General features: G+C 62.5%; 148 protein-coding genes and 3 pseudogenes. 63 read left to right on the top strand and 88 right to left on the bottom strand.

Translation table 11 applies throughout. The features are described 5' to 3' along the window. The first annotated feature begins 127 nt into the window (after positions 1–127). From JF616_11735 to JF616_11705, 7 genes are all read left to right on the top strand, one after another. Positions 128–1,543, top strand: coding sequence for a hypothetical protein (locus tag JF616_11735; GenBank protein MBW8888417.1), 1,416 nt, complete (start codon positions 128–130; stop codon positions 1,541–1,543). A 119-nt stretch (positions 1,544–1,662) separates the two neighbouring features. Beyond that, positions 1,663–2,511: a TIGR02147 family protein gene (locus JF616_11730; protein ID MBW8888416.1), complete on the top strand. Its 849-nt coding sequence runs from the start codon at positions 1,663–1,665 to the stop codon at positions 2,509–2,511. A gap of 2 nt (positions 2,512–2,513) precedes the next feature. Next, on the top strand, positions 2,514–3,944 hold the full coding sequence (locus JF616_11725; GenBank protein MBW8888415.1) for a carboxypeptidase regulatory-like domain-containing protein: 1,431 nt from the start codon (positions 2,514–2,516) through the stop codon (positions 3,942–3,944). A 127-nt stretch (positions 3,945–4,071) separates the two neighbouring features. Beyond that, complete coding sequence (locus JF616_11720; GenBank protein ID MBW8888414.1) at positions 4,072–5,019, top strand: hypothetical protein; 948 nt, start codon at positions 4,072–4,074, stop codon at positions 5,017–5,019. A 126-nt stretch (positions 5,020–5,145) separates the two neighbouring features. Next, a complete protein-coding gene (gene nuoH / locus JF616_11715; GenBank protein ID MBW8888413.1) occupies positions 5,146–6,237 on the top strand; it encodes an NADH-quinone oxidoreductase subunit NuoH in 1,092 nt (363 codons plus the stop codon). Between the two features lie 40 nt (positions 6,238–6,277). Beyond that, positions 6,278–6,724: an NADH-quinone oxidoreductase subunit I gene (locus JF616_11710; protein ID MBW8888412.1), complete on the top strand. Its 447-nt coding sequence runs from the start codon at positions 6,278–6,280 to the stop codon at positions 6,722–6,724. A 193-nt stretch (positions 6,725–6,917) separates the two neighbouring features. Continuing rightward, entirely contained in the window at positions 6,918–7,580 is a 663-nt protein-coding gene (locus JF616_11705) for a PEP-CTERM sorting domain-containing protein (GenBank protein ID MBW8888411.1), read from the top strand. 144 nt (positions 7,581–7,724) lie between these two features. Here the strand turns inward: JF616_11705 and JF616_11700 are convergent, their stop codons facing one another. From JF616_11700 to JF616_11690, 3 genes are all read right to left on the bottom strand, one after another. Beyond that, complete coding sequence (locus JF616_11700) at positions 7,725–9,107, bottom strand: chitobiase/beta-hexosaminidase C-terminal domain-containing protein (GenBank protein ID MBW8888410.1); 1,383 nt, start codon at positions 9,105–9,107, stop codon at positions 7,725–7,727. Beyond that, on the bottom strand, positions 9,104–9,946 hold the full coding sequence (locus JF616_11695) for a TIGR02147 family protein (GenBank protein MBW8888409.1): 843 nt from the start codon (positions 9,944–9,946) through the stop codon (positions 9,104–9,106). Before JF616_11695 ends, JF616_11700 begins: the two co-directional genes overlap by 4 nt. 247 nt (positions 9,947–10,193) lie before the next feature. Then, positions 10,194–10,685: a hypothetical protein gene (locus JF616_11690; GenBank protein ID MBW8888408.1), complete on the bottom strand. Its 492-nt coding sequence runs from the start codon at positions 10,683–10,685 to the stop codon at positions 10,194–10,196. A 194-nt stretch (positions 10,686–10,879) separates the two neighbouring features. Between JF616_11690 and JF616_11685 the strand changes: the two genes are divergently transcribed. From JF616_11685 to JF616_11650, 8 genes are all read left to right on the top strand, one after another. Continuing rightward, positions 10,880–11,719, top strand: coding sequence for a TIGR02147 family protein (locus JF616_11685; GenBank protein ID MBW8888407.1), 840 nt, complete (start codon positions 10,880–10,882; stop codon positions 11,717–11,719). Continuing rightward, positions 11,709–13,040 (top strand): hypothetical protein, encoded by a 1,332-nt coding sequence (locus JF616_11680; protein MBW8888406.1) that lies wholly within the window; start codon positions 11,709–11,711, stop codon positions 13,038–13,040. Before JF616_11685 ends, JF616_11680 begins: the two co-directional genes overlap by 11 nt. 463 nt (positions 13,041–13,503) lie before the next feature. After that, complete coding sequence (locus tag JF616_11675; GenBank protein ID MBW8888405.1) at positions 13,504–14,472, top strand: GHKL domain-containing protein; 969 nt, start codon at positions 13,504–13,506, stop codon at positions 14,470–14,472. Positions 14,473–14,597: 125 nt separating this feature from the next. Next, positions 14,598–15,254 carry an NADH-quinone oxidoreductase subunit J gene (locus tag JF616_11670; protein MBW8888404.1) on the top strand — a complete coding sequence of 219 codons (657 nt, stop codon included), beginning with the start codon at positions 14,598–14,600 and terminating at the stop codon, positions 15,252–15,254. Beyond that, complete coding sequence (gene nuoK / locus JF616_11665; GenBank protein ID MBW8888403.1) at positions 15,251–15,580, top strand: NADH-quinone oxidoreductase subunit NuoK; 330 nt, start codon at positions 15,251–15,253, stop codon at positions 15,578–15,580. The genes JF616_11670 and nuoK overlap by 4 nt, the downstream gene beginning before the upstream one ends. Further along, positions 15,577–17,580, top strand: coding sequence for an NADH-quinone oxidoreductase subunit L (locus JF616_11660; protein ID MBW8888402.1), 2,004 nt, complete (start codon positions 15,577–15,579; stop codon positions 17,578–17,580). Before nuoK ends, JF616_11660 begins: the two co-directional genes overlap by 4 nt. Continuing rightward, positions 17,580–19,160: an NADH-quinone oxidoreductase subunit M gene (locus JF616_11655; protein ID MBW8888401.1), complete on the top strand. Its 1,581-nt coding sequence runs from the start codon at positions 17,580–17,582 to the stop codon at positions 19,158–19,160. Before JF616_11660 ends, JF616_11655 begins: the two co-directional genes overlap by 1 nt. Further along, positions 19,157–20,587 carry an NADH-quinone oxidoreductase subunit N gene (locus JF616_11650; protein MBW8888400.1) on the top strand — a complete coding sequence of 477 codons (1,431 nt, stop codon included), beginning with the start codon at positions 19,157–19,159 and terminating at the stop codon, positions 20,585–20,587. Before JF616_11655 ends, JF616_11650 begins: the two co-directional genes overlap by 4 nt. Before the next feature lie 110 nt (positions 20,588–20,697). Here JF616_11650 and JF616_11645 read toward each other — a convergent pair whose 3' ends face one another. From JF616_11645 to JF616_11615, 7 genes are all read right to left on the bottom strand, one after another. Then, positions 20,698–21,120: a hypothetical protein gene (locus JF616_11645; GenBank protein MBW8888399.1), complete on the bottom strand. Its 423-nt coding sequence runs from the start codon at positions 21,118–21,120 to the stop codon at positions 20,698–20,700. 5 nt (positions 21,121–21,125) lie between these two features. After that, positions 21,126–21,638, bottom strand: a complete 513-nt coding sequence (locus JF616_11640) for a hypothetical protein (GenBank protein ID MBW8888398.1) — start codon at positions 21,636–21,638, stop codon at positions 21,126–21,128. Positions 21,639–21,697: 59 nt separating this feature from the next. Beyond that, positions 21,698–23,089, bottom strand: coding sequence for a hypothetical protein (locus tag JF616_11635; GenBank protein ID MBW8888397.1), 1,392 nt, complete (start codon positions 23,087–23,089; stop codon positions 21,698–21,700). A 400-nt stretch (positions 23,090–23,489) separates the two neighbouring features. Then, on the bottom strand, positions 23,490–24,095 hold the full coding sequence (locus JF616_11630; protein MBW8888396.1) for a nitroreductase family protein: 606 nt from the start codon (positions 24,093–24,095) through the stop codon (positions 23,490–23,492). 68 nt (positions 24,096–24,163) lie between these two features. Then, the gene (locus tag JF616_11625; GenBank protein ID MBW8888395.1) at positions 24,164–26,089 is read right to left on the bottom strand and encodes a flotillin family protein; all 1,926 of its coding nucleotides are present in this window, start codon (positions 26,087–26,089) and stop codon (positions 24,164–24,166) included. Between the two features lie 190 nt (positions 26,090–26,279). Further along, complete coding sequence (locus JF616_11620; protein MBW8888394.1) at positions 26,280–27,023, bottom strand: pirin family protein; 744 nt, start codon at positions 27,021–27,023, stop codon at positions 26,280–26,282. A 10-nt stretch (positions 27,024–27,033) separates the two neighbouring features. Beyond that, positions 27,034–27,510: a MarR family transcriptional regulator gene (locus JF616_11615; GenBank protein MBW8888393.1), complete on the bottom strand. Its 477-nt coding sequence runs from the start codon at positions 27,508–27,510 to the stop codon at positions 27,034–27,036. Positions 27,511–27,596: 86 nt separating this feature from the next. On the opposite strand from JF616_11615, the gene JF616_11610 reads away from it, so the two are divergent. The 3 genes from JF616_11610 (at position 27,597) to JF616_11600 (ending at position 31,728) form a co-directional block, all read left to right on the top strand. Further along, positions 27,597–28,715 (top strand): DUF2156 domain-containing protein, encoded by a 1,119-nt coding sequence (locus tag JF616_11610; GenBank protein MBW8888392.1) that lies wholly within the window; start codon positions 27,597–27,599, stop codon positions 28,713–28,715. Between the two features lie 41 nt (positions 28,716–28,756). Continuing rightward, a complete protein-coding gene (locus JF616_11605; GenBank protein MBW8888391.1) occupies positions 28,757–30,160 on the top strand; it encodes a PQQ-dependent sugar dehydrogenase in 1,404 nt (467 codons plus the stop codon). 137 nt (positions 30,161–30,297) lie between these two features. Then, positions 30,298–31,728 (top strand): PQQ-dependent sugar dehydrogenase, encoded by a 1,431-nt coding sequence (locus JF616_11600; protein ID MBW8888390.1) that lies wholly within the window; start codon positions 30,298–30,300, stop codon positions 31,726–31,728. Between the two features lie 44 nt (positions 31,729–31,772). On the opposite strand, the gene JF616_11595 is transcribed toward JF616_11600, so the two are convergent. After that, positions 31,773–32,411, bottom strand: coding sequence for a hypothetical protein (locus JF616_11595; GenBank protein ID MBW8888389.1), 639 nt, complete (start codon positions 32,409–32,411; stop codon positions 31,773–31,775). Positions 32,412–32,544: 133 nt separating this feature from the next. Further along, on the bottom strand, positions 32,545–33,048 hold the full coding sequence (locus tag JF616_11590; protein MBW8888388.1) for a hypothetical protein: 504 nt from the start codon (positions 33,046–33,048) through the stop codon (positions 32,545–32,547). Between the two features lie 212 nt (positions 33,049–33,260). Here JF616_11590 and JF616_11585 point away from each other — a divergent pair, with 212 nt between their 5' ends. Further along, positions 33,261–34,355, top strand: a complete 1,095-nt coding sequence (locus JF616_11585; protein ID MBW8888387.1) for a hypothetical protein — start codon at positions 33,261–33,263, stop codon at positions 34,353–34,355. Positions 34,356–34,388: 33 nt separating this feature from the next. Here the strand turns inward: JF616_11585 and JF616_11580 are convergent, their stop codons facing one another. The 3 genes from JF616_11580 to JF616_11570 all read right to left on the bottom strand — a co-directional run bounded on the left by JF616_11580 (position 34,389) and on the right by JF616_11570 (position 41,612). Next, a complete protein-coding gene (locus JF616_11580; GenBank protein MBW8888386.1) occupies positions 34,389–35,789 on the bottom strand; it encodes a class II fumarate hydratase in 1,401 nt (466 codons plus the stop codon). A gap of 130 nt (positions 35,790–35,919) precedes the next feature. Continuing rightward, complete coding sequence (locus tag JF616_11575) at positions 35,920–38,772, bottom strand: hypothetical protein (GenBank protein ID MBW8888385.1); 2,853 nt, start codon at positions 38,770–38,772, stop codon at positions 35,920–35,922. A gap of 47 nt (positions 38,773–38,819) precedes the next feature. Then, positions 38,820–41,612 carry a hypothetical protein gene (locus JF616_11570; GenBank protein MBW8888384.1) on the bottom strand — a complete coding sequence of 931 codons (2,793 nt, stop codon included), beginning with the start codon at positions 41,610–41,612 and terminating at the stop codon, positions 38,820–38,822. Between the two features lie 377 nt (positions 41,613–41,989). On the opposite strand from JF616_11570, the gene JF616_11565 reads away from it, so the two are divergent. Then, positions 41,990–42,751 carry a hypothetical protein gene (locus JF616_11565; GenBank protein MBW8888383.1) on the top strand — a complete coding sequence of 254 codons (762 nt, stop codon included), beginning with the start codon at positions 41,990–41,992 and terminating at the stop codon, positions 42,749–42,751. Positions 42,752–42,760: 9 nt separating this feature from the next. Here the strand turns inward: JF616_11565 and JF616_11560 are convergent, their stop codons facing one another. After that, the gene (locus JF616_11560) at positions 42,761–43,840 is read right to left on the bottom strand and encodes a hypothetical protein (GenBank protein MBW8888382.1); all 1,080 of its coding nucleotides are present in this window, start codon (positions 43,838–43,840) and stop codon (positions 42,761–42,763) included. 199 nt (positions 43,841–44,039) lie between these two features. Here JF616_11560 and JF616_11555 point away from each other — a divergent pair, with 199 nt between their 5' ends. Both JF616_11555 and JF616_11550 read left to right on the top strand, forming a co-directional pair. Further along, positions 44,040–45,659 (top strand): ATP-binding cassette domain-containing protein, encoded by a 1,620-nt coding sequence (locus JF616_11555; protein MBW8888381.1) that lies wholly within the window; start codon positions 44,040–44,042, stop codon positions 45,657–45,659. Between the two features lie 131 nt (positions 45,660–45,790). Beyond that, complete coding sequence (locus JF616_11550; protein ID MBW8888380.1) at positions 45,791–47,170, top strand: M6 family metalloprotease domain-containing protein; 1,380 nt, start codon at positions 45,791–45,793, stop codon at positions 47,168–47,170. A 136-nt stretch (positions 47,171–47,306) separates the two neighbouring features. Here JF616_11550 and JF616_11545 read toward each other — a convergent pair whose 3' ends face one another. After that, positions 47,307–51,989: a DEAD/DEAH box helicase gene (locus JF616_11545; GenBank protein ID MBW8888379.1), complete on the bottom strand. Its 4,683-nt coding sequence runs from the start codon at positions 51,987–51,989 to the stop codon at positions 47,307–47,309. 89 nt (positions 51,990–52,078) lie between these two features. Between JF616_11545 and JF616_11540 the strand changes: the two genes are divergently transcribed. Continuing rightward, positions 52,079–52,381, top strand: a complete 303-nt coding sequence (locus JF616_11540) for a zinc ribbon domain-containing protein (GenBank protein MBW8888378.1) — start codon at positions 52,079–52,081, stop codon at positions 52,379–52,381. Positions 52,382–52,391: 10 nt separating this feature from the next. On the opposite strand, the gene JF616_11535 is transcribed toward JF616_11540, so the two are convergent. The 3 genes from JF616_11535 to tadA are packed head-to-tail and all read right to left on the bottom strand — an operon-like array spanning position 52,392 to position 56,762. Next, entirely contained in the window at positions 52,392–52,871 is a 480-nt protein-coding gene (locus JF616_11535) for a hypothetical protein (protein MBW8888377.1), read from the bottom strand. Beyond that, positions 52,871–54,622 (bottom strand): hypothetical protein, encoded by a 1,752-nt coding sequence (locus tag JF616_11530; protein MBW8888376.1) that lies wholly within the window; start codon positions 54,620–54,622, stop codon positions 52,871–52,873. The genes JF616_11535 and JF616_11530 overlap by 1 nt, the downstream gene beginning before the upstream one ends. A gap of 7 nt (positions 54,623–54,629) precedes the next feature. Next, positions 54,630–56,762 carry a Flp pilus assembly complex ATPase component TadA gene (tadA, locus tag JF616_11525; protein MBW8888375.1) on the bottom strand — a complete coding sequence of 711 codons (2,133 nt, stop codon included), beginning with the start codon at positions 56,760–56,762 and terminating at the stop codon, positions 54,630–54,632. A gap of 376 nt (positions 56,763–57,138) precedes the next feature. On the opposite strand from tadA, the gene JF616_11520 reads away from it, so the two are divergent. From JF616_11520 to JF616_11510, 3 genes are all read left to right on the top strand, one after another. Beyond that, positions 57,139–57,438, top strand: a complete 300-nt coding sequence (locus JF616_11520) for a type II toxin-antitoxin system HigB family toxin (GenBank protein MBW8888374.1) — start codon at positions 57,139–57,141, stop codon at positions 57,436–57,438. Further along, positions 57,438–57,821, top strand: coding sequence for a hypothetical protein (locus tag JF616_11515; GenBank protein ID MBW8888373.1), 384 nt, complete (start codon positions 57,438–57,440; stop codon positions 57,819–57,821). Before JF616_11520 ends, JF616_11515 begins: the two co-directional genes overlap by 1 nt. Positions 57,822–58,116: 295 nt before the next feature. Further along, the gene (locus JF616_11510) at positions 58,117–59,352 is read left to right on the top strand and encodes an ATP-binding protein (protein ID MBW8888372.1); all 1,236 of its coding nucleotides are present in this window, start codon (positions 58,117–58,119) and stop codon (positions 59,350–59,352) included. Here JF616_11510 and JF616_11505 read toward each other — a convergent pair whose 3' ends face one another. From JF616_11505 to JF616_11445, 13 genes are all read right to left on the bottom strand, one after another. Further along, on the bottom strand, positions 59,353–60,702 hold the full coding sequence (locus tag JF616_11505; protein ID MBW8888371.1) for a hypothetical protein: 1,350 nt from the start codon (positions 60,700–60,702) through the stop codon (positions 59,353–59,355). Between the two features lie 11 nt (positions 60,703–60,713). Beyond that, positions 60,714–61,004 (bottom strand): hypothetical protein, encoded by a 291-nt coding sequence (locus JF616_11500; GenBank protein MBW8888370.1) that lies wholly within the window; start codon positions 61,002–61,004, stop codon positions 60,714–60,716. 200 nt (positions 61,005–61,204) lie between these two features. Then, complete coding sequence (locus tag JF616_11495) at positions 61,205–61,792, bottom strand: hypothetical protein (protein ID MBW8888369.1); 588 nt, start codon at positions 61,790–61,792, stop codon at positions 61,205–61,207. Continuing rightward, positions 61,789–62,388 carry a hypothetical protein gene (locus JF616_11490; GenBank protein MBW8888368.1) on the bottom strand — a complete coding sequence of 200 codons (600 nt, stop codon included), beginning with the start codon at positions 62,386–62,388 and terminating at the stop codon, positions 61,789–61,791. The genes JF616_11495 and JF616_11490 overlap by 4 nt, the downstream gene beginning before the upstream one ends. Then, positions 62,385–63,335 carry a pilus assembly protein PilM gene (gene pilM / locus JF616_11485; protein ID MBW8888367.1) on the bottom strand — a complete coding sequence of 317 codons (951 nt, stop codon included), beginning with the start codon at positions 63,333–63,335 and terminating at the stop codon, positions 62,385–62,387. Before pilM ends, JF616_11490 begins: the two co-directional genes overlap by 4 nt. 7 nt (positions 63,336–63,342) lie before the next feature. Further along, on the bottom strand, positions 63,343–63,873 hold the full coding sequence (locus tag JF616_11480) for a hypothetical protein (GenBank protein ID MBW8888366.1): 531 nt from the start codon (positions 63,871–63,873) through the stop codon (positions 63,343–63,345). Then, positions 63,870–64,397 carry a type II secretion system protein gene (locus JF616_11475; GenBank protein ID MBW8888365.1) on the bottom strand — a complete coding sequence of 176 codons (528 nt, stop codon included), beginning with the start codon at positions 64,395–64,397 and terminating at the stop codon, positions 63,870–63,872. Before JF616_11475 ends, JF616_11480 begins: the two co-directional genes overlap by 4 nt. After that, on the bottom strand, positions 64,394–64,855 hold the full coding sequence (locus JF616_11470; protein ID MBW8888364.1) for a prepilin-type N-terminal cleavage/methylation domain-containing protein: 462 nt from the start codon (positions 64,853–64,855) through the stop codon (positions 64,394–64,396). The genes JF616_11475 and JF616_11470 overlap by 4 nt, the downstream gene beginning before the upstream one ends. A 12-nt stretch (positions 64,856–64,867) precedes the next feature. After that, entirely contained in the window at positions 64,868–65,227 is a 360-nt protein-coding gene (locus JF616_11465; protein MBW8888363.1) for a prepilin-type N-terminal cleavage/methylation domain-containing protein, read from the bottom strand. A 148-nt stretch (positions 65,228–65,375) separates the two neighbouring features. Beyond that, a complete protein-coding gene (locus tag JF616_11460) occupies positions 65,376–65,783 on the bottom strand; it encodes a prepilin-type N-terminal cleavage/methylation domain-containing protein (protein ID MBW8888362.1) in 408 nt (135 codons plus the stop codon). A 129-nt stretch (positions 65,784–65,912) separates the two neighbouring features. Further along, positions 65,913–67,151 carry a type II secretion system F family protein gene (locus JF616_11455; protein ID MBW8888361.1) on the bottom strand — a complete coding sequence of 413 codons (1,239 nt, stop codon included), beginning with the start codon at positions 67,149–67,151 and terminating at the stop codon, positions 65,913–65,915. Between the two features lie 3 nt (positions 67,152–67,154). Next, positions 67,155–67,958 (bottom strand): hypothetical protein, encoded by an 804-nt coding sequence (locus tag JF616_11450; GenBank protein ID MBW8888360.1) that lies wholly within the window; start codon positions 67,956–67,958, stop codon positions 67,155–67,157. Between the two features lie 3 nt (positions 67,959–67,961). Beyond that, the gene (locus tag JF616_11445; GenBank protein ID MBW8888359.1) at positions 67,962–71,840 is read right to left on the bottom strand and encodes an Ig-like domain-containing protein; all 3,879 of its coding nucleotides are present in this window, start codon (positions 71,838–71,840) and stop codon (positions 67,962–67,964) included. Between the two features lie 250 nt (positions 71,841–72,090). Between JF616_11445 and JF616_11440 the strand changes: the two genes are divergently transcribed. Both JF616_11440 and JF616_11435 read left to right on the top strand, forming a co-directional pair. Beyond that, positions 72,091–76,131, top strand: a complete 4,041-nt coding sequence (locus JF616_11440; GenBank protein MBW8888358.1) for a translocation/assembly module TamB domain-containing protein — start codon at positions 72,091–72,093, stop codon at positions 76,129–76,131. After that, positions 76,128–78,134 carry a BamA/TamA family outer membrane protein gene (locus JF616_11435; protein ID MBW8888357.1) on the top strand — a complete coding sequence of 669 codons (2,007 nt, stop codon included), beginning with the start codon at positions 76,128–76,130 and terminating at the stop codon, positions 78,132–78,134. The genes JF616_11440 and JF616_11435 overlap by 4 nt, the downstream gene beginning before the upstream one ends. A 26-nt stretch (positions 78,135–78,160) precedes the next feature. On the opposite strand, the gene JF616_11430 is transcribed toward JF616_11435, so the two are convergent. From JF616_11430 to JF616_11395, 8 genes are all read right to left on the bottom strand, one after another. After that, on the bottom strand, positions 78,161–79,864 hold the full coding sequence (locus tag JF616_11430) for a hypothetical protein (GenBank protein MBW8888356.1): 1,704 nt from the start codon (positions 79,862–79,864) through the stop codon (positions 78,161–78,163). 270 nt (positions 79,865–80,134) lie between these two features. Further along, a complete protein-coding gene (locus JF616_11425; protein MBW8888355.1) occupies positions 80,135–80,710 on the bottom strand; it encodes a hypothetical protein in 576 nt (191 codons plus the stop codon). 177 nt (positions 80,711–80,887) lie between these two features. Then, positions 80,888–81,133, bottom strand: a complete 246-nt coding sequence (locus JF616_11420; GenBank protein ID MBW8888354.1) for a hypothetical protein — start codon at positions 81,131–81,133, stop codon at positions 80,888–80,890. 61 nt (positions 81,134–81,194) lie between these two features. After that, positions 81,195–81,638 (bottom strand): hypothetical protein, encoded by a 444-nt coding sequence (locus JF616_11415; protein ID MBW8888353.1) that lies wholly within the window; start codon positions 81,636–81,638, stop codon positions 81,195–81,197. A gap of 93 nt (positions 81,639–81,731) precedes the next feature. Further along, positions 81,732–83,474: a hypothetical protein gene (locus tag JF616_11410; GenBank protein ID MBW8888352.1), complete on the bottom strand. Its 1,743-nt coding sequence runs from the start codon at positions 83,472–83,474 to the stop codon at positions 81,732–81,734. 215 nt (positions 83,475–83,689) lie between these two features. Continuing rightward, positions 83,690–84,067, bottom strand: a complete 378-nt coding sequence (locus JF616_11405) for a response regulator (GenBank protein MBW8888351.1) — start codon at positions 84,065–84,067, stop codon at positions 83,690–83,692. A gap of 61 nt (positions 84,068–84,128) precedes the next feature. Then, positions 84,129–85,046 carry a hypothetical protein gene (locus tag JF616_11400; protein MBW8888350.1) on the bottom strand — a complete coding sequence of 306 codons (918 nt, stop codon included), beginning with the start codon at positions 85,044–85,046 and terminating at the stop codon, positions 84,129–84,131. A gap of 86 nt (positions 85,047–85,132) precedes the next feature. Continuing rightward, positions 85,133–85,417 (bottom strand): hypothetical protein, encoded by a 285-nt coding sequence (locus tag JF616_11395; GenBank protein ID MBW8888349.1) that lies wholly within the window; start codon positions 85,415–85,417, stop codon positions 85,133–85,135. Positions 85,418–85,757: 340 nt separating this feature from the next. Between JF616_11395 and JF616_11390 the strand changes: the two are divergent. Beyond that, a pseudogene (locus JF616_11390) lies at positions 85,758–86,561 on the top strand (sigma-70 family RNA polymerase sigma factor). 203 nt (positions 86,562–86,764) lie between these two features. Next, positions 86,765–87,166: a response regulator gene (locus JF616_11385; protein ID MBW8888348.1), complete on the top strand. Its 402-nt coding sequence runs from the start codon at positions 86,765–86,767 to the stop codon at positions 87,164–87,166. Between the two features lie 4 nt (positions 87,167–87,170). Here JF616_11385 and JF616_11380 read toward each other — a convergent pair whose 3' ends face one another. The 9 genes from JF616_11380 to JF616_11340 form a co-directional block, all read right to left on the bottom strand. After that, positions 87,171–87,974, bottom strand: coding sequence for an inositol monophosphatase (locus tag JF616_11380; GenBank protein ID MBW8888347.1), 804 nt, complete (start codon positions 87,972–87,974; stop codon positions 87,171–87,173). Positions 87,975–88,279: 305 nt separating this feature from the next. Then, positions 88,280–89,122: an SAM-dependent chlorinase/fluorinase gene (locus tag JF616_11375; GenBank protein ID MBW8888346.1), complete on the bottom strand. Its 843-nt coding sequence runs from the start codon at positions 89,120–89,122 to the stop codon at positions 88,280–88,282. 196 nt (positions 89,123–89,318) lie between these two features. Next, complete coding sequence (locus JF616_11370; protein ID MBW8888345.1) at positions 89,319–90,002, bottom strand: hypothetical protein; 684 nt, start codon at positions 90,000–90,002, stop codon at positions 89,319–89,321. Positions 90,003–90,154: 152 nt separating this feature from the next. After that, positions 90,155–91,528: a sigma-54-dependent Fis family transcriptional regulator gene (locus JF616_11365; GenBank protein ID MBW8888344.1), complete on the bottom strand. Its 1,374-nt coding sequence runs from the start codon at positions 91,526–91,528 to the stop codon at positions 90,155–90,157. A 19-nt stretch (positions 91,529–91,547) separates the two neighbouring features. Then, positions 91,548–92,855, bottom strand: a complete 1,308-nt coding sequence (locus tag JF616_11360; protein MBW8888343.1) for a HAMP domain-containing histidine kinase — start codon at positions 92,853–92,855, stop codon at positions 91,548–91,550. After that, complete coding sequence (locus JF616_11355; GenBank protein MBW8888342.1) at positions 92,852–94,402, bottom strand: hypothetical protein; 1,551 nt, start codon at positions 94,400–94,402, stop codon at positions 92,852–92,854. The genes JF616_11360 and JF616_11355 overlap by 4 nt, the downstream gene beginning before the upstream one ends. Positions 94,403–94,464: 62 nt before the next feature. After that, positions 94,465–95,658 carry a hypothetical protein gene (locus tag JF616_11350; GenBank protein ID MBW8888341.1) on the bottom strand — a complete coding sequence of 398 codons (1,194 nt, stop codon included), beginning with the start codon at positions 95,656–95,658 and terminating at the stop codon, positions 94,465–94,467. A gap of 194 nt (positions 95,659–95,852) precedes the next feature. Next, positions 95,853–97,181 carry a hypothetical protein gene (locus JF616_11345; protein ID MBW8888340.1) on the bottom strand — a complete coding sequence of 443 codons (1,329 nt, stop codon included), beginning with the start codon at positions 97,179–97,181 and terminating at the stop codon, positions 95,853–95,855. A 198-nt stretch (positions 97,182–97,379) separates the two neighbouring features. Beyond that, the gene (locus JF616_11340) at positions 97,380–98,081 is read right to left on the bottom strand and encodes a hypothetical protein (protein ID MBW8888339.1); all 702 of its coding nucleotides are present in this window, start codon (positions 98,079–98,081) and stop codon (positions 97,380–97,382) included. 227 nt (positions 98,082–98,308) lie between these two features. On the opposite strand from JF616_11340, the gene JF616_11335 reads away from it, so the two are divergent. Then, positions 98,309–99,358: a leucine-rich repeat domain-containing protein gene (locus JF616_11335; GenBank protein ID MBW8888338.1), complete on the top strand. Its 1,050-nt coding sequence runs from the start codon at positions 98,309–98,311 to the stop codon at positions 99,356–99,358. A gap of 50 nt (positions 99,359–99,408) precedes the next feature. On the opposite strand, the gene JF616_11330 is transcribed toward JF616_11335, so the two are convergent. From JF616_11330 to JF616_11320, 3 genes are all read right to left on the bottom strand, one after another. Next, positions 99,409–100,176, bottom strand: coding sequence for a hypothetical protein (locus JF616_11330; protein ID MBW8888337.1), 768 nt, complete (start codon positions 100,174–100,176; stop codon positions 99,409–99,411). Between the two features lie 153 nt (positions 100,177–100,329). Then, on the bottom strand, positions 100,330–102,228 hold the full coding sequence (locus tag JF616_11325; protein ID MBW8888336.1) for an OmpA family protein: 1,899 nt from the start codon (positions 102,226–102,228) through the stop codon (positions 100,330–100,332). A gap of 218 nt (positions 102,229–102,446) precedes the next feature. Next, the gene (locus JF616_11320) at positions 102,447–102,752 is read right to left on the bottom strand and encodes a hypothetical protein (GenBank protein ID MBW8888335.1); all 306 of its coding nucleotides are present in this window, start codon (positions 102,750–102,752) and stop codon (positions 102,447–102,449) included. A gap of 188 nt (positions 102,753–102,940) precedes the next feature. On the opposite strand from JF616_11320, the gene JF616_11315 reads away from it, so the two are divergent. Beyond that, positions 102,941–103,930: a Gfo/Idh/MocA family oxidoreductase gene (locus JF616_11315; GenBank protein MBW8888334.1), complete on the top strand. Its 990-nt coding sequence runs from the start codon at positions 102,941–102,943 to the stop codon at positions 103,928–103,930. Between the two features lie 34 nt (positions 103,931–103,964). Here JF616_11315 and JF616_11310 read toward each other — a convergent pair whose 3' ends face one another. The 9 genes from JF616_11310 to JF616_11270 form a co-directional block, all read right to left on the bottom strand. Next, the gene (locus JF616_11310; GenBank protein MBW8888333.1) at positions 103,965–105,317 is read right to left on the bottom strand and encodes an insulinase family protein; all 1,353 of its coding nucleotides are present in this window, start codon (positions 105,315–105,317) and stop codon (positions 103,965–103,967) included. 164 nt (positions 105,318–105,481) lie between these two features. Further along, a complete protein-coding gene (locus JF616_11305) occupies positions 105,482–107,563 on the bottom strand; it encodes a polyribonucleotide nucleotidyltransferase (GenBank protein ID MBW8888332.1) in 2,082 nt (693 codons plus the stop codon). A 76-nt stretch (positions 107,564–107,639) separates the two neighbouring features. After that, positions 107,640–107,903, bottom strand: a complete 264-nt coding sequence (gene rpsO / locus JF616_11300) for a 30S ribosomal protein S15 (protein MBW8888331.1) — start codon at positions 107,901–107,903, stop codon at positions 107,640–107,642. 500 nt (positions 107,904–108,403) lie between these two features. Further along, positions 108,404–109,342, bottom strand: coding sequence for a riboflavin biosynthesis protein RibF (gene ribF / locus JF616_11295; GenBank protein ID MBW8888330.1), 939 nt, complete (start codon positions 109,340–109,342; stop codon positions 108,404–108,406). Next, positions 109,339–110,427, bottom strand: coding sequence for a tRNA pseudouridine(55) synthase TruB (gene truB, locus JF616_11290; protein MBW8888329.1), 1,089 nt, complete (start codon positions 110,425–110,427; stop codon positions 109,339–109,341). Before truB ends, ribF begins: the two co-directional genes overlap by 4 nt. After that, entirely contained in the window at positions 110,420–110,788 is a 369-nt protein-coding gene (rbfA, locus tag JF616_11285) for a 30S ribosome-binding factor RbfA (GenBank protein ID MBW8888328.1), read from the bottom strand. The genes truB and rbfA overlap by 8 nt, the downstream gene beginning before the upstream one ends. 116 nt (positions 110,789–110,904) lie before the next feature. Next, complete coding sequence (infB, locus tag JF616_11280) at positions 110,905–114,345, bottom strand: translation initiation factor IF-2 (protein ID MBW8888327.1); 3,441 nt, start codon at positions 114,343–114,345, stop codon at positions 110,905–110,907. Positions 114,346–114,430: 85 nt separating this feature from the next. Further along, positions 114,431–115,669, bottom strand: a complete 1,239-nt coding sequence (nusA, locus tag JF616_11275; GenBank protein MBW8888326.1) for a transcription termination factor NusA — start codon at positions 115,667–115,669, stop codon at positions 114,431–114,433. Positions 115,670–115,707: 38 nt separating this feature from the next. Then, positions 115,708–116,175 (bottom strand): ribosome maturation factor RimP, encoded by a 468-nt coding sequence (locus tag JF616_11270; protein MBW8888325.1) that lies wholly within the window; start codon positions 116,173–116,175, stop codon positions 115,708–115,710. 408 nt (positions 116,176–116,583) lie between these two features. On the opposite strand from JF616_11270, the gene JF616_11265 reads away from it, so the two are divergent. Next, positions 116,584–116,805 (top strand): hypothetical protein, encoded by a 222-nt coding sequence (locus JF616_11265; GenBank protein ID MBW8888324.1) that lies wholly within the window; start codon positions 116,584–116,586, stop codon positions 116,803–116,805. Between the two features lie 98 nt (positions 116,806–116,903). Here JF616_11265 and mazG read toward each other — a convergent pair whose 3' ends face one another. Then, the gene (gene mazG / locus JF616_11260) at positions 116,904–117,725 is read right to left on the bottom strand and encodes a nucleoside triphosphate pyrophosphohydrolase (protein ID MBW8888323.1); all 822 of its coding nucleotides are present in this window, start codon (positions 117,723–117,725) and stop codon (positions 116,904–116,906) included. Positions 117,726–118,037: 312 nt separating this feature from the next. On the opposite strand from mazG, the gene dprA reads away from it, so the two are divergent. Then, positions 118,038–119,333, top strand: a complete 1,296-nt coding sequence (gene dprA, locus JF616_11255; GenBank protein MBW8888322.1) for a DNA-protecting protein DprA — start codon at positions 118,038–118,040, stop codon at positions 119,331–119,333. Between the two features lie 167 nt (positions 119,334–119,500). Beyond that, positions 119,501–119,764: a septum formation initiator family protein gene (locus JF616_11250; protein ID MBW8888321.1), complete on the top strand. Its 264-nt coding sequence runs from the start codon at positions 119,501–119,503 to the stop codon at positions 119,762–119,764. 90 nt (positions 119,765–119,854) lie between these two features. Here JF616_11250 and JF616_11245 read toward each other — a convergent pair whose 3' ends face one another. Beyond that, entirely contained in the window at positions 119,855–120,403 is a 549-nt protein-coding gene (locus JF616_11245) for an excisionase family DNA-binding protein (GenBank protein MBW8888320.1), read from the bottom strand. 255 nt (positions 120,404–120,658) lie between these two features. On the opposite strand from JF616_11245, the gene JF616_11240 reads away from it, so the two are divergent. The 4 genes from JF616_11240 (at position 120,659) to JF616_11225 (ending at position 124,451) form a co-directional block, all read left to right on the top strand. Further along, a complete protein-coding gene (locus tag JF616_11240; GenBank protein ID MBW8888319.1) occupies positions 120,659–121,636 on the top strand; it encodes a hypothetical protein in 978 nt (325 codons plus the stop codon). A 313-nt stretch (positions 121,637–121,949) separates the two neighbouring features. Next, positions 121,950–123,110, top strand: coding sequence for a hypothetical protein (locus tag JF616_11235; protein MBW8888318.1), 1,161 nt, complete (start codon positions 121,950–121,952; stop codon positions 123,108–123,110). Between the two features lie 120 nt (positions 123,111–123,230). Next, positions 123,231–123,557, top strand: coding sequence for a DMT family protein (locus JF616_11230; GenBank protein ID MBW8888317.1), 327 nt, complete (start codon positions 123,231–123,233; stop codon positions 123,555–123,557). Positions 123,558–123,575: 18 nt separating this feature from the next. After that, positions 123,576–124,451: a putative DNA-binding domain-containing protein gene (locus tag JF616_11225; protein ID MBW8888316.1), complete on the top strand. Its 876-nt coding sequence runs from the start codon at positions 123,576–123,578 to the stop codon at positions 124,449–124,451. A gap of 43 nt (positions 124,452–124,494) precedes the next feature. Here JF616_11225 and JF616_11220 read toward each other — a convergent pair whose 3' ends face one another. Continuing rightward, on the bottom strand, positions 124,495–124,992 hold the full coding sequence (locus tag JF616_11220; GenBank protein ID MBW8888315.1) for a WbuC family cupin fold metalloprotein: 498 nt from the start codon (positions 124,990–124,992) through the stop codon (positions 124,495–124,497). Positions 124,993–125,088: 96 nt separating this feature from the next. Here JF616_11220 and JF616_11215 point away from each other — a divergent pair, with 96 nt between their 5' ends. Together JF616_11215 and JF616_11210 are read left to right on the top strand one after the other, a co-directional pair. Next, positions 125,089–126,558, top strand: coding sequence for an outer membrane protein transport protein (locus tag JF616_11215; protein MBW8888314.1), 1,470 nt, complete (start codon positions 125,089–125,091; stop codon positions 126,556–126,558). Between the two features lie 79 nt (positions 126,559–126,637). Continuing rightward, complete coding sequence (locus tag JF616_11210; protein MBW8888313.1) at positions 126,638–127,528, top strand: hypothetical protein; 891 nt, start codon at positions 126,638–126,640, stop codon at positions 127,526–127,528. Positions 127,529–127,636: 108 nt separating this feature from the next. Here the strand turns inward: JF616_11210 and JF616_11205 are convergent, their stop codons facing one another. Further along, positions 127,637–128,884, bottom strand: coding sequence for a transglutaminase domain-containing protein (locus JF616_11205; GenBank protein MBW8888312.1), 1,248 nt, complete (start codon positions 128,882–128,884; stop codon positions 127,637–127,639). Between the two features lie 396 nt (positions 128,885–129,280). Between JF616_11205 and JF616_11200 the strand changes: the two genes are divergently transcribed. The 5 genes from JF616_11200 to JF616_11180 all read left to right on the top strand — a co-directional run bounded on the left by JF616_11200 (position 129,281) and on the right by JF616_11180 (position 134,306). After that, entirely contained in the window at positions 129,281–130,048 is a 768-nt protein-coding gene (locus JF616_11200) for a DUF4412 domain-containing protein (protein MBW8888311.1), read from the top strand. A gap of 73 nt (positions 130,049–130,121) precedes the next feature. Further along, positions 130,122–130,814, top strand: coding sequence for a hypothetical protein (locus JF616_11195; GenBank protein ID MBW8888310.1), 693 nt, complete (start codon positions 130,122–130,124; stop codon positions 130,812–130,814). 4 nt (positions 130,815–130,818) lie between these two features. Continuing rightward, positions 130,819–132,336, top strand: a complete 1,518-nt coding sequence (locus JF616_11190; protein ID MBW8888309.1) for a RimK family protein — start codon at positions 130,819–130,821, stop codon at positions 132,334–132,336. Positions 132,337–132,509: 173 nt separating this feature from the next. Next, positions 132,510–133,781, top strand: coding sequence for a glutamate--cysteine ligase (locus JF616_11185; protein ID MBW8888308.1), 1,272 nt, complete (start codon positions 132,510–132,512; stop codon positions 133,779–133,781). A gap of 93 nt (positions 133,782–133,874) precedes the next feature. Next, positions 133,875–134,306, top strand: coding sequence for a response regulator transcription factor (locus tag JF616_11180; protein MBW8888307.1), 432 nt, complete (start codon positions 133,875–133,877; stop codon positions 134,304–134,306). 3 nt (positions 134,307–134,309) lie between these two features. Here the strand turns inward: JF616_11180 and JF616_11175 are convergent, their stop codons facing one another. From JF616_11175 to JF616_11165, 3 genes are read right to left on the bottom strand one after another with little or no spacing between them, the layout of a single operon-like run. After that, positions 134,310–134,675 (bottom strand): response regulator, encoded by a 366-nt coding sequence (locus tag JF616_11175; GenBank protein MBW8888306.1) that lies wholly within the window; start codon positions 134,673–134,675, stop codon positions 134,310–134,312. Between the two features lie 29 nt (positions 134,676–134,704). Continuing rightward, positions 134,705–135,175: a chemotaxis protein CheX gene (locus tag JF616_11170; protein MBW8888305.1), complete on the bottom strand. Its 471-nt coding sequence runs from the start codon at positions 135,173–135,175 to the stop codon at positions 134,705–134,707. 3 nt (positions 135,176–135,178) lie between these two features. Next, the gene (locus tag JF616_11165) at positions 135,179–135,652 is read right to left on the bottom strand and encodes a chemotaxis protein CheX (protein MBW8888304.1); all 474 of its coding nucleotides are present in this window, start codon (positions 135,650–135,652) and stop codon (positions 135,179–135,181) included. 216 nt (positions 135,653–135,868) lie between these two features. Here JF616_11165 and JF616_11160 point away from each other — a divergent pair, with 216 nt between their 5' ends. Further along, on the top strand, positions 135,869–136,270 hold the full coding sequence (locus JF616_11160) for a response regulator (protein MBW8888303.1): 402 nt from the start codon (positions 135,869–135,871) through the stop codon (positions 136,268–136,270). Between the two features lie 37 nt (positions 136,271–136,307). Continuing rightward, the gene (locus JF616_11155) at positions 136,308–138,335 is read left to right on the top strand and encodes a response regulator (GenBank protein MBW8888302.1); all 2,028 of its coding nucleotides are present in this window, start codon (positions 136,308–136,310) and stop codon (positions 138,333–138,335) included. Here JF616_11155 and JF616_11150 read toward each other — a convergent pair. Beyond that, positions 138,320–138,673, bottom strand: coding sequence for an Hpt domain-containing protein (locus tag JF616_11150; protein MBW8888301.1), 354 nt, complete (start codon positions 138,671–138,673; stop codon positions 138,320–138,322). The two genes, JF616_11155 and JF616_11150, sit on opposite strands and share 16 nt — an antisense overlap. 13 nt (positions 138,674–138,686) lie before the next feature. After that, entirely contained in the window at positions 138,687–139,658 is a 972-nt protein-coding gene (locus JF616_11145; GenBank protein MBW8888300.1) for a magnesium transporter CorA family protein, read from the bottom strand. Between the two features lie 138 nt (positions 139,659–139,796). Between JF616_11145 and JF616_11140 the strand changes: the two genes are divergently transcribed. Continuing rightward, positions 139,797–142,406 (top strand): MMPL family transporter, encoded by a 2,610-nt coding sequence (locus JF616_11140; GenBank protein MBW8888299.1) that lies wholly within the window; start codon positions 139,797–139,799, stop codon positions 142,404–142,406. Between the two features lie 67 nt (positions 142,407–142,473). Here the strand turns inward: JF616_11140 and JF616_11135 are convergent, their stop codons facing one another. Then, positions 142,474–142,743, bottom strand: coding sequence for a HigA family addiction module antidote protein (locus JF616_11135; protein MBW8888298.1), 270 nt, complete (start codon positions 142,741–142,743; stop codon positions 142,474–142,476). Positions 142,744–142,804: 61 nt separating this feature from the next. Between JF616_11135 and JF616_11130 the strand changes: the two genes are divergently transcribed. Then, positions 142,805–143,875: a DUF1080 domain-containing protein gene (locus tag JF616_11130; GenBank protein MBW8888297.1), complete on the top strand. Its 1,071-nt coding sequence runs from the start codon at positions 142,805–142,807 to the stop codon at positions 143,873–143,875. 16 nt (positions 143,876–143,891) lie between these two features. On the opposite strand, the gene JF616_11125 is transcribed toward JF616_11130, so the two are convergent. Both JF616_11125 and JF616_11120 read right to left on the bottom strand, forming a co-directional pair. Further along, positions 143,892–144,533 carry a DNA-3-methyladenine glycosylase gene (locus tag JF616_11125; GenBank protein MBW8888296.1) on the bottom strand — a complete coding sequence of 214 codons (642 nt, stop codon included), beginning with the start codon at positions 144,531–144,533 and terminating at the stop codon, positions 143,892–143,894. Then, positions 144,520–145,230 (bottom strand): TerC family protein, encoded by a 711-nt coding sequence (locus JF616_11120; GenBank protein ID MBW8888295.1) that lies wholly within the window; start codon positions 145,228–145,230, stop codon positions 144,520–144,522. The genes JF616_11125 and JF616_11120 overlap by 14 nt, the downstream gene beginning before the upstream one ends. Positions 145,231–145,378: 148 nt before the next feature. On the opposite strand from JF616_11120, the gene JF616_11115 reads away from it, so the two are divergent. Both JF616_11115 and JF616_11110 read left to right on the top strand, forming a co-directional pair. Beyond that, positions 145,379–146,689, top strand: coding sequence for a glycosyltransferase (locus JF616_11115; protein MBW8888294.1), 1,311 nt, complete (start codon positions 145,379–145,381; stop codon positions 146,687–146,689). After that, entirely contained in the window at positions 146,686–149,004 is a 2,319-nt protein-coding gene (locus tag JF616_11110; protein ID MBW8888293.1) for an endonuclease/exonuclease/phosphatase family protein, read from the top strand. The genes JF616_11115 and JF616_11110 overlap by 4 nt, the downstream gene beginning before the upstream one ends. A gap of 9 nt (positions 149,005–149,013) precedes the next feature. Here JF616_11110 and JF616_11105 read toward each other — a convergent pair whose 3' ends face one another. Then, positions 149,014–150,150, bottom strand: coding sequence for a toxin-antitoxin system YwqK family antitoxin (locus JF616_11105; GenBank protein MBW8888292.1), 1,137 nt, complete (start codon positions 150,148–150,150; stop codon positions 149,014–149,016). 334 nt (positions 150,151–150,484) lie between these two features. Here JF616_11105 and JF616_11100 point away from each other — a divergent pair, with 334 nt between their 5' ends. The 7 genes from JF616_11100 to JF616_11070 all read left to right on the top strand — a co-directional run bounded on the left by JF616_11100 (position 150,485) and on the right by JF616_11070 (position 158,228). Continuing rightward, the gene (locus tag JF616_11100; protein ID MBW8888291.1) at positions 150,485–152,968 is read left to right on the top strand and encodes a hypothetical protein; all 2,484 of its coding nucleotides are present in this window, start codon (positions 150,485–150,487) and stop codon (positions 152,966–152,968) included. Between the two features lie 113 nt (positions 152,969–153,081). Next, on the top strand, positions 153,082–153,537 hold the full coding sequence (locus tag JF616_11095; protein ID MBW8888290.1) for an SRPBCC family protein: 456 nt from the start codon (positions 153,082–153,084) through the stop codon (positions 153,535–153,537). Positions 153,538–153,669: 132 nt separating this feature from the next. Next, complete coding sequence (locus JF616_11090) at positions 153,670–154,017, top strand: hypothetical protein (GenBank protein ID MBW8888289.1); 348 nt, start codon at positions 153,670–153,672, stop codon at positions 154,015–154,017. A 235-nt stretch (positions 154,018–154,252) separates the two neighbouring features. Next, on the top strand, positions 154,253–155,392 hold the full coding sequence (locus JF616_11085; protein MBW8888288.1) for a mechanosensitive ion channel: 1,140 nt from the start codon (positions 154,253–154,255) through the stop codon (positions 155,390–155,392). A 99-nt stretch (positions 155,393–155,491) separates the two neighbouring features. Then, on the top strand, positions 155,492–156,652 hold the full coding sequence (locus tag JF616_11080; protein MBW8888287.1) for a hypothetical protein: 1,161 nt from the start codon (positions 155,492–155,494) through the stop codon (positions 156,650–156,652). 165 nt (positions 156,653–156,817) lie between these two features. Continuing rightward, entirely contained in the window at positions 156,818–157,753 is a 936-nt protein-coding gene (locus JF616_11075) for an SdiA-regulated domain-containing protein (protein MBW8888286.1), read from the top strand. Between the two features lie 97 nt (positions 157,754–157,850). Further along, entirely contained in the window at positions 157,851–158,228 is a 378-nt protein-coding gene (locus JF616_11070; GenBank protein ID MBW8888285.1) for a zf-TFIIB domain-containing protein, read from the top strand. 7 nt (positions 158,229–158,235) lie between these two features. On the opposite strand, the gene JF616_11065 is transcribed toward JF616_11070, so the two are convergent. The 8 genes from JF616_11065 to JF616_11030 all read right to left on the bottom strand — a co-directional run bounded on the left by JF616_11065 (position 158,236) and on the right by JF616_11030 (position 167,085). Next, complete coding sequence (locus JF616_11065; protein ID MBW8888284.1) at positions 158,236–159,228, bottom strand: YpdA family putative bacillithiol disulfide reductase; 993 nt, start codon at positions 159,226–159,228, stop codon at positions 158,236–158,238. Positions 159,229–159,282: 54 nt separating this feature from the next. Further along, positions 159,283–160,710, bottom strand: coding sequence for a pyridoxal-phosphate dependent enzyme (locus JF616_11060; protein MBW8888283.1), 1,428 nt, complete (start codon positions 160,708–160,710; stop codon positions 159,283–159,285). A 21-nt stretch (positions 160,711–160,731) separates the two neighbouring features. Next, positions 160,732–161,592: a sulfate ABC transporter permease subunit CysW gene (gene cysW / locus JF616_11055; protein ID MBW8888282.1), complete on the bottom strand. Its 861-nt coding sequence runs from the start codon at positions 161,590–161,592 to the stop codon at positions 160,732–160,734. Position 161,593: 1 nt separating this feature from the next. Further along, positions 161,594–162,430, bottom strand: a complete 837-nt coding sequence (gene cysT, locus JF616_11050) for a sulfate ABC transporter permease subunit CysT (protein ID MBW8888281.1) — start codon at positions 162,428–162,430, stop codon at positions 161,594–161,596. 1 nt (position 162,431) lies between these two features. After that, a complete protein-coding gene (locus JF616_11045; GenBank protein ID MBW8888280.1) occupies positions 162,432–163,478 on the bottom strand; it encodes a sulfate ABC transporter substrate-binding protein in 1,047 nt (348 codons plus the stop codon). A 36-nt stretch (positions 163,479–163,514) separates the two neighbouring features. Continuing rightward, the gene (locus tag JF616_11040; GenBank protein ID MBW8888279.1) at positions 163,515–165,041 is read right to left on the bottom strand and encodes a porin; all 1,527 of its coding nucleotides are present in this window, start codon (positions 165,039–165,041) and stop codon (positions 163,515–163,517) included. 66 nt (positions 165,042–165,107) lie between these two features. Next, complete coding sequence (locus JF616_11035) at positions 165,108–165,563, bottom strand: Rrf2 family transcriptional regulator (protein MBW8888278.1); 456 nt, start codon at positions 165,561–165,563, stop codon at positions 165,108–165,110. Positions 165,564–165,675: 112 nt separating this feature from the next. Then, positions 165,676–167,085: a hypothetical protein gene (locus JF616_11030; GenBank protein MBW8888277.1), complete on the bottom strand. Its 1,410-nt coding sequence runs from the start codon at positions 167,083–167,085 to the stop codon at positions 165,676–165,678. Between the two features lie 87 nt (positions 167,086–167,172). On the opposite strand from JF616_11030, the gene JF616_11025 reads away from it, so the two are divergent. Then, positions 167,173–168,306 carry an undecaprenyldiphospho-muramoylpentapeptide beta-N-acetylglucosaminyltransferase gene (locus JF616_11025; GenBank protein MBW8888276.1) on the top strand — a complete coding sequence of 378 codons (1,134 nt, stop codon included), beginning with the start codon at positions 167,173–167,175 and terminating at the stop codon, positions 168,304–168,306. An 85-nt stretch (positions 168,307–168,391) separates the two neighbouring features. After that, a pseudogene (locus tag JF616_11020) lies at positions 168,392–168,909 on the top strand (VTT domain-containing protein). 24 nt (positions 168,910–168,933) lie between these two features. On the opposite strand, the gene JF616_11015 reads toward JF616_11020, so the two are convergent. Next, positions 168,934–170,112: a hypothetical protein gene (locus tag JF616_11015; protein MBW8888275.1), complete on the bottom strand. Its 1,179-nt coding sequence runs from the start codon at positions 170,110–170,112 to the stop codon at positions 168,934–168,936. A 316-nt stretch (positions 170,113–170,428) separates the two neighbouring features. On the opposite strand from JF616_11015, the gene JF616_11010 reads away from it, so the two are divergent. After that, complete coding sequence (locus JF616_11010) at positions 170,429–176,221, top strand: S8 family serine peptidase (protein MBW8888274.1); 5,793 nt, start codon at positions 170,429–170,431, stop codon at positions 176,219–176,221. 73 nt (positions 176,222–176,294) lie between these two features. On the opposite strand, the gene JF616_11005 is transcribed toward JF616_11010, so the two are convergent. The 4 genes and pseudogenes from JF616_11005 to JF616_10990 form a co-directional block, all read right to left on the bottom strand. Further along, positions 176,295–177,131 carry a phosphatase PAP2 family protein gene (locus tag JF616_11005; protein MBW8888273.1) on the bottom strand — a complete coding sequence of 279 codons (837 nt, stop codon included), beginning with the start codon at positions 177,129–177,131 and terminating at the stop codon, positions 176,295–176,297. Between the two features lie 154 nt (positions 177,132–177,285). Next, entirely contained in the window at positions 177,286–177,885 is a 600-nt protein-coding gene (locus JF616_11000) for a hypothetical protein (protein ID MBW8888272.1), read from the bottom strand. Continuing rightward, a complete protein-coding gene (locus JF616_10995; protein MBW8888271.1) occupies positions 177,885–178,676 on the bottom strand; it encodes a metallophosphoesterase in 792 nt (263 codons plus the stop codon). Before JF616_10995 ends, JF616_11000 begins: the two co-directional genes overlap by 1 nt. Before the next feature lie 179 nt (positions 178,677–178,855). Then, positions 178,856–178,972: pseudogene (locus JF616_10990) on the bottom strand (chromate transporter). An 82-nt stretch (positions 178,973–179,054) separates the two neighbouring features. Between JF616_10990 and JF616_10985 the strand changes: the two are divergent. Then, a partial coding sequence (locus JF616_10985; GenBank protein ID MBW8888270.1) for a hypothetical protein occupies positions 179,055–180,188 on the top strand: 1,134 nt, incomplete at its 3' end.

Raw genomic sequence — 180,188 nt, 5'->3', positions numbered from 1 at the left:
TTGAAAAGGCCGGATACGGTTCTTCCAGCGCGTTCGCGGATATCCTCAAAGGGCGATGCATCGGCCCAGGGGCATCGGGATTGATTACCGCTTTGAACTTTAATGGGGTAAAAGAGGGAGGACGGGGATGGAATCGCGAATCAATACTTGGTCTTGGAAGCCGGTCGGCATCGTTCTCGCGTTAGGACTTGCTTGCTTGGGAAGGCAAGAGGCCGGGGCCCAAGTGGCCGTAGTCGCTCGTGACCCCAATAACCCTTACCAGAAAAGCAAATTCGGGCACGTTCACCGCGTCTTCCTCAACTCTTACGAGTTGGGCACCCACATTCAGACCTATTTGCAGCAATCGCTGGCCCGTTATGCAAAGCAATATGGCTTCCAGCTGGATATCGGTTCGAGTGCTAGTTATATAACCGATGCGAGCATGGGATTGAGCGGAGACACCGCCAATCCGGTCAATGTCGCCGTGTTCAATGACGGGGACGGGGACGTCCTTTCCAACACCACATCGCTGGCGACCATGAGAAAATTCGTGGAGGTCAAGGGGCGCGGATTGCTTCAAATCCATGCAGCGGCCGCGTATATCCCGTGCCCTACCAGCGGCGTGGAAAACCTGACCGACGCGAACTGCAGATGGTTGGCCCGCGTGCTCGTGCGCCAGTACAAGGACCACAACACCGATCCGAATTACGTCCGCATTTACGTTGACTCGGTTCGCGCCGGAGAAATCCCGCCCCGCGCCACGGTCGCGACCGGCGGCAATACCGCCGCGACCTGGGATCACGGCAAGCGCGTCCCCGAATACAAGGGCATATTCGACTCGCTACCCTCCAACAACGGCGTCCTCGGCGGCGCCGAGCCCATGGTTTGGGACAGCTTGGGCGATGAGTGGTACAACTACCGCGGCTACGTGCGCAATCAAGGCGCGCAGACCTTCGACGGCGTGGTTTTCGGGCAAGTGACCGCGCTGTTCTCGCAGGACGAGAGCGCCCCTTATACCGCCGCCAGCCTACACATGGGCGACCGCGTCCAGGCATGGGCCCGTCATGTCGGCCTTGGCCTCACGGTTTACAACAATATGGGGCATGGCAACCTGTACGTGCGCTCGCGTAAAGTGCATGGCGCTACCGTCAACGACAGCATCGTTGAGAAGATCAACTGGCGTATTATCCGGTATCTGGCCCGAGACTTCGTGGGTTGTATGGATCCCGCCAAGGCTGACTATAACCCGGAAGCTTCGGTAACCAAAATCAACGAGCTGGACGACCCCTCTCCCTGCGGGATAACTTCGGCCAAGGTCATCCAGCAGGGGGCTTCGCTCAATGGCGTTCGGGCGGCGGGACGGAACATCCATGTTTCCCTTCCGGAAAAGGGCGAGTACCAAATCCTGGTCGTCGATCCGCTGGGTAAGCAATACTTTAACCGGTTCGCCGCAGGCGGAGCGAATAAGTCCGTCGACATCATGCGGCTCGCCAAGGGACATTATTTCGTGCATATCTTGGCCCCCAACGATTCCCGCAATGTGACGGGCGTTCGTCTGGACTAAGTTTAAGGACACGTGATCCGCGAAAAAAGCCTTCATCCGGGACCGCTCGCAAGAAAAGAACGCTAAGTTGCCCCGATCTCGGCCTTAGATCCCGCGAGTGGGCATATCTTTTGGATGCGATGAAAGCCAGCCTGCCCGACGTCACCGCATATACGGATTTCCGCAAATTCCTCAGGGATTGCTACGACTTCAAGAAGAAAAGCGATCCGAAATTCTCGCATCGGTACTTCTGCAAAAAGGCCGGGTACGGCTCTTCCAGCGCGTTCGCGGATATCCTGAAAGGACGCCGCAATCTCTCCGCCCCGGCGGCGTTGCGGTTGGCTCGCGCCTTCGAACTGGGCAAGTCCGATGAAGACTACCTGCTGCACCTGGTTCAGTTCAACCAAGCCGACAGCCTGGAAGTGAAGAACCTGCACTACGCGCGCATGCTCGGTTTGGCCCGCATTTCCATCGACGTCATCTCGCCCGATAAGTACGCGTATTTCAGCAAGTGGCACCATGCCGCCTTGCGCGAACTTATCTATTTCACCCCTTGCAACGGCGATTACAAGGCTTTGGGGCGCAAGCTCGATCCTTCCGTCCCGGCCGCGCAGGTAAAGCAGTCGATCGCGTTGCTCGAAAAGCTGGGGATGATCAGGAAGGATGCGGACGGCTATTACCGGCAAACCACCGCCTTGCTTACCGCCGATAGCATGGGCGAATCCCTCCATGTCGAGAATTTCCAGGCCGAAACCATGCGCCTGGCCATGGAATCGCTCAGCCGCCACTCGCCGGAATCCCGGGATATGTCCACCTTGACCGCGACCCTTTCGGCGGAGAGCCTGGAGAAGGCGAAGTCCGCCATCAAGGCTTTGCGCCAATGCATTCTCGCCCTGGCGGAAAAAGACCAAAGCGTTGATCGCGTTATGCAGCTCAACATCCAACTCTTCCCCCTGACACGCGGGGATGCGGGCGAAAAGGAAGGTTAACCATGCTCCAATCCTCGTACGCCCGGACCTGGATGGACCTCGGTCTCGCCGGTTGCGGATTCGCCGCCTGGTTGGCGATAGGCGGTTGCGATGGCAGCGCCACCCAGACTACTAGCGGAAGTACTACCAGTAAAGCCATCGAAGGGGTATTGGTCGATTCCCGCGGCAATCCCGTGAACGGAGCTACCGTCAAGGCGTGGCCGGCGGCTTATGGGCCGATCCTCGCCGGAAGCATCCAGGATAGCGCGCTGGCCGTCACCGCCCATACCGATGAGCGCGGCCATTACTCGATTTCCGGCCTGGAGGTCGGCGTTTACAACCTGTTCGGGGCGAATCCTTCCGACCGGGCCACGGTGCTCATCCCGCGGGTGAAGTACCTGGAGCAAGCCGCCGATCTCGGCACCGATACGCTCAAGGCCCCCGGCGCGATCATCGGAAAGGTCCGCGTCGACGGCGGCAATCCGCCTCTGACCTTCTGCTACCTCGAAGGCTCGAGCTATGCCGCCATCTCCGATTCCGCGGGACGCTTCGTATTGCCGGACCTGGCCGAAGGCCAATACCGATTGAATTATTTCGCCAACGGCTACGCGCGCGCTGTCGACAGCCTCGTGACGGTGCGTTCGGGGGACACCGCCACCTTGGCGGCCAAGACCTTGCTGCCGGACCTCGCTTTGCAGCCTCCCGCGCCGCAAGGGATTTCGGCGGTCTATGATTCCGTTCATGGCGTAGTGCATCTGAAATGGAATGCCGTCCATGTGGATGACCTCCAGGAGTACTGGATCGAATACGAGGATAATCCCGATCCCAACCCATCCTACCCCCATTCCTTGGGCGTCACCGATACCGGATTCGCGGATGAAGTCGGGGGAATGAACGAACTCGAGGGCAAGAGCTTCGTTCCTTACACCCGCACCTATTGGGTGCGCGCGAAAGATACCGAGGGCAATTTAAGCCCGAGGCCGGCCCAACCCATTACCATCAACGTCATCGACGCGACCATCTTCAAAACCGAATTCTCCATGCACGCGATCATGGACTCCTCGGGGCGGAATAGCTGCAACGACACTCTAGCCTTCGCGCTCGACGTCGTTTCAAGCCCCGATAGCTTGGTAGGAGTAGAATGGCGCATCGGAGGCTCCTACCACGATACAGACTACACGGGCGACGTGTATGCCTCATCCACTCAACATTATCATCTCCGGGTATCGGTAGGAGCGCCCCATCGCGATACCCTGTATTTCACCCCTACATTGATGGATAGCCTGAAGACCTGGAGCTCGCAATCGGCCTTCGATTCCATCTCCGTCATAGCCATGGTCCTTAACGAAGGTATGCTCGTCCATATGGTGACCGCGCCCGTCGGATTGGATTCGCTCGGATGTTACCACCCCGGCCCTACCACCGAGAGATCTCTGGGCAAGCCGCCGTATTGACGGCACGCGGGAATGCCTTTGCGAGCCTGGGGCTCCTGTAGTCCTTGGCCCCTTTAGGCTTTCTTGTCCCATAGGCGGCCTGGATCGGGACATCAAGTTTCGCGCTCCCGCCTCCGATGTCCCGGACATGGACAAGCCCGCCCCCCTACGACGCCCCTCCCGCCGCCTCGTCTACGCCTTCCTCGCCTTGCTTCCGCTGGCGGGCTGCGGAGCGTCGCCCTCCTCCGTTTCCGGTAACGACAAGAACGGCCAGGACAGCTCGGGGACCAACCCGCCCGGAGCGAAGGGACCGGGCTCCGCGACGGGCCAAGGCGGCGACCATGCCAAGGATCCTGCCTACAATTCCCCGGCCCGCTTCACCGTTCAACTCGCCCAGGTAGGCGCCCTCTCCAAGACCGCCGCCATCGTGATGCGCCGCCTGGTCTGCACCGTGGTGTCCAACGCGACGCCCCCCGATACCGTGCGCGATACGGTCTCCCTCGACGGGAATGCGGGCCAGACCCTCAAGCGGGTAGTGAAGTTGAAGCCTAAGCTCAATTGGATCCTCCAGGCCAAAGCCTTCGATCAGCGCGACTCCGTGGTTCACCTGGGAACCAGCGCCGCCTTCACTCCCAGGCCCGGGGACACAGCCGAAGTCTCCCTCAACCTGGCGGCCCGCTACGTGATGTACCAGGCGGTGTTCGGCAGCCTGCCTGCCAGCGTGGGCGCCAATGCCGAGGGCACCGATCGCATCGCCGTGAACTTCAACCATCTCTCCCTGAAGGTCGACGGCCAGATCAAGGCCGACACCACCGTGCCAGGCTTTTTCCTGCCCGGCCAGGACGTGGCCCTGGGCTTCGATTACGTGGTGGCGGGAACCCATGCGGTGACCCTGGAGGCCTACGGCCTGGTGGGCGGTTACCAGGGTCTGCTCTTCTCCGGAACCGGCACCTTGACTTCGAACGCCGGCGAGGACGGCTCCAAGCCCATCGCCCTGGTATGGGCAGGCCCCAATACCGGCGTCGGCAGGTTTACCGTCATCCTGGGCCGCATTGGCCGGGTGACGGTGACCGGCGGTTTCGTCTCGCAACTCTAGACGGGGCCGCGGGGGCGGAAGCCGCAGCCGTGGAACTAAAGACGCGGCCGCGGGACCGGAAGCGAATCCCCTCCGGGGGCCGATGGAACCTGAAGGACCCGGGCCTTTTTGCTAACTTTAGCCGCGATGGACACCCTCCTCGCGATCCTATCGAACTTCTGGGTCATCGTCGCCATAAAAATAGCCGTGGGTTTAGGCCTGGTCATGGGCATGGTTCCCATGATGGTTTGGATGGAGCGCAAGGTGAGCGCCCGCTTCCAATTGCGCCGCGGCCCCAACCGCGTCGGCCCCTTCGGGCTCTTCCAACTCATCGCCGATTCCCTGAAGCTCCTGTGGAAAGAGGATTTCTTCCCCCGCAACACCGATCGCCTGGTCTTCCTGGCGGCCCCCATCATGGCCTTCCTGCCCGGCGTGCTTTCCTTTTCGCTGATCCCCGTCGGCGTCGCCGGCGGCAATGAGATCATGGGCCCGGGCGGGGTGATGGCGGTTTCCTACATCAGCTTGGGCCTACTCGTGATCATGGCCATCTCCTCCGTCGCCGCCTACGGCATCGCCTTCGCGGGGTGGGCCTCCAACAATCAATACTCCTTGCTCGGCGGCATCCGCTCCTCCGCCCAGCTGATCAGTTACGAGATCGTCATGGGCATGGCGGTAGTGGCCCTCATCCTCATGACGGGCACGGTCAACCTCTCGGAGATCGTACAGCAACAGCAAGACACGGCCTGGAACATCATCCGGCAACCGATCACCTTCATCCTGTTCCTCGTCGCCGCCTTCGCGGAAACCAATCGCGCGCCCTTCGATTTGCCCGAGGCCGAACAGGAATTGGTGGGCGGCTACCATACCGAGTATACCGGCATGCGCTACGCTTGGTTCATGAACGGGGAATACGCCGCCATGTTCACCATGTGCGCCATCCTGACGACCCTGTTCCTGGGCGGTTGGACCTTCCCCGGCTTCAAGCTGCTGGCCGAAATGCTTTCCGGTTCCGCCCTCGGCCAGATCCTGGTCGGCCTCCTCTCCTTCGCCATCTTTTTCGGCAAGGTCGTCTGCCTGATTTTCTTCTTCATGTGGGTGCGCTGGACCCTTCCGCGTTTCCGCTGGGATCAGCTGATGAAGCTCGGCTGGCACGTGCTCATCCCCATCGCTTTGGCTAATATCATCGGTACCGCGCTGTTCCTGGAATACGTGGCGTCCCGTTTCGGATTCGGAGGCTGATATGATCGCGCCCGCCCGCGACGCCCAGATCAACAAGAACATGCCCGGCAGCCGTCTGGCCTGGTACACGCGCATATACTTCCCGACCATCGCCAAGGGCATGATGGTCTCGCTCCGGCATTTCTTCAAGAAGCCGGTGACGATCAATTATCCCGAGGAGAGGCCGAAGGTCTCGGAGCGTTTCCGCGGCGAGCATCGGCTCACCAAGGACGCCAACGGCAACATGAAGTGCGTGGCCTGCTATATGTGCGCCACCGCTTGCCCGGCCCATTGCATCACCATCGAGGCCCAGGCCGCTCCGCCCGAATGGGAGAACCGGGACAAGATACCGAAGGTCTTCGAGATCGATATGCTGAAATGCATCTACTGCGGCTATTGCGTCGAGGCTTGCCCCAAGGAAGCGATCGAAATGACGAACAAGATCCCGCAGGTTTACGATAACCGCCAGGCCTTCATCTACGGCTTGGACAAGCTGCTCAATAACTAGCCAGCGTTGAATCGATAGTCGTCCCTTGAACTCCTGCTCCCCGCAGGAGTTTGTGATTTTAGGTTCCGTATCCCTCCCCGGCATCCTGTCGGAATTCCATACAACCCACCTTGCGAACTTGGAGATACAGGGTCACTTTTATTCCTGTATAGGGGTGCCAGATGCTGGCATAGGCATTGCACTATTAGCCGACATGCAAATGAAAAAACGCTATTCTCTCATGTTCGGTCTTTTGGCTTTCTCCGCGATGGCCGCCCACGCGGATCTCATCAATAATTCCGGCTTCGAATGCGGTTCCGGAACCCCGACCACCAGCGGAGTCGGGACCAGCACCGCCTCGTCGCTTTGCGACTGGTATCAATGGGCCAACTCCGGTCCGGTGGTCACCACGGTGCAGTCCATGTCCACCTTTTTGGACGGCGGGGCGTCGGCCCATATTATCGGCGGCGATCATGACGGGTTGTACCAATACGGCTCCCCGGTCCCCGGCATCTACACCGCCAGCGCCTGGTTCTACGTGAACTCCGGTTCCGCCGAACTCGGCTTGTTCTTCAACGGGGGAACCACCGGCACCACCGGCTCAACGACCACGACCACGGGCCAATGGGAGTACGTCAGCACCACCGCGCCTTTGGCGACCGGCATCGGGGGCGCCACCATTTATGGTTCGGAACCGAATTCCGATTTCTACGTGGATGCGTTCTGGCTGAACTCGGGCGAACGCTCGACCTCGCCTTACGATCCGTCTACTGGTTTCGCCCCGCCTGCGGCCGTGCCGGAGCCTGGGTCCCTCGCCCTCTTGGGCCTGGGTGTCCTGGCCCTCGGTTCGGGCCTTCGCAGCCGCCGCCGCAAGTAACCGGGGTCCGTTCCGCTCCGCGCAGAGAGACCCCGATCTCCGCAGCTTCTCGAAGTCTCCGGCCCCTTCCGCTTTCCTTGGCGCGGAAGGGGCCTTTCTGCATCTGGGGCCTTCATGCGGAAAGGCCTTTTGGTTTGATCGCCTTCAGGGGTGGGCGGGAGGAACCGCGGTCGTATCCAGGACGGATACGCTATCAGTTTTGATCACGTATTGGCTGGAGACCACTTCGCTGGAACGGAATCCGGGCGCGACGGAGACGGCTTGGACCAAGGTGGATGCGCGCAATACGATGGCGCTGCCCGGATAGGCGGGGCTGTCCTTGGTGGGAATGCTTCCGTCCAGGGTGTAATGGACCGTGCTGCCGGTAGGACCGGACATTTCCACCCGCACCGAGTCCACGAATTCCCCCGCACCCGGCGTGATGCTGGGGCGCATTAGGGCCAGCACGTAATTGTTCGCGGAGACGGGGCTGTGCTCGAAACCGGGCGCATAGGCCACCGCATAGAGGGTGGTGCTGACCCGCATGAGGATAGGCTTCTCGTACTGTTTGGAGCTCGGCGTGGGCGTGGTGCCGTCCGTGGTGTAGTAGATGGACGCGCCGGCGGGCGCGCTGAGCGTGACTTCAACGGAATCGTAGAATGGGTATTCCCCCGGCGGCGATGCGACCGGAAGGGAAAGCATCGGATACGGATCGGGTAGGATTATGGAGTCGATCCGGTCGCCGGAATGGATCGGGCCCGGAAGGGAGTAGGCGAGGGGCGTTTCCCCGCCGCCCGCGAGGCCCAGGGATTCCGGTACGGCGAAGACGCGGCCCGAGCTGTCGACCCAGCGCAGAGGGAGCCTCCCGGCAGGAAGGCCTACGAATTGGAAGCGGCCTTTGCGGACCAGGGCGTAATAGGGAGATCCCGGGACGAACAGGGCCAGCGGATTGCCGGCGGGGGAGGCCGTGTCCACTACGCCGGAACAGGTATGTCCCGGCGTCAGATCGACCACGAAATCGGTTCCCGAGTCTCCGGCGGCCGTGGTGTAGCCTTGGGAATCGGGATGCACGGAGGCCAGCCATCCTCCCAGGTCCCCGCCGGATGCGGCGGATTGCAGGATGATGTTGAAGTCCTGGAAGGCAGGATGGTTCGCGGCGATTTTCAAGAGGCGCAACTCATCGTGCTGGAACATGCAGCCGGCCAAATCGTCCCAGTCGAGGGTGGTGCTTGATCCCTGGAACCTGATGGTCGAAGAAGGGCCGCAACCGGTGGCGGTGCTTACCTTCAGATCCGGAGACGTGGTGCCATCGTCGGGGCGGACGTAATAGAATTCGGGATTGGAACCGGCCGCCACGATCCGCATGTACCCGTCGAATATGAAGGGCTTGCCTTGCTTGCGGAAGTTCAGGGTCAGCGATGGATTCCCGACCTCGCTGCTGGTGCCGCCCGCGCATCCCGAAAGCGATAAGCAAGCGGAGAGGAAGCAGGCGGCCGCTACGGCAAGGCCCCAGCCGAATCGAATAGGGAACCGAAAGCGGGCCATCATGGGATGCGGGCCCCCGGGAAGAGTTGGATGTTGAGTACGTTCACCTGATTCACTTCTTCATCCCGATCCACGATTTCCCTCACCTCTTGCAGAAAGGCTTCGATGCGCTGTTTGACGGCCGCGAAGCCCTTGTCCGAAACGGAAAAGGCCAGCACCTTGAATTGCCGCTTCTCGGGCGGATAGCGATCCAATGCGCCCGCGGCCAGGCGCAGGAAGGCGCGATGGTAGTCCTTGGCGACCTGCCCTAGGACCGTCTTGTCCGTCACCAGATGCCTCTCGGCCACGTCGTAGCCGTTGGCGGTCCGTTTGATCAGTCCCATGCCCAGGAGCAGATCGAGCGAGGCCTGGATCTTTTCCGGCGGAAGCTCTTCGGCCAAATGTCGGGCGATGCGCGCCGGCGTGGCCTCCGATCCTTTCAGGCCCAGGTAATTCCAGATCACGCTATGGTGCCATTCCGCGAAGAATTCGTATTGCCCTTCCACGAGCATCTTGGCCCGCGAGCCGCGATGCCGCGAGAGATGCGAGAAAAAGTAATTCTTCTCGTCCAGGGTTTTGGCCTGGTTGAATTGCACCAGGAAATCGAAGTACTCGGCCTCGGGCCCTTCCAGCTTGAGGGCCTTGATGAAGGCCAGGCGCTGGCGCTGGGTAAGGTTGCGCTCCCCCTTCATCAGGTTGGTCATGAAGCTGGTGCTGGAAATGCCCAAGGCGGGATTGCGCGCGAACGATCGCATGGAATAGGCCGGTTGGATTTCCCTGCGGAACCGGAACCAGTCTTTCAGGTAGCTCCGGAAATCCAGATAGGCGGTGACCGCGGGGGCGGCAGGCTTGGGGGCGTCCACATCGCTAATGTAGCACGCGACGGGTCGGGATGGGTCCGGTGCGGAGGCTGGCGATGCTCTCAATTGGAGAGCAGGTTTTGGGGGCCGGTCGATCCCGGAGGGCCAAAGGCGGACTTAGCTTAAGGTCATTACCCGCGAGCCCGCGCGGCGGCTTTGTCCCCCGCTGCGCATAAGGCCCTGGTTGCCCTGCAACCAGGGCCTCCTCGTTTTTGGCCTCGGTCTTCCCTTTGTGTTTGCTGTCTGCTCTCTAAGAGGCGGCGTTGTCTTTGAGGTCGCCGGGGGGGGCGAGGAGGTCGTCTAGGTCTTCGAAGAGGCTGAAGATGCTGGGTTCGTCGAGGTAGCATTTGCCGGTTTGTTCGGGGACGCTGCGGTAGAACTTGCCTTTGTCGGTTTCGACGAGGTAGTAGCGCATGCCTTCTCCGTAGCAGGAGCCGAAGGCGGGGTAGCGGGGGAGTTCCCCCATTACGCCTTGCAGGGTGCGTTGGCGCTGGATGTCCAGGAGGAGAGCTTGTTCCGATTCGCGCGGCGCGGCGCCGGGCGCGTAGAGGGTGCGATGGTAGAAGATGGAGTCGCCTAAAATGCGCAGGCGGATCCGGGTTCCGTTGTGGGTGTCGCCCTTGGTGAATGACAGTTCGATCGCGCCGTCGACCGGGGGCTTGGTGGCCGCTGGGGAGGATTCGGCCAGCAGGGCCGCTCCCAGGAGCAGAGCCGGTCGGGCGGAACGCAGGAGGCGGAACATGCTTGAAAGTATACGTTTTTCCTTCCATTTCAACCTGGGACCCTTGTTCCCATTGGAGGGCGGGGCGTCCTTGGTTTAACCTACCTCAAGGCGCTTCGCTCTCCGCCGGGGAGCGAGAATTCCGCCATGGGAGAGGCGGGGTGGGTCGGCTAGGGGTATTATTGGGAAGAGCCGAGCCCATAAGAGCCCCTGCCATGCCCGATCTCTACAGTTATATCGATTACCGCAAGTTCCTCAAGGATTACTACGAGGAGCAGAAGGCGCGGGATCCCAAGTTTTCCCACCGTTACTTCACCATGAAGGTTGGTTTCAGTTCGTCGGGGTATTTCTCGGACGTGCTGGCGGGAAAGAAGAACCTCTCAGGCGCGTTCATGCTCAAGTTCGCCAAGGCGCTGAAGCTGGGCAAGGAAGAAGAGGAATATTTCCTGAACCTGGTGCTATTCAATCAGGCCAAGACGCTGGAGGAAAAGAACCGCTATTACGAGAAAATGATGACCACCGGCAAGGTCAAAGTGGATATTGTCGATCGTGACAAGCACGAGTATTTCAGCACCTGGCAATATGCGGCGGTACGCGAAACCTTGCATTACCTTGAATTCACCGATGACTATAAAACCTTGGGCAAGTCCCTCAATCCGCCCATCGCCGCCAAGGATGCCAAGAAGGCCATCGAGGTCCTCGCCGCGTTGGGGCTCATCGCCCGGGACGAAGCGGGAGCTTGGCGGCCCACCAGCGGCAATCTCAAGATGGGCGGGACCTTCGACGCTCTGGCCTTATCCAATTACCATAAAAGCACCCTGGAGTTGGCGGTCCGCGCCTTGGATGCGTTCCCTCCGGGACAACGGGGTTTCTCCACCTTGACCTTGCCCCTCACCGCGGAAAAGATCCGCAAGGCCAAGCTGGCTATCAAAAACCTGCGGATGTACCTTATGGCCCTCTCTGAAAACGGAACCAAGGCGGACCGCGTCTACCAGTTCAATTTCCAGATGTTTCCCGTAACCCGGATCGAAAAGGCGGAGGGGGATGGCACCTGAGGAACGCGCTCCCCGTCCCAGGGGAATAGGTTTCGCATGCACCTTCGCTACGGCCTGGGGCGCGCTGGCGTGCGCCCTTTTTCTCGCATCCGGGCCGGTAGCATGCAGCGGCACCGAAGTTCCCGATCACGATGAAGCCTTTTTAGGCCAGGTGCAGGGCGTGGATGGCGAACCTGCGGTGTCTGCGCGCGTCATCGCCTGGGGAGGTCCGGATGCGCGGCAAGCGGCCGAAGAGGATCACGAAAAGGTCTCCCTGGATACCCAGTATACCGATGAGCACGGCCACTTCGCGTTCGGTAAGGAGTTGGCCTCGGGCACCTATGACCTTTACTTCGATGACCCCGCCACCCCCGAAAAGGATCGGCCGGTGCAACATTTGGCGAAAGCGGCGAACGGCCTCGGCCAGCTCACGCTTCGCCCGGTACGTCTCGCTCCGCCCACGGTCCTGATCATCTCGGTCCAGGATCAAGGCACCCACGAACCCATAGACACCGCCGAATGCTGGATCGATCCCACGCCTTATCCCCATAAGTTCACGGGTAGAGAAGGGATCGCCGGGATCACCACCTTCTTCTTGCCGCCGGGCAATTATGAAGTCTCCTGCTACTCGCCCTGGTCCCGGCGCACGGAATCCATCGTAGTGCCCCCGGATACCGCCAGCATGCAAATGGTTATATACCTCACCCCGAACGGCGAGAATCCCGATCCGCTCCTGGCGCCGACGTATTTCGCCGTGAGTTACGATGAAAACTCCGGGGCCCTGGATATGAACTGGTCCCGCGTGAACGATAGCCGGATTTTCGGGTATGGTATCCGGCGGCAAGACATTGATCTGGGCGCGCCGCCGCAAGAGTTGACCATGACCACGCAGGGGGACACCAGCTTCCAGGATGTTCCTTTCGCTCGGACCGATTCGGTTCAGGCTAAGAAACTGAGATACAGCGTCTACAGCATAAAACGCGATCCCGGCGGGGCTTTAGGATATAGCCGAGGCCACGATTCCGATCTGAACGCGAGACGCCCCTGGGCTTATGGCCCCCGCATCGATTCCCTGGCTCCTCTCGATTCCCTGGGCGCCTATCATGTCGGCGATACCGTCCGCATCGCTGCGGCTTGGACCAACCGCATTAGCGAGAACGACAGCCTGTTCTGGCGTATCACCGGGACCGCCGACCCCGTGCTAACCCGCGTGCATCCCGCCGCCAGCGGCAAGGACACCCTCGCCTTCGTGCTCCCGGCGAAGGGGGATTACCAGGTGAGCCTGACGATCCGTGATGCGGAGGGTCATCGTTCCTGGCTGGCGCTCCCGCTTCGGTTTTAAAACCTCCCCTCCGTTCGAGAAACATTCCCATCCCCGCACTGCCGGTCTCCGGTGGAGCGGGTAGGCGGGCTCCCTCGTCAAGATCTGATCGCTTGATTCCCCGCCTGGGTTGGCCGCCTTCGCGGATTCCAGTCCTAATCCTGCCGAATCCCGTTTCCGCTCTCGCGGGACGCGCGATTTCATCCTGGTCCTTTTTTTGCGGAAGGGAATGGGCATGGCCGTCCCCTTTCCCTCCTTGCTCTCTCCGAAGCCTTCCTGGCGATATTCAGTCCCGGAATTGAAAAAGAAGTCCCAGAGTCGGGAACTCCAAACGTCCAAGGCTGGAAACGCGCAGGCTCCATTGACTTCCGGATCGGGCTCGAATCATGCCGTACCGGCCGGCGCGGAACCGCTCGCAAGAAAAGAGCGGAATGAGGGTGTGCGGGGACAAAATCGGGCCATCGGGAAGGATAGTTTTATCCATATGCAACAAGTGAGTTGGACCCATGGGGCGGCGTGTATGGCTCTGGGAGCGGTGGCGGTTTGGCTGGGGAAGGAGGCCGGCAACGGATCCGGATTTCTGATCCCAGCCTGCTTTTGCCTGTCCGCCGTCCTCGCGTTCCTGGGATGGGAGGCCCGCGGGAGCCTCAGGCGCGGCCGGATCGGATTGGCATCCGGCGCCTCGACCGACGCTCGCTTCCCGGACCGGACGGAAGCCGGCGGCGCGGCCCTCTTGAGCCATGAGATGAAGAATTACCTATGCACGCTCAAAGGCAATGCGCATCTGCTGCGGCAACGCGTTCCCAGCGACGGCCAAGCCATCATCGATCGCATCGATCGGGTGGTGGAGAAACTCGAGTCCTTCACCCTCCAGCTCGGGTCGGGGGAGGCGGCGACCTCGCTCGGGGCGTTGATGCCCCTTTCTTCCGCCCAGTTGGCCCGGGCTTGCGCGCGCACGCACTTCGATAAACGGATCGAGGCCTTCCGGTTTACCGAGGATTCGGCCGCGCCCGGCCTGCTATGCGATCCGGGGCGGCTCGACCAGGTATTCCTCAACCTTTATTCGAACGCGTTGGAGGCGGGCGCGAGCCGCATCGACACCGCCATCCGGCGCGAGGGCGGAAGGCTGGTTCTCCGCATCGAGGACGATGGCCGCGGCTGCGCCGAGGAGGATTTGGCCCGCATTTTCGAGCCCTTCTTCACCACCAAGTCCGGCCCCGCGCGGCGGGGCCTGGGGATGTTCATCGTCCAGTCCATCGTCGAGAACCATGGCGGTAGCGTGCGCGTGGCGACCAAGAACGATTCCGCGGCGGGGACTACCGGCCTCATCTTCACCTTGGAATTCCCGCAACCCTGGCGCGGAGCGCTTTCGGCCCGCCCTGCCCCTTTGATCGCGGCTCCCGATTCCGCGGCCAAGGAATGGTTGCTGGCCCCGCCCGTCGCGCTGCATTAAGCCCCCAATCGGCCGGTTCCTTACCCTTCCGCCCTCCTCCGGCTCCTTTATATTCCAAGCCGTTGTTGCTAGATTCCTGCCGAAAACCGGGGGTTCGCCCCGATCCCATGTTAGGTTAGGACACAGTGCCGGTATCGCCTCTCGTCGAGTTCATCTTCGCCCTGTCGGCGGCGGCCATCCTTATCAGTTCCCTGGCGGTGGTGCTCATCAAGAACCCCGTGCGGGCCACCCTGATGCTGATCGTGTCCTTTCTGCCCACCTCCCTCGTTTATATCCTGTTGCAGGCCTCTTTCGTAGGCATCCTGCAGATCCTGGTCTACGCCGGCGCCATCATGATGCTGTTCACCTTCGTCATCATGATGATCAATCCGTCCCCGGGCGAGGGCGACGCCCCGATGGCCGGCAACGATAGCGCCTTTTCCGGCTTGCGGGGGGCCTTGCTCGGCCTCGTGGTGGTCGGCGCGGCGGGCGCTTGCGTTTTGCCTTTGGTTTACCATGCCGCCGGCGAAGTCGCCGTGCAGCCCATCTCCAAGCCCGGTTATGGCGGGTTGGATTCCATCGCCAAATTGCTTTTCGAGGATCCGGCCAACAACCCCCTTACCGTTTCCTTCGAGCTCATCTCCTTCCTGATCCTGGTGGGAGTGATCGCCGCCCTCAATTTCTCGCGTCGCAAGAGCGCCCAGGCCGTCGCCGAGGCGATTTCCTCCCGGCCCACCGAAGCCTTGCCCGTGGTGCCGCCCCGCGAAACCCCGGCGCCCAGCCCCGTCCTGGATCGGAAATGATGCCGCACCTTTTCACCCTCCCCAATTGCCTGGCCTTGTCCGTGCTGCTGGTCCTGATCGGCGCCTTCGGCGTGTTCCGGCGGCATAGCCTGATCATGGTCCTGCTCTCGATCGAAGTGATGCTGAACGGGGTGAACCTATCGATGGTCTCCTTCAATTATTTCCGCTGGGGCACTTCCGAGACCAGCCATTACCTGTATATGCTCTCCATCGGCGTGGCCGCCGTGGAGGCCGCCGTGGGCCTTTCCATGATCATCGTGCTGTTCCGGAACTACAACGACATCACTCGCGACCGCGTGGCCCGCCTCGGGGAACGCGCCTCATGAATCCGGCCCTGCTGCTCCTGATCCCGTTACTGCCGGGCCTGATGGCCGCCTTCCTGGCCGTGTTCGGCGGGCGCCTCCCTTATAATGCCATCGGCGCCTTGGCTTGCCTCTCGGTTGCGGGATCGCTGGGCCTCACCTTGTCCTACTGCGGAGCGGGCGTGTTCGGCGCGGGCCAGCCCGTCGACTTCGATGCCGGCCCCTGGATCGCCACCCAGGCCTTCCAAGCCGGCTTGCATCTGCGCCTCGATTCGCTTTCGCTGTGCATGTGCCTGCTGGTCACCTTCTTCGGCTTCCTCATCACGGTCTATTCCGTGGGCTACATGCGGGAGGATCGGGAGCAAGGCCGTTTCTTCGCCAGCCTCAATCTGTTCGTCGCTTCCATGCTCACCCTGGTCCTCGCGGACAACCTCGTCCTTATCTTCCTCGGATGGGAAGGCGTGGGGCTTTGTTCCTACCTGTTGATCGGGCATTATTGGACCGAGGACGGCGTGCCCTTGGCCGCCTTCCGGGCTTTCTTCGTGAATCGCATCGGCGACGTGTTGTTCCTCCTGGGCGTGTTCACGGTGTTCTCCATGTTCGGAACGCTTTCGCTTTCCGAACTGGCGCAGCATGGGCCTGGCCTGGCGAGCATCCACCCCGCCACTTGCACCGTGGCCGCATTGCTGCTCCTCGGCGGCGCCTTCGCGAAATCGGCCCAGGCGCCCTTGCACGTATGGCTCGCCGATGCCATGGCGGGCCCCACGCCGGTTTCCGCCCTTATCCATGCCGCCACCATGGTCACCGCCGGCGTGTATCTCTTGTCCCGTCTCGATTGGCTTTATGCCGCGGCCATGCCGGAGGCGCGTTTCGTCATCCTCGTTTGCGCCTTGGTCACCTTGATCCTGGGCGCCTTGCTGGCATTGGTCCAAACCGACATCAAGAAAATCCTCGCCTACTCCACCTTGTCCAACCTGGCCCTGATGTTCCTGGCCTTGGCCGCCGGCTCGGCGGGCGCCGGGCTGTTGCACCTGTTCGGCCATGCCTTCTTCAAGGCCTTGCTCTTCCTCGCCGCCGGCAGCGTGATCGTGGCGGCCCATCATGAACAAGACGTGCGCAAGCTGACGGGAGTCCTCAAGAAGCTGCCCATCACCAACATCGCCTTCCTGGTCGGTTGCATCGGGGGCGCGGGGCTGGTGCCCTACCTGGCCGCCGGCTTCTTCAGCAAGGAAGCGGTGCTCGATTCCATCCGCGAGGCGAACTTCAGCGGCTTCGGGATAAGCATTCCGGGGACCGCGGTATATTGGATCGTGACCGTGGTGGAGTGGATCTCGGCCTTGTACTTGTTCCGCTTGTACGGCTACCTGCGCAGCGACGCAGGACCGGCGGCCCCGGCGAAGGGCCATGCCGCCGGCGCCCGCCTGTCTTCAGGCGGCCATCACGGCGATGCCGAAGAGCATGCGCATGGGCATGATCACGGCCCGGTCAAGGAAAAGAGCCCGGCCATCCGGGTCGTGTTGGCCCTGCTCATCCTCGCGGCCCCCGTCTTCGGCTGGTTGAGCGCGACGAAAGCCTTCGGCGGGAGCGGCCTCATCTGGCGCATCATCACCGGCGGCGCCGAAGAGCCCGAAGGCGTGCGGCCCGATGCGCATACCTTCATCATGCTGGCCCTCAGCCTCGTCTTCGCGGCCGGTTGCTATCTCGTATTCGTCTCCGCGCGTCGCCGCGAGCCCTTGCTGGCCAAGCTACGCTCCCTCAGCCTAGGCCCCTTCGGGCCGCTGGCGCGCAAATTCTACTTCGACGACGTCTATGCCTATGCGGTGGTGCTGCCGCTAAAAGGCCTCGCCTACCTCTCTCGCCTGGTCCTGGAGAATGTCTTCACGGGAATCCTGGGGCTGGCCGGATGGCTGGGACAAGGCTTTTCCCTGGGCTTGCGCCGCCTGCAGACGGGCAAGGCCCACCAATACGCGGTCGGCATCCTGCTCGTCGTGTTCCTGATCGCCTTCTGGCTGGGAGGCCGCTGATGCATTCCGTCGCCGTATGCCTGCCCTTCGCGATCCTGCTTCCCTTCGCCGCCATGGTCCTGCACGGCGCCGCGCCTTCCCGCGAGGGTCGTCCCGGCAACCGCGATGGCCGTCAAGGTGGTGACATCGCGGATCGCAACCGCGCGCAGGCCCGCGCCGCGCTTATCTTCCAATGGGCGTACGGCGCCTTCCTGTCCATGATCTCGGTCCTGGCCATGCTGGCGCCGGCCGGCTTCCGCATCGTGGGCAGGGCGGTGCCTTTGGGCCGCTCCGACCTGATGGTCGAACCCGCTTTATACCTCGATGCCCGCAATGCCCCGTTCCTGCTGCTCTTGGGACTGTGCCTGCCGCTCATCTTCACCTGGCTGCGCGACAAGGACGGCCGCTACGGGCCCTCCTATTACGTTTCCGCCAACCTGCTGATCCTGAGCCTGGCCGGCGTGTTCCTATCCGACAGCCTGGTTTTGTTTTACCTGTTCTGGGAAACCGCCTTGCTGGGCGCCTACTTCTGGATCGGCCTGCATGGCCGCGCCAACATCCATTCGGGTTCGGTCTATTCCGCCCTCGTCCGCTTTTTCCTCTTCACCCTGGTGGGATCGCTGCCCATGCTGGTGTCCATCATCGCCCTATGCGCCGCTGCCGGTAAGGATCCCGGCGTCAACGGAATCTTGTCCGCGGCCTCGGCCCTGGACCCGGGGCAACGCAATTGGATCTTCGCAGGATTCCTGCTCGGCTTCGCCGTGAAACTTCCGTTATTCGGCTTCCACGGCTGGCTGCGCGATACCTACAACGTTTCCGCCCCCGCCTGCCGGGCCCTGCTCTCCGGAGTCATGTCCAAGATGGGCGCCTACGGCATCATCCTCATCCTGGCCCAGGGCTTTCCCGAGGAATGCTTGCGCTACGCGCCGCAGTTCCAGCTCCTGTGCGTCTTGGGCGCCGTCTACGGCGCGCTGCTCTGCCTGGCGCAAGAACGCCTGATCGACATCCTGGTCTACTCCTCGCTTTCGCATTTGAGCCTGTTGGCCCTGGGCGTGTTCACCGCGGCCGGCGATACCTTCTCCACCGGCCTTACCGCCGCCATCTTCCAAGTCTTCAACCATGGCCTGATCATGACCGCGCTGTTCGCTTTCGACGCCCGCATCGCCATCGGCGGCGAGAGCCCGTTGCTTTCGGCCACCGGAGGCCTGCGCGCGGGCCAGCGCCGGCTGGCGGCCGTGCTGCTCACCGCCATCTTCGCTTCCTGCAGCCTGCCGGGCATGAGCAATTTCGCCGGCGAAATCCTGGTGCTGTTCTCCGCCTTTACGGCTTCGCCCTGGCTCACCTTGGTGGCCTCCATCGGCGCCCTCATCGGCGCGGCGGCGCTGGTGCGCGGCTTCCATATGGTTTTCCTCGGTCGCCGCAAAGGCCCTGAAGCGGCGGGATTCACCCAGGCTCCCGACTTCTCCATAGGCGATACGGGTTTGGCCCTGGCGCTGATCGCCCTGTGGGTGGTTCTCGGCTTGTACCCCATGATGTTCCTCCATCCGGTGGAAAGCACCCTCCTCAACACCGCCGGACACGGCATGGCCTTCCTCCCATGAATCCTTACCTCCTCTCGCAAGCGCCCCTGATCCTCGGGTTCGTATTCTTGTTGGCCGTGGCTTCGTTGCGCCCCACGGGCCGCGAGAGCATTTCCAACGTCATAGCCATCCTGGCCCTTTGCTCGGCCACCATCGCGATCTGGAAATTCCTGCCCGAGGGAGCGCAATACTTCGGAGGCGCCATCCGGGTGACCGGGGTGGGCAAGGCGCTGGCCTACCTTTGCCTGGGCCTTACGGCCGCCGCGCTCATCCTTTCGGAAGATTACCTGGAGAAGGTGCATATCCACGGCGTGGATTGGCGCCTGGTCGTGCTGGCGTTGGCGCTGGGCATGGTCAATCTCTGCTTCGCCGGCGATCTCGCCACCCTCTTCATCGCCTACGAACTCGTCTCCATCCCTTCCTACGTGCTCGCCGGCTTCAGCCATAAGGATCCCCGCTCCAACGAGGCGGGGATGAAGTACCTGCTGCTGGGAGCGTTCTCCAGCGTGCTGTTCCTCTTGGGGCTTTCCTTCGTATACGGCGCCACCGGAGAAATCCACCTGACCGCCATCCGCGACCACTTGGCGCGGGCGGTGGAAGCGGGCGCCAACGGCGATCTCATGTTGGCCAAGGTCGGGCTGGGCTTCATGCTCGGAGGAGTCCTTTTCAAGGTGGCGGTCGCGCCGCTGCACTCCTGGCTCCCCGATGTCTACCAAGGCACCAATCTGGCGTCCTTGGCCCTCATCTCCTCGCCGGTGAAGGTGGCCGTGTTCGGCATGCTGGGAATGCTGTTGTGGGGAGCCTTCGAGCCCCTCTCCGACGTCTGGAAACCGGTGTTGTTGGCGGGGGCGGCTTGCTCGGCGGTGATGGGGAACCTGCAAGCTATCGTGCAGACCAATCTGAAGCGGCTGGTGGCCTATTCGGCCGTCGTCAACGCCGGGTTCATTCTGCTCGGGATCCTGGTGAATTCGGTTCCGGTGGTGGTCTTCTATCTGGCCAGTTACGGCATCATGACCCTGGGCTCTTGGGCCGCGTTCATGGCGATGGGCACCCGCAAGGCCGACGTGGATGAGCTATCGGACGTGGCCGGCCTGGGCCGCACCCAGCGTTGGGTCGCATTGGCGATGACTCTGATCCTGTTCTCATATGCGGGGATCCCGCTCACCGCCGGCTTCGCCGCCAAGTTCGGCGTGGTGCTGGAAGCCCTTAAGCCCAACGCCTATCTCCCGCCTTGGACCTTGACCGTGGTCTACCTCTCGGTCGCCGCCGGCCTGGTCTCGTTCTACTTCTACTTCCAGATCATCCGCGCGATGTGGCTGCAGCCGCCGAGCCTGGAATCGATGGACCGCAAGGGCGGCGGCGCGCGCTGGCCTGCCGTGTTCGTGCTGACCCTGAGCGTGGTCGTCATCCTGTCGTTGGGGATGTTCCTGCGCTTGCCGGGGATGTGATAGAAGGATCCGGGTGGGTCCTTAGAGGAAAGGGTAAAGGGTACAGGGTACAGGGTTAAAAACCAATCCTACGACCCTTTACCCTTTACCCTTCACCCTCTTCTTCTGTCTCAGACCTTTTCGAACTGGTTCTTCAGCTCCGCCGCCTTGGCGTGCCCGGTCCCCAGCTTGATCAGATCGCGGGAAAAAGCCTCGATGGCCGCCGGCTCCAAGTAGTCGATGGGGAAATAGGCTTCCGCCACTTGGCCACCTTCGCCTTGCAGCCCCTTGATGCGCACCCACAACTCGCATAAGCCGGTGGTGACCACGGTGACGAAGGTGAATTCGGCCCGGCCCATGCCGGCGCCCAGGGAATACTCCTCGGTCTCGCCGGCGGAACGGGGGAAACCTTTGATGGCCTTGCCGAATTCCACTAGGGCCTTGGCCGTGCAGGAAAAACTGGTTACGGCGGAATAGGACGGGCTCTTGGCCAGGGCCTGGAGATAGCACTGATCCTTGTCCTGGGAGACTAGCGTGAGGGTGATACGTCCCATTCCGGTTACCTTGCCTGCTTTCCTTTGATGGCCTTGCGCGCCTTGGCCAGCGCGGCCGCGTCAGCCAGGGCCTTTTCCGCGTAGCCTCGTTTCCATAACGGCGGGGGCGCCTTGGTGGTCGACTTGTCCCCCGTAACCGCTGCGTTACGCAGGCGGGCGGTCTTGCCCAGGTGCGCCAGCCGCAACGATGAAATCACCTTGAAGAGGCGCAGGATGGCGCCCAATGCCGTGGTTCCCGTACTTTTGCCGGGGAGCAGCAGGATGCCTTCCAGGCCGTTCGGCCCGATCTGGACCGCGTCCGGCTCGACGCCTTCGCGCAATTCGCCGAGTTCGCGCCAGGCGGCCGCCAAGGCCTTGCCGCGGGCGTTGAGAACGGTTTCGCCGCCCCGGCTCACGCCGAAAGGCTCCGCATCCTCACGGGCGGAGAGGGAAACCCAGAACGCATCGCGCAGCGCCGCCCCGCCGGACTCCAGTCCGGCCCGTTTACCCTTGGGTTGGGGCGGATGATCGATGTCCATGCTTCTCCCGCCGAGGCCGCGACGTAAGTAATGCCCATCACAAAATAGCACAAATCCGGTTACAAGGCGTAGGCTTGCTTGAGGAAGGCGCGCAGGCCTTCGGCTACGTCGGGACGCAGCTCCGCGCGATTGCGGTAGAGGGCCTTCATCTCCTGGAAGGGGACGAGGGCGGGATGGATGAGCGGGAGCGCCAGGGTGGCGGGGATGGACACGGGGCTTTTCAGCAAGGCCGTCGGGACCCGGGCGCAGGCGGGCCCGGCATGCAGCTCCGGGCGGGAGGCGATCTTGGCGTGCACCACCGCCGAGCGGCTGCCCTCCACTATGGCGGCGACCAAGCCTTCGGTTTCCCGGACGGCCGGCTGATCCAGCATTTTGAGGACCACGGCTTCGCGATGGATATTGGCGAGAACCAACCGGCCCAGGTCCGGAGTAAGCCGATCGGGATTGGAACTGCGATAGGGCCGCGTCAAGCCGTCGCGGGAGGCCCAGGACGAGAAATGGTATTCGCCGAAGTCGCCGATCACCACGTCGCCGTCGCGCCCCACCTTGGCCTCGCGCAGGAGCGCCTCCACGGCGGGAAGCCCGCCCCGGGCATCGATGCGGAACTGCCCATGATCATAAGCGGCCAAGGCCATGCGGACCCATTCCACCGGACCCGACGAGGTTCCCTGCGCCTCGGCGATCCAGCGGCAGAGCGAGGTCAGCGCGATCAGATCCCGCGTGGGGACGCGCTTGGCGCGTTGCGATTCCAGGACTTCCTTGAGCCCGGACAAGCCGGGGGATCGTAAGCCCTCCAGGAAGCGCGCGAATCGGAAAGGGCCCATGGCTTCTTCCAAGCCCATGGAATGCTCTTGCACCCCGCCGAAGGTGCCCAGGCGCTGCGCCAGCCCTTGCGCTTCCGACATGTGCTCTTCCAGGAGGTCGAGATGCGGGGACAGGCGCGCGACGGCCGCGGGTTCGCCCGAGGGGAGCCCTTCTTCGAGCCAGCGCTTGCGCTCGCCCAAGGCCGAGTGTTCGCTGCGGATGAGGTAGATGAGCAGCCCGAGATCCCCGGAGACGGCGAGCTTCCCGGCCCGCAAGGCCTGGAAGGTAGCGGCGGCGGTACGGCAGAACGGTTCGAAATCGAGGAAGCGCGAGAGGGCCAGGGCGGAAATGAGTTCGCGGGCCAGGGTCGATTCGCCGACGCTGAGGGGCGCGCGGCGTTCTACGCGCATCAACAACCGCTTCAAGGTGCGGAACTGGAGGGTATGCCCGGCGGCTTGCCCTTCGGAAGAGGGCAGGGCCAGCAGGGTGAACAAAAACCGCTCCATCCACACGCGCGGAAAGCGCGCCTCGACGACGGCGAGCAACAGGTTCTCGGCGGTGTAGCGGTCGGGGAGGCCTTTCAGGAAAGCGGCCAAGTCCTGGCAAGCGCTGGGGAAATCCCGACGCGTCTCGATCAGCGCGAACAAGGCGGATAATGGATAGGGAAGAGACGCCTTTGGCTGCGCGTCCGCGTCGGCCGCGGCGCGACCTGTCCAGGAAACGGACTCGGCTGGGGAGGCCGGCCGATTTCGTTGGGGCTGGCGATTGAAAAGAACGTCTTCCATGGGGTTATTTATCCGGAATCTTACCATTCCCCGCCTTCGGGATCACCAGAAGAAAAGCGCCCAGTCTTGCCAATTCTGCAAATTCACGCTTATCAACAGGCTATTGAAAACTCGTTTTCCACTGTGAATAAAGGACGATCATCCCGCCTATTTTTGAATGAATAGACGATTTCTTGACCGTAGTCCTGTGGATAGTGGACGCGCGAGAGGCGGAATCTGTATCGGGGGATGTGGAAAACTTTTTTTTCGGACGGGCCGCGAATCAGCGGGGAGCGTCGGGAAATCGGGCCTCGAAGGCGAAGTCGGAGACCGGTTTGCGGCCGTTGGGCTTCTCCCCCGCCCGCAATTCCTCGGCGAGACTCTCTATGGGCCCGGGATGGCCGATGGCGCACATCGCTTCCACGTCATAACCCTCGGGCAGGCCGATGAGCGCGCCCGCGGCGCCGCGATCGAAGCCGGCCATGCCATGGGCGATCAGCCCGAGCAAGGAAGCCTGCAAGGCCAGGCTCATCCAGGCGGCGCCGGCGTCGAAGGCATACGTGGGGTTGGGCTTCCCGTTGGCCTCGAAGTCCCGGCGCGCGGCGATGATCATGAGCGCGCCCGCGTTCGCGCACCAGAGTTTATTCTTCGGGGTCAGCAGTTCCATGAACTTGGGCCATGCGGGCGTGTTCCGCAGCGCATAGACGAAGCGCCAGGGCTGGCCGTTGAAGCACGAAGGCGCCCAGCGAGCGGCCTCGAAGAGGGTCATGAGCGCGCTCTTCTCGATGTGGGCGCCGCTCATTGCCCGCGGGGACCACCGCTCCGGGAAGAGGGGTTCGACGGGGAATTCCGGCTGGCGATGCGGGGCGGTCTTGAGGACGTGATCCATTTCGGTCTCCGGAAACCGGGCGGAGACCTCCGCCCGTATTCCCGGAAAGATAAATTCCTGGGGCGGCCCTATTTGCGCAAAGCCTTTTCCCCGTTCCCCGCGCTTACGCCGGGCGCCATCATCTCCATCAGCTTCAGCCCCAAGAGGCCGTCGAGGGCGGTCCCGCCGCCGTTGGACCCTCCTCCGATCAGGACGTCGGGAATGAGCTTGATATGGCCCTTGGAGAGTTCCTCGGTGATCTTGTAGCGGGTGAAGTTCTCGCCGCCCAAGGCCTTCACCGCCAACTCATAGGCTTCCGCCGTGGATTTGCCGATGGCGAGGATCTTGCCGGCTTCGGCCGAACCGGTGAGGGAAGTCTGCTCGGCCGAGGCGGAGGCTTTCAGCTTGGTGGCCTCGGATTCGGCGCGGGCCTGGGCGAGGGTGGCCTCGGCCTGGCCGAAGGCGCGCAACTTGATGGCTTCCGCCTCGGCGCCCACCGCCAGCTTCACGCCCGTCGCATCGCCCTCCGCCTTCTTGACGGTCGCGTTGGCCGTGCGCTCGGCGATTTCCACGCTTTGCTGCGCCCTCACGATGTCCTTCTGCATATCGGCGATGGCGGTCTCCTTCTCCATGCCCTGGCGCGTCTCCTGCGCCTTTTTCTGGGTTTCGTAGGTGACCTTTTGCTCCTCGGCGATCTTGCGGTCGGTCAAGGTCTTCATCAAGGATTCCGGCGGCACGATGTCGCCGATGAGCGTGTCCACCGCGTTCACGTTGTATTCGTCCAGCACGCGCTTGATGTGCATCTTGGCCGATTCCTGCCGCTCTTTGCGGGTGCTGAGGAAGGCGATGACGTCGCTGTCCTGGGCGGAGTTGCGGAAGTAGTTGCCGATGGTCGGCTCCAGCACCTGGGAAACCAGGTTCACCATGTTGCCGAAGCGGGCGATCACCTTGGGCGCTTCCGTGGTGGGCACGTGGATGATCTGGGCCACGTCCAGGTTGAAAGGGAAACCGTCTTTCGATCGCACGGTGATGGTGGAGAGGTTCTTGTCGAGGTTATGCGCCTCGCTGCGGGCCGAGGCCCAGTTGAGCACGAGGTTGGTGGTGGGCACCTGCTCCACCTTCATCACGTATTTGTTGATGGGGTATTTGCCCGGGCCCATGGGCTCGAGCCACACGCCCTTCTGCCCCTTCTCCACGATGTTGCCGTGCTTGAAGTCGGCGCCGGTGAGGTCATGGCCTTCCTGGCCCACATAGGAGATGACCACGCCCACGAAGCCGATGGGGATTTCCATCATGGGGATCTCCTCCACCTGCACGGCCCAGGGATTCAGGTTGTACGAGCCCGCCAGGATGACCTGCTGCTGCAGGCCGCGATTGCCCCCGTTGGCGATGAAGGCATCGAAGTCCTGGAAATTGTTGTGGCCGGTAGCGGACTTGCCGGCGATCTGCCCGGCTTCGATGGGGAGGCCATCCAAGGTGGTGACGATGCCGACCATGCTTTCCTGGATGCGGACCATCTCGGTCACCGAGATGGTGAAGAGCATGCTGTTGATGCGGTAGGAGCCGGCGGTCATGTATTGGGCTTGCCGCCCGCGCTGGCCGCCGCCGTCGAGGAACTTGGCCGCGTCCTGGAAGTTATCGCATTCCACGCGGCGCGCCAGGATGCTGCCCGTGGGGATGGGGCCGCCGTCCTTGGCCATCACCAGCCCTATCTTGCCTTCGGGGATCACGGTGAACTTCTCCATGGTGACGTCGTATTGCCAGAACCATTTCCCGAAGTAGAGCCCGGGGGCCAAAGCCTTGGCCTGGAAGCCGGCCTCGCCCAAGGTGGCGATGATGCGCCCGTCCGGCAGTTCCCGATTGGCCCCGAACAGGACGAACTTCTTGGTGACCAGTCCGATGCGATCCTCGGGCACGATGACCATGCCGAACAGGAAGCGCAGGATGTATTTGTAAAGAGCGAGGCAGACGATGATAAGCCCGACCCACCAGTATTCCAATAAGTTGATTTGCATATTCCCTTCTCTACCCTTCGACGGGTATCCGGAATAATAACCTGTCGGAGTAGTGGGAAACGCCGTTATCGATTAGTGCTCGAATCACCAAGGTGTATGGTGGATACCGGGAATTCGGGGCATTTCGGGCTACGGGCCGGGGTGGCCAGGCGAATGGTGGGGGATTATATTGCGCCCGCGCGACAACTCTTCAGGCCAGATCGAATACGAGGATTTCCGCCTCCGTTTCCGCTCGTAAGGAAAGGCGCGCCTCCCCTTCCAACGCCGCGCCGTCGCCGGCGCGCAAGGGCGTCCACTCCCCGGCGCATTCGATCCCGTCCTTGCCCTTGCTGAAGCCATGCCCTACGGCGACATCGCCCCGGGCTATTTGCACCCAGGCCGCGCGACCGTTCGCCAAGGGGAGCTCCACCTCTTTGCCCGCTTCGAGGACGGTCGCGTAGACGCGGACATCCTGTTCCAGGGTCAGCGAACCCGCTTCCCCTGCGGGTGAGGCGATCAACCGCAGCCGGTTGGCGCGGTCTTCCCGGGGGAACTCGCGGTCTTCGTAGCGCGGGGCGATGCCCCGCTTCGCGGGCACGATCCAAATCTGCAGGAAATGCACCGGGTCGTTTTTCGAGCCGTTGAATTCGGAATGCATGATGCCCGTGCCCGCGCTCATGCGCTGCACCCATCCCGGTTTCAGGGATCCGATATTGCCCTGGTTATCCTTGTGCTGCAATTCCCCATCGAGCACGTAGGAGAGGATCTCCATATCGCGGTGGCCATGGGTCCCGAATCCCTGCCCCGCGTTCACGCGATCCTCGTTGAGGACCCGTAAGGTGCGGAAACCCATATGCGCGGGATTCATGTATTCCCCGAAGGAAAAGGTATGCCGCGTGTCCAGCCATCCGAAATCGAACCGGCCGCGCGATTCGGCCTTGCGCAAAGTGATCATGGTTCCCTCCTCAGTGGGATGCGGGTTTTTCCCGGGCCTGCTCCAGCAGCTTGATGAGCGCATCCAAGGCCTTCAGGTCCAGGTGGCCCAATTGCGCTTTGTGCATGCGCGTCACGGTGTCGTCCATTTTTTTCAGCAGCTCCAGGCCCGCTTCGGTGATGCGCGCGGTGACTATGCGGCGATCGGTCTTCTCGCGGCTGCGCGCCACCAGGCCGCGCTTCTCCAGCCGGTCGAGCAAGCGGGTGATGTCCGGATCGCGGGTGACCATGCGATCGCTGATCTCGCCGCAAGCCAGGCCGTCGGGGACCGCGCCGCGCAGGATGCGCAGGACATTGTACTGGGTTCCCGACAGATCGGCGGGCTTCAGCACGTCAGCCAGGCCGCGCATCAGTTGATCCGACGTGCGCAGGATGTTCAGGAACAGCTCTTCCTCTTTGGTGGCGAAAGGCTTGCGCTGCTTGATTTCCATTTGGATGTTCTGTCCCATTAGGATAATATATTCGTTGCAACGAATATTGTGCATAAAGAATTTTAGCCTAACCGGTGCGGGCTTCGATTTCCTAGGTTCCCGGAATGGCGGAGGACCTGCAAGAGCCTACAGGCGAACTGGCCCGGGCGCGGGAATTGGTGCTACGCCATGGCTGGAACGCCGCCGCCTATCAAATCCTCAATCCCGGCATGCGTTTATGGTTTTCCCGCCAAGGGGACGCGGTCGCCGGGTACGCGGAGTGGGGGCGCGTGAGGGTCGTGGCCGGGGCCCCCGTTTGCCCGCCCGAACGTTTGGCCGCGGTGTCGGCGGAACTGGAGGCGGATGCCCGCGCGCAGGGATCGGCGCTCTGCTATTTCGGGGCGGGCGCCCGGCTCGAAGCCCTCTTGGGGAGGGCTGGCGGATATTCCCCGATCCAGTTGGGGGCCCAGCCGGTTTGGGAGCCTGCGGACTGGCCGGGGATCCTGGCGCGCCGGCCTTCGCTGCGGGCCCAGCTCAATCGGGCCCGTAACAAAGGTGTTACCGTCGGCGAGTGGCCCCGGGAACGGGCCTCCGCTTCCCCGGAATTGCGGCGCTGCCTGCGCGAGTGGTTGGCGCACCGCCGCATGCCGTCCATGCATTTCCTGGTGGAGCCGCAGACATTGGGCCGGCTTTGGGATCGCAGGATCTTCGTCGCCGAGCGCGCGGGGGCTCCCGTGGGTTTTCTCGTGGCTTCGCCGATACCGGCCCGGAAGGGATGGCTCACCGAGCAGTTCGTGCGGGACAAGGACGCGCCCAACGGGACGGCGGAAGCCTTGGTGGACGCGGCTTTCCGCGCCGCCGCGGCCGCGGGAGCCGTTTACGTGACGATGGGACTCTCGCCGCTTTCCCACTTGGCCGGCGAGGGGCGCGGAACCGATCCGCTCTGGCTGTCCCTGCTTTTCAAATGGCTGCGCGCCCATGGGAGCCGGTTCTACAATTTCCGGGGGCTGGAAAACTTCAAGTCCAAATTCGTCCCCGCCCGTTGGGAGCCCATCTACGCCATCTGCAACCTTCCGGGCTTTACGCCCCGCGTACTGCTGGCCATCTCGGCCGTGTTCGGGGGGATTTCCCCCTTTCGCTTCATGGCCTTGGGGCTCGCCAAGGCGGCCAAGCAGGAAGCCGGATGGATATGGTCGGCCGGGTTACGCTTTTGGCCGCGTTCCTTTATGCGCAAGCTATTTTAGATCGTATAATTTAAAGGCCCCTTAGCCTTCCCGGAGGTCTTATGTCCGCTCGCGCCCGGATCGTCTTGACGCTTGCGCCGTTTTTGGCGGGATGCATTCCCGTGCAATCCCAAATCAAATTCACCAACGCCTACCCCGGAACGAAATTCGATCGGCCCGTGTATTTCGGGCCCTTCCCCGGCCGCGCCAAGACCAACGTGATCTTGGAGCAGCACCTGGGAAACGCCTTGATCGTCTACATGAACACCGACGGCAGCGTGGCCAAGGATACCTTGTACCATGCGACGGTGAACGGCACGGACAATGAAATGGGGCTGCTCGGCATCGCCTTCCATCCCAGCTTCAACACCAACCATAAGTACTACATCTGCTACAATCCGCCGAACACCCCTTACCATGACATCGTGGAAGAGCGCATCGCCGATGCCACGGGCATGAAGGACTCCGGCACCAAGGGCCGCATCCTCATCGATATCGACGATCCCTATAGCAACCATAACGGCGGCACCCTCGGCTTCGGCCCCAAGGACGGGTACCTCTATTTCGGCGTGGGCGACGGCGGCAGCGCCAACGATCCCAACGGGAACGCGCAGAACAAGAACGCCTGGCTGGGCAAGATGCATCGCATCGACGTGAACTCGAAGGATACCGGATTGGAATACCATATCCCCGCCGACAATCCTTTCGCCAGCGGCGGCCGGCCGGAGGTATTCGCCTACGGCTTGCGCAACCCCTGGAAGTGGACTTTTGACGCGTTGACCGGCCTGATGTGGGTGGGCGATGTGGGCCAGGACCATATCGAGGAAGTCGATACCTTGACCAAGGGCGGCAATTACGGCTGGAAGGTGATGGAAGGGAACCAGAGCGCGGGGAACGGCGGCACGAAGGATAGCTCGATGATCGCGCCGCTCTTCACCTATGACCATGCCACCACCGGCAATTGCGTGATCGGCGGCGTGGTGTTCCGCTCCAATCCCGCTTCCAAGTACTACGGCAACTATCTCATCTCCGACAACGGCACCAGCCTGTTCTGGGCCCTGAAGCTCAATGCCACCGGGACGGCCACGGCCACCACCCTCGCGAATACCCCCACGGGATTCTCCTCCTTCGGGGTCGATGCCGAAGGGCATGTCTACGGCTGCGGCCTTAGCAATGGGACCATCTATCTCCTCGACAGCCCGGACCTGGCTCCCGCGACGGTTTTGAAACCGGATGGGGCCGCCCGCGAAGCGCATGGCCGCACCTTCACGGTCCGTCCCGGCGCCAGACTCGATGCGCGGGCTTTCGCGGCCGCCCCGGTCCTCGAACTCTTCGGCTTGAACGGGAACCGCTTAGGGGCCTTGCGCAAGGACGATGCGCGTTTACCGGCCGATATGGACGCGGGAGTATACCTGTTGAAGCCGGCGACCGGCGCAGGCCTTCCCGATCTGCTGCGGGTCAAGTAAGCCCAGAGTCCTCTTCCCGATCGCGACGTGTACCATGCGGTACGCTTCGCGTAGCGCAGGCGCAATGGGAAAAAGCGCCGGCAGCATTTAAAGCCATCGCGGGCTATTTTACCCCGGAGCATGCTCCGGAGGTTTCCATGTCTATCCGTTTCCCTTTCATCGCCGCTTGCCCCGCCATCCTGTTTGGCGCGTTCTGCGCCGCCCCTATCCTGGCCCAGACGGGCGGGATCACCTTCAAGGATGCGTACCCCGGAACCACCTTCCATGATCCCGTTTACTTCGGAGCCTTCCCCGGCCATCCCGGCGTCAACGTGGTGCTGGAACAACATGCGGCCAACGTCCTGCTCGTTTCCAAGAAATCCGATGGGAGCGTGGTGAAAGACACCTTGTACCACCTGAGCGTGGGCGCGGATCTGGAGCAAGGACTGCTCGGCATCGCGTTCCATCCCGACTACGCCACCAACCATAAGTACTACATCAGCTACGATCCTCCCGGCAGCACCTACTACGACATGGTCGAGGAGCGTCTCGCCGATGCGACGGGCATGAAGGATTCCGGGAACCCGGGCCGCGTCCTCATCAAGATCGACGACCCTTTCGTGAACCACAACGGGGGCAATCTCGCCTTCGGGCCCAAGGACGGCTACCTCTATTACGCGGTGGGGGACGGCGGCGACGCGAACGATCCGCTGGGGAACGGGCAGAACAAGAACGCCTGGCTGGGCAAGATGCATCGCATCGACGTGAACTCGAAGGACGCGGGCCTGGAGTACCACATCCCGGCGGACAATCCCTTCGCGAGCGGGGGCGGCCGGCCCGAGATTTACGCGTATGGCTTGCGCAATCCCTGGAGATGGAATTTCGACGCGCCGACGGGGGAGCTTTGGGAAGGCGATGTGGGCCAGGAGGCGACGGAAGAAGTGAACCTGATAACCAAAGGCGGCAATTACGGCTGGAAGACGATGGAGGGCACCCAGGGTACGAACGACGGCACCATGACCCTTCCCATCTACACCTATTCCCACGCTTCCATCAAGGGCGCCGGATTCGGCCCCAACGGCCCGGCCATCATCGGCGGAGTGATCTTCCGGGCCAATCCGGCCTCGCAATATTACGGCACCTATTTCATCGCCGATTGGGGATCGAAAGGATTCTGGAACCTGAAGCGCGATGCGGCCGGCGCGGTCACCGCCACCACGCTGAGCGCTTCCCCCGTAAGCATCTCCTCTTTCGGGACCGATGCCGACGGGCGGATCTACGCCTGCGGCTATTACAACGGGATCCTGTACCTGCTAGACAGCCCGGATCTGCAGCCGGCCACCGGCATACGAGCGGGCCAGGCCCGTTACTCCCTTCCCGGCCATAGCTTCGCGGCGATCCCCGGCGGCCGCCTCGATGCGCGCGCTTTCGCCTCCTCCCCGGTCCTGAACCTGCTCGGTCTGGATGGAAGCCGGATGGGGACGCTACGGAAGGACGATGCCCGCCTGCCCGAGCACATGGCGCGGGGCCTTTACCTGCTGCAAGAGCCGCAGGGAAAAGGCGCTCCCGACGTGTTGGCGATCCGTTAGCCCACGGCGCGGTCGAGGACGATGGCGAGGGGTTCCGGAGGCGTTTAAGGGGAAGGGGCCTGGGGAGCGGTTTCGAGGCCGCTCATGGCGCGTTCCTTCATCAGCACCAGGGCGATGCCCGACTGGATGAAGAAGTCCTGCACCCGCGCTCGCTGCCATATCGTCGCGGTCCCGTTCTCCAGGGAAAGGGCCGCCTCCTCCGCCTTCTTGATGCGGGCGCGCGTAGCCTCGTCGTAAGGCAGGTTCAGGTTGCCCATCACCTCCACCGCCATCAGCATGGCGGGCCGCACGCGGTGGGGATCGAGGGCCCATCGGGGGTGGGCCTGTAAGGTATCCACGTAACGGGCCATGGTCAGCTGCATGCGATCCGCCATACCGACCCGGACGTTGAGTTCGGAAACGCTCATGATCGCGCGCATCAGGCGATGCATGCCGTTGTTGATGTAATTGTGGATCAGGCCGCCTTGGGATCCGCTCACGGCCACGAAGTCGAGGAAATCGCCCACCGCCGGCACGAAATGGCCCGAATCCGCGATGGCGAACCTGTCCACGAATTCGGCGCTGTCCTTTGCCTCTTGGGCCGCGGCGATGTCGGCCAGGTTGGCGGGAGGATGCTTGCGCGACCACATCTCCATGGAGAACACCATGACGGCGTAAGCGAGGAAGACGGCGGCAAGACTCAATGCGCATCCTTCGGCGGCCTCGGTCGGGGCCGAGACGATTGGTCAAGGGGTCCCCTAGGACATCCCTACAGAGTACCACCAAGATAAATTCCCCGCCATGCGCGAAGCCGGGGAATTCCGATTTGGGAAGGCGCTATCCGCCGCAGCCGGTGCGGATGAAACCGATTTTTTGGTAAGTGGTATCCTTTCGCCCTTCGGGCCAGCGTACTTCGGTATTGACATAGTATTCGCCCGTTTCCATTTGGCTTCCATCCAGGTACCGAGCATTCCAGAGAGTGGGCCGAAGCGGGGTGCCTGCCGCCACGGTGGTCGTATCCTCTTCCTGCGTCAAGTAGTGGCAATTCGCATCCATGACGACGGTATGCACGAAGATACGGATGCTATCGGCCTGCTGCGTCGCGGGCGCGGGTTGGAGGATGAGACCGCTATCGCCTCCGGGCGCGGCGCAATCCACGGGATGCGCCTTCAATTCCCGCCTCAGGCTATCCCAGTCGATATGGGAATAGCCGGGCTCTCCGCGGCATTCGTACAGGGCTGAGACGGGTTGCGTCGGCGCGACGGGGGCGGCGCGATCGCAAGCGATGAAAAGGGCCGGTAGGCATCCGGATAAAAGGAGAGCGGAATAAGCCTGGGACATGCGGAATTCCTTTTGCGGTTCTTTCCAATATCACCCATCCGGCTTCGCCTCGGGAATCGGGTCGCGCGGTTTCCTGCTCTCAATTATGCAGCAGCGGCCACTGTTATCGGGTTTCGGCGCCGGGCCCGATTGGAGCCGGTCCGGTTCCTGTGTACCTTTCCGGACCGCTCTCCGTTCGCGCCGTTCCGACCAGGTTTTGCCGAAAGGTTCCCATGGGCTTCCCGCTTGCCGCCGCCTGCTTATTCTCCGCTCTCGCCTACGCCGTTCCGGTTCGCGCCGGCGAATCCCGGAGCGTATACGATGTCACCGTTAACGTGACGGATGCGGAGAAGGCCAAGGCGCGCCTCGATGCATTCGTGAACGAAGCCCAGGCGGCCGTACGGGAAACCCAGGTGCATACCGAAAGCAACTCCGTTCCCGCCTCGGCGAATTCATCCTCCTTCCGGGTGGAGGGCCGTTCGGAAACCCGCAACTCCATGCTCCTCAACCTGACCCTTTCGGAGCCGGATTTCGCGAAGTTGAACGCCCTGCTCCCCCAAATCGGGTATGTCGGCAGCAGCACCATGCAAACCATCGACAATACCGATCAACTGGAAAAAGACAGCATGGAGCTCGTCTTCCTTCGGGAGAAGAAACGCGAGTACGAAAAGCGCATGGCGGCGCCGGATACGTCCCAGGATCACCACGTGTCGGATAACCTGTTGGAATCCATCCATAGCGTGGAACGATCCATCTTCGATATGCAAAAGAACATCGCCAACCTGAGCAATACCCGCGGCGGCATCTTGGTCCGGCTGAACGTCCAAGAGGAGAGCACCAGCCCCAGCGGAACCAATCTCGCGTTCGTGAACATGCCCGGCGTGGAGTACGGCCTGCTCCGCATCGAGAACCCGGAAAAGGGCTTTACGGCGGACGTCTACCAGGGGGCGGCGATCAAGTACCTGTTCACCCGCGGCAAAAGCTTCGGCATGATCGGCGTCTACCACGCTTTCGATGATAGCTCGGATTCGACAACGGTCAGCGAATTGTTCTTCCTGTCCGTGGGGCAGGATTTCTATTCCAGGCATTTCGGGAGAGGGGCGAACCGCTTCCTGAACCTGTATACGGGTTACACGGCGGGAGGGGTTTTCCTGTCGGGCGATGACTTCTCCCGCTGGACCTGGAACATGAATCCGTACCTTGGGCTGGAGCTGTTCAAGAACAAGAACGTGCTCATCGACAACAAGGTCGGCTACTTCATTCCGCTTCGCTACACGCGCAAGCTGCGCGGCCTATCGTACTGCGCGTCCTTCAATTTCGTCTTCTGATCGCCGCCGCTTAGCGCCCTCGAGAAGGAAGCATCAGGGCTTCCCGATCATCTTCGCAGGATCGAGAAGCGCGTCCAATTCCTCCGCTTTCATCAAGCCCTTCTCCAGCGCGACATCACGAATGGTCTTCCCATTCGCGTAGGCATCCTGCGCCAGCTTGGCGGCCGCATCGTAACCCAGGCGCGGCACCAGGGCGGTGGCCAGGGCCAGGCTCCGGTCGAGGGTCTCCCGGCAACGTTCTTCGTCCGCGGAGAGGCCGCGCACGCATTTTTCCTCGAAAGCGGAAGCCGCCCCGGTCAGGATCTGCATGGATTGCAGCAGATCATAGGCGATGAGCGGCAACATGGTGTTGAGCTCGAAATTGCCCGCGGCCCCGGCGAAGGTGATGGCCGCATCGTTGCCGATCACCTGCGCGCAAGCCATCATCAGGGCTTCGGCCATCACCGGATTGACCTTGCCGGGCATGATGGATGAGCCGGGCTGTACCGCCGGCAGTTCCAGCTCGCCCAGGCCGGCGCGCGGGCCCGAGCCCAGCCAACGGATGTCGTTGGCGATCTTGTAGAGGGAGACGGCCACGGACTTGAGCGCGCCCGAGGCCTCCACGGCCGCATCCCGAGCGCCCTGCGCTTCGAAATGGTTCTCCGCCTCGCGGAATTCCATGCCGGACAAATCGTTCAGGCGTTCGATCACCTTGCGCGCGAAATCCGCGTGCGCGTTGATGCCCGTGCCAATCGCGGTCCCGCCCAAGGCGAGTTCGCCCAAATGCCATTTCGCGTTGCCCAGCCTGCCGATGGCGTGCGCCACCATGGCCGCGTAGCCGGAAAATTCCTGACCCAAGGTCATGGGCGTCGCGTCCTGCAAATGGGTGCGCCCCAACTTGAGCACGCCGGCGAATTCCTTGGACTTGGCTTCCAGGGCCGTACGCAGGCGGACCAGGGCCGGAACCAGATCCTTATCGATCGCGACTTGGGCGGCGATATGGATGCAACTGGGGATGACGTCGTTGCTGCTCTGGGAAAGGTTGACGTGATCGTTGGGATGGACCTTGCGCGTCAGCCCGGCGCCGCCCCCTTGCGCCAGGATCTCGGTCGCCCGCCGCGCGATCACTTCGTTGGCGTTCATGTTGGTCGAGGTGGCCGAGCCCGTCTGGAAAATGTCCACGGGGAATTGCTCATCCCATTGGCCTTCGGTCACCTCCATGGCCGCCTGGGAGATGGCCGCCGCCAAGGCGCTGTCGATGAGCCCGAGATCGCGGTTGACCTGGCAGGCCAGGTATTTCACCATGCCCAGCGCTCCGATGAAGTCGCGCGGGAATCGCAAGCCGCTGATGGGGAAATTCTCGACCGCCCGTTGCGTCTGCGCGCCCCACATGGCGCCTTCGGCGACCTGCATTTTCCCCAAAGAGTCTTGTTCCGTCCGGTACCCGTCCGCCATGCCGCCGCCCTTCCGGGGGGATCCCCGCGCGTGTGCCTGAAGCTAGAATACGGGCCGCCCCTTTCGGCCGGACCTAAATCTAAATCCGGCGGGCCAAGGGCGCACGGTCGGAGCGGGGGAAAGGACGGGCTTAGCGGAAGGGCGCGAGTGTTCCCCGGAAGGTTTGCACCGGGCCATGGCCGGCCTCCGGTTCCACCTCCAGGCGGTAGAAGGAGACGCCCCGCCCGCCCAGGTTCGGCCGCAGTTCCTGGATCCCGGGCCGAGCCGATACGGCCTGATCGACCAGGGTCCGGCCGGCGGCGGAATGCAAGGTCAGGCGCAGCCGGGCCGGCGCCGACAGATTCACGCGGAAGACCAGGCTTCCGTCAACGCCGTGAAAGATGGACGGACGGGCTATGAGCAGGGGCTTGGCCGGCGGGTGGGCGATCGGGATCGGCAGCGCGGAGTTCATCCATAGGCCCTGGGAGAGGAGGCCGGCGAAGAGGCGGCCATCGTCCATGGAGAGGGCGGATATCTCATCCTTGGGCAGGCCCGCTCCTATGGGCTGCCATTCCATGTTCGCGGCCGGGCGCATATAGAGACCCTCCGCGGCGGAGGCGACCAGGCCTTTTCCATCCCCGGCCAGGAAATCGTGCGGAGCTTGCCCCGGCAACTTCACGGTGGACCACGCCGCCCCGGGAGCCTCGCTTACGAAGGCGCCTTCGGCCTTCGCCAGGTATAGGCCGCCATCGGCCCGCGCCAGGGTGGGGTTATCGTTTCCCACGGTGGGCAATTTCCCCCAGGTTTTCGCGCTAGGGGCCAAGTCGGGGGCATACACGATGTTCCCCGTTCCTCCGTCGAAGATGAGGGTATCGGGGCCCACGCATGCGCCCATAAGGGGAGCGTTGTATTTCTGGGTCCAGCTTTGGCCGGTGTCCGAGGAAATCCAGATCCCCCGGCCGGGTATCCCGGCGAGGAACGCGTTTTTCCAGACGCCCAACCAGGAGACCTGCGGTTCCAGGAGCGACCCGGTCACTTGCTGTACGGGTAATACCTGCCACTGCGCGCCCATATCCTTGCTGAGGTAAAGCCCCTGGTAGGATGCGACCAGCAGATTGTTTCCGGAGGCGGCGATCGCCCGCAGGTCTCGGGTCGTCAAGCCCGTTTCCTTCGGGTCCTCCCAATCAATGCCGTTCCGGGAAACCCGGAGTCCCAGGCGGGTGGCGGCGAAGAAGCGGCCCCCGAAAGCGGTTATTGCCTCGGGAGGCGCGTTTGCTTCCCCGACGTAGGAGGGAAGCCAGGTTTGGCCGTCATCGCGGGTCACGAAAAGAGCGTCCTCGATGCGGACCATCAGCATTTGATCCACGCTCGCCGAAGCATCGACTCTCCCGGCGCTCATGCAGGTGTTCCAGGTCCGGCCGCTGTCCGTAGAGCAGTCCACCATCCATCCGTCGTTCCGGAACCAGGCGTTCTTGAGGGCCGCATGCCAACGGAACGCATCCTGGTAAACCAGGCCGGAGTCGGGCTCCCAAGTCGCGCCTTCGTCCGGGGAGTGCCAGTAATTGCGCTTGCTGCCCGTGGCGGCGTTCTCGACGAAGTCCCCCGCCACGTAGATATGCTTCCCGGAAGCGTATATGGCTACCGGATTGGGCGAAGGCTTTGAGGCCCATGGGCCCCGCAGCGGCGCCCAGGTTTTCATCCCGTCCTTGGATTGGTAAATGGGATCGGGGATCGCGCTATCCGGGCCCATGCGGAAGCCGAGTACGGTCGAGCCGGTGAAAAACAGGGTCTCGAGACCGGCGAATCCGGGATCCCAAGTCCGCCATGAGCGAGCGGTATCGGCGGACATATACCAAACAACTTGGTCGTTTTCCAGCGATCGGACGTAGAACCGATCCGCATACTGGAAAATGGCCTCAGGTCCCCCGTTCTGCACCGCGTCCCCGGGAATCCCCGAGTTGGCGGCCTGCCAATGTGCCCCCAGGTCTACCGAACGGTAGATGCCCTGGTGGGTGAGCTCCAAAAGGACGTTTCCCAGGGCGAAGAGGGCGCTGCCCCCCGACATGACCGAATCGGTCGGCGAGCGGGGATAGGGGGGAAGCCCCTGGTTCCGAGACACCCAGGTCTTACCGGTATCCGAAGACATGAATACGCCCGCGGCGACGCCTGGATCCTCAAAGGTCCCGCTGGTGAAGAACTTGCCCCCCGCGAACACGGGCCCCGAGGAGGTTAAGGATCCCAGATAGTCCGGGGCCGTTACGTCCCGGGGCAGCCAGGTCTTTCCGCTATCCGCGGAGAACGCCAGCGGCGTGTATTGCCCGTAAGCCCACAGCAGGCCGCCTTGCCTGGCGTACCGGGTGGCGCCTCCCGTCGGCGCGCTCGTAAGTTGCCATGCCTTTCCGCCATCCTCGGAGGAATAGGTGTAGCCGGCGGATAACCATAGGCGCGGCCCATCCTGGAAAATCCCGTCCAACTCCATGCCGCCCGGCATGGATGGCGTGACGGTCCGCCAAGTTCGCCCTTGATCGTTGGATATGTACGGTTCGTCGTCATCGGCTCCGCCCGCGACAAGCAGGCCCGCATCCCCTTGCAAGCGATCGATGTAACTGAGCGCCAGATCCGCGGCTCGCGAGGCCGTGCCCGCGACCTTCCAGGTCGCGCCCGCAACCTCACCGGTTGCGCCGTTGTCGCAAGTGGAGTAAAGTCCGACGGGGGAGGTGGCGAAGAGGCATCCGCCGGCCGAAAAAAGCTTGCCTCCCACCGAGGACCCCGCGATGCGAAGGCTCCGCGGGAAGCCGGGAGGCCGGACCGATTGCCAGGTCCGGCCCGAATCCCGGGAAGTGGACAATCCATGGGGGTTCGTCGCCCAGAGGGCGCCGTTATGCGCGACCACGGACCAGACCGGTTCTTTGGCGGTGGAGTCGAAGCGGGGAAGGGGAATGGATTTCCACTCCGCCTGGCACCACGCCGAGAAGCATAAGACCGATATCAAGCCGATGCGCATGCGAACTCCGCTTTTGTAATCGTTGTCTACAAGGTAATGCACGAAGATTAACGGAAAGGCGCGAGAGTTCCCCGGAAGGTTTGCACCGGGCCATGGCCGGCCTCCGGTTCCACCTCCAGGCGGTAGAAGGAGACGCCTCGCCCGCGCGGGTTCGGCCGCAGTTCCTGGATCCCGGGCCGCGCCGATACGGCCAGATCGGCCAGGGTCCGGCCGGCGGCAGAATGCAAGGTCAGGCGCAGTCGGGCCGGCGCCGCCAGATTCACTCGGAAGACCAGGCTTCCGTCCGCGCCGGGATAGATGGACGGACGGGCCACTAATAAGGGCTGGGCCGGCGGGTGGGCGATCGGGATCGGCAGCGCGGAGTTCATCCATAGGCCCTGGGTGAACAGCCCGGCGAGGAGGCGGCCACCATCCATGGACAGGGCGGATACCTCATCCTTCGGCAGGCCCGCTCCTATCGGCTGCCATTCCATGTTCGCGGCCGGGCGCAGATAGAGACCATCGGCGGCGGAGGCGACCAGGCCCTTTCCGTCCCCCGCCAGGAAATCGTGCGGCGCTTGTCCCGGCAACTTCACGGGCGTCCACGGCGCGCCGGGGGCATTGCTCACGAAGGCGCCGCTGGTCTTCGACAGGTAGAGGCCGCCATCGGCCATGGCGAGTTCGGTGTTATCCAAAGACGAGTCGGGCCCTTCGCCCCAGATATGCGCGCCCGGGATCAGATCGGGGGCGTGCATGATGTAGCCCGCGTCGAACGCCAAATCCTCGGGACCGGCCCACATGCCCCAGATGGGATCATCGTATTTGCGGACCCAGGTCTTGCCGGAGTCCATTGAGAGGAAAACCCCCAGGTTCGGGATCCCGGCGAAGAAGGTGTCCTTCCAAGCCGCCAGCCAGGCCACGCGCGGCTCGGGGGAAGGCGACTCTCCCTGGGGCACGAGGGACGGCTGCCAATGCGCGCCCAAATCCTGGCTGACGAAAAGGCCTTTATTGGTCGCCGCCATCAGGTTGTTCCCGGCAAGGACGATGGCCCGGGAATACAAGTATGACAAACCCGTCTCTCCGGCATCTTCCCAATCCAGGCCGTTCCGCGAAGCCCGCAGCCCCTGGGGTGTGGCGACGAGGAAACGGCCCGCGAAGGCGGTGACGTCGAATAATTGCGGGTTGCCTTTTTCCACCGGGGAAGGGCGCCAGGTCTTGCCGGCGTCGCTGGTCACGAAAAGGGAATCGTAGATGCGGACCAACAAGGTCTGGCCCACGACGGCGGACCCCTCGACGTTGCCGCCGCCTAGGGTGGGTTTCCAGGTATGGCCGCTATCCGTGGAGACGGTGGTCGCCGCGCCTTCGTTTCGGAAGCGGGCATTCCCGGCTTCGGCATGCCAAGCGAGCATTTGCCCGTAAACCTGCATCGAGTCCGACTCCCATGTCGCCCCTTCATCCGGGGAATGCCAGAATGCGGTGGCGATGCCGGCGTAAACGTATCCGCTGACGTAGATATGGGTCCCGGAAGCGTATATGGCGTCGAGGGTGTACGCGGACGTGGAGGACCAGGGCCCCCGCAGCAGGCTCCAGGTTTTCATCCCGTCCTTCGATTGGTAAATGGGATCTGCCAAAGCGGAATCCCCGTGGCTACGGAACGCGAGGACGGTCGAAGCGGTAAAATGCAGCGACGCGATATCGGATATGCCGGGATTCCATACGCGCCAAGTGAGCGCGGAATCGGCGCTCGTGTACCATATGAATTGGTTGTTCGCCTCGATCCGGCGGAAGGCCCGATCGGCGTTCACGTAAACGTCCTCGTACGAGACGTTCTTCAGGGCGGCCGCGGAAATTCCCGCATTGGAAGCCTGCCAACCGGCCCCGAGATCATCCGAACGGTAGATGCCCTTTTCGGTGCGCGCCAATAGCCGCGTCCCCAGGGCGAAGACGGCGGTGGCCCCCGTCAGGGCCGAATCGGTCGGGGATAAGGAAGATACCGGAAGGCCCTGGTTCCGGGGGACCCAGGTTTTACCGGAATCGGCGGACATGAATACGCCCGCGGGATAGTTGGCGGTGCTCAGGAACCCGCTGGTGAACAGTTTGCCCTCCACGAAGACCAGCCCCGATAAATAGACGGACCCCAAGAGATCCGAAATCCGGATATCCCTCTGCGTCCAGGTCCGCCCGCTATCCGCCGAGTTCTGCATTTCGGAGTACGGTCCGTACTTCCAAAGCTGGCCGGCCAGCCTGACGTAACCGCCAGAGGGACCGACCCCCCCGGCATCAGTCGCATGCCAGGTCTTGCCTCCATCGTCGGAGTAGTACGAGGAGCCGGCGGACATCCACAGGCGCGAGCCATCCTGGAAAACCCCGTCGAGCCCCATGCCGTCGGGAGTGAACGACGGCGGGGTCCGCCAAGTCCGGCCTTTGTCGTCGGAGGCATACAATTTTTCATCGTCCCACGATCCCGCGATGAGTAGGCTCGCATCCCCCCGCAGGCGATCGATGCGGCCCATCTGCGGATCCTTCCTCCAGGAGGCGCCATCGTCGCAGGTCGTGAAAAGCCCGGTGCTGGCGGTCGCGAACAGGCAACCGGCGGCCGAAAAAAGCCTGCCCCCGGGCGAAGTCGCCGCCGAATGGGCGCTACGGGGGAATTCGGGAGGCCGCGCCGACCGCCAGGTCCGGCCGGAATCCCGGGAAAGGGATAACCCTTCGGGGGTCGTCGCCCATAAACCACCGTCATGGGCGACGATGGACCAGACCGGCTCCTTGGCTGCGGAATCGACGGGCGGAGGCGGAATGGATTTCCACTCCGCCTGGCACCACGCCGCGACGCAAAAGACCGATATCAAGCCGACGCGCATGCGAACTCCGATTTGGGTAATCGCCGTCCCCATGGTAATGCCGAAGAACGGAAATGGCCCGACGGAAGTTGGACGTAAGCGCGGAACCGATTGTTGCAGGCAATTCCGTCTTGCCAGCGGGAAAGTCTCAACCACGTTTTTGCGCGTTAGGAAAGGCGCTCCATATTCGCCTGAAGGAAGGCGCCGGCGGCTCGCCGCCATTCCGGTAACCCCAGGGTTTCTCCCGGAGATCCCGAAGCTCCGCTTTCGATCGTTTGAGGCGCGGAGACAATGAACAATTTTTGGTGTCAATTATACCGCGAGGTTACATGAATGTTTCGGTAGCCTGCGTGTTTCATCGTGACTTATCTTTCCGCAGACACCATTACGGAGGTCACATGAGAAACTTTCACGGCAAGATGGCCCTGGCGCTTTTGGTTTCCGCTCCCCTCTTGGCCCAAGCCGCGCCCGCCGGCAAATGCGGGGATGATTTCAACGGCAAATCTTTGGGCGCGCAGTGGACTTTCTTGGACAAGGACGGAGAGCCGGGCGGATCGGCGGTGGTTTCCGGGGGCAAGCTGGCGTTGACGGGCAAGGGCAGCGACGTGTACGGGGACGTGAACGAATTCGTGGGCGTGGCGCTGGCCCCCGAGGCAGGTAACTTCGACGTTTCGGTGAAGATCGAGTCGCAGGACAACACCTTCGAATGGGCCCAGGCGGGCATCCTGGCCGCCAACGACGTGAACGATCTTTCCAAAGGCGGCTACGCGGTGGTGGACGTGACCCCGGGCAACAACTACAACGCCTTTTACGATTCCGCGGGCACGGTAGGCACGCTGGACTCGCATATCAATGCGGGCGTCTCGGGGTATCCGGTATGGATCCGCCTGGCGCGCAGGGGCAAGAAGTTTTCCGCCTGGTACAAGAACCAGGCCGATGCCTCCTGGAAGGTCATCGCCGAAGGCTTCTCCACCCAGGGCATGGGACCCCGTTCCCAACTGGCCCTGGTCAGCCTGAGCCATAACGACAATCTCGCCAACAAAACCGTGTTCGATGACTTCACTTGCAATGGGCCGGCGCCCATGTCCGGGAAGGGTCCCTCCGGCCATAAACGGGTCCCGCCGGGATTCGACGCGGCCGGGCGCCACCACGCTCGCTGAGGCGAACCTTTATCGGGCTCGAAGGACTTTTTCCCCGGAGATCCTATAAAGACCTGCGTGGATGTTCGGGCCCTGCCGGTTCTCGCGCTGAACGAAGAAAAGACCAGACTCAGACGATCGTACGGACTTGTTTTTCGCGGCGCGCGGGAGGGGGTTTAGGGACGTTGTTGCCGGTTGGGAAGTCGCGATCTCGCCTTTGCCGGCCACCACCACGAACATGTCCCCGGTCCAGGCGATGGAAAGCAGGACCCCGCTCCCTCCTAAATTGAGCCCGGTCCCCGTTCCCGGGATCACCGTCGTCCAATCCATGCCGTCGGGGGAGGTCGCAATGGCATTTCCCGCCGCCACCAATTGGCTTCCCGTCCAAACCACGGCGGCCAGGTTATTCGCCGACGATCCCAGGGGATGTGACGTCCAGGTTACCCCATCGGGTGAGGTTTGGATGTCCCCGTCCCCTACTATCACCAATTCGCTCCCCGCCCAAACTACCGAGTTCAGGGCCTTGGATGTCGTCGCCAAGGTCCGCGGGGTCCAGGTTACCCCGTCCGGAGAAGTGAGGACGACCTCGCCCACGGCCACCAGTTCGCTCCCTGTCCAGGCCACCGAGCCGAGAATCTTGGTAGTCCCGGATGTTTGTAACGTCCAAGTTACCCCGTCCGGCGAGGTCCCTATGGCGCCGTTCTTGCCCACCACCACCAGTTGGCCCGATCCCGAGCCTGTCAAAGGGCCGGTCCAGATCACCGAATAGAGGGCGGTCGGTTCCGCGCTCAGGGTCCAATTCACGCCTTCATCGGTGGAGACCAAAAGCACTGCGTCGCCCACGGCGACCAGCTTGCTTCCCGTCCAAGCGATGGAGTAAAGGGCCTTCGAGGTTCCCGAGCTTCGTGACGTCCAGGTTACCCCATCCGGGGAAGTCAGGATGGTCCCGCTATCCCCCACGGTCACGAGTTGATTTCCGGCCCAAATCACCGAACTCAACCTGGCCGTGGTCCCGGAAACCTGGGGCGTCCAATCGGATTGCGCGCGGGGAATGGCCAAGGCGGCAAACAGGATCAGGTTAGCCAGGATGATCTTGCGGAAATATCCCATTTTGATTTTGCTTTCGTTGGTAGAACGAATCCGAATTTCCCCTTGGTTGCTATCGGGTCCCAAGTGGTCCCATTATCGCACAACATTCGGCGGGCGCGGCTTGGTAGATAGGCCGCAGGCGACCGTTACCGGGGGCGGCCTGCCGCCCTGCCCCCCAATTGCTATTTTGTCCCCCTTTCCCTCTCCCAAGGTTCCTGCCATGCTTACCGCCCAGAACATTTCCCTCGCCTATGGCAAACGCGTCCTCTTCAAGGAAGTGGACATCAAGTTCGTCCCCGGCAATTGCTACGGCATCATCGGCGCGAACGGCGCCGGCAAGTCCACCTTCCTCAAGATCCTTTCGGGCGAGATCGAGCCCGATTCGGGCAGCGTGAACGTCGCCCCCGGCGTGCGCCTGGCGAACCTGAGGCAGAACCAATTCGAGTTCGACGAGTTCCCGGTGCTCCAGACCGTGATCATGGGGCATAAGGAATTGTACGAGGTGATGCGCGAGAAGGACGCCTTGTACGCCAAGCCGGATTTTTCCGAGGCCGACGGCGTGCGGGCTTCCGAGCTGGAAGGCGAATTCGCCGATCTAAACGGCTGGAACGCGGAGGCGGAGGCGGGGGCCATGCTCAGCGGCCTCGGGGTGCGCGAAGACAAGCATCAGTTGCTCATGAAAGAGCTGGCTGCGGGCGAGAAGGTCCGCGTGCTGCTCTGCCAGGCCTTGTACGGCAATCCCGGCGTGCTGCTGCTGGATGAGCCCACCAACAACCTGGACATGGATTCGGTCATGTGGCTGGAGGAATTCCTTTACGGTTTCGAGAACACGGTGATCGTGGTCTCGCATGATCGCCATTTCCTCGACAAGGTCTGCACGCACGTGTGCGATATCGATTACCAGAAGATCCAGACCTACACGGGCAACTACACCTTCTGGTACGAATCCAGCAAGTTGGCGTTGGAGCAGAAGCGCGATCAGAACAAGAAGAAGGAAGACAAGATCAAGGACTTGCAAACCTTCATCCAAAGGTTTTCCGCCAACGCTTCCAAGTCCAAGCAGGCCACTTCGCGCAAGAAGTTGCTCGACAAGATCACCCTGGACGATATCCGCCCTTCCACGCGCCAATACCCGTTCATCGTCTTCAAGCAGGAGAAGCCGGCGGGCAAGGTCATCCTCGAGATCGAAGGGCTTTCCAAATCGCTGGACGGGAAACCGGCCTTCAAGGGATTCGAACTCAACGTGCGGACGGGCGACAAGATCGCTTTCGTGGGCCGGGACGATCTTCCCGGGACCATCCTGTACCGGGTGATCATGGACGAGCTGAAGCCCGATCACGGCAGCTTCCGCTGGGGCGGGTCGGTGACCAAGGCCTACTTCCCCAAGGACAACGCCGCCTTCTTCGAGACCGATATGAACCTGGTGGATTGGCTGCGCCAATTCTCCAAGGAGAAAGAGAAGGACGAGCAATTCATTAGAGGATGGCTAGGTAAAATGCTGTTCTCCGGCGAGGAATCGCAGAAGAGCGCGCGCGTGCTTTCGGGCGGCGAGAAGGTTCGCTGCATGTTGGCCCGCATGATGCTTTTGCAGGCCAACGTGCTGATCCTGGACGAGCCCACCAACCACCTGGATCTGGAATCGATCACGGCGCTCAACAATGCGCTGACCGCTTTCGACGGGACCCTCCTCTTCACTTCGCAGGATCACCTGTTCGTGCAGACCATCGCCACGCGCATCATCGAGCTCACGCCCAAGGGCTATATCGATCGAACCATGTCGTATGATGAGTATTTAGCGAACGAGGATGTCAAAAAGCTGCGCGAAAAGCTGTACTCCTGATCACCCGCGGGGCCGGCTGTTCCCGCCTACGCGGCCCCGAAGTAAAACCCCCCGATACCGGCGCCAGACCCATGCGGCCGGACCGTCCGTTCGGCATTAGTATAGGGCATACCTTTCGAAAGGCCGGGGAAATGTCCTGTCGCATCCGCGCTTTGGCCGTATTGGCCGGCTCTCTCTGCTTCGCGATTCCCGCCCAGGCCATCATCGTCTACAACGGGAAAATCGTTCCGGCTTGGCCGGATCTGCCTTCCCCGGCGGCACTTTCGAAACGTTCTATCGGGGGCGTTCAGTCCGCGGCCGCCGCGCCCCTCCATTACTATCAGCATCCCGCGGGCACGGTATGGGGGCTGACCTTGTTGGTGGATTTTTCGGATACGCCTCCCGCCTTCACCAGGGACGAGGTGGACGCTTGGCTGAACCTGAAGGGCTTCAACCGCTTCAGCTGCAACGGGTCGGTCCGCGATTATTACCACGACGTGTCCAACGGGAAGGTGGATTTCCAAAACGAGATCCACGGGTACTACCGCGCCAAGAATCCCAAGTCCTACTACGAGGCCGGCACAGGCTACGACCGCGCGGGCGAGCTGGTCGACGAGGTCCTGGCCTACTTCGACGCGGAGGTCGATTTCTCCAAGTTCGACAACGATAAGGACGGCAAGGTGGAGGCGATCAGCATCGTCTACGCGGGCGTAGGGCAGACTTACGCCCAAGGCCTGTGGCCGCATGCGGGGTCCATCAACCAGAAGCGCGACGGCGTGAGCCTGACGCGTTACATGATGAGCGACATGGGCACGAGCCTGTCCCTTTACGTCTTCTGCCATGAATGCGGGCACATGCTGTTCGGTTGGCCCGACTTGTACGGATTCGGGGACTATTGCCTGATGGGCAACCGGCCCAACGATCAGAATCCCCCGCTCATCAACGATTTCTTCCGCGCCGATCAGGGTTGGCTCGACGTGGTGGACGTCGATAAATCCATGAACGCATCCTATGCCATCGCCGCCAACGGGACGGTGGGCTACCGGTTCGCCAATCCGGCCCGGCCGCAGGAGCTCTTTTTCTGGTCCAATTACTCCAACGTGGGCCGCCGGGCCGTATTGAAGGGCCGCGGCCTACTGCTGCTGCATTTCGATAAGGACATCGGGAGCAACAATCCGCCCAATCCCTTATGCCTGGCGGTGGTCCAGGCCGACGGCAAGGATGAGCTGGGGAAAACCACCTGGCCGTCGCCGGGAAGCGATACCAAGGATTACTTCTCGAAGGCTACTGGCGCCGCATTCGGGGCCGCTACGGCTCCGGCGTCGAAATGGAACGACGGATCGGCCTCCGGACTGAACATCCACGATATCGGGGCGGCCGCCGATACCATCGCCTTCTACGTGGGCACGGGGGCTGTCGGTTTGCGCTCGGTGGTGGCGGGAACCGCGATCCGCATCTTGCCCGCGGCGCACCCGGGAAGGGACGCCCGGGGCGTAATCGGCGTCGGGGCCATCGGCCCGCGCTTGCATTGATCTCGGTTCGCCGTTTTAGGAACGGCGGCCGCTGTCCCCTGCCGCCCAGGTCGCGAAAAAACCGATCCACACACTGTATTGACAATGATTGTCAATACAGTGCGTTGCAGCAGTTCGGGCGGGCTTGGGCGCCCCCTCACCGCCTTTTCCGCAAGCTCAGGGTCTTGAAACCCTTCTCGAAGCCCGCCTGCAGGAAATCGTCGAGATAGAGGCTGTCCAAGGCGGATACGCCATTGATAAGTTCGGTTTCCATCGCCTTTTGCGGCGTGGCTTCCCGATCGGCCAGGGAGCGCAGGCAGGCCAGGTAACCGCCGAGATACCTGTGCCGCGGAGGCACGCGGACCGTGAGGTCGCGGCCCAGGCGGCGCGAGACGAGGGCCAGTTCCGGGCCGTGGAAGACGAGATGGGTGGAGGCGAGGCGCGGCGGGGTGTCGTAGGGCAGGTCTTGCAGACCGAGGCCGCAGGGCGAGGCGGGATCGGCGGCGGAAATCCACCAGATGCTTCCGGGCAGCTCGCCTTCCAATAATCGCAATGCGTGGGGGGAGAGGAATTGCAGGCCGGCTATGCCGGCGAAGAAGTGCCCGGTCAGGACTTCGCCGGACAATTCCAGGAGGCGCAAGGAGCGGAAGACGGAGCCCCATTGGAGGGCCGGGAGTTCGTGGGCCAACAACTCGCGGAAGAGGATACCGTAACGACGGAGCAATTGGCGGGCGCGGTCCTGGGAAAGCTCTTCGGCGGCCAGGGCGTCGGGGGTAGGCTCGGGGGCGGGCAGGGCCAGCCAAGCCCCGGCCATGGGCCGGGTGGATTTCCAACGCTGGAAACGCTGCCGCCGGGATGGTCCTCCGGCCCGCGCATCCCTGCCGGACCCCGGGCCCGTATCCCGGACCAAGGGAGAGGCCTTGAAACCAGTCTCGAGGCCCGTGCGCACGGCGGCGAAGGTATCATTGGTGATACTCCCCCTCCAGGCCAATTCCCACAGGGCCCCCACGATGCGTTCCGAGGACAAAGGGCAGCGGGCCGATAGGGACGGGAAGTCGAGGCGGCCGGGCGCGGCCGATCGCAGTAAATCCAGAACCAGGGCCGCATCGCCGCCCGCTGGGTCTTCGGCATCGGGCGCCGGGAAAAGATCCAGGTCTTCGGGGAAAGCGAAGGCGAGACGTTCGCGCCCGCGCCCGATCCAAAGCAACCCGCTTTCGCGCAGGAGCTCGTCCAGGCGCGAGGGCAAATAGCGATCGACGCGCGCCGGCAGGAGATCGGCCTCCCAGGCCGCCGCCGGGGCCGGGTATCCGAACATCTTCTCGAGGACGCCTTGCAGGCCCTCGATGTCGCGGGCCGGTTCGGCCACGCCCTGCCAGGCCGCCAGGAAGTGCGGGAGGCTTTGCGGCGGACGCGCTACGAAGGCAGGGCGCGCGCGCCGCCGCATCAGGCGCAGCAAGGCTTCCACGTTGCCGGCGTCGCACGCTTCCGGGCCGTCCGCATCTTCGCTCAGGACGTCCAGGATGACGCGATCGCCTTCGGCCAGTTCTCCCAAGGCTTCCTCGACCCGCGTGAAGGCGGACCCGAACAGATCGCGGGGAAGGCCGAGCGAGATGGGCCCGAAAGCCCGTAGCCATTGCGCCAACAAAGGGGCGAAAGGGGCGGCGGAAACGGATTGGGACAAGCGGGCAAGATGGCCCAAGGCCTCCGGCGAAGGCGGACCCTGCGCCTCCGGATCCGCCGCGAGCATCCCATCCCAAGGTTTACCTTCACTCTCACCAGGCGCGGGGAGGGCCGCGAACCAGAGCTGAGCCTCACGGCCCCGCGCCAGGCCGGCCCCACCGGCGCCATCGTCCCATCCCAAGGCGGCCGACAAGCGCGGCCAGGTTTCCACTGCCACCACGCCCGCCCGCGCCGCTCCAGGCAGACGCGTGCCCAGTAGGCGGGCTCCCGCGTGGGTCCGGAAGTCCGCATCCAATCCGGTCGCCCCATTGGCGCCTAAAACGACCGAAGCGCCCGACGCGCCCGTGGCACCCGAAGCGCCGGAAGCGCCCGCCGCGCCCATGGCGGCCAGCAAAGCGCGCCATTCCTCCCAGGGAATCAACACGCGCTCCTTGGCCCATTCCACCAGCTCTTCGGCGCTTTGAGGCGCATAGCCCGGCGCGAGGCGCTGGGATTTGGCCTCGAACTCGCCGATGATCGCGCGCGGGATGCGCGGGCGCAAGGGCGCGCTGAAGGCGATCTCCTTCAATAGATCCGCGGCTGCGCCCGACCCGCCCACGGGGCGATCGCCTTGGTACATCCACTTGTTGGTCCGCTTCCACATCAAGGTCCCGGCGAAAGGGGAAGGCGCGCGCGTGCGGGCCTCGCCCACGCGGATAGCGCCCTCGTGAACCTCGGCCAGCATGGCCTTAAGGTGGGGGAGATCGAATTCATCCTTCAGGCATTCGCGCCAGGTTTCCAGGGCGATGGGGAATTCCGGAAAGGCGGAGACGGCCTGCAACAGGTTCTGGGAACGAAGACGGTTGAGCCAGAGCGGAACGCGGGAGCGGGTCGTGGAGCGCGGCAGCAGCAGGGCGCGCGCGGCGTTCTCGCGGAAATGCGCGGCATAGAATCCGGTCTTCTCCAGCCGCGAGCGCAATAGACTTTCCAAGTTGTCGGGTTGCACCAGATCCAGCAGATCGGCGGGGACATCGTCGGGCCACAAGCGCACCAGCAGGCAATCGTCGGCGGCGATCACCTCGAGGGGACGGCCTTGCCGTTGCTCGTAGGCCTCCGCCAGGGCATACGCCCAGGGGCGCAAAAGGCGCCCGCCCCAGACCGCATGCAAAATGATTTGGCGGGCCTGGCCCGGATCCTCCCCGCCCTCCGATTCGCCCGCGTCCTCGATCAGCAGATGATGCCGATGGGGAAGGGCGCTTCCCGTCGCCTCCCGCTGGCGCCGCAGATAGCCGAGAAGCAGATCCGCTTCGGCGGCGGCGAATCCGTGTTCGCGCTTCAGACGCTCCGCGAAAGCGGGATCCTCCAGCTCCGCGTCGGCGCGCTCCAGGAAGGATCCCAGGCGCTCGGCGAAGTGGAAGCCGCGATCCCGCTCATCGGCCCGCCAGAAGGGGGCCATCTGCGCCTCCCGCTCGGCGGGAACCACCTCCACTTCGTTCGCCGTGATATTCGTAATACGCCAACCCTGATTACCAAGATGGAAGGTATCGCCCTCCCGGCGCTCCCATACGAACTCCTCGTCCAACTCGCCGATCTTGGCCCGCGATTGCGCATGCCTCAAGGCGAACAGGCCCCGGTCGGGAATGGTCCCCCCCGAAAGGCCCACGATCAGGGCCGACCCCCGGGCCGCCGTGACGCGTCCATCCACCGCGTCCAGGAACAGGCGCGGGCGCAGTTCGCGCACGCGGGTGGCCTCGTAGCGGCCCGTCAGCATTTCCAGCACGGAGTCGAAATGACGCCGGGGCAAATCGCGGTACGGCCAACTGGTCCGTAGGAAGGCGAACATGCGCTCGGCGGTCCATTCCCCGGAGGCGGCGAGCGCGACCAGGATCTGGGCCAGCAGATCGAGCGGGCCCTCGATGGGACGGGTCTCCTCCAGATCGCCGTCCAAGGCGCAGCGCACCGCCACCGCGGCGTCCAGCAGATCCTTGCCATGCGAGGCGAAGAGGAGGGCGTGGCTCGTCTGCCCCACGCCATGGCCGGCGCGGCCGATCTTCTGCAGGGTCGAGGCGATCGAGAAAGGGGTCTGCACCAGGATCACCTGATCGAGGGCGCCGATGTCGATGCCGAGTTCCAGGGAATTGGTGGCCACGATGGCGGGCAACAGGCCCTGCTTCATGCGCTCCTCGACCAAGGCGCGGATCTCCCGCGAGAGCGAGCCGTGATGGGCGTAGGCGATGGGCTTCTCTTCCCCCTCGTTCAACAGGCGGGCCAGGCGCTCGGAGAGCCGGCGATTGTTGGCGAAGATGAGGGTGGAGCGCGCCGAGGCGACGCTCAGCTTGATTTCCGCCGCGATGGCGGCCCAGATATCCTTCTCGTCCCCGTCCGTTCCGGACGCTTCTTCCGTTCCGGAAGCTCCGGCCGCTCCCGGCGCGTCGTCCTTCGCGATGGGGTACCGAACGCGGAGATCGTAACGCTTGACCGCCGTGGACACGGCCACCGATACCTCGCGCGGGACATAGCCGGTCTCCCCGAGGCTGAATCCCCCCACCCAGGCCGCGATGGCCTCCAAGGGCCGGATGGTCGCCGTCAGGGCGATGCGCTGGAATTCCCCCGCCAACGGGACCAGCCGATCCACCGCCGTGATCAGGTGAACGCCGCGCTTGCTCCCCGCCACCGCGTGCACCTCGTCCAGGATCACGGTTTCCACGTCGCGCAAGGTCTCCCGGCTGCCCTCGGAGAGCAGCATCAGGTTCAGGCTTTCCGGCGTCGTGATCAGGATCTCGGGGGGTTTCCGCAACATGCGGCGGCGCTCGGTCGCGGGGGTATCGCCGCTGCGCACCAGGGCGCGTACCTCGGGAAAGGCGAGGCCTGCGCCTTCGAAGCTTTGCCTTAAGGCTTCCAGGGGCGCGAGCAGGTTGCGCCCGATATCGTTGTTAAGGGCCTTCAAGGGGGAAACGTACAGGATACGGGTGGCCCCCGGATCCCAGGCGCCCGCGGCGAAGCGGTCGAGGGCCCACAGGAAGGCCGTCAGGGTCTTGCCGCTGCCCGTCGGCGCCGTCAGGAGCACGTGCTTTCCCTCGGCGATCAGGGGCCAGGAGCGGGCCTGGATATCCGTCGGACTCCCGTAGGTTTCGGCGAACCAGGCGCGGACCAGGGGATGGAAAAGGCTAAGGGCGTCCATGGCAAAGGTCAAAATGCAAATTTGGGGTCCGGACCGCGCGGAAAGCCGTTACTCTCCGCCTGGATGGCCCCGGCGGCGCCCTTGCTATATTGCCCGGCATGTCCGGCGACTGGGTAGCATGCCCGCATTGCGGAGAACGCATTCCGGCCAAAGCCAAAGCGTGCCGCCATTGCGGGTCCGACGAGCGCACGGGCTGGTCGCAAGCGACCTACCTGGACGGCGTCGATCTGCCGGACGAAGACGATTACGCCGATAGCCTGGAACGGGAAGGCCTCCGCGATCGCGCCTTGCGCGCGCCCAAGAAAAAGGCCGCGGGCCCATGGTTGATGGGGGCGGTAGCCTCGGTCCTGATCCTGCTGTTCCTGCTCTGGCTCTTGCGCGGGATCCTCTGAGGCACTCTACTCAGGGGGTTTTCACGGGAGCGGCCCCGATACCGGTGGAGTCCTTGCGGGCCGCGGATTTTTCCCCGCCGGCCGGGCGCGGCAAGCGTTGGCCGTAGGTGGCGAACTCGCTTCGGCGCACCTCGATGGGATCGCTGCATTCCTCGTTCAGGCACACCTCGTACGTGCCGGGATCCAGGAGCGCTCGATAGGCTCCCTGCTCATCCAGGGGTTGATTGAGGGTCTTGCGGGTATCCACGTTGCGAATGAGCAGGACCCCTTGATAAGCCATCTCCACCACCCGCTCATTGTCGTGCCGGCACGAATCCTTCTGGAATTGCGTCTTGAGCGCGGAGCAATTCGCCAACTCCGGGGGAGGGCCGTAAGTGGTGAAAGAGCCCGCGAGGCCTTGTTCGGGTTTCTTGATGACCAACGATCCGCCGCATCCGGACAGGGCCGCGGCCAACGCCGCGCAAGCCAGGTATCTGCCGAGGCGGGACATCAATGGCCCTGCATCGGGAAGAGGAAGGGCACCGATATGAATTTGGGGCGTGCCTCGGGGAAGGACCGCAAGCGCCAATCCAGCACCTTGCGAAGCAACTCCTGATCGAAGCCCTCCACGCCGGTCGTGCTGCTCACGATGGATCCTTCCAGGATGCGGCCGCTGGGATCCACCGTCAGGCCGATCACCACTTCCCCCGAAAGGCCGGGGAAGCCCAGCGCGTAGCGGTTATACAAATCGAGCAAGTTGTCCTTGTCGATGTTGAGGGCGGCCTCGATGGAATTGCGCAGGACGATCTCCCCCAGGTTCCCCGCCTTGGCGGGCGGACGGGCATAGGCGGGAATGTCGTCATCCTCGGCTCCTGCCGCGGCCGCGGCCGCGGCATTGACGGCGGGCTTGCGGGTTTTGGCCGGGACCGCGCGCGCGGGACGGGGGGTAACTGGGTTGTTACGGGGGGGCGTGGCGATCTGGGCCGGCGTGGGCCGGGAAGCGACCGGGCCAGGCGCAGCGGACGGGGCAACCGCGCTTTTCCGGGTAGGCGCGGCAGTCGGGCCGGGGGCGCTCGTTCCCGGTCCCGCCGGCGATGCATGCCTGGGCGTCGGCGCGAGGTTGGCCATCTTCGGCTTCAAGAAGGGAATGCGATTCTCCAGCCCGTCGAACAGGCCGGCCTGGGTGGCGGCGAAAAGCCCCAGCCCCAGGACCAAAACGGCGATCAGCACCACGGCGGCGATGGCGAAATTCAGGGCCCGGCCCTCGCCATCCTCTTCGGGAGAGGGCGCCAAGACCAAGGTGTTCTCCCCCGTCTCGGCCGCCATACGGAGCTTCGCGACTTTACGGGTCAGGGCTTCCTCGCGCGACATGGAACGGAAATTCCCCCCGTCCCCGGAGACCAAGGGGATGGGGCCGGAGTCGTAGGGGGGATCTTCCGTGCGGGAAGGGAATGCGAGGGAACGCGCCACCGGCGCCGCGGGGGCGGGAGCCGGTATGGAAGAGGGTGCGGGGGCGGGAGTTTCCGCGAAGGCGGGAGGCGACACCTGCGCCAGCCTTTCAGGGGCCGTCGTCGGGGCTTCGGTGCCGTAGAACTGCGCGGCCGGTACCGATATCGTCGCCATGGGATCGGGCGGCGCTTGCCGCATGATCATGGCCGTGCCGTCGGGCCGCGTGGCGTCCCCGTCGATGTGCATGGTCTTCTGCATCTCGGCCAAGCGGTAAAGGCTCGGCGAAGAATCCTTGCGCAGGCGGATGCGGCCGGCGGGGCCCGTCAGATCGGCATCCGCCTTCAGGAGGCGGGCCCGGGCATTGGCCATCCATTGCTCCAGGCGGGCGCGTTGCGCGTCCTCTTCCTTCTCGGCCTCTTGCTTACGGAGCTTCTCGGCGGCGGCCTCGGCTTCCATTTCGGCCCGGATGCGGGCGAAGTCGTCCTGCAAGGCGTCGGTTCCGCCGAACAGGGTCCCGCCGGCGATGGTGGCGCGGGGATCGACGAACGACGCATGCGGCGGCGCGAGAACCGTCTCGTCCGATCCCGGACCGTAGCTGGCGGGAGCGTCGTCGGAACCGTCGCTCGGCCCGGCTCCGGCCTCTCGGGCCAGGGCCTCGGACTCTTCGCGTGGCAGCGCCTGGGAAGCGGCGGCGGGTACGTTCACGGGGGGATGGGCCGGGAACTCGGGATCGATGAGATCCATCGGAACGGGCCCCGATAGGTTCTCCCAGTCGAGCTGGCTTTCTTGTTCCCCGAAACGAGTATCCGACATGCCGCCCTCAGAGATCCGTGGTCGCAGCGAGCACCTGCTCGATGGTGGTGTCGCCCTTAAGCACCAATTCGATGCCGGCGCGCCGCAAAGTCTTCATGCCTTCGCGCTCGGCCTTTTCCTGGATATCCATGGTGGGCGCGCTCTTGAGGATCAGCTTCTTCACCTCGCGGGTGCAATTCAGCATCTCGAAGATGCCGATACGGCCGCTATACCCGACTCCGTTACAGGTCACGCAGCCCTCGCCCATGTGGAACTTCACGTCCTGGGCGTCCACGCCGGGGAGCCCCAACTGCTCGACCATCTCCTGCGGGGGCGTATAGGCCACCTTGCAGCGGGGGCAGATCTTGCGGATCAGGCGCTGCGCCACCACCAGGTTGAGCGAGGAAGCCAATAGCAACGGCGGGATGCCGATATCGATGAAGCGGGCGATGGCGCTGGCCGCATCGTTGGTGTGCAGCGAGGAAAAAACCATGTGGCCCGTGAGGGCCATCTTCACCGCGATGTCGGCGGTTTCGTGATCGCGGATTTCGCCGATGAGGATGGTGTCCGGATCCTGCCGCAGGATGGAGCGCAGGGCGCTGGCGAAGGACATCCCGATGGCGGAGTTCACCGGCACCTGGGTGATGCCGTCCATGTGGTACTCGACCGGGTCTTCCACCGTGATGATGTTGGAAGTCACGTCCTTGATCTGCTGCAGGGCCGAATACAGCGTGGTCGATTTGCCCGAGCCCGTGGGGCCGGTCACCACGATCATCCCGTGCGGCTTGGCGATGTTGTCCTTGAAGATGGAGAGCTCATGCTCGGTGAAGCCGAGATTGAACATCGACTTCTCGTAGGCTTCCTTGTCCAAGATACGCAGCACGCACTTCTCGCCGAAGATGGTGGGCAGGATGGACACGCGCACGTCCACTTCCTTCAGGCCGATCTTCACCACCATGCGGCCGTCCTGGGGCAGGCGGCGTTCGGCGATGTTCAGGTCGGAAAGGATCTTGATACGGGTGATGATGGCCTGATGGGAATGGCGCGGCGGCGACATCACGCGGCGCAGTTCGCCGTCGATGCGGTAGCGCACCAACAGTTCCTTTTCCATGGGCTCGATGTGGATATCGCTGGCCCGGTCGCGCACCGCGTTGGCGATGAGCATGTTCACCAGCTTGATGATGCCGAGTTCGGCGCCGGCGGTGGCCGCCTCCTCGACGCCCATCTCCTCTTCGACCTTCTTGATGTACTGGACCTCGGTGGCGAGATCGGCCATAAGGTCGCTGGCGCTACGGTGCGAAGCGATGTCCCGGTAATAGCGCTCTATGGAGACGGTGATGTCCTCCAGCGTGCCCAAGATGGGGGCGATGCGCAGATCGGTCTGGTCGCGCAGGTTGTCGAGCAGGCGCAGGTTGCTGGTGTCCAGCATCGCCACAACCAGCTCGTCCTCGTTCTTCTCCAGCGCGATGCAATGGTATTCGCGCGCCACGCGCTCCGGGATCAACGCCACCACGTTCAGGTCCGCGCTGGCGAATTGCTTCGGCGTCGCCACCGCCACGCCCAATTGGCTGGCCAGGAAGTGGGTCTTCTGGAACTCGTCGATGAACCCCAACGACACCAAGGCGTCGCCCAGGCGCAGGTTGGTGGTCTCCTTCTGGAAGTCGAGCGCCTTCTTGAGCTGCACGGCCGTGATGATGCCGTTCTCGACCAAGATGGCGCCCAGGGCCTGGGCCTTACGCGAGAAATCGGCCCGCAGCGCTTTCTTCTTATGCTCGATGCGTAGGCTAGCGACGTAGGTCTTCAGGATCTTGCCCAACTCCTGCGGCGGCAAGGGCAGATAGAGGATGTCGTCCGCCGCCAGCTCGGCCTTGGCTTCGGCCACCTGGGCCATCGCCCCTTCGTTGACCACCGCCAAAAGGCAAGGAACCTTGGCGATCAGCTTCAGGGTCGCCATGTCATGGATAAAACTTTCCAGCGAATCGCCCGGGCCGAAGATGGCCAGGGCCATTTCGCATTGGAGCTTGTCGGCATGGGAGAAGTTGCCGGCGAAAAGCTGCAGGAAGGGGGCCACCTCGGCGCTCTTCAGGAGCTGCGCGAATTGCTGCAGCGAGTCCTTTCGATAGGCCAGCAAGGTGGTTTTGAGAGGCGAATGATTCTCCACTGCGCTTCCTGCTTGGGGAACGGTTTGGGTCATAATCGGAGTCATAAATGTTACCGAAGGCGGCCGACGGAACCGATCCGGCGGCGAGCAAACCCTAAAGGTAGCACTATTCCCCCAAGGGCCGCAGTCCCCGTCGACCAAAGGGCGTTTGGGCCGGTTGCGGACTTGGAGGCCGGGCCCCCCGGGATTTCGCCTTCTACCTCGGAAGTATCGACCGTATTGGGGGCCGGGGGGTAACCCGGAGCCGAAGGTTCGGGCCTCCTGTTTAAGGGGGCATTTTCCAGTAGGGGAGTCTCTCCAAGTCGTTCCAAAATCCCAAAATAAGAGCTGAAGTAGGCCTTGTTCCCAAAATGGGAACATGCTATCTTCTGAAGGGATGAGGGTCATTGCCATCAGAACGCTCAAAGAGTTCTGGCAAAAGCCCGGAAATCAGGATGCTGAACAGGCGCTTCGCGCTTGGTACGCGGAAGCCAAGGAAGCCGAATGGACAGGGCCAAACGACATCAAGGCCAAATACCTCTCGGCAAGCATTGTAGGGAGCAGTCGGGTCGTATTCAACATTAAGGGAAACAAATATCGGCTTATCGTAGCCATCAAGTATGACTTTAAGATCGCCTACATACGATTTGTGGGCGGCCACAAGGAGTATGACGCCATTGATGCGAGGACCATCTAATGAATATCAAGCCTATCAAAACCGAAATGGATTACAAGCAAACGCTGGCCCGTATTGAAGAACTGTGGGACGCGGAGCCAAACACAAAAAAAGGGGATGAGCTTTCTGTTCTGGCAATCCTGGTTGAGAACTACGAAAGCGAAAAATACAAGATCCTTTCCCCAGACCCGATCGAGGCAATCAAATTCAGAATGGACCAAAGTGGACTTAAGAAAACGGATTTGGCGCGATATTTGGGGGGAAGAAATCGCTCCACTGAAATATTGAATAGGAAAAGATCCCTCTCTGTTCGAATGATGCGGGCGCTGCATAATAAACTGAAGATTCCGGCGGCTTCGCTTCTAGCTGAGAGTGAACCTATAAGGAAGCCTCGGGCCGCTTAATTAACGACCCGTATTTGTGGTCTATCGGATCTGCCATCTCTTGGGGTTTCCGTTTCGAAAATCCCGCGTTCAGCCGGTGGGAAGGTCTTTTAGAAAAGCAGGCTTTTCTTGCTCTTGGCTAGGATCGGGGCAATGAGTCTTTCGTACATGTGGGTAAATATGCCGTAATTTTACCCACGAGCAGGAAGTCTTTCGATCCAGTTTGGAGTAGCACCCCCCCTCCGGATAATTGGCCTTTATAGCTTGAAAAAGCCAATACTTTCGTCTATTATGTAGTTGGAGTACATTATAGACGATGCTTAAAGCCAAGTATTTCGCCAGAACCTTGGAAGTCTCCCTCGAAAAAATCGGAAGGCACTTCCCTGCCCTTATGATTACGGGGCCACGACAGGTCGGAAAGACGACCTTTCTCCGGCACCAAAGTAAAGCCGGCCGGACCTACGTGACCCTGGACGATCCGGCTTCCCTCAGCTTGGCCAATGAGGATCCCGCCCTCTTTTTCCAAACATATCGCCCACCAATACTCATCGATGAAATCCAATACGCGCCCGGCTTGCTTCCTTATATCAAGATGGCGGTGGACGAACGTCATGAAGAGGGAGCGTTTTGGCTTACGGGGCCCCAACAATTCCACCTTATGAAAGGAGTGTCAGAGTCCTTGGCGGGCCGAGTGGCTGTCGTCCAATTGCTCGGGCTATCGCGCAGGGAGCTTCTAGGTCAACCGGAAGAGAGCCGCCCCTTCCTCCCCGAATCCGATATCATCGCAGCCCGTCTACGCACTGGCGGCTCCCTGCCTTTGCGGGAGTTATTCCAACAGATCTGGCGCGGTAGCTTCCCCACCCTGGCGGTGAATCCTGACGCCGATTGGAACCTGTTCTATTCCTCTTATGTGCAGACCTATCTACAACGCGATGTTCGGGACTTGGCGCGTGTCGGGGATGAAGTCGCCTTCCTGAGATTTATGCGCGCTGCGGCGGCGAGGACCGGGCAATTATTGAACCTTTCCGATCTCGCCAAGGATACGGGAGTTACTCCGCACTCCGCGAAAAGCTGGCTTTCCATCCTGGTGGCATCGGGAATCGTCTACTTGCTTGAGCCCTGGTTCAACAACGTTACCAAACGGATGATTAAGACCCCCAAGCTGTATTTCCTGGATACGGGCTTATGCGCCTATCTCACCAAATGGTCCGATCCGGGCACTTTGGAATCGGGGGCGATGTCGGGAGCCATTTTGGAAACGTGGATCCTCTCCGAACTCCTGAAGGGATACTGGCATACCGGTAAATCCGCGCCCTTCTATTTCTATCGCGATAAGGATCAGAAGGAAATCGACTTGCTTATCATCCAGGATGGCACCGTATATCCCTTGGAGTTCAAGAAAACCGCCTCGCCTCGCAGGGACGACACGAGGCATTTCCAGGTTCTGGAAAAGCTAGGGATGCCGATCGGGCCGGGGGGCTTGATCTGTCTCGCCGACCGGGCGATGCCACTAGGGCCGAAGATTTTTTCGATCCCCGTAGCGGCCCTGTAGCTACTTCGCCGCCGCCGAATCCGGCTTGGCCGCCGCGCCCTCGAAGGCCAGGTCCGAGGACTTACGGATGATACGCGGCTTCACCTCGATGATGAGGTTGGTCTTGGTCTTGGCCTTCAGGCGATGGGTGAACAGCGCTCCGATCAACGGAATCTGCCCCAATACCGGCAGCTTGCTGAGCTCTTCGGTTTCCTCTTCCGAAAGCAGGCCGGCCAGGAAAACGGTTTGCCCATCGGCCACGCGTACGGTCGTCTTCGCGGTCCGCACTTTCACCAGGGGCAACTCCTGGTTTGGTCCCTTGAACCCGGTGATGGAGCTGACTTCGGGTTCCAGCACCAAGGTGATCTCCGAATCCTCGTTGACGTGCGGCAGCATCTTCATCTTCACGCCCACCTCTTCCTTCTCGATCTGGAGGTTGGCCCCGGTGCTGGCCGTGGCGGCGGTATTGAAGGATTGGATCACGTACGGGATCTTCTGCCCTATCAGGAGGCTGGCTTCGCGGTTGTTGGTGGTGGTCAGCTTGGAGTTCATCAGCACGCGCGCGTCCCCGCTCTGGATGAGCATGTCCAGCAATAGATTGAAATTGATGGGCCCGCGCACGCCGTTCTTCAGGAGGTAAGCCTCCGTGGATTTGACCTGGGGGAACGACAGGCCGGTGGTGATGGGGGACAGATTGCCCCAGTCGATGCCGTACTTCTCGTTGTTGTCCAGGGTAACCTCGATGAGACGGGTCTCCAGCAGCACCTGGGTATGCGGATGATCGATGGACCTCACGATGCGCTCGATCTCGTTGATGACGCGCGGGCTGGCGTAGGCGATGAGCCGGTTGCCGCCCTTGTCCACCTTCACGTTCTTGGAGAAGTCGGCCAACATCCCGGCCACCTCTTCGGCGTCGGCGTAGTTGAGGGCGATGACGTAACCGGACTGGCCCACCTCGTCCTTGAGTTTGCCCACTTCGCCGATGAGTACCGAATTGCCGATGATCTCGTAGGACAGGCCGGCGGCGCGCACGATGAGATCGATTGCCTCCGCGACCGGGGTCTTGTTGAGGATGATGGTGATCTTGGCCTTCTGAACGCCCTCGCCCGCCACGAAGTTCATGCTCGAGCGATCGGCCAGAACCTTCAGGATCTCCGAAAGGTTGGCGTCCTGCGCGTTGAGGGAAATGGGAACGCGAAGCTGGGGATTCGGATCCTTGGTGATGATGGGGGATTCCGATTTGGCCTCGGCGGCCGGCGCCACGGGTCCCGAAGAAATGGAGGAGCCAAGCGGCGCGGCAGCAGCGGATAGGGCGTACAGCAAGGCCAATAGGGGCATGCAGGCGGTACGCGGTAAAGGGTTATTCAGCATGCGGTACGGCCTCATTTCTTCTGATAGCTGCGATTGCCGGCGAGATCGTACACGTAGATCGCGGAATCGTCTTCCATGGTGATGTCTTTGCTCGTGACCTTGGTGACCTTACGGGCCCCGACCATGTCGCCAACGTCTACGGACAAGGAGCGCTCCCCGTCCATGACGATGGCGGTGTGTTGTCCGTAATCGTCGGCGATGATGGCGGTGAGTTTGACCTTGTCCGGCGGCGGGGCGGCGGGAAGCTGGAAGGAACTATCGGGCTTGGCTTTCCCGGCAGACTTGGTCTTGCCTGCCTGCATGGGCCTCGGGGCGGCGGCGACGGTTCGGCTGGGCGCGACCGCGCCGGGATGAATTTCTGGTCATAGCCTTCGGTAGTGGCCAAGGATTGATTGACCATGGCATGGAAGCCGTTGCTTTGGGAATAGATGCGCAGGGCCAGCCCCAGGGCCAGGATCATGGCGAGAACGGCCGCTATGGAAAAGGAGGAAACGCGCATGCCTCAGCCCCCCTTCCTGACGACGAAGGTGTCAAGATGGAGTTTGATGACGGTGCCGCGGACTTCCGGCGCCGAATCGTGCGTGGCAGCGGTTTTCCCTCCTTTGGCCGGCGCGGATGGCTCCGCCTCTTTGCCGTGTTGGGAAACTTCGAATGCGGTAACCGCGAGCAAACGTTGGCTGTTTTCCAGCTTGGAGCAGAACTCCCCGAAGCGGAAGAAATCCCCTTCCATAACGATATCGTACCCGTTAATGTTGACTCTGCCTTGCACCGAAGGCGTGGAGGGTCGGACCGACACCAGCTTCATCTTGAGATCGTTCACGCACGTAGTCAGGAATTCGAATAGGATGGCCTCGTGCGAAACAGAGTCTTTCTGGCCGGCGAAGGACATGTTGCGAAAGACAAGGTCCCGGACGTGGTTGAGGTTTTCCGAGACGATCTTGGCGGTGGCTATTTGGTTGGAGGTGATGATCCTTTGCTTTTCGATCTCCTGGAAACGGGGTACGAACCGGGAGGTGTAGAGCATATCTAGCGGGACCATGGCTACGCCAGCCACCGCCATGGCGATCAACATGCCTTCGCTGGACTTCATTGGGCCGCCTTCCTGGCATCGGTATCGGCCGTGAATTCGAACGCGCAGCGCCCCTGCCCGGCATCGTTACTGCGATCCGCGGAGACCAATTGGACAAACTTGAAAACATCCGTGAAGGTGGTGTCCGCCCGCAGCTTATCGAGATAGGCGTTCAAAACGATCAACTGGTTCTGCTGCGGCCCTACGAAGCCGTATCCTGAAACCCGGAAGTGCTCGGCGCCAAAGCTGAACTGGGTGATCCAATAATTCTCGGGCAGGTATTTGGCCACCGCCGCGAGCTTCTTGGTCCAGAAAACCCCCTTGCCTTGCAGGCTGTTGAGCAATTCCAGGTCGGTTTTGTCCACGATCAAACGCGTGGCCGTGTATTTCTGGTATTCCTGCTTCAGGTGATCGACTTTTACCCGTTCCCTTTTCAGAACTTCCTCCATCTGCCAGATGGTAAGCGCGGAATAGAGGACGGAGATGAAGAAAAAACCGAAACAGCCTAGTCCCACTATCAGGGCCATGCGCCGCTTCCGTTCCTGGCGGAATTCCTTTTCGCGCAAATCCCGGATGAGATTGATACGGTACATACCGCCCGTCTTGATGGCGATCATGTGTCCCCCCTGAGGGCCAAGGAAACCGCCAGGTCGAAATGGCCCGGGTTCTGCCCCTTCTGATAGCCCAGCTTGGCCGGCAGATCCATTTTGTGGATAGGCAGGGAAGTCTGTCGGTTCAGGGAGGCGATGAGTCCATTCCCGTCGAGGTAATCCCCCAACAAGAAGATGCCCTGGTATCCGGAAAGCCCGTAGTTCTTCTCATAAAACAGGAGGGATCGGGAAACCTCGTCGGACAGCGATTGCAAGCGTTTGTCGCGGTCGGCGGGATTGGCTTCCTTGCGGAACATGTCTTCGGCGGCGAAGTAGATAGTCCGGTTGAAGAAGGGGGAATGCTCGCTGACGATGACGATGGTGGAGATCTGCGCGCCTACGTGCAGCCCGATCAGGGGGTGATCGGCCGTGCCATCGGCTAAGGACCACAAGGCGTTGGCGATTGCCACCGGCAGCACGTCCACCGCCGAAGGTTGCAAGCCGGCTCTCTCCAGCAATTGCAGGCTTCGATTGAGCAGGGTATTGGCGGCCAGGGCCACCATCACCTGGACCGGACCGCCGCTGGATTCATCCTCGCCCGGCAGGATTTGGTAATCGAGCGTGGATGTGGCCACTTCGAAGTGCACGGTCTTGCGCAGTTCCAACCTCAAGGCCTGATCCATTTCCTCCGGGCTCAGGCGGCGGAATTCGATTTGGGATGCGAATATCTGCTTGCCCGCCAGGCAGGTCACCACCGCATCCCGGGAGGAGACGCCGAAAATCGATCGGACTTGGCGCAGACCTTCCAGCAAGGCGGCATCCTCGGCGAAGTCGCCCTTGATTTCCTCCAGCCTGTCGACCGTGAAGCTGCCCCGGCCGTCGCTGGAGAGCCGCGCGCACCGGATGCCCAGGTGGTCATGCTCGATGCCCAGGATCTTGCCCGGCTTGGCGGCCTGTATGGTCCTTTTCGTCATGGTTCCTTCAATGTCCCGGGTGGATGGTTTCCCGCCACTGGGCCGTGGCCAGAGAATAGAGCGTAGCGCCGTTTTCGTTTTCCGTAGTCGCACCCGCCGATTTCACATAGTAATTGATTTCGAGAGTGTCCTTACCGCTGCCCATCGTCGCAAGGCAACGGAGTTTGTGATGTTCGAATTCGGTGGGGGTGGCGGAAAATACGACTTTCACCTGGGCCCCGTCCATTGCGCTGTAATTGTTGGCCGTAATCGCGGTGTCATTGTTTCCCGGCGAATTAAGGACGATTGGCTGCGCGGGCCAGTTATCATCCCCCAAATGGCCATTCGGAGGAATAGACGGATCCGGGTAGCTTCGCAGCCAACGAAGCCCCATGACCATCGCCGACTGCGCGGCGTAGTGGAGTTGTATATCCGATTCGGAATCGGCTTCGAGCCGGGTGGTGTTGCCTGCTACAACCAGAAAGCCGGCGATGGCGGCCGTAATGCCGACGGTAAGGCCCACGACCCCGGCCAGAATGGAGCCTCGCTGCCCTTTCATATTTTTCCCCGGCACAGGACCGTATCGATGAATATCGGGGCAGTCTCCCCGTTCTTTTGGATCCGGTACCGCAGATCAAAAGCGACGCCCAACCGATTGGGGAGTACGGTGAAGGAACTGTTGGGCCCGTCCAGCCACACCGTATCGGAGCCTATCCGCATCGGGGTGTAAACCCCATTCACCCGCTCCAGCAAATTGTCCCCGGAAATCTTGTACGCGCCGATTTCGGCATCCGGATCTTCATAGAGCCAAACTTCCTGAAGGCCGGGATGCGGGTTCGGATCGACAATGGTGGAAATGCTCCCGGCATCAGTCGTGAGCATGGGCCCATACGCTCGCCGCACGATCCGTCGGATCTGGTCTCCCGCCACGGTCTGGATACGTAGTAGCCGGGTGTTAGCCGCGCTATCCTTGATATTGCCTGTAACCAGGTAAAAAAGGGAGAGCATGGCGCCAGCCAGTACGGTTGAGATAATTCCTCCCGCCAGGGCTTCGATCAGGGTGAATCCCGCTTCCGTCCTCATTGGATGTTCGCGATCCTTTTCCTGAGCACGACGCTGTCGGCCAGGCCTCCGCACGACCAGGTGAGTCTGACGCAAATCGCTTGGTACGGTACGTTCACTGCGACGCCGCCATCCGCGTCGGTCCAGTGGGCGCCTATCGATGTCGTGTCGTAAATCGAGTCGGTTTGGTCGGCGGTACAGGTCGCTCCCGATGGGGTATTCAGCTTGGGCTTCGAAGTAAACTCTCCTGGCGCGATTCGATAGGCGGAGTAGTGATGCGTGGTCCGTTCCATGGAGTTCGCCGCCAATCGCAGGGCTTGGGAACGCAAATCGCCGGCTCCCTCGAGGGTGCGCCCGGTGCCTATCATCGAAGTCGCTCCCGTAATGACGAGACCCAGCAAAAGCGCCGCCACCATGACTTCGATTAGGGTAAAGCCGCCGCATCCCCGGAATGATTTTGAACGGATAAATTGAGGCATAATCGGGAATGCTCAGAAGCTCGCTGTTTGCTGCGCGACATCGGTGTGGTAGAGATCTTTGACGATAACCGTTCTACCGGATATTTGGATATCGAACTGCGCCGGATCGGACACGAAAATCCCGAGCGCGGTAACGCAGGCCGAGGTAGACGCGCAAGTCGGCGTGGTATTGGTGCGACGCGAATAGATATTCGCCGAAGCGGCGGTCATTTGCGCGATGCTCTTGAGCGTATCTATGCGTTGCGAGTTGACGTATCCCGTATAGATGGGAATCGTGGTTGCGGCCAGGATGCCCATGATCACGGCTGTCACAATCGCTTCTATGAAGGTGAAGCCGGCCGCGCGGGATCGGTTGGATCGGAGAATACGCAAGGGCACCCTTAAAATCCTCCCGCCCTCCGCCGGATGCTGGATGTTTGATGGCAAGGATTCCAACTCACGAGTTGTAGGTTCGAGACGTGCTGCCACCTGAAGCAGCAACGCGAGTCAATGGCGAATCGGAAATCATCCGCCCAATTCCTCAGAAATTAAAGTTGGCTGTATCTGCCTGATCGGCGGTATGTTCGGCGCGAATGTTGCCGGGCCTGGTTGCAGTGGGCGCGGTATAACCGATCTTGATGTCCGTCGGGATTTGGATCCGCGTAGTATCGCTTTTCGCATTGCAGATAATGGCACCCCCTCCGGTGGTCAGGCTGGAATCTATAATCGCGCCAGCTCCACCAGTATTCCGGCAGGCGCCGCAGAAGGAAGCGATCGAACCCGCGCTATTGGCGGCGGCATTTTTCCTGGAGCTGGACACATAACTGGTATAAAGAGGAATGGCCACGGCTGCCAATGCCGCTACGATGATCGCTACCACGATCACTTCCACCAGGGTGAACCCCTTCTGGCCTTGGACGCGGTTGCGAAAGTTAAAACCGTTAATCATATCACAATCTCCTGATGATGAAGGATTCCAATTAGGGTTGGCACTCGAAGGATCCGGATCCCGGCGGGAACATATTCCGCGACCGGGAATAATTCGTGGTGTTTCTAAGCGTAGATTTCGCATTGTTCCTCAATGGATGTATTTGCCCACGCTGAAAATCGGCATGTACAGGGCGAGCAGTACCGAGCCCACCACCCCGCCCAACACGACGATGAGGAAGGGCTCGATGATTTGGGAAAGGGAATCGACCACGTTCCGCGTCTCCCGTTCGTAGAACTCGGCCGCCTTGCGGAGTAGCTCGTCCACGCGGCCGCTGGTTTCCCCGGTGGACACCAATTGGATCACCAGCACCGGGAAAACGCCGCTGGCAGACAAAGCTTCGCTGAGCAGCTCACCCTTGCGCAAGCTTCCGTAGATGCCATCGAGCTTGCGGGTGAAATAGCTATTGCTGACCGTGGCCCCGGCGATTTCCGTGGCCTTTAGGATGGGCGTTCCGGCTTCCATCAGCAGCGCCATGGTCCGGCAATAGGTGGCCCAGATGTTTTTCTGAAGGATGCCCCCGAAGACGGGGACCTTGAGGGTGGATTTCTGGAACCGTACGCGGAAATCGTCCTTTGTCATGAGGAATTTGTATAGGACGATGATGGAGATGACGGCTGCGAAGACGAGAACGGAATTATGCCGCACCACATGGGAAACGGCAATGAGGATCTGGGTAGGTACAGGCAGTACCGCGCCCATGCTGGAGTAGATATTCTCGAAAGTGGGGACCAGCTTCCACATGATGCCGAACAACATCAGGGATACGAAGCCGGCGATGAAGATGGGATAGCGCATGGCGGTCTTCACCTTGCCGCGCATGATCTCCACGCTCTCCATATAGGTCGCCATGCCGTCCAGGACCTTGTCCAGCGCCCCGGCTACTTCGCCGGAGTGGCATATGGCCACGTACATCGTGTTGAACGCGCCCGGATGGCGGGCCACAGCGTCCGAAAGGGTGAGGCCGGTGGAAATGTCGTCCGCTACCTGTTGGATGATCTTCTGGAATACCGGCCTTTCGCCCTTGGTGAGTTGATCAAGCGCCCGGGAAAGCGGCACTCCTTGGCCGACCATGGTCGCCAATTGGCGCGTGAAGAACACGACATCCTTATAAGGCACGCGGTTCCGGCTATTGCGGAAGCTTTCGCGCACCGTATCGCCGAAGGATTTGCCGGGCCGGGCCTCTCCTTCCGTCAGCTCCTTCACCACGATCGGCAGCAGAGACTTCTGGTTCAGCTTCTCCAGAACTTCATCGGCCGTGACCGCTTCCATGGTGCCCAACAGCACCCGGTCCTCCCGGTCCCGCACCTTATAGCTGAATTTGCCCATAGGCTACTCCAGCTCCTCTTCCATCTTCTTTTGCTTTTCCTTCATTTCCGGATAGGCGGGGAAGTAGGTGGGCGCGGTCTTGGGCTCTTGCGATTTCGCTTTCCAACCGAGCAGGGTGCCGAACGAGATCCCGATGGAGGCTTCCCGCGGCCCGTTGGACCAATCCGGATCGGCCGCCGTGGAGAAATCGGCGTCGAAGGTGAGGAATGCGAAGTCGGAGGGCGACTTGAGGGTGAAGGAAACGAATCCGCGCACGGTCTCCCGGTTCGAAAAGGTTTGCGTAACCCCGTTCGGACCCTGCATATCGCCACTAATCAGATGCCCGCGGGCGCCCGCTTCCAAGTCGAAGTAGGCCGACGGGGAAAGGATGACGGACAGGAAGGGGGATGACACCCAGCCGGAATAGGCATAGCCGCGATTGTCCTCGCTGTCGAGGTACAGGAAGCGCGCGCCTCCGGCGACGCGGAGCAGGTCGAGGAGGGAGGGGGTCGCCAGCGTGGCGCCGAACACGGGCGTGAGTCCGTACCCTCCGCTGAAGCGGGCGCCGTTATGGCGATCCACGGAAAATTCGTCCGCGCCGATGCCGGCCTCGAGCCCGAGATAGGGGAGCGGCGAATACCCCAGGTTCAGGGTATGGAGGGTTTCGTGGGAAGGCACGTCCTGGCTGGTTATATCCTGGCCCCGGAGGGCGAAGCCATATTGGAGGCCGAGGCGATTGGGCCCCATGGACTCCAGGGGGAATTCGGCGCGCGCCGCCGCGAGCAGCCCGAGGAGGATGGGTAACGAACGGGTTACGGTACGTTTCATGGCTTATTTCCCCACCACGGGAAGGGTGAATCGCTCCCCGTCCCGATCCCGTACGCCGTTGGCTTCCGCATTTACGCTTACGACCAGCCTGCGGGCGAATTGCCTTGGGTAGCGCAGGCGGGCGTGGGCCACGCCGTCCTTGGTGACGGCGGAAACCTCGATGGCCACCGCGAAGTCGTTGGTCGTGAAAGGCAGGTCGGGCAGGAAATCGCGGATGTCCCGCAGCAGGTAGGGGAAATCGCCGCTGGCGGGCTCATTGCATATGCCGGCGCGGGGCGCGCTCCCCACGATCTCGCTGCGATCCCGGAAGCCGTTGCCGTTCAGATCCGCGTAGAGCGTTTTGCCGCCCACCACCACGGTGTCGTCCTCGCCCACGTTGGGTTCGCAAACGCCGTCCCCGTTGAAGTCGAACCAGAAATCGTGCGTGCTTGCTTTCCAGTCGAAGCTTCCGTCCCCGTTCACGTCCTCACCGCGCCGCAGGGTGGCCGGGTCGTTGTCCAAGTCCAGATCGATGCCGGCGTCGAACTTGAAGTTGTTGTTGATGTCTTCGAACGGCACGTCATGGTAGATGGTCTTGTATACGGGCTTGACGTCATCGACCGAGCCGCCCAATCCGGCCCAATGGTCGAGGATGCGCGTGGCGTAGATCGCCCCGCTCACGGTGGCGCTGAAATGGACCTCGGTGCCATCGGCGACCATATTGCCGTTCACGTCCTGCACGACCGCGCCCACGAAGAATTCGAAGGTAGTCTCGTCCAGAATGCCGCCATTCGGCACCGGAACCGTATCGTCCTGCGGCCGGGACACCGTTACGATGCTGGCCGGCCCGGAGATGGTCAGCTTAGACGTATCCGAGAAGCCCCCCGCCGAGGCGACCACCAAAACGCCACGGTACCCGCTGGGAACGCTTCCCGCCGCCAATTGGCTTTGGGCGATGCCGGCCTGGCTGGTCGCCACCGGCTTCAGGATGGCTTCCCCGCCGCCCGGTCCCTGGATGATCCGGAAATTCACCGCTTGGCCCGAGACCAGGTTGCCTTGCGCGTCCGAGACCTTGGCCGTCAGGTTCGCGATCCCGCCGTTCACGGCGATGTTGTCCGCGGTGACCGAAAGCTTGATGGCCTTCACGGCCCCCGCTTGGAAGGCAATGGGAATTTGCGCCGAACCCGCCGGCCCGGTGGCCTGTACGGTGGCGGTGCCCGCGAAGGTGGCGCTCCTGAACCAGGTCGAAGCCCTGCCGTTTCCGTCGGTGGTGGCGGAAGCGGTGACGATGGTGCCGGCATTGGCCGCGAAGGCGATGGTGACGCCGCTGACGGGCGTGTTGGAGCCGTTCACGTAGGTGGCGGTGATGAAGGTCGAATCGTTCCCGCCTACGGACAGCGTGGCTTTGGAGGCGTTGAGGCTCAGGGTGTTGTTCGAGAACCTCAAGGTGAGGGAGTCCACCGTGTTCAACGCGGAGGCCTTCGCCACTATGGTCCCCGACTGGCTGCCGCTCACGCGAACCAGGGCCGTCCCGTCGGGACGGAGTACGGTATTATAGGCCGCGCCGCCGTTGTCGAAGGTCCCCGAGCCCGAAAGGGTGAAGGCGACCGCGTCCCCGCCGATGGCATTGCCCGAGGCATCCCGCAGGGTCGCCGTCAGGCTCGCCAATTCGCCCACCTTCAAATCGGTCTGGTTGGCGGCCAATTGCAAGGTGACCCCGCTGAAGACCACCTGGGTGCTCGCGGAAAGGTTCCGGCCCACCGCCGTCGCTTCCACGTTGCAGGTGCCGTTCACCGGCGCGCTATGCAAGATGGCGGTGGCGCGGCCCGTGCTGTCCACCGTCGCCGTTTGCGTGATGATGCCCAGGTCGCTGGTGAATTTCACCGTCTCCCCTTGGGCGGGGTTGTTGTTTTCGTTGGTGAGGATGACGGAGATCACCGCGAAATCGGAATTGTCCGCGCGCAATTGCGAGCGCGATGAGAAGATGCGCAGCTTGCGGATTTCCTGCGTGCCGGTGGTGGTGTTGCCCGGGAGCTTGGCCCAGAAATCCACGAAGCCGGTATCCTGGGCGCCCAGCGCCTCGGCGTCGATGAGAACGCGATTCTGCGTTCCGCTGGTTACGGCCGTGACGAAGACGCCGTCGCCGTCGGTGGTGCCGATGCCGGGGTTGCCTTTGAACTTCACGGTCACGTCCGGAACCGGATTGCCGGAACCGTCCAGGACGCGGATGGTCACGGGCACGGTGGCGTTGAGCAGGGCGTCACTCACCTGCGGCCGCACTTCCACTTCCAGGCCCGTCAAGGTCACCGTGGTCGCCACCGACAGGGTGGAATCGTCCACCGTCACCGAGGCGGTGATGCGTACGTCGGTGTTGTAGGGTACGGCGCGATAGGTGGCCGTCGCCTCGCCGCGGTCGTTGGTGGAGTCGCTGGCGCTGATGATGCCGAAATTGGCCGTGAAGCGCACCAGCCGGCCCGCCAGCGGGTTGTTGAACTTGTCGAAGGCGATGACGCGCACCGGGGTCTCGTCGGTGTTGCTGGCCTTGAGCTTGGAGCGATCCACGAAGATGCGCAGGTTGCCGACGGCGGGTTTGGAAACCACGTTGCCGGTGGGAAGCTCGCTCAAGAAGGTGATCTTGGCGCTGTCGGAGGCGCCCAGGGCCGTGGCCGATACCGCCTGGGTCGCGAGGGAGGCGCTGGTTACGGTCGCGGTGGCGGTGCCGGAAGGGTTGGTGCGCAGGGACGATTGCAGGGCGCCCTTCAGGGTGATTTGCACGTTGGGAAGGGCCTGGCCCGCGGCGTCGCGCATGTGGATGGAGACGGGCACGGTATCGCCGATCACGGCCTCCTCCACGCTCGGCTTCACCTCGATTTGCAGGCCGGCCAGGGTGACCGTGGTGGTCGCGGTGCGGACCGAATCGCCTTGGGTGTAGCTCGCGGTGATGACGGCGTCGGCATTCTGGGCGAAGCCCTGGAAAGTGGCGCGGGCGGCCCCGGAGGAATCGGTGGTCGCCGAGGGGGTGATGAGGCCCTGGCTGGCGGCGAAGGTGACCCGCTTGCCGGCCACCGGATTGTGGTTCTCGTCGTAGAGGACGGCCTTGATGCTGGAGGTCTGGCCATCGGTAGCAGGGATGCGGGGCGGATCGGCGAAGAGGAGCAAGGTGCGGGAGCGGGCGAAGAAGGGGGATTTCCAGAAGCCGACGGTGGCCGAGCCTTCGGCGCCCAAGGCTTGGGCGGTCACCTTGGCTTGCTTTTCATCCGCGCTGTTCACGGTGGTTCCGATTTGGCCCGCGCCGTCGGTGACTCCGCTATTGTCCGAGGCCCCTTGGAGCTTGACCGCCGCCGCCGCCACCGCTTCGCCCTCGCCATCCCGAACGGTAACGGTCACCGGCACGGCTTCCCCGATGAGGGTATCCAGCGAACGGGGGGTTACCGTGATGGTAAGGCCTTGCAATTGCACCGAGGTGCCAACCGTGGCCACGGAATCGCCCACGTCGGCGGAGGCGAGGATATGCGCTTCCGCATTGCGCGGGATGCCCGCATAGGTGGCGGTGGCCATGCCGTCCGCATCGGTGGTGTCGCTGGCGGAAATGGTGCCGATGGAAGCGGCGAACTTGACCAGGCGGTTGCGAAGGGGATTGTGGCTGGCGTCGAAGACCTGGACATTAATGGTGGCGCGCGCCTTATTGCCGGCTTTCAAGGTTTGCGGCGTGGCGAAAATGCGCATGTTCCCGGAAACGGAATCCCTGACCCAAGTGCTGGTGTCCAATCCGGATCCGGAGCCGGGGCCGATGGGGCCTTCCCCCAAATCCTTGTCCGCCTGGTTGCAGGAGAAAAGGATCCAACCCAGTCCGGCGGCGGCCAGCATGACGGCCCGATTGCGTGAACGCGTATTGATGGGCATGGTTCCTTGGTTCTCTGATTAGAGCCTTCGCGATCGCGAAGGGTGACGTCCGAAAAGCAGACCGACCCAAAAAAAGGTAATAACAGCCGACAGTTTCGCGTTAGGGGAAAGGTCATAACTCCTTGCTAAATCTGAGGTTCGGGGAGGACGAGGGGATCCGGTTGTAAATATATTCGACACGGAAAGGGCGCAAAGGCCCCGATTTCGGATGGCCGATCCGATTCGCCATTTATCTTCTAGCGGGCAATTCATGGGCAGATGGTTGAAACGGATCGCGATAGGAGTGGCCGCCTTCGGGCTTTGCCTGTTCCTTGCGGTATGGTTCGGCGGACGTTGGTCGGTTCAACACTACTTGGCGAAGGAATCGAAAGCGGGGCCGGGCGCCTTCCGGTTTTATTCCCCTCGCTTCCGCTGGAGCCTCGATCTGGATGCGGATTCGGCCGTGTACGAGAGCCCTACCGTGGACGTGAGGGCGAAGGGGATTCGGCTCTCCGCGGATCTGTTCGGCAGCCTTTTCCATTTCCAGCCATGGGCCCGCGTGCGGTTGGACAGCGTTTTCATCCGCGTGCGGCCGGGCCCGGATACGATCGCGCGATCGAAATCGGATACGGCCAAGGCGCATCGCGACTCCATCCCTTTTCCCGTATTTAAGATTCCCGGTAACGCATACTTTCGCATCAAGCGCCTGGTGGTGCGCGATACCGCCTCCGATTCCCTGGCCCCGCTGGCGGATGTGGAAGGGCTCAAGGCGCGGACCCGCGGAGGGTATTACGTCTCTCTGCAGATAGCGTCGATCAAGGCCCGGGCCACGGGAGGCCTGGTCCATCGCTTGCGGGCGTCGGCCGATTGGGCCGGCCGGGATAGCCTGGCCGCTTCCATCGCTTGGGGACGCGGCCAGGACAGCGCTTCCCTCGAAGCCCGCCTGTCCAAAGCCGATCTGTTGCGTCTTAACGGAACGCTGCGCGCGCGCGTCGCTTCCACGCGTCCCTACGCGCAAGCCTTGGGGCTTCCCGCGACCCTGCCGCGAGGGGAAGCTATCGCCCTCGACGCGGAGTTGGGCCGCTCCCGGGAGCTGACGGCCCGGGTGAAGTTGGGGCTGCGCGTCGCCGGTCTACCGCGGACACTCCCTTTAAGCCTTCCGGACCAGGCGGTGTCCCTGCGTTTCGATTTCGGCGGGCGCGCCGGCCAATGGTCCCTGCGCGCCAGCGGGGGCGGGACCCAAACGGAATTGCAAGGCGGCCTGGCGGTCGCGGCCGGGGCCAAGGCGGGCCATCCAACCGATTCCCTCGCCTTTCCCGCCTTCCTGGCCCGTCACGCCCAGGTTACCCTTCGCGGCCGCCTGCGCGGCTTCCGGGCCGCGGTGGGCGGGAAGACCCTGCCGGCCGATCTGGACGTGGAAGATGCGCATGTCTCGCCGGAGGCCGTCAAGGCGTCGCTGGTGACCGGGGACGGTTCCCGCGTGGAGGTCGATTTGCGGCGTACACGCGTTACGGTATCCCCCTTGCCGCCCTGGGAAGGCGCCTTCTCGCTGGACGCGGCCCCGCACGAAGCCTGGATGCTGGCTTTCACGGATACCAACGTGGTTTTCGCTCAAGCGCGCATCGCCGGCGATGTCCGCCAGGGCGCGGTCGACGCGACCCTGGAGGCGCGCGGCGTAAGGGCCTACGGGGTGCTGGCCGATTCCCTGCGGGCGGTTTTCCGCTACGCCCGGAACGATATCGTGCTCGGGCCCGCTCGTTTATGGCGGAGAGGCGCGGCGTGGGATCTGTCGGGACGGGCGGAGACGGGTAAGGCGGGGCCCCCGGCCACGGTCCGCCTCGCGAATCCGGAATTCGGATCGTTGCAAGCGTCACAGCCGGGACCGGGGAAGGTGGAGGTCCATGCGCGTAACTTGGCTCCGGATCACTTGCCTTATCGCGGACTGGATTCCCTGGCCGCCTACGGCCCGCGCCTCACGACCGATTTCGTTTGGGATCGGAAAGCGCGCGCGGGTTCCCTCGCCTTGGCCGCGGAGGGGCGTTACCGCAAGGACGCGGTGGCCGCATCCTTGCGCGCGGCCTGGGACGCGGAGCGGATGGACTTGCGGGAGGCGAACGCATCCTTGGGGGGCAATGCCCTTTCCGCTTCGGGCCGCGTGCGCCTGCATGGGCGGCAATTCTACGAGCTGAAAGGCGTGGGCCCGGCCGACGTGGAGGAGGCTTCCCTGAGGGCCGAGCGCTTCGATCTGGCCAAGGCCCTGGCCGCCTTCCTGCCTACGCCGCCTTTACGCTCGGGGCAATTGGACGGCGCTCTCGGCTTCGCCTCGGGAAAAGGCTTCCACGGGACCTGGCGGGCGACGGGCCTGGCTTTGGCAGGCGAGGAACGATCCTTCGCCATCAAGGAAGCGTCCGTGACGGGACGCGGGGATACCCTGATCATCCGCGGCGTTTCCGTTTCGGATGCGGAACCTTTGTTCCGGGACTCGCTGGCCGTGGCCTTGTCGGGCGTGCTGGGAAAGGAGCAATCGATCAGGGTGCGGGACCGGGCCGGACAGGACATCACCCTCGCTTTCGATGGCGGGCTCACCGACTTCCGCGATCTCAAGGGCCGCCTGTCCCTGCGGGGCGGCGCGACCCTGCCCGGCGGTTCCGGGAACTTGAGCAACGTGCGTTTGCAAGCGGACGTCATCTTGCCCTTGAAGGACGGCCTCAAGGGCCTGCAACTCACCGCCGACACCTTGCTCGCCACCTACGCGGTGCCGGGTTTGGATACCCAGGTCATTTCGGCTTCCGTGCGCATGCGCGCCGGCAAGGTGGATGTTCCGCATCTCACCCTTACCGGACGCGACGGGGCGCAATTGCAGGGCGGATTGGAATTCGATCCCAACGGCCGCCGCCTCGGCGCGGACCTGTCCGGCAGCCGGCTCTCGGCGCAATTCGGCGGCGACAAGGTGCAACTTCGGGAGCTGGCCGCCCACTTGCAAATGGACTCCACCCAGATGATCGCGCAGATCGCGGTCGGGTCGGGATCCTTCGAGCACGCGAAGTCGGCCCTGCGCGCCGCCGGCGACGTTTCCCGCCTCACCGCCTATTACCGCGCCCCGCTGGGATCCAAGGCCAAACAGACCGGCGGGGCCATCCCGCTCCTGCGCTTATCGGCCACGCTGGATTCATCCGACGTGCGGTATCGCATCCACACCACCATGGAAGGGCTGCTGAACATCTTCCGCAAGCAGGGGCAGCGCCGGACGGTGGCGCGGCGGGCCAAGCCGATGCAGGTGGATATCAACGTGGAAACCTCGGGGCGCGGCAATACCATCGTGACCGATGTACTGCGGGTTTCCTATGTGGGGAACCTCAGCATGGTCGGCACTTATCCATACGCTCTCATGCGCGGCCGGGTGACTTCGATATCGGGCGGCATCGGCACCAAGAGCCAGGCCTACGACATCAAGAACATGGAGATCAAATGGCTCAACGCCCCCCTGGAGGAAGGCGAGCTGAACCTGAATGCCGAGAAGCGCCTGGCCCGCGTTTGCGACACCGTCACAACCGATTCCTGCGCCATCCGCTTAAACCTCACCGGGCCGCTTTCCGAGATCAAATTCGCCTATGATAGCGATTGCCGCGGAGGCTTCGGGAGCGGCGGCGCGGACGTAGGGGCCATGCTCTTCTCGATCCAGCGCGGGTGCTATTCGCCCTCCGCGTCGACCAGCGCGGGCGGCCTCACCTACCAGGAACAAGCCTTGGGATTGCTGGATATTTACTCGAGCGGTAAGTTGTCCGAAGGCTTAGGCTGGCTATCGGGGAATTGGATCCAAAGCGCGCAGGTTTCCGGCATGGCCTCGCTGGCGCATTCCCGCAGCAGCACGCCTACCGACACCTCCAGCGCGAATTTGGGCGTCGAGCTCCTGAGCAAGGAATTCTGGCGCTTGCGCTTTCGCGCCAAGTCGGCCTATAACCTGCAAAACGCCGATCAATTCAATCCCTGGAGCTACCGCGTGGGCGTGGAATGGCGCGCGCCCGCCTTCCGCCTGGTGCAGGATCCCGTCTGGCGCGCGCGCCTCAAGAACCACATTACCGTGGACGCCTCGGTCTTCACTGATCCCTCCCACAGCGTACAGGCGGACAATCAAGATAACCTGCGCCAGCGGCTGGGCCTCAACTACGATTACAATTGGTGGGGCTTTTGGTGGGCCAAGCGCCGCCCTCCCATCGTCGCCAAACCTTCCGATGCGGGCCCCGCGCCGCGCCCCGCCTCCGATACCTCCGCTGCGCGCAAGGCTTCCGCCGTTCCGGACGCCGCCCGATGAAAGCCTTCGCCTTTTCGATAGCCCTGGCATTAGGGGCCGCCGCCGTCCACGCGGACGTCAAGATCAGCTTCCAGGGGAACTCGGGCCTAGGCAAGCGCAAGCTGACGGAGGTGATCAATCCCGAACCCGCGGAATACGACAAAGAGGGCTTGCAGTCGTGGCGCGAGGACGCCGAATTCTATCTGCTCGACTTGTACCGATCCTACGGCTACTTCGATGCCGCGGTGCGGACCGATCTGTCGCCCCGGGGCAAGGATCCCAAGGATTGGGACGCCGTATTCGCCATCCAGGAAGGGCCGCGCTACGTTTACGATACGGTGTCCGTCCTGGGCGCGCGCCTGCGCCAGAGCGGGGAGCCGCGCCTCCCTTCGACACGGGACTCCGCAGCCGGGCCCACGGCGACGTTGACCCGATCCGCGACCGATTCCGGTCCTGCGCCCGTACCGCTCAATCCCCGCCCGCCGACGCCGGATACCGGGACCGTTCCGCTTATCGGCCCCGCCATCGATACCTCGCAACTGGAAGCCCGCCCCGGCAAGCCTTTCCGGCAGGACGCCCTCTTGACCGATCGCCGCTATCTGCTGCGACGCTACGGCGACGCGGGCTTCGTGCGCGTCGAAGCGGACGATCGCATCGATATCCGCAAGGCCACGAAGAGCGTGAAGGTGGACTACCTGATCGATCCCGGCGAGCCCGTCATCTTCGATACCCTGGAGATACGGGATATGCGGGCGCCGCCCCAGGACACCTTACAGGGCTTGACGCGGGAGGCGCTGATCCGCGGCCTGGTGCCGTATGCCCGGGGCGATACCATGCGCATGTCCAGCAACGATAAGCTGGTCGAGAAGCTGCAATACACGGGGGGCTTCAATTTCGTGCGCGTCAAGGATTCCCTCCGGTCCGGGGCCGAGGGCCGCAGCACCATGTACCTCTACGCCGAAGAGCACGTACCGGGCAGCCTGCGTTCATCGGTGTTCTACGAGACCCAGTACGGGCCCGGATTCTCCGTGGACGGGCGCCATAGCAACATCGCCGGCACCTTGAACGAATTGCGTTCCGGGTTATCCTTCGCCTACGAGCGCCAGACCCTCTATGCCGGCTTCGGCGCCCCGTTGATCATGGGGACCCTGGTCCGCTTCGACGAGGACGTGGATCTGAATTGGTACCAGGGTCAAGACTCGGTACATGTCAACCAAGGGCCCTTCGGAGGCGATTTCGACTGGACCAATTCCTCGCGGCTCACCTGGCCCTATTCCTATTGGCTGCGCCTGGTAACCGATGCGGAGTTGGAGGCCAAGAGCCGGATGATCACCGTGGGTCGCGAGCGGGACCTGAGCCTCAATTTCATCCAGACCGCTTTCGCCACCTTCGTCGATCAGCCCATGGACCCGACCCGCGGCGTGCGCCTCGCCTTCACCTGGGGCAATGGCGGCGCCCTCCAGAGGAACGACGTCTTCCGCTTCGCGCAGTACCGGCATAATTGGATCGAGGCCAAGACCTCGCACTACTATCCCTTGCCCGGCCTGCGCATGCTCAAGCCCGCGACGCGCCTCGACGCGGGCCGCTTTTTCGGCCAAGGCGGCCCCAACTCCGACCGTTTCTTCCTGGGAGGATCCCGTAGCGTGCGCAGCTATGGTTTCCAGAACCTATGCCCCATGGGCCCCGACGAAAAGGTGTGCGTGGCCCAGGATTCGATCCTCGCCTATGTCCAGACCGGCGCCGAATTGCGCGTCGAACCTTTCTGGTTCTTAAATCCGCGCGGCCACTGGCATTCCCTTTCGCCTCTGCAAATCGTCCCCTTCCTCGATTTCGGAAAGGTCTGGGACGTCCGCCATGCGACCCATTTCACCTGGAAAGGGAGTAAGCCGCCTTCCGGGGAAGGCTACGCTTCGGGCCTGGGCGTCCGCTACCCCCTGCTGGGCATCTTCAACCTGCGCATGGATTTCGTGCTGAAGGGATCGGGAAGCCACTATTTTTGGTTGGATTTGGCGCAGGCGTTCTGAGCCGGAAGGCCGCCGAATCCAGTTGGCTATGGCGAGGTCAAGATGACGCCATTGCTTCCGACCGCCACGAGTTGCTTCCCATCGCTGGTCAGGGATAAGAGCCCGCCCTCGACGATTCCGGTTGCGTGAGGGGACCAAGAGATTGCGTCGGGGGAAGTAAGCAGGAATCCGGGACCTAGGCCTACGAGTTGTTTTCCGGTCCAGGCTAGTGAGCGAAGCCCATAAGGGATTCCCGAAGAATAATCAGTCCAAGCGCTGCCATCCGGTGAGGTTCGGATCAGGGCCCCGCTACTATCCGCTCCCAAGGCCACGAGCTGATTGCCGGTCCAGGTAACCGAGGAAAGCCCGCTTCGGGTAACGGGCTCCCCGGCCGTCCAGGTGATGCCGTCGGGCGAAGTCGCGCTGATGCCGCCGTCCCGTGGATCCAATCCCACGGCAACCAATTCGCCGCCGGTCCAGGTTATCGAATAAAATTCGCCGCTGGTCCCGGAGGGACGGGGCCACCAGTTGATGCCATCGGGAGAGGTAGTGATCGTCGCCGTCTTGTTGGTATCCCCTCCGACGGCTACGAATTGCTTGCCGGTCCATGTCGCCGCGCGAAGAGTGCCATTTGCGAGTCCGGGGTACTGGGGGATCCAATCGATCCCGTTTAGCGAAGTCAGGATAAAGGGGGCATTGCTATCCCATCCGACAGCCAGCAATAGGCCGTTGGCCCAGATTACGGAGGAAAGCCTTCCAGCGATCCCGGGAGAGCGGGTGATCCAGGATGTCCCGTCAACCGAAGTCATGATCGTTACTCTTTCATAATCCTTTCCGACCGCCACGAAGAGTTTGCCCGTCCAGGTAACCGAGGATAGTTCGCATTGGCAATCATCGTTCGCGGATATCCAGTCATTGCCATCGATAGAGGTCAGGGACTGGGCGTTCCCGTTGCCATGCCTTCCGGCCGCTACGAGCCAATCTCCGGTCCAGGTCACAGAGGAAAGCTCGCCGTGGATGTTGGAAGAGATAAGAGTCCAATTGATACCGTCAGGTGACGATAGTATCAAGGAGGCGGCCGTGCCATATCCGGCTCCCACGGCCACCAAGCGGCTGCCGGTCCAGGTTACCGAAAAAAGATCCCCGGAAATGCCGGCATCACGAGCGGTCCAAGCGATGCCATCCGGTGAGGTTCGTATTTCCGGAATGTGCGCCATGGAATACGTACCGGCGCCTACGGCAACGAGCTGGCTCCCGGTCCATATCATCGCGTTCAGCTCGCGAAGGCCGTCTACGGGCCGATAAGTCCATATGATGCCGTCGGGCGAGGTCCAGATCGCGCTCGGGGAAATCGCCTCATCCTTAGCTACCAGCACTAGTAGGCTTCCAGTCCAGGTTACGGAGATAGCCCCGCCTTTAATCCCCGAGGAGCGGGGCGTCCAGGCGATTCCGTCGGGTGAGGTAAGAATACCTACGCTGTCTCCTTCCCTTCCCACCGCCACGAGTTGGGATCCGGTCCAGGTTACGGAAGTTAGCGCGCCCTTTATACCGGCGGAACGACGCGACCAAGTGATGCCGTCCGGCGAGGTCGCGATCGCGGCGCCGCTGCTGTCCTTTCCGACCGCGACGAGCTGCCGGTCGGTCCAGACCAAGGAACTAAGAAAGCCTCCGGGAATCCCAGTCGGATGAGATGCCCAGGCCGTCCCGTCGGTGGACGTCACGACCATGGCGTTGGCGCCTGTGCTTCCCAACACTCCCACGAGTTTCGTTTTTGCCCATACCAGGGATCGGATTTCCGATGATCCTAAAAGCGAACCGTTTCGTAAGGTCCAAGCGTCTCCGACCTCGGGGTAGGGATATGGGAATGGGGTCGTCTCCGGAGTAGGCTCCTTCTTGACTCCATAAATCGCTTCTCCATCATTTGCACCACCGTACATGTCCTCTTGAGAAAGGCAGGCGGAGAGGAAAAAAGCGGTCGTTAGTAGGAGCAGGCGAAAGCGATGTAGAGGCAAAGCGGGCAGCTACCCAATCATCACGCGGAAGCGCGATTGCTTGGGGCCCTTCGGCTTCTCGCCCCGGAGCAGAAGGGCGCCGGAGGCGAGGAGATAAACCCCCGTCAGGATATTGGCGCCGCTAAGGATCCCCGAATCCGGGAAGGTGAAGTTGGCGAGCGCGAAGCCCAGGTACGCCATCCAATTCCACGGCACCGATTTCTCCGCCTTGATCCCCAAGGCGAGCAATTGGCCCGAGAGGAGCGCCATCAGGGCCACCCGGCCGTAGAGCAGAGGCGCGTGCATGGCCGCGAACAGGAAAAGCGAAGATAGGGCCAGGCATCCGCCGCCCAGCTTCAAGGTGACGAAGCGGCGGGCGCGCGTGACCAGGAAGAGCGGGCCGAAAACGCCGGGCAGGACCACGGCGAAGACGAGCAAGAGATGGATCCAGATGCCGGCGCCGAGTCCGCTCGGCTTCAAGGCCGCGATGGGGTGCAGGGCCGAGAAGGTCCAGGCCTGCAGGCCGGGGAAGTAGAAGAACATCAGGGCGGCGAAAAGGGTGCCGAACAAACCAATCGTGATATCGAATACGTAGCGAAGATTCATAAGCCTGGATTCGGGGTTGGGGAAGTTGGGGCCGGTCGCTGAAAAAGCATTCCCTATATTACCAATCGGGGAAGGAAAAATCCCCAGGGGATCGCGCGACTTTACCGGAATCGTACTGCCCGGCCCGGGGAAGGGCCGGGCCGGAAAGGAATTCGACACAAGCTGGGGGCCTAGGCCCTATCCAATCGGTAAAATGCCGATGATCCGATCCAGGCGGATCTCCTGTCCGCCGTCCAGCCGCAGAAACTCCTGCTTGTCTTCGCGCGTATAGATGTCCGCGATCCGGCCTTCAGCGGACGCGCCGCCGGGCCCGGCGTCTTCGTCCTTAAGCGTCAAGCGAACCAGGCTTCGTAAAGTGGCGATGGATTCCAAGCGATCATACAAGTCGCAAGCGATGGGTCGGTAGTCGTCGTTACGTTCCATATCCGCGCGAAGGCGCTCTTCCTCAGCTCGCTCCGTAGCGTTCTGGGCGAAGCGCGCCTTCCTAAGTCTGACCCGCTGGTGACTGAGCGAAGGCGGCGGCGAAGACGTAGCCTCCTTCGCCGTCGGGCGTGAGGGAGGTGGTCCACACCGCGTCCGATACGCCTTGGCGATGCAGGTCCCAAAGCTTGGCGCCCATTTTTTCGCCGACGGTGCGGGCGAAGGCTTGCGGGTCGCGCAGGAGGGCGGCGCTCACGGGAAGCTCCACCAGGCCGGGCTCCACCTCGGCCGCCGCCGTTTTCTCATCCGCCAGGATCACGTTGCTGGGCTCGAAGGACTTCTCGCGCACGGCGGCGCTGATCAAACCCTTCACCTCTTCGGCGCCCAGCACTTCCAGGCAGCTTGCGCAAACCAGCATGTCCCCCCAATGGGAGCCTTCCATGGCCACGGGGATACGGTTCAACGCGACTTGGTCCTGCCCGGTCTGGCAGATAAGGCAATTCTTCATGGGCCCTCCTGTCGCGGGTAAACTTAATCGTTTAAGGGGCCGCAGGGGAAGCTTTTCGCGCGGGATTCGCGACCGATCGGGGCGCCTAGCGCGTCAAACGGTCTCGCGGTAATTCTTCAGGTCCTGCCGGATCTTGCGCAGCAGCCGGCCCTTGGGGCGGGAGGAGCGGAGGTCCGCGTCGGGAAGCGGCCGCCATTGGCCGGGAATGAGCACTTGCGAATCGATGAAGGTGTCCATGGCCTGTTGCAATTCCGCCCACCCCAGCTTGTCCTTCAGGGATATCACCTGGTTGATGATCCAAACCAATCCGTCCCCCGTGAGGCGGTGGGGATGGTTGATCACCGATGAGCGCTCGGCCAGCACCGACAAGATTTGCTCCGGGGATACGGCCTCCTTGCATCCTTCGGCGGCCAGGCGCATCAGCTTGCGGTAGCCCTCCTGGAATTCGCGCGTATGCGCGGCCCGGGCGGGAGACACTTCCAAGTCGCGTTTGGCCGCGTAGGAGGCGGCCATGATGCGGCAGAAGCGATCCGGATCCAGATCGGCGGAAAGGCCCGCGCGCGACCAGAAGCGGGGAAGCTCGCGCAAAAGGCTGCGGATAAGGAACACGGGCCGATGGGTGATGCCGTCGGGAAGGCGCTCGGGGCCTTTGGCGACCTTGAGGTCCTCGAAATAGGCGAGGGCGCGGCGGAATTCGGCGATCGAGCCGCGAGCCGTCGCCAGCAGGCGTTCGCAACTGGACGAGTCGAAGCCCAGGCGCCACAGTAGGCGTCGATCCCGCTCTTCGCCGAAGGCGGCGTCGAAAGCCCGGAGGCAAGCCGCCTCGCGAAAACCCTTGAGCGGCTTCTTGGTCCCGGTGAGGATGAAATCGGCGGCCTGGGCGAAGGCCTGCGTCATCAGGCGTGCCCAATAACGCTGCTCGGTGAGGCAGGTGGAAAAGCGATCTACGTCCTCGTACCGGTACTTGTCCGACTTGGCCGCGAACTGGCGGATGGATCCGTAATCGAGGATGGATCCGTCGGCGAGCACGTTATCGCCGTCCCAGGAAAGCCAATTGAAGATGTAATCCTCTTCCATCACCGCGGCCAGCTTGCCGTAGGATCGGGCGATGCGATCGAGGCCGGCGGCCATGCGGGCTTCGCGTCCCGCGGGCAGCTTCCAAATGCCGTTGGCTTCCTGCCGATCGAAAAAATGCGCCAGCGAGCGCTCCAGCCCGTCCCGCAGGCCCAGCTTGAGGTAACGGAAGATATGCGCGGGGCGGATGAGGTTAGGCGCGGTGCGCACGCCGATGGAGGTTCCGTCCCCGTAATCGATCACCGCCAGGCAGCGCTCGGTGGGGATCCCTTGGCGGTAGAATATTTCCGACATCAGCGCCGAGCCCAGCATCTCGTCCAAGTCGGCGGTACCCGATGCGTAGCCATGGACCTCGTCCCCCGTCGGCAGGGGTTTGCCGGCCTCGGAGGCGCCGGGGGAAAGGATGGTGGCGCCGGTGCCGCGGCTGCTGACGTCGAAGCTCATCCCGTTGGCTTCCAGGCTGCCGTTCCAGATGCTGCGCCCGTCGCCGGAGGTGCGCCCGCGCTTGTCCTTATGCTGCAATTGCAGGTAGCGTGTCGCCATAAAGGGGTTCGGCTTGACGCGCGCGCCCTTCACGCGTTCCGGATGGGCCAGATCGTATTCGTTGATGATCTGCAGGGAGAAGGTTTCCAAGATGCGCGTCTCCAGCCGCGCGTTCAGGCGGGCGGGATGGCCGGAAGGGACCAGTTCCAGTTCGCGCGCCAAAGGGAAATTGAAATAGGCCACGCGTCCGCCGGGACGGTAACGCGCGGGGTAATCCACGAAACCGTCCGGGGCGGCTTCGCGCCAAGGATGCGATCCGTCGAGGCGATGGAAACGCGCGTAAGGATCCGCGCCGGAACCTTCCCGTTCGGACGGCGGCCGCGCGCCGGGCCTGGACGCCGGGGATTTCCAAGCGAAGGAGCGGGACGACGGTCCCCGCCGGGCCTCGGAGGACGCCCGGGCGCCGCGGCGTCCGGGCTGTCGCGCGACCCCGCTCAGCCGGGGGCCCCCAGCACCTGCCGCACCGTATGGTGCAGCGTACTCGGATTGAACGGCTTGCCCAGAAAGCGGGCGTTCAAGAGGCACATGTCGTTGAACAAATCCTCGGGCTGCCTGTTCCCGGACATGAAAAGCACCTGGGTCTCGGGCCGGTGGAGCAGAACCTGCTCCGCCAGTTCGGGACCGCTCATGGGCGACATCTCCACGTCCGTCAAAAGCAGGTGGATGGGGCCAGGATGCTGGCCGCTCATGAACAAAGCATCGACGCCGTTGTCCGCCTCCAATACCCCGAAGCCCGAATGCTCCAGGAACAGCTTCATCACGCTACGGAGGGAACCGTCGTCTTCGACCAACAAAATCGTTTCGAAATGCATAAATCCTTCGGATACGCCGTAGGGCCCGGCCGCATGCGGTTTCGCGGTAGTGCCTTCCGGTTTACCCATTGTAGGGCATAGCGCGCGCCGGGTCAAATACCGTCGAAACGCCGCGCGACGAAACGCCAGACCGCGAGCCGCCGCGGGGCGAAGAGACCCGCGAGGTGGGGGGAGAGGCGGGGGGTGACATGGAAGGTACGGGGGTATCCAGGCACTCGCCGCCCGGCGTTTCCCCCGTGGCGCGCTTTTCCGCCGCGCGCCCGGGCCCGGCGGAACGCGGGCACATGCGCGGGGCCATCGGGGCCGCCGCGGGCGTTGAAACAGCGGGGCCGGAATGGGGTTGGGACCCCGAGCCTCCTACGCCGCCCTCAGGGGCGAATCCTGTGGCGGTGGAGGCCCGGCCGGCCAGAGGGCCAGGCAGGGCCCCGGGCATGGGAATAGCCTGGGCCGCCGCTTCGCCGACCGCGATGCGGAATTCCAGATGAGGCGTGGAGGCCGCATCTCCGTGATAATTGGAAGCCTGCAGCCGGGCCTGGCCGACGGCGCTTTCGAGGCGTTCGCCCGGGCACAAGCGCGCGATATCGCCGACTCGCAGCACGAAGCGGGAATCCCTTTGCGAAGGAACGCTGCCGCTCAGGAGCGTCCCCGGCACGTGCCGGCGCAGGAAACCCGTCGAGCGCGTGAAGGTCGCGCCCGTGGCGGGATCGCTGCACGTCACCACGGCGTTACCCTGCAAGGCGATGTCTTTGATCCCTCGGCTATCCTTGGCGGTGCCCGTGAGGACCAGGCTGTCGTTTCCGCGCATTTCCACCTGGCGGGACTCGTCGCCTACGGCCAAGCGCATGGGCCCGGAGGCGCCTTGCACATCCAGCGCCGCCGACGGCGACGCCGCATTGGCCGGCTTGGCGCGGAACATCATCCTATCATTGGCGCAGCCAACGAGAAGGAGCAAAGCCGCATAGACCAGCGATCGAGACATGAGTTCAATAAACGCTTTTCCATCCCATCCCAAAAGCGGATACGATTTCGCGCGGAATTCGCCATTGCTGGGGCAGATCCGGGGCTTTAGGGGGCTATGCGCCCTTTGCGCAGGGTCGTATCGCCTGCGGCTACCCGCTTAAGCTTCGCGATCCGGCCGGAAGCATCGGCGACTCCGTTCTTGTCATTGACTCGATCGGTATTGCGGTTCGCATGCAGGACCGCGGGCGCAGGCGCGCCCTCGCCGGAATCGGAAGCGACCGAAATCGCGGTAGCCCCTAAGCCCGCCAACCCGGCGAAGACGATCAGGATCCCGCTGGCGAAGAGGATGCCGATGGCGCGGGGCGTGGATGAATGCGGGTTTTCGGGCATGATGCCTTAGACGCATGCGCGGGCGAATCGGTTACGTGGCCGGGCGGACTATTTCGCTCACGAGGGCGGCTGCTTCGAACAAACGGAGAGTATACCCTGCGAGGCTGCCGGGAAAACCATCCCTGCTAATCTCCCTTCCGATCCGGCTTTTTCCGCGAAAAGGGGCGCTTCCGAGGCCAAAAAACGCAGGATCGCCGAGTTCCTCAAATTCCCTTGCGCCACGGGGTTGAGAAAATTTGATTGGGAGGGTTTCGGAAAGGAGCCAACCTTGGCCGACCCAAAATCCTCGAGTTCCGAGCGTTCCCTCAAGTTCGTAGCGGATGATTCGGGCCTCTCCCTCTATCTCCGGGAAATCAGCAAGAATCAGAACTTGTCCCTGAGCGAGGAAGCGGACCTCGCCATGCGCATCCGCCAGGGCGATCGCCGCGCGTTGAACAAGCTCATCAGCGCCAACCTGAAATTCGTGGTCTCCGTCTGCCGCAATTACCAGAACCAGGGATTGCCGATGACGGATCTCATCAACGAAGGCAACCTCGGATTGATCCGGGCCGCCAAGCGCTTCGACGAGACCAAGCATTTCAAGTTCATCAGCTACGCGGTCTGGTGGATCCGCCAGGCGATCCTGCAATGCCTGGCCGAGCAATCGCGCATCTTGAACGTGCCGCTGAACCGGGTGAGCGCCATCCACCGCCTGGGCAAATCCGGCGCGCGCCTGGAACAGAAGTTGGGCCGCTCGGTTTCGCATTCGGAGTTGTCCTATCATCTCAACCTGGATGAGAACGAAATCCGCGAGTGCTTGCAGCTTTCGGCCAATCCCATCTCCCTCGAATCGCCTTTGCAGGCCGATGAAGAAGGCAAGGTGGGCGACTTGCTGAAGGACGACAACGCCGAAAGCCCCGAGGAACCGGTGCTGGCGGGAAGCCTGAAGCGGGAGGTGCAGGGGGTTCTCGGCACCCTCGAGGACCGCGAAGAGGCGGTGGTCCGGCTCTACTACGGAATCGGCGTGGACACCGGATATACTCTCGAGGAGATAGGCCAGCGCTTCAACCTCACCCGGGAGCGGGTGCGCCAGATCAAAGAGAAGGCCCTCAAAAGACTGAAGCACTCCACGCGCTCGAACCGCTTGTCCTGCTTCAAGACATAAGGCGGGCCCGTGAATAGGTCCCGTGCCGCCAGCTCCGAATAGGGAACGCTGGCGGCTTATACATCCATCAATTAATGGGAACCCTAGGACGCAAGAACGCGCTCTATTTGGTGTGTGGGCCTGGGGAATAAGTTAGTTTTCATACCTGAACGCCCCGGGTAGAACGCGGGTGACGCGTGGAAGCGCGGCACAAGAGAGGTCCAATGGGAACGGAAAAGCAGCCGACGATCCTGGTGGTTGACGACATCGCGTCCAATCGCACCCTGGTCAAGGAAATCCTGAAAATCAACGATTACCACGTTCTGGAAGCGAAGGACAGCGATGAGGCCAAGTCCGTGGCCGAAACCCATCAAGGTCCCATCAATCTGCTGATCGCCGATTTGGTAATGCCCCGCGTCAACGGCATGGAATTGGCCCGTTTCCTGCGGCCCAAACGACCGGAGATGAAGGTCCTCTACATCTCCGGTTACAATGCGGACGTGAACGTGCAGATCGAAGTCTGGGACGCCGAAGCCGATTTCCTGCCCAAGCCTTTCAGCCCGAACGGGCTGCTCCAGAAGGTGTGCGATTTGCTGGACCCGTCCATGTCGGACAAGGATAAATAGGGTCTCAACCCAGTTTCAGCACGTTCAGCATCTGCTCATGCAGGATGCCGTTGGAGAACAGGGCATCCTTCCCTTCGATATCGAATGCGGCGCCGTCGAGGTGGGATACCTTGCCTCCGGCTTCGGTCACCAGCAGGCAACCCGTGGCCACGTCCCAGGGATGCATGGCGAGCATGCAGTAGGCTTCCATGCGGCCTGCGGCGACGAATGCGCTTTCCACCACCGCGGAACCCAGGCATTTGACCCGTTGCAAGGCCGCGGCCGCCCGCCCGCGGGACTCCAGATTCTTGGCGTTGAGCTCCATGCGGATAGCGTCGTCCGCGCCCACGTTGAAATCGCCGTGGGAAATGATGGCTTTGCGGAGCTCGGACACCCCGCTCACCTGGATTTTCTTGCCGTTGAGGTAAGCCCCGCCGCCCAGCGTGGCGGTGTACATCTCTTCCAGGGCCGGTAGCCAGATGCAACCGGCCACGACGGCATCCTTGCGGCGGAGGCCGATGGACACGCCCCAAAGCGGGAATCCCCGGGAATAATTCACCGTTCCGTCGATGGGATCCACGAACCAGGTGAACTCGCTCCCCTGATCGAGGGCGGCCTCTTCTTCGGTAACGATGTTGTGCTTGGGGTAGGCCGCCGAGAGGCTCCTGCGGATGGCGGCGTCGCTGGCCAGATCGGCTTCGGTCACCACGTCCTTCTCGCCCTTGTAGCGGATATCGCGGAGCGCGTGCTGCATGCTGCGCGCGATGCCGCCCGCTTCTTCGGCGGCCTTGATGGCCGCGCCCAGGTATTCGCCGTACTTATCCCGCATGACACCTCGCGAAGCGGATCCGATACCATAAGATATCACTTTTCACCCTGCTTGATCCACCCGGCATCGGCCCGGGCGGCATAGCTTCCTTAGAAGCTTGCGATTCCGCGCCCGGATCCGCTTTCCGAAGTTTGCGCTCCGAGGCCGGCGGCGGCCCCGACCCGTGCCGCCATGCGGCTTCCCCGGCTTCGATGCGAGCCCGGGTTCCGGAAAGATCTTGAGCTAGGTAGCGCGCAGGTTACCTGGGCCCGGTTGCCGTCGTAACCCGGATCAGGGTCGTTCTCTCCCGGCCGGGCCTTGCTACTCTAGGATACCTTGACCGGATCGCCGCGCTTGAATCCGAATTTCTTGGCCGCGTTCCCGTTCGAGATCGCCAGTTCCAGGAATCCGCTCGACCCCGGCACCGCCGCGTTCTTCCCGGCGCCCGCCTGCGCGTAGAAGGCCGACAGCGGGAAGGCTTTTCCTTTGGAGACCAAGGCGATGGCGCCCTTGCGCTTTTTCTCGGGGAGGGACTCCAGATCGCGCGGGGTCACGTTGGTGATGGCGTTCCCGAAGCGATCGATATGCACGATTTCCCCGACCACGGCGCCTTTCGCCATATAGGGTACCGGGAAGGGCAATTCCACGAAGGTGTCCTTCTTGCGGCCGAAGGAACCCGGGGTTTTGCCGAGGCTTAAGTGGGCGGCCGCGGGAGCGAAGATATCGCGGCCGTGGAAGGTGGCCGAGGCATCGGGCAGGCGGTATTCGGGATTCTCGATGGCGCGCAGCCGGTAAGGCGGGGCCTCGGCGATAACGGGCCGGAAAGGCGCATGGCGGGCCCCTCCGGTTCCGGGCGGGCCGCCGGAGAGGGCGTAGGCCAAGACGCCGTTGTCCGGGCCTAGGAATTGGTAGCCATGGGCTTCGGCCAACATCGCGTCGCGCGGTCCTCCCACCCCCGGATCGACCACCGCCACGAAGATGGTGCCGCGCGGGAAGTACCGGTAAGAGGTGAGCAGGGCGAAGGCCCCGGCCTTGACGTCCCCGGGAGGGATGTCATGGCAGAGATCGATCACCTGGGCCTTGGGGGCGATGGAGGCGATGACACCTTTCAAGGTGCCGACGAACCAGTCGGCCGATCCGAAATCGGTAAGCAGGACGATGCAAGACATGCGGGAAAAGGTAGCTATCGGACGGGCCGGGACAAGCGGGCTTAAGAATGGGGCGGGTCGTTTCCGGCCGGACCGCCCGCCCCCGAATTTTCCTAGCCGCCCGGCCTTAGCAGCCGAAGCTGCTTTAGCAGCCGAAGCTGCTTTAGCAGCCGAAGCTGCTTTAGCAGCCGAAGCTGCTTTAGCAGCCGAAGCTGCTTTAGCAGCCGCACTCCCCGTTATCGGAGCTCTTTACCGTACTGACCTCGCGATCGTCGAAGTTCATCTTCTTGGCCACGTGGTCATCGTAGATCACGCAGACCGAAGCTTTCTTGTCCTTCTTCGAGGGCGTGGCTTCGATGCGGATCTTATCCGCGTCGCGCACGGCCGAGGGCAGGTTGATTTCCGAGGCCTCGCCCCGGCTCCAGCTGGCGGTCTGATCGGACGCGTCGTTAGCGGCGCCGCTACCGCCCATGCCGGTCGAAGACGGGCTTCCGGTCGCACCCGTCGCGCTTCCCTTCGAGGTTTTGCTCCCCGCCGGGGTGAATTTGAAGTTGATCTGATCCGCCTTGGTCTTTTCCGAGCAGACGCGGATCTTCCAACCGGGGGTGACGTTGGGCGGGAGGGAAGCGGAGCCTTCCGCGCCCGTACCGTACTTGCCGGTGGAAGCATGGGAGCCGGTCCCGGAAGTTCCGGTCGCCGAGCTCATGCCCGTATCCGCGGCCGGATTCGCGAGTCCCGGCGTATAGGTATCGCTTTTGCCCGTCACGGGATCGGACGGCACGCGGGACGATGAGGACGGGTCGACGTCCGCGGCGAGGGCGAGGCCCAACGCGCCCGCCACCATTCCGCCAAGCAGCAAACCAGGGAGGCGCGAGCCGGCCTTATGAGGGAATGAGTTCATGGGAGTCTCCTTATCAGGGGATTACTGGGCTCCGATGAGCCCGGGTAAGAAGCAAGATAAACCCCGCGCCCCGGGGGACGCAATGACGAAATCGCCTCGGGGGAGGCCATGACGAAATGCTTTACGCCATCGCGGGCGGGGTATTGCGCGCGTTACGATTCCGCGGGGGTTTCCTCGGTGGCGCCGTATCCGCGGACGCCGTGGGTATGCATCTTCGAATACAGGGCGCGGCGGGTGATGCCGAGCAGGCCGGCGGCGCGGGTCTTGTTGCCTCCGGTCTTCTCCAGGGCTTGCAGCAAAAGGCTCTTCTCCAATTCATCGAGGGAGATGCCGGTTTCGGGAAGCAGGAACGCGGAGGGCCGTTCGAGCACGCGTTTCTGGCGGATATGCTCCGGTAAGTGGGCGACCTCGAGGAGAGCCCCCGAAGCGATGATGGCGGCGCGCTCCAGGCAATTCTCCAGCTCACGCACGTTGCCCGGCCAGGAGTACTCCAACAGTTTGGACATCACCCCCTCGGCAATTCCCGCGTTGTGCCCGAAGCGCTTCAGGAAGGCGTCGGCCAAGGCGGGCACGTCCTCCATGCGTTCCGCCAGGGAAGGTACGAAAATGGGGAACACGTTGAGCCGGAAATAAAGATCCTCGCGGAAGCCGCCTTTCTTCACTTCCTCTTCCAGATTGCGGTGAGTGGCCGCGATCACCCGCGCCTGGGTGCGGACCACGCGCGTGCCGCCCACGCGGGTGAACTCGCGCTCTTGCAGCACGCGCAGGAGCTTCACCTGCATGCCCGGGGATACGTCACCGATCTCGTCGAGGAAAACGGTCCCGTTGGCGGCCCGCTCGAAGAGGCCGATCTTTTGGGCGTGGGCGCCCGTGAATGAGCCCTTCTCGTGGCCGAACAATTCCGCTTCCAACAGGTTCTCGGGGATGGCCCCGCAATTCACCGCCACGAAGGATTCGCGTCCGCTCTCGGCGTGGATGCCCCGCGCGATCAGTTCCTTCCCGGTTCCGCTCTTGCCGCGCACGAGTACCGTGGTATCGCGTTTGGCCACCATGCGCGCCTGCCGGATCACGTCCTGCATGGCCTTGGATTCCCCGATGATGCGGTCCAAGCGGTAGCGCCCCGATTCCCGCACGCGCAACTCGGCCACCTCGTCGCGCAAGCGCCCCTTCTCCAGGGCCGAGCGGACCAACAGTACCATCTCGTCCATCTCGAAGGGCTTGCTGACGTATTCCAAGGCGCCGATGCGCATCGCCTCCACCCCCGTGCCCGAATCGGCGTAGGCGGTCATCACGATGCATTCCAGGCCGGGGCGTTCCGCCTTGGCCTTCTTCACCAGATCCAGTCCCGACATCCCGGGCATGCGCACGTCGGTGATCATCACCGCGAACGGATCGCCGCGGCCCAGCGCGTCCAGGGCGGCCTCGGCCGACCCGGCTTCTACCGCTTCCAGGCCCTCGCCCGACAGGGCCATCGCCAGCAAGGCCCGCATCTTCGGTTCATCGTCGACGACGAGTATCCTCGCCATAACCCCTCCATGATCTCCGTCACGCTTTTTTAGGAATACCGATCTCGAAACAAGTGGGTTCGTCCCCCTGCGCCCGATCCGAAGCCAGCGACAGGCTCCATCCCGAACGCTCGCACAGGCTCCTTACGATGGACAGGCCCAGGCCGGTCCCCGTCTTCGAGCCCGACACGAAGGGCTCGAACATATGTTTGCGGACCGCCTTCGGGAATCCGGGCCCGGTATCGGCGAAGCGCATCGCCCCGCCCTTCCCCCGCTCTTCCCATGATACCGTGAGGCCGCCTTTTCCGCCCATGGCATGGGCGGCGTTGCGCGCCAAGTTTTCCGCCATCTGCCGGAAGGCGTCCGCGTCGCCCAAAAGCGAAAGGCCCGCCGGGACGGAAACGGTCCAGGCGACCTCCGGGAACTCCCGTCCTAGCGCAGCGGCGGCTTCGTCCAGGACCGCCCGGGGCGGGAAGGCCTTGGCCTCCAAGGGCTTCTCATTGGAAAAGCCCAATATGTTCCCGATCAACCGGGACAGCCGCATGACTTCGTCGGAGAGATAGCCGAAGGCGGGCAGCTTGCGCTCGGGATCCACCTGCTTGCGCAGCACGTCCACTGAGGACTTGATGATGGCCAGCGGGTTCTTGAGCTCGTGGGCCAGCTCCGCGCTGGTCCGCCCCAGGAAGGCCAGGCGCTCGTTGCGGCGCGACTCGGCCAGCGCCGCCTGGAAGCGCCGCTCCAAGGCGTAGAGCACCGTGGTCAGGACCGCGAAAAGGATGATCACGAAAATGGACGCGACGACCAGATAGGTACGGAACTGCTCGACGCTGGCGATGAAAGCTTGATCGGATTCGAGCGCCAGCATCTGCCGCTTGCCGCGCAGCGAGAACGGGTAGTAGAGGGATTGGAAGGGCACGCCATCGATTTCGGAGAGGGGCGTGAACCGCGGACGGCCTTCGCGCGCCGAAGCTTCGAACAGTTTCGCGTCCACCAGATAAGGCCGGATATCCTCGCCGCTGGCGATGAAGTTTTCGCTGGAGGCGTACACCTGCCCGCCCGAGTCGGTGATCACCGCGCGTTCCAGGCCCGTGGCATGCGTGAGGCGGCTGAGCCAGCGGCTTTGCTGCTCGGCGTACGGGGCAGGGAAGAGGGACGGCGTGAACTCGAAGGGATAGGAAAAGATGTCCTCGGCGAGATGATCGCCGATGTACTCCGCGAGGCCGGTCATGCGGCCTTCGGAAGCCCGCCGGGCCTGGCCGAGGTTGCGCGAAAGGATCCAGGCGGAGAACCCGAAGAGGAGGATCAAGGCGGCGGCCCCGGCCAAGGCCCCCAGCAAGGGTCGCTTCATGGGAAGTTGGAAGTGAAGCCGGCCGAGAGCTGCAGGTTGTCGCTGATCATGCCGCCCGAAAAGCCCGGTGCCAGCGATAAGCGGCGGGTGGTCTCAAGGGTGGCGTCGATTTCGAACCAGGGCCTCAGCTTCCAGTACAGGTTGCCGCCCAGGCCGATGCCCTTGCTGGAGCCGAGGGAGTAGATCGAGTTGTACGGCACCCAGTTCTCCTCGTAGTCCAAGGATAAGACGAGGAATATAGCTTTCGTCAACATGGTGAAGCCGGCCTCGGCCTTCCAATCGTCATTGGACGTGTTGAGGAAAAGCACATTGCGCAGGCTCAGGCCGTCGGCCTCGGAAAGCACCGGATAGCGTGAACGGGTATAAGCCATTCCCAAGGTAGCCGTGTACGTGCTTTTCCAATCCGCCGAGAGTTGCGGCCGCATGGTCCACGCGGAGCCGGTGAGTCGGTAGTTGGCGGATACGGTGCCGAACGAATTCCTCACGCTGTCCTTGTAATCGTCCATCTCGCTTTCCCCGGTTAAGCGCAAGCCGGCCTTGATCCAGCGCCATATCCGAACCGATCCCCCGGCCTCGGTCTCCAGGCGGAGGTCACGCGTAAGCGACGTATCGCGGTTGTAACGGGTGGTGGCCAGGCGCGATTCGGCGTCGAACACCAGGCGATCCCCGTACCACCATCCCGAGGCGACCGGTCCGTCGCGGAAAAAGGAATTGTCCGGCTCGCCGGGATAGACGTACCCGCGCGCGTCCCAGGAAAGGAGGAGGGACTTGGCGGTGTTCTCGGACATGGCCTGCACGCCCGGGGCGATTCCCGCGGCATAGTGGGAAGGGGAGCCGAAGCGATCGTGCCGGTATTGTTCGCTCTCCAGGAAAATCGGCGCCTCCGCCGCCACGGGTTTGCCCAAAGGTCGCGTCGTGGGATCGAGCCTGAGCAGGAAGTAGAAGCGATCGAGGGAATCCCCGTAAGGCCGCCAAAGCAGCTTTTCGGCCAAGGCTTCGGTCTCGAAGCGAAGCAACCGGTGGGCGGTCGCCCCTTTCGCCGTCGCGTCGAAGTAGGCATTCCGATCCGAGGCTTGCGCCACCGCGGCCACGCGTTCGAACGTCTTCCCCGCGGGAATCCATTCCAGTTTGCCGCGCACGTGGGCGCTGAGGATGGTATCCACTCCGTCCCAGCGATCGTAATCGATCCCGGATTGCACGTAGCCAGAAGCGCGGCTCGACGTCGCCGGCTTCGCTCCCGCCCCCTTGCCCAGGGCCATTTGGGCCCGGGCCGAATCCAGGGTGCGGTCGAACTCGCCTTCGAAATCCGCCTGCGCGGTGTCTTGCATCGAGAAGAGCAAATCCCTGGCTTCCGGATAATATCCATCGCGGGCCAAATCCTCCGCCGCCGACAGGATGGCTCCTTCCCTTTCATCGGCCCCTTGCTCCAGGATAAGTTGCCGCTTGGCCGCGTATTCCAGGGAATCGGAGCGTTCATCGGCCCGCGCTCCTACGGTTAACGCGAGGGACACGGCGCAGAGGGCTATAGAAGCGGAGGGAAAGGCCACCAAGGTGCCAAAAACTATTCACGAATGGGGAGATGCAAAAGGCTTGGGGAAAGCTCAGGGGATTAGCGGGACCGGGCGCGGGCGATATCGACCGCCTTGGCCGCCAACTTCAGGGCCAAATCCATCTCCACGGCGGCCAAGCCGGCGCGTCCGTCGATCCGGCTGCGCTCGGCGCGGTCGAAATGGTCGCGCGCCTTTTCCAGGATGCGGGAGGCCTTTTCGTCGCCCGCGGACGCCACGATATCGCCCGCCAGGTCCAGCTTTGCCTTGACCCGATCGCGGGCGGCGGGAGACAGCTTATCGTCGGAGGCCAGGGAGCGATGCCATTCCGTCAGCAGGCTCTCGGCCTTGAGGCAGTAGCCCTTGGCCGCCTCGGGCTGCCCCGTGGCCAATGCGTCCTTGGCCTTCTCGAGCAAGTCGAAGACGCGCGTCCGCAGGGCCGTCGTCTTGGCATTTTCCCCGTCGACCGGGCGTTCCCCCAGACGCTGGGCCGCGTTGTAGACCCGCTGATAGTTCGCTGTCGCCTGGGTCATGGGGGCTTGTTGTTGATTCTTATCCGGGTCCCCGCTGGGACCGCTGGCGCCATGCGAATCGGCCTCCGACAAGTCCTGTTGCAAACGCTGGAGCTCATTGAGCAGGGGATCGGCCTGGGCCAGGAGGGGGAATACGTTCAGGGTCCGTCCCGCCGCCGCTTCGCTACGGGCCGCATCCAGCAGGGCCTTCACCTTGTTGATCAGGGTAGCGGCTGCCGGGTTCTTCCCGGATTCCAAACGTTGCGAGAGGTAGGCCAGCCGATCCGTCACGCGTTGGATACTGTATTCGGCCGCGTTCTGCTGGTCTTGCCGTTGGCGCGAGGTATCGATTCCGCCGATATCGCCGGAACGGAAGCGGTCCATGCTCTTGCGGCTACCCAACATATCCAATTCGGTTATGTGGTTTTCCAACATCAGGCATTGGTTAAACGCCAAGGAGACGTTCCCGGCAGAGAGGGATTGCCTTGCCTGCGCGATCAGCGATTGCGCCAATGATATCGTGGGCGCGGCCTCGGGCATGGTCGCCAAGCCGTACTTGTTCTCCGTTTCCTGGAGTTGCTGCCAATCGCGATTGAGCCGATCCGTCACGTCTTCGCTCCGCATGCCGGACGTCGGGTCGCCGGGAGGGCCGAATGAGGTGGGCCCGGGCCCTCCGTCCAGATGCGCGGCGAAAGCCCTTCCCAGGGCCGCGGAAATCAGGAGGATGGTAAGGATGGGGCGCATGGGGTCTTAAAATAAATAAAGGTCTTGATTTGAAGGAGCGAAAAACATACCAGGGGAAGCGGGCGAATCTGGCCGGTTTCCAGCGCTGTTGAAGCGCTTCCCTGCCCATTAGAGGCCAGCGCGTCCGCCCAGGTACTGAGACGTACCATCCGGTACACCAATTCCTCTAAGCGGAATAAGGCCGGGAGCGGGACTTAGAACGAGAACGAGACGCCGGCGTCGGCGCTATACACGCATTTCGCGGGATACTTCGGATCCAGCTCAGCCCCTAAGGACCCCGTGAAGGCAAAGCGAACCCAGCGTCGCAGATCGTAGTCGTAGGTGGCAGTGCCGGAAAAGGTGTGCACCCAATCCGTACTGCTGAGAGGCGAGTTATCGGGAAGCGCGCCAGAATAATGGGAGCGGGCCAGGTAGTAATTGGGGCCGACGCCGAAGGAATGGCGGCCCAAGGACCAGTAAGGGTTGAGGCTGGCGGAAAAGGTGTACATGCCGTCCAACCCAGTCTTTCCATGGTACACCCCGCTGGAGTCTATAAGGGAATCCGCCCGCAACTTGATCCAATGCTTTTGGAAATCGAGGTAACCCATCAGGATGAAGTTATCGAAGAAGTAGGATTGGGTATGGCTGATGCCCACCACGCGCCAATCCTTGTTGAGTTGGAAAACGCTGGCGTTCGCTCCCACGTTCCATCCGGAGCGGGAGGTGAAGGAATACCCCGCGGCTAAGTGCCCTTGGGCGAAGTTCCAGTTGGAATCGACCAAGATAGATTGTCCTCCGTCGCTGAGGATGAGGTTGGTGGGCGTCTCGTAACCGGCGCCCCAATCGGCTTCCGACGTGAAACCTTTATAGGCGTATTCGCCGCCCAGATTGGCCTGGAAGCCATGCAACAGGCGATCGTTCAGCTTGGATGAGAGGGAAACCGAGCCATGCTCGCGGAACCGGTGCAGTCCCGACTGCTGGCGGACTTCGCCTTGGATGCGGTTGCTTAGCTGGTCGTCGAGGTATGGGGTGCTGGAAATGCCCGCGCGGGTGGAATAATTCCAGGCGACGTGCGAGGGCGATTTGACCGACTTCCACTGATCGAGGATCTCGAAAAGGAAGAGCGAATTCGGGTACCGCTTGTGCAGCTCCAGGGTCAGGCCTTCCATCTCGGAATAGCGTTCCAGCTTGCGGTACACCGTCCACAGATGATAGAGGATCTCCTCGTCCTTCGGTCCGCCGATGGCCCGCGCCTCATTCAGGAAATACAAGGCCTCTTTCCAGGCCGAGATGAAAAGGAACCCGATGCCTTGGTAATAGTAGGCCGTGTACAATTGCGCGGAGTCGCATCCCGCCTCCGCGAAATCCCAGGTCAGATAGGTGGGATCCCCCGCGTTATAGAGCTTGACCAGGGAATCGGAAAGGGTCTTGCAATCGGCGCGCGGCTGCAGGATCGGTTTCGGGGACGGCAACCGCTTGGCATGGCCCGAATGGGCGAAGGCAAGGATCGCGATGGCCGCAAGCGCGGCGCGGGCATGGGTCATTCGGATTTCCGGGAAAAGAAAAACCCGGGCAAGGACCCGGGTTTCCGGAACCCGGGCCAGGCCCGGGCTTCCAAGATAGCGAAACCTCGCCTCCCCCGGTAGGGGCCACGACCCCGAAGGTCGGCGGCCCAGGCGGGTCGGGCGACCAAAGGTCGGGCCGTCCCGGGAGATGTCCCCGGGACGAAGGCGGGATTCTTATTAGGGAGCTTTGGTCGAGTCCATACCCGGCATCGGGTGGGTCTTCAGCCATTCTTCGAACTTGGCTTTCGCAGCGGCGATCTGATCGGGAGTGGGCGCGCCGCCGCCGACGTGGGAGCTGTCGGCCGGATGGTTCTTCATCCAATCGGCGCGCGCGGCCTCGATGTCTTTCATGTGCGCTTCGAACGCGGCCTTGGCTTCCTGCATCTTCTTCTCGATCTCCGCCTTATGGGCGACCATATCGGAATCATGGCCCGCGCGCGCGGCGTCGAACTTGGCCCTCATCTCCTTCTGGAGGTCGGCGGTCAGGGCCTTGAGCTTGGCGGCCAGCTCCTTGGCGAGCGCGGCCTTGTCCGAATCGGAAGCGGCCTTGATCTTGTCCTTGTAGGAGTCGATCAGGGCTTTGACTTGCGCGCGGACGGAATCCATCGCGGCCTTGGCCTTCTCCATCTCGGCCTTGTGTTCGGCCATGCGCTTTTCGATCTCGTCCTTATTGGCGGCGAAGAGGCTATCGTGCTTAGCCTTCATCGCGGCCCGCTGGGCTTCCAGCTTAGCCTTCAGCTCTTCCAGCTTGGCTTTTTGCGCATCGGTGGGAGCGGTGGGACCGGTCGTAGGATCGGGCGTCGTGCCGGCGGCGAAGGAAGCCCCGATGGAGAGGCAGCCGACGGCGATCGCGCCTAGAATGATTTTCTTAATAGTCATGTGGGAACTCCTGTTTTTAGTGCAACGCCCGTTCCGAGGGGCAAGACCCCATTGAGCAAGCGAGATGCCAATCCGCTCAACGGTGGAGCAATCGTCATTTCGGCGGATTCCCCTGTCGCTGCTACGGCCTGGCGCCTGGATGTACCGATCGGGACGGACTTCCGCGGACGGCGTCGTACCAAACGGTTCATATATCAATGCCGGACTTTCCACTATAATGGAAGTCCATGAAAAACCCGATCCGCTTCCGTACACTCCTTATTTCCCTCTCCGTTCTCCCCTTTTTCGCGCCTTCCGCCCGCGCGCAAGATCTTAGGCAAGACACCTTGGCCGTCCGCATTCTTCTTGATCAAAACGGGCTTACCACCACGCCGGTATCGCAAGTCGCCCAAATCGATCCCGCAGCGTCGCGCGTAACCGCATTGCGCCTGAGCGGGCGCAATCTCAGCGCCCTGCCGTCGCAGCTCGGGTCCATGGATGCCTTGAAGTATCTCGTGCTTTCGGATAATCTGCTCGACTCGTTGCCCGCTGAGATTTGGGACCTGACGAGCCTGGTGGAATTGGATCTGGGAGGGAACCGCATCCCGTCCTTGGACGCGCGCGTGGGCCGGCTGCAATCCCTTTTGTTCCTGGGCTTGCGCGGCAACGGCCTGGCATCGCTGCCCGACTCAGTATTCGCCTTGCCGCAACTCGAAACCCTTTTGTTGACCGGTAATCTCCTGGACACCTTGCCGGAAGCCGTCGCCAATCTGCCTTTCCTGAAATACCTGGATGTTTCCGGAAACGTTTTGCGCGCGCTGCCATTTACAATGGCGGCGATGCAAACCCTCGACACGCTGAACGTCTCGGGTAACGTTATCGAGTCCTTGCCGGAATCCATTACCCAGTTGAAGGCTTCCACCAAGGTGCTTCTCGACGCGAACCGGTTGTGCGATTTGGATGCGTCCCTGACGGCCTGGGCCAATTCCAAGGAGCCCGCTTGGCAGAGCAGCCAGAGTTGCGGGATCGCCGTCCGCCCGCGGGCCCGGGTCGCGCGGGGCCCTTCCATTCGGGCTTGGGCCGAAGCGGGAAGCTTGCGGCTGGATTGGACGGGAACGGAGTCCTGGGAAGGGGACCGTAGCGTGATCCTACGCGATGCTTCCGGCCGCGAAGTCCTGCGCGCGCCCGTCGATCGGCGGGCGACCGGGCTGAGCCTGCGGCGCGAACCGGGTGGTTTCCTTTGGGCGGAACTGAGGGTGGGAAACCGGGTAGCGGCGATGGCTGCGGTGGCGCCTTAGAGAAGGTTCTTCGGACAGGGCTCCGTATGAGCCCCGTTCTTCCGGGAGTCTTAGCGAAGCCTACGGCGTCCGGCGGCATCCCGGCCGCGGGCATCGAATAGCATTATCGACGCCGGTCCAGCTGGCGCGGACATGCGCGTCCGGGCGGCTGGGGCCGCGATCGAAGTCGTCTGCTTCCACCTGGGAGCGACTATCAGAGCCGTATCCTTGAAGGAGACCGAGATCATATCGACGAGATCGCGCGGGGAATGCCGCGTAAATATGAAGCCGGATTGATACTTCGCGGGGATGCCGGTAAATACGAATCGGCCGGCCGTATCCGTTTTCGCGGTGAAGGTCATGTAACCGTCGCCATATCCCACTTGCCCTCCGGTGACCTGGCCGATGCTCAAGTCCACGGGGAAATCGGGGATGGGATGCCGGCTGGAGTCGACCAAGGTGCCTTGGAACGTTTGGCTGTTCTTCGGGGTGGCGGGCACCAGAGGGATCCGAAGCGCGTAAGGAGGGGGTCCCGACCTTAGCAAAGAGGAATCCGAGTAGGTACGGGAAACATATCCGGGATAAGCGGCCGTTATCCATTGCAGATCGGAGAACCCGGGGGTCGAAAGATCTTTCTTGGTGAAATAGGCGACGCCCTCCGAGTCCGTAACCGCTATGGAGTAGTTGGCGGTCGGGCTGCGGGCATAGACGGCGGCTCCTGGCAGGGGTAGGCCGGTGAGCGAATCCGCGACGCTTACGGATATGAAAAAGGAGGGCGGGGGCAAGGTATCGACTCCTGCCGAGCTATCGACCCCTGCGGCGCGTGCCGGGACTGCCATGGAAAAGCAAAAGCATGGAAGAACGAGGATCCCGAATCCGGAGAGCCGGGATGGAATCCGGTTGGGTTCGAAATGGCGAATCCGCTTCATCCGATCCTCGAAATGTTTTCCGTGCGCATGCTTCGGCATGCGCACGGGTCTACGATACGGCGGTCAGTTCAACCGGTTCAGCTCCACGCGCCGGTTGAGGGCGCGGCCTTCCGCGCTGGTGTTAGGCGCCAGCGGCCGCGAAGAACCGTAGCCGATGACCTTCAACCGCGCGGCTTCCACGCCCTTGCTGATGAAGTAGTTGGCCACCGTCTGGGCGCGCGCCTGCGACAGCATCTGATTCTTGGTGGCATTGCCCCGGCTATCGGTATGGCCCGCCACTTCGAACTGGATGTCCTTGTTGGTCTGGATCTGGGTCACCACTTCGTCCAGCACGCGATAGGATTCGCTGGTGAGCTCGGCCGACCCGGTCTTGAAGTTCACTCCCTTCAGGACCATGGTCTTAACGACCGTCTGGACCTCGAGCTTGTCCGGGCATCCATCCTCGTCCTCGAACCCGTTCATGGTCTCGGCGGCGCCGGGGCACTTGTCGACGCCTTTGCAGACCCCGGCGTACTTGGCCAGCAGGCCCTTCTCCGAGACCCAAGGATCGCAGATCCCGTCCTTGTCGTTATCCGGCTCGGGGCATCCGTCCTCGTCCTCGAATCCGTCGCGATCCTCGGGATCGGTCGGGCACTTATCGATGGCGTCGGGAATGCCGTCGGCGTCCTTATCGAGGTTGGGGCAACCGTCCTTGCCGTCGGCGCCTTGAGGATCGTTGGGGCACTTGTCCTTGCTGTCCGGGATGCCGTCCTTGTCATTGTCGGGATCGGGGCATCCATCCTCATCCTGGAATCCATCCTTATCCTCGGGATCCAGGGGGCATTTGTCCTTGATGTCGGGGATGCCGTCCTTGTCGTTGTCCGGATCGGGGCAGCCGTCCTCGTCCTGGAAGCCGTCCTTGTCCTCGGGATCATCCGGGCATTTGTCCAGCTTGTCGGGAATACCGTCATGGTCGTGGTCCTGCGTCAGGACGAACCCATTCCAGCTGACCTGGAAAATCATGGAAAGGTCGGGGCTTCCCTTGATGCCGAAATCATGGATCCGGGCAGGGGTGCTGTTCTCGAAGTTGTATTTGACGGGAATGAATCCGTCGTTGAGGCCCAACACCAGGCCCGCGTAGAAGTCAAGGCCCACAGGGGTTTGCGCTACCGCGCCGAAGGTCGCCGTGGTCGGCTCGGTGCTGAATTCGTTGTCGCCGAGATGATCGAAGCGGGATTCATGATAGAACTGGGCGAAGAAGCGGATGAAGGTGCCCGGTTCGTACTCCACGGCCGTGGACCAGAAGAGGACGTCCTCGAACGGGGGCTCGCTGGAGATGTTGATTTTGCGTACCCCTAAATTGAAATGCCACAGGAATTGGAACTTCTGCGACACTTGTCCCAGATCCATGGTGAGGCCCAAGCCGGCCTCGAAGGTCGGCCTACCGGCTCCGAAAGGCGAATTGCCCTCGGTGAATTTCGAGGGATCGTCGGTCATGTATTCCAGCTCGCGCGGGATCACGCCGCGGTTGTCGGCCTGGGTCGGAACGGATCCTCCCAACATAAGGGCAACGTCCACCACCTGAACGTCTTTGAAGGGGAACCGGATCTTCAGGCGGTAACGCAAATCCCCGGGGTATTGCTCCTCGAGGTCCACGGCTTGGTTATCGCTGTTGAGCTTCTCGTAGTAGAGGGGCAGCGCCAAACCGATATCGGTATAGGGTCCCAACCCTAAGCCGATGAAAATGCTCGAACTCAAGGTCAGGTAATCGTTGATAGTGGAAGGGTTGCCGTTGACGTTGATTTGGGTGTTCTGGAGCACCTCCTCGTCATCGACCACCTGGCTATGCAGGCCGATGGCCAGCTTTCCGTGGCCCAGGGTCTGGGCCGAAAAAGTCTTATCGATGCCGGCGACGCCATCGCGATCGATGGCGGTTGCGAATGCGGACGTAGCCAAGGCCATGACGAGAGACAGATGCTTCATGGGGACCTCTGCTGAGCGTGAATTTTCACAAGGAAGTGGATCCCGGACTTCCTGTTCCGGGCCCCAAAATATAACATCGAATCCGGCAACGCCAATACGAGCGAAACCGCATTTTCCGCTTGCGCGGACGATGATGGAGAATTACTGGAACGGAGTGACGCCAGTTTCCGTGGTCTGCCCGCTCGCCTGGCGTGCGCCGCTCGCTTTGCGAGCGCCTTTCATTCGGGTGGGAGCGAAACCTCCACATGCGGGCTCCCGCCCCGCGTATTGAACGAGACATCCACGTCGTAGCCCTCGATCCTTTCCGCAGTGGCGCTGCCCCAATGCCAGCGATCGCGCTCCCATACGGCTTCGAAGTCCTCGGGCGCGAAGGGGCGCGCTCCATAAAGCTTCTGGCATCGATCGTTGGCGAGGCGGGCCGCCATGATTCCGGCCGAAGCGGGGGCCAAGGTCCGGGGCGCCGCGCATGCGGAGATCAGGAAGGCGGCGGCGAAAAGGGGGCGAAGACGGAGCCGGAAAGGCATGACCGAAGGATACCATGGTCCCCGGAGGGGAGCAACCGGGTTCGGATCCGGAAGTCCCACCCGGTGAATTAAGTTTATTCAGCCGATTTATCGGCCTAACCTATGAACTGTCCCCCTCCCATTCTACGCTGTCGCATTTATCCGGGATTCCGGGGCGTGTTCGACGCGTCGGAAATGCGGGGGCGGAATTGAAAGACCGCTTAGGCTTGCACTGGGGAATCCTCGGTTGCGGCAACATCGCCGGCAAGTTCGCGGCCGATTTGATCGTCCAGGGAATACCCGTCGCCGCGGTCGCCAGCCGGGATTCCTCACGGGCCTCCGCATTCGCGGAGCGACTCGGCATTCCGCGCGCGTACGGCGGGTACATGGAGCTGCTCGCGGATCCCGGCGTGGACGCGATCTACGTCGCGCTTCCGAATCATATGCACGCGGAGTGGGGCATCCGGGCGGCGCGGTCCGGGAAGCACGTGCTCTGCGAAAAGCCGGCTTCCTTGCTCGAGTCCGAAGTCGCGGCCCTGTCGGACGCGGCGCGCAAGGCCCGGGTTTTCTTCATGGAAGGCTTCATGTACGCCTTGCATCCCCAGTGGGGGCTGACGCGCGCCCTGATCGAAGAGGATGCCATCGGATCCGTACGATCCCTTTCCGCCACCTTCTGCTACGATATGGGGCAGAAGCCGGGGAACATCCGCTTGAGCCCGGAGGCCTGGGGCGGAGCCTTCGCCGATGTGGGCTGTTACGGCGTGCATTTCGCGCGGACCTTCGCCGGCGAGACGCCCGGCGCCCAAGCCCGCGTCTTGCGCGCCCGCGCCCTTCGCGGCCCCGAAGGCGTGGATGAAAGAACCGAGCTGACCCTGGAATTCCCGGGCGGCGTGCGGGCGGAAATCTATTGCGCCCTGCGCGAAACGCGCCCGGCCCTGGCGGTGATCCATGGGGAACGCGGACGCATCGAGATTCCCCAGCCCTGGCATCCCCCCGCGTCCGCGGCCGAGATCCGCGTTTTCAACGCCGATGGGGAAAGCGTGTACCAGGCGGGCGACGGCCTGGCCGCATTCGCCCGGGAAGCCCGCGAAGTCGAGGAGTACGCTCTCAAGGGGCAAAGCCCGAATCTCACCTGGGAGGACGCGATCGCGCAAGCGCGGCTGATGGAAAGCGCGCGGAGGGCGGTGGAATGGGAGTGAAGCGAGGGGCGACGGCGATGAGCCGGCCCTTGGGCTAAAAGTCCAGCAATCGGCCCATGGATACGTGGGCCCGCTTCGGCACGATGCACGCCGAGGCCCAATGCTTAGCGCGGAATACGTCGCGGATGCATAGCCGGATGTCGGCGGGCTTCACCGCGTCCAAGCGCTTCAGGACCGTATCGATGCTTTCGCCCGATTTCCCGTAGAGCAGCCGCCGCGACAGGCTGGCCATGCGGGTGTTGCTCGATTCCAGTCCCAACAAGATGCTGCCGCGCAGATTCGCCTTGGCGAAATCCATTTCGGATTTGGATAGCCCGGTCTTCCGCAAGGCCTGCAACTGCTTGTTGATCTCCTTGGTCGCCTTACCGATGTCCTTGGGCTCGGTCGCGAAACCGATGGCGAATACGCCCGCGTTGATGAGGAATTCCGGGCTGGAGTAGATGGTGTAGACCAGCCCCAGGGCCTCGCGCACGCTTTGGAAAAGCTTGGAGCTCATGCCGTCGCCAAGCACGGTATTGACGAGCAATAGGGCGTAACGGTTGGGATGATCCCAAGCATAGCTCGGTCCGCCCAGAAGCGCGGTCACTTGATGGAGCGGCCGCTTTTCGACCAGATGGCGGGGCTTGTGGACGTGGCCCGGGCGCTCGGCGGCGGCGCGCTCGGCCAGGGAAACGGTGGCGCGCCGGGCGGAGGCGCGGGATCCGGGGGAACGGGAAGCCAAGGACTTGGCCTTGGGGCCCAGGCCGAAGGCCTTGCGGGCGATGTCCACGATCTCCGCATGGTCCACGGCGCCGACGGCGACCACGTATACCGGGACGGCTTCGGCGGCCTTGCGCTGGTGCTCGAAGAGCATTTCCCGGCTCAGGCCCTTCACCGTCTTGGCCGATCCCGCGATGGGATAGCCCAGGGAATGGTCGGCGAAGAAAGCTTGGGAGAAGAGGTCGTAGACGTAATCCTCGGGATTGTCGTTGCCGCCCTTGATCTCCTCGATGATGACGTCTTTTTCCTTTTCCAGTTCGATGGGATCGAAATGGGATTCGAGGACCATCTCCAGGAGCATTTCCAGCCCCGGCCTCACTTCGGTGTCCACCACCTTGGCGTAGAAGCAGGTCTGTTCCTTGGAGGTATAGGCGTTGATCTGCCCGCCGGTGGCCTCGAAGATCTTCACGATCTGCAAGGCATCGTGCTTGGGCGTGCCTTTGAAGACCATGTGTTCGAAGAAATGCGCCAGCCCGCTGGTGGCCGGGGATTCGTCCCTGGAACCGATGTCGAGGTAAACGCCCAGCGAGGCCGAGCGGATGTTGGGAAGGGATTCGGTAGCCACCACCACGCCGTTTTCGAGCGTGGTGATCTTTTCGTCCATGTTCATCGAGCGGGGTTTAGGCATGTGGAGGATCCGTCCGGGAGAGGGAGAAGCGGGGCGGGACGACGTGCGGACCTGCAGCAGTGAAGCGGGGGGGTACAGGGTACAGGGTTAAGGGTACCGGAAAGGCCCTTATTTTCTTCACCCTATACCCTTTACCCTGATCCCTGTACCCTTTTTTTCGGGTCTCAGGCCTGCAGCAACAACTGCTTGCGGCTAAGCTTGATCTTGCCCTGGGGGTCGACGCCGATGCACTTCACTTCGACCTCGTCGCCCATGGAGAGCACGTCCTCGACGCGGTCCACCTTGGTCGGGGCGAGTTCGGAGATGTGCACCAGGCCTTCCTTGCCCGGCAGGATTTCCACGAAGGCGCCGAAGGTGGCGATGCCCTTCACCTTACCGCGGTAGACCTTGCCCACCTCGGCTTCGGCGAACAGCTCGTTCACCATCTTCAAAGCCATGATGGCGTTGCCGCGATGCGCGGCCGAGATGGTGAGGTTGCCCTGATCGTCCACGTTGAGGGTGGCGCCGGCGCTTTCCTGGATGCCGCGGATGACCTTGCCGCCGGGGCCGATGAGATCCTTGATCTTATCGGCGGGAATCTTCTTCTGCAGGATGGCGGGGGCGAACTTGGAAAGCTCGCGCGCGGCCGGCAGGGCTTCTTTCATCTTGCCGAGGATATGCAGGCGGCCGGCCTTGGCTTGCGACAGGGCCTGCTGCATGATGGCGGGGGTGAGGCCGCGCAACTTGATATCCATCTGGAAGCTGGTGATGCCCTTCTCGGTGCCGCACACCTTGAAGTCCATATCGCCCAGGTGGTCTTCGGTGCCATTGATGTCCGACAGGGTCTCGAATCGGCTGCCGTCCGAGACCAGGCCCATGGCGATGCCGGCCACCGGGCTCTTGATCTTCACGCCCGCGTCCATGAGGGCGAGGGTGCCGCCGCAAACCGAGGCCATCGATGAGGAACCGTGCGATTCCATGATGTCGGAAACGAGGCGGATGGTGTAGGGGAAGGATTCGGAGGTCGGCAGGACCGGGGCGAGCGCGCGCTCGGCCAGGAAGCCGTGGCCCACTTCGCGGCGGCCCACCGAGTTCATGCGCTTGGCTTCGCCGACCGAGTAGCCGGGGAAGTTGTAATGCAGCATGTAGTTCTTGAAGGTCTCGCCTTGCAGCGAATCCACGCGCTGTTCGTCGTTCTTGGTGCCGAGGGTGCAGACCACCAGGGCCTGGGTCTCGCCGCGCTGGAACAGGCCCGAACCATGGGTGCGGGGCAAGACCGAAGTCTCGATCTCGATATTGCGGATGTCGGCGGGGCCGCGGCCGTCGATGCGGACCTTCTCGGCCAGAACCATCTCGCGCATTTCCGTCCACTGGACGGTTTCGACGTATTCCTTGATCTCGCCGGCGCGGTCGGCCAGGGACTCGCCCAGGGCGGCGACCACGTCCTTCTTGATCTGGCTCATGGTGGCGTAGTGCGCCTTCTTGAGCATGGGGGTGTGGAAGGCCTTGACCAGGAGGGGCTTCGCGATGGCCTCGACCTTGGCGAAGAGATCCTTGTCGATGGCCTTGGGCGTGAACACGTCCTTGGTCACTTCGAAGCGGGAAATCAGTTCCTGCTGTCCCTTGACGATGCTCTTGATGGCTTCGTGGCCGGCGAGGATGGCGTTGACCATCACGTCTTCGCCGATTTCCCAGCCCGAACCTTCCACCATGCAGATGGAGGTGGCCGTGCCGGCGACGATGAGTTCCACGTCGGCGGATTCGATTTCCTCGTAGGTGGGGTCGATGATGAATTTGCCGTCCTTACCGATGACCTTGACGGCGGCGACCTGGTCCTCGAAGGGCAGGGTGGAGAGGCCGATGGCGGCGGAAGCGCCGATCACGGCGAGGGTGTCGGCGTCGAACTTGTCGTCGGCGGAGAGGACGGTGCAGACGATCTGGACTTCCTTCTTATAGCCTTCCGGGAACATGGGGCGCAGCGGCCGATCGATGATGCGGCAGGTGAGTACTTCCTTATCGCTGGGCTTGGCTTCGCGCTTGATGTAACCGCCCGGGATCTTGCCGGCGGCGTAATATTTCTCGCGGTATTCCACGGTCAGGGGGAAGAAATCGCCGAGGGCTTCGGGACCGCCGCAAACGGTGCAGAGCACCATGGTGTCGCCCAAGCGGGCGATGACGGCGCCGCCGGCCTGCTTGGCCATGCGTCCGGATTCGAGCGTGATGATTTTCCCGTCGGGAAGCGTGATGCTGACGGTTTGCTTTGCCATGTAATTTCTGCTCCGGTTGAGCGCGGCCCTCGCCGCGCGGGTTGACTTGAGGAAGGGACTGGGAGAAAGGCGAGACTTAGCGGCGCAAGTCGAGTTGCTTGATCAGCCCGCGATAGCCATTCAGGTCCGTCTTCATCATGTAATTGAGCAGGCGGCGGCGATAGGCGACCATGGTGGTGAGGCCACGGCGGGAATGCTTGTCCTTCTTATGGATCTTCAAATGCTCGGTAATCTCGGCGATACGATGGGTCAGCAAAGCCACCTGGACCTTCGGGTTGCCCGAGTCCTTGGGGTTCTTGCCGAAGTCGCTGATGGTTTTGGCCGCGATTTCCTTGGTCATGGTTGCCATACGCTTACGTCTTTCTCTGTCTGGTTCCGTTTAAGTGGGGTAGAATAATAGCTTTACACGGTATAACGGTCAATTTTCGGGCCGGTTCCGGTAGGGTCGGGGGGCTTGGAAACGGGGAGGCAGGCCGATGCTTAAGGGTCGGGAAACCGATGCCCCGCCGGCAGGCGGGGCTCGCTTACTCAGCCTGTTTCGGCAGGATGATTACCACGTCGAAATCGACGAAGGGATGAAGAGACCCGCAATAAGCAGGATCACCACCGCCACGATGCCGATTACCGTCAATGGGACGATGAAGCTTTTCTCGTCATCCAATAAACTGTTGTTCATGATTTCCTTTCCCGCGCCGGGGATCCCAACCGCCATTGCCGATTTTAAGGCGACGGCCCCTCTGGGTTTTTCCGGGTGCGCATCCAAAATATAGGTCAATGCGGGGAAAACGAATGTCCCTGCAGGCTGCCAAAAGGGCCAGAACCCCTGCGAAACTTCATAATTTAGGGCCGATTTTGTGGATTCGCTCCCATCCGGGCGCGTACCAGAGCGATATCCTCGCCGATTTGGGCCTTCAGCGCATCGACCGAAGGGAATCGCTTTTCGGGCCGGACGGAGAACTCCAGGTCAAAGCGGAAATCCGCGTCGTAAAGGTTTCCGGTGAAGTCGAGGACATGCACTTCGATATGCACCGCGTCGCCGCCGAAGGTGGGGTGCCGCCCGATATTGGCGATGGCGGCATATTGCTTGCCCTCCGCGAAGGCCCGTCCCCCGTAAACGCCGAAGGCGACCATCACCTTCCAAGGGTAGCCGATATCGAGGTTGGCGGTGGGGAATCCCAGCAGCCGGCCCCGCTCCTCGCCCTTCACGACCTTTCCCGAGTAGCTGAAGCATCGCCCCAATAATCGGTTGGCCTGCTCGATGCGTCCCGCCTCGAGATGGGCGCGGATGGCCGAGCTTGAGACGGTCTCGCCGTCGAGGCGGAAAGGCTCGAGGATGAGCACGTCGCGCGCGGGATCGGAAACGTGGCGTTGCACCAGGGTCGCGTCGCCTTTGGCCCCCTTGCCGAAACGGTGATCGTGGCCCAACAGGAAGCGTTTGCCTTGCAGGCGTTGCTTCAGGAAGAGGTCGATGAAATCAGCCGCTTCCAGGCCGGCCAGATCGGCGTCGAAGGCCAAGGGAAGGATCTCGATGGGCCATTCCGAAAGCAAGGCCATCTTTTCCCTGGGCGTGGTGAGCAGGGCGGGGGCCACCTGCGGCTTGAAGAAAAAGCGGGGATGGGGTTCGAACGTGACCAACACGGGCTTGAGGCCCGAGGCCGCGCCTTCGGCGACCAGGGATTGGAGCAAGCGGCGATGGCCCAGATGGACCCCGTCGAAGTTCCCGAGCGCGACCACGCTCGGTCCCTCGCGATGCACGCTGCGCCATGCGACCGGGTTCATGCCCCTCCCTCTTGAAGGGGCTTGTGGAGCACCTTGCGCGGCCCGCAGAGTCCGTCGGGAGAGAGGGCGGCGATTGCCAGGAGCGTCCCGTCGGCGGCATGGGCGCGGACTTCCCGGGCGGCCGGTTCGGCGCTGTCCGGAAGGGAGGTCGCGATGGGCGGGTTCAAGTCCGCGCCGGCACTCGGCCGGCCGGGGTCGGCCGCGGGAATCATCGCGCGTACGGATTGCCCGTTGAGAAACCGAGCCACTTCTGGGTCGGGGATAATCACATGGGGCAATGCGAGCACGGCGGTTTCCAAAGGCAGCAGGGAAGAGGCGGGAGTGAGGGATTCCGGAGTGACGGCATCTTCCGCCCGGAAAGGCCCGATGGCGAGGCGCCGTAACGCCCCGGTTACCGCCCCGAGATCCAGCGCGCGGCCCAAGTCCACCACGAGAGAACGCACATAGGTTCCCTTGGAGCAGGTCATGACCAAGTCCGCCTGGGGGGCCGTCTCCGGGGATTCGGCGCTGCCGGGCCGGAAGGATTTCAGCTCTAGTCCGAAAATCTCCACTTCGCGCGCTTCCAGCTCCACGACTTCGCCGGCGCGCGCCAAGGCGTATGCCCGCTCGCCCCCGATCTTGATCGCCGAATACGCCGGAGGTACCTGGCGGATGCGCCCGCGGAAAGCGGCCATGGCGCGCTCGACTTCCTCCGCGGTCAGCGCAGCGGCGAGGCGCGTCCCGGCATAGGCTTCTACGCGGCCTTCGAGATCGCAAGTATCCGAAACGAAGCCGAACAGGGCGGTGAAGGCGTAGGTTTTCGGCATGCCTTCCAGGTATTCCAAAAGGCGCGTGCCCGATGCCACTCCGGCGATCAAAAGGCCGGAGGCGGCCGGATCGAGGGTGCCGGCATGGCCGACCTTGGCTTTGGGGAAAGTCCGTTTGACGGGGCGGAGGGCCTGGAAGGAAGAGACCCCGACGGGCTTGTCGAGCAACAGGAATCCGCCCGATCCCGTATAGGGACCGCCCGGCCCCGAATAGGGTGTAACGCGTACGTTACGGCCCGGGTCCGCCGCGGAAGGGGCCGCGGGAATCGATTCAGGCATCGTCTTCGGCCGGCGGGGCGGGATTCTTCTTGATCTGGTTGAGGATCTCGTTGATGCGGAAACCGTGGTCCAGGTTCTTATCCTCCACGAACTGGAGGCGCGGCACGGTGCGCATCTTAAGCACCTTGGACAAGTGGGTGCGCAGGTAGGAAGCGCTATGCCCCAGGCCCGCCATGGAATCGCGCTTTTGCTTATCGGTACCCATGATGGAAACGTGGACCTTGGCCCAGGCCAGATCCGTGGTCACCTCCACGCGGGATACCGTCACGAAGCCGATGCGGACGTCGGTCAACTCCTTGAGGATGACCTCGCCGATCTCTCGCTGGATCAGATGGGAGATGCGGTCAGTTCTTCTGGACATAATGCGGGGTCTTCTATTGTTAGGGTACAGGGTACAGGGTTAAGGGTACAGGGGAAAACCGGGAATGCCGCGATCTCGACCCTTTACCCTGTACCCTTAACCCTGTACCCTTTCTTCTACGCGTTGGCCGGCGTGAGCTTGCGGGCGATTTCCACCTTCTTGAAGAATGCGACGATATCGCCTTCCTGCAAGTCCTTCACGCCTTCCAGGCCGATGCCGCATTCGAAGCCGGCCTTGACCGTGCGGGCGTCGTCCTTCTCGCGCTTGAGCGAGGTGACCTTCGCTTCGCCGACTTCGATGCCGTTGCGGTACACGCGGGCCTTGAGATCGCGCTCGACGCTTCCGCTCTGGACCTTGCAACCGGCGATGGTGCCGACCTTGGGGATGCGGAAGATCTTGAGGATCTCCGCTTCGCCCGCGACCTCTTCCTTCACTTCCGGCGTCAGCATGCCTTCCATGGCCAGCTTGATCTCGTCCACCACTTCGTAGATGATGCGGTAGTTGTTGATCGTGACGCCTTCTTGTTCGGCGAGATTGCGCACCGCCTCGGAGGGCAGCACGTGGAAGGCGATGATGAGCGCCTCGGAGGCCGCGGCCAGCTGGATATCGGCATCCTTGACGGCGCCGACGCCCTTGCTGATCACGTTCACGCGCACTTCCTTGGTGGACAGCTTCTCCAAGGCGGAAGCGATGGCCTCCATGGAACCGTCCATATCCGCCTTGATGATGACCTTGAGTTCGTGGAACTCGCCCGACTTGATTTGGTCGTAGAGTTGATCCAAGGTGATGTGGCGCTTCTGCCGCATCTCGCGTTCCTTGGCCGCCACGCGGCGACGGGTCGCGATCTCGCGAGCTTCGCGCTCGTCCCCGACCACCACGAAGGAGTCGCCGGCCTGGGGCGCGCCCGAAAGGCCGAGCACCTGCACCGGAGTGGAGGGGCCCGCGAAATCCTTCGGCTTGCCGCGTTCGTCGAGCAAGGCGCGGACCTTGCCCGCGAAGGTGCCGGTCACGAATACGTCGCCGACGTTCAAGGTACCGTTCTCCACCAGGATGGTGGCGACGGCGCCCTTGCCCTTGTCCAAGCGCGATTCGATCACGACGCCCACCGCCGGGCGGTTCGGATTCGCCTTGAGTTCGAGCACTTCGGCTTCGAGGGCCAAGGTCTCGAGGAGCTTGTCCATGCCGGTGCCGTTACGGGCCGAGACTTCGACGCAGGCATAGCCTCCGCCGTATTCTTCGACAGCCACGCCCGCTTCCGCCAGCTGGGCCTTGATCTTGGCCGAGTTGGCCGTGGGCAAGTCGATCTTGTTGATGGCCACCACGATCTGGCAATTGGCGTTCTTCGCCAGGGTGATGGCTTCCTTGGTCTGCGGCATGACCATGCTGTCGGCGGCGACCACCAGCAGCACCACGTCGGTGATGTCGGCGCCGCGGGCGCGCATGGCCGAGAAGGCCTCGTGACCGGGGGTATCCAGGAAGCAGACCGGGCCGTGGCTGGTTTCCACCTGGTAGGCGCCGATATGCTGGGTGATGCCGCCGGCTTCGCCCGCGATCACGTTCTCCTTGCGGATCCAATCCAGGATGGAGGTCTTACCATGATCGACGTGGCCCATCACCGTGATGATAGGCGCGCGCGTGATCAGGTTCTCGGCCGTATCCGCGATTTGATCTTCCAACAGGGTATCGGTCGCGTACTCGTCCATCAAGTGCGCCTCGTAGCCGAATTCGTCGGCGATGAGGGCGATGGTCTCGTGATCCAAGCGCTGGTTGATGGTCACCATCATGCCCATTTCCATGCACTTGGCGATCACCTGCGCGGGCATCAGGTTCATCAACCCGGCCAACTCGCCGATGGTGACGAACTCGCCCACGTTCAGGATGCGCTTCTCCACGCCGGCTTCCTGCTCGTCTTCGCGGCCCTTCTTGGACTTGGGCTTGCCGGTCTTGGAGAGCGACGCCATAACCTTGGTGACGTTGTTGCGCGCTTCCAAAAGTTCGGCTTCGATTTGCTCCTTGGTCTTGCGCTTATGCCCGCCGCGCGAGCGGCTCTGGGGCGCGAAGGCCGGTCCGGGGCGATCCCCGTGCTTGTCCTTTTCCTTGTCCTTGTCGCGATCCAATCCGCGACGGCCGTCCTTGCCGACGAGACCGGACAAGGCGATGATGCCGGCGTCCTGGGCGCGCTGCGCGAAAACGTCGCGGGGCTGGCCGAATCCGCCGGGGGCTCCAGGGCCGCCGGGACCGCCAGGGCCTCCGGGTCCGCGATTGTATCCGCCGGGGCCACCAGGCCCACCGGGGCCGCGGTTGTATCCGCCTTGATAGCCTCCGCCACCGCCGGGTCCGCCGGGTCCACGGTTGTACCCGCCTTGATAGCCTCCGCCGCCACCGGGCCCGCCGGGGCCGCCAGGACCGCGATTGTATCCGCCAGGGCCACCGGGACCGCCAGGCCCACCCGGGCCTCCGGGACCACGGTTGTATCCGCCTTGATAGCCTCCGCCGCCACCGGGTCCGCCGGGGCCGCCAGGACCACGATTGTATCCGCCAGGGCCACCGGGACCGCCGGGGCCGCCAGGACCACCGGGTCCGCGATTGTAACCGCCTTGGTATCCCCCGCCGCCGCCGCCGGTCGGATAGCCGCCCGCCTGGCGGTTGAGGTTGCCGGAGTAACCTTGATGGCGCTCGTCGCGGGCGCGTTGGCGCGCCTGGCTTTCGGCCTTGGCCTTGGCGATGCGGGCCATGAGGTTGGCGTCCGGTTTTTCGACCGAGACCTTCAGTTCATGATGCAGGCTGCGCGCCTTGGCTTCCGCGTCGGCAGGCGAATTGACGGCCCGGGCGAAGCCGGGCTGGCCGGCGGGCGTTGAAGCGGCAGGCGCTAAAGCGCCGGGAACCGAAGGTGCGGCACCGGCCTGGGCCACGGGAGCTTGGACGGTGGGCGCGGCCACGGGAGCCGAAACGGCGGGCGCTGCCGGAGTAGCGGCTGCGGCCTGAGGCGCGGCAGGGGCTTCGACGCGAGCGGCCGGGGCCGTGGGAGCTTGAACCGGTTCGGCCGCAGGAACGGGACGCGCGGTTTGGGCCTGGGCGGCAGCGGGAGTCTCGATAGGGGCCGGGCGGGCTTCCGGGATGTGCGGCGCTTCATGCCGGATCTCGGGTTCGATCTTGGGCATGGGCCGTTCGACCGCATGCGATTCGACGCGCGCTGGCGCTTCGGGCGCCATCGCTCTGGCCTCCATCACGGGAGGGGTCGGCATGGCCGCTGCCGGAGCCACGGGGGCGGCCACGACCTTAGGGGTCGGCGGCGGGGGAGGCGGCGCCGGAGGCGTCTTCTTGAGCACGGCCTTCATCGGGATCTTCTTCCCGGCCTTGACCAGCGCGTCCTTCTCCAGGCGATCCTTCTCGGCGAGGATCAGGGGCTTCACCTTGAGGAAGCTGGGCTGATCGATCATCGCGGCGGAGGATTTCACGTCCACGCCCACGTCCTTCAGGAGTTTCACCAGCAGGTCGCTGGAGATCTCGTAGGACTTCGCGAGCGAAGAGACTCTTTTCTTGGTGGCATCGGTCATACTGTCTTCTTTTCCACTCTGGGCTTCCGCCCGGCGTATTCGTAAATCTGCATCCGCGCGCGTCGATCCGGTTGATTCACCCGTATCACAGCGCCTCGGATTCCCCTTCCGGCTTCTTCTTGCTGAACAGCGATTCCAATTCCGAGAACTTGCTGGGCACGGCCGCGGTTACCGGTGCGGCCGTCTCGCCGGTGCCCGGGATCTTCACGCCTTCGCGAGGCTTGAAGAGGGCTTCCTTATCCTCGGGCGGCATGTTCCCGAATTCGGTCTGCCCGTAGATGTCCAGTTCCTTGCCGATGAGCTTGGAGGCCAAGCGGACGTTCTGCCCGCCGCGGCCGATGGCCTGGGACAAATCCTCGTCCCCCACGATCACCACGGCGCGCCCGTCCCCGATGTCGGAGATCTGCTTGATGTTGGCAGGCGAGAGCGCGCGGCGGATATAGGCGTTCATATCGTCCGCCCAATGGATGATGTCGATGCGCTCGTTGGAAAGCTCCCGCACGATGGCTTGCACGCGGTTACCCTTCATGCCCACGCAGGCGCCCACGGGGTCGATGCGATCGTCCTTGGTGGTCACGGCGATCTTGGCGCGGAAGCCCGGGTCGCGGGCCACGTTCTTGATCTGGACGATGCCGTCGTAGATTTCCGGCACTTCGAGCTTGAACAGCTCGGCCAGGAATTCGGGATGGGTGCGCGAGAGCAGGATCTGCGGGCCCTTGGTGTTGGTCGAAACGTTGGCGATGTAGGCGCGGATGGTATCGCCCTGGCGATAGCGCTCCTTGCGGATCTGCTCCTTGAGCGGGATGATGCCTTCGGTCTTCCCCAGGTTCACCAGGATGTTGCCGCGATCCACCTGCTGCACCGTGCCCGAAACCAGGGTGCCGATGCGATGCTGGTAGTCTTCGAAAATCTTGTCGCGCTCGGCGTCCCGCACCTTCTGCAGCAGGATTTGCTTCGCCGACTGGATGGCGGCGCGGCCGAAATTCTCGATGGGGATTTCCATTTCGAGATAATCGCCGGCGGCGGCGTCCTCGTTGTATTCCCGGGCCTCGGCCACCAGCATGTACCGCTCATCGAAAGCGGCCACCTCTTCGGGGGTGAGCGCGGGATCCACGTCGGGATAATCGTCCACCACGTTCACGCGCAGATAGACGTGGATATCGCCGGTGTCCTTGTCGATTTCGGCTTCGATATTCTTGGCCAGATTGAGGTACTTCTTGGCGGCGTTGATAAGGCTTTGCTGCAAAGTCGTAACCACGACCTCGGGTCCCAGGTTCTTGGACTTGGCTATGAGGTTCAAGTTTTCGAAGATTTCCGCTGCCATTGATACTCCAATTGGTTCTCTAAAGATTCGACCGGGCTTCAGCCCAGCCTGACATCCACCTTAGCCTGTACGATCAGTCCGAGGGGAATGGTACGGGCCGTCCCGTCCGTGTCCAAGATGATGCTGTCCTCGCCCACGTCTTCCAGCTTCCCGACCACCAGCTTTTTATTCCCCAGGCCCGCGATGGGCTCCCGCAAGGTGGCCCGCACGAAGCGGCCCACATTCCGGCGGTAATCCTGCAAGCTCTTGAAGGGCCGGTCGAGGCCGGGGGAGGAAACCTCCAGCACGTAGTTCTCGTCCTGCATCACGTTGTCGGCGTCCAGCAGCGTCCCCAGCTCGCGGCTCACGTGGGCGCAATCGCTAACCGTCACGCCCTCCCGCTTGCCGATATAGATGCGCAGAACGCGGCGCTTGCCGGCGCGGAAAATTTCCACGTCCACGAGCTCCAACCCATGCGACTCGGCGACCTTGGCCGCCCTGTGCGAGATGTCCTGCGTCAAATCCAACCGGATCTCCTAGAGGTTGTGATGGTTGATTTTCGCGTTGCGAGGCCGAGCGAGCGGGCCGCGGCCGAGGAAGGCGAAGGAGCGATACTTGGAGAGTATCGCGACTGAGCCTGACGACAGCCCCGGCCCGCGCAGCCGGACGTAGTAGCGAAAATCAACCATCACAACCTCTTCTGAATCAAAATAACTAAAGGTCCCTCTCCCTTGTGGAGCGCCACTCCGCTTCGGAGCGCCTGCCTCACCCGAGGCGACACACCTTCCGGGTGGGTCCCCACCCTCGATGAAACCGGAATTTTAAAGAAGGGGGAAGTGGGTAACCACTAAGAATATGAAATTTAAGTAAATTGTCGCGGAAGCGGCAAGCCAATAACATACCCTTTCCGCCGTTTCGGGAGTACTTAGAGGCCGATGTTCTTGATTAAAGCGATTCTCCTCATCGCCGTCGGCCTCTCGGGCCTCTGGTTTTCGGTCCGCCAGCTCCGCAAAAGCCTAGCCGAAATCCGCGCGAAAAAGCCGGACCAGCACCGCTGGGAAGACAAGGTTTTCAACTATCCTCTGATGTTCCTGTGGTTCGGATACCTGATCGTGTTCTTCGGCGGGCTCATCGTCAATAATTTGGTCTTTAAGTGATTAAGAAGGGTACAGGGTGAAGGGTTAAGGGTACCGGCGCCGAGGCGCCCGGTGGGTCGCTCGACCCCTATCGATCCTAACCCTCTACCCTGTACCCTTCACCCTGTACCCTTTCTTTCCTCCTCCTTCGTCCGTACCCAATAGGCTTCTTTTTCATCCAGGGGCAAAGACCCGAAATCTTTCCCTTCACCCTTGGCCATCGCCTCCATTTTCCCGTACCGGGAAATGAATTTTCGGTTCGCCCGGGCCAAGGCCCGCTCCGGATCGAGTTTGAAAAACCGGCCCAGGTTCACGGCTGCGAACAGGAGATCGCCGAACTCGTCTTCAATGCGATCCGGATCACGATCAAGCGCATTGGCTTCGGCCTCGAGCTCGATCAGCTCTTCGCGGATCTTGGCGGCAGGACCTTTCCAATCGGGCCAATCGAAACCGTGGACGGCGGCGCGCTTTTGCAGCTTCTCCGCTTTGAGCAAGGCGGGCAGATGCTTCGGGACTTCGCCCAGTCCGCCTTCGGGCTTCGCATCGGCGGCGGCGGCCTCTCCCGTTTGCTTTTCCGCGCGCTTCAGCTCCGCCCATTTCACTTCCACCGCTTCGGCATCGGCCAACTTCATTTCGCCGAACACGTGCGGATGGCGCCGCACCAATTTGTCCGCGATGCCCTGCACCACCGCGGCGAAATCGAAATCCCCCGCCTCCTGGGCCAACTGCGCGTGGAAGACCACTTGCAAAAGCACGTCCCCCAGTTCCTCGCTCATATTGGCCTTGTCCCCGGCCTCCACGGCATCGATGAACTCGTAGCTCTCTTCGATCAGGTAATTGAGCAAGGAGGCGTGCGTCTGCTTGCGGTCCCAAGGACACCCGTCGGGAGCCCGTAACCGGGCCATGATCGCCAACAGGTCGGAAAGAGTATAACTGGGCATGAAAATCCCCCTTCCCTCCAAAAATGCACATTTCGGCGGATCCGGGAGCGAATAAACCCTCTTGCAATAATGCACTTATGTGCAGTATATTTGGAAGAGCCCCCTGACATAATGGGGGCGAAGAGCGAGGCCGAGCGAGCGGCCCGCGGCCAAGGAGGACGAAGGAGCGATATTCGGAGAATATCGCGACTGAGTCCGACGCAGGCCCCGGGCCGCGTAGCCGGCCGCAGCCGAGCAACCATTATGTTAGGGGCTCTTTAGATGGAAAACTTTTGGGACGGGGGCGACCTTCCCCCAGAGGAATTACGGCCGATGCTGGCCTTGAGCATGGCTTCGGGCGTCGGTCCCGCCACCTTTCATCGATTGATGGCCGCTTTCGGATCGGCAGAGGCGGTTTTCGCGGCCTCGGCGGCGGAACTGACCGCCGTGTGCCCGGGCCTCAAGACTGAAACCCTGAAAGCCATCCAGGACGGTCCCAACCTTAGGGCGGTCCGCTTCCAAGAGGAGGCCTGCCAGCGCTTGCGGGCGCGTATCGTTTGCGAGCGGTCGGAAGCGTATCCCGATCCATTGCGCACCTTGCCACAACCGCCGCCCTTCCTGTTCATGGCCGGAGAGTGGAGGCCGGAAGATCGGCGGGCCATGGCCGTGGTGGGGACGCGTTTCCCGAGCCCGTACGGATCGCGCATGGCCCGGGAAATGGCTTTGGGACTTTCCGAACAGGGTTTTACCATCGTTTCCGGCTTGGCCCGCGGTATCGATACCCTGGCCCATAAAACGGCTTTGCATTGCGGAGCCCGGACCCTTGCGGTACTGGGCTCGGCCCTCGATTGGATCTATCCTTCCGAAAATTCCAACCTGGCCCGGGACATCGCGCGTAAAGGTGCGCTCATATCCGAGTTCCCCATGGGCATGGCGCCGCATGCCACCCATTTCCCGCGCCGCAACCGGTTGATCAGCGCCCTTTCCCTGGGCACCTTGGTGGTGGAAGCGGGAAATGACAGCGGGGCGCTCATCACGGCCGACTTCGCGTTGGACCAGGGTCGCGAGGTTTTCGCCGTCCCCGGCGCGGTGCATGAACCCGGCAGCTGCGGCACCCATAAGCTGATCCGGGAGGGGGCCCATCTCGTGGAGCGCGCCGCGGATATCGTAGCGGTGTTGCAAGGCACTTCCCAAGCGGTCCCGGCCCGACGATTCCAAACGATCGCACCGATCACCGCCTTGCTCGATGAGGCCGGGCCCTTCCCGGATTCCCCTGATCTCTTTTCCCCCGAACCAGCCGCGTCCGGCGTGGCCGTGGAGGCCCTGCCCGGTCCCATGCACGCCGACGCGGCGGTCGTCCCCACCGGGTGGATCAATGCGCCCTACCCTGACGCGACTACTGCTTCCACCGCTTTGGAGGCCGCCGCGGCGGGGCTTGATGAAGAAGCGCGCTCCCTGCTCTCGTTGTTGGGCCGGGAAGCCCAGACCTTGGACGCCATCGCCGAAAAAGCCCGCCGCAAAGCGCGCCTTCAGGATGCCAAGCCCCATCGCCTTTTGACCGGCCTGCTCGAATTGGAACTGAAGGGCCGGGTGAAACGGATGCCTGGGGCCTTGTTCCGCCTCACCTAGATCCCGCCGAGGGAATGCCCAATTTCGAGGAAATGAACGCCCGGGATCTTCCCCGGGCGGGAATGCTAGAATTGCTTTCGGTAAGCTCTTCGGAAAGCGCTACATTTCCCTTATTCATGGCGACCCCCTCCGGCAAACGACGCGTAAGGTGGCTCCGATATGTCCTTTTGGGCATAGCGGGTTTGGGCGTATACCATGTCCTGACCGGTCCCAGCGGCGCCCTCAATCTGCTGCGTCTGAAGAGGGAAAAGGCGAGGATGGAATCGGACCTGGACAGCCTCGCCCAGCGTAAAAGGGAATTGCAGATCGAAAAGGCGCGCTTGGAGCGCGATAGCGCCTATATCGAAAGAGTCGCGCGCAAAGACCTCGGCATGGCCAGGCCCGACGAAAAGGTTTTCCGCTTCGTGCCGCCGAAAAGCCCCGCCAAATAAGGACGATCCAAATAAAAAGGACCCGGGAAGGGTCCTATGCGAGAGCGTTGGGGCCCGCGGCCGTAACCGCGGGGAGACGGAACTTTCCGGTTACTTTTTGCCCTTTTCCTTGCAAGCCACCACGTAGCCGGCCAACATGCCGTCCATGTAGAAGCGCGAGACCGTCATGAGCCCATGCAATTGCTTCCCATAACGGGTTTCCTGCATGGCTTCGATCTGGAGGGATTTGTCCTGCCAGGGCGCGCGTACCAGGGTCTCCAGGCTGGAGTCGGAGCCTTGGACCTTCGCGACGATCTTGCTGAGGGGTTTGCCCAACATCTCGACCTGGGTGTGCCCATATAGGGTACGGGAAGCTTCGTTCCAGGCGATGACCTTGAGCTCGGGATCGGTTACGACCACGGCCGGACCGGTGGCGTTCCGGTAGGCGGCAGCGGCCTTGGTGGCGCGGGCGTAAATCTCTTCGTCGAGGGCTTCGGGAGAGATGCCGATTTCCTCCACGTAACGCATGACCGCTTCTTCGGTGAGGCGCCGCGGTCCCCGGCCGATCCGCTCATAGGGCATCCGGCCTTGATCGAGCCAGTTGATGACGGTCTGGGCCGATACATGGAACAGCTTCGCCACTTCCCCTGTAGTTAGCATCTTAAACTCCTGAAACTCCACTCCCCCGTCCATGCGGTGCGGGTAGTCATTTCTGCCAGATGATTATCCACCTGGTTTAGGGGAGTTTCAACGAATTTCTTTTCTTGGGACGTTACCGGGTCTGCGGAAGATGCGTATTCATGGGCTTTCCGAGGCATTGGCGGCGCGCCTATGGGACCCCAAATCGCGCGCGCCAGGTCGCTAACCCGGGCCCCGCGGGTGCTATAATCGCAAGCGACAGGCTTAGTTATACACATGGATGCATTGCTTCCCATACCCGTCGTATTCCTGGGCGCCGACGCCGCTTTGGCCGAGCGCCTTAGGGCTTGCTATGCGCGCATTAAATGGGAGGACGAGTACCGCATCGCACCAGGGTTCGTGGCCAAGGCCGCGCGCCATTGGGGCGCGGTGGTGCCCGAAAAAGGACGCGGGCTGGTGTACGTGGAAATCACCGATGCGGGCACCGCGGGAGAGTCGCGGCTCATCCGCGAGATCGGGGATTGCAATCCATCCTTGCAGATCGTGCTCTTGGCTGACGACGGTACCGACTACTTCGGCATCGCGCGGGATTTCCACATCGGCAACGTGATCAAGAAAGGGCTTTTCGACGACGATGTCATCCGTGCGCTCACCATCCGGCTTTTGACGGGAAACATTTTCGGCTTCGCGCCTTATTTCCCCGATGGGTTCGCGGTGGGCCCGTTGTACCGGACGTTCGCGGGCCAGGTCCGTGTGGAAAGCGCGATCGATGAATGTTTCCGGGCCTGCCAGCCTTACGTGAAGCCAGAAGAACAGGCCTCGTTCCGCGTCTTCCTCCACGAGCTGATGCTCAACACTTTCGCCTATGCCATCGAAGGCATCACTCCGGAGGAGAGGGACGCCAAGCTCCTGAAAGCGCCCCCGGAGGTGGAGATTCCGGAACGGCGCGGTATCAAGATCAGCTTGGTGGGGGATAAGGAAAAGTTGGGCGTTTCGGTGATGGATTCCACCGGCTCGCTCTCCATGTTGCGGGTGCTGGAAAAGTTGCGACGGCAATCCAAGATCGGCGATGAAAAAATGCCTCCGGGTATCTGGGACGAGAGCGGACGGGGAATCTCCATGGTCTATCGCTATAGCCGCTTTATCGTGAACATCCTCAGGGGCGTGCGTACGGAAACGATTTTCCTGCAATATCATGAGAAGGAATTGAACCGGTTCGAGAGCATCATCATTACGGAAGTGAACCCCTTCTGACGCGCCTATTACTGCCTCGGCCGTCGGAAGCAGGGGGTGCCTTGAACGCTACCTCCCCCCGAATTACTTAGTCCTTTCAAAGGCCGGGAAGTAGTCGAAAATCGCTTCCCGGCGTTTATCCACAAGCTATCCACAGATGTTAACAAATCGCGTCGTAAGTGGGGAAATTCGCCGGTTACGGGTGATTTGAGTCTTCCCTAACCGCAAGCGGCCCGATTTGACTTGGGTTTTGTTAACTTCTGGACGCTTTTGGAAAGCGGATTGAAACAATTCAAAATTCCGAAGGCGCCACTTGAAGCAGAAACGGAGCACCATGACGATACTCAGAACGATAGCGACTACTTGCCTTGCGGTTTCGGGTTTGGCCATGGCGCAGGGTTCGCCGGCGTCGGCACCTGCACCCGCCGCGCCCCGCACCGGACTTTATGCTACCGTAACCAAAGGAAACATCGCCGCGGACAACACCGTTGACGATTACTCCCGTCGTCCAACCCTCATCGGCGACAAGCAATATTTCGCCGGTTTCGGCGGCGCGGACATGGGCAATGCCGCATTCTCCATCAAGGGAATGGGCTGGAACTGGTTCGGCGACGTCACCGGTCCGGTGAGCGCGGCCTCTCCGGGAGTTCCGAACACCTTGCGTTTGGGATTGGGAAAAGGAACCGCCTGGGGCGGCGGCCTCATGCTGGCCGTGGATCGCGTCAGCAACAAGACGGCGGCAGGCACCACCACCACCTATTACGATGCCAGCGGTTTCGGCGCCTTCTTCGATTTAGGCCTGGGCGCCAGCGACGTGTACGGGTCCGTGGGCTGGAACACCGGTTTCCCCACCATCCCGCCGGCCGCGCCGCATAACAGCGTAACCACCGAGCCGGCAGCGGGCTCCAACACCGAGGTCAACCATCATCAGTTGAGCCTCATGGCCGGATGGAAGAAGGATGCCACCGTCGAGGGCACCCAATCCGTCAACATCGAAGGCAACTACGTGCTGGGCTTGCACACCGACGATACGCCCACCCCGAACGTGGACGATATGGTCAACATGCTGACCATCATGCCCATGTGGGGCTATATCCTGCGGGCGAATAGCGACTACTCGGTGTTCATCGGCGCCAACGGCGTTTTGGCTTTCGAGAACGATTCGGTCGGCCCCACGCACGGCAACCAATACGCGGTCTCCATCAGCCCGAACATCGCCTTCCAGAAGCAGTTCGGCCATGGCTTCGAAGGCTTTTCCGGATTCTCGGTAACCGCCCTCCTGCGCGGCGCCCAGGATGAGCCTGCAAACAACAATACTTCCTCGACCATGCTGACCGGCGGGGCCGACGTCTCCGTGGGCCTCCGCTGGGTCAAGGATAACTTCGCTTTGGAAGGCAGCCTCAAAGAAGCGGTCCTCGCCAATGGACCCTACCTGATCGGCGGCAACGCGGGTCAGGGGCTCTTCGCGAATATCGGTATGGCGCTGGGCTTCTAGGACCGCGCCTTATCGGAACATGCATAGCCTCCGGCCGCAAGGCCGGGGGTGACCCTCGGCCTGCGGGGCCGAGGGCGACCCTTGTCCCTTCGGGCCAAGGGTTTATTATTTTCGCTGGCCATGACGACCATCCTCCTCCTGCTCGTCTCGAACATTTTCATGACCTTCGCCTGGTACGGGCACCTCAAGTTCCGGAGCGAGGTCCTTTGGAAGGCGATCCTCGCCAGTTGGGGTATCGCCTTGCTGGAGTACTGTTTCCAAGTGCCCGCCAACCGCATCGGGTCGTATCGATTCACGCCTTCCCAGCTTAAGATTCTCCAGGAAATCATCACCCTAGGCGTTTTCGCAGTGTTCACCACCATCTATTTCAAGGAACAACTGCGCTGGAACTACGCCGCCGCGGGGCTTTGCATGATGGGCGCCGCGTATTTCGTGTTCAAGAAGTAAGGGAACTACTTTACTGCCATGGCACAAAATCGCGAGCCGGAAAACCCTCCCTCCTTGTCGCTAGCCGCCCTGCAGGCGTGGTTCGGCTCCGCCATCGCCAACCCGCTTCCCAAGCGCTATGGCGAAAATCCTTTGGCGGTGTCTTCGCCCGGCTTGGCCGAATCGGCCGCCGAACGGCTCCGGTCCAAGGGGGACCTGGGCGGTTTCGATCGCTTGGGCGTGTACAACGAACAATATTGGTTCCGGCTGGTCACGGTGATGCAATCGGACTACACGGCGGCCATCCATCTGATGGGGCTTCAGGAGTTCAATGACTGGGCCGTGCGGTATTTGCAAGCCCATCCTCCCGCATCCCCTTTCCTGGCGGACCTGGACGCGGGATTCCCCGGCTTCTTGGCAGCCGGCTATGCGGGGCCGCTGCGGGATACGGTCCTGCAGGCGATCGCCTACGAGCGCGCGCTTTCGAAAGCGTTCGATGCCCCCGACGGGGCGACCCTCGCCGCCGCCGGCCTGGGCCCGGAGGCCTTGATGGCGGAGCGACTACGCTTGGCGCCGCACGTAACGCCATTGCATACCGACTGGGATTTCGCCGAGTACCGCGGCAGATGCCTGGCCGATGAAAGCTTGGAAGCGACGATGGACCCTCCCCTGCGCGTCTCCGCCGACCTCGTGGTCCATCGGGAGGCCGATTTGCGGGTGATGAAAACCGAAGTGCCGGCCGCCGCCCTGGCATTGCTGCGCGCCTTTCCGGGAACCTTGCCCGAGGTGTTCGCCCGGCTCGATGGGGTCTTGGCCCCTTCCGATCAGGCCTTGCTCGAGCGGGAGGTCTCCGGATGGTTCCGGGACTGGGCCGCGGAGGGATGGCTTTGCCTCGACCGCGAGAGCGCGGAGTAGGCCCGGCCCGCGAGGACCCGATAGCGGAGCTTTGACCGCGAAGCTAGACCGCGCCGCAGCGTTCGATAAGGTCGGTGAGATAGGCCTGGGCGCCTTCGGCATCGGCCTCGGAGGGCGCCCAAGGCGCGAAGCGCTTGTGGGTCTTGGCATCGAAATAGCCGTCGATGACTTCGTAGATCACAGCTTCCGGGGACAAGACCGCCAGGGTATGCCAGGCGCCGGGCGGGATCTCCACCTGGGCGACCGCGCCGCGGGCCCGCTCCTCCGGGTCGGCCGAGAGCAAGGCCGTCTCGTCCAACCCTCCCGCATCGTCGAAGGTGATCGCCAGGACCCGGCCAGACAGGATGGTGAAGATCTCCAGCTTATCCGGATCCTTGTGGCGATGGGGCGGGAAGTAGCTGCCCGCCAAGGCGGCAATCACCATCCGCTGTAGGCGATCGGCGGGGGCATGGAAGCAATGATTCGCCCGGCGGCGCGGGGAAACCCGGGCGCGGGCCAGGGTGGATTCCATCAAAGCGGCATCGAGGCGGCGGGCGAACATCGGATCCTCCCGGAAACTCCGGGTCCAAGATAAATCCCGGGGCAAAGTACGCCTATCCCTGGCCGACCGCCTGCCGGGCATGGAAGAATAGGGGGTATGCGCATTTTCCCGAAGGCCGGGATGGTCCTGGCCGCATGTTGGCTATCCGCGCGCGCGGATTCGTTCAACCATAAGATCGTGCTGGTGGGCGATAAGGGCGCGGCCTTGGGCGGCGCTTTCGCCGGGCTCGCCGACGACGCCACCGCCACCTACTACAACCCGGCCGGCCTTACCCAGATCAAGAACATCAAGCTCAACGTCTCGGCCCAGGTGGTGCAATACCAGAAGGAGAGGATCGGTATCGCGGAGGGGACGGACATCCCTTACAACTCCTTCAACTTCAGCCCCACCATCACCGCCTTCTCCCAGCGGATGGGCAATTGGGCCTACGGGTTCAGCGTGGTGACGCCGCTCAACGATCTTTTCACCGGAGAGCAGAAGATCGAAGGCGCCTACCACGACGAAGGCACGGGCTCTTGGTGCTCTTCCGAACCGGGCTTGAATGATCCCTGCTACACGCGGTTGAGCTTATCCTATTATGACGTTTCGAAATCGACCCAGATCGGCCCCAGCATCGCGTTCAAGTACAACGACAAGATCTCATTGGGGTTTTCCCTGTATGCCATCTACAATACCGAATTGGAAAAGACGGCGTTCGGCGGATGGGACGGGAACTACGTGGACGGGAACCCGGATGACTTGTCTCGCTTCCATGAGAACAACGTGACCCGTTCGGTGACCCAAACGGGATTGGGCGGATCGGCATTTTTCGGGGCCCTGATCCGCATGAGCCCGGACTTCTCCATCGGCATCAACCTTTCGCCGGGGAGCATGGTCTGGGTGTCCCGCACCGAAGAGCAGCGCGTGGAAGATATCTGGAACGATACCGTGGTCAGCGCGAATTCCGCGCCGACGACCTATGCGCCCGAGATCTATAGCACCTCGCGTTCGGAAAGGCATACCGAGGTCACCGCCCCCAGCCTTTCCCTCGGGGCGTCGTGGAGGCCCATCGATCGGCTTCTGCTCACGGCGCAAACCGATTACTATCTCGGCAGCCAATACGATTATACCGGCCTGACGCCGGACACCGGCATCGCCTTGAATCGCTCCGGCTTCGAACGCTACGCGCCGCTGGAGCAGACCTATACCATCCTGAAAAAATCGGTCGTCGATTTCTCGGGCGGTTTCGAAGCGGTGATATATAAAGGCTACTCCATCGCTTGCGGCGGTTATACCGATTTCAGCCAAGGCCCGGACGATAACCGGCCCGCCAGCTGGGATCGCAATATCGACTACTACGGTTTCACCGTTTCCTTGGGGATGGATAAGGATCTCACCCAATCGCGCTTCGGATTCAGCATGGCCTACGGGGACGCCTCCATCACCCATTTCCAATGGACCCGGCTCGACGGGGGCCGTTACGTCCTGGAGTCCGATCCCGACCACCCCGATAAGGTCTACCGCCCGCGCCAGAACTTCGACGCGTATAACTTCGGGCTATTCCTATCCAGCACCTTGAAGATATAGGCCCGCCCCCGTTATGGATGTATAGAGCGCCATGGCCCGTGAAACCCCGGCTCCGCCATAATCTATCTTGCGTCCGCCCATGACGCGTTCCCTCGTCCCTTTGCTGGTCCCGCTGTGCTGCGCCTTCTTGTATCCGACCGGCACCTTATTGATGAAGCGGTCCATCGAAAAGGGCGCGGACATGCCTTCGACCTTGATCGCCAACTTCTGGGCCATGGCCCTGGTTTTCGTTTTCGCCTTCCCTTTCGAAAGCCGATCTATCCCCTGGGACGTGTGGTGGCAGCCCGCGGTGATCGGGCTTACCTCCTTCGCGGGGCAGGGTTGCGCCATCCTCGCCTTCGCATCGGGGGATCTCACCGTGGCGACCCCGGCTTTGGGCTCCAAGGTGCTCTTGGTCGCCCTCTTCACGGAACTGCTGCTCGGCTTAACGGTCCCTTTGCCTTGGTGGATCGCGGCCTCGCTTTCCTTCGCCGCCGTTTTCCTGCTCCAGGCCGGAGCGCCCCACCTGCGCCGGGGAGTCTGGCGCACCTTGCTCTACTCCCTCTGCGCGGCCGCCTTCTTCGCCATCGGGGACGTGCTGATCCAGAAATGGGCGCCGCGCTGGGGCGCGTTCCATTTCCTTCCCCCCATGGCCCTGTGCACGGCCTTGTATTCCCTGGCCCTTGTCCCGCGCCTTAAGGCTCCGCCCTGGCGGATGCCGCAAGGCGGCTTCGCCTGGCTGGCCGCCGGCTCCCTGGTGCTCGGGCTGCAATCGCTTCTGCTCACCGCCGTGATCGGCATCTACGGGCAGGTGACCCTGGTGAACATCCTCTTCAGTTCCCGGGGACTCTGGAATTTCCTGTTGATCTGGTTCTTGGGCCATTGGTTCAGCAATACCGAGCGCCTGTCCGGGGCGGGCGTAATGGGACGCAGGTTGATCGGGGCCGGGCTGATGTTCGCGGCCATCGTGATAGTGACGATGTGGAAGTGAAAAAGGGTAGAGGGTACAGGGTGAAGGGTGAAGGGTGAAGGGTTAGGATCAAGAGGATCGGCCCACCGGCGCCTCCGCGCCGATACCCTTCACCCTGTACCCTCTTTCTTAGGGCTTCTCCGTCGCTCCGTCCAAGATGTCCTGGAAGTATTTCTCCGCCTCGGCCGCATTGCCTTCGAAGCGCTTCAGCGGCAAGGGCTTCCCGTCTTTCCAGGCGCCCTCAATCTGCACGTCCAGATTCGCGATCAACCGCATCATCAGGTTGGTCGCCGCGATCTGCAGGTTCTCGCGGCCGTCCAGCTCGGCCAGCTTGATCCGTTCCACGCCGGACGGGAACTCGCGCAGGGCCGCGTCCACGCCCACCCACTCTCCCCCCAGGCGGGCTTCGCACCAGGCATGTCCGATGAATACCCCCCTGCCCAGGCTGGCGAATCCCAGGGCGATGCGCGCGGGCACGCCGCGGGCGCGGAGCAATGCGGCCGTGAGGACGGCGGCCTCGGAGCAATCCCCCGTCAGATTGCGCAGCACCTCGGGGCTGGCCCCGAAAAGCACGGACCCTAAGCGGAAATGGAAACGGTCGGAGACCCAGCGGTAAACGGCGTCCGCGATGCGTTGCGGATCGGTCTCTTTCCCGGCGATGGAAGCGGCCGTGGCCTGCAATAAGGTATCGGTAAGGACCAGGAAGGAATTGGACGAAAGCCAGCGGGCATCGCTGGCCGAAGTGGGCGCGGCCGCGCGCGGCCCCGGGGCCACCTTGCGATTCTCCACGATCCAATCGGAAGGGGAGAGGGCGCGCAAGCGGACCTGGCCCGGCCCCAAGGGGAGCAAGCCTTCCCAGGCTTCGCCATTCCTCAAGGTGAGCCGCAGGCGCAGGCGATCGGCGAGGCCGGCTTGGGAGGGAGCCAAACGCGAAACCGGGAACAGGTTCGCGGCCCCTGAGGCCGACCCGGCATCGGCCTGGGTGGGCGTTCCCGACCGAAGGGCTCGCGACGGGACGCTGCCCGACGGGACGCCGCCCGACCGAAGGTCGCCCGACCGAAGGTCGCCCGGATCGGAAGCGACTTCGAGCCTGGGCGTACCGGATCGCAGATGGACGGGGGCCGAGCTATCGGGCAATTCTTCCATCTCCACCAGAAGCCAGTACCGGCCCGAACGGTAGAGGTGGGCGGCCTGCACGGAGGCCAGGGAGTCCTGGCCCATGAAGGGGCGCTTGAAGACGGTGACCCCGGCCGACTTGACGTAGGCCCAACCTCCGCCCTGCTTCTCCTCCAGGATCTTTTCATGGCTGCGGCAGGTGTCGACCAGGCCGGCCAATTTGGATTGGGCCAGGGCGACGAAGTCGAACATGCGCAGCATGGAACCGGCGCAGAGCGCGCGCGCCTGGGGCAGGCGGCCGGCATCGAGCAGGGAGTCGAAGGCCTTGAGGACGGCGGCGGGGGATCCGGGAACGGGCGGGGCTTCGTCGGGGGACCTGGCGGCGCAGGGAGAAGGCGAAGCGGCGGGCGCCGGGGCGTGGGTTGCCGCTGTGGCGGGAGCCGGAGCGGTGGGCGCCGAAACGGCGGGGCGGGCGGGAGACGGAGCGGCGCCGGTCCGAAGGGGCGCGACCAGGACGCCGAGCGTCAGGATGGCGCTCAGGGAGAAGCGGCTCAGGGGGTTTCCCCGCTTCCGATTTTAATCCGGGAAAGGTTAGGCATCGACTCCGCCGATAAGTTACTTTTATAATCGGATAGCAAGGAATACCCCACCCACTCGATGCCTAAACGCCTTCCGATCCTTCCCACCTTCCTCTTCCTTTTCCTATTGGCGGCCGGCGGCCGTGCCATGGCCGCAGCGAAAGGCGCCGGCGCGGGGCCCTTCGAAGGCGCGATCGATCTCAAGCTCACCATGGAAAGCGGGGGCGGCGATTTGCGCCTGTGGATGGCGGGGGAGCGCGCCAAGCTCGACTTGGCGATCACGATGAATCCCCTGCCCACGCCCCTCCGCATGGCCGTGCTGCTGGATGCCAAGGCGCCGCGCAAGGCCACCCTCGTCAACGATGCCATGAAATCCTATAGCGTGATCGATCTCACGGACGCGCCCGGGGCCGATTCCGCCGGGGGGAAGTATACCCTCAAGGAAGTGGGCAAGGAGAAGCTGCTCGGCTATGCCTGCACCCACCTGACCTTGACCCGGCCGCATGAATTGGTGGACGCATGGGTCACCCAGGAACTGCCGGACGTCTACGGCGTGCTGCGCAAGCTGCAGCAGGCCAATCCGCAATTCGGCGCGGCCGACGCCTTCCGCGCCCTGGACGCGGCCGGCAAGTCGGGCCTGCCCATGCGCTGCATCGTGGTGCGGGACGGCCAGCGCGTCACCACCGAGGTCCGGAAAATCGAACGTCGGACGGTGCCGACCTCCATGTTCTCGGTGCCCACGGGGTACGCCCAATCCGATCTCGCCGGGGCGGGAACGTCCCAGCCTACGCCTGAGCAGATCGAGCAGATGAAGAAGATGATCCAGGGAGCGTTGCAAGGGCAATGATTCAGGTCGCCGACAGAGCGCGGGCGAAGAGCGGGGCCGCGCGCAGCCCTTGGTACGGGGATTGCCTGTTCCGATGAAGCTCGACCTCCATGTTACCCAGCAGCCCGACGACGAGAGTTGCGGCATCACTTGCCTTAAAGCGATTTACGACTACTACGCGCATCCCACATCCCTGGCCACGCTCAAGCACGAAATCGAACATTGGCGCACGGGTGGCACTGTGGCCGTGAACCTGGCCCGGCATGCCCTCGCCCACGGCTACGACGCCGAAATCTACACCTACAACCTGAAAATCTTCGATCCCACCTGGAAGGATCTGCCGTCCAAGGACCTGTCGCAAAAGCTACGGCTTCGCCAAAGCCGGGTGCGCAGCGTGAAGCAGAAGGAAGTGATCCGCTTTTACCAGGACTTCCTCAAAAAAGGCGGCAAGGTTCGCTTCGACGATCTGGACGAGGATCTGATGGGCCGCCTATTCCGGTCGCATAAGCCGGTCATTTGCGGTCTTTCCGCGACCTATCTCTACCAGCAGTCCCGGGAAACCCACGACAACCTGGAAGACGATGTCGCGGGCCATCCCGTGGGGCATTTCGTGGTGGTGAACGCGTGGGATCCGCATACGCGCATGGTCACCATCCAGGATCCCCTGCGCAAGAATCCCTTTTCGGATACGGGCACCTACCGCCTGCCCTTCGTGAAGTTCAGCAACGCGGTAATGCTCGGCATACTCACTTACGACGAAAACCTCTTAGCCATAGCAAAGAGATAAGGCCATGATCAGGAACATATGCGTGGTGGAGAATCCCCGCCACTGGAAGAAACGGGTCCCGCAGATCGAATTCGTGAGCGTGGAGGATTACCTCTTCGCCCCCGAATGGCAGGACGTGCGGCCATTGAAGATCATCAACCTGGCCAGCAATTACGGCTACCTCGGATCGGGGTATTACGTTTCGCTGGTGGCGGAGGCGCGCGGCCATAAGGTGCTGCCCAACATCTCCACCATGCAGGCGCTCTCGAAGAAGGAATTCTACCTCATCGAGACCGACGATCTGAACGCGCAGATCCAGAAGGATCTGGCCAACATCTCGGACAACAAATACGAGCTGTCGGTGTATTTCGGGAAGAACGCGTCCAAGAAATACGAGAAGATCTCGCGCATGTTCTTCAACCTGTTCCCTTGCCCCTTCTTCAAGGTCTATTTCCGCCGCGAGAAACACTGGATCCTCACCTCCATCCGCTCCATGTCCATCAACTCCATCCCCGAGTCGCACCTGGGGGTGTTCCTGGAGGCCTTGTCCGAATTCTCCATCAACCGGTGGGGCATCAAGCGGCTCAACAATTCGGCCCGCTACGATTTGGCCATCCTCTACAATCCGAACGAACGGTTCTCCCCTTCGGACGACGCGGCCATCCAGAAATTCATCAAGGCCGGCAAGCACAACGGCCTGGACGTGGAAGTCATCGAGAAGAAGGATTTCGCGCATCTGCCGGAATTCGACGGTCTATTCATCCGCGAAACCACGGCCATCGACCACCACACCTTCCGCTTCGCCAAGAAGGCGGAGAAGGAAAAGATCGTGGTTATCGACGATCCAAAATCGATATTGTACTGCACGAATAAAATCTTCCTGAACGAGCTGTTCAAGCGGGAAGGCATCCCGCGCCCGAAAACCTTCATCCTGTCCGAGGACAACCTGGGCCAGATCTACGAGCATTTCTCATTCCCCATCATCATCAAGATCCCCGACGGGTCGTTCTCGCGGGGCGTGGTGAAGGTGGAAGATCCGGGCGAATTGGCGGCGACGTGCAAGGAGTATTTCAAGCGTTCCGATTACATCATCGCGCAAGAGTATATGCCCACCGAGTTCGACTGGCGCGTCGGAGTATTCAACGGCAAGGCGCTTTTCGCTTGCAAATATTTCATGTCGCGCAACCACTGGCAGATCATCAACCATAAGGACGACGCCAAGGACGGGGCCCATCTGACCTATCCGGTCGAGCACGTGCAGCCGCTCATCATCAATACCGCCTTGCGCGCGGCCCGGCTCATCGGCGACGGGCTGTACGGGGTGGACATCAAGGTGGTGGGCAAGAAGCCCTACGTGGTGGAAGTGAACGACAACCCCAACATCGACGTGGGCGTGGAGGATCAGGTGCTCAAGGATCGCCTCTATAACACGATTATGGAGGAGTTCGCCAACCGCATCGATAAGCTGAAGGCGCGCAAGGACCGCGAGCCGGCCATGCCCGCCGAGATCGTCAAGCTCCTCAACCTGCAGGTGGTTCGATAAACGCCCGCTTTGATGCCCGGGGCTTAGGCGGGTCCGTCCCAGCCGCCCCCGAACCCGAACCGGCGCCCCCCGCCGCGTCCGGTGCCGCTCCCTTTGATCAGAATCCCGGCGAGGAGCCGACCCCTTCAAATGCGACGAGGAGCGAGGAGCCGGCCCATTCAAATGCGACGAGCGTGGAGTTCGCCCAGCGAACTCCTAGCGAGGAGCCTAAATCTTGGTCCCTCTTCCAGGTCTACGGCGTGGAGATCGAATACGCCATCGTCCGCCGGAACGGCTTGGCGGTGGACGCTTCCGCCGATCGGCTCCTGGAGGCGCTGGGGGGCGACCCGGACGCCCATCCCGCCGCAGGCAATGTCGAGGCCGACAACGAACTGGCCGCCCACGTGCTGGAGCTGAAACTCCGGCGGCCCGCGACGGACCTGGCCGCGCAGGCCGGGGACTTCGCCGCCGCCGTGCGCGCGGCCGATGGCGCCTTGCGAGGCTGGGGCTGCCGCCTCATGCCCGGCGGCATGCACCCCTTCATGGATCCGGCCCGCGAATCGGGCTTGTGGATGCACGAGGACAACGCCATCTATGCCGCCTTCGACCGCGTTTTCGGGGTGCGCGGGCATGGCTGGTTCAACATCCAGAGCGTGCACCTGAACCTGCCTTTCCGCGGCGACGCCGAATTCGCGCGCCTGCACAGCGCCATCAGCCTGCTGTTGCCCGTACTTCCCGCCCTGGCGGCGTCGAGCCCTTTCCACGACGGCGCCCATCATGGTTGGCTGAGCGGACGTTTGTCCCATTACGTGGGCAACCAGAAGCGCCTTCCCCAGATCATCGGCGGCATCGTGCCGGAGCCGGCGGAAAGCGAGTCCGAATACCGCGATCGGATATTGCAGCCCATGTTCCGCGCCATCGCCCCGCACGATCCGGACGGCCTCTTGCAGGAGGAATGGCTCAACTCGCGCGCGGCCATCGCGCGTTTCTCGCGCGGGTCCATCGAGATCCGCTGCCTGGACAGCCAGGAGGGGCCGACCGCGGATCTGGCGGTGTGCCGCTGGGCCGCGCGGGCATTGCAGCATATGATCGAGAACGGGGGCGATCTTGCCGCGCTCCATCGCAAGGCTCCGCCCGGATTATTGAAGGCGGTCTTCCTGGAGGCGGCCCGCAGCGGCGGCGGAGCGGCCTTGCCCGACGGATTCCCTTTTAGCGCCTTCGGCCTGGAACCTCAGCCCACGGCGGGCGCGTTCCTGCGGGCCCTGACTCCGCGGCTCTTCCCCGCCGACGGCCTGAACGGCGCGGATGCGGCCCTGTACCCCCGCTTGAATTTGATCCTCGAGCAGGGATCCCTTGCCGAGCGCCTTTTGCGCGCCGCGGGATCCGCTCCGGACCCGGAGCGTTTGCGGAGCGCGTACGCTTCGCTATGCGACAGCCTTGCGGCCGATCGCGCTTTCCTAAGCTGAGCAGCGGATTCTTAAGCAGGCTCGCCCCTGCCTAACCTATTACCGTCCGTTTTTCTCCTTGCTTCGGCCGTACGGGCCCGTATCTTCCCATCAATGGCGATCATCGAAACCCCTTTCGTATTGTCGATCCATGAGAACAGGTCCATCCGGAGCCTCATCCCGTCCATTTTGAAGCATGCCGGATACGGGGCTCTGGCGGTCGCCAGCGAAAACGAAGCCGTGCGCCTGCTCCGCGCCGGCTACTCCGGGATTCGCCTATTGATCATGGAACAATGCGGCACGGCATCGCGGCCGGTCCTGCTGGAGGCCGCGGGCGGGCAATACGGAGCGATGAAGGTTTTATACCTGACCCCGTTCCGTAGCCTGGCCGAGCGCGTCGCCGACGCTCTGAAGCATCCGGAGTCGGGCTTCCTCGCGAAACCGTTCAGCCCCAAAGCCTTGCTCAATCTGGTGGATGCGCTGATCGGGCCGCCGGAAAGATCCCGCCAGGAATCCTGGTCGCTGGCGCGGGAGTTTCGCGCCTAACCCTTATTTCTTCACTGACGAAGCGATTTTCTCGGCCAAGGTCTCGGGCTGGAAGGGCTTCACCACGTAATTGGCCGCTCCGCTCTGGATGGCTTCGAGGATGCGGGTTTTCTCCGACTCCGAGGTCACCATTATCACGGGCACGCTTTTGAGGGCCGGATCCGCCTTGATCTTCTTCAAGGCTTCGATGCCGGTCATGTTGGGCATGTTCCAATCCATCAGGACCAGTTCAAAGCCGCCGCCCTGCAGCTTCGCGATGGCCTCGGCGCCGTCCCCGGCCTCGGTGACGTCGGTATGGCCGAGCTTCTCGAGCGTGTTCTTCTGGATGCGGCGCATGGTGGTGGAGTCGTCGACGAGCAGGATTTTCATGATGTGACCTCTGCGATGCGTGATTGGTTTCAGGCCGGCTTCAGGCTCACGGCCATGTGGAAACTCCCGAGGGCGCTTGCGAAGGGGATGACGAATCCCACGGAGCCCTTGGGTTCGACGATGCGATGGTTCTTGCCGACGATGACGCTGGGAAGGGATATCTCGATGTTGAATTCCGTCAGGCCCTTCTTGGCGTTGCCGGCGACGATGTTGATGAGCTCGCCCACCGCATCCAGGATCTCCGCGTTCATCACCTTGAGATTGGCGGACATGAACTTATTGCACACCGCCAAGGCGGTGGCTTCGGGAAAGCTGAGGGAAACGGTCCCGATCACCTTGCCCGAAAGGCCGATGATGCCGGAGATATCGTAGTCGAGGCGGGCGTCCTGCTTGAGGATGGGCTTGCCGGGCTTGGCCTCGATGCCGACCATCTTGACGAAGGTCTCGAGGTTGGAGAGGATGAAGGGATTGACGTGCTCGGCGCGGATGGATATGGGCATGTTTCAGATCTCGCTCGTAAAACCGACAACCAGGTGGAAACCGCCGAAAGAGGTTTCGAAGGGCACGAGCAAAGGAACGACTTCCTTGCCGCCCTGGACCTGGTGGTTCTCGCCGATGATGACCGTGGGCAGGGAGATGCTGATCTTGTATTGCGTCAGATCCTTCTTGGCCGCGCCCGCGACGATGTTGGCGAGCTCGCCAACGGCATCCTTGACGGTATCGTCCAAGGCCAGCTGCTTTTCCCCGATTAACCCGGAGACCACCTTGAGGGCGGTTATGCGCGGGAAGGACAAGGCCACGGTGCCCTTGGCGCCGCCGCTCAGGCCGATGATGCCGGAGATGTCGTATTTCAAATGGCTTCCCGAGACGAGCATGATCTTCCCCGGGGTCGCCTCCGTGTGGACCATGGTTCTGAAGGTTTCCATCGTGGCGTTCACGAAGGGATTGATATGCTCGACCTTGACAGGCGATCCCATAGCGCTCCTTTTGGGCGGGTAGGCGGTTACCGGATTCTAGCACTGGCGCCTGGGCGCGACAATAGAATCAGCATCGGAAATGGCATGATTCGGATGGGAACCGGGCAAATCCGGGTAAGAAAGTTCCCCGGCCTCTCCTAACCGCACAAGCGTTGACCTCGCGCCGACCCGGCCGCATAATGATCATGTCGCGCGCCTGGCCGATCCGGAGGAGTGATGCGTATCCTAATCGTCGACGACGATTTCCTTTCTCGGAAACTGCTGACGCGCGAACTCCGCAAGTTGGGTACCTGCGATCAGGCTTGCGACGGCGAAGAAGGCTTGCAGGCCTATAAATCCGCGTTAGCGGTGGGCGCTCCTTACGACTTGATCCTTCTCGATATCGTGATGCCCGGAATGGACGGCGGCGAATTGTTGCGGAAGATCCGCGCCGATGAAAGCTCCCGGGCGGTGGCCGGGGAGAGCCGGTGCGCCATCGCGATGGCCACGACCCAGGCGGACAAGCAAACCGTAATGCGATCGTTCCGAGATGAAGCGGACGGGTACATCATCAAACCCTATCTACCGGGTTCCGTGCTGCGCTACCTTCGGCGGCATGACTTGATTAGCCCGGCTTGAGGGCGCGGTCGCGAATGAACCTCCAACCGGCGGGCGGATGAAAGAGGCGCGCAGACTCCGCGGTTGGGCCGCTTCGCTACGCGATGGCAAGGCCCTGCGGGAAAGCCTGTTCGCGGCAGGGCTCATCCTCGCGGTTTCCTACGTCTCGATCGGCTACATCGGCCGGACGGCCGGGGCAGCGATGCGGACGCAGTTGGAAGAATGGCTTACGCAATCTTCGATAGCGCTTTCCACCGTTATCGACACCGCGCTGTTCGCTTCCCTCACGCGTCCCGGGCAGGAAGGTTCCCCCGCCTACGATACCTTGTACCAACGGATCCACACCTTCCGGGAACGGAATCCGGTCTTCCGCTTCGCGTACACCTGCCGGTTGCGGGGGGACAGCGTGGTTTTCGTGGTGGACGGGACTCCGCGCGGGGACGCGGATAAAGACGGAGTGGAAGATCATTCCTTTTTGATGCAGGCCTATCCCGAGGCATCGGAAAACCTCCGTCAGGTCTTGCGCGAGGGAGGCGCCCGGGCCGATCGGTTTCCCTACCGGGATGCCTGGGGGACCTTCCAAAGCGGATGCTCCGCCATCAACGGTCCCGCCGGCAGCGTCTTAGGGGCCGCTTGCCTGGACATGGATCTCAAGAGCCTGGATGCGCGCCTGGGGTTGATCCGTAACGCGGAATGGAGCAGCTTGTTCCTGGCCGGGGCCCTGGCCATGACCGCTTTCCTTTTCATCCTCGATTACCGCGCCCGGGAACGCCGCGCCCAAGAGCGTCTTGCGACCCTGACCAGCGATCTCGCCTCGCAAAACCAGGCCTTGCAGGAATCGCAAGAGAGCTTGTTGGAAGCGAAGGAAAAGGCCGAGGCCGCGACCCTGGCCAAGTCCGCCTTCCTGGCCACGGTCAGCCATGAAATCCGCACCCCCATGAACGGGGTGCTGGGCATGGCGCATCTCCTGCAGGACACCGGTCTCACGCCCGAGCAAGGGGAGCTGGTCGGCGTGCTCCTCGATAGCGGAGAACATCTGGTCAACCTCATCAGCGACATCCTGGACTTGTCCAAGATCGAGGCCGGCCGGATGGAGGTCGAGAGAATCCCCTTCGATCCCGTGAGGCTCGCGACGTCGGTATGCGAAATCCTGAGGGAAAAAGCGCTCAAGAGCGGCATCGAACTGATCGCGAACGTCGAGGCCCGCCAAGGCGGATTCGTATGGGGCGATCCGGGGCGGTTGCGCCAGGTCCTGTTCAACCTGATCGGGAACGCCATCAAATTCACCCAGAAGGGCTGGGTCCGGTTGACCGTGATGCCCTCGCCCCAGATCTCCGGAGGCCTCCGCTTTTCGGTGGAAGACAGCGGGATCGGGATGAACCCGGAGCAGATTGGCCGCCTCTTCCAGCCCTTCATACAGGGCGACTCCTCCACTTCTCGCAAGTTCGGCGGCACCGGGCTCGGGCTGGCCATCACTTCCCGGCTGGTTTCCATGATGGGGGGGATCATCGCGGTGGACAGCCGCCCAGGGGCGGGTTCCGCATTCAGGGTGGATTTACCCTTGCCGCCCGCGCCCTCGCAACCGCATGCGGCGACCGTGGCCGGGAGCGACCCCGCCGCCGGACCGATCGCGCCCGGCCTGGGCAAGGAAGCCGCTGCGGACCCCGTGGCAGGGCCTCCCCAATCGCCTCCGGCCCCGGACCGTCCCGCTCCTAGGGTGCTTTTCGTCGAAGACAATCCCGTCAACCAGAAGCTGGGGATGCGCTTGCTCGGGAAAATGGGATGCGAGGTGACCTTGGCCGTGGACGGGGAATGCGCGTGCCGCCTCTGCGGGGAAGGCGAGTTCGACCTAGTGCTGATGGATTGCATGATGCCGGTGATGGACGGCTTCGCCGCCGCCCGGGCCATCCGCGCGCGGGAAGGCGGGGGATCGGCGCGCATGCCTATCATCGCCTGCACCGCCAACGTGAGCCAGGATGAGTTCAAGAAATGCCTGGAAGCCGGGATGGACGACTTCCTCGGCAAGCCCTACCGGCCGGAAAGCCTGAAAGGGATGATCGAAAAGTGGGCCTACGCGTCGAGGTAGGCGGAGAGCTCTTGCTTGACCCGGGAGAATTCGGCCTCGATCGCGCGCAGGTCATCCGCTTCCGGCAATTTGCCCTCTTTCGCCTCCCGTTCCAACGCTTGCAGCAGAGCGGAGAGGGCTTCGGCTCCCACGTTGAGGCTGCTGCCTTTCAAGGTATGCAAGAGGCGAAATAGGGCCTCGACATCGCCCGTCCGGTAGGCCTCCCGGGTCGCCGCCAAACGGGTCTCGGAATCGGCGAGGTAGGTTCCCAGGATATCCCGTAAAAAGTCCGGATCTTCAGGGTCGGCATATTCCTTCAGGGACGCGAGCGTCTCGGGATTTACGGACCTGATTTCCACGGCTCGGCCCCTTTCAGAACCAGTTCTTGATCTTGAAATATGCCGTCATACCAACGAAACTGGTCAGGCATAGCGTTACGATGGCCATGAAAGCGTGGCGCTCGTGCACCAGGGGCAGGTCCACGTTCATGCCGAAGAGCCCGGTCAGGAAGGTAAGGGGCAGGAACAGGGCCGACATGGCGGTCAAGACCTTCATGGTGTCGTTGGTGCGGGAGGACATGGCCGACCGGTACAGCTCCAGGGAGTTGGCCAAAACCTCCTTGTAGCTGCCCAGCTCATCGATTAGGTTGCGCATCCGGCTTTCGGCGTCCCGGAAATAGGGTCGGACGAAGGGGCGCACGTGGCGGCAGGCGCCGGAAGCCAGTTGCGCCAAGATCAATTGCTGCGGCGCCAGGGCCAGCCCCAGGCCCATCATCTCGTCCCGCAGGGTCACGATCCGTTCCAGCAGATCGGAGGCCGGCGCGTAGAGGGCCTCTTCTTCCAATCCGGAGATGAGGTCGCGTTTGCCTTCCACCTCGGGAACGTATTTGTCGATCATGTGGGAGACGACCTGATGCAACAGTTCGTCGGTCGCATGCGGCGCGTAACGCCCCGCCTCCACGTCGGCCAGGGACTCGGCGATGGCGGCCACCGGATGCTTATGGCTGGTGACGAGGTAATTCTTGGCGATCACCACGTCGATCTCCGCGGTGCGCCCCTCGTCCTTGGGCGCGGACAGATTGAGCGCATGCAAGGTGATCTGGGTGTAACGATCGAAGTGGATCAGCTTGGGGCGAGAGCTCGCGAGGCGGAAGTTCTCCAGCACCAGGGGATGCCAGCCCAGGATGCGGGCCATCTCCGCGCCCGTGTCCTCGGGGAAATCCCCCTCGATGTCCAGCCACAAGAGCTTGGTGCTTTCCTCGTCGGCCGCGGCAAGGGCGGCCGGGGCATCGATCCGCGAGCAGCTCTTGTCCGTTTTAAGCAGGTATCCCCGTAGCGTCGCCATCCCGCTTGAATGTATCAAAATGCGGGTTCGCATTACGGCCCGGCCCGCCTCGGCTGAAGGATACGCGCAAGCGCCGGACAGGGCTTTCTATATTTCCGAAAACCATCTCGCCATGATTTCGCCGCCGGGAAAGCCAGCTTGAATACTTCTCTCCCTCCCGTCCCTCCTAAACGCTCCGGCCTCTGGTACAAGTTCGTCAACGGCTACGTCCGGTTCTCCTACCGGCAGCCCCTCATCCCGCTCATCCTCCTGGGCGTGGTGACTTGGTTGGCGGCCCAGTACTCCGCCAAGCTGCGCATCGAAACCGATCTACGCGTGCTCTTGCCCAAGGGGACCCCATCGGTGGTGGCCTTGCAGCAGGCGGAGAAGCGCATGGGCAGCACCGATCTCTTCACCATCGCCCTCCAGGCCCCGTCCCTTGAGGCGGTGGGCGCTTTCCAGAAAGCGATCGCCGATTCGTTGATGCGCTGGAAGGAGGTGGTTTGGGTCCAATACGATCAGGATCGCAGCTTCTTCGAGCGGCACGCCTTGATTTACCTGCCTACCGATCAGCTCCAGGATCTGCGCGATCGCATCTCCGGGATGATCGGCGGGGGATTCGCCAAGGCCAACCCGCTGGTGGAGAGCCTGGACGATACGCCCGCGGCCAAGCCGAGCCTGGACGGCTGGCCGGACGTGAACGCCTTGCGGCGCCAAGGGCTGCCGCAGGATCTGATCGACGCCCTTTTGGCCAAGGTGCGTCATGGCAAGGGGGATTCCGCGGCCCAAGCGCAGGCCGCCGCGGATGCCAAGAGCCCGCCCCGGCCCGACAGCCTCAAGACCCGCCTGATGGGCTGGCATCAGGAAAGGGGTATGTGGGTGGGCGTAGTGCTGGCCCAAATGAACCATCCTTCCACCGACGCCATCTTCTCCAAGCATATCTACGAGCGGGGCACGGCCCTGCTCGACTCGATGCATCCCGAGCGCTTTTCCCCGCACATGGTGGCGAAAGTGGTGGGCGCCTACCGGAACTTCAACGAGATCAGCCAGGTCACCGGCGATATTATCGTTTCCAGCGCCGTCTCCCTGGCGCTCATCCTCTTGCTCCTGTGGTTCTTCGTCCGCAAGGTGGTGAGCGTGGTCCTCACCATGGTTCCCCTCACCATTGCGATGTCGTGGACCACCGGCGTCACCTATCTCATCTACGAGCGCCTCACCCTGCTCACCATGTTCATCCTGGCCCTGATAGCCGGCCTGGGCATCGAATACACCGTGCATCTTTATTCGCGCTGGGCGGAGGAGGGGCGAAAAGGCTACCACCCCATGGACGGCATGATCGAGGCGGTCTATAGCAGCGGGCGTTCCCTGCTGGCGGGCGCCGCGAGCAACATCTTCGCCATGGCCAGCCTGCAGTTGGGGCATTTCAAGGGCTTCAAGGAATTCGGCGTCGTGGTCAGCCTCGGTATCACCTTCGCCCTGCTCTCCACCTGGCTGGTGCTGCCGCCCCTCTTCTTCCTGTTCGTGCGGATTGCCGATTGGATCAAAGCGAAATTGCATGCCCATTGGATCCACGTAGTGATCGACTTCCTCATGCCGGGAGGCGACGAGGTGGGCGGGGGGATTCTGCTGCCCCATCTCAAGATGGGCCCGAAGATGCTCAAGATGATGGCGGTGGCCACCGTCCTTTTCACCCTGGCCGTCTCCTTGGGGCCGCGCACGGGATTCGAGAACGACTTCGAGCATCTGCGCGGGCCTAGCACCTCGACGGGCATCAGCTACGGGCGCGCCGTGGGCGCGGGCCGCAACACTTCGCCCTCCATCATCCTGGGGAAGAGCGAGGCGCAGATGCGTTCGGTGCACGATTCCCTGGCGTCCCGATACGGCAATCCCGCCGATAGCATGCTGAAGAGCTTCGCCACCATCCAATCCTTCGTGCCCGCGGTCGATCAGCAGAACGCCCGCCTGAAGGTCATGGCCGAGATCAGGCAGATGCTCGGCGCCCGCGCCATCGAGCATGTCGATAGCGCCACCCGGGCCGACCTGGACTTGCTGCGGCGCTACCTGGGGGCCGGCGAATTCGGTTTCGATTCGCTTCCCGATTGGGCCAAACGCTTCCTCACCGAGGCGAACGGCCATCACGGGGAGTTCGGCTACCTCTACGGCGAACTGAAGGAAAGCGACGCGGTGGAAAGCGGCAAGTTCCAGGAACGCTTCGGCAGCGTCCCTTCCGATGAGGGGCCGGTCATGGTGGCCTCCAGCGGTTTCATCTACGCGGACGTGGTGCGCATGGTGAAGGGCGACGGCGTGCGCCTGGCCATTTTCACCTTCCTGATCCTGATTTTCATCACCTGGCTGGACATGCGTTCCTGGCGCGGCGTGGTCATCAGCTGCGGCTTCGTGGCGCTCTCCGCATGGTGGACCTACAAGATCATGGGCTTGATGGGGCTTAAGCTGGGCATGTTCAATCTGGTGGTCTTGCCCACCGTGCTCTCTTCCTCGGTGGATTCGGTCATCCATCTATACCATCGCCGCTTGGAAATGGGCCGGGGCAAGATCGGCGAACTGTATCAGACCACCGGTTCGGCGGTGCTGGCGGGCACCCTCAATAACGTGTTCGGATTCCTGGGGCTTTGCTTCGTGGCCCACAAGGGCATGCAGACCATCGGCTTCCTGTCCACCCTCGGCATCGGGTGCGGCCTGTTGGTGATGTTCACCGTGCTGCCCTGGCTGTTGGAATGGCTGTGCCCGGCGGAGCCGGTGCAGGAGTGAGGGCTGGGAGCCCCGAAGCTTCGGAATCTTCACGGCCACGACAGACGCTGATTCAGACTCCGAAGCCTCAAGCGGCTTTCAGCCGCCGTTGCGCATGGAACAAATCCCATGAGATTTGGAGATTCATCCAGAACTCAGGGCTGGTGCCGAGTTCCTCGCTGAGAAGAATGGCCGTTTCCGCGGTCATGCCGCGTTTGCCTTTGATGAGGGTATTGATCCTCTGGATGGGGATCCCGAGTTTTGCGGCCAGGGAAACCTGGCTGAGTTCCATGGGCTCAAGGAACTCGTGGATCAGGATATCTCCGGGGTGGCTGGGGGTTCGATTTCTGGGAATCATAAGTTGGCCTTCGCTCAATGGTAATCGACGACCCGCAATTATCAAATATCTTTAACGGACCATGCTGATTCCCGCCCTGTTCGCCGCCCTGGCCACCGCCCTTTCTCCAGAACCCGCCGTCCTTCCCGATCCCGATTTCGCCTTGCAAGGGGAATACCTGGGAACCGTCCATACGGCCGGCTCCTCCGACGGGACGCCCCTGGGGTCGCAGGTGATCGCCCGGGGCGAAGGCGCCTTCACCCTCGTCTTCTTCCCGGGAGGTCTGCCGGGCGCGGGCGCGCAAGGCGATCGCTATCCTGTCCAAGGGACCCGCTCCGGTCGGGATCTGGCTATCTCCGACTCGGTCTATGCGGGGGGTATCTCGGGAGATACCCTGAAAGGATTCGCCGGTCCGGCCGCGCCCTTCACCCTGACCAAGACGAGCCGGATAAGCCCGACCCTGGGACTGAAGCCCCCGGACGGGGCGACGGTGCTCTTCGACGGCGGGGCGCCGGTCGCGTGGACGAACGCGGCCCAGGACTCCGAAGGGAACCTCGCGCCGCTGCAACGCGAGGCCAGGACGAACGCCAAGTTCGCGGACTTTTCCCTGCATCTGGAATTCCGCATGCCCTTCCTGCCGCAAGCCATCGGCCCGGCGCGCGGGAACTCCGGGGTGCGCTTCCTGGACGATGGGCATTTCTATGCCGAGATCCAACTGCTGGATTCCTTCGGCAGCGATACGGGGTCGGAGGAATGCGGCGGCATCGAAGGCTTGTACGCCCCACGGGTGATGGCGGCCTTTCCGCCGCTAGCATGGCAGACCATGGACATCCAGGTTTCGACCCCGCCGGATTCGGGAGGCGAAGGCGCTCTCACGGTTTGGCAAAACGGGATCTTGATCCATTCGCGGCGCAGAATCCCCGTCCTCGGAAAGCAAGTACTCGTGGCGCTGCAGAGCCTGGATAGCACGGGGGCCTTTCGCAACGTGTGGCTGGTGGAAGGAAACGACGGGTATCCGCTCGTGACGGACGCCGTCAAAGCGCGGGGCGGAAGGAAAAGCCGGCCTGAGGGAAGGGATTTCCGGGGATGGCCCTGGAAATCGGGCCTATATAGGATCGATGGCTCCCGCCGGACCCTCGCACCCCGCCCTTAGAGGCGGACCCGGATTTCTATTTGCGGGAGATCCAAGGGCTCCCCTCCAGGTAGAAACGCAAGGGCAGGTGCGCATCCTTGCTGATCCCGATGCGCGTCGTCACCTTGATTCCCGCGGCCGCCGCGGTTCCCGCCCCGCCGCGCACCTTGGCCCCCGGTCCAACCGCCTCCGCCCTCTCCTCCGCCACCATCAAAGGCACCTTCCGAAGATCGGATCCATCGGGTAGATCGGCGATCCCCAGCGCAATCACCAACTTTCCTGGTCCGCTGCAAAGCGCCTTCGGCTCCGCGACCCCGCGGCGCATCGCCATCAAATCAAAACCCTCGATCGGCTCCAGGGCGCGGATCAGCACGGCTTCGCCCACGCCCTTCGGCCCCGTCACCACGTTGAAACAGCGATACATCCCGTAGATGAGGTAGGTGTAGGATCGTCCGGCGGGCCCGAACATGGCCCGGTTCCGCTTCGTCTCCCCGCGGGAGGCGTGGCAGGCGGCATCGTCGCATAGGTAGGCTTCCGTCTCCACGATGCGGCCGGCGGTCCGTCCCTCGGGGGATTGGCTCACCAGGATTTTCCCCAGCAACGCGCGCGCGACCGCGACCGTTCCGGCGGAAAAGAAGCCGGCGGGGACGGGCCGATAGGAGGATTTACGGGGAGCCATGGTCGGCGGGGCGACGGCGCCGGATGCGCCAGGCGGCCAAAAGCACGGCCGCGACGGTGAGCGCCTGGAAGGCCCAGCGGATGGGGCGCGATTCGCCCAGGTGCCACCATGCGCCCAGGCCCGGATCGGTAATGATCATCTCCCCGCCCACCTTGCCGAGCAGGGCCGCCCCCAGGATGAGGATGATGGGGAATCGATCCATCAGGGAGGAAAGCAGGGTGCTGGCGAACACCACCAGCGGGATGGATAGCCCTAAGGACAACCAGAGCTCCACCGAATTGCCATGGGACATGCCCGCCACCGCCAGCACGTTGTCGATGGACATGGTGAGATCGGCCACCAGGATGATCCAGACGGCGTGCCAGACCGAGGCGGGCGGGCGGCGCCCCTCGAGGGCCTCTTGTTCCTCGATCAGGAGCTTCACCGCGATCCACAGGACGGCCAGACCGCCGAAGAGTTTCAGGAAGGGGACTTCCAGCAGGTGGGAGGCGATAAGGGTGAAGAACACCCGCAGAAGCACCGCACCCGCCGTCCCGATCACGATCCCGCGGATGCGCATGGGTTTGGGGAGCTCGTGCACGGCCATGGCGATAACCACGGAGTTATCGCCCGAAAGCACGATATTGATCAGGATGATGCCGAGGGAATTCAGCAAGAACCCGCCGTTTAGGGGCAGGGCCGTGGCTACGCTGTCCAAATCCGTTCCCTCTTTGGTAGCTGGGGGTGGGGAGAATATATAAAAGGCCCTTCCGATCCTTCCGAAATCCCCATGCCGCCCGCCGGCTTTGGGAGGCCGAATTCGCGTTCCGCTTGGCTCCGCTTCAAAAGGGTTTATCTTGAGTTAGATGCGGATCGTAATGATGACCAATACCTACCTGCCCCATGTGGGCGGGGTGGCCCGATCCGTAGAGGGCTTCAGCCGCTCCTTGCGCGCCCTGGGGATGAAGGTCATGGTGGTGGCTCCCGAATTCACGGGGCGGCCGGAAACGGAAACCGACGTCGTGCGGGTGCCGGCCATCCAGCGCTTCAACGGCAGCGACTTCTCGGTGCGCCTGCCCGTGCCCGGCCTTCTGACCGAGCCCCTCGATCGCTTCCAGCCCGATCTCATCCACGCCCATCATCCTTTCCTCTTGGGCGATACCGCGGTCCGCGTCGCCTCGGGCCGCGGGCTGCCGTTGGTATTCACGCACCATACGCTCTACGAGGAGTACACCCATTACGTCTCCGGCGAGTCCGAGGCGCTCAAGCGCTTCGTCACCGATCTTTCCACCGGCTACGCCAACTTGTGCGACCACGTCATCGCTCCCAGCCAATCGGTGGCGACCCTGTTGCAGCAGCGCGGGGTGACCGCCCCCATCACCGTGATCCCGACCGGAGTGGACCTCGCCAAGTTCACGCGCCGCCAGGGCCGCCGCTTCCGCAAGTCGAGCGCGATCCCGGACGATGCTTTCCTGGCGGGGCACATCGGCCGCCTGGCCCCGGAAAAGAACCTGATGTTCCTGACGCGCGCGGTGGCGCACTTCCTGCAAGAGCGGCCGAAGGCCTGGTTCGTGGTGGCGGGCGCGGGCCCGCTCGAGGAATCCATGAAAGCGTATTTCGCGGAAGCGGGGGTAACGGAGCGGGTACGCTTCGCCGGCATCCTGCAGGGCAAGGATCTGGCCGACGCCTATGACGCCATGGACGTGTTCGCCTTCGCTTCCAAGAGCGAGACGCAGGGCATGGTGATGGCCGAAGCCATGGCCGCGGGCACGCCGGTGGTGGCCCTGGACGCCAGCGGGGTGCGCGAAGTAGTGCGCGACGGGGTCAACGGCCGCAAGCTTTCGGTGGAGGATCAGGATGCCTTCAGCGCGGCGCTGGCCTGGGCCGCCGACCTCCCGAAGGATGCCTGGCAGTCCCTGTCGCGCGAGGCCCTCCGCACCGCGCGGGGCCTCTCTGCGGAGATATCCGCCGCCCGGTTGGCCTCGGTCTACCAATCGCTCGTCAAGCGCAAGGCCGCCTGGGAGGTTCCTGAGGAAAGCCTTTGGAGCAATGCCATGCGGCGCATCGGGGCCGAATGGAAACTGTTCGGAACCATGGCCCATGCCGCCGGATCGGCCTTGGTCGGCGCGGACGAGACGCCCCCTTCGGCGCGCGAGACGGAAGGCTGGCCCACTTGATCCACGTATTGGAAAGCCGGCTACGGCAGGCGCGGCGCTGGTTCAGCCGTAGCGAATGGTCCCTGCGCCTATTGCGCTTGCCCAAAATCGACGGCGATAACCGCCGGGGCCTGGTGCTGATCCAAATCGACGGCTTGTCCCGCACGCATCTGGAAAAGGCCATCCGGCACGGGCGCATGCCCTTCCTGCGCAAGTTGCTGAAAAAGGAAGGGTATCATCTCCACGACGTGTACTCGGGGATCCCCTCCACCACGGCCGCCGCCCAGGCGGAGCTCTTCTATGGCGTGAAGGGGGCCATCCCCGCTTTCGCCTACCTGGAGCGGGAGACGGGCCGTTACATGAAGTTGATCCTGCCCGAATGCTCGTCCCGCATGGAGACTCACCTGGGGGGCCTGGGCCAGGGCTTGTGCGAAGGCGGCAGTTCCTATTCCAATATGTACTCGGGCGGCGCGGCCGAATCCCATTTCTGCGCATCGGGATTGTCCCCCGCCGCCATCTGGAAGAACGCCAATTTCCTGGGCATCCTGGCGGTGATCCTGTGGAATTTTCCCAGCCTGTTCCGCATGATAGGCTTGCTGCTGGTGGAAGTGGTGGTGGCCATCTACGACGCGGTGCGGGGCGCCATCTCCCGCCATGAAGCCCGCCAGGAGCTGCTTTTCATCTTCTCGCGGGTCTTCGTCTCGGTGGGCCTGCGCGAGCTGATCACGGTGCAATCCTCCATGGACGTAACGCGCGGGTTACCTATCGTCCATTGCAATTTCGTCGGCTACGACGAGCAATCGCACCGCCGCGGGCCGGGATCGAAATTCGCCCATTTCTCCCTCCTGGGCATCGACAATTGCATCATGCGCATCTGGGCCGCCGCCCATCGCTCCTACCGCCGCGACTATGACGTCTGGATCTATTCCGATCATGGCCAGGAATCGGTGGTCCCCTACGCCAAGGAGAACGGGCGTACCTTGGAACAGGCCGTTTCCCAGGTGCTGGGCGCGAAAGTCGCCGAAGTGGCCGCCCTGCGCCGCGCCCCGCGCATGAGCCGCAGCGAAAATTTCCCCGGCAGCCGCGCCGAGAATTACCTGCTGACGCGCGCCGGCAGCGCGGTTCCCGCCGAAACCCCGGTGGTCGCCGGGGCCGCCGTGGTGATCGCGGTGGGGCCCTTCGGGCACATCTATCTGCCCCAGCCCCCGGAAGCGGGCAAGCGCGCGGGGCTGGCCCGACGCCTGGTCAACGAAGCCAATATCCCCATGGTCATGTACCCGGACGGTCCCGAAAAGGCCATGGTCGTGACGCCGGAAGGCCAATTCGAATTGCCCCGCGACGCGGCCCGCGTGTTGGGTCCCCTGCACGGCTTCCCGGAAGAATGCGGCCGCGACCTGGTGGCGTCCTGCCATCATCCCCATGCCGGAGATTTCGTGATCGCGGGTTGGCGCCCCCGGGGCAAGCCCGTCACCTTCGTATGGGAGAACGGCGCCCATGGCGGCCCCGGTTACGATGAGACGCACGCCTTCGGCCTGTTTCCCATCAACGCCCCCTTGCCGCCCGTACCCTACCTCCGCTACTGCCAAATCCGCGAAGCGGCCATGCATCTGCGCGGCACGCCCTCGACCCCGCGCGCCTTCCCGCGCCGGAGCGCGTCGAGCGGCCGCGCCGTGAAGGTGATGACCTACAATATCCACGGCTGTTCGGGCATGGACGGCAAGGTTTCGGCCGCGCGCATCGCGCGCGTCATTTCCCAATACCAACCCGATATCATCGCCCTGCAAGAATGCTACGGGGCGCGCCGTGGCGACCAGGCCCGCGCCATCGCCGCCGAGTTGAAGGAAGCCTATCACTATCCCACCGATCTTTCGGTTCTACAGGACGATTACGGGAACGCCCTCTTGAGCGTTTCCCCTTTGCGCCTGATCAAGGCCGGCCGGCTGCCCGGCCTGCCTGGCCGCGACATCGAGGTACGCGGGGCGCTTTGGGCCGCCCTCCAATTCGCCGGCGCCGAGCTGCATTTCCTGAACACCCATTTGGGTCTCTATTCCCAAGAGCGCCAACGGCAATCCGAAGCCCTGATGGGACCGGAATGGCTGGGCGGCGAATCCTGCGTAGGCCCGGTCATCCTCTGCGGCGATTTCAACGCTTTCCCTTCCTCGACCGTGTACCGCACCCTCACCTCGCGCCTCCACGAGGCGCAGGAGAACGCCAAGGGGCATCGCCCGCAAAACACCTTCTTCGGCCGCCATCCCGTATTCCGCATCGACCATATCTTTTGCAGCCCCGAATTTTGGATGACAAGAGCGCGGCGGGCGGCGCCGGGGAGACTTTGAAGGCGAGCCTTAAGGGGCCGTGAGGGCAAGAGGATCGGTTATGGCCGGAATTTCCGAGCCGTTCTTATCCCAAGTTTTCGAACTTACCAAAACACCGTGCTCGTAAGTCGATTCGGATTCCTTTTCTCCCGTCTCGTACCATAATGTCGAGAGCCCTTCCGGGAATCCATTGTGGAAATACCGCTCGCTTTCCTTTTGCGCGTTTTCGTACCAGGTTGTTTGGATTCCCTCAACCAATCCGTTGGCATAAACAACTTCCGACCTTTGGGTTCCGCTCGGATACCAACCCGTCCAAAGCCCGATCATTTGCCCGAGGCTGTAGGCGCCTTGGTTTTCCACTTGCCCATCCGGGAACCAATCGGTCCAAAGCCCATCCGGTTTCCCATCCGTGTAAAAGGATTCACTGCTTTTGTTCCCATTCGCGTACCAGGTTGTACTACGGCCGACTTCTTTTCCGTCCTTGTAAGTTTGCTCTTGGCTTTTTTTCCCATCATCAAACCAGGATTCCCAGCTGCCATTCTGTAGGCCAAGGCTATAGGAGCCCTTTACCTTTACCTGCCCATTTTCATAGCCGAGTATGTAGTCGCCATCCAATTTCCCGTCATTGAATTCGGACTGCTCCAACGGATTTCCATTTGAATACCAGAGAGTCCATCGTCCGATCGCCGATCCGTTCGCATAGGAGCCTTCGCGCTTCTTCTGCCCGTTCTCATACCAATAGGTTTCAAGCCCATCCCATTGGCGCTCTTTCATCGTGTACTCATGCTCTTTTTGGCCGTTCCGATACCATGTCGTCGCGAGCCCGTCGGGCCAACCTAACGCATAGTTGCCTTCCATCCAGATTTGGCCGTCATCGTACCAACGTTCCCAAGGCCCGTCTTCGACTTCATTACCCGAAGCATCCTTCTTCACGAAGTGTCGAAATTCGATTTTCCCATTCGTGTAGAATGTTTCCCGGAGTTCTCTTGGGCTTTCGACCGCGGGTTCGGGTTCTAGCGGTGATGAGGAGCCTTCCCTGCAACCGGAAAAGAATGCCGATAGACAAATGATGCCGGTGCTGAGCAAAAGACCCTTGAGCATGCTTCCTTTAGGCTGGTTGCAACCGGCAGTTTGAATTTCGATTCTTTCGATTCGGAAATCGGACACTGAAATCTACTCGATAGGCAGCGTGTCTCCTATGACGTCCCTAGTAGGCTGGCGGTTCCTTCCAGTAAGCGACCATGAGTCCTGGTGACCAAGTTTTATTTTTAGGGAATCGGCCTAACCGATGAATTCCCCGATTTTGTGGGGAATGGTGGCCCCAAAGCACGGTTTAGGCGCGGGCCAAACACATAAATCCCCAGATGCGATCCACTTCCGTTTAGTTTTTTGCGGCGCGACGGTTACTTGAAACGGTTTGGGCTTGTCCAACGCGAAATTTGCCGTCCAGTCGGATAACAAAATGCCAAATCCCGCCATGGCGGGAAGGAGCGGGCAGCCAATGAAGCCATTCCCATTCGTTCAAAAAATAGTCGTGGCCCTGGCGGCAACGGCCTTGACCGCCGGCGCCTTTTCCATCGGCCTGGATTGCCGTAACACGGCCAGCGGCGTTTGTTGGCCTTATTGCACGGACAACTCCTGCCGTCGCGGCGTCTCCGCCGATCCCGATGATATCCATGCCAAGTGGGTGACCTGGCGCGATCGGCACGTAACCCCTTCGCCGCTGTCCCCGGTCCAGCTCACGGTAGGCGCCATCGGCGGCAAGCGCATCTGGAAAACGGACGCCACGGGCGGGAAGTATTTCACGACCGTGTCCGAGGGCCAGGCATACGCCATGGTCTTTTCCGCCTTCTTCGATGAGCAAGGATTGTTCGACGATTTGTGGACGTACTATAAGGGATGGGCGTCCAAGGGCAAGGTAGGCCTGATGGAATGGTGCATCGACCGCGATAACGCGCCGTGTAGCATCGACGCGGGCGGAGCCGCCACCGACGCGGACGAGGATGCGGCGCTCGCGCTGGTCTTCGCCTGCAAGAAGGTGGAAGCGGGGGCCTGGAAAACGGGGGCCCATGACTATTGCGCCGATGCCAAGACCGCGTTGTCCAATATCCGGAAATACGAAGTCGGCCCCTCGGGCTATCTGCTCTCCGGCAACAACTGGTCCGCACCGGTCCTCAACCCGTCGTATTACTCGCCAGGCTACTACCGCGTATTCGACGCCTTCGAGGGCGGCACGCGTTGGAAAATTGTCGCCGACAAGGCGCTGCAAAACATCGACGCCGTACAGGCCAATCATGGCCAATGTTCCAAGCTCGTCTATAACTGGACCGATTCCACCGGCGCCCCGACCCTGCCTTTCGCCGGCAATACGGATTACGATCAATTCGGCTGGGATGCGGCGCGCGTGGTCTGGCGCGTGGCCTTGGACAAGCTCTGGTTCAATACGCCCAAGGCGAACGAAACCATGAACGAAATGGGCGGCTTCTTCAAGCAGGTCGGCGCGCGCAACATCAAGCCCGTGTACCGCATGGATGGGACGACCGATTGGCCTTGGGGGTTGAACGCCTTCTTCTCGGCCAACGCCGGCGTGGGCATCTGGGCGGCCGATTCGGCCATCAATCCCGGCGCCGCATGCGGAGAGGCTTCTCACCAGGCCAATAGCACGCCGCAAGAAGCCTATGACATCGCGAGGGCCACGGCCGAGCCGATCGGCGAGTACGACTATTTCAACAACGCTTGGCAACTGTTCGGCCTACTCACCATGTCGGGAAATACCCCCAACGTGCAGGCCTTGGCCGACGCCCCCGGCGTAGGTTTCCTGACCGAGGTTTACGCCAAGGACGACTTCAAACATCTGGTGGGCCTGGGGATCGACTCCACCCTGTTCGATCTGCGCGATGGCCGCCATGCCAAATATTGCCGTCACGATAGGCATGAAACCAAGGGTTCCATCCGGTACAGCGGATTCCTGAAGCCCGATCGCACCGACGATTATGCCTTTCGCTCCGCGGATGAAAACGAAGTCAAGATCTGGGTGAACGGGAAGCAAGTGGCGGGGGAGGATCGCGGGCGCGAATCCCGCACCGTGCATCTCATCAAGGGGCACGTGGTTCCCGTGGTGATGGAAGCGGCCGGCCGCGACGCCGATCAGGCGGAAATCGTATGGTCCGCCCGCGGCCAGCGTCCGCAACCCGTCCCCATCTCCCGCCGCTATCCTGTGGCCAGCGCCAATCCCCAGGCCGTCTTGGCCGCGGGACAAACCTACACCCTCACGGCCGGAGATAGCGCCGGTCTGTGTTTCACGTCCTCGGGCTCCTTATCGCTGTTGGACGTTTGCGATCGCCGCGCCGGCCAGAACCTCGCCGTTTCGGTGGACGCGGAAGGTTGGGCGGCTTTGCAGGTTTCCGGAGCCTGTTTGGCCGCCGTCGGCAATTCGGTGGTGGCGCAGGTTTGCAACGGTAAGGATAACCAGGCCTGGATGGCTTTCGACGCCGGCGCCGGCCATGTGCGCCTGGTTTCCCGCTGGGACGGCAGGGTTCTCGGCGCGACGCCGGCCATCGCCCGCGAAGCCGAGGTCTCGGCGCTGCGTTTCGATCCCGCCTCGGCCGGCATGCGTTGGGTGGTGAAACCCTTAAGCAGCTGCGGCGATGGCGTATGCGGCGCGGGCGAGGGATGCACGAGCTGCCCGCAGGATTGCAACTGCGGCGCTTGCGCGGGCAATTGCCCGGACGGGATCGCGCCCGTTTTCCTGACCGCTCCCGTGGGCGGCCAGGGATTGGGTAATGGCGAAGAGTGCTTCGCGATTACGGGCGTGGCCGGAGGCGTATGGAACACGCCCGGCGACGGCGCGACGGATAAGCGGATCTTCGTGAACGGCACGGAGACGGTCTGGGGATCCGCAGGCGGGGTCAGCCTATCGGGCGGCGCCTGCGTGCATACCACTCCCGGTTCCTTCACGGGTTGGTCAGGGATCGGAACCTGGTAGCGCCGGCCGGATCCATGACCCAGGTAGCCCTTGTCGACGGGATTATGCGCGACACAAATTGCTACTTACTATTGGTTCGTCCTGTACTCCAAAAAGATGAGCGGGATCCGGGCATGATCACGATCGAAGAGAAAACGGTTTTTGATGCATCGATCGAAACGGTTTTCGATGCCGAGCGGGATATCTCCCTGCATTCCGCGACCCAGGAGCATCGGGGCGAAAGGGCGGTCGGTGGCGTCACATCCGGTCTTATCGGGCAAGGCCAGGAGGTGGAATGGGAGGCGGTCCATTTCGGGATAAAGCAAAGGCTGCGGGTCAAAATCACGCACATGGAGAAGCCGTATTATTTCCGGGACGAAATGATCAAGGGCGCATTCAAGACCTTTTCGCACGAACATCGCTTCAAGGAAATCGATAGCGATAAAACGGAAAAGTCGGATGTCATGCATATCGAAGCGCCTTTTGGCCCGTTGGGCTGGATCGCGGAAGGCTTATTCTTGAAATGGTATATGAAAAGGTTTCTCCATAAAAAGAACCAATCGATGAAAAAGAGGGTTGAAACCGCATAATTTTTTTGCGGCCCCCGAAATTTCTTGCGGGACAGACCAGGCTCCGCCAGAAAAACCCACAAAAAACCTGGTTTCCAAGCGGAAAAATACTACCATTTTTCGTTCGCGCTTACTTAAACCGGAGGAGATCGAATGAAAATGAAGCTGTTTGTATTGGGATCTGTCGCTTTTATTATCGTGAACTGCGCTTATAAACCAATTGGAATGGTGAGTAAAATCGGCGACGGGCAGTTTTCCACGACCACCTACGGTAAAGACGAAAACGAAGCCATGGGCAATGCCAACACGGACGCCAAAGGCATTTGCAAAGACAAATACAATAATGAGTACTTCAAAATCGTCAACACCCAGACCGAAAATCTGAACCCCAAGAGCGATGCGGGCAGCGGCTTCGCGGGTGCGGCGACCAGCATGCTGGCGATGGGACTGGATCGCAATAAGAAGAACTACAAAGTGGTTCTGTCTTTCGATTGCAAATGATCCGAATGGAATAAGGGCACGGGGCCGTTCGCCCCGTCTCTCGAGTTCGAAAAGCCGGTTGAGGATTCAACTGGCTTATTTTTTATCGGCACCGGATTTTTCCCGGGGATTCTTTTAAAAAACGCGCCAACGGCTCTTGGAAAGGCCGCGCGCTGGCCCGTGGGGATGCCGGCCGCCCCGATTATTACTTTTCCCCCACCGATCATGCAAACTTCCTTCTCCGCCCCCTAGCCCCATGGATTTCCCCGAAACCCTCGCCAAGTTCCTCGATCAAAGCTTTCTCGGCAGCCCCGTCCGCGAGGAAATCAAGGTCCTCTTAGGCATCCTGGTGGGCGTCGCTTTGCTGCGCCTGTTCCAGGTCTTCGTCATCCGGCGCTTGCGCCGTATTTTCGAGCGCACCGCCAGCACCTGGGACGATCTGCTGGTCGCATCGCTGGAAAAGGACGTGGTACCCGCGCTCTACGTGATGATCGTCTATTTGGGTCTGCGGGATTTGCCCTGGCGGAAGTCCATCCAGGACGGTATGCGCACCCTGGCCACCGCCCTCATCACCGTACTCGCCGTGCGCGCGGTGATCGCCATCGTCAACCATTCCATCCAGGCGTATTGGCGCCGGCACGAGGCCGACCGCACCCAGGCCCGCGAGAAGAATCTCAATGGCATCATCACCATCGCCAAGATCGTGGTCTGGATGCTGGGCTTACTCCTTTTGCTCGATAACCTGGGCATCAAGATCTCCGCCTTCATGGCCGGGCTCGGCATCGGCGGCATCGCCGTGGCGCTGGCGGCCCAGGCCATCCTGGGCGACGTCTTCTCCTACTTCGTGATCTTTTTCGACCAACCCTTCGAAGTGGGCCACAACATCAAGGTCGGCGATCTGCAGGGCGAGGTCGAGCATATCGGGCTCAAGACTACGCGCCTCCGCAGCGGCGACGGCGAGCAGATCATCCTCTCCAACAAGTCGCTGACCGATTCCAAGGTGCAGAACTTCAAGCGCATGCACCGGCGCCGCGTGGTCTACCAGTTGGACTTCGATGCCGCCACGCCGACCGAGGCCCTGCGCGGCCTGCCCGACAAGGTTAAGGCCCAATACGCCCGCTTTCCCGATGTCACCTTCGAGCGCTGCCATTTCGTCCGCTTCGCCGACGGGAATCCGCGCTTCGAGACCTCGTACGTGGTGGAGACGCCGGATTTCGGCCGGCATCTGGACATCCAGCACGAGGTCAACTTGGGGCTCCATGAGGACTTGGGCAAGTCCGGCATCCGCTTCGCCGTTCCCGGCCGTACCATCCGCATCCGGTCCGGCGGGAGCCGTCGCCCGCAGGGTGGCGATTCCGGAACTGGTCGGGCGCAAGCGGGCCCGGAAGGCGGCTAACGCGATCGCCCCGCCCCGGCGGGGGATTATTTATTTTGGGGTACGATCCGCACTTCGGAATTCCGGGGGCGGGCACGGGTCCGGGGCAAGCGGGAAGCCATGAAGAAAAAGCAGGCCAAAGCGGCGCGCAAGACCGCATCCGCGGCGAAGCCCTCGAAGCCGTCCAAGCAGGCGAAGGTGCCTAAGAGCGCGAAGGCCGCGCCGTCCAAGCGTCCGGCCAAGGCCAAGTCGCCCACTGCGGCCGCCCCGATCAAGCGGGCCAAGCCGAAAGCGGCGCCCAAACCGGATGCAACGGGCAAACCGAAACCAGCGGCCAGACCGAAGCCGGCCGAAGCCAAGTCCACGGGTCCCGCCCTCGAAGAGGCGTTCGGAACCGATGCGGTCCCGCGCGATGAGCGCGCCAGCTTGGAGAAGGTGATGGCCAGCCTCACCCAGATTTTCGGCGGACGCGATACCATGTCCGATGCCGAGCTCGACGCCCTGCTCGACGATAAGATGGCCAGCGGGGAAATCCCGCCTTCGGCCGCGCTCGACCCGCTCGACGAGGCGCAGAGCCTGGTCTACGAGGCCTGGAACTCCGACGGCGCCCGCAAGGCCTCCTTGGCGCGGCGCGCCCTGGAACTATCCGAGGATTGCGCCGACGCCTACCTGATACTCGCCCAGGAAGAGACCAAGACGCGCGAGGCCGCGCTGGATCTGTACCATAAAGCCTACGAGGCCGGACGCCGCGCCCTGGATCCGGCGATCTTCGTCGAAGGGGAAGGCGACTTCTGGGCCATCATGGAAACGCGGCCGTACATGCGCGCCCGCCTGGCCCTGGCCGAATGCCTGTGGGATCTGTCCCGTAAGGAAGAGGCCCTGGGCCATTTGCGGGAATTGATACGCCTCAATCCCTCGGACAACCAGGGCGTGCGCTACATCTTGCTGCAATGCCTTTTGGAAAGCGGAGCGGACGAGGAGTTGGGCGACCTCCTGTCCCGTTACGGCGAGGATGCTTCGCCGGAAATCGCGTACACCCGGGCCCTCTGGCAGTTCCGCCGCGCGGGCCGGGGTAAGGCCGCCGACGCCGCCCTGGCCGAGGCCCTGCGCGCCAATCCCCATGTTCCCGCGTTTCTGCTCAAACGTAAACCTTTGCCTTCCAGCGCGCCTTCCGCCGTGGCGCCGGGCGGCCCCGAAGCCGCCGGCGCCTATGCCTCGGGGGCCCTGGGGGCCTGGCACCAGACCTTGGGCGCGGTGGAATGGCTGGCGTCGCACAGCTAGGAAATCCTGCGTTACCATTTTTATAAGCGGTCCCGGAAGGAACTGTTCCGTCCGGCCCTCCCGCCCCCATCCTCCCCAAGCCGGCATGGCATTCCCGTCCGAAAAGGTTTCGCTTTCCCGGCCGGTAACGGTAAATTCATTCCGGAGCTGATTGCGGAGGGGCAAATGGCGTCGATAAGAGAAACGATAGGACGACGGAACCGGATAACCATCGGATCGCTGGGGCTGATTTGGGCCGCTTGCGCGGGCGTGGCGCAGGCCCAGCAAAGGCTGGAACTGGACAAGGCCCTGCCCTTGGACGGACCGGCCCTGGTCCAGCCTTCGGGCCTGGCTTGGGACGGAAAGCGCCTGCTCATGGTCTGCTCCGTTCATGACGACGATATCTTCGTCGTGGAACCCCAAGGGGACAAGGCCGCCTTCAAGGAAGCGATCCATATCCGTCGCCCCAAGGACGCCGAAGGCATGAAGCTGGCTTGGCGCGGCATCGCCGTGGGCCAGGACGGGGCGCTCTACCTGGCCAGCGAACAGGCCTGCCGCATCCTGCGCGTGGAAAAGGACGGGGATGCCGAGTGGATGGGGCCGAGCCTTCTGGAAGCCGGCGCGGAGAAGGGCCTCTTCGCGGGCGGGAACTCCGGCATCGAGGGCCTCGCGGCATTGGGGAAGAAAAAGTTCCTGGTGGCCGCCTCGCGGGAGCCCCGCGGCCTGCTCGATCTGGATCTCTCCGGTAAGGGCCCGGTCATCACGGCTTGGCTCCTGGATAAGACCCAGGTCCCCTTGGGACAAGGCCGGCGCCGGCCGGACTTCGCGGACCTGACGGCGGACCAAGGCAAGCTTTGGGCCTTATGCGCGAACTCGGACGCCATCGCCCAGCTGAAGTGGAGCGGCTCCGATTACGCCGAAGGCCAATACTGGAGCTACTCCCACGTGATCGAGGATGCGAAGTACAAGTACGCCGGCCTGCGCATGGGGCTGGCCCGGGGGCTGGCGATGGATGGCCGATCGGTCTTCATCGCCTTGGACAACAAGGGCGTGGGCCGCCAGGCCGATCCCAACGATAAGCGTCCCTTGCTGCTCGTCTTCAAGCGGCCCAGCGGCGTTTAACGCCCTACGGCTGGCCGCTTCCGGCAAAAAGGCTATTTTTCCGCTACACCCCAAATCAAAAGCCGACGCCCTGCCGGGCGGCGGGCGCGGAGCGACGATGGATTGTCCCAAGTGCGACTCGATCATGGAAGACGTCACCTTCCACAACATCACCGTGGAACGGTGCACCCAATGCAAGGGCATTTGGTTCCCCGGGGTGGAGCACAAGGATCTGAAGGCCTTCAAGGGATCCGATTCCATCGATACGGGCAGCGCGGAATTGGGCAAGCAGTACGACGAGATGAAGGACGTGCATTGCCCCGTATGCGACATCGTCATGAACCGCGTCGCCGACCGCTTCCAGCACTACATCCATTACGAGGTGTGCCGCAAGGGGCACGGGACCTTTTTCGACGCGGGCGAATTCCGCGAATACAAGGACGAGACCCTGGCGGATTTCATCAAGAGCCTGAAGCTCTTCATCAAGAAGCCGTAGACGGCCCCTAAGGGCCCTTTAGCCGCGCGGCGATGGCGTCGGCGATGATGCCGCCGTGATGTCGCCCGTTCTCTATGAAGACCTCGCTGGTGTGCACGCCGGCCACCACCACCCCGGCCAGGAACAGGCCCCGGCGCCCGGTCTCGAAGGCCTCGCCGAGCCGGGGCCGGCCCGCTTCCTTGTCGATGGCGACTCCCAGTCTTTCCAGGAAGGCGAAGTCGGGCTTATAACCGGTCATGGCCAGGACCGCGTCGTTGGGCAAGGTCCGCTCGCCTTCCGGTCCGCGCAAAACCACCTCGCGCTCCCGCACCACCGACAGCGTCGTTTGGAAATGGGCCCGCAAGCTGCCTTCTTGGATGCGGTTTTCGATATCCGGCCTCAGCCAATATTTCACACACTCATCGAAAGCGGTTCCCCGGTGGATCAGGGTCACGCGCGCTCCGCTGCGGACCAGGTCCAGGGCCGCGATCACCGCCGAGTTCGCCCCGCCCACCACCAGCACGTCCTGGTTCCAGAAGGGATGGGCTTCCCGGTAGTAATGGCGCACCTTGGGTAAATCCTCCCCCGGCACGCCCAGCAGCTTGGGCTCGTCGTAGAAGCCGGTGGCGGCCACCACGGCGCGGGCGCGAAAGGTTTCCACGCCGCCTTCCCGGTTGCGGGCCTCCGCCGTGAAATCCCCTTCGCTCCCGCGCAATGCGGTCACGCCCCGCCACTGCCGGATATCGAGACCATAGTGTTCCGCCGCGCGGCGATAGTATTTGAGGGCTTCGGCGCGCACCGGCTTTTCGCCCAAGGAGGTCATGGGCAAATCGCCGATTTCCAATCTCTCCGGCGTAGTGAAGAAGACCAGGTTGGTCGGATAGTTCCAAAGCGAATTTACGATGCAACCCTTGTCCAGCACCACCGTGGCGAGGCCGCGGCATTTCAGGGCGATGGCGCAGGCCAAGCCGGTCGGGCCGGCCCCGATCACCAGAGCGTCGAAGAGGGGCGCGTCGGGCATGCGGCTAAGATAAGCCCCCGTCGCCGGCGGCGCAAGCGGGAGCCGGCGCGGGCCTCAACTCCCCAGATGGAAGTGGACGATGTCGGAGTAGGTCAGGATGCCCGCCGGTTCCCCGCGATCCAAGACCAGGGCCGCCGGGTTCTCCCGGAAATAGCCGAAGGGGGCGGGCAGCGTCGCGGATCGTTGTAAAGTCGGCAAAGGCAGACCCATCACCTCCGCGACTTTCATTTCGCCGAAAGCGTGGGCGTCGCCCCGCTCCGTCGCTTCGAATTCGGCCAACCGTTCGGCGATGCCCTTCTGGTTCACGCTGCCCACCGGGACCCCATCGGCGAGCACGGGCAATTGGGAAATGTCCAGAGTCATCAGGGCGGTAATGGCCTGGCGGACGCGATCGTCGGGATGCACGGTATGCAGCCGCCCGAAGCGCACCGGTTTCTTGGCCAACAGTTCCGCCACCGGTACGGCGTTCTCGCGGCGCGCCCCGTCCAGGAAACCCTGATCGCGCATCCATTCGTCCGAGTAGATGCGCGACAGGTAATTGCGCCCGTCGTCGGGCAAGATCACGGCGATGGTTTTCCCGGCGGCCCAAGCGGCGGCGATCCGTAACGCCGCGGTTACTGCGGCCCCGGAGGATCCGCCCGCCAAAAGGCCTTCCTCCAGGGCCAGGCGGCGAGCCATGGCGAAGGCCTCGGCATCGTCCACGGTCAGGACCTGATCGAGCAGTTTCAGATCCAAGGTCCCCGGCAGGAAGTCCTGGCCGATCCCTTCCAGCAAGTAAGGCCGGGATTGCGCTTCGGCGCCGGCAAAGGCGCTTTGGTAGCGCGACCCCTTGGGATCGACGCCGACCAGTTTCAGGGCCGGTTTCATCTCCTTCAGGTAGCGGCCCGCCCCGGTGAGCGTTCCGCCCGTCCCCAGGCCCGCCACCAGCACGTCCAACTTGCCTCCGGTCTGCCGCCAGAGCTCGGGCCCGGTGGTCTCATAGTGCACGCGGGGATTGGCCTCGTTGAAATATTGGTTGGGATGGAAGGCCCCCGGCGTCTCGTCGGCGATGCGCCGGGCCAGGTTGCGGTAATGGCCGGGACTATCTTCGGGCAGATCGGTCGGGGTCAGGATCACCTTGGCCCCGTAGGCCTTGAGCAGGTTCACCTTGTCGGGCGAGATGCGATCGGGCATGGTCACGACCAGGCGATAGCCCTTGACTCGCGCGGCGATGGCCAGGCCGATGCCGGTGTTCCCGAAGGTGGCTTCCACCAAGGTGCCTCCGGGCCGAAGTTGGCCCTGCGCCTCGGCGGCTTCGATCATGGCCACGCCCGCGCGGTCCTTGACGCTGCCTCCGGGGTTGAACCATTCCAGCTTGGCGAGAATGTCGGCGCCTTGCGCGCCTTGCAGTCGGCGCAGGCGCACGAGAGGCGTTTGGCCTACCAGGTCGAGGACGTTATCCGCGATGCCGTCGCGGCGGGAAGGCGGGGAGTTCGTGGGCATGGCGTTATCCTCTTTTCCGGCTCAGGTTCCGCTTACGGGGCCGCCCGCGTTCTTTCGGGCCCGGTCCACACGCTTCTGCACGATGGCCTTGGCGGCCAAGGTTATCAGGGCCAGGAAGCAAAGCAGGGAAGCGGCGGCGAAGGCCTGCACGTAACTGTAATCGTTGTAGAGGATTTCCACCTGCAGGGGCAAGGTGGTGGTGAGCCCGCGGATATGGCCGGAGACGACGGAGACCGCGCCGAACTCGCCCATGGCGCGGGCGTTGGTGAGGATGACTCCGTAGAGCACGCCCCACTTGATGTTGGGCAAGGTCACGTGCCAGAAGATGCGCCAGCCGTTGGCCCCCAGGGTGCGGGCGGCTTCCTCTTCCTCCTTGCCTTGCTCCTCCATCAGGGGGATGAGCTCGCGGGCGACCATGGGGAAGGTGATGAAGATGGTGGCCAGCACGATGCCGGGCACGGCGAAGATGATCTTGATGTCGTGCGCCTGCAGCCAGGGCCCGAACCAACCGTTCTTCCCGAAAAGCAGCACGAAGATGAGCCCGGAGACGACGGGGGAAACGGCGAAAGGAAGATCGATCAAGGTGGTGAGCAGTTGCTTGCCCGGGAAATCGAACTTGGCGATCGCCCACGAGGCGGCCACCCCAAAGGTGAGGTTCAAGGGCACGGCGATTACGGCGATCAGGAGGGTGAGGCGGATGGCGAACAAGGTATCGGGATCGGCGAAGGAGTGCAGGTAGGCTTTTATGCCTTGGTCCAGCGCCCCGGCGAACACGGTGATGAGGGGGACGAAGAGCAGCAGGAAAAGGAAGCCTACCGCCGCCGCGATCAGCACCCACTGCAACCAGCGCGGTTCGCTGACCGCCGCTTGCTTGGAATCCATGCTAATGGCCCCCCCGGGTGCGGGCGCCCGCCCAGCGTTGCATCATGTTGATGATCAGGAGCAAGGCGAAGGAGAGGACCAGCATGATGCAGGCCACCGCGGTCGCGCCCACGTAATCGTATTGCTCCAGCTTGCTCACGATGATGAGGGGGACGATTTCCGTCTTCATCGGCATATTACCCGAAATGAAGATGACCGATCCGTATTCGCCCAAGGCGCGGGCGAAGGCCAGCGATAAGCCCGTGAAGAGGGAGGGGAGCACGGCGGGGAAGATGAGCCGGCGGAATATCTGCCAGCGATTGGCGCCCAAGGAGGTGGCGGCTTCTTCCACTTCCTTATCCAAATCTTCGAGCACCGGTTGCACGGTGCGGACCACGAAAGGCAATCCGATGAAGATGAGCGCGACGATGACGCCGAACTGGGTGTAAGCCACCTTGATGCCGAGCTTGGATAACGGCCCCCCGATCCAACCGGTCTCGGCGTAGACGGTGCAGAGGGCGATGCCGGCCACGGCGGTGGGCAGGGCGAAGGGTAGATCGACCATGGAGTCGAGGAAACCGCGGCCGGGGAATTGATACCGCACCAAGACCCAGGCCACCAGCAATCCGAACACGCCATTGACCAGGGCGGCCCCGGCCGATGCCGTGAAGCTGAGCCGGAAGGCGGCCAGGACCTGCGGGTCCAGGAGGATATCGTGCAATTGCGGCCAGGTGATGTGGGCCGCCTTCACGAAGGTGGCCGAAAGCGGGATCAACACCACCAGGCCCAGGTATAGCAGGGTGTAGCCCAGGGTGAGCCCGAACCCGGGGATCACCGATGCCGCCCGCTTCCGCGCCATGTTACTTCCCTTCCTTCTGGATCCGATCGAACACCCCGCCGTCGGCGAAGTGCGCCTGCTGCGCCTTGGCCCAGCCCCCGAAGGTGTCGGCGATGGTGAATAGCTTGATGTCCGGGAATTGCCCCGCGTATTTGGCCGCGACCTTCCCGTCGCTGGGCCGGTAATAATTCCGTGCCGCTATTTCCTGGCCCTCGGGGCTGTAGAGATGCTCAAGGTAGGCTTTCGCGACCTTGGCCGTGCCATGCTTGGCCGCCACGCGATCCACCACCGCCACCGGAGGCTCGGCCAATATGGAGATCGAAGGCGCCACGATTTCGATCTTGTCTTTCCCTAGCTGCTTCACCGCCAACAGGGCCTCGTTCTCCCAGGATATCGCCACGTCCCCGATGCGCCGCTGTACGAAGGTGGTCGTCGCCCCGCGCGCGCCCGCGTCCAATACCGGCACGTTCTTATACAAGGCGGCTACGAAGGCGCGGGCCTTGGCGGAGTCCCCGCCGTTCTGCTTAAGTGCGTAGCCCCAGGCGGCCAGGTAATTCCAACGCGCCCCGCCCGAGGTCTTCGGATTGGGAGTGATCACCGCGACGCCCGGTTTGATCAAATCATTCCAGTCCTTGATCCCCTTGGGATTCCCCTTACGCACCAGGAAGACGATGGTGGAAGTATAAGGCGTGCTGTTGTGCGGCAAGCGGCCTTGCCAATCCTTCGCCAACAATTGCCCCTTCTCGGCGATGGCGTCGATGTCGTAGGCCAGGGCCAAGGTCACCACGTCGGCGTCGAGCCCGTCGATGACGGAGCGGGCCTGCTTGCCCGAGCCTCCGTGGGATTGCTTGATCTCCACGTCTTCGCCGGCGGTGGTTTTCCAATAGGCGGAGAAAGCCTTATTGTAATCCTCATACAACTCGCGCGTGGGATCGTAGGAGACGTTGAGCAAGGTGACCTTCCCGGCCAAGGCGGGGATGGCGGCCAAGGCGGACAGGGCAAGGGCGGCGGGCCAGCGAGCGGGAAATAAGCGGGAGAAAATTAAGCCGTGGGTACGCTTCGTTTTCATATCGGTCCTTCCATATAGGTTGTGGTTCGGCGTTGATCAAAAAGCGGTCTGCAAACGGCCGAAGAAGGTTTTTTCTTCGGGCCGATCGGCCCCGGACGCCCCGCCGCCCCGGAATTCGGTCCATGCGTAATCGGCGGAGAGCTTGGCGTAGCGCGACAAATACCAATTGAGGCCGGCGGTCCAAGTGGCGGCCTCTTCGGCCGCGGAGGCGGGATTAGCGTAGAGAGGGAAGGCATCGGCATCGGCGTCCAAGCGGGAGTAGCGGGCCACCAGCTCCAAGGCCCCGAACCCATTCGCGTTCCCGCCAGCGTCCCCTCCTGAAAGGGAAACGGGATGGCGCGGCTTAAAGCCCTTGAAGGAAGGCGACTCGCCGGTCAAGACCCACGAGGCCGTAGCCTGCCAGGCCGTGGTCGTAAGCGTGGCCTTCTCGCCCGCGTTCGCGCCGCCTTTACCCACTTCCTGGGTCGACGCTATGTATTCCCCCAAAAGCCCGAAGGGTCCGAAGTACCAATAACCTTGGGGATTGAGGCGGTACTGTCCGCCAACCGCCCGCGCCGTTCCCGAATCGCCCGCGACGGCGGCGGTGTTGCTCACGGCCTTGGTCGCGGCATTGTAGGCGACGGCGGAAGCCTTGTCGGCCACCGATCGATACGCGTAAAAGGTCTGTTGGCCTTCGGTCTTATAAGCCGCCAACTCGGTATTGGCCGCATCCCCGAAACGCTTACCCCAACTGGCCGCGAACCCCAGCCCCAGGCCTTGCAGCGGCTCGACCCTGCCGTTCTTGAAAGGCTGGGCGAAGACGCGCCCGATCAGATCCTTGTCGTCGTTGAGATCGGCGTCGCGGCTGGCGCCGTCCACCGCTCCGTTGAAAACGCCGACGTAATAGCCGATGGACTCGTCCAGGAAATCGCCGAGCAGGGAAATCCCCAGATCGTAATTGGGAGTGAGCGAAGTGGGGTGGGCGAATTCCACCAGGGCCATGTCCTGGCTCGATTGGATCCGCTCCAGGCCCAGGGGCGTCTTGGATTTGCCGATGCGCAGGCGGGCCCCCGGCCAAAAGGCCAGTTCGCCATAGGCGTCGAGGATTTGGAAGGTCGCGGCGAATTCCGGCTGCACGCGGAAGTTGTAGTACTTGCCTACCGTGCCCTCGAGCACCGGTCGCACGCGGCGCAAGAGCAAGGTATTGGGCAGCTTGTTATCGCCATCTTCGAAGTAGTAGCGGCCGTCGGTGTGCTGGAAGAACTTGAACTTGAGGGTGCTTTCCTTGTCCGCCGAGATCAGGCTGAAGCCATCCTTGCCCGCGGTCACCGCGGCTGCTTGTTCCTTGCGGGCGGCCTCTTCCTCTTCCTTCACCTCCAGCTTGCGTTCCAGGAGCCGGATTTTCCCGTCCAGCTCTTCGAGCGAAGGCGCCGTCTCCGCCGGGCCGCCGCTCGCGGCTTGTCCCCGCGCCGAATCGATCGGGATGGCCGCGTCGGCCGCACGCGCGACCGTCGGGAGGGAGAGGGCGGTAATCACGGATAATGCGGCCCAAGGCGAGGGGACGGAAAGGAAAGGCGAGCGCATAGGATCTCCATTTCGAGTTACGGTTATATTTATCATATAGAATTAGTATGCATTTGATTAAAAAAATTAGATGAAGTACATCAGGGCGGCTTCATCCGTCTCCGAGGCTTCGATAACCACCATGGCTTCCAAGCTTGTCCCATCGAGAATGTCCGCGGTCACGTCGCGAACCTTCTTCATCACCCGGCGCACGCCGCAATGGGCGAAGTCGAGGCACTCCTCGCATTTCCCGAAGGCGGACACGCTCACGCAAGGCACCAGCGCCAATGGCCCATTGAAGGCGCGCACGATTTGACCCACCTGGATCTGCGCCGGCTCCTTGGCTAAAAGATATCCGCCGCCTTTGCCCTGCCGGCTCTTCAGCACGCGCATGTTTTTCAGCTCGAGGAGGATCTGTTCCAGGAATTTGCGCGGCAGCTTTTGCGACTCCGCGATTTCCCCGATCTGCACGGGACCCTGGTCCTTGGACTTGGCCAGGAAGACGAGGGCCTTAAGGGCATATTTGGCGCGCATCGACAACATATTAAGCCTATAGGGATAATGGTAAATCCTGGAGGAGCCCTTGGCAAGGGGGAAAATCCCAATCCCGGCGGCCCCATCGAAACCGCGACCGGACCCATGCCGGGCCATCACGCTACTGGCGCGACTTCAAATAGGCTTCGGCTTCATCCTTGACCGCCCGGCGGATTCCCGCCTTGGCCCGGGCCAGGTGCTTCAGATCGATCAGGGCCACGTACTTCACGTTGATGAAGGGGCGCAGCAGGGAAATCGGGACGTTACAGGGGCTATGCAGAAGGCCGAGAGGGACGTCGCGATTGGCGAACCCCGTATGCAGCTGGCGCGACTTGGCGATCTTGCTGAGCAGGGCCACCGACCGGCTGGTGGCGCATATGAAGGCGACCAACCCGGGCATCTGGAATACCTTCGGGTTGTTGAGCAGCGCTTCCACGATGGAGTCGCGGGTGATGTTCTGGGTGATGACGGCCTTGATGTCCAGCGATCCTTCGTCCACGCCCTTGAGGAAGGATTTTGTCAACAGGTCCCGGCCGATCCACGCGGGGAAGGTTTTCACCCCGAAGTTACCGGTCACGCGGGTGCCGGCCATCTTGGCGCCGCTGCCCGAAAGCGCGGGCTGCAATACCCGCGCGGCCTGGCCGGCGTCCACTTCGAATTCTCCGTCGCGGTAGCAGGCCATGGCCTTCTCGATCCAATCCAGGGGCGCGGAAGTCTCGCCGATCGCTTCATACGTCCAGCGGCAAAGGGTGGAGAGGGCGATGAGATCCAAGGTGGGGATCTTCTTGATCCGTTGCGTTTCCATCAGCTGGGCGAGGCGGGCCAGGCTTTCGCGTTTGGCCACCTTGGACCGCCACTTATTGAAGATGCCCTCCTTCATGTAGGCTTCGAAGCTCACGACTTTCAGCCCCACGGGTTCGCCGGCCTCCTGGCGGCGGGCCAGGTCCAGCCCCTCGTGCACGGCTTCGTCGTAGATGCGCAGACGCGGCAGGATGCGCGCCATGGTCTTCAGGTTATACGGGTCGGTGTTCTCGGAAAGCCAAATGACGCGATCCTGCAAGGCTTCTGCCTCCGCGCGGATGAGGCCCGCCAGGGTGGCGCGCTGCTCCGCGGCGATGGGCCGGCCGTCGAGCACGGATTGGAAGGCGGCCCTGGCATCCTTCAGCCCGGCATCCAATTCTTCCGGCCCACGTCCGAAGAGCCATTCGGTCTTGTCCGCGAGCGCATGTTCGGTATCGGTCATGGGAAGCTCGGCGCCGATGCGTTTCCAAAGCCGGCGCAAGCGCCGCAATTCCAAAGCCCGGCTTCCGGTCTGCCGATCCGGTACGCCGATGTCGAAGAGGAAAAAGAGCAGGCGTTCCAGCAGCTTTTGCGGCGGATTGCCCTGGAAGAAGAGATCCGTCAGTTCGTCCGGGCCGTGCTTCTCTTCCTTGGACTTGTAGAAGTCGGAAAGCCGTTGGGCGCCGAGGTTGAAATCCTGGAGCCGCTCCAGGGTTTCTTGCATCAGGTTCCAGGGAGGGTTCAACGGCATATTCCCATTGTACCAAAGAAGTGGTCCCGGAAACGGGTCCGCCGCGGTGGGCGTCCGCATGCCGTGGCCTTTGCTACTTTTGCCCCGATGGATCCCGCGCGCACGATCGTGCTGACCGGCGGCGGCACCGCCGGGCACGTCATACCCAACCTCGCCTTGCTGCCGCTGCTCTCGGCCGCGGGCTGGCGCGCCGAATACGTAGGCTCCGAGGCCGGCATCGAAAAAAAACTGGTCGCCGAGGCGGGTTTGCCCTTCCACGGGATCGCTTCGGGCAAGTTGCGGCGTTATTTCGACCGGAAGAATTTTTCCGATCCCTTCCGGATCGTCCTCGGCCTTTGGCAGGCGTGGCGGATCCTGGGGCGCGTTCGGCCCAAGCTGGTCTTCTCCAAAGGCGGCTTCGTGGCCGTGCCCGTGGTCCTGGCGGCGCGCTTGCGCGGGATCCCCGTGGTCATCCACGAATCCGATCTCACGCCGGGGCTGGCAAACCGGATGGCGATCCCGTTCGCGCGCGCGGTTTGCGTCAGCTTCCGGGAGACCCTGCGGCATTTGCCCAAGGACAAGGCGGTGCAGACGGGCGCCCCCATCCGCGCCGAACTTTTCCAAGGTTCGCGGGAGAAGGGGGAGGCGTTCCTGGGATTGACAGCGCATGAGGCTGACGCGCAGGGCGCGGTCGCACCGGGTGCCGGCGGACAAAGCGCGGGCGCCGATCGGAGGCCATTGCTTTTGATCATCGGCGGGAGCCTGGGGTCGCGCAACCTGAACGCGGCCGTGCGCGCGGCTCTGCCGGGACTATTGGCGCGCTATCGCATCGCCCACCTGTGCGGCAAGGGCGGAATCGATCCAGCCTTGCAAGGCCGCCCGGGGTATCGCCAACTCGAATACGTTTCCGCGGAAATGCCGGACGTGCTGGCCGCCGCCGATCTGGTGCTTTCCCGCGCGGGGTCGAACGCCATCTTCGAATTCCTCGCGCTGCGTAAGCCGAACCTTCTGGTCCCTTTGCCGCTGACGGCTTCGCGCGGCGATCAAATCCTGAACGCCCGAGCCTTCGAGGCGGAAGGTTTCAGCCGCGTCCTGGCGGAAGAGGACATCGTGCCGGGACGCTTGGAGCAGGAATTGGCCTTGCTCGAGGCCCAGGCGGAGATTTACCGCGAAGCCATGCGAGCCAGCCCCGTGCGGGACGGGGCGCGCCACGTGATGGACGTGATCGCCCGCTGGGCTTAAGGTTCGCTAGAGTTACCTGGGAGGATCGGTGGAATTACTACGGAAATTGGTGGATCTGTTCCTGCATCTGGACGTGCGCCTGGGAATGGTGATCCAGCAATACGGCGGCCTCACCTATGCCATCCTCTTCGCCATTCCGGGTCCTTCGCGGCCCTGGAAAAGCTGCAGGTAACCGTGCTGATACCCTTGCTCTTTGGCGCCTGCCTCATGGGTGATCTCGTCAACTACGCCATCGGCAAATTCCTGGGGACGCGGCTCTTTTCCAAACCCGACTCGCGCGTGTTCAAGCGCGCCTACCTGGAGCGGACCCATGCCTTCTACGCCCGCCACGGCGCCAAGACCATCGTGATGGCCCGCTTCGTGCCCATCGTCCGCACCTTCGCGCCCTTCGTGGCCGGCATGGGCGCCATGCGCTTCCGTACCTACATCCTGTATTGCGTGGCGGGGGCCCTGCTGTGGGTCACGGTGTGCACGGGGGCGGGCTACTTGTTCGGCAATATCCCGGTGGTGAAGAGGAACTTCACCGTGGTCATCCTCGCCATAATCTTCATCAGCCTGCTGCCGGGGATCATCGGGATGCTACGGTCGCGTAAAACGGCCTAGGTCGGAAAGGCCTTGCGGCCCCGATCAATCCCGCCACCAGGTCCAATCCCCGCGGCCCCAATCCAACAGATCGTAGCAGCCGACATGGAAGGATTTTTGCCCGTCGTATAAGGCATCCCTGGCGGTTGCCAATGCGAACCCTATTTCCACGTGGCGGAAAAGCCCGAGATCGGCGGCGAATCGGTTCACCGCCATTTCCCCTTCGCCATCCAAGCGGCCGGCGCGCAGACGCAGGGTTTTCGCAACTTCCACGTCGGCTGCGCCGATCCAGAAACGTTGCGCATCGCGGAACGAGTATCCGGGGAACTGCCCGGAAAGGACCGCCGTGATCCCGACGCCCACGATCTCGATCCCATGCAGATGCGCGCTTTCCGAGATGCGGCCGCCCACATGGATTCCCATCGGCGTCAGCACGGAACCGGGATCGGAAATCAGCAAACGCTCATCGACTTGATAACCGGGATAGCGCGAGCGGACGATTTCGGGCCGCACGCCCTCGATGGGAAAGCCGACATTGTCTAGAGCGGCGCCCCAGCGGAAATTCCTTCCCCAGGTGCCGTAATACCCGGCATCCATCGAATACCCTCCCTCCGTCGCGCCCTTGTCCACGAAGGATGCGGGCGCTTTGATCACCGTAAAGGTTACCCCGAAGGCCTGGCGCAAGCGCGGGCTTAACGAAAAGGCGCGGGCCAAGGAGAGGGAATATTCCATGCCCACGCCTGAACCCGATGGGGAAGCCGTAACCGAATCGACGGGCGTGGATCCGAAATCGTGACGCCGCAACTTTAAGGAATAGCCCCAATCCGCATGGCGATAATGCGCCTCCCAGGCCGTCTCATTCAGGTCCGGGAAGTTGAGATTCGGATACAAGGAAGCATAGGCAAGGGACATGGCCGCGGTCCCGGACCGGTTCGAGTCGGCCAATACGGCGGGATTGATGAAGGATGCGGCGAAACCGTTTTCCGGCACCAAGGTTTCCGCGCCGATGCCTTGGGAAAAGGCGGGGTCCATCAAGGAATAACCGTATGGGAAGATCTCCACTTGGTCCGGGCTTCCGGGTCGGGACTTGGCGCGGGAGGCGGGGACAGCTCCGGCCGAGGGGGTTTGGGCCGATGCGTATGCGCAGGTGAAGAAGATCGCGGCCGGGGCGAGGAAGCGAAGGCGGACAGGGTTGCGGTAAAGCGGGAAAAGCATAGTCTTCAAAACCAATCCTGGACTCCGGACAAAGGGTTGCGCGCAGGGGAATTTAACCTCCGCGAAGCCAAGTCCGGAAAATCCGTTTTTGACCAGGAAATTTGAGAAAGTTGGTTTGGAGCCTACCGGGAAGCCATGGCCTCCGGGCTTCCGCCAAAAAATCCGAATAAACATGCTGCCATCCGCGGAAACTCTGACTATTTCTGGTTCGCTCGCGTTTCACCCGGACCAATAAAACTGTTTCGATACACCAAAGGCGCTTCCAATGCTGCATCTCCGGCCAGGCTCACGTTTCCTTTCACCGATAACCCTGATCCCATTAGTGATGACGGCGATTGCCCTTCACGCGGCGCCGGCGGCGCGCATTTCGGCGGCCCCGTCCGGGTCGCATGTCGTCGCGAATGCCGCGGGTATCTCCGTGGTTTCGGATTCCGGCATTTTCGCCGAAGAAAGCGTGCCGGGGGAAGTCCTGGTCAAGTTCAAGCCGGGGGCGGAGACGCAGGTACGCTCCCAGGTGACGGGCGCTTCGTCCCTTGCGAAGACCACTTCGGTGGCTTCTTTCAAGGGATTGGAAAGCCGCTTCCGCTTCAAAGGCATCAAGCAAATCCAGGACGATCCGTACGATGCCATTACCCGGAAACTGGAAAGCATGAAGGCGCCCGGCGCCGCGCCCGCGAATGCCAAACGCGATCGCATGCGCAAGCGGCTGGAACGGGCGCAAACCCAAGCGCTCCTCTCCAAGCGGGGCCGGGTCTATAAAATGAAATTCGACGTGAAAGGCGAAACCCAGAAGCAGCTTCTCTCGGAATTGGGGAAGAATCCCGATATCGAATGGGCGCAGCCCAACCATATCTACCGCACCCGCTCCACGACTCCGAACGACCCCGGCTTCACGGACCAACCTTTCCTGCAAACCATCCACGCCCAGGAGGCTTGGGACGCGACCACGGGCTCGGAGAACGTGGTGGTGGCGGTCATCGATGTCGGCGTGGATTGGACCCATCCGGATTTGGCCGCGAATATATGGAGCAATGCGGGCGAAATCGACGGAGACGGCATCGACAACGACGGCAACGGATTCATCGACGACGTGCGCGGTTGGGACTTCGTGGACGTATCGCAAAGCGAAGTGGACCCGGGCGAGGACTTCGGCCCGCCGGACAATGATCCCATGGATTTCCATAGCCACGGAACCCACGTGTCCGGCATCGTGGCAGGCTGCGGCAACAACGGCGTAGGCATCACGGGCGTAACCTGGAAGACGAAAATCATGCCCCTGCGCGCCGGGTACAGCACGCAAGGCGGGAACGGGGCCCTTACGGAAGATGCCATCATCGGGGCGCTCCATTATGCCGCCCTGAACGGCGCCGATATCATCAATATGAGCTTTGGGTCGCCCTACTACAGCCAAGCGGAATACGAGGCGATCCGATTCGCCTACGATGGGGGCTGCCTTCTGGTGGCGGGGGCCGGGAACAGTAGCTCTCCGCTGAAATTCTATCCCGCCGATTTCAATGAAGTCATTGCCGTAGCCGCGACCGGTGGTACGAACTTCGCCGCGGTCTTTTCCAATTATGGCGCGAACGTCGACATCGCGGCCCCCGGCGTAAACGTCCTCAGCACCATCCCGAACAACGGGTATCGGAAGGAATCGGGCACCAGCATGGCGAGCCCGGTGGTCGCCGGCGTCGCCGCTTTGGTGATGGCGGCCCATCCGGACTGGACGCGGGACCAGGTCGCGCATCAGCTATTGGCAACGGCGACGGATATCGATGGGACCAATTTCCACATGCGGGGACTGTTGGGCAGCGGACTTGTCAATGCCGCGCAGGCGGTCGGCCCGTATTATTCCGGGGTGAACGTGCATGCGGCGGATCCGACCCTAATGGATACCCAAGGGAACCAGAATGGCTTGCCGGAACCCGGCGAGACCGTGGATTTGCTCGTCTCCCTCCGGAACTACTCTTCAGCCAATTCCTTTACCGCACGGATCAGCGGAAATGATCCCTATATCCAGGTAATCCGTTCGGACGCCGACTACGGTGCGATCGGCGAGGGGATGTCCAAAACCAATTCCTCGTCCCCATTCCAGCTTAAGCTGGCAGCCAACGTGCCCCAGGATTACCAGACCACCCTGTCGATGGATATCTACTCCGGGGCGTCCCTGGTCAAAACCGAACCCATCGATCTCAATCGCATCAATTCGCGCTGGGGCGGGATTCACCTTATGGGTACGAGCGGAATTGGGACGAACCAAATGCTTCGCCTGCCCGATGGGCGGATTTTCTCTCTCATGGTCAACCTTGTCTCGCCTTTTTCCAGTCTTTCCGTAACTTCCCGATCGGCGGATGGGACCTGGGACGAGCCGTACTTCCTTCCGATCAACCGCACCGTCTATAACTTCGCCGCCACCGTGGACGCGCAGATGAACGTGTACGTGGCCTATATCGGGTTGTCCGGCGATTTTCCGCATTGCGACGTATTCCTGACCAAACTCGATCACGCCAGCGGAGCCTGGTCTCCCGAATTGCAAGTAACCTCGAGCGGGCAAGTTTCCTTTTACGCCGGCGATCTTACCATGGCAGCCGAGCCGGAAGGAACCAACCACGTCGTATGGATGGATAATCGGACGGGAGGGGAAGGGTTTTATTCGAGAACCGTTTCCGGGTCCATCCTGGGCCCGGAAAGCTTAGTGCATGGCCTCTCCGGGCTCCCCTATAATTATTTGAGCTCCCATACGCTCGGGGATGGATCCCGCGACCTCTTGTACTGGGTCGATGGGTCGGAGTACAAACGATCGGGAACGCCCGGAGGCTGGGGCCCGGAGATCAGCCTCCCTACGAATCCATCCCAATTCACGACGGAACCTTTCGTGTTCGGCAATGACCTGTACCGGATGGCCAGGAGTCCTTCCGACCCCGCGACTTCCCTGCAAATCCTGGGCTCCAACGCCTGGGCTTCGGTCCAAAACCTGTTCACCGGGTATTACCTGGGCGCCGAGTTATTGCCGCCGTACTCATCCGCATTGAGCATGTTCGGCCTGGGCGACATGGAATACCTCTCCACGGATGGCGGTCCGGATATCGCCCACCTCGGGGAGACGGGCGGAGTCCTGCAAAAGCAGAACCTTTTCGGGCAAAGGCAGGTCAATGGGAACTGGAGCGGATACGCTCCTTATGATGAGTATACCAGGAATTACTCCTATCAATGGCCTATGCAGCAGAAGCTCGTGAACGACGGGATCAACTCCTCGTATTCAGTCAACCTGCAATTCGCGGGTTTCTGGCAGATAGGGAACTACCTCTACCGGACCACCGAACCCGTCGCCCTCCAGCACTTTCCCACCCGCCCGGTCATCAACATAACCGGCCTCGTACCGGACCTCGACGGGCTCGGCTTGTCGTTCCATCTCGCATCGGATCATCCGCAAGGCATCCGCTACTACGAGTACGCGCTGGGAACCTTGCCCGGCCAGACCGACTTGTCGGATTGGACCCTGATCTCGACCCCCGACTATACGGCCCGTATCAATAAGGCCGATGTGGCGCCGAACCAGGAATTCTATCTGTCGGTTAGGGCCCATTCCAAAGGCGTCTATTCCAGCGCCATGGCCGTATCCGCTCCCCTGACGACGGGGATGAACATCATGATTCCGGTTCCGGGCCGGATCGAAGTCGAGGATTATAATTACGGCGGCGAAGGCGTCGGATACCATGACGCTACCGCGGGGAATTTCGGCGGGAAATACCGCAACGATGACGTCGATATCGAGGTGACCGGAGACGCGACCGGCGCCTTCGACGTTACCACGATCCAGCCTGGAGAATGGTTGGATTACGATGTCAATGTCACGGCTACCGGGTACTATACCCTTACGGCCCGCGTGGTCGCCATCGACAACGGTCCGAAATCCGCCACCATCGCCGTCGACGGGATCAATGCGGCGACGTTATCCTTCAACAATCCGTCCGTGCCCGGGGTTTATCAAAACGTGGTGTTCGATCATTTGCGGCTCACCGCGGGGCCGCATACGCTCCGCATCAACATGGGAGCGGACAGGTTCAGCTGGAATTACCTGGATGTCACCCCCAAAATCAACCAGCCTCCCGTCGCCGATGCCGGTCCCGACCGCACCCTCTTGCCGAATCACTCCACATACTTAGACGGCGGGGCTTCTTCGGATCCGGATGGTTACCCGCAACCCTTGGCCTATGTCTGGGCCCAAATCTCGGGCCCCGCAGTCGCCCTGGCCAATGCCAATTCCGTCCTGGCGAGTTTCACGCCGACGGTACCGGGCACCTATGTCTTCCGTCTAACGGTCGCTGACGGATCCGCCGCGTCATACGATGACATTGTGATCACCGTACCGGTTGTATATACCCTTACTACCGTAGCCTCGCCTGCGGCGGGGGGGAGCATCAGCGGCGGGGGCGTCTATTTCCCATCGGATAATTCTTCCTTGGTCGCAACGCCCGCGGCCGGATACGTCTTCACGAACTGGACCGGCGATCTGACGGGGACGACGAATCCCACCTACCTGGTCATGACCGGGGACAAAACGGTCACCGCCGTGTTCAACCCGCAGATCAAGATCCTGGTCAAGCAAACCGTGGCCGCCGCCACCGCTTCCAGCACCGAGACCGGGCATCCCGCCGCCGACGCCATCGACGGCAATGCGACCACGACGCGTTGGGGCAGCGCCTTCAGCGATCCCCAGAAAATCGTATTCGATATGGGAACGGCGAAGAGCATCACCACCGCGGTCCTGGACTGGCAGACCTCCAACGCGAAGAACTACACCTTGGAAGGTTCCAACGACCCCGCCTTCACCACCAAAACGGTTCTGGCCACGAAGACCAACATGCCCACCGGCGACCATCGCATCGATAGCCTAGCCGGACTGACCGGCGCCTATCGGTACTACCGGATGAGCGGCACCGCGCGGAACACCATGTACGGTTATTCCATCTGGGAAGCGCGCTTCTATGCCAGCGCCACCGTCACGGTCTATTCCATCAACGCTTCCGCCGGCGCCAACGGGAGCATCAGCCCCTCCGGTTCCGTCGCCGTCAACCAGGGGTCCGCCCAGGCCTTTACCATTACCCCGGCCGCGGGATACGTGGTGGACATCGTCTCGGTGGACGGGGTTAATCAAGGCTCAGTGACCTCGTATACCTTCTCCAACGTGGCCGCCAACCATTCCATCAGCGCCACCTTCAAGCCCGCCCCCCAATACACCCTCACCGTAAGCGCCGCCAACGGCACCGTGGCCCTGTCCCCGGCAGGCGGAACCTATGTGAGCGGAACCGTGGTGACCCTGACGGCGACGCCGAATACGGGCTACAAATTCGGGAGCTGGAGCGGAGCCGTCACCGGCACGGCCAATCCCGTCAGCGTAACCATGACCGCCAACAAGAGCGTCACGGCCAATTTCACCGCTCTTCCCACCTACACGGTCACGGCCACGGCGGGGACAAATGGAACGGTAAGCCCTTCCGGCACGGTCACGACCTATCAGGGAACGGCGCGCGTCTTCACCATGGCGCCGGCGACGGGATACCTGGTCAACGCGGTAACCGTGGACGGCGCCGCCGTCGGAGCCGTTACGACCTATACCTTCCCGGCCACCACCACGGGAACGCATACCCTCGCAGCGTCCTTCAAGAAGGATCCGAGCCTGCCCTTGCCCGGCCGGATCCAGGCGGAGGATTACAAGCTCGGCGGCGAAGGCGTCGGTTACCACGACTTGACGACCGGGAACGCGGGGGGCCAATACCGGACGGACAACGTAGACATACAGGCGACCACGGACGCCGGCGGCGGTTATAATGTGGGATGGATCCAGGCCGGCGAGTGGTTGGCCTACGACGTCAATGTCGCCGCGGCCGGAACCTATAGCCTGACCGCGCGCATGGCATCAGGAACGGCGGGTACGAAATCCGCCGTCCTTTCAGTCGACGGCGTCAACGTGGCGACCTTCTCGTTCACGAACGCGTCCGGGACCCAGAGTTGGCAAAACGTTACGGTGACTGGGGTGAAGCTGACGGCCGGCGTGCATGTGATGCGCGTAACGATGTCCACATCGAATTTCAACCTCAACTATATCGATGTGAAATAGAAACAGGCTTTCGAAGTAAAGGCGGGCCTGGACGCCGAATCGCCCGGACGATTAAAGCATCGCCGGGGCGGTTTCAAAAGGTGTGCTGCAAGGACGGCCCCACCGCGTTGGTCCCTTCGGGAGCGACTATCCCAAGGCGCCAGGCTATACCCATATGCACCTTGGGAACCAGGTATCCGCACAGGGCTCCCGCGGCCGCGCCCGCCAGCACATCGGAAGGGAAGTGCTTGCCCGCCAGGACGCGCATCGATCCCACGGTGGAGGCCAGGGCCAGGCTGCCGCCCCATACCCAAGGCGTGAGGCGGGAATCGGGATGGCGGGCCTGGAAGGTGTAGGAAGAATAGACCGCGGTGGCGAAGGCGGATGCGGTATGGTTGGAGAAGAAACTGCTCGCGTTCTGCGGGATCTTTCTTTCGGATTCCGGTACGGCGGGATCGTACGAGAGCGGAGTGGCGTGCACGCGCTCGCTTTTTGCATAGCTGCTTAACGCCCCCGAGAGCACCAGGGTTTCTTCCAGCAGGATCCCGTCGACGGCGATGGCTCCCCAGGAAGCGGTCCCGTTCCAACTATCCGCCAAGTCCACGGCGGCGGGCACCAACAGTTCCGCGCCGGCCACCACGCTGCTCAGGGCCGACAGCCGGGGCGAATAGAATCCGATGGCCCAGCGATCGTAAAGCGGAATGGCTGACTTATCCAGCGAGGGGCTCCAAGGATGATCCGCGCGCGTACTCGCGATCAGCGCGTCCGAGTTGGTCTTCATGGCATAAAGGCCCAGGGCCATCGGCCCATCCACCCAGGGGGACAATCCGTACGGGAGCGGAGTCCTCGCGGCGAAAGAAGGGGCGAGGGCGGCCAGGCAGAGGGCCCCCATTATGCCGGTGGATCTCGGGCGAAGGAGGAGATGAATCATACGGATGTCCCGCGGATGGCGGCCGGGCGCAAGCGCGGCCTTCGTTGAGGGTAGTATACGAATGCGATCCGGGCCGGGAAAATATCCGCGTCAACTGTAAACCCGCGCCAAAATCGAAAGGCTCAGAACATCCTCTAACCCGGCTTACCACGTCCTACAGGTAAAGCTGGGCCGAAATCGAAAGGCTCAGGATGTCGCCCAGGTCCACTTCCCGGTTTTCCCGGTACGATTTCAGGTACTGGTTGATGGTGCCCACTTCCACTTGGGTCCCGATGCCGCGAAAACCCCGGGTCCGGCGGGGCAGATAGTCCAACTTGGCCCCCGTGAAGAACCAGAAGTACAGGGCGTCGGGCCAGTAATAATCGCGCTGGGCCTTGGGTAGGAATAACTGGTACTGGTTGCCGAGGGTTACGTTGGCGGCGACTCCCGCCAACGCGGGCTCCAACGCGAAATGCCGCGGCAACTCCAGGCTACCGAAGGAAAATGAATTCCGTTCCGAGAAAACGTGGACGCGGCGATCGGCCACCCACACCGGCACGTAGCCGTAGCTGGCGCTGAGCTCCACCTGCCGGCGCCACCAGGAATAGCCCGGCCCGAAGCTCATCAGGCCCGCTTGGCCGGCGTATTGCATGCGCACGAAATCGGGGATCAAGGCGGATGCCGCGCTTTCGGTCGCGCGAGCCCCGAGGGCGGAGAAGAAGATCCCCAGGGCCCACAACCCCGCGAAGCGCGCCCGCGCGCGGCGTGCCGGCATCAGTAGAATACCCTTTCCACCGTGGCTTTCCCGTCGTTCAGGGTCACCAGGACGTAGTTGCGATCGCCGATGTCGTCGGCGATGAGGTAGGGGATCCCGTCCCCGTAGAACTCGCCATAGTCGTAACTATGCGTATGCCCGCCGATGACGATCACGGCCCGGTTCTTGGCGTACAAGTCCACCAGCCGTTGGCTTTGGGAACTGTCCAATTGATCGGTGTATGGCGGGGCATGGCAGACGGGGATGATGCGGAGGGAATCGCCCGCCGACGACATGGCGCTGTCCAGCCATCCCCAATCGGGGATCCCATCGGGGATGCCGCGCGCGTTGTCGTCGAAGAAAACGAATTCATACCCGCGCCAAGCGAAGGTGAAATCGGTCGGGCCGTAAAGCCGTTCATAGAGGGCCTTCCCGTCGGCCTGCACGTCATGGTTGCCGACGCCTACGATTACCGGCGCCCGGATCTTGGCGATGATGTCCGAGAAGGCCTGGTATTCCTCCGCATAACCGTATTTCGTGACGTCCCCCGCCACCACCACGAAATCGATGCTGCTGTCGGCGTTGATCTTATCGATCCCGGCCCGCAATTGGTCGTAGAAAAGGTGGGTATCGGCCATGACGGCGATCTTGCCTTGCAGCCTCCCCCCGGCGAGCGCGGCGATGCGCTCGAGATTCCTCTCATTGAGATGCGGCTCCTGGCGTTCGGCCTCCAGAATCGTCGGGCTATAATCGAACGTTTGGCAGGAAAGGAATAGGAGCCCGGCCAAGGCATAGGCCACGCGGGAGCGCATAATCCGGAAATACGTTCGGCGCGAGGCGGCGGAAATAGCGACGGATCCGTGTGAAAGGGCGCAATTCCGGCCTTGGCTATCCCCCCAGCCAGCGCGCAAGGAGCCCGACCGCCCCTCCGATGGCGATCAGGAGGGTCGAAGAAGCATTGCGTCCGAGCAAGAAGAGGGCCCCCGGCCATGAGCCCCAGGGCGGCCAGTAACCCGCCCGTTACCCCGCCGAGCAGGTAACCGATGAAGGTGGCGGTGGTGAAGAAAGGTCCGGGCGTGACCTGCCCTACCGCCACTTCGTCCAGGATACGGGATTCGGTGAGGGGTCCGCCCGGGCCGGCGAAGGCCGACCGTCACGGGACGGCAACCGGCGAATGCTATATTTGCCCCGTGAGCGAGCCCATCCGTTACGAAGACCGAGGCGCCTCGGCCGATAAGAGCGAGGTACACAAAGCCATCGCGGGGGAGCATCCCGGCCTCTTTCCCGGCGCCTTCTGCAAAGTCCTGCCCGACACCCTCGCGGGAGATCCGGCCCAATGCTTGCTCATCCATGCCGATGGGGCCGGCACCAAAGCCATCCTGGCCTATTTGCACTGGAAGGAAACGGGGGATTTCTCCGCCTTTAAGGGACTGGCCCAGGACTCCCTGGTCATGAACGTGGACGATCTCGCCTGCGTGGGCGCCTTCGGCCCGTTCCTCATCATCGCCGGCTATCGCGAATGCGTCGCCCTCTTGGCCGGCCACGGGATCGAAATCGCCAGCGGAGGCGGGGAGACGGCGGACTTGGGCGATACCGTGCGCACCCTGGTCGTCGATTCCACCGTGGTCGCCCGCATGCCGCGCCAGCGCGTCATTACGGGCGATCGCCTGCGCCCGGGCCTCGCCATCGTAGGACTATACTCGGGCGGGCGCGCGACTTACGAGAGCGCCGAGAATTCCGGGCTGGGTAGCAACGGCTTTACCATGCTGAGGCACGAGTTCCTTTCGCCCCATTACAAGCAGGCCTATCCCGAGGCCTATGCGCCCGAGATCGCCAACCTGGCCTACACCGGCCGCCATCGCCTTTCCGACGCGCTCCCGGGATCCAGCCTCACCATCGGCCAGGCCCTGCTTTCGCCGACGCGAACCTACGCGCCCATCCTCAAAGCCGCCATCGCCGCCGCCGGCGACGCCATCGCCGCCATCTTCCACAATACGGGCGGCGGGCAAGCCAAATGCCTGCGCTTCGGCCGAGGCCTCCTCTACGTGAAGGACGATCTGTTCGATCCTCCGCCCGCCTTCAAGCTTCTCCAGGCCGATCCCGCCCATTCCCCCCGCGAACTCTACCGCACCCTCAATATGGGCCATCGCATGGAACTGGTTTGCGAGCCCGGCGCTGCCGCAGGCATCATCGCCGGCTATCGCGAATGCGTCGCCCTCTTGGCCGGCCACGGGATCGAAATCGCCAGCGGAGGCGGGGAGACGGCGGACTTGGGCGATACCGTGCGCACCCTGGTCGTCGATTCCACCGTGGTCGCCCGCATG

Source organism: Fibrobacterota bacterium, from assembly GCA_019509785.1.
Lineage (GTDB): Bacteria > Fibrobacterota > Fibrobacteria > UBA11236 > UBA11236 > Chersky-265.
Note: the sequence above shows the minus strand (reverse complement) of the source record. Positions and strands in the feature narration are given on the sequence as shown.

What these genes read in the sequence shown, in the direction of transcription:
- JF616_11735 (MBW8888417.1), top strand. Translation starts at nt 128, where the DNA reads ATGGAATCGCGAATCAATACTTGGTCTTGGAAGCCGGTCGGCATCGTT.
- JF616_11730 (MBW8888416.1), top strand. Translation starts at nt 1,663, where the DNA reads ATGAAAGCCAGCCTGCCCGACGTCACCGCATATACGGATTTCCGCAAA.
- JF616_11725 (MBW8888415.1), top strand. Translation starts at nt 2,514, where the DNA reads ATGCTCCAATCCTCGTACGCCCGGACCTGGATGGACCTCGGTCTCGCC.
- JF616_11720 (MBW8888414.1), top strand. Translation starts at nt 4,072, where the DNA reads ATGGACAAGCCCGCCCCCCTACGACGCCCCTCCCGCCGCCTCGTCTAC.
- nuoH (MBW8888413.1), top strand. Translation starts at nt 5,146, where the DNA reads ATGGACACCCTCCTCGCGATCCTATCGAACTTCTGGGTCATCGTCGCC.
- JF616_11710 (MBW8888412.1), top strand. Translation starts at nt 6,278, where the DNA reads ATGCCCGGCAGCCGTCTGGCCTGGTACACGCGCATATACTTCCCGACC.
- JF616_11705 (MBW8888411.1), top strand. Translation starts at nt 6,918, where the DNA reads ATGCAAATGAAAAAACGCTATTCTCTCATGTTCGGTCTTTTGGCTTTC.
- JF616_11700 (MBW8888410.1), bottom strand. Translation starts at nt 9,107, where the DNA reads ATGATGGCCCGCTTTCGGTTCCCTATTCGATTCGGCTGGGGCCTTGCC.
- JF616_11690 (MBW8888408.1), bottom strand. Translation starts at nt 10,685, where the DNA reads ATGTTCCGCCTCCTGCGTTCCGCCCGACCGGCTCTGCTCCTGGGAGCG.
- JF616_11685 (MBW8888407.1), top strand. Translation starts at nt 10,880, where the DNA reads ATGCCCGATCTCTACAGTTATATCGATTACCGCAAGTTCCTCAAGGAT.
- JF616_11680 (MBW8888406.1), top strand. Translation starts at nt 11,709, where the DNA reads ATGGCACCTGAGGAACGCGCTCCCCGTCCCAGGGGAATAGGTTTCGCA.
- JF616_11675 (MBW8888405.1), top strand. Translation starts at nt 13,504, where the DNA reads ATGCAACAAGTGAGTTGGACCCATGGGGCGGCGTGTATGGCTCTGGGA.
- nuoK (MBW8888403.1), top strand. Translation starts at nt 15,251, where the DNA reads ATGATGCCGCACCTTTTCACCCTCCCCAATTGCCTGGCCTTGTCCGTG.
- JF616_11660 (MBW8888402.1), top strand. Translation starts at nt 15,577, where the DNA reads ATGAATCCGGCCCTGCTGCTCCTGATCCCGTTACTGCCGGGCCTGATG.
- JF616_11655 (MBW8888401.1), top strand. Translation starts at nt 17,580, where the DNA reads ATGCATTCCGTCGCCGTATGCCTGCCCTTCGCGATCCTGCTTCCCTTC.
- JF616_11650 (MBW8888400.1), top strand. Translation starts at nt 19,157, where the DNA reads ATGAATCCTTACCTCCTCTCGCAAGCGCCCCTGATCCTCGGGTTCGTA.
- JF616_11645 (MBW8888399.1), bottom strand. Translation starts at nt 21,120, where the DNA reads ATGGGACGTATCACCCTCACGCTAGTCTCCCAGGACAAGGATCAGTGC.
- JF616_11640 (MBW8888398.1), bottom strand. Translation starts at nt 21,638, where the DNA reads ATGGACATCGATCATCCGCCCCAACCCAAGGGTAAACGGGCCGGACTG.
- JF616_11630 (MBW8888396.1), bottom strand. Translation starts at nt 24,095, where the DNA reads ATGGATCACGTCCTCAAGACCGCCCCGCATCGCCAGCCGGAATTCCCC.
- JF616_11625 (MBW8888395.1), bottom strand. Translation starts at nt 26,089, where the DNA reads ATGCAAATCAACTTATTGGAATACTGGTGGGTCGGGCTTATCATCGTC.
- JF616_11620 (MBW8888394.1), bottom strand. Translation starts at nt 27,023, where the DNA reads ATGATCACTTTGCGCAAGGCCGAATCGCGCGGCCGGTTCGATTTCGGA.
- JF616_11615 (MBW8888393.1), bottom strand. Translation starts at nt 27,510, where the DNA reads ATGGGACAGAACATCCAAATGGAAATCAAGCAGCGCAAGCCTTTCGCC.
- JF616_11610 (MBW8888392.1), top strand. Translation starts at nt 27,597, where the DNA reads ATGGCGGAGGACCTGCAAGAGCCTACAGGCGAACTGGCCCGGGCGCGG.
- JF616_11605 (MBW8888391.1), top strand. Translation starts at nt 28,757, where the DNA reads ATGTCCGCTCGCGCCCGGATCGTCTTGACGCTTGCGCCGTTTTTGGCG.
- JF616_11600 (MBW8888390.1), top strand. Translation starts at nt 30,298, where the DNA reads ATGTCTATCCGTTTCCCTTTCATCGCCGCTTGCCCCGCCATCCTGTTT.
- JF616_11590 (MBW8888388.1), bottom strand. Translation starts at nt 33,048, where the DNA reads ATGTCCCAGGCTTATTCCGCTCTCCTTTTATCCGGATGCCTACCGGCC.
- JF616_11585 (MBW8888387.1), top strand. Translation starts at nt 33,261, where the DNA reads ATGGGCTTCCCGCTTGCCGCCGCCTGCTTATTCTCCGCTCTCGCCTAC.
- JF616_11580 (MBW8888386.1), bottom strand. Translation starts at nt 35,789, where the DNA reads ATGGCGGACGGGTACCGGACGGAACAAGACTCTTTGGGGAAAATGCAG.
- JF616_11575 (MBW8888385.1), bottom strand. Translation starts at nt 38,772, where the DNA reads ATGCGCATCGGCTTGATATCGGTCTTATGCTTCTCGGCGTGGTGCCAG.
- JF616_11570 (MBW8888384.1), bottom strand. Translation starts at nt 41,612, where the DNA reads ATGCGCGTCGGCTTGATATCGGTCTTTTGCGTCGCGGCGTGGTGCCAG.
- JF616_11565 (MBW8888383.1), top strand. Translation starts at nt 41,990, where the DNA reads ATGAGAAACTTTCACGGCAAGATGGCCCTGGCGCTTTTGGTTTCCGCT.
- JF616_11560 (MBW8888382.1), bottom strand. Translation starts at nt 43,840, where the DNA reads ATGGGATATTTCCGCAAGATCATCCTGGCTAACCTGATCCTGTTTGCC.
- JF616_11555 (MBW8888381.1), top strand. Translation starts at nt 44,040, where the DNA reads ATGCTTACCGCCCAGAACATTTCCCTCGCCTATGGCAAACGCGTCCTC.
- JF616_11550 (MBW8888380.1), top strand. Translation starts at nt 45,791, where the DNA reads ATGTCCTGTCGCATCCGCGCTTTGGCCGTATTGGCCGGCTCTCTCTGC.
- JF616_11545 (MBW8888379.1), bottom strand. Translation starts at nt 51,989, where the DNA reads ATGGACGCCCTTAGCCTTTTCCATCCCCTGGTCCGCGCCTGGTTCGCC.
- JF616_11535 (MBW8888377.1), bottom strand. Translation starts at nt 52,871, where the DNA reads ATGTCCCGCCTCGGCAGATACCTGGCTTGCGCGGCGTTGGCCGCGGCC.
- JF616_11530 (MBW8888376.1), bottom strand. Translation starts at nt 54,622, where the DNA reads ATGTCGGATACTCGTTTCGGGGAACAAGAAAGCCAGCTCGACTGGGAG.
- JF616_11520 (MBW8888374.1), top strand. Translation starts at nt 57,139, where the DNA reads ATGAGGGTCATTGCCATCAGAACGCTCAAAGAGTTCTGGCAAAAGCCC.
- JF616_11515 (MBW8888373.1), top strand. Translation starts at nt 57,438, where the DNA reads ATGAATATCAAGCCTATCAAAACCGAAATGGATTACAAGCAAACGCTG.
- JF616_11510 (MBW8888372.1), top strand. Translation starts at nt 58,117, where the DNA reads ATGCTTAAAGCCAAGTATTTCGCCAGAACCTTGGAAGTCTCCCTCGAA.
- JF616_11505 (MBW8888371.1), bottom strand. Translation starts at nt 60,702, where the DNA reads ATGCTGAATAACCCTTTACCGCGTACCGCCTGCATGCCCCTATTGGCC.
- JF616_11500 (MBW8888370.1), bottom strand. Translation starts at nt 61,004, where the DNA reads ATGCAGGCAGGCAAGACCAAGTCTGCCGGGAAAGCCAAGCCCGATAGT.
- JF616_11495 (MBW8888369.1), bottom strand. Translation starts at nt 61,792, where the DNA reads ATGAAGTCCAGCGAAGGCATGTTGATCGCCATGGCGGTGGCTGGCGTA.
- JF616_11490 (MBW8888368.1), bottom strand. Translation starts at nt 62,388, where the DNA reads ATGATCGCCATCAAGACGGGCGGTATGTACCGTATCAATCTCATCCGG.
- pilM (MBW8888367.1), bottom strand. Translation starts at nt 63,335, where the DNA reads ATGACGAAAAGGACCATACAGGCCGCCAAGCCGGGCAAGATCCTGGGC.
- JF616_11480 (MBW8888366.1), bottom strand. Translation starts at nt 63,873, where the DNA reads ATGAAAGGGCAGCGAGGCTCCATTCTGGCCGGGGTCGTGGGCCTTACC.
- JF616_11475 (MBW8888365.1), bottom strand. Translation starts at nt 64,397, where the DNA reads ATGAGGACGGAAGCGGGATTCACCCTGATCGAAGCCCTGGCGGGAGGA.
- JF616_11470 (MBW8888364.1), bottom strand. Translation starts at nt 64,855, where the DNA reads ATGCCTCAATTTATCCGTTCAAAATCATTCCGGGGATGCGGCGGCTTT.
- JF616_11460 (MBW8888362.1), bottom strand. Translation starts at nt 65,783, where the DNA reads ATGATTAACGGTTTTAACTTTCGCAACCGCGTCCAAGGCCAGAAGGGG.
- JF616_11455 (MBW8888361.1), bottom strand. Translation starts at nt 67,151, where the DNA reads ATGGGCAAATTCAGCTATAAGGTGCGGGACCGGGAGGACCGGGTGCTG.
- JF616_11450 (MBW8888360.1), bottom strand. Translation starts at nt 67,958, where the DNA reads ATGAAACGTACCGTAACCCGTTCGTTACCCATCCTCCTCGGGCTGCTC.
- JF616_11445 (MBW8888359.1), bottom strand. Translation starts at nt 71,840, where the DNA reads ATGCCCATCAATACGCGTTCACGCAATCGGGCCGTCATGCTGGCCGCC.
- JF616_11440 (MBW8888358.1), top strand. Translation starts at nt 72,091, where the DNA reads ATGGGCAGATGGTTGAAACGGATCGCGATAGGAGTGGCCGCCTTCGGG.
- JF616_11435 (MBW8888357.1), top strand. Translation starts at nt 76,128, where the DNA reads ATGAAAGCCTTCGCCTTTTCGATAGCCCTGGCATTAGGGGCCGCCGCC.
- JF616_11425 (MBW8888355.1), bottom strand. Translation starts at nt 80,710, where the DNA reads ATGAATCTTCGCTACGTATTCGATATCACGATTGGTTTGTTCGGCACC.
- JF616_11420 (MBW8888354.1), bottom strand. Translation starts at nt 81,133, where the DNA reads ATGGAACGTAACGACGACTACCGACCCATCGCTTGCGACTTGTATGAT.
- JF616_11415 (MBW8888353.1), bottom strand. Translation starts at nt 81,638, where the DNA reads ATGAAGAATTGCCTTATCTGCCAGACCGGGCAGGACCAAGTCGCGTTG.
- JF616_11405 (MBW8888351.1), bottom strand. Translation starts at nt 84,067, where the DNA reads ATGCATTTCGAAACGATTTTGTTGGTCGAAGACGACGGTTCCCTCCGT.
- JF616_11400 (MBW8888350.1), bottom strand. Translation starts at nt 85,046, where the DNA reads ATGTCTCGATCGCTGGTCTATGCGGCTTTGCTCCTTCTCGTTGGCTGC.
- JF616_11395 (MBW8888349.1), bottom strand. Translation starts at nt 85,417, where the DNA reads ATGCCCGAAAACCCGCATTCATCCACGCCCCGCGCCATCGGCATCCTC.
- JF616_11385 (MBW8888348.1), top strand. Translation starts at nt 86,765, where the DNA reads ATGGGAACGGAAAAGCAGCCGACGATCCTGGTGGTTGACGACATCGCG.
- JF616_11380 (MBW8888347.1), bottom strand. Translation starts at nt 87,974, where the DNA reads ATGCGGGATAAGTACGGCGAATACCTGGGCGCGGCCATCAAGGCCGCC.
- JF616_11375 (MBW8888346.1), bottom strand. Translation starts at nt 89,122, where the DNA reads ATGTCTTGCATCGTCCTGCTTACCGATTTCGGATCGGCCGACTGGTTC.
- JF616_11370 (MBW8888345.1), bottom strand. Translation starts at nt 90,002, where the DNA reads ATGAACTCATTCCCTCATAAGGCCGGCTCGCGCCTCCCTGGTTTGCTG.
- JF616_11365 (MBW8888344.1), bottom strand. Translation starts at nt 91,528, where the DNA reads ATGGCGAGGATACTCGTCGTCGACGATGAACCGAAGATGCGGGCCTTG.
- JF616_11360 (MBW8888343.1), bottom strand. Translation starts at nt 92,855, where the DNA reads ATGAAGCGACCCTTGCTGGGGGCCTTGGCCGGGGCCGCCGCCTTGATC.
- JF616_11350 (MBW8888341.1), bottom strand. Translation starts at nt 95,658, where the DNA reads ATGCGCCCCATCCTTACCATCCTCCTGATTTCCGCGGCCCTGGGAAGG.
- JF616_11345 (MBW8888340.1), bottom strand. Translation starts at nt 97,181, where the DNA reads ATGACCCATGCCCGCGCCGCGCTTGCGGCCATCGCGATCCTTGCCTTC.
- JF616_11340 (MBW8888339.1), bottom strand. Translation starts at nt 98,081, where the DNA reads ATGACTATTAAGAAAATCATTCTAGGCGCGATCGCCGTCGGCTGCCTC.
- JF616_11335 (MBW8888338.1), top strand. Translation starts at nt 98,309, where the DNA reads ATGAAAAACCCGATCCGCTTCCGTACACTCCTTATTTCCCTCTCCGTT.
- JF616_11330 (MBW8888337.1), bottom strand. Translation starts at nt 100,176, where the DNA reads ATGGCAGTCCCGGCACGCGCCGCAGGGGTCGATAGCTCGGCAGGAGTC.
- JF616_11325 (MBW8888336.1), bottom strand. Translation starts at nt 102,228, where the DNA reads ATGAAGCATCTGTCTCTCGTCATGGCCTTGGCTACGTCCGCATTCGCA.
- JF616_11320 (MBW8888335.1), bottom strand. Translation starts at nt 102,752, where the DNA reads ATGCCTTTCCGGCTCCGTCTTCGCCCCCTTTTCGCCGCCGCCTTCCTG.
- JF616_11310 (MBW8888333.1), bottom strand. Translation starts at nt 105,317, where the DNA reads ATGCCTAAACCCCGCTCGATGAACATGGACGAAAAGATCACCACGCTC.
- JF616_11305 (MBW8888332.1), bottom strand. Translation starts at nt 107,563, where the DNA reads ATGGCAAAGCAAACCGTCAGCATCACGCTTCCCGACGGGAAAATCATC.
- rpsO (MBW8888331.1), bottom strand. Translation starts at nt 107,903, where the DNA reads ATGACCAAGGAAATCGCGGCCAAAACCATCAGCGACTTCGGCAAGAAC.
- ribF (MBW8888330.1), bottom strand. Translation starts at nt 109,342, where the DNA reads ATGAACCCGGTCGCATGGCGCAGCGTGCATCGCGAGGGACCGAGCGTG.
- truB (MBW8888329.1), bottom strand. Translation starts at nt 110,427, where the DNA reads ATGCCTGAATCGATTCCCGCGGCCCCTTCCGCGGCGGACCCGGGCCGT.
- rbfA (MBW8888328.1), bottom strand. Translation starts at nt 110,788, where the DNA reads ATGTCCAGAAGAACTGACCGCATCTCCCATCTGATCCAGCGAGAGATC.
- infB (MBW8888327.1), bottom strand. Translation starts at nt 114,345, where the DNA reads ATGACCGATGCCACCAAGAAAAGAGTCTCTTCGCTCGCGAAGTCCTAC.
- nusA (MBW8888326.1), bottom strand. Translation starts at nt 115,669, where the DNA reads ATGGCAGCGGAAATCTTCGAAAACTTGAACCTCATAGCCAAGTCCAAG.
- JF616_11265 (MBW8888324.1), top strand. Translation starts at nt 116,584, where the DNA reads ATGTTCTTGATTAAAGCGATTCTCCTCATCGCCGTCGGCCTCTCGGGC.
- mazG (MBW8888323.1), bottom strand. Translation starts at nt 117,725, where the DNA reads ATGCCCAGTTATACTCTTTCCGACCTGTTGGCGATCATGGCCCGGTTA.
- dprA (MBW8888322.1), top strand. Translation starts at nt 118,038, where the DNA reads ATGCTGGCCTTGAGCATGGCTTCGGGCGTCGGTCCCGCCACCTTTCAT.
- JF616_11245 (MBW8888320.1), bottom strand. Translation starts at nt 120,403, where the DNA reads ATGCTAACTACAGGGGAAGTGGCGAAGCTGTTCCATGTATCGGCCCAG.
- JF616_11240 (MBW8888319.1), top strand. Translation starts at nt 120,659, where the DNA reads ATGGATGCATTGCTTCCCATACCCGTCGTATTCCTGGGCGCCGACGCC.
- JF616_11235 (MBW8888318.1), top strand. Translation starts at nt 121,950, where the DNA reads ATGACGATACTCAGAACGATAGCGACTACTTGCCTTGCGGTTTCGGGT.
- JF616_11230 (MBW8888317.1), top strand. Translation starts at nt 123,231, where the DNA reads ATGACGACCATCCTCCTCCTGCTCGTCTCGAACATTTTCATGACCTTC.
- JF616_11225 (MBW8888316.1), top strand. Translation starts at nt 123,576, where the DNA reads ATGGCACAAAATCGCGAGCCGGAAAACCCTCCCTCCTTGTCGCTAGCC.
- JF616_11220 (MBW8888315.1), bottom strand. Translation starts at nt 124,992, where the DNA reads ATGTTCGCCCGCCGCCTCGATGCCGCTTTGATGGAATCCACCCTGGCC.
- JF616_11215 (MBW8888314.1), top strand. Translation starts at nt 125,089, where the DNA reads ATGCGCATTTTCCCGAAGGCCGGGATGGTCCTGGCCGCATGTTGGCTA.
- JF616_11210 (MBW8888313.1), top strand. Translation starts at nt 126,638, where the DNA reads ATGACGCGTTCCCTCGTCCCTTTGCTGGTCCCGCTGTGCTGCGCCTTC.
- JF616_11205 (MBW8888312.1), bottom strand. Translation starts at nt 128,884, where the DNA reads ATGCTGCGCATGTTCGACTTCGTCGCCCTGGCCCAATCCAAATTGGCC.
- JF616_11200 (MBW8888311.1), top strand. Translation starts at nt 129,281, where the DNA reads ATGCCTAAACGCCTTCCGATCCTTCCCACCTTCCTCTTCCTTTTCCTA.
- JF616_11195 (MBW8888310.1), top strand. Translation starts at nt 130,122, where the DNA reads ATGAAGCTCGACCTCCATGTTACCCAGCAGCCCGACGACGAGAGTTGC.
- JF616_11190 (MBW8888309.1), top strand. Translation starts at nt 130,819, where the DNA reads ATGATCAGGAACATATGCGTGGTGGAGAATCCCCGCCACTGGAAGAAA.
- JF616_11180 (MBW8888307.1), top strand. Translation starts at nt 133,875, where the DNA reads ATGGCGATCATCGAAACCCCTTTCGTATTGTCGATCCATGAGAACAGG.
- JF616_11175 (MBW8888306.1), bottom strand. Translation starts at nt 134,675, where the DNA reads ATGAAAATCCTGCTCGTCGACGACTCCACCACCATGCGCCGCATCCAG.
- JF616_11170 (MBW8888305.1), bottom strand. Translation starts at nt 135,175, where the DNA reads ATGCCCATATCCATCCGCGCCGAGCACGTCAATCCCTTCATCCTCTCC.
- JF616_11165 (MBW8888304.1), bottom strand. Translation starts at nt 135,652, where the DNA reads ATGGGATCGCCTGTCAAGGTCGAGCATATCAATCCCTTCGTGAACGCC.
- JF616_11160 (MBW8888303.1), top strand. Translation starts at nt 135,869, where the DNA reads ATGCGTATCCTAATCGTCGACGACGATTTCCTTTCTCGGAAACTGCTG.
- JF616_11155 (MBW8888302.1), top strand. Translation starts at nt 136,308, where the DNA reads ATGAAAGAGGCGCGCAGACTCCGCGGTTGGGCCGCTTCGCTACGCGAT.
- JF616_11145 (MBW8888300.1), bottom strand. Translation starts at nt 139,658, where the DNA reads ATGGCGACGCTACGGGGATACCTGCTTAAAACGGACAAGAGCTGCTCG.
- JF616_11135 (MBW8888298.1), bottom strand. Translation starts at nt 142,743, where the DNA reads ATGATTCCCAGAAATCGAACCCCCAGCCACCCCGGAGATATCCTGATC.
- JF616_11130 (MBW8888297.1), top strand. Translation starts at nt 142,805, where the DNA reads ATGCTGATTCCCGCCCTGTTCGCCGCCCTGGCCACCGCCCTTTCTCCA.
- JF616_11125 (MBW8888296.1), bottom strand. Translation starts at nt 144,533, where the DNA reads ATGGCTCCCCGTAAATCCTCCTATCGGCCCGTCCCCGCCGGCTTCTTT.
- JF616_11115 (MBW8888294.1), top strand. Translation starts at nt 145,379, where the DNA reads ATGCGGATCGTAATGATGACCAATACCTACCTGCCCCATGTGGGCGGG.
- JF616_11100 (MBW8888291.1), top strand. Translation starts at nt 150,485, where the DNA reads ATGAAGCCATTCCCATTCGTTCAAAAAATAGTCGTGGCCCTGGCGGCA.
- JF616_11095 (MBW8888290.1), top strand. Translation starts at nt 153,082, where the DNA reads ATGATCACGATCGAAGAGAAAACGGTTTTTGATGCATCGATCGAAACG.
- JF616_11090 (MBW8888289.1), top strand. Translation starts at nt 153,670, where the DNA reads ATGAAAATGAAGCTGTTTGTATTGGGATCTGTCGCTTTTATTATCGTG.
- JF616_11085 (MBW8888288.1), top strand. Translation starts at nt 154,253, where the DNA reads ATGGATTTCCCCGAAACCCTCGCCAAGTTCCTCGATCAAAGCTTTCTC.
- JF616_11080 (MBW8888287.1), top strand. Translation starts at nt 155,492, where the DNA reads ATGAAGAAAAAGCAGGCCAAAGCGGCGCGCAAGACCGCATCCGCGGCG.
- JF616_11075 (MBW8888286.1), top strand. Translation starts at nt 156,818, where the DNA reads ATGGCGTCGATAAGAGAAACGATAGGACGACGGAACCGGATAACCATC.
- JF616_11070 (MBW8888285.1), top strand. Translation starts at nt 157,851, where the DNA reads ATGGATTGTCCCAAGTGCGACTCGATCATGGAAGACGTCACCTTCCAC.
- JF616_11065 (MBW8888284.1), bottom strand. Translation starts at nt 159,228, where the DNA reads ATGCCCGACGCGCCCCTCTTCGACGCTCTGGTGATCGGGGCCGGCCCG.
- JF616_11060 (MBW8888283.1), bottom strand. Translation starts at nt 160,710, where the DNA reads ATGCCCACGAACTCCCCGCCTTCCCGCCGCGACGGCATCGCGGATAAC.
- cysW (MBW8888282.1), bottom strand. Translation starts at nt 161,592, where the DNA reads ATGGATTCCAAGCAAGCGGCGGTCAGCGAACCGCGCTGGTTGCAGTGG.
- cysT (MBW8888281.1), bottom strand. Translation starts at nt 162,430, where the DNA reads ATGGCGCGGAAGCGGGCGGCATCGGTGATCCCCGGGTTCGGGCTCACC.
- JF616_11045 (MBW8888280.1), bottom strand. Translation starts at nt 163,478, where the DNA reads ATGAAAACGAAGCGTACCCACGGCTTAATTTTCTCCCGCTTATTTCCC.
- JF616_11040 (MBW8888279.1), bottom strand. Translation starts at nt 165,041, where the DNA reads ATGCGCTCGCCTTTCCTTTCCGTCCCCTCGCCTTGGGCCGCATTATCC.
- JF616_11035 (MBW8888278.1), bottom strand. Translation starts at nt 165,563, where the DNA reads ATGTTGTCGATGCGCGCCAAATATGCCCTTAAGGCCCTCGTCTTCCTG.
- JF616_11030 (MBW8888277.1), bottom strand. Translation starts at nt 167,085, where the DNA reads ATGCCGTTGAACCCTCCCTGGAACCTGATGCAAGAAACCCTGGAGCGG.
- JF616_11025 (MBW8888276.1), top strand. Translation starts at nt 167,173, where the DNA reads ATGGATCCCGCGCGCACGATCGTGCTGACCGGCGGCGGCACCGCCGGG.
- JF616_11010 (MBW8888274.1), top strand. Translation starts at nt 170,429, where the DNA reads ATGACGGCGATTGCCCTTCACGCGGCGCCGGCGGCGCGCATTTCGGCG.
- JF616_11005 (MBW8888273.1), bottom strand. Translation starts at nt 177,131, where the DNA reads ATGATTCATCTCCTCCTTCGCCCGAGATCCACCGGCATAATGGGGGCC.
- JF616_11000 (MBW8888272.1), bottom strand. Translation starts at nt 177,885, where the DNA reads ATGCCGGCACGCCGCGCGCGGGCGCGCTTCGCGGGGTTGTGGGCCCTG.
- JF616_10995 (MBW8888271.1), bottom strand. Translation starts at nt 178,676, where the DNA reads ATGCGCTCCCGCGTGGCCTATGCCTTGGCCGGGCTCCTATTCCTTTCC.